At 71.8% G+C, this 227,019-nt stretch carries 186 protein-coding genes, 1 tRNA gene, 1 rRNA gene and 2 pseudogenes (1 of these 190 running past the window's edge); 104 read left to right on the top strand and 86 right to left on the bottom strand.

What is annotated here, in order from left to right:
• Positions 1 to 116: ribosomal RNA gene (gene rrf / locus ABUW04_RS31480) — 5S ribosomal RNA — on the top strand.
• Between the two features lie 679 nt (positions 117 to 795).
• Here rrf and ABUW04_RS31475 read toward each other — a convergent pair.
• Entirely contained in the window at positions 796 to 1,368 is a 573-nt protein-coding gene (locus tag ABUW04_RS31475; protein WP_380567889.1) for an O-methyltransferase, read from the bottom strand.
• 183 nt (positions 1,369 to 1,551) lie between these two features.
• Between ABUW04_RS31475 and ABUW04_RS31470 the strand changes: the two genes are divergently transcribed.
• The 4 genes from ABUW04_RS31470 to ABUW04_RS31455 all read left to right on the top strand — a co-directional run bounded on the left by ABUW04_RS31470 (position 1,552) and on the right by ABUW04_RS31455 (position 3,561).
• Positions 1,552 to 1,929: a tetratricopeptide repeat protein gene (locus ABUW04_RS31470; protein WP_380567888.1), complete on the top strand. Its 378-nt coding sequence runs from the start codon at positions 1,552 to 1,554 to the stop codon at positions 1,927 to 1,929.
• A 112-nt stretch (positions 1,930 to 2,041) separates the two neighbouring features.
• Positions 2,042 to 2,260, top strand: coding sequence for a toxin-antitoxin system HicB family antitoxin (locus tag ABUW04_RS31465; RefSeq protein WP_030265696.1), 219 nt, complete (start codon positions 2,042 to 2,044; stop codon positions 2,258 to 2,260).
• Positions 2,261 to 2,274: 14 nt separating this feature from the next.
• A complete protein-coding gene (locus tag ABUW04_RS31460; protein WP_030265700.1) occupies positions 2,275 to 2,655 on the top strand; it encodes a hypothetical protein in 381 nt (126 codons plus the stop codon).
• Between the two features lie 30 nt (positions 2,656 to 2,685).
• The gene (locus ABUW04_RS31455) at positions 2,686 to 3,561 is read left to right on the top strand and encodes an alpha/beta fold hydrolase (RefSeq protein WP_380567887.1); all 876 of its coding nucleotides are present in this window, start codon (positions 2,686 to 2,688) and stop codon (positions 3,559 to 3,561) included.
• On the opposite strand, the gene ABUW04_RS31450 is transcribed toward ABUW04_RS31455, so the two are convergent.
• Positions 3,524 to 4,168, bottom strand: a complete 645-nt coding sequence (locus tag ABUW04_RS31450; RefSeq protein ID WP_030265706.1) for a hypothetical protein — start codon at positions 4,166 to 4,168, stop codon at positions 3,524 to 3,526. The two genes, ABUW04_RS31455 and ABUW04_RS31450, sit on opposite strands and share 38 nt — an antisense overlap.
• Positions 4,169 to 4,464: 296 nt before the next feature.
• Here ABUW04_RS31450 and ABUW04_RS31445 point away from each other — a divergent pair, with 296 nt between their 5' ends.
• Positions 4,465 to 5,784: a polysaccharide deacetylase family protein gene (locus tag ABUW04_RS31445; protein ID WP_037598215.1), complete on the top strand. Its 1,320-nt coding sequence runs from the start codon at positions 4,465 to 4,467 to the stop codon at positions 5,782 to 5,784.
• Between the two features lie 64 nt (positions 5,785 to 5,848).
• Here ABUW04_RS31445 and ABUW04_RS31440 read toward each other — a convergent pair whose 3' ends face one another.
• The gene (locus ABUW04_RS31440; protein ID WP_380567886.1) at positions 5,849 to 6,379 is read right to left on the bottom strand and encodes a hypothetical protein; all 531 of its coding nucleotides are present in this window, start codon (positions 6,377 to 6,379) and stop codon (positions 5,849 to 5,851) included.
• A 339-nt stretch (positions 6,380 to 6,718) separates the two neighbouring features.
• Between ABUW04_RS31440 and ABUW04_RS31435 the strand changes: the two genes are divergently transcribed.
• Complete coding sequence (locus tag ABUW04_RS31435; RefSeq protein WP_051726554.1) at positions 6,719 to 8,500, top strand: phosphatidylglycerol lysyltransferase domain-containing protein; 1,782 nt, start codon at positions 6,719 to 6,721, stop codon at positions 8,498 to 8,500.
• Between the two features lie 46 nt (positions 8,501 to 8,546).
• Here ABUW04_RS31435 and ABUW04_RS31430 read toward each other — a convergent pair whose 3' ends face one another.
• Both ABUW04_RS31430 and ABUW04_RS31425 read right to left on the bottom strand, forming a co-directional pair.
• Positions 8,547 to 9,731, bottom strand: coding sequence for a sensor histidine kinase (locus ABUW04_RS31430; protein WP_051726555.1), 1,185 nt, complete (start codon positions 9,729 to 9,731; stop codon positions 8,547 to 8,549).
• Positions 9,732 to 9,752: 21 nt separating this feature from the next.
• A complete protein-coding gene (locus ABUW04_RS31425; protein ID WP_380567885.1) occupies positions 9,753 to 10,415 on the bottom strand; it encodes a response regulator in 663 nt (220 codons plus the stop codon).
• Positions 10,416 to 10,586: 171 nt separating this feature from the next.
• Here ABUW04_RS31425 and ABUW04_RS31420 point away from each other — a divergent pair, with 171 nt between their 5' ends.
• Positions 10,587 to 11,408 carry a class I SAM-dependent methyltransferase gene (locus ABUW04_RS31420; protein WP_380567884.1) on the top strand — a complete coding sequence of 274 codons (822 nt, stop codon included), beginning with the start codon at positions 10,587 to 10,589 and terminating at the stop codon, positions 11,406 to 11,408.
• Between the two features lie 3 nt (positions 11,409 to 11,411).
• Here the strand turns inward: ABUW04_RS31420 and ABUW04_RS31415 are convergent, their stop codons facing one another.
• Complete coding sequence (locus tag ABUW04_RS31415; RefSeq protein WP_380567883.1) at positions 11,412 to 13,928, bottom strand: DEAD/DEAH box helicase; 2,517 nt, start codon at positions 13,926 to 13,928, stop codon at positions 11,412 to 11,414.
• A 244-nt stretch (positions 13,929 to 14,172) separates the two neighbouring features.
• On the opposite strand from ABUW04_RS31415, the gene ABUW04_RS31410 reads away from it, so the two are divergent.
• From ABUW04_RS31410 to ABUW04_RS31400, 3 genes are all read left to right on the top strand, one after another.
• On the top strand, positions 14,173 to 16,002 hold the full coding sequence (locus ABUW04_RS31410) for a bifunctional metallophosphatase/5'-nucleotidase (protein ID WP_380567882.1): 1,830 nt from the start codon (positions 14,173 to 14,175) through the stop codon (positions 16,000 to 16,002).
• Between the two features lie 141 nt (positions 16,003 to 16,143).
• A complete protein-coding gene (locus ABUW04_RS31405) occupies positions 16,144 to 16,857 on the top strand; it encodes a molybdopterin-dependent oxidoreductase (protein WP_380567881.1) in 714 nt (237 codons plus the stop codon).
• The gene (locus ABUW04_RS31400; RefSeq protein WP_380567880.1) at positions 16,838 to 17,503 is read left to right on the top strand and encodes a cytochrome b/b6 domain-containing protein; all 666 of its coding nucleotides are present in this window, start codon (positions 16,838 to 16,840) and stop codon (positions 17,501 to 17,503) included. The genes ABUW04_RS31405 and ABUW04_RS31400 overlap by 20 nt, the downstream gene beginning before the upstream one ends.
• Here the strand turns inward: ABUW04_RS31400 and ABUW04_RS31395 are convergent.
• Positions 17,489 to 18,208 (bottom strand): TetR/AcrR family transcriptional regulator, encoded by a 720-nt coding sequence (locus ABUW04_RS31395; protein ID WP_030265743.1) that lies wholly within the window; start codon positions 18,206 to 18,208, stop codon positions 17,489 to 17,491. The genes ABUW04_RS31400 and ABUW04_RS31395 overlap by 15 nt on opposite strands.
• Before the next feature lie 158 nt (positions 18,209 to 18,366).
• Here ABUW04_RS31395 and ABUW04_RS31390 point away from each other — a divergent pair, with 158 nt between their 5' ends.
• From ABUW04_RS31390 to ABUW04_RS31365, 6 genes are read left to right on the top strand one after another with little or no spacing between them, the layout of a single operon-like run.
• Positions 18,367 to 20,103: an amidohydrolase gene (locus ABUW04_RS31390; protein WP_380567879.1), complete on the top strand. Its 1,737-nt coding sequence runs from the start codon at positions 18,367 to 18,369 to the stop codon at positions 20,101 to 20,103.
• Positions 20,104 to 20,153: 50 nt separating this feature from the next.
• Positions 20,154 to 21,824 carry an ABC transporter substrate-binding protein gene (locus ABUW04_RS31385; RefSeq protein WP_380567878.1) on the top strand — a complete coding sequence of 557 codons (1,671 nt, stop codon included), beginning with the start codon at positions 20,154 to 20,156 and terminating at the stop codon, positions 21,822 to 21,824.
• Complete coding sequence (locus ABUW04_RS31380; protein WP_030265750.1) at positions 21,824 to 22,771, top strand: ABC transporter permease; 948 nt, start codon at positions 21,824 to 21,826, stop codon at positions 22,769 to 22,771. Before ABUW04_RS31385 ends, ABUW04_RS31380 begins: the two co-directional genes overlap by 1 nt.
• On the top strand, positions 22,768 to 23,703 hold the full coding sequence (locus tag ABUW04_RS31375; RefSeq protein ID WP_380567877.1) for an ABC transporter permease: 936 nt from the start codon (positions 22,768 to 22,770) through the stop codon (positions 23,701 to 23,703). The genes ABUW04_RS31380 and ABUW04_RS31375 overlap by 4 nt, the downstream gene beginning before the upstream one ends.
• Positions 23,700 to 24,692, top strand: coding sequence for an ABC transporter ATP-binding protein (locus tag ABUW04_RS31370; protein WP_380567876.1), 993 nt, complete (start codon positions 23,700 to 23,702; stop codon positions 24,690 to 24,692). Before ABUW04_RS31375 ends, ABUW04_RS31370 begins: the two co-directional genes overlap by 4 nt.
• Positions 24,689 to 25,483 (top strand): ABC transporter ATP-binding protein, encoded by a 795-nt coding sequence (locus tag ABUW04_RS31365; RefSeq protein WP_380567875.1) that lies wholly within the window; start codon positions 24,689 to 24,691, stop codon positions 25,481 to 25,483. Before ABUW04_RS31370 ends, ABUW04_RS31365 begins: the two co-directional genes overlap by 4 nt.
• Here the strand turns inward: ABUW04_RS31365 and ABUW04_RS31360 are convergent.
• The gene (locus ABUW04_RS31360) at positions 25,476 to 25,922 is read right to left on the bottom strand and encodes a hypothetical protein (RefSeq protein WP_380567873.1); all 447 of its coding nucleotides are present in this window, start codon (positions 25,920 to 25,922) and stop codon (positions 25,476 to 25,478) included. The genes ABUW04_RS31365 and ABUW04_RS31360 overlap by 8 nt on opposite strands.
• A 306-nt stretch (positions 25,923 to 26,228) precedes the next feature.
• Between ABUW04_RS31360 and ABUW04_RS31355 the strand changes: the two genes are divergently transcribed.
• The 5 genes from ABUW04_RS31355 (at position 26,229) to ABUW04_RS31335 (ending at position 31,425) form a co-directional block, all read left to right on the top strand.
• Complete coding sequence (locus ABUW04_RS31355) at positions 26,229 to 26,501, top strand: hypothetical protein (RefSeq protein WP_084715467.1); 273 nt, start codon at positions 26,229 to 26,231, stop codon at positions 26,499 to 26,501.
• 240 nt (positions 26,502 to 26,741) lie between these two features.
• The gene (gene glgA / locus ABUW04_RS31350) at positions 26,742 to 27,962 is read left to right on the top strand and encodes a glycogen synthase (protein WP_380567872.1); all 1,221 of its coding nucleotides are present in this window, start codon (positions 26,742 to 26,744) and stop codon (positions 27,960 to 27,962) included.
• A gap of 51 nt (positions 27,963 to 28,013) precedes the next feature.
• A complete protein-coding gene (glgC, locus tag ABUW04_RS31345; protein WP_030265762.1) occupies positions 28,014 to 29,231 on the top strand; it encodes a glucose-1-phosphate adenylyltransferase in 1,218 nt (405 codons plus the stop codon).
• Between the two features lie 115 nt (positions 29,232 to 29,346).
• A complete protein-coding gene (locus ABUW04_RS31340; RefSeq protein ID WP_380567871.1) occupies positions 29,347 to 29,871 on the top strand; it encodes a hypothetical protein in 525 nt (174 codons plus the stop codon).
• 132 nt (positions 29,872 to 30,003) lie between these two features.
• Complete coding sequence (locus ABUW04_RS31335; protein ID WP_030265769.1) at positions 30,004 to 31,425, top strand: glutamate decarboxylase; 1,422 nt, start codon at positions 30,004 to 30,006, stop codon at positions 31,423 to 31,425.
• A gap of 6 nt (positions 31,426 to 31,431) precedes the next feature.
• Here ABUW04_RS31335 and ABUW04_RS31330 read toward each other — a convergent pair whose 3' ends face one another.
• A complete protein-coding gene (locus ABUW04_RS31330; protein WP_380567870.1) occupies positions 31,432 to 32,088 on the bottom strand; it encodes a pyridoxine/pyridoxamine 5'-phosphate oxidase in 657 nt (218 codons plus the stop codon).
• 148 nt (positions 32,089 to 32,236) lie between these two features.
• Complete coding sequence (locus ABUW04_RS31325) at positions 32,237 to 32,869, bottom strand: TetR/AcrR family transcriptional regulator (RefSeq protein ID WP_037598222.1); 633 nt, start codon at positions 32,867 to 32,869, stop codon at positions 32,237 to 32,239.
• A 126-nt stretch (positions 32,870 to 32,995) separates the two neighbouring features.
• Here ABUW04_RS31325 and ABUW04_RS31320 point away from each other — a divergent pair, with 126 nt between their 5' ends.
• From ABUW04_RS31320 to ABUW04_RS31270, 11 genes are all read left to right on the top strand, one after another.
• Positions 32,996 to 33,916 carry an ABC transporter permease gene (locus ABUW04_RS31320; RefSeq protein WP_037598216.1) on the top strand — a complete coding sequence of 307 codons (921 nt, stop codon included), beginning with the start codon at positions 32,996 to 32,998 and terminating at the stop codon, positions 33,914 to 33,916.
• 70 nt (positions 33,917 to 33,986) lie between these two features.
• A complete protein-coding gene (locus ABUW04_RS31315; RefSeq protein ID WP_030265779.1) occupies positions 33,987 to 34,796 on the top strand; it encodes an ABC transporter ATP-binding protein in 810 nt (269 codons plus the stop codon).
• A gap of 223 nt (positions 34,797 to 35,019) precedes the next feature.
• On the top strand, positions 35,020 to 35,967 hold the full coding sequence (hpnC, locus tag ABUW04_RS31310; RefSeq protein WP_380567869.1) for a squalene synthase HpnC: 948 nt from the start codon (positions 35,020 to 35,022) through the stop codon (positions 35,965 to 35,967).
• An 8-nt stretch (positions 35,968 to 35,975) separates the two neighbouring features.
• Positions 35,976 to 36,878, top strand: coding sequence for a presqualene diphosphate synthase HpnD (hpnD, locus tag ABUW04_RS31305; protein ID WP_380567868.1), 903 nt, complete (start codon positions 35,976 to 35,978; stop codon positions 36,876 to 36,878).
• Between the two features lie 118 nt (positions 36,879 to 36,996).
• Positions 36,997 to 38,394, top strand: a complete 1,398-nt coding sequence (gene hpnE, locus ABUW04_RS31300; protein WP_051726561.1) for a hydroxysqualene dehydroxylase HpnE — start codon at positions 36,997 to 36,999, stop codon at positions 38,392 to 38,394.
• Between the two features lie 23 nt (positions 38,395 to 38,417).
• Positions 38,418 to 39,578, top strand: coding sequence for a polyprenyl synthetase family protein (locus ABUW04_RS31295; protein ID WP_084715468.1), 1,161 nt, complete (start codon positions 38,418 to 38,420; stop codon positions 39,576 to 39,578).
• A gap of 4 nt (positions 39,579 to 39,582) precedes the next feature.
• Entirely contained in the window at positions 39,583 to 41,706 is a 2,124-nt protein-coding gene (gene shc, locus ABUW04_RS31290) for a squalene--hopene cyclase (protein WP_084715469.1), read from the top strand.
• 7 nt (positions 41,707 to 41,713) lie between these two features.
• Entirely contained in the window at positions 41,714 to 42,388 is a 675-nt protein-coding gene (locus ABUW04_RS31285) for a phosphorylase family protein (RefSeq protein ID WP_380567867.1), read from the top strand.
• Positions 42,385 to 43,542 carry a flavodoxin-dependent (E)-4-hydroxy-3-methylbut-2-enyl-diphosphate synthase gene (gene ispG / locus ABUW04_RS31280; RefSeq protein ID WP_380567866.1) on the top strand — a complete coding sequence of 386 codons (1,158 nt, stop codon included), beginning with the start codon at positions 42,385 to 42,387 and terminating at the stop codon, positions 43,540 to 43,542. Before ABUW04_RS31285 ends, ispG begins: the two co-directional genes overlap by 4 nt.
• 55 nt (positions 43,543 to 43,597) lie before the next feature.
• Positions 43,598 to 45,544, top strand: coding sequence for a 1-deoxy-D-xylulose-5-phosphate synthase (gene dxs / locus ABUW04_RS31275; RefSeq protein WP_037598225.1), 1,947 nt, complete (start codon positions 43,598 to 43,600; stop codon positions 45,542 to 45,544).
• 91 nt (positions 45,545 to 45,635) lie between these two features.
• Positions 45,636 to 46,994, top strand: coding sequence for an aspartate aminotransferase family protein (locus tag ABUW04_RS31270; RefSeq protein WP_380567896.1), 1,359 nt, complete (start codon positions 45,636 to 45,638; stop codon positions 46,992 to 46,994).
• 31 nt (positions 46,995 to 47,025) lie between these two features.
• Here the strand turns inward: ABUW04_RS31270 and ABUW04_RS31265 are convergent, their stop codons facing one another.
• From ABUW04_RS31265 to ABUW04_RS31230, 8 genes are all read right to left on the bottom strand, one after another.
• Positions 47,026 to 47,400 carry a hypothetical protein gene (locus ABUW04_RS31265; protein ID WP_030265816.1) on the bottom strand — a complete coding sequence of 125 codons (375 nt, stop codon included), beginning with the start codon at positions 47,398 to 47,400 and terminating at the stop codon, positions 47,026 to 47,028.
• Positions 47,401 to 47,773: 373 nt separating this feature from the next.
• Positions 47,774 to 48,463: a phosphatase PAP2 family protein gene (locus ABUW04_RS31260; protein ID WP_051726565.1), complete on the bottom strand. Its 690-nt coding sequence runs from the start codon at positions 48,461 to 48,463 to the stop codon at positions 47,774 to 47,776.
• A 464-nt stretch (positions 48,464 to 48,927) separates the two neighbouring features.
• Entirely contained in the window at positions 48,928 to 49,686 is a 759-nt protein-coding gene (locus ABUW04_RS31255) for an SDR family oxidoreductase (protein ID WP_030265823.1), read from the bottom strand.
• 13 nt (positions 49,687 to 49,699) lie between these two features.
• Entirely contained in the window at positions 49,700 to 50,815 is a 1,116-nt protein-coding gene (locus tag ABUW04_RS31250; protein ID WP_380567865.1) for an acyl-CoA dehydrogenase family protein, read from the bottom strand.
• The gene (locus ABUW04_RS31245; RefSeq protein WP_380567864.1) at positions 50,812 to 52,005 is read right to left on the bottom strand and encodes an acyl-CoA dehydrogenase family protein; all 1,194 of its coding nucleotides are present in this window, start codon (positions 52,003 to 52,005) and stop codon (positions 50,812 to 50,814) included. The genes ABUW04_RS31250 and ABUW04_RS31245 overlap by 4 nt, the downstream gene beginning before the upstream one ends.
• A 181-nt stretch (positions 52,006 to 52,186) precedes the next feature.
• Entirely contained in the window at positions 52,187 to 52,948 is a 762-nt protein-coding gene (gene fabG / locus ABUW04_RS31240; protein ID WP_030265832.1) for a 3-oxoacyl-ACP reductase FabG, read from the bottom strand.
• Positions 52,949 to 52,982: 34 nt separating this feature from the next.
• Complete coding sequence (locus tag ABUW04_RS31235) at positions 52,983 to 54,215, bottom strand: acyl-CoA dehydrogenase family protein (RefSeq protein WP_380567863.1); 1,233 nt, start codon at positions 54,213 to 54,215, stop codon at positions 52,983 to 52,985.
• Positions 54,215 to 55,258, bottom strand: a complete 1,044-nt coding sequence (locus tag ABUW04_RS31230) for a phosphotransferase family protein (RefSeq protein WP_380567862.1) — start codon at positions 55,256 to 55,258, stop codon at positions 54,215 to 54,217. Before ABUW04_RS31230 ends, ABUW04_RS31235 begins: the two co-directional genes overlap by 1 nt.
• Before the next feature lie 129 nt (positions 55,259 to 55,387).
• On the opposite strand from ABUW04_RS31230, the gene ABUW04_RS31225 reads away from it, so the two are divergent.
• From ABUW04_RS31225 to ABUW04_RS31210, 4 genes and pseudogenes are all read left to right on the top strand, one after another.
• The gene (locus ABUW04_RS31225) at positions 55,388 to 55,987 is read left to right on the top strand and encodes a TetR/AcrR family transcriptional regulator (protein ID WP_030265840.1); all 600 of its coding nucleotides are present in this window, start codon (positions 55,388 to 55,390) and stop codon (positions 55,985 to 55,987) included.
• 260 nt (positions 55,988 to 56,247) lie between these two features.
• Entirely contained in the window at positions 56,248 to 57,129 is an 882-nt protein-coding gene (locus ABUW04_RS31220) for a MarR family winged helix-turn-helix transcriptional regulator (RefSeq protein ID WP_198037663.1), read from the top strand.
• A 200-nt stretch (positions 57,130 to 57,329) separates the two neighbouring features.
• Complete coding sequence (locus tag ABUW04_RS31215; RefSeq protein WP_380567861.1) at positions 57,330 to 59,144, top strand: ABC transporter ATP-binding protein; 1,815 nt, start codon at positions 57,330 to 57,332, stop codon at positions 59,142 to 59,144.
• Positions 59,141 to 60,919, top strand: a pseudogene (locus ABUW04_RS31210) (ABC transporter ATP-binding protein). The gene ABUW04_RS31215 and the pseudogene ABUW04_RS31210 overlap by 4 nt, the downstream one beginning before the upstream one ends.
• Positions 60,920 to 61,116: 197 nt before the next feature.
• Here the strand turns inward: ABUW04_RS31210 and ABUW04_RS31205 are convergent.
• Entirely contained in the window at positions 61,117 to 62,355 is a 1,239-nt protein-coding gene (locus tag ABUW04_RS31205) for an ROK family transcriptional regulator (RefSeq protein WP_380567860.1), read from the bottom strand.
• Positions 62,356 to 62,521: 166 nt separating this feature from the next.
• Between ABUW04_RS31205 and ABUW04_RS31200 the strand changes: the two genes are divergently transcribed.
• The 3 genes from ABUW04_RS31200 (at position 62,522) to ABUW04_RS31190 (ending at position 65,616) form a co-directional block, all read left to right on the top strand.
• Positions 62,522 to 64,000 (top strand): APC family permease, encoded by a 1,479-nt coding sequence (locus ABUW04_RS31200; RefSeq protein WP_380567859.1) that lies wholly within the window; start codon positions 62,522 to 62,524, stop codon positions 63,998 to 64,000.
• Positions 64,001 to 64,072: 72 nt separating this feature from the next.
• Positions 64,073 to 64,321 carry a LapA family protein gene (locus ABUW04_RS31195; RefSeq protein ID WP_030265853.1) on the top strand — a complete coding sequence of 83 codons (249 nt, stop codon included), beginning with the start codon at positions 64,073 to 64,075 and terminating at the stop codon, positions 64,319 to 64,321.
• A 542-nt stretch (positions 64,322 to 64,863) separates the two neighbouring features.
• On the top strand, positions 64,864 to 65,616 hold the full coding sequence (locus tag ABUW04_RS31190; protein WP_380567858.1) for an aggregation-promoting factor C-terminal-like domain-containing protein: 753 nt from the start codon (positions 64,864 to 64,866) through the stop codon (positions 65,614 to 65,616).
• A gap of 89 nt (positions 65,617 to 65,705) precedes the next feature.
• Here the strand turns inward: ABUW04_RS31190 and ABUW04_RS31185 are convergent, their stop codons facing one another.
• Both ABUW04_RS31185 and ABUW04_RS31180 read right to left on the bottom strand, forming a co-directional pair.
• Positions 65,706 to 67,400: a pentapeptide repeat-containing protein gene (locus tag ABUW04_RS31185; RefSeq protein ID WP_380567857.1), complete on the bottom strand. Its 1,695-nt coding sequence runs from the start codon at positions 67,398 to 67,400 to the stop codon at positions 65,706 to 65,708.
• A 142-nt stretch (positions 67,401 to 67,542) separates the two neighbouring features.
• A complete protein-coding gene (locus tag ABUW04_RS31180; protein ID WP_380567856.1) occupies positions 67,543 to 68,451 on the bottom strand; it encodes a TrmB family transcriptional regulator in 909 nt (302 codons plus the stop codon).
• 278 nt (positions 68,452 to 68,729) lie between these two features.
• On the opposite strand from ABUW04_RS31180, the gene ABUW04_RS31175 reads away from it, so the two are divergent.
• On the top strand, positions 68,730 to 70,757 hold the full coding sequence (locus ABUW04_RS31175) for a putative Ig domain-containing protein (RefSeq protein ID WP_380567855.1): 2,028 nt from the start codon (positions 68,730 to 68,732) through the stop codon (positions 70,755 to 70,757).
• Between the two features lie 195 nt (positions 70,758 to 70,952).
• Positions 70,953 to 72,554, top strand: a complete 1,602-nt coding sequence (locus ABUW04_RS31170) for an MDR family MFS transporter (RefSeq protein ID WP_380567854.1) — start codon at positions 70,953 to 70,955, stop codon at positions 72,552 to 72,554.
• Positions 72,555 to 72,704: 150 nt separating this feature from the next.
• Here the strand turns inward: ABUW04_RS31170 and ABUW04_RS31165 are convergent, their stop codons facing one another.
• A complete protein-coding gene (locus tag ABUW04_RS31165; protein WP_030265869.1) occupies positions 72,705 to 73,478 on the bottom strand; it encodes a hypothetical protein in 774 nt (257 codons plus the stop codon).
• A gap of 111 nt (positions 73,479 to 73,589) precedes the next feature.
• Positions 73,590 to 74,594, bottom strand: a complete 1,005-nt coding sequence (gene hpnH / locus ABUW04_RS31160) for an adenosyl-hopene transferase HpnH (RefSeq protein ID WP_030265872.1) — start codon at positions 74,592 to 74,594, stop codon at positions 73,590 to 73,592.
• A gap of 79 nt (positions 74,595 to 74,673) precedes the next feature.
• On the opposite strand from hpnH, the gene ABUW04_RS31155 reads away from it, so the two are divergent.
• From ABUW04_RS31155 to ABUW04_RS31140, 4 genes are all read left to right on the top strand, one after another.
• The gene (locus ABUW04_RS31155; RefSeq protein ID WP_051726568.1) at positions 74,674 to 75,333 is read left to right on the top strand and encodes a TetR/AcrR family transcriptional regulator; all 660 of its coding nucleotides are present in this window, start codon (positions 74,674 to 74,676) and stop codon (positions 75,331 to 75,333) included.
• A 102-nt stretch (positions 75,334 to 75,435) separates the two neighbouring features.
• A complete protein-coding gene (locus tag ABUW04_RS31150; RefSeq protein WP_380567853.1) occupies positions 75,436 to 76,980 on the top strand; it encodes a flavin-containing monooxygenase in 1,545 nt (514 codons plus the stop codon).
• 15 nt (positions 76,981 to 76,995) lie between these two features.
• A complete protein-coding gene (locus ABUW04_RS31145) occupies positions 76,996 to 77,895 on the top strand; it encodes an SDR family oxidoreductase (protein ID WP_380567852.1) in 900 nt (299 codons plus the stop codon).
• 31 nt (positions 77,896 to 77,926) lie between these two features.
• A complete protein-coding gene (locus ABUW04_RS31140) occupies positions 77,927 to 78,814 on the top strand; it encodes an NAD(P)-dependent oxidoreductase (protein WP_030265885.1) in 888 nt (295 codons plus the stop codon).
• A gap of 19 nt (positions 78,815 to 78,833) precedes the next feature.
• On the opposite strand, the gene ABUW04_RS31135 is transcribed toward ABUW04_RS31140, so the two are convergent.
• Positions 78,834 to 79,661, bottom strand: coding sequence for an aldo/keto reductase (locus ABUW04_RS31135; protein WP_380567851.1), 828 nt, complete (start codon positions 79,659 to 79,661; stop codon positions 78,834 to 78,836).
• Positions 79,662 to 79,774: 113 nt separating this feature from the next.
• Here ABUW04_RS31135 and ABUW04_RS31130 point away from each other — a divergent pair, with 113 nt between their 5' ends.
• On the top strand, positions 79,775 to 79,984 hold the full coding sequence (locus ABUW04_RS31130; protein WP_380567850.1) for a zinc ribbon domain-containing protein: 210 nt from the start codon (positions 79,775 to 79,777) through the stop codon (positions 79,982 to 79,984).
• Between the two features lie 939 nt (positions 79,985 to 80,923).
• Positions 80,924 to 81,889 (top strand): hypothetical protein, encoded by a 966-nt coding sequence (locus ABUW04_RS31125; protein ID WP_380567849.1) that lies wholly within the window; start codon positions 80,924 to 80,926, stop codon positions 81,887 to 81,889.
• Positions 81,890 to 82,909: 1,020 nt separating this feature from the next.
• On the opposite strand, the gene ABUW04_RS31120 is transcribed toward ABUW04_RS31125, so the two are convergent.
• From ABUW04_RS31120 to ABUW04_RS31100, 5 genes are all read right to left on the bottom strand, one after another.
• The gene (locus ABUW04_RS31120) at positions 82,910 to 84,991 is read right to left on the bottom strand and encodes an FUSC family protein (RefSeq protein WP_380567847.1); all 2,082 of its coding nucleotides are present in this window, start codon (positions 84,989 to 84,991) and stop codon (positions 82,910 to 82,912) included.
• Between the two features lie 40 nt (positions 84,992 to 85,031).
• Positions 85,032 to 87,062, bottom strand: a complete 2,031-nt coding sequence (locus ABUW04_RS31115; RefSeq protein WP_380567846.1) for a CocE/NonD family hydrolase — start codon at positions 87,060 to 87,062, stop codon at positions 85,032 to 85,034.
• Positions 87,063 to 87,134: 72 nt separating this feature from the next.
• Positions 87,135 to 88,679, bottom strand: coding sequence for a peptide MFS transporter (locus tag ABUW04_RS31110; RefSeq protein WP_380567845.1), 1,545 nt, complete (start codon positions 88,677 to 88,679; stop codon positions 87,135 to 87,137).
• Positions 88,680 to 88,867: 188 nt separating this feature from the next.
• Positions 88,868 to 89,470 carry a histidine phosphatase family protein gene (locus ABUW04_RS31105; protein ID WP_030255913.1) on the bottom strand — a complete coding sequence of 201 codons (603 nt, stop codon included), beginning with the start codon at positions 89,468 to 89,470 and terminating at the stop codon, positions 88,868 to 88,870.
• Between the two features lie 87 nt (positions 89,471 to 89,557).
• Entirely contained in the window at positions 89,558 to 90,247 is a 690-nt protein-coding gene (locus ABUW04_RS31100) for an NAD-dependent epimerase/dehydratase family protein (protein WP_380567844.1), read from the bottom strand.
• Positions 90,248 to 90,342: 95 nt separating this feature from the next.
• Here ABUW04_RS31100 and ABUW04_RS31095 point away from each other — a divergent pair, with 95 nt between their 5' ends.
• Both ABUW04_RS31095 and ABUW04_RS31090 read left to right on the top strand, forming a co-directional pair.
• Positions 90,343 to 90,936: a helix-turn-helix domain-containing protein gene (locus ABUW04_RS31095; RefSeq protein WP_380567843.1), complete on the top strand. Its 594-nt coding sequence runs from the start codon at positions 90,343 to 90,345 to the stop codon at positions 90,934 to 90,936.
• 23 nt (positions 90,937 to 90,959) lie between these two features.
• Positions 90,960 to 91,106, top strand: a complete 147-nt coding sequence (locus ABUW04_RS31090; protein WP_380567842.1) for a DUF6126 family protein — start codon at positions 90,960 to 90,962, stop codon at positions 91,104 to 91,106.
• Positions 91,107 to 91,113: 7 nt separating this feature from the next.
• Here the strand turns inward: ABUW04_RS31090 and ABUW04_RS31085 are convergent, their stop codons facing one another.
• Positions 91,114 to 92,310: a permease gene (locus ABUW04_RS31085; protein ID WP_380567841.1), complete on the bottom strand. Its 1,197-nt coding sequence runs from the start codon at positions 92,308 to 92,310 to the stop codon at positions 91,114 to 91,116.
• Positions 92,311 to 92,365: 55 nt separating this feature from the next.
• A complete protein-coding gene (locus ABUW04_RS31080; protein WP_380567840.1) occupies positions 92,366 to 93,649 on the bottom strand; it encodes a Gfo/Idh/MocA family protein in 1,284 nt (427 codons plus the stop codon).
• A 109-nt stretch (positions 93,650 to 93,758) separates the two neighbouring features.
• Here ABUW04_RS31080 and ABUW04_RS31075 point away from each other — a divergent pair, with 109 nt between their 5' ends.
• Positions 93,759 to 95,513: a protein kinase domain-containing protein gene (locus ABUW04_RS31075; RefSeq protein ID WP_380567838.1), complete on the top strand. Its 1,755-nt coding sequence runs from the start codon at positions 93,759 to 93,761 to the stop codon at positions 95,511 to 95,513.
• 52 nt (positions 95,514 to 95,565) lie between these two features.
• Here the strand turns inward: ABUW04_RS31075 and ABUW04_RS31070 are convergent, their stop codons facing one another.
• Entirely contained in the window at positions 95,566 to 97,383 is a 1,818-nt protein-coding gene (locus tag ABUW04_RS31070) for an ABC transporter ATP-binding protein (protein ID WP_380567837.1), read from the bottom strand.
• Positions 97,384 to 97,552: 169 nt separating this feature from the next.
• Between ABUW04_RS31070 and ABUW04_RS31065 the strand changes: the two genes are divergently transcribed.
• The 4 genes from ABUW04_RS31065 (at position 97,553) to ABUW04_RS31050 (ending at position 104,038) form a co-directional block, all read left to right on the top strand.
• Positions 97,553 to 98,605, top strand: coding sequence for a LacI family DNA-binding transcriptional regulator (locus ABUW04_RS31065; protein WP_030255938.1), 1,053 nt, complete (start codon positions 97,553 to 97,555; stop codon positions 98,603 to 98,605).
• Positions 98,606 to 98,927: 322 nt separating this feature from the next.
• On the top strand, positions 98,928 to 101,996 hold the full coding sequence (locus tag ABUW04_RS31060; protein WP_380567836.1) for a galactose-binding domain-containing protein: 3,069 nt from the start codon (positions 98,928 to 98,930) through the stop codon (positions 101,994 to 101,996).
• Between the two features lie 47 nt (positions 101,997 to 102,043).
• The gene (locus tag ABUW04_RS31055) at positions 102,044 to 103,453 is read left to right on the top strand and encodes a DUF1996 domain-containing protein (protein ID WP_380567835.1); all 1,410 of its coding nucleotides are present in this window, start codon (positions 102,044 to 102,046) and stop codon (positions 103,451 to 103,453) included.
• 48 nt (positions 103,454 to 103,501) lie between these two features.
• Entirely contained in the window at positions 103,502 to 104,038 is a 537-nt protein-coding gene (locus tag ABUW04_RS31050; protein ID WP_380567834.1) for a hypothetical protein, read from the top strand.
• Between the two features lie 14 nt (positions 104,039 to 104,052).
• Here the strand turns inward: ABUW04_RS31050 and ABUW04_RS31045 are convergent, their stop codons facing one another.
• On the bottom strand, positions 104,053 to 106,872 hold the full coding sequence (locus ABUW04_RS31045) for a beta strand repeat-containing protein (RefSeq protein ID WP_380567833.1): 2,820 nt from the start codon (positions 106,870 to 106,872) through the stop codon (positions 104,053 to 104,055).
• Between the two features lie 462 nt (positions 106,873 to 107,334).
• Between ABUW04_RS31045 and ABUW04_RS31040 the strand changes: the two genes are divergently transcribed.
• From ABUW04_RS31040 to ABUW04_RS31030, 3 genes are all read left to right on the top strand, one after another.
• Entirely contained in the window at positions 107,335 to 107,913 is a 579-nt protein-coding gene (locus ABUW04_RS31040; protein WP_380567832.1) for a hypothetical protein, read from the top strand.
• Between the two features lie 5 nt (positions 107,914 to 107,918).
• The gene (locus ABUW04_RS31035; RefSeq protein ID WP_380567831.1) at positions 107,919 to 108,875 is read left to right on the top strand and encodes an RNA polymerase sigma factor; all 957 of its coding nucleotides are present in this window, start codon (positions 107,919 to 107,921) and stop codon (positions 108,873 to 108,875) included.
• 103 nt (positions 108,876 to 108,978) lie between these two features.
• On the top strand, positions 108,979 to 109,902 hold the full coding sequence (locus ABUW04_RS31030) for an alpha/beta fold hydrolase (RefSeq protein WP_380567830.1): 924 nt from the start codon (positions 108,979 to 108,981) through the stop codon (positions 109,900 to 109,902).
• A 28-nt stretch (positions 109,903 to 109,930) separates the two neighbouring features.
• Here ABUW04_RS31030 and ABUW04_RS31025 read toward each other — a convergent pair whose 3' ends face one another.
• Complete coding sequence (locus ABUW04_RS31025; RefSeq protein WP_380567829.1) at positions 109,931 to 110,776, bottom strand: SDR family NAD(P)-dependent oxidoreductase; 846 nt, start codon at positions 110,774 to 110,776, stop codon at positions 109,931 to 109,933.
• 93 nt (positions 110,777 to 110,869) lie between these two features.
• Here ABUW04_RS31025 and ABUW04_RS31020 point away from each other — a divergent pair, with 93 nt between their 5' ends.
• From ABUW04_RS31020 to ABUW04_RS31010, 3 genes are all read left to right on the top strand, one after another.
• Entirely contained in the window at positions 110,870 to 111,415 is a 546-nt protein-coding gene (locus ABUW04_RS31020) for a TetR/AcrR family transcriptional regulator (RefSeq protein WP_380567827.1), read from the top strand.
• Positions 111,416 to 111,671: 256 nt separating this feature from the next.
• A complete protein-coding gene (locus ABUW04_RS31015; RefSeq protein ID WP_051725484.1) occupies positions 111,672 to 112,757 on the top strand; it encodes an alpha/beta hydrolase in 1,086 nt (361 codons plus the stop codon).
• Positions 112,758 to 112,978: 221 nt separating this feature from the next.
• Complete coding sequence (locus ABUW04_RS31010; RefSeq protein ID WP_380567894.1) at positions 112,979 to 113,650, top strand: phosphatase PAP2 family protein; 672 nt, start codon at positions 112,979 to 112,981, stop codon at positions 113,648 to 113,650.
• A gap of 17 nt (positions 113,651 to 113,667) precedes the next feature.
• On the opposite strand, the gene ABUW04_RS31005 is transcribed toward ABUW04_RS31010, so the two are convergent.
• From ABUW04_RS31005 to ABUW04_RS30900, 22 genes are all read right to left on the bottom strand, one after another.
• Positions 113,668 to 114,993, bottom strand: coding sequence for a glutamate-1-semialdehyde 2,1-aminomutase (locus ABUW04_RS31005; RefSeq protein ID WP_380567825.1), 1,326 nt, complete (start codon positions 114,991 to 114,993; stop codon positions 113,668 to 113,670).
• A 7-nt stretch (positions 114,994 to 115,000) separates the two neighbouring features.
• On the bottom strand, positions 115,001 to 115,552 hold the full coding sequence (gene rfbC, locus ABUW04_RS31000; protein ID WP_380567823.1) for a dTDP-4-dehydrorhamnose 3,5-epimerase: 552 nt from the start codon (positions 115,550 to 115,552) through the stop codon (positions 115,001 to 115,003).
• Positions 115,553 to 115,578: 26 nt separating this feature from the next.
• Positions 115,579 to 116,826 carry a polysaccharide pyruvyl transferase family protein gene (locus ABUW04_RS30995; RefSeq protein WP_380567821.1) on the bottom strand — a complete coding sequence of 416 codons (1,248 nt, stop codon included), beginning with the start codon at positions 116,824 to 116,826 and terminating at the stop codon, positions 115,579 to 115,581.
• The gene (locus ABUW04_RS30990) at positions 116,823 to 117,785 is read right to left on the bottom strand and encodes a glycosyltransferase family 2 protein (RefSeq protein ID WP_380567820.1); all 963 of its coding nucleotides are present in this window, start codon (positions 117,783 to 117,785) and stop codon (positions 116,823 to 116,825) included. Before ABUW04_RS30990 ends, ABUW04_RS30995 begins: the two co-directional genes overlap by 4 nt.
• Complete coding sequence (locus ABUW04_RS30985) at positions 117,782 to 119,092, bottom strand: MATE family efflux transporter (protein ID WP_030255980.1); 1,311 nt, start codon at positions 119,090 to 119,092, stop codon at positions 117,782 to 117,784. The genes ABUW04_RS30990 and ABUW04_RS30985 overlap by 4 nt, the downstream gene beginning before the upstream one ends.
• On the bottom strand, positions 119,089 to 120,381 hold the full coding sequence (locus ABUW04_RS30980; RefSeq protein ID WP_380567818.1) for a DUF4910 domain-containing protein: 1,293 nt from the start codon (positions 120,379 to 120,381) through the stop codon (positions 119,089 to 119,091). Before ABUW04_RS30980 ends, ABUW04_RS30985 begins: the two co-directional genes overlap by 4 nt.
• Positions 120,369 to 121,394: an NAD-dependent epimerase/dehydratase family protein gene (locus ABUW04_RS30975; RefSeq protein ID WP_030255983.1), complete on the bottom strand. Its 1,026-nt coding sequence runs from the start codon at positions 121,392 to 121,394 to the stop codon at positions 120,369 to 120,371. Before ABUW04_RS30975 ends, ABUW04_RS30980 begins: the two co-directional genes overlap by 13 nt.
• A gap of 3 nt (positions 121,395 to 121,397) precedes the next feature.
• Positions 121,398 to 122,045 (bottom strand): PIG-L deacetylase family protein, encoded by a 648-nt coding sequence (locus tag ABUW04_RS30970; RefSeq protein WP_030255985.1) that lies wholly within the window; start codon positions 122,043 to 122,045, stop codon positions 121,398 to 121,400.
• Positions 122,042 to 122,842 (bottom strand): glycosyltransferase family protein, encoded by an 801-nt coding sequence (locus ABUW04_RS30965; RefSeq protein WP_030255988.1) that lies wholly within the window; start codon positions 122,840 to 122,842, stop codon positions 122,042 to 122,044. The genes ABUW04_RS30970 and ABUW04_RS30965 overlap by 4 nt, the downstream gene beginning before the upstream one ends.
• Positions 122,839 to 124,107 (bottom strand): methyltransferase domain-containing protein, encoded by a 1,269-nt coding sequence (locus ABUW04_RS30960; protein WP_380567816.1) that lies wholly within the window; start codon positions 124,105 to 124,107, stop codon positions 122,839 to 122,841. The genes ABUW04_RS30965 and ABUW04_RS30960 overlap by 4 nt, the downstream gene beginning before the upstream one ends.
• Positions 124,104 to 125,348, bottom strand: coding sequence for a glycosyltransferase family 4 protein (locus tag ABUW04_RS30955; RefSeq protein WP_380567815.1), 1,245 nt, complete (start codon positions 125,346 to 125,348; stop codon positions 124,104 to 124,106). Before ABUW04_RS30955 ends, ABUW04_RS30960 begins: the two co-directional genes overlap by 4 nt.
• 2 nt (positions 125,349 to 125,350) lie before the next feature.
• Complete coding sequence (locus ABUW04_RS30950) at positions 125,351 to 126,688, bottom strand: O-antigen ligase domain-containing protein (protein ID WP_380523295.1); 1,338 nt, start codon at positions 126,686 to 126,688, stop codon at positions 125,351 to 125,353.
• A gap of 1 nt (position 126,689) precedes the next feature.
• Positions 126,690 to 128,270, bottom strand: coding sequence for a right-handed parallel beta-helix repeat-containing protein (locus ABUW04_RS30945; protein ID WP_380567813.1), 1,581 nt, complete (start codon positions 128,268 to 128,270; stop codon positions 126,690 to 126,692).
• 34 nt (positions 128,271 to 128,304) lie between these two features.
• Positions 128,305 to 130,266, bottom strand: coding sequence for a heparinase II/III family protein (locus ABUW04_RS30940; protein WP_380567811.1), 1,962 nt, complete (start codon positions 130,264 to 130,266; stop codon positions 128,305 to 128,307).
• Positions 130,263 to 132,491: a bi-domain-containing oxidoreductase gene (locus ABUW04_RS30935; RefSeq protein ID WP_380567809.1), complete on the bottom strand. Its 2,229-nt coding sequence runs from the start codon at positions 132,489 to 132,491 to the stop codon at positions 130,263 to 130,265. Before ABUW04_RS30935 ends, ABUW04_RS30940 begins: the two co-directional genes overlap by 4 nt.
• A 37-nt stretch (positions 132,492 to 132,528) precedes the next feature.
• Entirely contained in the window at positions 132,529 to 134,475 is a 1,947-nt protein-coding gene (gene asnB / locus ABUW04_RS30930) for an asparagine synthase (glutamine-hydrolyzing) (RefSeq protein ID WP_030256002.1), read from the bottom strand.
• 2 nt (positions 134,476 to 134,477) lie between these two features.
• Complete coding sequence (locus ABUW04_RS30925; RefSeq protein ID WP_380567807.1) at positions 134,478 to 136,028, bottom strand: Wzz/FepE/Etk N-terminal domain-containing protein; 1,551 nt, start codon at positions 136,026 to 136,028, stop codon at positions 134,478 to 134,480.
• A complete protein-coding gene (locus ABUW04_RS30920; protein WP_380567806.1) occupies positions 136,025 to 137,392 on the bottom strand; it encodes a polysaccharide biosynthesis protein in 1,368 nt (455 codons plus the stop codon). Before ABUW04_RS30920 ends, ABUW04_RS30925 begins: the two co-directional genes overlap by 4 nt.
• Positions 137,389 to 138,660 (bottom strand): glycosyltransferase family 4 protein, encoded by a 1,272-nt coding sequence (locus ABUW04_RS30915; protein ID WP_030256007.1) that lies wholly within the window; start codon positions 138,658 to 138,660, stop codon positions 137,389 to 137,391. Before ABUW04_RS30915 ends, ABUW04_RS30920 begins: the two co-directional genes overlap by 4 nt.
• The gene (locus ABUW04_RS30910; RefSeq protein WP_380567805.1) at positions 138,650 to 139,966 is read right to left on the bottom strand and encodes a nucleotide sugar dehydrogenase; all 1,317 of its coding nucleotides are present in this window, start codon (positions 139,964 to 139,966) and stop codon (positions 138,650 to 138,652) included. Before ABUW04_RS30910 ends, ABUW04_RS30915 begins: the two co-directional genes overlap by 11 nt.
• Positions 139,967 to 140,074: 108 nt before the next feature.
• Positions 140,075 to 141,553, bottom strand: a complete 1,479-nt coding sequence (locus ABUW04_RS30905) for a sugar transferase (RefSeq protein WP_380567803.1) — start codon at positions 141,551 to 141,553, stop codon at positions 140,075 to 140,077.
• A 406-nt stretch (positions 141,554 to 141,959) separates the two neighbouring features.
• Positions 141,960 to 142,949: a hypothetical protein gene (locus ABUW04_RS30900; RefSeq protein ID WP_380567801.1), complete on the bottom strand. Its 990-nt coding sequence runs from the start codon at positions 142,947 to 142,949 to the stop codon at positions 141,960 to 141,962.
• A gap of 335 nt (positions 142,950 to 143,284) precedes the next feature.
• Between ABUW04_RS30900 and ABUW04_RS30895 the strand changes: the two genes are divergently transcribed.
• Positions 143,285 to 144,310: a fatty acid desaturase family protein gene (locus ABUW04_RS30895; protein ID WP_380567799.1), complete on the top strand. Its 1,026-nt coding sequence runs from the start codon at positions 143,285 to 143,287 to the stop codon at positions 144,308 to 144,310.
• Positions 144,311 to 144,320: 10 nt separating this feature from the next.
• Here ABUW04_RS30895 and ABUW04_RS30890 read toward each other — a convergent pair whose 3' ends face one another.
• Entirely contained in the window at positions 144,321 to 145,166 is an 846-nt protein-coding gene (locus tag ABUW04_RS30890) for an MOSC domain-containing protein (protein ID WP_380567798.1), read from the bottom strand.
• Positions 145,167 to 145,370: 204 nt separating this feature from the next.
• Here ABUW04_RS30890 and thrS point away from each other — a divergent pair.
• A pseudogene (thrS, locus tag ABUW04_RS30885) lies at positions 145,371 to 146,636 on the top strand (threonine--tRNA ligase); the annotation flags it as partial.
• A gap of 94 nt (positions 146,637 to 146,730) precedes the next feature.
• Here the strand turns inward: thrS and ABUW04_RS30880 are convergent.
• Positions 146,731 to 147,891 carry a hypothetical protein gene (locus ABUW04_RS30880; protein ID WP_380567796.1) on the bottom strand — a complete coding sequence of 387 codons (1,161 nt, stop codon included), beginning with the start codon at positions 147,889 to 147,891 and terminating at the stop codon, positions 146,731 to 146,733.
• A gap of 53 nt (positions 147,892 to 147,944) precedes the next feature.
• Positions 147,945 to 148,451: a SigE family RNA polymerase sigma factor gene (locus tag ABUW04_RS30875; RefSeq protein WP_030256027.1), complete on the bottom strand. Its 507-nt coding sequence runs from the start codon at positions 148,449 to 148,451 to the stop codon at positions 147,945 to 147,947.
• A gap of 153 nt (positions 148,452 to 148,604) precedes the next feature.
• Here ABUW04_RS30875 and ABUW04_RS30870 point away from each other — a divergent pair, with 153 nt between their 5' ends.
• Positions 148,605 to 148,814: a hypothetical protein gene (locus ABUW04_RS30870; protein WP_380567794.1), complete on the top strand. Its 210-nt coding sequence runs from the start codon at positions 148,605 to 148,607 to the stop codon at positions 148,812 to 148,814.
• A gap of 36 nt (positions 148,815 to 148,850) precedes the next feature.
• On the opposite strand, the gene ABUW04_RS30865 is transcribed toward ABUW04_RS30870, so the two are convergent.
• The 3 genes from ABUW04_RS30865 to ABUW04_RS30855 all read right to left on the bottom strand — a co-directional run bounded on the left by ABUW04_RS30865 (position 148,851) and on the right by ABUW04_RS30855 (position 152,337).
• Positions 148,851 to 149,672, bottom strand: a complete 822-nt coding sequence (locus ABUW04_RS30865) for an SAM-dependent methyltransferase (protein ID WP_380567792.1) — start codon at positions 149,670 to 149,672, stop codon at positions 148,851 to 148,853.
• 137 nt (positions 149,673 to 149,809) lie between these two features.
• Complete coding sequence (locus ABUW04_RS30860; RefSeq protein ID WP_380567790.1) at positions 149,810 to 151,774, bottom strand: M13 family metallopeptidase; 1,965 nt, start codon at positions 151,772 to 151,774, stop codon at positions 149,810 to 149,812.
• 95 nt (positions 151,775 to 151,869) lie between these two features.
• Positions 151,870 to 152,337, bottom strand: coding sequence for a MarR family winged helix-turn-helix transcriptional regulator (locus tag ABUW04_RS30855; RefSeq protein WP_380567788.1), 468 nt, complete (start codon positions 152,335 to 152,337; stop codon positions 151,870 to 151,872).
• A 146-nt stretch (positions 152,338 to 152,483) separates the two neighbouring features.
• Between ABUW04_RS30855 and ABUW04_RS30850 the strand changes: the two genes are divergently transcribed.
• The 4 genes from ABUW04_RS30850 to ABUW04_RS30835 all read left to right on the top strand — a co-directional run bounded on the left by ABUW04_RS30850 (position 152,484) and on the right by ABUW04_RS30835 (position 155,649).
• Entirely contained in the window at positions 152,484 to 153,122 is a 639-nt protein-coding gene (locus ABUW04_RS30850; protein WP_380567787.1) for a GTP cyclohydrolase II, read from the top strand.
• A 42-nt stretch (positions 153,123 to 153,164) separates the two neighbouring features.
• Entirely contained in the window at positions 153,165 to 153,983 is an 819-nt protein-coding gene (locus ABUW04_RS30845; RefSeq protein ID WP_380567785.1) for an SAM-dependent methyltransferase, read from the top strand.
• Between the two features lie 55 nt (positions 153,984 to 154,038).
• Positions 154,039 to 154,401 carry a DUF1304 domain-containing protein gene (locus ABUW04_RS30840; protein ID WP_380567783.1) on the top strand — a complete coding sequence of 121 codons (363 nt, stop codon included), beginning with the start codon at positions 154,039 to 154,041 and terminating at the stop codon, positions 154,399 to 154,401.
• Positions 154,402 to 154,497: 96 nt separating this feature from the next.
• The gene (locus ABUW04_RS30835) at positions 154,498 to 155,649 is read left to right on the top strand and encodes a cation diffusion facilitator family transporter (RefSeq protein ID WP_380567781.1); all 1,152 of its coding nucleotides are present in this window, start codon (positions 154,498 to 154,500) and stop codon (positions 155,647 to 155,649) included.
• 17 nt (positions 155,650 to 155,666) lie between these two features.
• Here ABUW04_RS30835 and ABUW04_RS30830 read toward each other — a convergent pair whose 3' ends face one another.
• The 3 genes from ABUW04_RS30830 to ABUW04_RS30820 all read right to left on the bottom strand — a co-directional run bounded on the left by ABUW04_RS30830 (position 155,667) and on the right by ABUW04_RS30820 (position 160,021).
• The gene (locus tag ABUW04_RS30830; RefSeq protein WP_380567780.1) at positions 155,667 to 157,664 is read right to left on the bottom strand and encodes a multicopper oxidase family protein; all 1,998 of its coding nucleotides are present in this window, start codon (positions 157,662 to 157,664) and stop codon (positions 155,667 to 155,669) included.
• A 279-nt stretch (positions 157,665 to 157,943) separates the two neighbouring features.
• Positions 157,944 to 159,038, bottom strand: a complete 1,095-nt coding sequence (locus ABUW04_RS30825; protein WP_380567778.1) for an ADP-ribosylglycohydrolase family protein — start codon at positions 159,036 to 159,038, stop codon at positions 157,944 to 157,946.
• Between the two features lie 92 nt (positions 159,039 to 159,130).
• Positions 159,131 to 160,021, bottom strand: a complete 891-nt coding sequence (locus ABUW04_RS30820) for a sulfurtransferase (RefSeq protein ID WP_380567775.1) — start codon at positions 160,019 to 160,021, stop codon at positions 159,131 to 159,133.
• Positions 160,022 to 160,489: 468 nt separating this feature from the next.
• Between ABUW04_RS30820 and ABUW04_RS30815 the strand changes: the two genes are divergently transcribed.
• The 7 genes from ABUW04_RS30815 to kstD all read left to right on the top strand — a co-directional run bounded on the left by ABUW04_RS30815 (position 160,490) and on the right by kstD (position 167,371).
• The gene (locus ABUW04_RS30815) at positions 160,490 to 161,395 is read left to right on the top strand and encodes an ABC transporter substrate-binding protein (RefSeq protein ID WP_030256053.1); all 906 of its coding nucleotides are present in this window, start codon (positions 160,490 to 160,492) and stop codon (positions 161,393 to 161,395) included.
• A 4-nt stretch (positions 161,396 to 161,399) separates the two neighbouring features.
• The gene (locus ABUW04_RS30810; RefSeq protein WP_380567772.1) at positions 161,400 to 161,531 is read left to right on the top strand and encodes a putative leader peptide; all 132 of its coding nucleotides are present in this window, start codon (positions 161,400 to 161,402) and stop codon (positions 161,529 to 161,531) included.
• A 116-nt stretch (positions 161,532 to 161,647) separates the two neighbouring features.
• Positions 161,648 to 162,703 (top strand): ABC transporter substrate-binding protein, encoded by a 1,056-nt coding sequence (locus ABUW04_RS30805; RefSeq protein ID WP_380567771.1) that lies wholly within the window; start codon positions 161,648 to 161,650, stop codon positions 162,701 to 162,703.
• Positions 162,700 to 163,479 (top strand): ABC transporter permease, encoded by a 780-nt coding sequence (locus tag ABUW04_RS30800; protein ID WP_380567770.1) that lies wholly within the window; start codon positions 162,700 to 162,702, stop codon positions 163,477 to 163,479. The genes ABUW04_RS30805 and ABUW04_RS30800 overlap by 4 nt, the downstream gene beginning before the upstream one ends.
• The gene (locus ABUW04_RS30795) at positions 163,476 to 164,330 is read left to right on the top strand and encodes an ABC transporter ATP-binding protein (protein ID WP_380567767.1); all 855 of its coding nucleotides are present in this window, start codon (positions 163,476 to 163,478) and stop codon (positions 164,328 to 164,330) included. The genes ABUW04_RS30800 and ABUW04_RS30795 overlap by 4 nt, the downstream gene beginning before the upstream one ends.
• Positions 164,327 to 165,469, top strand: coding sequence for a phosphotransferase enzyme family protein (locus tag ABUW04_RS30790; protein ID WP_380567765.1), 1,143 nt, complete (start codon positions 164,327 to 164,329; stop codon positions 165,467 to 165,469). The genes ABUW04_RS30795 and ABUW04_RS30790 overlap by 4 nt, the downstream gene beginning before the upstream one ends.
• Positions 165,470 to 165,559: 90 nt before the next feature.
• On the top strand, positions 165,560 to 167,371 hold the full coding sequence (kstD, locus tag ABUW04_RS30785; RefSeq protein ID WP_380567763.1) for a 3-oxosteroid 1-dehydrogenase: 1,812 nt from the start codon (positions 165,560 to 165,562) through the stop codon (positions 167,369 to 167,371).
• Positions 167,372 to 167,396: 25 nt separating this feature from the next.
• On the opposite strand, the gene ABUW04_RS30780 is transcribed toward kstD, so the two are convergent.
• The 8 genes from ABUW04_RS30780 to ABUW04_RS30745 all read right to left on the bottom strand — a co-directional run bounded on the left by ABUW04_RS30780 (position 167,397) and on the right by ABUW04_RS30745 (position 178,476).
• Positions 167,397 to 170,102 carry an ATP-binding protein gene (locus ABUW04_RS30780; protein WP_380567761.1) on the bottom strand — a complete coding sequence of 902 codons (2,706 nt, stop codon included), beginning with the start codon at positions 170,100 to 170,102 and terminating at the stop codon, positions 167,397 to 167,399.
• A gap of 210 nt (positions 170,103 to 170,312) precedes the next feature.
• The gene (locus ABUW04_RS30775) at positions 170,313 to 170,699 is read right to left on the bottom strand and encodes a hypothetical protein (RefSeq protein ID WP_051725489.1); all 387 of its coding nucleotides are present in this window, start codon (positions 170,697 to 170,699) and stop codon (positions 170,313 to 170,315) included.
• A 187-nt stretch (positions 170,700 to 170,886) separates the two neighbouring features.
• Positions 170,887 to 171,771 carry a M48 family metalloprotease gene (locus ABUW04_RS30770; RefSeq protein ID WP_380567758.1) on the bottom strand — a complete coding sequence of 295 codons (885 nt, stop codon included), beginning with the start codon at positions 171,769 to 171,771 and terminating at the stop codon, positions 170,887 to 170,889.
• Between the two features lie 520 nt (positions 171,772 to 172,291).
• On the bottom strand, positions 172,292 to 173,467 hold the full coding sequence (locus tag ABUW04_RS30765; protein WP_380567756.1) for a PE-PGRS family protein: 1,176 nt from the start codon (positions 173,465 to 173,467) through the stop codon (positions 172,292 to 172,294).
• A gap of 68 nt (positions 173,468 to 173,535) precedes the next feature.
• Positions 173,536 to 175,872 carry a hypothetical protein gene (locus ABUW04_RS30760; protein ID WP_380567755.1) on the bottom strand — a complete coding sequence of 779 codons (2,337 nt, stop codon included), beginning with the start codon at positions 175,870 to 175,872 and terminating at the stop codon, positions 173,536 to 173,538.
• Positions 175,873 to 175,877: 5 nt separating this feature from the next.
• The gene (locus ABUW04_RS30755) at positions 175,878 to 176,714 is read right to left on the bottom strand and encodes a hypothetical protein (protein ID WP_380567753.1); all 837 of its coding nucleotides are present in this window, start codon (positions 176,712 to 176,714) and stop codon (positions 175,878 to 175,880) included.
• 201 nt (positions 176,715 to 176,915) lie between these two features.
• A complete protein-coding gene (locus tag ABUW04_RS30750; RefSeq protein ID WP_332262549.1) occupies positions 176,916 to 177,518 on the bottom strand; it encodes a Crp/Fnr family transcriptional regulator in 603 nt (200 codons plus the stop codon).
• Between the two features lie 379 nt (positions 177,519 to 177,897).
• Positions 177,898 to 178,476 carry an NUDIX domain-containing protein gene (locus tag ABUW04_RS30745; RefSeq protein WP_380567752.1) on the bottom strand — a complete coding sequence of 193 codons (579 nt, stop codon included), beginning with the start codon at positions 178,474 to 178,476 and terminating at the stop codon, positions 177,898 to 177,900.
• 93 nt (positions 178,477 to 178,569) lie between these two features.
• Between ABUW04_RS30745 and ABUW04_RS30740 the strand changes: the two genes are divergently transcribed.
• From ABUW04_RS30740 to ABUW04_RS30715, 6 genes are all read left to right on the top strand, one after another.
• Positions 178,570 to 179,316 carry a VOC family protein gene (locus ABUW04_RS30740; RefSeq protein WP_380567749.1) on the top strand — a complete coding sequence of 249 codons (747 nt, stop codon included), beginning with the start codon at positions 178,570 to 178,572 and terminating at the stop codon, positions 179,314 to 179,316.
• A 178-nt stretch (positions 179,317 to 179,494) separates the two neighbouring features.
• Positions 179,495 to 179,746 carry a type II toxin-antitoxin system VapB family antitoxin gene (locus tag ABUW04_RS30735; protein WP_380567748.1) on the top strand — a complete coding sequence of 84 codons (252 nt, stop codon included), beginning with the start codon at positions 179,495 to 179,497 and terminating at the stop codon, positions 179,744 to 179,746.
• The gene (locus tag ABUW04_RS30730) at positions 179,746 to 180,165 is read left to right on the top strand and encodes a PIN domain nuclease (protein ID WP_030256096.1); all 420 of its coding nucleotides are present in this window, start codon (positions 179,746 to 179,748) and stop codon (positions 180,163 to 180,165) included. The genes ABUW04_RS30735 and ABUW04_RS30730 overlap by 1 nt, the downstream gene beginning before the upstream one ends.
• A gap of 446 nt (positions 180,166 to 180,611) precedes the next feature.
• Positions 180,612 to 182,081, top strand: a complete 1,470-nt coding sequence (locus ABUW04_RS30725) for an aldehyde dehydrogenase family protein (protein WP_380567746.1) — start codon at positions 180,612 to 180,614, stop codon at positions 182,079 to 182,081.
• Positions 182,082 to 182,202: 121 nt separating this feature from the next.
• The gene (locus tag ABUW04_RS30720) at positions 182,203 to 183,786 is read left to right on the top strand and encodes an APC family permease (protein WP_380567744.1); all 1,584 of its coding nucleotides are present in this window, start codon (positions 182,203 to 182,205) and stop codon (positions 183,784 to 183,786) included.
• Between the two features lie 64 nt (positions 183,787 to 183,850).
• Entirely contained in the window at positions 183,851 to 185,440 is a 1,590-nt protein-coding gene (locus ABUW04_RS30715) for a GMC family oxidoreductase (RefSeq protein ID WP_380567742.1), read from the top strand.
• A gap of 31 nt (positions 185,441 to 185,471) precedes the next feature.
• Here the strand turns inward: ABUW04_RS30715 and ABUW04_RS30710 are convergent, their stop codons facing one another.
• Positions 185,472 to 186,149 carry a TetR/AcrR family transcriptional regulator C-terminal domain-containing protein gene (locus tag ABUW04_RS30710; RefSeq protein WP_380567740.1) on the bottom strand — a complete coding sequence of 226 codons (678 nt, stop codon included), beginning with the start codon at positions 186,147 to 186,149 and terminating at the stop codon, positions 185,472 to 185,474.
• Positions 186,150 to 186,264: 115 nt separating this feature from the next.
• Here ABUW04_RS30710 and ABUW04_RS30705 point away from each other — a divergent pair, with 115 nt between their 5' ends.
• From ABUW04_RS30705 to ABUW04_RS30695, 3 genes are all read left to right on the top strand, one after another.
• Entirely contained in the window at positions 186,265 to 187,635 is a 1,371-nt protein-coding gene (locus ABUW04_RS30705; protein WP_380567737.1) for an MFS transporter, read from the top strand.
• An 82-nt stretch (positions 187,636 to 187,717) separates the two neighbouring features.
• Positions 187,718 to 190,006, top strand: a complete 2,289-nt coding sequence (locus tag ABUW04_RS30700; protein ID WP_380567735.1) for a glycoside hydrolase family 3 C-terminal domain-containing protein — start codon at positions 187,718 to 187,720, stop codon at positions 190,004 to 190,006.
• A 158-nt stretch (positions 190,007 to 190,164) separates the two neighbouring features.
• Positions 190,165 to 190,551 carry a hypothetical protein gene (locus tag ABUW04_RS30695; RefSeq protein ID WP_380567734.1) on the top strand — a complete coding sequence of 129 codons (387 nt, stop codon included), beginning with the start codon at positions 190,165 to 190,167 and terminating at the stop codon, positions 190,549 to 190,551.
• Positions 190,552 to 190,628: 77 nt separating this feature from the next.
• On the opposite strand, the gene ABUW04_RS30690 is transcribed toward ABUW04_RS30695, so the two are convergent.
• Positions 190,629 to 190,711: transfer RNA gene (locus tag ABUW04_RS30690), tRNA-Leu, on the bottom strand.
• A 228-nt stretch (positions 190,712 to 190,939) separates the two neighbouring features.
• On the opposite strand from ABUW04_RS30690, the gene ABUW04_RS30685 reads away from it, so the two are divergent.
• The 3 genes from ABUW04_RS30685 to ABUW04_RS30675 all read left to right on the top strand — a co-directional run bounded on the left by ABUW04_RS30685 (position 190,940) and on the right by ABUW04_RS30675 (position 193,760).
• Positions 190,940 to 192,262, top strand: coding sequence for a M20/M25/M40 family metallo-hydrolase (locus tag ABUW04_RS30685; protein ID WP_030256117.1), 1,323 nt, complete (start codon positions 190,940 to 190,942; stop codon positions 192,260 to 192,262).
• 216 nt (positions 192,263 to 192,478) lie between these two features.
• On the top strand, positions 192,479 to 192,721 hold the full coding sequence (locus tag ABUW04_RS30680) for a chaplin (protein ID WP_030256119.1): 243 nt from the start codon (positions 192,479 to 192,481) through the stop codon (positions 192,719 to 192,721).
• 235 nt (positions 192,722 to 192,956) lie between these two features.
• On the top strand, positions 192,957 to 193,760 hold the full coding sequence (locus tag ABUW04_RS30675) for a chaplin (protein WP_449341760.1): 804 nt from the start codon (positions 192,957 to 192,959) through the stop codon (positions 193,758 to 193,760).
• 94 nt (positions 193,761 to 193,854) lie between these two features.
• Here the strand turns inward: ABUW04_RS30675 and ABUW04_RS30670 are convergent, their stop codons facing one another.
• Entirely contained in the window at positions 193,855 to 194,064 is a 210-nt protein-coding gene (locus ABUW04_RS30670; protein ID WP_269084274.1) for a DUF5703 family protein, read from the bottom strand.
• Between the two features lie 293 nt (positions 194,065 to 194,357).
• Between ABUW04_RS30670 and ABUW04_RS30665 the strand changes: the two genes are divergently transcribed.
• Positions 194,358 to 194,978, top strand: a complete 621-nt coding sequence (locus ABUW04_RS30665) for a hypothetical protein (protein WP_030256126.1) — start codon at positions 194,358 to 194,360, stop codon at positions 194,976 to 194,978.
• A 149-nt stretch (positions 194,979 to 195,127) separates the two neighbouring features.
• Here the strand turns inward: ABUW04_RS30665 and ABUW04_RS30660 are convergent, their stop codons facing one another.
• Both ABUW04_RS30660 and ABUW04_RS30655 read right to left on the bottom strand, forming a co-directional pair.
• Positions 195,128 to 197,119 (bottom strand): ATP-binding domain-containing protein, encoded by a 1,992-nt coding sequence (locus ABUW04_RS30660; protein ID WP_380567732.1) that lies wholly within the window; start codon positions 197,117 to 197,119, stop codon positions 195,128 to 195,130.
• Entirely contained in the window at positions 197,116 to 198,096 is a 981-nt protein-coding gene (locus ABUW04_RS30655) for an aldo/keto reductase (RefSeq protein WP_380567730.1), read from the bottom strand. Before ABUW04_RS30655 ends, ABUW04_RS30660 begins: the two co-directional genes overlap by 4 nt.
• A 146-nt stretch (positions 198,097 to 198,242) precedes the next feature.
• On the opposite strand from ABUW04_RS30655, the gene ABUW04_RS30650 reads away from it, so the two are divergent.
• On the top strand, positions 198,243 to 199,304 hold the full coding sequence (locus tag ABUW04_RS30650; protein ID WP_380567893.1) for an LLM class F420-dependent oxidoreductase: 1,062 nt from the start codon (positions 198,243 to 198,245) through the stop codon (positions 199,302 to 199,304).
• A 90-nt stretch (positions 199,305 to 199,394) separates the two neighbouring features.
• Here ABUW04_RS30650 and ABUW04_RS30645 read toward each other — a convergent pair whose 3' ends face one another.
• The 4 genes from ABUW04_RS30645 to ABUW04_RS30630 are packed head-to-tail and all read right to left on the bottom strand — an operon-like array spanning position 199,395 to position 203,117.
• The gene (locus tag ABUW04_RS30645) at positions 199,395 to 200,198 is read right to left on the bottom strand and encodes an ABC transporter permease (protein WP_380567728.1); all 804 of its coding nucleotides are present in this window, start codon (positions 200,196 to 200,198) and stop codon (positions 199,395 to 199,397) included.
• Positions 200,195 to 200,962 (bottom strand): ABC transporter permease, encoded by a 768-nt coding sequence (locus ABUW04_RS30640; RefSeq protein WP_380567726.1) that lies wholly within the window; start codon positions 200,960 to 200,962, stop codon positions 200,195 to 200,197. Before ABUW04_RS30640 ends, ABUW04_RS30645 begins: the two co-directional genes overlap by 4 nt.
• On the bottom strand, positions 200,959 to 201,933 hold the full coding sequence (locus tag ABUW04_RS30635; protein WP_380567724.1) for an ABC transporter ATP-binding protein: 975 nt from the start codon (positions 201,931 to 201,933) through the stop codon (positions 200,959 to 200,961). The genes ABUW04_RS30640 and ABUW04_RS30635 overlap by 4 nt, the downstream gene beginning before the upstream one ends.
• Positions 201,933 to 203,117, bottom strand: coding sequence for a hypothetical protein (locus tag ABUW04_RS30630; protein WP_380567722.1), 1,185 nt, complete (start codon positions 203,115 to 203,117; stop codon positions 201,933 to 201,935). The genes ABUW04_RS30635 and ABUW04_RS30630 overlap by 1 nt, the downstream gene beginning before the upstream one ends.
• Positions 203,118 to 203,358: 241 nt before the next feature.
• Here ABUW04_RS30630 and ABUW04_RS30625 point away from each other — a divergent pair, with 241 nt between their 5' ends.
• The 12 genes from ABUW04_RS30625 (at position 203,359) to mshC (ending at position 220,570) form a co-directional block, all read left to right on the top strand.
• Positions 203,359 to 205,131: a metallophosphoesterase family protein gene (locus ABUW04_RS30625; protein WP_380567720.1), complete on the top strand. Its 1,773-nt coding sequence runs from the start codon at positions 203,359 to 203,361 to the stop codon at positions 205,129 to 205,131.
• 170 nt (positions 205,132 to 205,301) lie between these two features.
• The gene (locus ABUW04_RS30620; RefSeq protein ID WP_157623821.1) at positions 205,302 to 205,463 is read left to right on the top strand and encodes a hypothetical protein; all 162 of its coding nucleotides are present in this window, start codon (positions 205,302 to 205,304) and stop codon (positions 205,461 to 205,463) included.
• Positions 205,464 to 205,534: 71 nt separating this feature from the next.
• On the top strand, positions 205,535 to 206,677 hold the full coding sequence (locus tag ABUW04_RS30615) for an alkaline phosphatase family protein (RefSeq protein ID WP_380567718.1): 1,143 nt from the start codon (positions 205,535 to 205,537) through the stop codon (positions 206,675 to 206,677).
• The gene (locus ABUW04_RS30610; RefSeq protein ID WP_380567716.1) at positions 206,674 to 207,894 is read left to right on the top strand and encodes a hypothetical protein; all 1,221 of its coding nucleotides are present in this window, start codon (positions 206,674 to 206,676) and stop codon (positions 207,892 to 207,894) included. The genes ABUW04_RS30615 and ABUW04_RS30610 overlap by 4 nt, the downstream gene beginning before the upstream one ends.
• Positions 207,891 to 209,741, top strand: a complete 1,851-nt coding sequence (locus ABUW04_RS30605) for an aminotransferase class I/II-fold pyridoxal phosphate-dependent enzyme (protein WP_380567714.1) — start codon at positions 207,891 to 207,893, stop codon at positions 209,739 to 209,741. Before ABUW04_RS30610 ends, ABUW04_RS30605 begins: the two co-directional genes overlap by 4 nt.
• Positions 209,725 to 211,662: a DUF4910 domain-containing protein gene (locus ABUW04_RS30600; RefSeq protein WP_380567712.1), complete on the top strand. Its 1,938-nt coding sequence runs from the start codon at positions 209,725 to 209,727 to the stop codon at positions 211,660 to 211,662. The genes ABUW04_RS30605 and ABUW04_RS30600 overlap by 17 nt, the downstream gene beginning before the upstream one ends.
• On the top strand, positions 211,659 to 212,693 hold the full coding sequence (locus ABUW04_RS30595) for a GNAT family N-acetyltransferase (RefSeq protein WP_380567710.1): 1,035 nt from the start codon (positions 211,659 to 211,661) through the stop codon (positions 212,691 to 212,693). Before ABUW04_RS30600 ends, ABUW04_RS30595 begins: the two co-directional genes overlap by 4 nt.
• A gap of 30 nt (positions 212,694 to 212,723) precedes the next feature.
• Positions 212,724 to 213,425: a histidine phosphatase family protein gene (locus tag ABUW04_RS30590; RefSeq protein WP_030256167.1), complete on the top strand. Its 702-nt coding sequence runs from the start codon at positions 212,724 to 212,726 to the stop codon at positions 213,423 to 213,425.
• A 59-nt stretch (positions 213,426 to 213,484) separates the two neighbouring features.
• Positions 213,485 to 214,069 carry a DUF3090 domain-containing protein gene (locus ABUW04_RS30585; protein ID WP_380567708.1) on the top strand — a complete coding sequence of 195 codons (585 nt, stop codon included), beginning with the start codon at positions 213,485 to 213,487 and terminating at the stop codon, positions 214,067 to 214,069.
• Positions 214,039 to 214,914: an SCO1664 family protein gene (locus ABUW04_RS30580; RefSeq protein WP_084714520.1), complete on the top strand. Its 876-nt coding sequence runs from the start codon at positions 214,039 to 214,041 to the stop codon at positions 214,912 to 214,914. Before ABUW04_RS30585 ends, ABUW04_RS30580 begins: the two co-directional genes overlap by 31 nt.
• A gap of 116 nt (positions 214,915 to 215,030) precedes the next feature.
• Positions 215,031 to 219,194: a beta-galactosidase gene (locus tag ABUW04_RS30575; RefSeq protein WP_380567706.1), complete on the top strand. Its 4,164-nt coding sequence runs from the start codon at positions 215,031 to 215,033 to the stop codon at positions 219,192 to 219,194.
• Between the two features lie 149 nt (positions 219,195 to 219,343).
• Positions 219,344 to 220,570 (top strand): cysteine--1-D-myo-inosityl 2-amino-2-deoxy-alpha-D-glucopyranoside ligase, encoded by a 1,227-nt coding sequence (gene mshC / locus ABUW04_RS30570; RefSeq protein ID WP_030256172.1) that lies wholly within the window; start codon positions 219,344 to 219,346, stop codon positions 220,568 to 220,570.
• Positions 220,571 to 220,735: 165 nt separating this feature from the next.
• Here mshC and ABUW04_RS30565 read toward each other — a convergent pair whose 3' ends face one another.
• A complete protein-coding gene (locus ABUW04_RS30565; protein ID WP_380567892.1) occupies positions 220,736 to 221,899 on the bottom strand; it encodes a glycosyltransferase in 1,164 nt (387 codons plus the stop codon).
• 79 nt (positions 221,900 to 221,978) lie between these two features.
• Here ABUW04_RS30565 and ABUW04_RS30560 point away from each other — a divergent pair, with 79 nt between their 5' ends.
• Entirely contained in the window at positions 221,979 to 222,725 is a 747-nt protein-coding gene (locus ABUW04_RS30560; protein ID WP_380567705.1) for a glutamate racemase, read from the top strand.
• Between the two features lie 98 nt (positions 222,726 to 222,823).
• On the opposite strand, the gene ABUW04_RS30555 is transcribed toward ABUW04_RS30560, so the two are convergent.
• A complete protein-coding gene (locus tag ABUW04_RS30555) occupies positions 222,824 to 223,771 on the bottom strand; it encodes a polysaccharide deacetylase family protein (protein ID WP_380567703.1) in 948 nt (315 codons plus the stop codon).
• A 174-nt stretch (positions 223,772 to 223,945) separates the two neighbouring features.
• Here ABUW04_RS30555 and ABUW04_RS30550 point away from each other — a divergent pair, with 174 nt between their 5' ends.
• Complete coding sequence (locus ABUW04_RS30550; RefSeq protein ID WP_380567702.1) at positions 223,946 to 224,863, top strand: spermidine synthase; 918 nt, start codon at positions 223,946 to 223,948, stop codon at positions 224,861 to 224,863.
• Positions 224,864 to 224,867: 4 nt separating this feature from the next.
• Here ABUW04_RS30550 and ABUW04_RS30545 read toward each other — a convergent pair whose 3' ends face one another.
• The gene (locus ABUW04_RS30545) at positions 224,868 to 225,551 is read right to left on the bottom strand and encodes an O-methyltransferase (protein ID WP_030256177.1); all 684 of its coding nucleotides are present in this window, start codon (positions 225,549 to 225,551) and stop codon (positions 224,868 to 224,870) included.
• Between the two features lie 84 nt (positions 225,552 to 225,635).
• Between ABUW04_RS30545 and ABUW04_RS30540 the strand changes: the two genes are divergently transcribed.
• On the top strand, positions 225,636 to 226,220 hold the full coding sequence (locus ABUW04_RS30540; protein ID WP_380567701.1) for a nucleosidase: 585 nt from the start codon (positions 225,636 to 225,638) through the stop codon (positions 226,218 to 226,220).
• A 7-nt stretch (positions 226,221 to 226,227) separates the two neighbouring features.
• Here the strand turns inward: ABUW04_RS30540 and ABUW04_RS30535 are convergent, their stop codons facing one another.
• A protein-coding gene (locus tag ABUW04_RS30535; RefSeq protein ID WP_084714522.1) for an O-antigen ligase family protein crosses the window boundary here: on the bottom strand, positions 226,228 to 227,019 show its 3' portion. The gene runs 282 nt beyond the window's last position; only the last 792 of its 1,074 coding nucleotides appear in the window; its start codon lies beyond the right edge, outside the window — the gene reads right to left on this strand; it ends in the stop codon at positions 226,228 to 226,230.

Raw genomic sequence — 227,019 nt, 5'->3', positions numbered from 1 at the left:
TCGGTGGTCATAGCGTGAGGGAAACGCCCGGTAACATCCCGAACCCGGAAGCTAAGCCTCACAGCGCCGATGGTACTGCAGGGGGGACCCTGTGGGAGAGTAGGACGCCGCCGAACAACCATTGAACAGGAAGCCCCCTGACCACCGGTCAGGGGGCTTCTCTGCATTCCCCGCCAGTGCGGTGGGGGAGGCCGGCCGCCGCAGATGGGGGCGGCAGCTGTGGGTGGCTTACATGGCGCCACCGTTGCCGCCCGCCCCCGTCCGTGGCTTGTTGCTGTTGCTCGCTGCGCTCGCGGGCCAACTACAGCGGGGGAGCAGGGCCGGTCCTGGGCGCCGTTGCCGGGTGGGAGGTCGGAGGTGGGGCGCAGAAACGGTTCTGCGGCCGGGCCTCGCGGGAACCGGGGTCGATTTCGGGACGTCGGGTCACTCTTGGTACGCCAGGACCGGGTCAAATAGGGCATTACGGCATGATCAAGTGACACCTTGTCCCGAAAGTGACCCCGGTTCAGTCCAAGGCCCCGCTTCTCGGGCCCCGAAACCGCACTGGCCTCGGCAGGAACGTTTCTGCACGCCCGCCCCGCACTCACCCGCCGCCCGGCAACGGACCCCCGCCCGCCCCCCGGCTCCTCGTAGTTGGCCGCGAGCGGAGCGAGCCACCCCAGCCACCAACACACCAACGCGCCCCACGGAACTGACGAACGATCACCGGGAGCGAACACGCACCGGCAACCCGGCCACAAGACGGGGGCTCGGCAGCAAGGCGGATTCCGCACCCATGCCGGCTGTCCTCCTCCTCTACTCCCGCCGGACGGCCACAACCGCGGAGGTTGTGGGGGTGGTGAGGATCTCCGTGGCTCGGAGGTCGGGGTGGGTGAGGTAGAAGAGCCTGAGCTCGTCGATCTCGCCGGCGAAGCGGGGTGGCCATTCGGGGGAGGGGGTGAAGTCGTCGAGGACGAGGATGCCGCCGGGGGCGAGGAGATCGACCACCTGTTGCTGGGCGTCGCGCTTGCCGCCGCCGTCGCAGAAGAAGACGTCGAAGGGGGCGTGTCGCTCCAGGAGGCGCCAGTCGCCGGGGAGGACCTGTACCCGCTCGTCGTCCGCGAAGAGGTCGGCCGCGGCGCGGGCCAGCTCCTCGTCGCGCTCTGCGGTGACGAGTCGTGCTGCGCTGCCGAGGCCGCTGTGGAGCCAGGCCGTGCCGACGCCGCACCCGGTGCCGCTCTCGGCGATGGTGCCATTGGGCTTGGCGGCGGCAGCCATGCTGAGGAGTCTGCCCACCTCGGGCGTGCAGCTGAGCTTGAAGCCCGCCGCTGCTGCGGCGCGTTCTGCGGCTGATACGCGGACGGGGACGGCTGGTGCTGTGCTGGTCATGGCATTCCCCCTGGCTGGTCTGGTAGTTGGGGTGGGAGGAGCGGGAGGAGTGAGCAGGAGGGCAAGGTCATCCTGCCACCTGCCCCCCTTCGGCCGGTCGGCCTGGGAATAGTTGAGTACTCAAGGATGCTGAGTCGGGTGACCGGTCGACGGACCGGCTGGACACCGAGAGGAGCAGGGCGCATGGCGATGCAGTACGTGGAAGAGGCAGTGTCGGAGAAGTGGCGGCGGGCCGGACTGTTCTTCGAGGCCAAGGACTACGCCGAGGCTGCACGGATCCTGGAGGGGGTCGTGGCCGAGCTGCCGGAGCAGGTGGACGTCCGGATGCTGCTGGCGCGGGCGTACTACCACTCGGCGCAGCTCCGGCGGGCGGAGGCGCAGCTGCGCGAGGTCATTGACCGGGACCCGGTCGAGCACTATGCGCACCTGATGTTGGGGCGCACGCTGCAGCGGCAGGGTCGGGCGGAGGAGGCGAAGCCGTGGCTGCGGATCGCGGACGCCTTCGCCGGTGAGTTTCCGGAGGGTGTCCGGGCCGTGGACGAGGCCGATGCACCGCTCTGACCGGTGGTTTCGGCGGATCAGGGCGTTCCGGGCGGCGGTGGCGGGTGCCGCCGCCCGGGGTGGAGTTCCCGGAAGCGTCGACCGTACAGCACGGGCGCTGTACGCTGATGACATGTCGAAGCACATCACCATTCGGGTGGATGAGGAGTTCCACGCCCGTCTGGCGGCGCGGGCGGCAGCCGAGGGGACGACGATCACGGCACTGGTGACCGAGGTCGCCAAGCGGGAACTGGACGCCGATCGTCAGCGGTCGCTCGATGCGGCTGCGGAGTTCAACACGGCTGAGAACTGGGCCTACTTCCAAGAGCGGTTCGGACGTAAGACCGCGTGACGAGGGAACAGAGCGTGAAGGCTGACGAGGCATGGGCGTGGAACGTCCTGGCACACCACCTTCCCTCCGACCCGACCGTGTGGGACCCCTCGGGGATCAGTGCGGCGATAGCCCGGCATGCCACCGATGTGGTGCTGGTCGCCGATGAGGAGCCGCGCGACATCTGCTGGCGCGCGGCGGCCCTGCTGCATACACTGGCGGTCTGCCCGCCGCTCGACAGCCCCATGAACGAGTTCTACGCGGCCACGCTGACCCGCTCCTACCTCGCCATGGCGGGGATCAAGCAGTTGCCGAACAGCTTCGCCCTCGCCGATCTGGTCGAGCACGCCAAGGAGCGCCGCGCGGACGTCTTCGCGACGGCGGAGGCGCTGCGGCAGCTCACCGACCTGGGCTAGCGGGCGGCGGGCGGCAGACAACGGATGACGATGCGGGACAGGGTGGTACTGGCCGACGGCAGCGTGCTCGCCTTCCAGGACACCGGCGGACCGGGGCCCGTCGTGGTCCTGGCGCACGGCGGGACCACCGACAGTCGGCTGTGGATGCGTCAGGTTCCGGTGCTGGCAGGCCGGTTCAGGGTGATCACCTATGACTGGGCGGGTCACGGCGAATCCGCCGATCCGGTGGGTCCGTACGCCAGGCACGAACAACTACTGCAACTGCTGGACCAGTTGGGCGTGGACCGGGCCGTCCTGGTGGGTAGCTCGGACGGTGGGAAGCTGGCGCTGGACGCGGCGCTGCTGCGGCCCGAACGGGTCGACGGGCTGGTGCTGGTCGGCTCCGGGGTGTCCGGGTACCAGTGGCCGGAAAGCTTTCTGACGCTCTATCGGCAGCGGGTGCACGAGGTCGTCGGGCCGGAGCCGCGCGACCTGGAGACCTATGTCCGGGCCACGGTGGAGTTCCTCACCGCCGGCCCCGGGCGCAGCTGGACCGACCTGGATCCCGAGGTGTGGCGGCTCGCCCTGGAGATGTTCCGGACGATCACCCGGCGCGAGTGGTCCGGCTCCGCCCGGTTCGAGGCGCGGGACCTGGAGCCGCCGGCGTTCGGGCGGCTCGACCAGGTCGAGGTGCCGGTCCTGGTGGTGCACGGCACCGAGGACGTGCCGGGGATCGTCGAACTCTCGGAGCTGCTGGCCGGAGCCGCAGGGATCAACGCTGCCGGGATCAAGGAGGCGCGGCACGCCGTGCTGCCCGGCGCCGGCCACCTGCCGCCGCTGGAGCAGCCGGAGGAGTTCAACCGGGTACTGCTGGACTTCCTGGACACCCTCACCGCGGGTCCGGCCGGTCCACGTTCCAGTGCCTGACGACCTGGCAGAACCAGTCGTCCGCGCTCTCGCCGTCCCGCTTCGGCATGAAGGAGAAGCGGCTTATGGTGCGCTGCCCGCCCTCGCCGTCCCCGTAGAGCAGGTCGATGTTGATGCGGTCGCGTTCCTTCATCTGCGCCAGCAGCGTGGCGTGGTCGGGGTCGGAGGTCTCGCGTACCGCCGCGTGCCAGAAGCCGGTGTCGCCGGGGGCGATGTAGAGGTCGCGGCCCTGGCGGTGGAAGTCCTCCACGGGCGGGTGCTCGTGCTCGGCGAACCGGGGGCGCTCGCCGATGCGCCAGCCGTGGATGACGGCGAGGCCGGGGCCGACGTTGCGGATCGACGCGGCGAGGTAGACGACCTCGTTCGCCAGGGTGAGGTAGCCGGCGCTGCCGGGGAGGTGGGCCCACTGGCCGTCCTGCCAGAGCACCTTCTGCTTGGGGGCCTCGGCCCGCGAGGTGATCAGCAGCGGTCGCAGCGAGGCCTGGACGGAGCGTTCGGCCGCGCGGGCGGAGCGCTCCGCCGAGCGGACCGCCGAGAAGGTGGCGGCGGCCAGGACCAGCGTGCCCGCTGCGGTGCCCAGATTGGAAAGTGTCGCCCAGTCAGTCATGGGACGCCTCCAGGCTGAGCGCGAGGTGAACTCGCGGGGGCGACAGGTGTGCGATCGACGGCATAAAGGCAGGGTAAAGGATCACGCGGCGGCCCGCGGGCCGGTTTGGGTGCTGGGTACAGCGATCCTATGTGCGTACTGTGGGGTCCGAGTGAGATCGCCAGGGTCCGTGAACCAGGACGAAACCGGCTGACCGTTCCTCGCGTCTCAGCTCTCAGAATCCCATCAGAAATCGCACAGCAATGACTGCGGCCACGGCAATGCAGTCGAACTAGCCGGAAGGCCTGGTGAACCCCATGGGCGCTCTGTCCCGCAGGAACGTACTCTCCGGAGGTGCCCTCGCGGCGGTCACCGCCCTGGGTGTGACCGCCTGTGCGGACGGTTCCGGTGCGGCGAGAGGCTCGGGGGACAGCAAGCCCGGCGGGGGAGCGGCCTCGGCGCACCCCGGTTCCGCCGACGGCTCCTCGGCGGCCTCGCCGACCAGCGCGGGTGCTGTGCTGATCGGCGACGGCTCCACGTCCGACACCGGGCCGCAGCCGCACCAGCCGGTGCCGGAGCGGCTCAAGCCCGGCCAGAAGCCGCCGCAGTTCGTCGTCTTCTCCTGGGACGGCGCGGGCGAGGACAGCAAGAAGCTGTTCTCGCACTTCCGTGAGGTGGCCCAGGAGACCAAGGCGACCATGTCGTTCTTCCTCTCCGGCATCTACACCCTGCCCGAGAGCAAGAAGGACCTGTACCTGCCCCCGGGGCACCAGCCCGGGGCCTCCGACATCGGCTACCTGGCGGACGACCACATCCGGATGACGCTCCAGCAGGTCGGCGCGGCCTGGCTGGAGGGCCACGAGATCGGCACCCACTTCAACGGCCACTTCTGCAGCCCCGGCAACGGCGTCGGCACCTGGTCCTCGTCGCAGTGGCGCAGCGAGTTGGAGCAGGCCATCGGCTTCGTCACCAAGTGGCGCACCAACACCGGGTTCAAGGACCTGCCGGCGCTGCCCTTCGACTACCGCAAGGAGCTCATCGGCGGCCGTACCCCCTGCCTGCTGGGTCGGGACGCGCTGCTGCCCACGGCCAAGTCCATGGGCTGGAAGTACGACGCCAGCTCGCCGGGCGGCAACCAGGTCTGGCCCGGCCACTACAAGGGGCTGTGGGAGTTCCCGCTCCAGTCCATCCCGTTCCCCGGGCACAACTTCCAGGTCCTGTCGATGGACTACAACATGCTGGCGAACCAGTCCAACGCCAGCGTCAACGGCGACCCCGCCAAGCGACCCGGCTGGCAGCAGCAGTCCTACGGCGCGTACATGGCCGGGTTCAACCGCGCGTACACCACCAACCGCGCCCCCTACTTCATCGGCAACCACTTCGAGAGCTGGAACGGCGGCATCTACATGCGGTCGGTCGAGGAGGCGCTGCGCGCCATCGCGGCCAAGCCCGACGTGCGGCTGGTGTCGTTCCGGCAGCTGGTGGAGTGGCTGGAGGTGCAGGACCCGGCGGTGCTGGCCAAGCTGCGCACTCTGGACGTCGGTCAGACGCCCACGAGTTGGGCCGACTACACCACGCCCACGCCGGCCAGGTCCACCGCCTCGGCCTCGGCCAAGGCGACGCCCTCGCACGCCTGATCCGCAGAGCCGGCAGCGCCGCGCGCATCGCACCGAGAACCACCGCACGGCCCCGCCTGACATCTCAGGCGGGGCCGCCCCTGCTTATGGCGACTGCGCCGGTGCCGTAGCGGGCGTCGAAGGCGCGCTGGTCGGCGCCGGTGCCCCGGGCGGTGCTGACCAGGACCGCGCAGCGCACGCCGTTGCTGGCGGTCCACGAGGTGACCCTGATGCCCTGCCGCCTCCAGTAGCCCAGGTCGGCGCCGATCCGGTCCATCAACTCGTGCTGGTGCCCGTAGGAGTAGCGGGAGTCCACGAACAGCAGCCGGGTGCGCCCGGCCACCGAGTGCGCGGCCGCGTCCAGGGCCGCGTCGGGGATCCGGTAGACCAGCAGCCGGTTGTGCGGGCTGTCGATCACCAGTGTGGTGTAGCTGCCGGCGAAGTGCCGCTCCAGATAGGGCGCGAGCCGCCGTACCACCGGGTCGAGTTGGCTCGGATGGCGGGTCCTGTAGTGCCCGCCGCGCGAGCTGCCGTCCGTCGACCCGTCGGCCGTGCCCTGGTGGGCGCAGGCGCCCGCGCCCATGCTCAGCAGCGCCGCGAGAACCGCGGCCGCCACGACCCGTCTCGACCTCCCCCGGTCGTCCATGCTCCCCCGTTCCGGTGCCCCCGTGAGTGGTGCCGCGCACCCCGCGCCACCTGCGTCGCGCCCCGTTCCGAGCAGCCGGACCGGAGCGAGTATGGGACGAGACCGGTGGCCCCCTCGGTTCCGCCTGCCTGCGGGAAATGCACTTCGGGGGTGCAGGACCAGCCGATCGGCGGGGGCGTGAGCAGGTCTCTGGACGGACGTCCGACCAAGATCGACGCGGCAGTATCTAACACAACCACCCTTCTGCCGGCGTCTTGTTGTCGGCGTCTTGTTGTCCCAGACCTGTTGTGTCCGCGATGGAGCCGTAGCATGCATCGAGCCTCAGCCCCGGTAGCCCCGCGCCCCCGGCGCGTCGCTGCCCGAACCGTCGTCTGGTACCTGCGGGCGGTCGGCCTCCTCAACCTCCTCGCGGCGGTCTCGGTGACCCTGCGGGAGCAGGTGCGGCACCACAACACCGGCGTGTACTACACCCCCTACCTGCTCACCGCCGGATTCACCTCGGGCGTGTTCGCCCTGCTGATGGCGGTGATGATGAACCGTCGCAAGCGGGCGGCCTGGATCGCCAACGCGGTGATCTGCTGGCTGCTGCTGGCCGACCTGGTGGTGGCGATGGTGCGGCGTCCGGAGATCAGGGAGCACGGCTTCAACTGGGCCACCGCGGTGGTCACCGCGGTCTTCGCGGTCGCGCTGCTGGTGGGCCGGCGCGAGTTCCGGGCCAAGGGCGACCGGGCCAATCCGCGGATGGCGGCGGGCGTCCTGCTGGGCGGCGGCCTGCTGACCCTGCTCGCCGGCACGCTGCTGGTCGGCGCGGCCAACACCGAGGCCGGCTCCTCGCTGCCCGGCCGGATGCACTACGTGCTGCTGCGCGCGATCACGCTGGGCTTCAACAGCGACGTCGACCTGCATGTGGCCGTGCCGCGCTGGGTGGACGTCTCGGTGAACGTGCTGAGCGTGGGGGTGCTGCTGCTGGTGCTCTACGCGCTGTTCCGCTCGCCGAAGGGCAAGGAGTTCCTCTCCGACGAGGACGAGACCCGGCTGCGGGGGCTGCTGGAACGGCACGGGGAGCGCGACTCGCTGGGGTACTTCGCGCTGCGCCGGGACAAGTCGGTGGTCTTCTCGCCGTCCGGCAAGGCAGCGGTGACCTACCGGGTGCTCGGCGGGGTGTCGCTGGCCTCGGGGGATCCCATCGGTGACGTGGAGGCCTGGCCCGGTGCCATCGAGGCCTGGCTGGCCCAGGCACGGGAGCACGCCTGGGTCCCCGCGGTGACCGGTGCCAGTGAGGAGGGGGGCATCGTCTACGCGAGGCACGGACTTGACGCCCTCGAACTGGGGGACGAAGCCATCGTCGAGGTGGGTGACTTCAGCCTGGAGGGGCGCGCGATGCGCGGGGTGCGCCAGGCGCACAACAAGGTGCGGCGCGCCGGCTACAGCGTGATGCTGCGCAGGCACGGCGACATCGCCGAGGCCGAGATGGAGACCCTGGTGCGCCGGGCCGACCAGTGGCGGGACGGGCAGACCGAGCGGGGCTTCTCGATGGCGCTGGGACGGCTCGGCGACCCCGCCGACGGCCAGTGCGTGATGCTGGAGTGCCGGGACGCGGACGGCGAACTGCGGGCGCTGCTGAGCTTCGTGCCCTGGGGCGCGCACGGGCTGTCGCTGGACCTGATGCGCCGTGACCGGGAGGCCGACAACGGCCTGCTGGAGTTCATGGTCATCGAGCTGCTGCAGGGCGCGGGCCAGTTGGGCATCGAGCGGGTGTCGCTGAACTTCGCGGTGTTCCGGGCGGTCTTCGAGCGCGGGTCCAGGCTCGGCGCCGGACCGTTCCTGCGGTCCTGGCGCTCGGTGCTGATGTTCTTCTCGCGCTGGTGGCAGATCGAGTCGTTGTACCGGGCCAACGCCAAGTACCGACCCCAGTGGGAGCCGCGCTACGTGCTGTTCGAGCGGAGCCGGGACCTGCCCAGGATCGCCATGGTCAACGCCTGCGCCGAGGGCTTCATCGCGGCGCCGCGGCTGCCCTCGCTGCTCGGCCGCCGCCGTCGCGGCCAGGCCGCGGTGCCGGAGCCGGAGCGCGAGCTGCAGCGGGTGGCCTGACGGCCCGTCGACTGCGGGAAGACCGTCCGTCGGCGGCCCGGAGGGGCTAGCCGTCCGCCGGCCGGGCCGGGAGCTTGCCCTCCGGGCGCAGCGGGAGCACGGCGCTGACCAGGTAGCCGCCCTCCATAGTCGGCCGGGCCAGCAGGCTGCCGCCGAGCTGCTGGGCCCGTTCGCGCAGCCCCACCAGGCCGTGGCCGCCGCTCGGCAGCACCAGCGGCTCGGCTCCCGGGTCGGCCGGGCCGTTGCGGATCTCGACCTGCAGCCTGCCCGCGTCCGCCCGCACCGTGACGGTTACCGCGGCGCCGGGCGCGTACTTGCGGATGTTGGTCAGCGACTCCTGGACGGTGCGGTAGGCGGCCCGCTCCACCGGCTCCGGCCAGGCCGAGGGCGGCTGCTGCCGGGACTGGTGCGGAACGGTGTCCAGCACCGCGTCCAGGCCGCTGGCGGCGATCAGCCGGGGCAGGTCGGCGAGGGTCGGCTGGGGGGATAGCTCCCGTCCGTCGCCGCCGGCCGCCCGCAGCACCCCCACCATCTGCCGCAGCTCCTCCAGGGTCTTCACGGCCAGCTGACGGATGGTCCGGGCGCCCTCGGCGGTGGCCTCCGGGTCGTCGGCGCGCACCTGCAGCGCACCGGCCTGGATGGAGATCAGGCTGACCTGGTGCGAGACCACGTCGTGCATCTCCCGCGCCAGTCTGGCCCGCTCGGTGGACAGCACGCTGTGTGCCAGCAGGCGCTGCTCGCGCTCCTGGCCCCGGGTCAGCTCGTCCAGCCTGACCGCCAGTTCCCGCCGGGTCAGCACCAGCAGGCCGAGCACCACCGGTGCGATCGCGGTCATCAGCGAGTACATCGCCGCGAGGGTGGTGGTCCGGTCCCACTGCACCGGCACGTCGCTGTACGGCCAGGGCAGGAACTGGGCCACGGCCAGCAGCAGCGCGCAGCCGCCCACCACCCAGCGCCGGCGTTCGGCGGCGGCCAGGGTGTAGAGCGCGATCATCGGGGCCAGCCATATGTAGCTCAGCTGCAGTCCGGGCAGCGTCAGCAGCATCACCGCCAGCGGCCACCGGGTGCGCAGCAGCAGCGCCGCCGCGGCCACCAGGGAGGTCGACATCTGCACGACGGAGGTGAGGTCGTTGGCGAGCAGCGCGTCCAGGACGGCCAGCACCACCGGGACCGGGACCGTGATCCAGGGGCTCAGGTACCAGCGGCGGCGCGGCTCGGCGGTGGTGCTCATCCGGTCACATCGCCTTCGTGGTCATGCCCGGGGGGCGGAGCCGCCGCCCAGCAGTCCGGCCTGGTGGGCGAAGACCGCGGCCTGGACCCGGTTGGAGGTGCCGAGTTTGGCGAGGATCGCGCTGATGTGGTCCTTGACGGTACCGGTGCTGAGGAACAGCCGGGCGGCGATCTCCGCATTGGACAGGCCCTCGCCCAGCAGCGCGAGCACGTCCAGCTCCCGGGTGGTCATGGTGCGCAGTCTGGCGGCGGTCTGCCGGTCCGGGCCGGCGTCCAGGTAGCCGGCGATCACGGTGTCGGTGACGGCCGGGGAGAGCACCCGGCCGCCGTCGGCCAGCACCCGTACCGCGTTGACCAGCTGCTCCGGGTCGGTGTCCTTGAGCAGGAATCCGGCCGCGCCGCCGCGCAGCGCCGTTCCGATGTACTCGTCGGTGTCGAAGGTGGTGAGCATCGCCACGGCGGGCGGCTGCGGGAGCGCCCGCAGCGAGCGGAGCACGGTGATCCCGTCCACGTCCGGCATCCGGATGTCCAGCAGCACCACCTGCGGGGCGTACCTGCCGACGGTCTCCAGGGCCTCGGCGCCGGAGCAGGTGGCGACGACCTCGATGTCAGCTGCCGAGCCGACGATCAGGCTCAGGCCCGACCGTACGAGTGTCTCGTCGTCGACGATGACCACACGGATCAACTCGGTGACCTCTTCTTCAGTCCGCCGGTGGACGTCATCCTGTCGACGGCCTCCCTGGGACGAGGGTACGAGAGGCAGGGGCGGCCCGGTCCACGGGCTTGCCGAACGCTCACCTGACCGGGGCCGCTATGTTGGCGGTCCATCGATCATATGGACGAACGGATGGCGGGGATGACGACGGAGCAGCGGGACGACTCGGCACGCAACACGGTCTTCGGCGAGGTCGCCGAGCTCTACGACGCGGTCCGGGCCGAGTACCCGGCCGCGTTGGTGGACACCGTGCTCGACTACGCGGACCTCGGCGGCCGGGGCGCGGTCGAGATCGGAGCCGGGACCGGGAAGGCGACCGTCGCCTTCGCCGAGCGGGGTGTGCCGATCGTCTGCGTGGAACCCGACCCGCGGATGGCGGCGCTGCTGCGCCGCAAGACCGGGGCCCACCCCGGCGTGCGGATCGAGCAGGCCGGTTTCGAGAGCTGGGAGCGGGCCGGCCGCACCTTCGGACTGCTCTTCGCGGCCACCTCCTGGCACTGGGTCCCGGAGGAGGTCCGCTGGGACCTGGCCTACGAGGCGCTGGCGCCGGGCGGCACGGCCGCGCTGTTCTGGAACCACCACGGCGTGATGGACCCGGAGGTGCATGCCGGGCTGGCGGAGATCGACGCCCGCTACCAGCTGACCTTCACCCCGCACACCATGGCGGGCTGGAACATGAGCGACACCATCGAGCCCCCGGAGGGCGACGAGTCCGTCTGGACCTCGCAGCTGCCGCTGATGCGCGGGCGCTTCACCGATCTGCGGGACATCCGGTTCAAGACGCCGGCCCACTACCCGACGAAGCGTTATATCGACTATCTGACCTCGATCTCCGCCTACCGGATCATGAGCGATGAGGCCCGTGCGGCGGTCCAGGCCGAGGTGGCGGCGCTGCTGGACGCGCACGGGGGCGGCATCGACATGATCACCCGTAGCGACATGGTCCTGGCCAGGGCAGTCTGACCGTCAGAGCCGGTTGACCGCGGTGACCCGCAGCACCGCGCGGCCCTCCTCGTCCGAGGAGGCGAGGTCGACCTCGGCGCTGATGCCCCAGTCGTGGTCGCCGGCCGGGTCGTCGAAGATCTGCCGTACCAGCCAGGCGCCCTGGACCGACTCGTCGTCGATGATCAGCATCTTCGGTCCACGGGCGTCCGGTCCGGTGCCCAGGTCCTCGTGCTCGTCCCAGTAGGCGTCCATGGCCTCGGCCCAGGCGTCCTGGTCCCAGCCCCCGTCCTCGGCGTCCAGCTCGCCCAGGTCGTAGTAGCGCTCCAGGGCGGCCAGTTCGACCCGGCGGAACATGGCGTTGCGGACCAGGACGCGGAAGGCGCGGACGTTGGCGGTGACCGGTGCGGTCTTCTCGTCCAGCATCTGCTGCTCGCGCTCCTCCTCGTCCTCCGGGTTGGCCAGCTTCTCCCACTCGTCCAGCAGGCTGGAGTCGACCTGGCGGACCAGCTCGCCCAGCCAGGAGATGAGGTCGCGCAGGTCCTCGGACTTCAGGTCGTCCGGGACGGTGTGCTCCAGCGCCTTGTAGGCGCCGGCCAGGTAACGCAGCACCAGGCCCTCGGTCCGCGCCAGCTCGTAGAAGCCGACGTAGTCGGTGAAGGTCATCGCGCGCTCGTAGAGGTCGCGGGCGACGGTCTTGGGGCGCAGCGGGTGGTCGCCGATCCAGGGGTGGACCCGGCGGTAGACCTCGTAGGCGTGGTTGAGCAGCTCCTCCAGCGGCTTCTCGTAGGTGATCTCCTGGAGCCGCTCCATCCGCTCCTCGTACTCGACGCCGTCGCGCTTCATCTCGGCGACGGCCTCGCCGCGGGCCTTGTTCTCCTGGGCGGCGACGATCTGGCGCGGGTCGTCCAGGGTGGCCTCGACCACGGACAGCACGTCCAGGGCGTAGCTGGGGGACTCCACGTCCAGCAGTTCGAACGCCGCCAGGGCGAAGGTGGAGAGCGGCTGGGTGAGCGAGAAGTCCTGCTGCAGGTCGACGGTGAGCCGGACGATGCGTCCGGTCTCGTCGGGGGTGTCCAGCCGCTCGACCACGCCGCCGGCCAGCAGCGAGCGGTAGATGGCGATGGCCTCGCTGATGTGGCGGCGGCGGGCCTTGGGGTCGTCGTCGTTGTCCATCAGCAGGTGCCGCATCGCCTCGAAGGCGTTGCCGGGGCGGTTGATGACGGACAGCAGCATCAGGTGGCTGACCCGGAAGCGGGACACCAGCGGTTCGGGCTGGGCGTCGATCAGCTTGTTGAAGGTCTCCTCGCCCCAGGAGACGAAGCCCTCGGGGGCCTTCTTGCGGACCACCTTGCGCTTCTTCTTGGGGTCGTCGCCGGCCTTGGCCAGGGCCTTCTCGTTCTCGGTGACATGCTCGGGGGCCTGGGCGACCACCGTGCCGACGGTGTCGAACCCGGCGCGTCCGGCGCGTCCGGCGATCTGGTGGAACTCGCGGGCCCGCAGCAGCCGGACCCGCTGCCCGTCGTACTTGGACAGCGCGGTGAACAGCACGGTGCGGATCGGGACGTTGACGCCGACGCCCAGGGTGTCGGTGCCGCAGATGACCTTGAGCAGCCCGGCCTGGGCCAGCCGCTCCACCAGCCGCCGGTACTTGGGCAGCATCCCGGCGTGGTGCACCCCGATGCCGTGCCGGACGAACCGCGACAGGTTGCGGCCGAACTTGGTGGTGAAGCGGAAGTTGCCGATCAGCGCGGCGATGGCGTCCTTCTCGGCCTTGGAGCACATGTTGATGCTCATCAGCGCCTGGGCCCGCTCCACGGCGGCGGCCTGGGTGAAGTGAACCACGTAGACCGGTGCCTGCCCGGTGTTGAGCAGCTGCTCCAGGGTGTCGTGGATGGGGGTGCGCTGGTACTCGTAGAACAGCGGGACCGGACGGGTCACCGAGCTGACGGTGGTGGTCGGGCGCCCGGTGCGGCGCTTGAGGTCGGTCTCGAAGCGGCGGACGTCGCCCAGGGTCGCCGACATCAGCAGGAACTGCGCCTGCGGCAGCTCGATCAGCGGCACCTGCCAGGCCCAGCCCCGGTCCGGCTCGGCGTAGAAGTGGAACTCGTCCATGACCACCTGGCCGACGTCGGCCTGGGCGCCGTCCCGCAGCGCGATGCTGGCCAGCACCTCGGCGGTGCAGCAGATGATCGGCGCCATGGGGTTCACGCTGGCGTCGCCGGTCATCATGCCGACGTTCCGGGTGCCGAACATCTTCACCAGGTCGAAGAACTTCTCCGACACCAGTGCCTTGATCGGGGCGGTGTAGAAGGTCCGCTGCCCGTTCGCCAGGGCGGCGAAGTGCGCACCGGCTGCGACCAGGCTCTTCCCCGACCCGGTGGGGGTGTTCAGGATGACGTTGGAGCCGGAGACGATCTCGATCAGCGCCTCCTCCTGCGCGGGGTAGAGGGTGATCCCGCGCTCCTCCGCCCAGGCCGCGAACGCGGTGAAGAGATCGTCGGGCTGGGGGTCGGCGGGGATGAGATCAGTCAAGGTCACGGCTCCATCTTGCCTGGTTCCCGGCGGTCCGTGGTCCAGCGCGGGTCCGGTGCCCGGCCCGAGCCCGGCCCGAGCACGGTCCGGTGGTGCGACCCCGGAGCTTCCAGGACCCGAAACCTGACGGCAACATCCCGGGTCTATCGCGGCAACGGGGTGGCAGTGCAGACTTCTACGCGCGTCCATCTACGCGCGTCCAGTCGGATGCCGCGTACCTCACCCTGCCCTCCTGCCAACTGGAGACCCAGTGCCCCTGAACCGCCGTGACTTCGTGGCCCGCTCCGCGGCCGTGGCCGCAGGAACCGCCGTCGTCGCGGGAGCGACCTCCAGCACCGCCGAGGCCGCCTCGCCCGAGTCCCAGCAAGCGGGGAAGAAGCCCAAGCCGAATCCCACCTACAGCTTCACCGTTCTGGGCACCACCGACGTCCACGGCAACTGCGTGAACTGGGACTACTTCAACAACGCCGAGTACGACGACAGCGCCCACAACGACGTCGGCCTGGCCAAGATCTCCACCATGGTGAACGGGCTCCGCGAGGAGATCGGCCATGACCGCACCCTGCTCATCGACGCCGGCGACATCATCCAGGGCACCCAGCTCAGCTACTACTACGCCAGGGTGGACCCGATCACGGTCGGCGGCCGGAAGGCGCCCAAGCACCCGATGGCGCTGGCGATGAACCACATCCGCTACGACGCGGCCGCCCTGGGCAACCACGAGTTCAACTACGGCATCCCCACCCTGCGCGCCTTCGAGCGGCAGTGCGACTTCCCGCTGCTGGCGGCCAACGCGCTGGACCCCAAGACCAACAAGCCGGCCTTCCGCCCCTTCATCATCAAGCGGATCTGCGTCCCGAACCTGCCGGACATCAAGGTCGGCATCGTCGGTCTGACCAACCCGGGCATCGCGATCTGGGACAAGGCCAACGTCAGCGGTCAGATGACCTTCGGCGGCATCGCCGAGCAGGCCGCGATCTACGTGCCCAAGGCGCGCAGCGCCGGCGCCGATGTCGTGGTCGTCTCCTCCCACACCGGGATCGACGAGGCCAGCTCCTACGGCGACCAGATCCCCTGGCCCGAGGACGCGGCGGCCGAGATGGCGCAGCAGGTGCCCGGCATCGACGCGATCCTGGTCGGCCACACCCACAAGGAGGTGGACCAGCGCCTGGTCACCAACACCGCGACCGGCAAGACCGTGGTGCTCTCCGAGCCGCTGAAGTGGGGCATGCGGCTGACCCGCTTCGACTTCGAGGTCGAGCTGGTGCACGGCGGCTGGGAGGTCACCTCCTGCGTGGCGAGCGTGCTCAACTCCAACACCTACGAGGAGGACCCGAAGGTCGTCAAGCTGCTGGCCGACGAGCACGCGGCCGTGGTCGCCTACGTCAACCAGGTCATCGGCACCTCCACCGTGGACCTCAACATCGCCCGTGCGCCGTTCCAGGACGTGCCGATCGTCGACCTCATCGGCAAGGTCATGGTGGACGCGGTGACGACCGGTCTGGCGGGCACCTCCTACGCGAGCCTGCCGGTGCTGGCCCAGGCCGCGCCGTTCAACCGGACCGCGGACATCCCGGCCGGCACGGTCCGGCTGCGCGACGCCGCGGGCCTCTACATCTACGAGAACACCCTGGCCGCGATGGTCCTGACCGGTGCCCAGCTGGTGGACTACATCGAGTTCTCGGCGAACTACTACAACACCCTCGCGGTGGGCGCCCCGATCGTGGAGTCCGCCCTGACCAACGCCAACAACCTGCCCGACTACAACTACGACGAGGTGTACGGGCTCAGCTACGACATCGACGTGTCGCAGCCGGCCGGCTCCCGCATCCTCAACGTGACCTACAACGGCGCGGCGCTGGACCCGACCCAGCAGTTCGTGCTGGCGATCAACAACTACCGCGCCAACGGCGGCGGCAACTTCCCGCACGTCGCCACGGCCACGCAGATCTGGACCAGCTCGGACGAGATCCGCAACACGATGATCGCCTGGGTCAAGGCCAAGGGTGAGATCAACCCGGCCGACTTCGCGGCCAGCCCCGGCTGGCGCCTGGTCCGCGCGGGCGTGCCGCTGTACTAGCGATCAGCGACCAGCGGGACGCGTAGGTGTCCGGTCCGGTCGGGGTGGGTCAGCAGTGTGACCGGACCGGACACCTTACCGATTCCTGAAAGCGGGTCGTTTCCGCTAGGTGCGCACAGTTCCGCGTGGTGAACTTGAAATATGAACAAGGACGGCAGGCCGGTCGGGCGCAGGGTCGTGCTCGGCGTGGCCGCGCTCGGGGCCGCCGGGGTGGCCTTCGGGGCACGGTTCCAGAACGGCATCGACAGCTTCCTCGCCACGGTCGACAGCAAGGACCCGACCGGCCTGACCGGGCTGCTGCCCGGCGGCGGGGGCTTCCAGATCTACAACGTCGCCGACTCGCTCCCGCACAAGAGCGACCAGGACTACCGGCTCACCGTCGACGGGCTGGTCGACCGGCCCGCCACCTACACCCTGGCCGAGCTGAAGGCGATGCCGCAGACCACCCTGGTCAAGGACGTGCAGTGCGTGACCGGCTGGCGGGTGCCCGACACCGAGTTCGGCGGGGTGCTGCTGTCGCACCTGCTGGACACCGCCGGGGTCAGGCCCGAGGGCAAGGCGCTGCGCTTCACCTGCTTCGACGGCGTCTACAGCGAGAGCCTGACCCTGGACGAGGCCCGCCGCCCGGACATGATGGTGGCGCACCAGATGAACAACGCGCCGGTCACCGACGCCCACGGCGGCCCGGTGCGGCTGTACGCGGCGCCGATGTACTTCTACAAGTCGGCCAAGTGGCTGTCCGGCATCACCGTCACCGACCGGGTCATGCCCGGCTACTGGGAGCACTACGGCTATGACGTCGAAGCCTGGGTCGGCAAGTCCAACGGGCGCAACGATGCACCGACCTCCCCCTGAGCCCGGCGAGCGCTACCGGTTCACGGTCGTCGAACGCTGGGTGCACCGGACCACCTCCACCCTGATGATGACCGCGATCGTCACCGCCGCCTGCCTCTACCTGCCGTTCCTGGCCGAGATCGTCGGACGGCGGCGACTGCTGGTGGTCGTCCACGAGTGGTCCGGCATCCTGCTCCCGGCACCGCTGCTGGCCGGGATCTTCTTCCGCTCGCTGCGCGCCGACCTGACCCGGTTGAACCGGTTCGGCCCGCAGGACAGCGGCTGGGCCTGGCGGGCGGTGCGGCACGGCACCAGGGCGGCCGGGCCGGCCGGGAAGTTCAACGCCGGGCAGAAGCTGTTCTCGGCCTTCATCGCCGGCGCGGTGCTGGTGATGGTCGGCACCGGTCTGATCATGTGGTTCCCGCACCTCTCCGCGCTGACCGTGCGGACCGGGGCCTCCTTCGTCCACGACTGGCTGGCGCTGGTCGTCGGCATCCTGGTCATCGGGCACATCCGGATGGCGCTCAAGGACCCCGAGGCCCGGCACGGGATGCGCACCGGGCGGGTCTCCCGCGCCTGGGCCAAGCGCGAGCACGCGCTGTGGACCGAGGACGAGGAGCAGGGCGAGAAGCACGGCCGGGAACAGGAGCCGTCAGCCGGCCGCTGAGGCCCGTTCGATCTTCAGCGCCACCCCGTCCAGGAAGGTCTCCAGCACCAGTTCGAACACCTGGGCGTCGTCCCGGAACAGCTCGGTGAGCCGGGGCGCGCTGGCGCGCACCAGCGGGAAGCGGTCCTCCGGGAGCAGGCCGTACTTGACCGCCCAGGCGGCGTCGTCCTTGGCCTGCGCCTCCTGGTCCAGGATCAGGAACGAGGCCGAGGACTGGGTCATCGCCAGGGTGAGGTCCAGCAGCATCCGGTAGCACTCGGCGGCCTGGACGACCGGCAGCCCGGCCCGGTGCAGCACCCCGATCAGGTACTCCACGCTGGTCGTCTCGGCCGGGCTGGCGGTGGTGCGGGCCGCGGCCAGCACGGCCAGGGCCGGGCGCCGCATGTAGACCGCCCGGACCGCGCGGGCGGTGGCGGCCAGGGTCTCCCGCCAGCGGTCCGGACCCAGTGCCGAGACGGCGGCGAGCTCCACCGCCTCCTCCACCATGACGTCGGTCAGGGCCAGGATCAGCTCGTCCTTGTCGCGGAAGTGCCGGTACACGGCGGTCGGGTCCGCGCCCAGCTCCTTGCCGAGCCGACTGAACGTCAGCACCCCACCGCCGTCCGGCGAGCAGAGCCGGAGCGCGGCCTCCAGGATCGCCTCGCGGGTCAGCGCGGCCCGACGCCTGGCGGTGGCGGCAGCGCCCTGGTCCTTCGTCGCAGCCACTGCTGCTCCTCCCGTTGCGGCGGCCGGGGGAGTGCCGCGGCCGAGTTGATCCGATCTTAACCGGCGGCCGATGTCAATGCCATTGACAGCGCCGCTGTCATCGAGTGTGATGCTCACTCATCCAGCACCGCCAGCAGTGTTCCCACCACGGAGGACCCGTGCCCCGCGACACCCACCACGCCGACCTGGTCTTCACCGGCGGCCCCGTCTACACCGTGGACCCGGCCCGGTCCTGGGCGACCGCGGTCGCCGTCAGCGGCGGACGGATCACCGCCGTCGGCGACGACCACGACGTCCGCCCGCTGATCGGCCCCCGCACCGAGGTGGTCGACCTGGCCAGGAAGCTGCTGCTGCCCGGCTTCCAGGACGCCCATGTCCACCCGGTCCTGGCCGGGACCACGCTGCGCAGCTGTGACCTGCACCAGCTGGAGACCGCAGCGGAGTACGCCGCCGCGGTCGCCGGCTACGCGGCCGCCAACCCCGACCGGGCCTGGATCACCGGCGGCGGCTGGAGCATGGAGGCCTTCCCCGGCGGCACCCCGCACCGGGACCTGCTGGACGCGGTCTGCCCGGACCGCCCGGTCGCGCTGCCCAACCGCGACGGCCACGGGCTCTGGGCCAACAGCCGGGCCCTGGAGATCGCCGGGATCACCGCCGGCACCCCGGACCCGGCCGACGGCCGGATCGAGCGCGACCCCGACGGCACCCCCACCGGGATGCTCCAGGAGGGCGCCGCCGAGCTGGTCACCCGTCACATCCCGGCCGCCACGGCGCAGGAGCTCTACCAGGGGCTGCTGGCCGGGCAGGCCTTCCTGCACAGCCACGGCATCACCGGCTGGCAGGACGCCGCGGTCGGCCCCGCCTTCGGCCCCGGCGACGTCTACGGCGCCTACCTGGCCGCGGCGAAGGACGGCTCGCTCACCGCCAGGGTCCGCGGCGCGCAGTGGTGGGATCGCGAGGGCGGTCTCGAGCAGCTCCCGTTCTTCCTGGAGCGCCGGGCCGAGTGCGCGGCGGTCGGCGACGGGAGCGGCCGGTTCAGCACCGGCAGCGTCAAGATGATGCTGGACGGCGTCGCCGAGAACCACACCGCCGCCATGCTGGAGCCCTACCTGGACGGCTGCGGCTGCTCCAGCGGCGCCTCCGGGATGGACTTCATCGATCCCGAGAAGCTCGGCGGCTACGTCAGCGAACTCGACGCGGCCGGCTTCCAGGTGCACTTCCACGCCCTCGGCGACCGGGCCGTCCGCAACGCCCTGGACGCGGTCGAGGAGGCGCTGCGGCGCAACGGGCAGCGCGGCAACCGGCACCACCTGGCCCACCTGCAGGTGGTGCACCCCGAGGACGTCCCGCGCTTCCGGGCGCTCGGGGCCACCGCCAACATGCAGCCGCTCTGGGCCTGCCACGAACCGCAGATGGACGAGCTCACCATCCCGTTCCTGGGCGAGCGCCGCTCCGGCTGGCAGTACCCGTTCGGCTCGCTGGCCCGCTCCGGGGCCATGCTCGCGGCCGGCAGCGACTGGTCGGTCAGCACCCCCGACGTGATGCTCGGCGTCCATGTCGCGGTCAACCGCAGCGCCCCGCAGTTCGAGGGCGGATCCGAGAGCGGATCCGAGGGCGGATCCGAGGGCGGATCCGCGGGCGGCGACGGCGGCAGTGGCGGCGAGGTCCTCGGCGCCGAGGAGCGGCTGGACCTGGGCACCGCGCTGGCCGCCTACACCGCGGGCACGGCCCGGGTGAACCACCTGGACGCGGTCACCGGCTCGGTGCAGGTGGGCAAGTACGCCGACCTGGTGGTGCTGGACCGCGACCCCTTCGCGGGACCGGCCGAGGCCATCGGCGCGACCCGGGTGCTGCGCACCTACGTCGACGGCGCACTGGTGCACGCCGCGCAGTAGTCCGGCGCAGTCCGGCCCCTGGATTGTTGGAGACAAGGAGAGGTTCCACGATGCACAGAAGAGCCCTGCGCACCGCCCTGCCCGTCGCCGTCCTCGCCCTGCTCGGCGGGGTGTCCGCCTGCAGCGGCTCCGGCAGCGGCGGCTCGGGCGCCTCGGCCAAGGCCGCGCCCAGCAGCAACTTCGCCACCTCGCAGATCACCACCGCGCCCGGCAGGGCCGGACTGTCCTCGGTGACCTGGTGGGGCGACTACCGCGCCCCCTACTCCGAGGACCCGCTGACCACCGCGGACTACCCCGAGGAGACCATCCTCGGCAATGTCTGCGAGTCGGTGCTGCACACCAACGCCGACTACACCGAGAGCGCGGGACTGGCCCGGAGCTGGAGCCAGCCCGACGCCCGGCACCTGGTCCTGCAGCTGGACCCGCGCGCGGTGTTCAGCGACGGCAAGCCGGTCACCGCCGCCGACGTGGTCTACAGCCTGCTGCGCAACCAGGACCCGAACGTCGCCAGCAACTACGCCGACTCCTACAACGACGTCAGCTCGATCAGGGCCACCGGTCCCGAGCAGGTCACCATCGTCTTCAGCAAGGACGACTACCTCTTCGTCCACCTGCTCGGCATCCTCGGCGGCGCGGTGGTGGAGAAGGCCTTCGCGCAGAAGGCGGGGCAGAACTTCGGCAAGCCGGCCACCGGGGTGGTCTGCTCCGGCCCCTACACCGTCGCCTCCTTCGACGGCACCAACTCGATGGTCCTCAAGCGCAATCCGAAGTACTGGGACCCGGCCCGGGCGGCGAAGTCCGACAGCGTCACCTTCAAGTTCATCGGCGACCCCTCGGCGCTGGCCAACGCACTCACCTCGGGGAGCCTCCAGGGCGCCTTCGACCTGCCCAGCTCCACCATCGCCCAGCTGGGCAGGGCCGCCGACGGCAAGCTGTACGTCGGCGCGCAGGGCTCCACCACCCAGAACATCGACCTGATCGTCTCCAGGTTCACCGGCGGCTTCGCCGACGCCCGGGTCCGTCAGGCGCTGTCCACGGCCATCGACCGGGTCGGCATCGCCAAGACCCTGTTCGGCGGCGCGGCCGACCCGCTGTACGCGGTGGCCGGCCCCGGCTTCTGGGAGAGCAGTCCGGCCAGGAGCCAGTACCAGGCGGCCTATTCGGCCCTGGCGGTCAAACCCGACCTGACCGCCGCCGCCAAGCTGGTGAAGGCCGCGGGGGCGAGCGGCAAGGAGGTCACCATCGCCTACGCCGCCGGTGTGCCCGCCGACGCGCAACTGGCCCAGGTGCTCCAGCAGACCGCCTCGTCCATCGGCCTCAAGATGAAGATCGTCGGTCTGCCGGACCAGCAGTACGGCTCGCTGTTCATCGACCCCAAGGCCCGCGCCGCCTACGACGGCTTCCTCACCATCAACTACATGGAGTTCCCCGAGGCCACCGACATGTACTCCAGCTACACCACCAGGAACGGCTCGCAGAACTTCAACGGCTACAGCAACGCCGAGGTTCAGGCCGACCTCGACAGGGCCCAGGGGACCGCGGACCCGGTGGCCCGGGCCCGGTACGTACTGGCCGCGCAGAAGATCATCGACCAGGACCTGCCCTGGATCCCGATCGTCCAGCCGCGCGCCCTGCTGTTCCAGAACAAGGCCGTCACCGGGGCCCCGCTCACCTTCTCCTACATGGACAACGCCTGGGCCGCGTCCGTGGGCGCGCCCTGATGGGCCGTCTGCTGCTGCACCGCCTCGGCGGGCTGCTCACCACGCTGCTGCTGTCCAGCGTGGTGATCTTCGGCAGCCTCTACCTCGCCCCCGGCAGCCCCGAGAACGTCCTCTTCGGCAGCCGCGCGCCCTCGGCGGCGGCCCGCGCCGCGGTGCGGCACCAACTGCACCTGGACCGGCCGCTGCCGGTGCGCTACTGGGACTGGCTCACCGGAGTGCTGCACGGCGACCTGGGCCGGTCCATGGTCACCGGGCAGAGCGTCGCGAGCCGGGTCGGCACCGGGCTGGGCACCAGCCTGCTGCTGGTGGCCATGAGCATGGTGCTGGTCACCGTGCTCGGCCTGGGCATCGGCACGCTGGCCGCGCTGCGCCCCGGACGGGTGGACGCCGCCGCCCAGGCGGTGACCTCGCTGTCGGTGACCGTGCCGCCCTTCGTCGCCTCCACCCTGCTGATCTCGGTGTTCTCGGTCCGGCTCGGCTGGTTCCCGGCCTCGGGTCTGCAACCGGGCCTGGCCGCCCGTCTGCACGGCCTGGTGCTGCCGGCCTGCGCGCTGGCGGTGGTCTCCTGCGGCTTCCTGGCCCAGGTCACCCGGAACGCGCTGCGGGAGCAGCTCGACCGGGAGCATGTGCAGACCGCGCTGGTGCGCGGGCTGCCCCGGCGGGTGGTGCTGCGCGACCACGTGCTGCGCAACGCCCTGCCGCCGATCATCACCGCGCTGGGGCTGCTCACCTCCGGGCTGTTCGCCTCCACGCTGATCGTCGAGTCGGCGTTCGCCGTCCCCGGCATCGGCCAGCTCACCATCCAGTCCGTGGCGCAGAAGGACTTCCCGGTGGTGCAGGCTGTCTCGCTGCTGCTGGTCGCCGCCTTCGTGGTCTGCAACGCCGTCAGCGACCTGGCCCAGGCCCTGATCGACCCACGGCTGCGCAGCGCAGGGAGGACAGCATGACGACAGATCGACTCATGGCAGCGGCACCCCCGGTTCCGGCGGCGACGGCCGGACGCCGCGGCGGGCGGATCGCGCGGATCACCGGGACGCTCGGTCCCTCGGGCACAGCGGCAGCCGCGTTCCTGCTGCTGGTGCTGGTGATCGCGCTGGCCGCACCGCTGGTGGCCCCCTACGACCCGGACCTGCAGTCACTGCTGGACTCCTACGCCCCGCCGTCGGCCGCGCACCTGCTCGGCGCCGACGGCATCGGCCGGGACATCCTGTCCCGGCTGGTGTTCGGCTCCCGCACCAGCCTGCTCGGCCCGGCGCTGGTCGTGGCGGTATCCCTCCTTGTCGGCATACCGCTTGCTCTCCTTGCCGCCTGGTACGGCGGAGCGGTGGACGCCGTGGTGGCCCGGGTCTTCGACCTGGTCTACGCGCTGCCGGGACTGCTGCTCGCGGTGCTGGCGGTGGCCCTGTTCGGACCGGGGCTGGTGCCGGCGGTGGCGGCGCTGTCCATCGCCTACATCCCCTTCCTGGCCCGGATCGTGCGGGCGGCGGCCCGGCAGCAGCGGACAAGTCCCTATGTCGACGCACTCGCCGTGCAGGGCTTCGGCATCGTCCGGATCACCGTGCTGCACATCCTGCGCAACATCGCCCCGGTGGTGCTCGGGCAGGCCGCCATCGCCTTCGGCTACGCCCTGCTGGACCTCGCCTCGCTGTCCTACCTGGGCCTGGCCGTGCAGGCGCCCACCTCCGACTGGGGCGTCATGGTCAGTGACAGCGACGCCCTGATGAAGGGCTACTGGCTGCCGGTGATCGCCCCCGGCGTGCTGATCGTGCTCTGCGTGCTGTCGCTGACCGTGCTGGGCGCGCGGATCAGCGGCCAGCGGCGACAGCCCTACCTGCGGCGCAAGCCCCGTCCCCGCCGCACCGAAGGAGCCCTGGCATGACCGTCCCGCTGCTCGAACTGTCCGGGCTCACCGTCGAGGTCCCGGCCGAGGAGGGTCCCCGGCCGCTGCTCGACGGCATCGACCTCAGCCTGGACGCCGGGGAGGCGCTCGGCCTGGTCGGCGAGTCCGGCTCCGGCAAGTCGATGACCGTACGCGCCGTCACCAGGCTGCTGCCGCGCGGCGCCGAGGCCGGCGGGAGCATCCGCTTCCAGGGCACCGACGTGGCCGCCATGGACGCCGGCGCGCTGCGGCGCTACCGCGACCAGGGCGTCGGCATGATCTTCCAGGACCCGCGGGCCCACATCAATCCGACCCGGCGGATCGGCTCCTTCCTCACCGAGGCGCTGACCCGGAACCGGGGCGTGGCCCGCAGGGAGGCCGAGGCCCGCGCCGTCGCGGTGCTGGCCGAGGTCGGCATCGACGACCCGGACCGCCGGCTGCGCCAGTACCCGCACGAACTCTCCGGCGGGATGCTGCAACGCGTCATGATCGCCTCGGTGCTGCTCGCCGAACCCCGGCTGATCCTCGCCGACGAGCCCACCACCGCCCTGGACGTCACCATCCAGTCCGAGGTGGTCGGCATCCTGGACCGGCTGCGCCGGGAGCGCGGCATGGGCATGGTCTTCATCACCCACGACCTGGACCTGGCGCTGGCGGTCTGCGGCCGGGTCGCGGTGATGTACGCCGGACGGATCGTCGAGGTCCGTGCGGCCGAGGAGCTGCACCGCCGCGCCGCCCACCCGTACACCCTGGGCCTGCTGGGCTCGCGCCCCTCCATCGACGCCCGGGCCGAACGGCTCGACGCCGTCCCCGGACGGCCGGTCTCCGCCTACGAGGCCGGGACCGGCTGCGCCTTCGCGGACCGCTGCGCCCAGGTCCGCCCGGTCTGCCGGGAGCGGCGGCCCGAACTGGAGCCCTTCCGCGGCGGACTGGTGCGCTGTCACCGGGTCGCCGAACTCGCCCCCGCCGCAGAGGAGGTACCCGCATGAGCGCCGCCGTGTCCGTGACCGGACTGACCAAGGTGTTCGGCAGCCACACCGCGGTGGACGCGGTCAGCTTCGAGATCGGGGCCGGGGGCTCGCTGGGCATCGTGGGGGAGTCGGGCTCCGGCAAGACCACGGTGGCCCGGATGCTGGTCGGTCTGGAACGCCCCACCGGCGGCGGCATCGCCGTGCTGGGCCGGGACCGCTCGACCCCGGCCAGGGGCTCCGCCGAGCGCCTGCGCCGCGCCCGCGAGCTGCAGATCGTCTTCCAGGACCCGTACACCTCGCTGGACCCCCGGCAGAGCGCCGACTCCGCGGTGGACGAGGTGTTGCGCCGGCACACCCGGCTGGACCGGGCCGGCCGGGCCGCCCGGCTGGCCGATCTGGTGGACCAGGTCGGGCTGACGGACCGCCAGGCCGGGGCGCTGCCCAGGGACCTCTCCGGCGGCCAGCGGCAGCGGGTGGCCATCGCCCGCGCCCTGGCGGCCGAGCCCCGGGTGCTGGTCCTGGACGAGGCGGTCTCGGCGCTGGACGTCTCCATCCAGGCGCAGATCCTCAATCTGCTGGCCGACATCCGCGCCGCCACCGGCATCGCCTACCTGCTGATCTCGCACGACCTCGCGGTGGTGCGGCAGCTCTGCGACACGGTGCTGGTGCTGCGGCGCGGCAGCGTGGTGGAACAGGGCGACTGCGCCCGGGTGCTGGACGCCCCGGCCGAGGAGTACACCAGGGCGCTGCGCGCGGCCGTCCCGGTGCCCGGATGGCGACCGGGACGGCCCGCTGTGACTGCTACTTGATGTCGGAGATCAGACCGGTGGCCAGGTCGCTCTGGACGGTGACATGGGTGTGGACCGGCTTCTTGCCGCCCCAGGTGAAGGTGACGGTGGTCCAGGTGTGCCCGGCGCTGGAGTCGCCGGCCGTCACCGACCAGGCGTTGGGCACGTCCTGGGCGCGCAGCACGCCGTCGGCGTGGTTCCGCCGCTCCCAGGTGGCCAGCTGCTTCCGCAGGCCCTTGGTGAGGTAGTGGGAGCGCAGGTCCGTGCCCAGGTTCCCCATGCCGTTGCCGTAGTTGGCGTCGATGTAGGCGCCGTAGAAGTCGGCGACCCGGTCGACGGTCGAGGCCGGGCTGCCGCTGCGGACCGGCTGCGGTCCGGCCGAGGCGGTCGTGGTGCCCAGTCCGAGGGCGACCAGGGCCGCGGCTGCGGCGGAGAGGGCGGCGGTGCGGGCGAACCTCATGGAGCTGTTTCCTTTCACAGAACGGATGAAACAGGCTCATACTCCCCGTTGGTGCGTGCACCAACACATAAGGCGCGGCAGTCCGCAGGCGTGAACTTCTGGCCCGCGCGCCCTGGATGGGGGTCAAGCGCCCCCGCGCAGAGGGGTTTCCCCAGCTGGGATCCGGTCAGGAACCTTGCTGAGGGGCCTCCTGACGCCGCCCTGGACAGGACGGGTAAGGTGCTCCTGGACGGAACAGTTGCACACCGACCTCACTAGGCGGATAGTCTTCGCTCCACGGCCCTGGTGCCTTCCAAGGGGTGGGATATGAATCAAATGCAGCATGCGCGCAGTAGGCCGCGGGTCCCCGCGGTCCAGTGCGGCGTCGGAGCGGCGAGCCGACGGCTCGACCGTCACCTCGCCGTACTCGGCGCGCCTGCGCTCCCGCAGGTGGATGTGGCGGAAGCGGTCGGCCTCATAAGGGAGCTGACGCCCCGTGGGGTCAGTACTCCGGCGGCGCGCCCCAATCAGGGTGCCCGTATGGTGCTGCTCGCGCCGCTCAAGCGTCTTACCCGCTCGCTCTTCGGCGGCCGTAAGTAGTTCGCCGTCAACCCGGCCAGGACCAGTCAGGTCCTGGCCGGGTTTGGCATGCCCGGCGCGGTGAACCCGTTCCGCCGCTGTGAGTCGGGCCGATGAAACCCGTGTGAACAGAGTCGATCTACCCCTCGGTATCCGAAAGCATGGATCAGTCGGGCGGCTTGGGGATCGAACACCCGTCTGTTGGGCAGGGGTACCCCTGCAACGGATGGCGGGTGGGGTCATGCGGAGGTGGGGCGGGCGATGGACGGCACGGCACACGGGGAACGGCTCAGGGTCGGGCTCCTCACCAGGGAGTTCCCGCCCGACGTGTACGGCGGAGCCGGCGTCCACGCCGAGTTCCTGGCAAGGGAGTTGCGCGGCCTGGTCGATCTGGACGTGCACAGCTGGGCGCTGGGCGGCAAGGCCTGGCCGGGGCAGACCGCGGACTCGCCCGGGGTGTACCGGCACGCCGGCGACCCGGGACTCGCCGACGCCAACGCGGCGCTGCGCACCCTCTCCGTCGACCTCGCCCTGACCGCCGCCGTCGCCGACCGCCAGCTGGTGCACTCGCACACCTGGTACGCCAACCTCGGCGGCCACCTGGCGAAGCTGCTGCACGGCATCCCGCACGTGCTGACCGCGCACTCGCTGGAGCCCCTGCGCCCTTGGAAGGCCGAGCAGTTGGGCGGCGGCTACGCCGTCTCCAGCTGGGTCGAGCGCACCGCGGTGGAGGCCGCCGACGCGGTCATCGCGGTCTCCCACGGCATGCGCAGCGACCTGCTCGCCTGCTACCCGGCACTGGACCCGGCCCGGGTCCCGGTGGTGCACAACGGCATCGACACCACGCTCTACCACCCCGACCTGGGCACCGACGTGCTGGAGCGGCTGGGCATCGACCCGGACCGGCCCACGGTGGTCTTCGTCGGCCGGATCACCCGGCAGAAGGGCGTGCCGCATTTGCTGCGCGCCGCCCGGAGGTTCGACCCGTCGGTGCAGCTGGTGCTGTGCGCCGGCGCCCCGGACACCGACGAGGTGGACCGCGAGTTCCGGGAGCTGTTCGCCGAGTTGAGCGCCTCCAGGGAGCACGTGCACTGGATCGCCGAGATGCTGCCGCGCCCCGATGTGGTCCAACTGCTGTCCAGGGCCTCGGTCTTCGTCTGCCCTTCGGTCTACGAGCCGCTGGGCATCGTCAACCTGGAGGCCATGGCCTGCGGCACCGCCGTGGTGGCCTCGGCCGTCGGCGGCATCCCGGAGGTGGTCGACGACGGCCGTACCGGGCTGCTGGTGCCCTACCACGGCCGGGACGCCGAGGAGTTCGAGAAGTCCTTCGCCACCGCGGTGGACAGCCTGGCGCTGGACCCGGAACGGGCCGCCCGGCTGGGTGCGGCGGGGCGCGAGCGGGCGGTCGCCGAGTTCGGCTGGGACGCGATCGCGCGCCGCACCCTGGAGGTCTACCAGGACGCGCTGGGACGGGCGTCGTGAGCGGCGCCGCGGTGACAAGCAGCAGTGTCGACACCAACAGAGGGAGCGTCCATGGCCGGTAGCCCGTCAGTTCTCGGCATCGTCCTCGCCGGCGGCGAGGGCAAGCGGCTGATGCCGCTCACGGCCGACCGCGCCAAGCCCGCGGTGCCTTTCGGCGGCGCCTACCGACTCATCGACTTCGTGCTGTCCAACCTGGTGAACGGCGGCATCAACCGGATCTGCGTGCTGACCCAGTACAAGAGCCACAGCCTGGACCGCCACATCACCCAGACCTGGCGGATGACCAGCATCCGCGGCGACTACGTCACCCCGGTCCCGGCCCAGCAGCGGCTCGGGCCGCGCTGGTACCTGGGCAGCGCCGACGCCATCTACCAGTCGCTCAACCTGGTCTACGACGAGCAGCCGGACTACATCGTGGTGTTCGGCGCCGACCACGTGTACCGGATGGACCCGCAGCAGATGCTGCGCCGCCACATCGAGTCCGGCGCCGGGGTGACCGTGGCCGGCATCAAGGTGCCGCGCAGCCAGGCCTCCGAGTTCGGCGTGATCACCACCGCCGCCGACGGCCGATCGGTCGAGGGCTTCCTGGAGAAGCCCGCCGCACCGCCCGGGCTGCCCGACGACCCGGACCGGGTGTTCGCCTCCATGGGCAACTACATCTTCACCACCAAGGTGCTGCTGGACGCGCTCCAGCGGGACGCCGAGGACGAGGGCTCGGTGCACGACATGGGCGGCAGCATCCTGCCGATGCTGACCGACAACGGCCAGGCCGAGGTCTACGACTTCGACGACAACCAGGTCCCCGGCGAGACCGAGCGGGACCACGGCTACTGGCGCGACGTCGGCACCCTGGACGCCTACTACGACGCCCACAGTGACCTGATCTCGGTGCACCCGGTGTTCAACCTCTACAACCGGCACTGGCCGATCTTCACCCACCCCGCGCAGCGGCCGCCGGCCAAGTTCGTCGCCGGCGGGATGGCGGCCGAGTCCATGGTCTCCACCGGATGCATCATCAGCGGCCAGGTCACCGGCTCGGTGCTGGGCCCCGGCGTGGTCGTCGAGTCCGGCGCGGTGGTGCAGGAGTCGGTGCTGATGGACGGGGTCAGGGTGGGCCGGGGCGCGGTGGTGCGCAAGGCGATCCTGGACAAGAACGTCGTGGTGCCGCCCGGCGCCGTGATCGGCGTCGACCCGGGCCGGGACCGGGAGCTGTACACCGTCTCGGCCGGGGGAGTGGTGGCCCTGGGGAAGGGGCTGCGGGTGCGCTGACGGGTGCGCGTCACCGGCCTGGCCTAATGCGCCGAGCGGCGCGGCGGCGGCGCACCTACGTTCGAAGGAGTCCTGCCCGAGCTCCGGGCACCCGGCTCTGAAAGGGCGTTAGCTCATGCGCAGCCCCCGCCGATCCGTCGCCGTCGCCTCAGCAGGGCTGGCCGCGCTGGTCCTCACCTCCACCGTCGCCTGCTCCAGCAGCAGCAAGAGCAGCGCCACCAGTGCCGTCAGCGGAAAGGCCACCGCCGTCGCCGCGGCGGCCAAGGCCAAGGCATCCGGCGCCGCGGCGAGCGTGTCGGCGAAGGCCGCCGCGGCCGCCGCGTCCGCCTCCGCGAAGGTGGCCTCGGCCAAGGCGAGTGCCAAGGCCACCGCCTCGTCGACGGCGCTGACCAAGAACGTGACCGCCGGCGCCTTCTGCTCCACCGCCGGGGCCTCCGGGGAGACCGCCAAGGGGCTCGCCGTCAGCTGCGTCGCCGACAGCAAGGGCAAGGACCGCTGGACCTCGGTCGCGGTCACCGGCACCAACGCCAGGGCGGGAGCCTTCTGCGCCACCACCGGCGCCAAGGCGACCGGCAGCAACAGCACCGCCCTGGTCTGCAAGGCCGGCTCGGACGGCCGGGACCGCTGGACCAAGCAGTAGCGGGCGGCGAACGTAAGAAGCCCCGGTTCGGGACTCCTGCCCTGGCGCAGGAGTCCCGACGGCGTTCCTGGGGATGAAGTGGGCTGGGGAAGCCGTGAGGGCGGACACCGATCGAGCAGAAGGGCACGGCGAATGGCGCTGCACACGGGTCGTCAGGAGAGCCACGACGGCAAGGGCGGGCACCAGGTCTCGGTGAACCCGTTCCTGGGGGCGGCCAACCCGGAGGTCGGCAGCATGGTGACGGCACCGCCGAAGCACCGGCTGCCGTCCGGGCCGATGGCGGCGGACATCGCCTACCAGATCGTCAGGGACGAGCTGATGCTCGACGGCAACGCCCGGCTGAACCTGGCCACCTTCGTCACCACCTGGATGGAGCCGCAGGCCACCCTGCTGATGGCGGAGTCCGTCGACAAGAACATGATCGACAAGGACGAGTACCCGCAGACCGCCGAGCTGGAGCGCCGCTGCGTGGCGATGCTCGCCGACCTGTGGAACGCCCCCGACCCGGCCGGTGCCGTCGGCTGCTCGACCACCGGGTCCAGCGAGGCGTGCATGCTCGCCGGGATGGCGCTGAAGCGCCGCTGGATGCAGCGCAACGCCGAGCGCTACGCCGCCGGTGCCCGCCCCAACCTGGTCATGGGCGTCAACGTCCAGGTCTGCTGGGAGAAGTTCTGCAACTTCTGGGAGGTCGAGCCGCGCACCGTGCCGATGGAGGGCGACCGCTACCACCTGGACGCCGCCTCGGCGGTCGGGCTGTGCGACGAGGACACCATCGGGGTGGTCGCCATCCTCGGCTCCACCTTCGACGGCAGCTACGAGCCGGTGTGGGACATCTGCGCCGCCCTGGACGAGCTCCAGGGCAGCACCGGCCTGGACATCCCGGTCCACGTCGACGGGGCCTCCGGAGCCATGGTCGCGCCGTTCCTGGACCCGGAGCTGCGCTGGGACTTCCGCCAGCCCAGGGTCGCCTCCATCAACACCTCGGGCCACAAGTACGGGCTGGTCTACCCCGGGGTCGGCTGGGCGCTGTGGCGCGACCGCGAGGCGCTGCCGGAGGAACTGGTCTTCAAGGTCAACTACCTGGGCGGCGAGATGCCCACCTTCGCCCTCAACTTCTCCCGCCCCGGGGCCGAGGTCGTGGCCCAGTACTACACCTTCCTGCGGCTGGGCCGGGACGGCTACCGCGCGGTCCAGCAGGCCAGCCGGGACATCGCGGTCTCACTGGCCCGCCGGATCGAGGCCATGGGCGTCTTCCGGATGCTGAGCTGGGGCGACGAGCTGCCGGTCTTCGCCTTCACCACCACCGACGACGTCACCGCCTTCAATGTCTTCGACGTCTCCCGGCGGCTGCGCGAACGCGGCTGGCTGGTCCCGGCCTACACCTTCCCGGAGAACCGCACCGACCTGGCGGTGCTGCGGGTGGTCTGCCGCAACGGCTTCTCCAGCGACCTCGCCGACCTGCTGGTGGAGGACCTGAGTCGGCTGCTGCCGGAGCTCCAGGCGCAGCCCGGGCCGCTGCAGGGGTCAGGCGGACCCTCGGGCTTCCACCACTGAAGCCTGCTACGGCCAGAGCTGCTCGCGGGTCCAGCCCGCGTCGGTGGCGGTGTAGCGCAGCCGGGTGTGGCCCCGGCCCGGCGAGCCCTGCCAGAACTCGGCGCTGACCGGCCGCAGCAGGAACAGCGCGTGGGCCGGGGTGGTGAGGTCGGGATCGGCCGTGACCCGGTCCAGCGCCTCGGCGTAGGCGGCGTCCAGCAGGGTGCGGTCGGCCAGCGGTTCGCTCTGCCGGCCGACCAGGATGGCCGCGCGGGAGCCCGGCAGCCGGGACCGGAAGTCCTCGGCGGCGGTGCCGGCGTCGGCGCGGAGCACGGGGCCGCGCAGCCGGATCTGGCGGCCCTGCTCGCGCCAGTGGAAGCCGAGGGCGGCCTGCGGACGGTCGGTCAGCTGACGGCTCTTCGGACTGTCCGCGTCGGTGGCGAAGAGCCAGCCGTCGGCGGTGGCGTCGCGCAGGGCGACGATCCTCAGGTCCGGGAGGCCGTCCCGGTCGACCGTGGCCAGGGCCATCGCATGGGGCTCGCTGACGCCGGATCGGAGCGCTGCGGTCAGCCAGTCGAGGAAGAGCGGGAACGGTTCAGCGGGGGCTGCCGAGGGGTCGAAGGACGGCAGCGGTTCCCTGAGCATGGGGACACCGAACAGCAGGGAGCGTACGGGTGAGGGCACGGGCTCAGGGTACTAAGGGTGTGGACTTCGGGTGCGGACCGTAGGGGGCTGGTCGCGCAGTTCCCCGCGCCCCTGGGGGGCTGCAACTGACCCACCGTGAGTAAGTGGCACCTACCTGAGGGGCGCGGGGAACTGCGCGGCCAAGCCCCTACGCGCCTGCACCCAACGCCGTGGCGATCGATTCGGCGAGGCGGTCCAGGTAGTCACCGCTGATCGGCGTCCGCACCACCGCCAGCCGCCAGTACAGCGGACCGGCGATCAGGTCCAGGGCCAGATCCGGGTCGGTGTCGGCGGGCAGCTCACCGCGGGCCACCGCCTTCCGCACCAGCGCCGCACTGCTCTGCCGCTGCGCGGCGTCCAGCGCCGCGGCCAGGGTCTCGGCGATCTCCGGGTTGCGCGCGGCCTCGGCCAGCAGATCGGGGACGATCTGCGCGGCCAGCGGGTGCCGCAGCACCCGGGCCAGCACATGGACGAACATCCGCAGATCATTGCGGAGCGAGCCGGTGTCCGGGAGGATCAGCCCCAGCGCGGCGACCTCGGAGACCACCTCGATGACCATGGGAAGCTTGGAGCGCCAGCGGCGGTAGACGGCTGTCTTCCCCACCCCGGCCCGGCGTGCCACGGCCTCGATGGACAGGCGCCCGTAACCGCTCGCGGCGAGCTCCTCGAACACCGCGGTGCGGATGGCCTCGGTGACGTCGTCGCGGAGTACCGCCGCGCCGGCCGGGGCCCGTTTGACCCCGTCCGACCTGTCGGTTCTCTTTGAATCCCCAGTCAGCATGGGCGCCATTGTAGCGTCAGGACGATACGGTTGCGTTCTCACGTGGAAGCCCCTAGTTTTTCCCTTACTACGACGAGACGCTACCGTTCCGTCGTATCGGTCGGGGGCAAAGGGCTTGGGAGTAGCGTGTCCACGGTGTACGAGCAGCGGCTGGCAGGTGTCGCCGGTCCCGATGGGGACTCGGGCTTGAGCCCTGGCGACCTGGCAGCCAAGTACGGACTTGCGGTCAGCGGTAAGCGGCCCCCGCTGGGTGAGTACACCCGCCGGCTGTGGTCGCGGCGCCATTTCATCGTGGCCTTCGCCACAGCCCGGTTGACCGCGACCTACACGGCGGCGCGGCTGGGGCAGATCTGGCAGGTGATGACGCCGCTGCTGAACGCGGCCGTCTACTACCTGATCTTCGGTCTGCTGCTGGGCACCAACCGGGGAATCCCGAACTTCATCGCGTACCTCTGTACCGGTGTGTTCGTGTTCCAGTTCACCCAGTCGGCGGTGCTTTCGGGCACCCGTTCGATCGCCGACAACCTCGGCCTGATCCGGGCGCTGCACTTCCCCCGGGCCTGCCTGCCGATCGCCTTCACCGTGATCCAGCTGCAGGAGCTGCTGTTCTCGATGGGCGTCCTCGGCGTGATCGTGCTGGCCACCGGTGAGCCGCTCACCCTGCGCTGGGTGCTGATCCTGCCGATCCTGTTCCTGCAGTCGGTGTTCAACGCCGGGCTGGCGATGCTCATGGCCCGGATCGGGGCCAAGACCACGGACATGGCCCAGCTGATGCCCTTCATCATCCGCACCTGGATGTACACCTCGGGCGTCTTCTGGAGCGTCACCACCTTCACCCACAAGGCCCCGCACTGGGTCGCGGTGATCCTCAACAACAACCCGGCGCTGATCTTCAACGACCTGATGCGCTACGCGCTGATGGACTCGGTGTCCTCGAGCAGCCTGCCGCACCATGTCTGGATCATCACACTGGCGTGGGCCGTGGTGGTCGGTCTCGGCGGCTACATGTTCTTCTGGAAGGCCGAAGAGGAGTACGGACGTGGCTGAGACCTCGACGAACGAGCGCAGCGCGGCGGCGGACGGAGCGGAGTCGGTCGACGCGGACGAACTGGAGCGGATGGCGCAGGAGGAGGAGCTGCGCAGGGTCGCCGCCTCCCGGCGTGCCGAGAAGGTCCCCACCGTGATCGTGGACGACGTCCACATCGTCTACAAGATCTACGGTGCCGGTGCCGGTCGCGGTTCGGCGACCTCGGCGCTGTCGCGGATGGTGCGGCGGAAGGCGTCGCCGGCCATCTCCGAGGTGCACGCGGTCCGCGGCATCAGCTTCACCGCCTACAAGGGCGAGGCGGTCGGCCTGATCGGCTCCAACGGGTCGGGCAAGTCGACCACCCTGGCCGCGGTGGCCGGGCTGCTGCCCACCCAGTCCGGGTCGATCTACACCGACGGCCAGCCCTCGCTGCTGGGCGTGAACGCGGCCCTGATGAACGACCTGACCGGCGAGCGCAACGTGGTGCTGGGCTGCCTGGCGATGGGCATGTCCTACGCCGAGGTGCGCGAGAAGTACCAGGGCATCGTCGACTTCTCCGGGATCAACGAGCGCGGCGACTTCATCTCGCTGCCGATGCGCACCTACTCCTCCGGTATGGCGGCGCGGCTGCGGTTCTCCATCGCCGCGGCCAAGACCCACGACGTGCTGCTGATCGACGAGGCGCTGTCCACCGGCGACAGCGCCTTCCAGAAGCGCAGCGAGGACCGGATCCGGGAACTGCGCAAGGAGGCCGGTACGGTCTTCCTGGTCTCGCACAACAACAAGTCGATCCGGGACACCTGCGACCGCACCATCTGGCTGGAGAGCGGTGTGATCCGGGCGGACGGTCCCACCGAGGAGATCGTCGCCGAGTACGAGAAGTACATGAAGAGCCGGTAAGCGCAGGTAAAGAGCGGTACCGGCAGGATATGACGCCGTGACACCCCGCCGTCGCCACCCCCGGCGGCGGGTTTGTCACACCGGAGTCCTAAGCTATGAGCAAGATCCCTGGGATCGCCCCGGGGGGAGCTGACCGGATGCGGCGCGGGCGCGGCAGTGGGAGGCTGGCGTGTCCGCTGTGGGCAGGCCGTGAAGATCGGTGTAGAACGGGGGGGTGGCGGTCATGACAGTGCGTCGACAGGCAGCAGACAAGAAGCAGGCGGACGAGCAGGCGGGGAGTCAGCAGGCCTCCGTGGTCGTGCTGGACAAGGCGGCCCGGGAGAACTTCCCGGTGGCCCCGTTCTTCATGCCCGCCGCGATGCGCGCCGGGCTGATGGCCGTCTACGGCTTCGCCCGGCTGGTCGACGACGCGGGGGACGGCGACCTGGAGGACCCGGCGGCCACCGCGGCGGTCCTGGGCGCCGCCGACGCGGAAGCCCCCGCGCTGCTGGACGCGCTGGAGGCGGACCTCGACCGGGTGTTCGAGACGGTGCTGGGAACTCCGGGGGCCGAGGCCCCCAGGCATCCGCTGATGGCCGCCCTGGTGCCGGTGGCCGACCGGCACGCACTCACCCCCGAGCCGTTCCGGGCCCTGATCCAGGCCAACCGGGTGGACCAGACCACCAGCCGCTACCCCGACATCGACGCGCTGATGGGGTACTGCGAGCTCTCCGCCAATCCGGTGGGCCTGATGGTGCTGCAGCTCGCCGGGCTGGCGACCCCGGAGCGGGTCCGGCAGTCCGACGCGGTCTGCAGCGCGCTGCAGATCATCGAACACCTGCAGGACGTCGCCGAGGACCGCGCCCGGGACCGGATCTACCTGCCCGCCGCCGACATGGCCGCGTTCGAGGTCACCGAGGCGGACCTGGACGCCGAACACGCCGGACCCGCGCTGCGCGCCCTGGTGGCCTTCGAGGCGCAGCGGGCCCGGGTGCTGCTGGACCAGGGCGCGCCGCTGGTCGGTACCGTCGGCGGTCGGCTGCGGCTGCTGCTGGCCGGCTTCGCCGCCGGCGGCTACGCGGCCCTCGACGCGATCGCGGCGGCCGACAACGATGTGCTGGCCGGGGCCCCCAAGCCCCGTAAGAGCCGTCTCCTGCGGGAGGCGGCGGCGACTCTGGTGAGAGGACGGTGAGTCGGCGCATGGAGGTGGCCTCAGAGCTTTCCCTGCCGGTGTCCCCGCAGGCGGCAGCGGCGTACCACTACTGCGAGGCGGTGACCGGGGCGCAGGCCCGCAACTTCTCCTACGGCATCAGACTGCTCCCCGCCGACAAGCGCCGGGCCATGTCCGCCGTCTACGCGCTGGCCCGCCGGATCGACGACATCGGTGACGGCGAGTGGTCCGACGAGCGCAAGGCCGAGCACCTGGGCCTGACCAGGGCGCTGCTGGACGAGATCCGCGAGGGCAGGGTCGAGGCCGAGGACGTCGACCCGGTGAAGGTCGCCCTCGCCGACGCCTGCTCCCGCTTCGCCATCCCGCTGGACGCCTTCGACGAGCTGATCGACGGCGTGGAGATGGACGTCCGCGGCGCCGAGTACCAGACCTTCGAGCAGCTGCGGGTCTACTGCCGCTGCGTCGCCGGCACCATCGGCCGGCTGTCGCTGGGCGTGTTCGGCTGCACCGACCCCAAGCGCGGCGCCGAGTTCGCCGACACCCTGGGCCTCGGGCTGCAGCTCACCAACATCCTGCGCGACGTCCGCGAGGACGCCGCCAACGGGCGCACCTACCTGCCCGCCGAGGACCTCGCCAGGTTCGGCTGCGAGCAGGGCTTCCTGGGCCGTCCCGCCGCCGGGGCCGACTTCACCGGACTGGTGCTCTTCGAGGCCAGGCGGGCCCAGGAATACTTCGACGAGGGGCTGTTGCTGCTGCCGATGCTGGACCGGCGCAGCCGGGCCTGTGTGGCGGCGATGGCCGGCATCTACCACCGGCTGCTGGAGCGCATCGTCCGCGAGCCGGAGGCGGTGCTCCGCGGACGGGTGTCGCTGCCGGGGTGGGAGAAGGCGTATGTGGCACTCTCGGGGCTGGCCGGAGGGCGTCGTAGTTGAGTGAACGTCGGACGGCGGCGACTGACCGTGGCGTGTTTGTCACACAGGGTCGTTGGGGAGTCACGTCGTTGAAGAACGAGGCGGGCGTGCAGGCACGTCGGCATGTAGGGAGAGGCGCATGAACGGGCGGACGGCGGTGGTCGTCGGCGGGGGGCTCGCGGGGATCACTGCCGCGCTGCGCCTGGCCGACGCGGGGGCGGCGGTGACCCTGGTCGAGGCCCGTCCCCGGCTCGGGGGTCTGGCGTTCTCCTTCAAGCGCGGGGACCTGTGGGTCGACAACGGCCAGCACGTCTTCCTGCGCTGCTGCACGGCCTACCGCGGGCTGCTGCAGCGGCTCGGGGTCACCGACCAGGTCGAGATCCAGCGGCGCCTCGACGTCCCGGTGCGGGATGTGACGACCGGTCGGACCGGTTCGCTGAGCCGGGCCGGGCTGCCGGTGCCGCTGCACCTGGCCAAGAGCCTGGCCCTGTACCCGCACATGAGCACCGCGGAGAAGCTGGCCACCGGCCGCGCCGCGCTGGCCCTGCGCGGTCTCGACCTGGAGGACCCGGCGCTGGACCGGGAGTCCTTCGGCGACTGGCTGCGCCGCCACGGGCAGTCGCCCCGGGCCGTCGACGCGCTGTGGGACCTGGTCGGCGTGGCCACCCTGAACGCGACCGCCGACGACTCGTCACTCGCCCTGGCCGCCATGGTCTTCAAGACCGGGCTGCTCAGCGACCCGGGCGCGTCCGACATCGGCTTCGCCAAGGTCCCGCTCGGTGCGCTGCACCACGACGCCGCGGAGACCGAGCTGGAACGCGCCGGGGTGCGGATCCTGCTGCGCACCAAGGTGACGCAGCTGAAGTCGGCGGAGGGCGGCGGCCACCGGGTGGAGCTGGCCGGCGAGCGGCTGGACGGCGGCTCGGAGCTGCTGGAGGCCGTGGACACGGTGGTGCTGGCGGTCCCTCAGGACGAGGCCCACGGGCTGCTCCCGCCCGGCAGCATCGACCGGCCCGAGCGGCTGCTGGAACTGGGCCACGCACCCATCCTCAACGTGCACGTCGTCTACGACCGGAAGGTCCTGGACCGGCCGTTCCTGGCCGCGCTCGGCTCGCCGGTGCAGTGGGTCTTCGACCGCACCGCGCACTCCGGGCTGCGCGGCCCCGGGCAGTACCTGGCCCTGTCCCAGTCCGCCGCGCAGGACGAGATCGACCTGCCGGTGGCCGAGCTGAGGCGCCGTTACCTGCCCGAGCTGGAGCGGCTGCTGCCCGCGGCGCGCGGCGCCGGGGTCACCGAGTTCTTCGTCACACGGGAGCGGACCGCGACCTTCGCGCCCGCACCGGGATCGGCGCCGCTGCGCCCCGCCGCCCGTACCCGCACGCCGGGCCTCTACCTGGCGGGAGCGTGGACGGCCACCGGCTGGCCCGCGACCATGGAGAGCGCCGTCCGCAGCGGCAACGCCGCCGCCGGCGCCGCGCGGGCCGACCTCGCCGGGGCGGACGGCACGGCAGCAGGCAGCGCCTCCCGAACCGGCTGACGAACCCGCAGACAGGTTGGTTGATGACAGCGACAGCAGAGCCCCGGACGAACAGTCAGAACGGAGAGGGAGCTAGCGTGGTTTCGAGCCCTGAGGAGACTCGCCCGGCACGAGCGGTGGAGCAGTCCGTCGGCACCGTGGATGCTGCGGATGTACGGTTCCTGCTCGAACGTGGCAGATCGCTCTGTACTCCCGTGCTGCGGGAGGCCGTCGGACGACTGGCGCCACCCATGGACCGGGTATCCGCCTACCACTTCGGCTGGACCGACGCCGAGGGCAGGCCCACCGAGGGCGACGGCGGCAAGGCCGTCCGCCCCGCGCTGGCGCTGCTCTCCGCACAGGCGGCGGGCGCTCCGGCCGAGATCGGTATCCCCGGCGGTGTTGCCGTCGAACTGGTGCACAATTTCTCACTGCTCCACGACGACCTCATGGACGGCGACGAGCAGCGCCGGCACCGGGCCACGGTCTGGACCGTGTTCGGCCCGGCGCAGGCGATCCTGGTCGGCGACGCGATGTTCGCGCTGGCCAACGAGGTGCTGCTGGAGGCGGCCGACAAGGGCGGCGCCACCGGGGTGGACGCGGGCCGGGCCGTGCAGCGGATCACCCTGGCCACCCGCAAGCTGATCGACGGCCAGGCCCAGGACCTCTCCTTCGAGCACCGGGACCGGGTGAGCGTCGAGGAGTGCCTGGAGATGGAGGGCAACAAGACCGGCGCGCTGCTCGCCGCCTCCGCCTCGGTCGGCGCGGTGCTCGCCGGCATCGACGACGCCGGGGCCGACGCGCTGGAGCGCTACGGCTACCACCTGGGGCTGGCCTTCCAGGCCGTGGACGACCTGCTCGGCATCTGGGGCGCCACCGAGGTCACCGGCAAGCCCAACTTCGGCGACCTGCGCCAGCGCAAGAAGTCCCTGCCGGTCTCGGCCGCGCTGGCCGAGGGCGGCCCCGCCTCGGTGCGGCTGGCCGAGCTGCTGGCCGATCCGGAAGGACGCGGGCACGAGGACGAGGAACAACTCGCGGTCCGCGCGGCTTTGATCGAGGAGGCGGGCGGACGCGCCTGGACCGCCGAGGAGGCGCGCCGGCAGCACCGGACCGCGCTGGCGGCCCTCGACGAGGTGCCCATGCCCGCCAAGATTCGGGAGCAGTTCGCAGCGCTCGCCGAATTCGTAGTGGTCAGGGAGAGGTGACGAGATGACAGCAACCGCGGACGGCCGGCTCGACCCACAGTACGAGGCAGAGCCTGCTGCGGAGAGTGCGAAGTCGACCGAGGCCGGAAAGACGGCTCCGGCGTTCGGAGAGGAGGTGGCGGCGGGCGAGGAGCCGGGGGAGTCAGCGACTCCCTCCCAGGAGGGCCTGCCCGAGGACGTCCGCGCGCTGGCCGCGCAGACCCTGGAGCGCGCCACCGCGCACCTGCTCGGCCTCCAGGACGAGCAGGGCTGGTGGAAGGGCAACCTGGAGACCAATGTCACCATGGACGCGGAGGACCTGCTGCTCCGTCAGTTCCTGGGGATCAGGACCGAGGAGCAGACCAGGGCCACCGCCGACTGGATCCGCTCGCAGCAGCTTCCGGACGGCACCTGGGCCACCTTCTACGGCGGTCCGTCGGAGCTGTCCACCACCATCGAGGCCTATGTCGCGCTGAAGCTGGCCGGGGACGACCCGCAGGCCCCGCACATGCTCCGGGCCTCGGCCTACATCCGCAAGGGCGGCGGGATCGCCGCGGCGCGGGTGTTCACCAGGATCTGGCTGGCGCTGTTCGGCTGGTGGCCCTGGGAGCGGCTGCCCGAGCTGCCGCCCGAGGTGATCTTCCTGCCGCGCGGCTTCCCGCTGAACATCTACTCGTTCGGCTGCTGGGCCCGGCAGACCATCGTGCCGCTGACCGTGGTCTCCGCGCACCGCCCGGTGCGCGAGGCCCCGTTCGCCCTGGACGAGCTGCACACCGACCCGGCCGACCCGTACCCGGCGCGGCCCTTCGCCGCCGCGCACACCTGGGACGGCTTCTTCGAGCGGTTGGACCGGGTGCTGCACCTCTACCACCGGATGCCGGTGAAGCCGGTGCGCAAGCTGGCCCTGCAGCAGGCCGCCCGCTGGATCGTGGACCGCCAGGAGGCCGACGGCTGCTGGGGCGGCATCCAGCCGCCCGCCGTCTACTCGCTGATCGCGCTGCACCTGCTCGGCTATCCGCTGGACCACCCGGTGATGAAGGCCGGCCTGGCCGCCTTCGAGCGCTTCACCGTGCACACCGACGAGGGCCACCGCTGGATCGAGGCCTGCCAGTCCCCGGTGTGGGACACCTGTCTCGCGGTGGTCGCACTGGCCGACGCCGGGCTCCCCAAGGACCATCCGGCCCTGGTCAGCGCCACCGACTGGATGCTGGACGAGGAGGTCGTCAAGCGCGGCGACTGGGGCGTGCAGCGCCCCCGGCTGCAGCCCGGCGGCTGGGCGTTCGAGTTCGACAACGACAACTACCCGGACATCGACGACACGGCCGAGGTCGTGCTCGCCCTGCGCCGGGTGGAGCACCCCAGGCCCGAGCGGGTCGAGGCGGCGGTCGGACGCGGCGTCGAGTGGACCCTGGGCATGCAGTCCAAGAACGGGGCCTGGGCCGCCTTCGACGTCGACAACACCAGCACCCTGCCCAACAAGCTGCCGTTCTGCGATTTCGGCGAGGTGGTCGACCCGCCGTCGGCGGACGTCACCGCGCATGTCGTGGAGATGCTCACCTCGGTCGGCATGACCGACGACCCCCGGGTGCGGCGCGGCGTCGAATGGCTGCTGCGCGAGCAGGAGGAGGACGGCTCCTGGTTCGGCCGCTGGGGCACCAACTACATCTACGGGGTGGGTTCGGTGGTCCCGGCGTTGGTCTCGGCCGGCATCCCGGCCACGCACAGCTCGGTGCGCCGGGCCGTGCTCTGGCTGGAGCAGCACCAGAACGCGGACGGCGGCTGGGGCGAGGACATGCGCTCCTACAGCGACCGCAGCTGGGCCGGGCGCGGCACCTCCACCGCCTCGCAGACCGCCTGGTCGCTGATGGCGCTGCTGGCGGCCGGCGAGACCGGCGAGACCGTGGACCGGGGCGTGCGCTGGCTGGCCGCCACCCAGCTGCCCGAGGGCACCTGGGACGAGCCGGAGTTCACCGGCACCGGCTTCCCCTGGGACTTCTCCATCAACTACAACCTCTACCGCCTGGTGTTCCCGGTGACGGCCCTCGGCCGCTACCTGCACGGAACCCCGGAGCTGGACGCGGGCGTCCCGGTACAGGAGGAGCGGATCCGCCACCAGCGGCCGCTGCTGACGGGGAGGCGATCGCGGTGAGCACCGGATGAGTACGGAGCCTGCCAGACCGGGCCGTCCGGAGGGGCGGCTGCTGCTCGCCTGCGCGCTGGGGGCCGAACAGGCCGCCCTGCGCGCGGGCGTGCGCGCCGCCCCGTCGGTGCGGCTGCTCCGTACCGGTATGGGCGGGGAGAAGGCCTTTCGCTCCGTCAGCAGTGCGCTGGCGCAGGAGGAGCGCGAGCCGGGCGCCTTCCTCTTCGCGGGCTTCGGTGCGGCGGTGGGGCCGGGAATACGCCCCGGAGACGTCCTGGTTGCCACTGAGGTGCGTGATGCCGGCAGTGGTGGTGCGGACGGAGCCGGGGCCGGGACCGGGCTGCCCGGTCCCGAGACGCTCGCCGCCGCGCTGCGCTCGGTCGGGCTGACCGTGCACACCGGCCCGCTGTTCAGCGCGGACGCGGTGGTGCGCGGTGACCGCCGGGCGGAACTGCACGCCGCGGGGGTGGCGGCGGTCGACATGGAGACCGCCGGGGCGCTGCGCGCCCTTCCCGCCGGGCTGCCGGCTGCGGCCGTCCGCGTGGTCGTCGACACCCCCGAGCACGAACTGCTGCGCCCCGGCACCCTCCTCCACGGCCTGCGCGCCTGGCGCGCGCTGCGCACGGCCGCACCCGTACTCGCCGCTTTCGGCTCGCCGTTCTCAGAAAGGGCTCTGGTGACCTCCTCATGACCGCGATCTCGCTCGGAATGCCGTCCACGCCGCTCAAGCCGCTTGCCGTGCGGCGCAAGAGTCGTCAGATCATGGTGGGGAGCGTGGCGGTCGGTGGTGACGCGCCGGTGTCGGTGCAGTCGATGACCACGACGCTGACCTCGGATGTCAATGCGACGTTGCAGCAGATCGCGGAGCTGACGGCGTCGGGGTGTCAGATCGTGCGGGTGGCGTGCCCGTCGCAGGACGATGCGGATGCGTTGGCGACCATTGCGCGCAAGTCGCAGATCCCGGTGATCGCGGACATCCACTTCCAGCCGAAGTACGTGTTTGCGGCGATCGATGCGGGGTGTGCGGCGGTGCGGGTGAACCCGGGCAACATCCGGCAGTTCGACGACAAGGTCAAGGAGATCGCGAAGGCGGCGTCGGAGGCGGGGGTGCCGATCCGGATCGGGGTCAACGCGGGGTCGTTGGACCGGCGGCTGCTGGAGAAGTACGGCAAGGCCACGCCGGAGGCGTTGGTGGAGTCGGCGCTGTGGGAGTGCTCGCTGTTCGAGGAGCACGGCTTCCGTGACATCAAGATCTCGGTGAAGCACAACGACCCGGTGGTGATGATCGCGGCGTACCGGCAGTTGGCGGCGGCCTGTGACTATCCGTTGCACCTGGGGGTGACCGAGGCGGGTCCGGCGTTCCAGGGGACGATCAAGTCGGCGGTGGCGTTCGGTGCGCTGTTGAGCGAGGGGATCGGGGACACCATCCGGGTGTCGCTGTCGGCGCCGCCGGCGGAGGAGGTCAAGGTCGGCAACCAGATCCTGGAGTCGCTGAACCTGCGTCAGCGGGGTCTGGAGATCGTGTCCTGCCCGTCCTGTGGCCGGGCCCAGGTGGACGTGTACAAGCTGGCGGAGGAGGTGACCGCGGGTCTGGAGGGCATGGAGGTGCCGCTGCGGGTCGCCGTGATGGGCTGTGTGGTGAACGGCCCGGGTGAGGCTCGGGAGGCGGACCTGGGTGTGGCTTCGGGCAACGGCAAGGGGCAGATCTTCGTCAAGGGCGAGGTGATCAAGACCGTGCCGGAGTCGAAGATCGTGGAGACGCTGATCGAGGAGGCCCTGAAGCTGGCGGAGCAGATGCAGGACGCGGGTGTCGCGTCCGGCGAGCCCACCGTCGCCGTCAGCTGACCGCAGCCCCCAGCCGAACCGGCCAACTGCCCGACTGCTGAACGAAGGTGATCACATGTCGCTGCTGGAGTCCATTCAGAGCCCCGCCGATCTGCGGCTGCTCCCCGCCGACGAGCTGCCACGCCTCGCCGAGGAGATCCGTGACTTCCTGATCGAGGCCGTCACCCGAACGGGCGGACACCTCGGACCGAACCTGGGCGTGGTGGAGCTGACCATCGCGCTGCACCGGGTGTTCGACTCCCCGAAGGACCGGATCCTCTTTGACACCGGTCACCAGAGCTACGTCCACAAGCTGCTCACCGGCCGTCAGGACTTCAGCCGGCTGAAGGCGGCCGGCGGCCTGTCCGGCTACCCGTCCAGGGCCGAGTCCGAGCACGACGTGATCGAGAACTCGCACGCCTCCACCGTGCTCGGCTACGCCGACGGCCTGGCCAAGGCCAACGAGCTGCAGGGCCGGGACGACCACAGCGTGGTCGCGGTGATCGGCGACGGCGCGCTGACCGGCGGAATGGCCTGGGAGGCGCTGAACAACATCGCCGAGGCCCGGAACCGTCCCCTGGTCATCGTGGTCAACGACAACGAGCGCTCCTACGCGCCGACCATCGGCGGGCTGGCCAACCACCTGGCCACCCTGCGCACCACCCAGGGCTACGAGCGCTTCCTGTCCTGGGGCAAGGAGGCGCTGCAGCGCACCCCCGGCGTCGGCGCCCCGATCTACGAGGCGCTGCACGGGGCCAAGAAGGGCTTCAAGGACGCCGTCGCCCCGCAGGGCATGTTCGAGGACCTGGGCCTGAAGTACATCGGCCCGATCGACGGCCACGACCCGCAGGCGCTGGAGTCGGCGCTGAAGCGCGCCAAGGGCTTCGGCGGCCCGGTGATCGTGCACTGCCTCACCGAGAAGGGCCGCGGCTACCGCCCGGCCGAGCTGGACGAGGCGGACCACTTCCACCAGGTCGGCGCGATCGACCCGATCACCTGCGAACCGCTGCGCCCGTCCAGCGGCATCTCCTGGACCTCGGTGTTCGGCGGCGAGCTGGTGGAGATCGGCAGGGAGCGCAGCGACGTGGTGGCGATCACCGCGGCCATGCTCCAGCCGGTGGGCCTGGGCAGGTTCGCCAAGGAGTTCCCGGACCGGATCTACGACGTCGGCATCGCCGAGCAGCACGCCGCGGTCAGCGCCGCGGGCCTGGCCACCGGCGGGCTGCACCCGGTCGTCGCGGTCTACGCGACCTTCCTCAACCGGGCCTTCGACCAGGTGCTGATGGACGTGGCGCTGCACCGCTGCGGGGTCACCTTCGTGCTGGACCGGGCCGGGGTCACCGGCACCGACGGCGCCAGCCACAACGGCATGTGGGACATGTCCATCCTGCAGGTGGTCCCCGGCCTGCGGATCGCCGCACCGCGCGACGCCGACCAGCTCCGCGCGGAGCTGCGGGAGGCGCTGGAGGTGGACGACGCGCCGACCGTGGTCCGCTTCCCCAAGGCCGAGGTCGGCCCGCCGATCCCGGCGATCGAGCGGATCGGCGGCGTCGACGTGCTGATGCGCACCGCCGAGCCCGGCACCGCGCCGGACGTGCTGATCGTCGCGGTCGGCACCATGGCCCCGGCCTGCCTGGACGCGGCCGCGCTGCTCACCGCCGACGGACTGACCGCGACCGTGGTCGACCCGCGCTGGGTCAAGCCGGTCGACCCGGCGCTCACCGAGCTGGCGGCCCGGCACCGGCTGGTCGTCACGGTGGAGGACAACGGCCGCGTCGGCGGCGTGGGCTCCGCGGTGGCGATGGCGCTGCGGGACGCCGAGATCGACATCCCGACCCGCGAGCTGGGCATCACCCAGGAGTTCCTGGCGCACGCCTCACGCAGTGAGATCCTGGACCAACTCGGCCTCACCGGACCCGGCGTCGCCGCGCAGACCGCGGGCTTCGCCAAGGCGATCGGGCTGGGGCGGCGCCGGCAGCAAGAAGCCGTACCGACCGGATTGGAAGCCCAGCGTGGCATCTGACATCGTGACACCCAAGGCAGACGGGACCCCCGAGGCGGAGGAGCAGGCCGCGGCGCCGGCCTCCGCGGGCCGCCCCTTCGACGTCGCCGCACTGCTGGCGGAGCGCGGGGCCGAGCGCTACCAGCTGCACAGCGAGTACCTGAACCACCAGCTGCCGCGGATGCTGCACACCATCGGCTTCGACAAGGTGTACGAGCGGGCCCAGGGCGCGTACTTCTACGACGCCGAGGGCAACGACTACCTCGACATGCTGGCCGGGTTCGGCATCTTCGCCCTCGGCCGGCACCACCCGGTGGTCCGTCAGGCGCTGCACCAGGTGATGGACCTGGAGCTGGCCGACCTGACCCGTTTCGACTGCCAGCCGCTGCCGGGCCTGCTCGCCGAGAAGCTGCTGTCCTACGCCCCGCACCTGGACCGGGTCTTCTTCGGCAACAGCGGCACCGAGGCGGTGGAGACCGCGCTGAAGTTCGCCCGCTACGCCACCGGGAAGCGCCGGATCCTGTACGCCGACCACGCCTTCCACGGGCTGACCACCGGCTCGCTCTCGGTCAACGGCGAGGAGGGCTTCCGCAAGGGCTTCGCCCCGCTGCTGCCGGACACCGCGCTGGAGCTCGGCGACCTCGCCGCGCTGGAGCGCGAGCTGAAGAAGGGCGACGTCGCCGCGCTGATCGTGGAGCCGATCCAGGGCAAGGGGGTGCACCCCACGCCGCCCGGCTACCTCAAGGCGGCCCAGGACCTGCTGCACCGTCACAAGGCGCTGCTGATCGCGGACGAGGTGCAGACCGGGATCGGCCGCACCGGTGACTTCTTTGCCTACCAGCACGAGGCGGGGGTCGAGCCCGACCTGGTGTGCGTGGCCAAGGCCCTGTCCGGCGGCTACGTGCCGGTCGGCGCCACCCTGGGCAAGCAGTGGATCTTCGAGAAGGTCTACTCCTCGATGGACCGGGTGCTGGTGCACTCCGCCAGCTTCGGCTCCAACGCCCAGGCCATGACGGCGGGGCTCGCCACCCTGCACGTCATGGAGGACGAGCAGGTGGTGGCGAACGCCCGCCGGGTGGGCGACCTCTTCCGCGAGCGGCTGGCCGAACTCAAGCCGAAGTACGAGATGCTGGCCGACGTGCGCGGCCGGGGCCTCATGATCGGCATCGAGTTCGGCCGCCCCAAGTCGCTCAAGCTGCGCACCGGGTGGACGGCCCTGCAGGCGGCCCGCAAGGGGCTCTTCGCGCAGATGGTGGTGGTCCCGCTGATGCAGCGGCACCGGATCCTCACCCAGGTCTCCGGTGACTTCCTGGAGGTCATCAAGCTCATCCCGCCGCTCACCATCACCGAGACCGAGGTGGACCGCTTCGTCGCGGCCTTCACCGAGATCATGGACGAGGCGCACAGCGGCACCGGCCTGATGCGGGACTTCGGCAAGACCCTGATCAAGCAGGCCGTCGCCAACCGCTAGGGACTGTCCGGACGGCTCGTACGACGGGCCGTCAGACCTCCAGGTGCTCCTCGATCTGCTTCATCCGGTGCCGCGCCATCGCCAGGTTGGCGCGGTGCCGGTCCAGGGCCAGGTAGAAGAAGATGCCCTTGCTGCTGTGCCGGGTCAGCGGCCGGATGATGTGGTACTGGTTGGTGAGCGTGATCAGAATGTCCTCGATCGTCTCGTTGTGGAGATTGAGCATCTCCATGGTCCGCATCTTGGCGCGGACCACGTCGGTGTTGCCGGCGGCGGCGACGTTGAGGTCCAGTTCCTTGGTGGCGCCGAGGGTCCCGAGGGCCAGGCCGCTGCTGTAGTCGACGATCGCGACGCCCAGCGCTCCCTCGACACTCATGGCCTCCTTGAGCGCGGTCTCCATGTTCGGCATGTGCGGGCATCCTCCTGAACGGGGTCGGACGGGGGGACCATTCGTGGTCCCCGCAGTCCACGACCCTAGGAGCCGGGTCTTGCGGCACATGCCGCTTGGTCGAAAGTGATCAGGAGAAGCCGGTGGATCAACCTCGCTGGATCACCGCTTGACTCTTTATGATCGCTAAATGTCCGATAAAGATCGCTGAATCGGCGGTCCGGCCGGTTCGAAGATCCACCCGCGGCCCGGCGGGACGCCTTCCAGCTGCACCGGTATTGAATGGCCGGGGGAATGGGCGGTGTTTACGGCCGTCGCCCGAGTGACCAACGCCATATCGACGGTTGCGTTTGAAGTGACGAACGCAACAGTGGGGCGGAGGGAATCTGCAGGATCAGCGGCTCGAATTGGCGTGCCGGGCCGCCAGTTCCTCGCGCCGCAGGATCAGTACCGGGCGCTCCGGCGCGACCGCGTCGGTGCGCAGCGCCCTGCGCCGGTTCCAGAGGGCGCGCATGCGCTGGTCCGCGGTGGCGATCACCGGTTCGAACAACGGCAGCACCAGCAGCACCAGGGCCCCCGCCGCCCAGCCCGCCAGCACGTCGCTGACCCAGTGCGTGCCCAGGTACACGGTCGTCAGACCGACGGTGGTGCCCAGGAACCCGGCCAGCACCGCCGCGATCCGGCGGTGCCGGACCGCGAGGTAGGCGAGGACGCCCCAGGTCACCACGGCGTTGGCGGTGTGCCCGGAGGGGAATATGCCGCCGCCCTGGAAGAGCGCGCTGGAGTCGATGACGTGGGCGTAGTGCGGGCCCAGCCGCCCCATGCCGATCTTCACCGCCCCCACGGTCATGTTCAGCAGTACCAGCGCGACGCCCAGCACCAGCAGCGGCCGCCAGCTCCGGCTGCGCCAACTGCGCCAGCCCAGCCAGGCGGTGGCGATGATCGCGGAGGGGCCGCGCTGGCCCAGCACCACGTAGGAGTTGAGGAATCCCTGGGCCTCGGGCCAGTGCTCGTACGGCTTGTAGAGCATCACGTCCCAGTCGAACGCGACCAGGCGCGAGGTGGCCAGTACGGCCACGATCACGGCCAGATAGAAAGCAGAAGTGAAGAGAAAGAGGGCTTTGTGTGTGCGACTCAGCGGGGACCACGGATTCGCCGCTGGAGCGGGCTGTCGCGGGGCTGTCGTCCTGGCGGGCTCTGCCGGTGGGGCCTCTCTCTGCTGGTTTCGCACCTCTTCGACTTTACAGGGGGTGCCAGGGGTGGTCCGCAGCCGGTAGGCCTTCGTAATAACGCTGTTACCTCTGCGGTCGTAAGTTCTGTATAAACGGTCCCGGTGCGCCGGGAGTGGTACGGGAGTCGGCTTGAATAGTGATCAGAAGCGAATGCAATCAGCCGCTCGAAGGTTTGATCGGGGAATTTCGGGGCAGTCGTGGAAGTTAAGCTTCGGATGAGAATTGCCGCGCATGCGTTTCTTTTCGCCGCCACCGGAAATAAGAGGGCCCGGGACCAGGTCACCTGGTCCCGGGCCCTCGTGGGGCACGGCGGGTGTCAGACCGTGCCGCCGCCCAGCGTCAGCCCGCCGTCCAGCACCAGGGTCTGCCCGGTGATCCAGGACGCCTGCTCCGACAGCAGGAAGGCAACCGCCCCGCCGACGTCCTCGGGCACCCCCAGCCGCTTCAGCGGGTAGGTCGCCGCCACCTCCTCCTCGTGGCCCACGAACAGGGCCTCCGCGAACTTGGTGCGCACCACCGCGGGCGCCACCGCGTTCACCCGCACCGTGGGGGCCAGCTCGTAGGCGAGCTGCTGGGTGAGCTGGATCAGCGCCGCCTTGCTGGCCCCGTACATGCCGATGCCGGGCGCCGGGCCGAGCGCGCTGACCGAGGAGACGTTGACGATCGCGCCGCCCCGCTCGCGCAGCGAGGCCTTGTGCACCAGCTGCACCCAGCCCAGGGTGGACACCAGGTTGATGTCCAGGATCTTCCGGGCCGCGGCCAGGTCCAGATCGACCATCGGGCCGTAGGCGGGGTTGGTGCCGACATTGTTGACCAGGTGGTCGATCCGGCCGAACCGCTCCATGGTCCGGTCCACGACCTCGGCGCGGTGCGCCTCGTCATGGCTCTTCCCGGCGATGCCGAGGGCCCGCTCCGGACCGCCCAGCCGCTCCACGGCGGTGGCGAGGCTCTCCGCGTCGCGTCCGGTGATCACCACCCGCTCGCCCCTGGCCACCAGTGCCTCGGCCACGGCGAAGCCGATGCCCCGGCTGGCTCCGGTCACCAGCGACACCTTGTCGTTCGGTGTTGCAGTCATGCGTCCGTCCTTTTCAGAGCGTGAGGTCGACCAGCTGCGCGAGCGCGGCCCGGTGCCGGTCCGCGGTGCCCAGAGCGATGGAGGCGCTCTTGGCCCGCTTGAGGTAGAGATGGGCCGGGTGCTCCCAGGTGAAGCCGATGCCGCCGTGCAGCTGCACCGCCTCCTCCGCGGCGACCACCGCCACCTGCGAGGCGAAGGCCTGCGCCAGCGCCGCCGCCACCGGCAGGTCCGGCGACCCGGCCGCCGCGGCGCCGGCCGCGCTGCGGGCCACGGCGCGCAGCTGCGCCACCGAGACCCAGAGGTCCGCCAGCCGGTGCTTCACCGCCTGGAAGGAGCCGACCGGGCGGCCGAACTGGTGACGCTGCTTCACATAGGCGGTGGTGGTCTCCAGCGCCCACTCGGCGACGCCCAGCTGCTCGGAGGCCAGCAGCGCGGCGCCGGTGGCGAGGGCGGTGTCCAGCGCGGCCACCGCGGCCTCGCCGGAGGCGATCCGGCGACCGGCCGCCCCGGCCAGGGTGAGATCGGCCAGCGGCCGGGTCATGTCCAGGCTCACCACCGGCGCGGCGGTGAAGTCCCGCACCGCGTACAGCCCGGGGGTGCCGTCCTGGTCCAGGGCCGGGACCAGCAGCGTGGTGGCCGTCCGGGCGTCGGCGACCAGGTGCACCGTCCCGTGCAGCAGGCCGTCGGAGCGCAGCTGGACGGCCGAGGGGAACGGCGACCGCGGCGCGGAGGCGAAGGGCACGGCCAGGGCGGCCACCACCTCGCCGGAGGCGACCCGGGGCAGCAGCTCGGTGTCCTCGGCCGCCAGCAGCGCCGCCGTGGCCAGCACCGCGCTGCCGAGGTAGGGGACCGGCGCGGCGGCGCGGCCCAGCTCCTCCAGGACCACGGCGGTCTCCCGCCAGCCCGCACCGGCGCCGCCCCACTTCTCCGGCACGGCAAGGCCGGTGACGCCCAGTTCGTCGGCCAGGGCCCGCCACAGGGCGGTGTCGACGGGCTGCTCGGACTCGGTCCTGGCCAGCGTCGCCGCCTGCGGCGCCCGGGCCGCCAGCAGCGCCCTGACGTTGCCGCGGAGCTCCTGCTCCACCTCGGAGTACTGCAGGTCGGTCCGCAGGTCTGTGGGTTCGCTCATCGCGGCAGGTCCTTCCAGGCGACGTCCTTGTCGACGCGGATCTCCTGGGGCAGTCCCAGGACCCGCTCGGCGATGATGTTCCGCAGGATCTCGGAGGTCCCGCCCTCGATCGAGTTGCCCTTGGTGCGCAGATAGCGGTAGCCGGGGGTGCCGCCCTCCATGGAGGGGTGCGAGGGACGCCGGAAGGTCCAGTCGTCGTAGACCAGGCCCTCGCCGCCGAGCAGCTCCAGCTCCAGGCCGGAGATCTGCTGGTTCAGCCGGGCGAAGGCCAGCTTGGCGGCGGAGCCCTCCGGGCCCGGCTGCCCGGCGGCGAGCTGCTGGCGCAGCCGTTCGCCGGTGAGGCGGGCCGCCTCGGCGTCCACCCACAGCCGCAGCAGGCTGTCCTGCAGCCCGGGGGTGCGCAGTTCGGGCCGCTCGCGCCAGGTGCGGGCGACGGTACCGATCAGCCCGCCCTCGCGGGGGACGGCGCTGCCGCCGATGGCGACCCGCTCGTTCATCAGCGTGGTCTGGGCGACCCGCCAGCCGTCGCCGACCTCGCCGAGCCGCCGGCTGTCGGGGATCCGCACGCCGGTGAGGAAGACCTCGTTGAACTCGGCCTCGCCGGTGGCCTGGCGCAGCGGGCGGACCTCGACGCCGGGCGCGGTCATGTCGCAGACGAAGTAGGTCATGCCGCGGTGCTTGGGCACCGAGGGGTCGCTGCGGGTGACCAGGATCGCCCACTGCGCCTCGTGGGCCAGCGAGGTCCACACCTTCTGCCCGTCCACCACCCAGGAGTCGCCGTCGCGGACCGCGCGGGTGCCGAGCGCGGCCAGGTCGGAACCGGCGCCGGGCTCGCTGAACAGCTGGCACCAGACCTCCTCGCCGGTCCACAGCGGGCGCAGGAAGCGCCGGTGGATCTCGGCGTCGCCGAAGGCCAGGAGGGTGGGCGCGGCCATGCCGAGGCCGATGCCGTGCCGTCCGGGGTCCAGGGTGGGGGCGCCGGCGGCGGCGAACTCGTCGTTGACCGCCTGCTGCAGGGAACGCGGCGCGGCTCGGCCTCCCAGGCCTTCGGGGAAGTGGATCCAGGCCAGGCCGGCGTCGTAGCGGGCGCCCAGGAACTCCGCGACGGGGGTGCGCACGGGGTCGTGCTCGGCGAGTAGCTCGCGCACGGCGGCGCGGAGGGATGATTCGGTGACTTCTGGTGTGCTCATGTGGGTGGGGCCCTCTCGACGGTGAGCGGAGGATTTTCGGGTGCGGCGTGTGCCGGGCTGGTCGCGCAGTTCCCCGCGCCCCTGGGTAGGTGCCACTTGCTCACGGTGGGTCAGTTGCAGCCCCCTAGGGGCGCGGGGAACTGCGCGACCAGCCGACTACGGTCCGCACCCGAAGAACCACCTAGTCCAACGGTCCGCCGGCCACGTACACGACCTGGCCGGAGACGAATCCGGCCCCCTCGCTGACCAGGAAGGAGACCGTGTGCGCGATGTCGTCCGGAACGCCGACACGGGCCACCGGAATCTGCGTGGCCGCCGCGGCCTTGAAGTCCTCGAAGCCCATGCCGACCCGCTCCGCGGTGGCCGCGGTCATGTCGGTGGCGATGAACCCGGGGGCCACGGCGTTGGCGGTGACGCCGAACTTGCCGAGCTCGATGGCCAGGGTCTTGGTGAAGCCCTGCAGCCCGGCCTTGGCGGCCGAGTAGTTGGCCTGGCCGCGGTTGCCCAGCGCGGACGAGGACGAGAGGTTGACAATGCGTCCGTAGTGGGCGTCCACCATGTGCTTCTGGACCGCCTTGGACATCAGGAACGCGCCCTTGAGGTGCACGTTCATGACGGTGTCCCAGTCCGCCTCGGACATCTTGAAGAGCAGGTTGTCCCGCAGCACGCCGGCGTTGTTGACCAGCACGGTCGGCGCGCCCAGCTCGGCCACGATCCGCTCCAGCGCGGCGGCGACCTGGGCCGCGTCGCTGACGTCCGCGCCGACGGCGAGGGCCGTGCCGCCGGCGGCGGTGATCTTCTCGACGGTGTCCTTGCCGGCCGCCTCCTCCAGGTCCACCACGGCCACGGCGAAGCCGTCGGCGGCGAGGCGGATCGCGGTGGCGGCACCGATGCCGCGGGCGCCGCCGGTGACGATGGCGACGCGGGGGGTCTGTTCGGTCATGGCTGTTGTCATTCCTTCACTGAGGGGGAGTGAGTCAGTTGGATGTGGCTTCGGCGCGGTAGGGCTTCAGTTCGCGGTGAGCCAGCGAGCGCCGGTGCACCTCGTCGGGGCCGTCCGCGAAACGCAGCGTACGGGCCGAGGCCCACAGTTGGGCAAGTGGGAAGTCCTGGGAGATTCCGCCGCCGCCGTGCGCCTGGATCGCCTTGTCCAGGATCCACTCCACGGTGGACGGCGTGGCGATCTTGATGGCCTGGATCTCGGTGTGGGCGCCCTTGTTGCCGACCGTGTCCATCAGCCAGGCGGTCTTCAGCACCAGCAGCCGCAGCTGCTCGATCCGGACCCGGGACTCGGCGATCCACTCCTGCACCACGCCCTGCTCGGCCAGCGTCTTGCCGAAGGCGGTGCGGGAGACGGCCCGACGGCACATCAGTTCCAGCCCGCGCTCGGCCATCCCGATCAGCCGCATGCAGTGGTGGATCCGGCCGGGGCCGAGCCGGGCCTGGGCGATGGCGAAGCCCATGCCCTCCCCGGCGATCAGGTTCTCGGCCGGGACCCGGACGTCGTCGAAGACGACCTCGGCGTGGCCGCCGTGGGCGCCGTCGGTGTAGCCGAAGACGTGCATGCCGCGGAGCACCTGCACCCCGGGCGTGTCGCGCGGCACCAGGATCATGCTCTGCTGCTTGTGCTTCGGCGCGTCGGGGTCGGTCCGGCCCATCACGATGAAGATCTCGCAGGTGGGGTCCATGGCCCCGGAGGACCACCACTTGCGCCCGTTGATCACGTAGTGGTCGCCGTCGCGCTCGATCCGGGTGGCGATGTTGGCGGCGTCGGAGGAGGCGACCTCGGGCTCGGTCATGCAGAAGGCGCTGCGGATCTCGCCCTCCAGCAGCGGCTCCAGCCAGCGCTTGCGCTGCTCGGGGGAGCCGAACTCGGCCAGCAGCTCCATGTTGCCGGTGTCGGGCGCGGCGCAGTTGAGCGCCTCGGGGGCCAGGTGCGGTACATGGCCGGTGATCTCGGCCAGCGGCGCGTACTGGAGGTTGGTCAGCCCCGCGCCGCCGTGCTCCGTACCCGGAAGGAACAGGTTCCACAGGCCACGACGGCGAGCCTCGGCTTTCAGCTCGGCCATCACCGGCGGCCGGGTCCACTCGTTCTCGGCGGCGGCGAGCTGTCGCGCGGCGACCGCCTCGGCCGGGTGGACCATCTCGTCCATGAAGGCCAGCAGCCGTTCCTGCAGTTCCACGGTGCGGTCGTCGTACCGGAAGTCCATCAGTCTGCCTCCAGCTTGAGAAGGGTCTCCAGAGCGGAGGTGACCAGCGGGGCGACCATGTCGCCCACGTGCGAGAAGCCCTCGCCGACGGTCTTGCCCTGGGTGTAGCGGAAGTGGATGCCCTCGGCGATGACCGCCAGCTTGTAGCCGGCGAAGGCGGTGTACCAGGGGAGCGGGGTGAGGTCCAGGCCGGTGCGCCCGGCGTAGCGGTCGAGCAGGTCGTCCATGGCGGGGAAGCCGGCCGCGGCGCTGACCGCGCCGGCGACCGGGTTGCCGGGCAGGTCGCGGGAGACGTCCCAGTAGACCTTCATCAGGCCGACGTCGGCGAGCGGGTCGCCCAGGGTCGCCATCTCCCAGTCGAGCACCGCGGCGACGCTGTCGTCCGCCGCGATCACGGTGTTGTCCAGGCGGTAGTCGCCGTGCACGATCGCGGCCCGCTGGCCGGTCGGGACGCCCTGGCCGAGCCGCTGCTGCAGTTCGTCCATGCCGGGGATCTCCCGGCTCCGGGAGGCCTCGAACTGCCGGAACCAGCGCGCGACCTGACGTTCCAGGTAGCCCTCGGGGCGCCCGAACTCCGCCAGCCCCACCGCTGCCGGGTCGACCGCGTGGAGCTCGGCCAGCACGTCGACCAGCCGGTAGGAGAGCGCCCTGGCCCGCTCCGCGCCGAGGTCCTTGGAATCGTCGGCGAAGCGGTAGACCCGTCCGTCGACCTCGTCCATCAGGTAGAACGGCGCGCCGATCACCTCGGCGTCGGTGCACAGCAGGTGTACCGCGGGGACCGGGACGCGGCTGCCGGCCAGCGCCGCGATCACCTGGTACTCCCGGGACATGTCGTGCGCGGTCGCCAGCACGTGGCCCAGTGGCGGCCGGCGCAGCACCCAGTGGTGCACGCCGTCGCGCAGCAGGTAGGTCAGGTTGGACTTGCCGCCGGTGATCAGCTCCGCGGTGAGGCCGCCCTCGACCAGTCCGGGACGGACCCGGTCGAGGTGGCCGCGCAGGCGGCCCAGGTCGAGGCCGGGGGGATCGAGCGATTGCTCGGGCATGCATACCTCCTGGCTCGGGATACGGCAGAGTGGTGCGCATGGTGGGGGCACCGGTGCCGCTGTCCGCCACCATACCGACTGGTAGGTATGTCGGCTAGAGTGGTCCCGGACACGCCGGAAAGGAAAGCCATGGCCACAGCAACGCGCGGTGCGGCTCCGCCCGTGCAGGAGCGCCTGCTCGCCGCCGCCAGCAGGCTGTTCGCCGAGCGCGGCTTCGCGCTGACCTCCGTGCAGGAGATCGTCGAGCGCGCCGGGGTGACCAAGGGGGCGATGTACCACTACTACGCCTCCAAGGACGACCTGCTCCAGCAGATCTACACCCGGCTGCTGGACGTGCAGTCGGCCCGGCTGGAGGCGATCGCCGGGGCCGGCCTGCCGGTGCGCGAGCGGCTTCGCGCCGCCGCCGCCGACGTGGTGGTCAGCACGCTGGAGAACCTGGACGACGCGATGGTCTCCTGGCGCTCCATGCACATGCTCCCGCAGGAGCGGCTGGCCCAGGTGCGGCTGGAGCGGCGGCGCTACCACGAGCGGTTCCGGGCGCTGATCGAGCAGGGCCAGGACCAGGGCGTGCTGCGGACCGACGTCTCCGCGGACCTGGCCACCCACCAGTTCTTCGGCGGGGTGCACCACCTCGGCAGCTGGTACCACGCCGACGGCGAGCTCACCCCGGCTTCGATCGGGGAGACCTTCGCCGACCTGTTGCTACGCGGACTTGACCCGTCCGGATGATCGCGTATGACCGGAACGGACCATCCCGGATCACGATTAGGCCGCAGGTCCGATCGGCGTGTCGTCTGGCTTCGGTTGGTTTGTATAGTGTGCGCCAGCAGCCGTCGGTTGCTCGGTGAAACCTCCCCGCACTGCACGGCCCCGGCCGGAGTACGCGGGAAGCGGGTACGCCGCTGCCATGCCGCGTGTCACCCTCCCACAGGGGGCGTGCGAAGGCGTTTCAAGAGGGACGGTTCTCTATGGTGCTGGGGGAGATCGATATGACGGGTGCTCCGCTCCGCCTCTCCCAGTCACCGGGACAGCTGCTTCGGATAGCCCAGCAGGTGCATACCCGGCTCTGGGCCGAGCACGTCGGTCAGGACCTGACCGCTCCGCAGTACGCCGCGCTGATCGCGCTGGCCGTCGAGCCGGGCGCGGACCAGCGCACGGTCGGGGAGCGGGCCTCGCTGGACAAGGCGACGATGGCCGAGATGGTGGGCCGGCTGGTGCGGCGCGGCCTGGTGCTGCGCCGCCGCGACCCGGCGGACGGGCGGCGCAAGCTGCTCACCCTGTCCCCGCTCGGCGTCCGGATCGTCGACGAAGTCTCCCCGGGCGTGGCCCGGGTTCAGCAGAGCCTGCTGGAGCCGCTGACCGAGGCCCAGCGCAGCGACCTGATGTCGATGCTGGCCCGGATGGCGCGGATGGAGGACGTGGCGCTGGAGACCATGGTCGAGGCCAGGCCCATCCTGGACGCGCCCCGGGTGGTCGGCTACCTGATCCGGGTGGCTCAGCAGGTGCACACCCGGCTGTGGACCGAGCTCGCCTCCAACGAGCTGACCGCGCCGCAGCACGCGGTGCTGGCGGCACTTGCCGAGGAGCCCGGCATCGACCAGCGCACGGTTGGGGAGCGGGCCTCGCTGGACAAGGCCACCATGGCCGAGCTGATCAGCCGGCTGGTCCGGCGCGGCCTGGTGCTGCGCCGCCGCGACCCCTCGGACGGCCGCCGCAACCTGCTGGCGCTGGCCCCGGCCGGGGCCCAGCTGCTGGAGCAGGTCAACCCCGGGGTGACCGAGGTGCAGAACCGGATGCTCGCCCCGCTGGAGCCCGAGGAGCGCGAGCGCTGCGTCGAACTGCTGGCCGTGGTGGCGCGCATCGCGCAGTAGTTCGACCGAGTAGGCAGCGCGGCCCCGGTACCGGACAGGTACCGGGGCCGCTCCGCGTTTAATCGGTTGCCGGAGGGCGGCGGCAGGCGCCATCGTCATGGGCTATGCGCAGCTTCTGACGTGATGTCAACCCCCGCCCTCCCCGTGACGACACCGGCGAGCGGCTGTTCCTGCCCGTACCACCGCATCGACGGAGCGTCATGCCGCTTGCCCGAATTCCGCTGCCCGATCCGGGCAGCCCCGATCTGCGTTCCCCCGGCCGCTTCCTGGCCTGGCTGGCCCGTTGCCAGCGCCGTGGCCAGTGGATGTCCATGCTCTGGGGCACCCTGTTCCTGGGCTGCCGCAGTGCGGTCCCCTTCTGCATCGGCGCCGGCATCCAGGCCGTGGTCGAGCACCGCCGCGGCGAGCTGTGGGCGGCGGGTGCCGCCGCGCTCGCGCTGGGGGTGCTGCAGACCGTCGCCTCCTCGCTCTGGCACCGCCAGGCGGTGTGGAACTGGATCCACGCCGCCGCCCAGACCCGGCAGCTGGTCGCCCGACAGGCCTCCGAGCTGGGTTCCGGGCTGGTGCGCCGGATCGCCACCGGCGAGATGGTCGCGGTCAGCTCCGGCGACGTCGAGAAGATCGGCTGGTTCGTGGAGACCAGCTCCCGCTGCGCCGCGGCGTTGACCACCTGGCTCGGCCTGTCCGCGGTGGTGCTGTACCGGGAACCGCGGCTCGGCCTGGCCGTGCTGCTGGGCGTCCCGCTGCTGGCCGTCGCGGTCTGGCCGCTGCTGGGCCCGCTGGAGCGGCGCTACACCCGCCAGCGCGAGCTGGGCGGCAAGGCGGCGGAACTGGCCGCCGACACCGTCGCTGGGCTGCGGGTGCTGCGCGGGATCGGCGGCGAGCAGCTGTTCCTGGACCGCTACCGGGCCGCCTCGCAGCAGGTCCGCCGGGCGGCCGTGCGCACCGCCCGGACCAGCTCCCTGATGCAGGCTCAGCAGTTGCTGCTGCCGGGCCTGTTCATCCTCGGGGTGACCTGGTACGGAGCCCGTCTGGTGGTGTCCGGCGACATCGGCGTGGGCGAGCTGGTCGCGGTCTACGGGGCCGGCGCCTCGCTGGCCTGGCCGCTGATGCTGATCGGTGAGACCGCGGAATCCTGGACGGCGGCCCGGGTCGCCGCCGCGCGCGCCGTCCGGGTGCTCTCGGTGACCCGGGACGACCGTCCGGCTCCGGATACCTTGGCCGACACGCCGACGGGGTCCGCGCCGACGGACACCGTGCCGCTGTCCGCGCCCGAACGCTCCGACCTGCACGACCCGGTGACCGGTCTGACCGCCGCCGCGGGCCGGCTCACCGCCGTGGTCTGCGGCGACCCGGACCAGGCCGGCGCGCTGGCGGCCCGGCTCGGCGGACACGTCACCGGCGGTGCCGACCCGGGAGCGGGGGAGCCTTCGGCCACCCTCGGCGGACGCGAACTGGACCGGCTGCCGCTGGCGGCGGCCCGCACGGCCGTACTGGTGCACGACAAGGACCCGGTGCTGCTCTCCGGGACCCTCGCCGAACTGTTCGACGTCCCGAGGTCCGGCGCGGTCGACCCCGGGCGCGCCCTCGCCGCCGCCTGCGCCGACGACGTCCTGGCCGCCCTGCTGGACGCCTCGCCGGATGCCGGCGGCGACCCGATGCGGGCCAGGATCACCGAACGCGGCCGCTCGCTCTCCGGCGGCCAGCGGCAGCGCCTCGCCCTGGCCCGGGCGCTGGTGGTCGACCCGCCGGTGCTGGTCCTGGACGAGCCCACCAGCGCCGTCGACTCGCACACCGAGAGCCGGATCGCCGCCGGGATCGCCGAGCTGCGGCGGGGACGCAGCACCGTGGTGCTGGCGACCAGCCCGCTGCTGCTGGACCGGGCCGACCAGGTGGTGCTGATCCAGGACGGCCGGGTAGCGGCCCGGGGCACCCACCGCGAACTGATGCACGACGAACCGCGCTACCGCGCGGTGGTGACCCGCGAGACCACTGAGGACCAGGTGACCGCATGAGGGCCCCGGAACAGCACGCGACCCGGACCACGGCGCTGCTCCCGGTCGGTTCGCCGGCCTCGGTGCGCCGCTACCTGCTGCTGCTGGCCCGCCGCCACCGGGCCGGCTTCGGCACCGCCGTAGGCCTGCACGCCGTCGGCGCGGCGGCCGGGCTGGTCGGCCCCTGGGTGCTGGGCGAGGTGGTGCAGAACCTCAGCACCGGCAGCACCGACGCCTACATCACCCGCGCCGTCCTCTTCTACCTGGCCGCGCTGCTGGTGCAGTCGCTGTTCACCGGACTGTCCCGGCTGCGCGGCGGCATCCTCGGCGAGGAGATCCTGGCCGACCTGCGCGAGGACTTCCTGGTCCGCTCGGTCGCACTGCCGCCCGGGGTGCTGGAGCGGGCCGGCACCGGCGACCTGGTCTCCCGGGCCACCACCGACGTGGACCGGCTGGCCACCACCGTCCGCGACGCCGTCCCCGAACTGTCGGTGGCCGTGGTCTCGCTGGTGCTGATGCTGGGCGCGCTGTTCGCCACCTCCCCGCTGCTCGCGGTCACCGCCCTGATCGGCACGCCGATCATCGCCTGCGGCTGCCGCTGGTACTTCCGCCGGGCCCCGCAGGCCTACCGGGACGAGGCGGCGGCGTACGCGGCGATCAACACCGTGCTGGCCGAGACCGTGGACGCCGGGCACACCGTGGAGGCGCTGCGGCTCGGCCCGGAGCGGGTCGAGCTGACGGACCGTCGGATCGGCCAGTGGGTCGACTGGTCTCGCTACACGCTGTGGCTGCGGGCCAACGTCTTCTTCCCCTCCATCGACTTCCCGTACGCGCTGAGCCTGGTGGCCACGCTGACCCTGGGCGGTGTCTACACCCTGCACGGCTGGACCACCCCGGGCCAGCTGACCACCGGCGTGCTGTACGCGTAGATGCTGACCGGGCCGATCGACCTGATCCTGCGCTGGTACGACGAGATCCAGGTCGGGCAGGCGTCGATGGCCCGGCTGGTCGGCGTGCGGGAGATCCCCGACCCGGAGACCGACGAGGGCCTGCGGCCGCAGGGCCGGGAGGTGCGGGCGGACCAGGTCCGCTTCGGCTACCGCGAGGGCGCCGACGTACTGCACGGCATCTCCCTCGACGTGGCGCCGGGCGCACGGATCGCCCTGGTGGGACCGTCCGGCGCGGGCAAGTCCACGCTGGGGCGGCTGCTCGCGGGGATCTACACCCCCCGGGCCGGCGAGGTGACGCTGGGCGGGGCGGCGCTCTCCGGGATGCCGCCGGAGCGGGTGCGGTCCGAGGTGGCGCTGGTCAACCAGGAGCACCACGTCTTCGTCGGCACCCTGCGGGACAACCTGCGGTTGGCCCGCCCCGACGCGGACGACCAGGAACTGCGGGGGGCGCTGGACGCGGTGGACGCGGACCACTGGTTCGACGCCCTCCCGGAAGGGCTCGACACCGCGGTCGGCTCCGGCGGCAGCCAGCTCACCCCGCCGCAGGCCCAGCAACTGGCCCTGGCGCGGTTGGTCCTGGCGGACCCGCACACCCTGGTCCTGGACGAGGCGACGTCCTTGCTGGACCCCCGTGCGGCCCGCCACCTGGAACGGTCCCTGGCCAAGGTCCTGGACGGGCGGACGGTGGTCGCCATCGCCCACCGCCTGCACACCGCGCACGACGCCGACCTGATCGCCGTCGTCGAGGACGGCCGCATCACCGAACACGGCACCCACGACGACCTCCTCACCGCGGACGGCGCCTACGCTGCGCTGTGGCAGAGCTGGCGCAGCGACGGCACCTGAACCCATAGGGGTGCGGGGCTCTGCTTGATCAACTGCGCGCGCTGCCAACCATGCAGGACCGTAGCTGGCTGAGCGCGCAGTTCCCCGCGCCCCTATGAGTCTGCAACTGGCTCAGTTGCACTTGCCAAGGGGCGCGGGGAACTGCGCGACCAGCCCTCTACGGAGGTGCATGGTTGGCAGCGCAGAGCCCCGCGCCCCTATGTGGTTGCATGGTCGGCGTTGTGTGATTCGAAGACCTTGGGGCGGGCTGAGCGCAGCGCGGTCGTGATTGCGCCGAGGAGGACGGCGTCGTCGCCGAGTTCGCTGGGGGCGACCCGCGGCCGCAGCGGGGTGAGCAGGTGCAGGGTGTCCTGCACCGTCTGCAGCAGCAGGTCCGCGCTGTGGCCCACGCCGCCGCCCAGGACCACCAGGTCCGGGTCCAGGACCGAGGACACTGCCGCGACCACGTGCGCCAGCCGCTCCCCCTCCTGCCGCACCGCGGCCACCGCCGCGGGCTCCCCCTCCCGCGCCGCCTCGAACACCCGCTTCGCGGTCAGCGGCTGAGGACCCGTCATCCCCAGCTCACGGGCTCCGCGGACCACGGCCTCGCCGGAGACCGCGTCCTCCAGCGTCCCCCGGAGGGCAGCGCCCTGGACCGGGGCGGGTCCGGCCGGCGGCATCGGATGGGTCAGCAGCGGCAGGAAACCGATCTCACCGGCCGCGCCGTGCGCCCCGCGGAACAGCTCCCCGTCGGCCACCACGCCCATCCCGAGCCCGGTGCCGATGAGGATGTAGACGAAGAGCCGGCTGTCCCGGCCCGCGCCGCAGGCGTATTCGCCGATGGCGGCCAGGTTGGCGTCGTTGTGCAGGGTCAGCGAGGTGCCCAGGCCCTCCCGCATCCCGGCGACCAGGCCGCTGCGGCCCCACCCGGGGAGGTTGACCGCGTAGCGGACCCGTCCGGTCCGCTCGTCGAACACGCCGGGCGCGCCGACCACGGCCTCCACGATGTCGCCCCGCCGGAGCCCGGCCGCGGCGGTGACCCGCTCGGCCGCGGCCAGCACCGACTCGGCGACCGCGCTGCCGCTGCGGCCGTTGTTGGGGACGTCCTCGCGGGCCACCACGGTGCCCGCCAGATCGGCGACGGCCAGCCGCAGCCAGGCCCGGCCGATGTCGACGCCGAGGACGTACCCCGCGGTGGGGTCGGCCTCGTACAGCACCGCGGTCCGGCCCCGCTCGGGGACGACGGTGCCGGCCTCGCGGGCCAGGCCGACCTGCTCCAGGGCGGCCAGCGCGGCGGAGACGGTGGGCTTGGACAGCCCGGTGTCGCGGGCCAGCTGCGCCCGCGAGGCGGGGCCGGCCGTGCGCAGCCGTTCCAGCAGCAGCCATTCGTTGTTGCTGCGCAGCCGCCGGCGGTTCCAGCGCTGGTCGGCCGGGGGATCGGCGGGGTGCTCGGTCATGCTGCCTCGGCTGCCTCTCCGGTCTGGCGACCAGTCCTGGACTCCTGCGGTGATCACTGTAATGACCGAACCCGCCCGAACCCTTGACGCCCTAAGTAAAGATACTTAACTTAATCCCACCCCATCTGTCCACTGCTGGGGCAGCGTCCACTCATGGAGGTCCGCAGTGCCGACCGCACCCACGCCCGCGCCCGCCCCACCGTCGACGGAATCCCCAGGACTGGTCCGGCGCATCGGCCTGTTCCAGGCGACCGCCATCAACATGAGCCAGATGTGCGGCGTCGGTCCCTTCATCACGATCCCGCTGATGGTGGCCGCCTTCGGCGGTCCGCAGGCGATCATCGGCTGGATCGCCGGCGCGGCGCTGGCCCTGGTCGACGGGCTGGTCTGGGCCGAGCTCGGAGCCTCGCTGCCCGGTTCCGGCGGCACCTACGTCTATCTGCGGGAGGCGTTCCAGTACCGCTCCGGGAAGCTGATGCCCTTCCTCTTCGTCTGGACGGCCATGCTGTTCATCCCGCTGATCATGTCCACCGGGGTGGTCGGCCTGGTCTCCTACCTCGGCTACCTCTGGCCGGGCATGACCTCGCTGGAGGGCGACCTGGTCGGGCTGGGCGTGGTCGCCCTGGTGGTGGTGCTGCTCTGGCGGCGGATCGAGAGCATCGGCCGGATCACCGTGGTGATGTGGGCGGTGATGATCCTCGCCGTGCTGGCACTGATCATCGCCTCGTACAGCCACTTCCACGCCGCGCAGGCCTTCGACTGGCCGGCCCACGCCATCCAGCTCACCCACGGCAGCTTCTGGATCGCCTTCGCCTCCGGGCTGACCATCGGCATCTACGACTACCTCGGCTACAACACCGCCTCCTACACCGGCGCCGAGATCAAGGACCCCGGACGGGTCATGCCCCGCGCCATCGTCTACTCGATCATGGCGATCATGTGCATCTACCTGCTCATGCAGATCGGTGTGCTGGGCGTGGTGAACTGGCACGACATGCTGGACACCAACTCGGCCGCCTACACCTCGGTCGCCTCGGTGGTGCTGGAGCGGGCCTGGGGCCACAGCGCCGCGCAGGTGGTGACGGTGCTGATCCTGATCACGGCCTTCGCCTCGGTCTTCACCGGGCTGCTCGGCGGCTCCCGGGTGCCCTACGACGCGGCCCGGGACCGGGTCTTCTTCAAGCAGTACGGAAAGCTGCACCCGCGGCACCGCTTCCCGGTGCTCGGCCTGCTGAGCATGGGCGTGATCACCGCCGCCGGCTTCCTGCTCGGCCGCCACACCAGCCTGCAGACCCTGATCAGCCTGCTGACCACGGTGATGGTCATCGTCCAGTCGCTGGCCCAGGTGCTGGCGCTGGTGGTGCTGCGCAGGCGGCAGCCCGCCCTGCACCGCCCCTACAAGATGTGGCTCTACCCGCTGCCCGGCGTGCTCGCCGGCATCGGCTGGCTGGTGGTGTACGGCTTCGCCGACAAGGCGGCGCCGGGCATCCATCCGATCGAGTGGTCGCTGGCCTGGCTGGCGGCGGGCTGCCTGGCCTTCGTGCTGTGGTCCCGCTTCGAGAAGGTCTGGCCGTTCGGGCCCAAGGAGATCCGCGAGGAGTACCTGGAGCGGCAGCGGCTGGAGGACGCGCCGGTGGCGTCGTAGCGGCCGCTGTCCGTTGCCCCGTGCGGCGCAGTCCGCCGTGCGGGGCAGGCCGGGCCTGCCCAGAATGGGCCCATGGCCAAGAAGAGTGACACCGCGGAGCGCCGCAAGGTCGGCGGGGTGACCGTCAATGCGCGGACGGTGGTCTTCGCAGTCGTCGCGGTGCTGGCTGTCTGGTTCATCCTGATGAACACCTCCTCGGTGAAGATCCACCTCTGGGGGATCTCCACGGTCACCTCACCGCTGTGGGTGGTGCTGGCGGTGATGCTGGTGGCCGGGATGCTGCTGGGATGGTTCGTGCGGCGGTACCGGGACCGCGCCTGAGGGCGTTGAAAGAGGCGTGCGGGGCTCCGGTTGCGCCCCCGTCGGGTGACCCCCGCCACACGGCCGGTGCCGTCCACGAAGCCCGATAGTTGATCCACTCCTTACCTGGGAACAAGCTGTCGTTCATCTGGGGGAGGGCTGTCCCCGGCCTCGCGGCAACCGGGGCCCCGCGGGTGTTTATCCCCTGCTCACGCCCGTGTGTCCGGATTCCGGAACAACTGGAATCCGGTGTTTCGGTTGTCCGGGGGCTGGGTACCCGCGGCTCCGGAACGGCCTCGCGAACGGTGTTCGACTACGGAGTCGCATAGTAATAGGGCCCTTGGACCTGGGCCGACGACCCGCTAACAATGGCGAAGTCGTCACGGCAGTCCCGCTGGTCGCAGCGGGGTCGCCTTCAGTCCGGCACCAACCGAAACCGGTGCCCCAGGCGCTGATCCGGCTCCCCAGGGCACCTGTCCCGCCCTGAGGAATCAGTCGGCCAGCCGCCGAGCCCAGCCGATTGAGGTCCCTCTCCCATGCTGCACCGCAAGCCTGTACTTCGTATGCGCAAGCGCACGGCCGCCATCGTCGCCGCTGTCTCCGTCAGCGGGATGGCCGTCGCCGGCGCCGTGGTCATCGACTCCTCCGCCGCGGCCCCCAGCTCCTCCGTCTCGCAGGCCGACAGCCTGCAGAAGGTCGCCGACCTGCAGACCGCGGCCTCCGCCTCGGCCTCCGCGTCCGCCAAGGCCGCTGCGGACAAGGCTGCCGCCGCCAAGGCCGCCGCCCGGAAGGCCGCCGCCGTGAAGGCCTCCGCGTCCGCCTCGGCCGCCGCCAAGGCCGCTGCCCAGAAGGCGGCCGCGGAGAAGGCTGCCGCCGCCAAGGCCGCTGCGGACAAGGCCGCCGCGGAGAAGGCCGCTGCCGCCAAGGCCGCCGCCGACCAGCTCGCCGCGGAGAAGGCCGCCGCCGCCCGGGCCGCCGCCGCTGCCACGCAGCAGGCCGCCTCCCGCTCGGAGACCCGGACCACGCTGAGCGGCAGCCCGCAGTCCATAGCCGCGCAGATCGTCCCGGCCGACCAGCTGGACTCCTTCGACGAGATCATCTCCCACGAGAGCGGCTGGGACGTCCACGCCACCAACGCCTCCTCCGGCGCCTACGGTCTGGGCCAGGCCCTGCCCGGCTCCAAGATGGCCTCGGCCGGATCCGACTGGCAGGACAGCGCCGAGACCCAGATCCGTTGGGCGCTCAGCTACATGAACGACCGTTACGGCAGCCCGAACGCCGCCTGGCAGTTCTGGCAGGCCAACAACTGGTACTGACAGCCGCCGCACGCTGAGCACCGCTTCCCGTCCGGTCGGTGAGCCCCGTCCCACCGGGGTTCCCCGACCGGACGCGGGCGGTTCCCGGCTCAGGCTCCGCCGCAGGAGAGCAGGCCGGTGGTCGGGTCCAGGGTGCAGCCGGCGGGCAGCGTCGGTGGTTCGGTGAACCGGACGCTCAGGAACCAGGCGTCACTGGCGAAGCCGGCCTTGTCGAAGCGGGTCGCGCCCTCGAACCTCGCCTCGTTGAAGCGCACCGCCTGCTCGAAGGTGACGCCGGTGAACCAGGCGTCGCTCGCGAAGTGCGCCTCGTTGAAGCGGGCGGTGCCGCCGTGGAAGAAGGCTCCGTTGAAGCGGGCCGCCTGGGCGAAGGAGGCGCCGCTGAAGCGGGCGGCCGCGTTGAAGGTCGCCCCGCCGAACCGGGCCGGGCCGTCGAAGACGGTCTTGTCGAAGCGGGCCGCGTCCTCGAAGGTGGCCTCGCCGAACTGGGCCTCGGCGGCGAAGCGGGCGCCGGCGAACTGGGCCACGCCGGCGAAGGAGGCCCCGCCGAACCAGGCTGCCTGGCTGAACACGACGTCACCGAACCACGCCGTGCCGTGGAACGCGGCCTCGCCGAAACGGACCACCTCCCTGAAGACGGCGTCGCTGAACTGGGCGTCCACGGCGAAGCCGGCCCCGTTGAAGTTCGCCTCCTGGGCGAACACGGTGCCGTTGAACTGGCCGACGCCGGTGAAGGCCGCCGCGTTGAAGAGTGCGGCGTCCGAGAAGACCGCCTCGCTGAACTGCGCCAGGCCGGCGAACGAGGCCGCGTTGAACCAGGCGACCTCGGCGAAGGTGGCGTCGTCGAACTGCGCGGCGCCGGCGAAGGTCGCGTTGCCGAAGCGCGCCGGGCCGGTGAACGAGGCCGCGTCGAACTGGGCCGCGCCGCTGAACGCCGCGCCGGTGAACCGTGCCGCCTCACCGAACCTGGCGCTGTTGAAGCGGGCCTCGCCGTGGAACGTGGTCCGGTTGAACCGCGCGGGCGCGTTGAACAGCGCCGCGTTGAACCAGGCGGTGGCCTGGAAGTCGGCGCCGCCGAACCTGGCCCCGTCCTCAAAGACCGTCTCGTTGAACCAGGCGGCGTCCTTGAAGACCGCGCCGTTGAACCAGGCCAGTTCCGCGAACCGGGCCCCGCTGAACCGGGCCTCGCCGAGGAAGTCGGTGCCCTCGAAGCGGGCCGCGCCGTGGAAGGTGCACCGGTCGAGCCGGATCCCGCGCACCGTCGCGCCGGACAGGTCCATGTCGTGCAGCTCGGCCCCGCTCAGGTCGATCTCCGCCTCCTGCCAGAAGCCGAGGTGGTCCGGGTGCAGCCGGTCGGTCAGCTCCTTGAGGGCAGCGGCACGGACCAGGTCCTGTCCGACGGCGTCCGGGGCGGTCGCCGGGGAGGCTGGGAAGCGCAGGTACTCGCACAGGTACTTCAGGCAGTTGGAGCGGTCGCGGTCCGAGTCGTCGGCGATCCGCACCAGCGCCTGTATGCCGGCGATGCGCTCCTGGGCCTGATCGCTCACCAGTTGCCGCACCGCCGCGGTGTACCGGTCGGAGAACGACTGGTTGTGCCGGAGCGTCAGATCGGCCCGCATCTGGAGCCGCGTCGCCTCACGGTTCGAGGCGTCGGCCCGCTGGCCGCGGTAGGCCAGCGCCACGCCCGCCACGGTCGACACCGCGGCCACCGCGGGCAGCACGGTCTGCGCGGCGTAGACGGCGGCGGCCCAGGTGGCGCCCCCGGCCAGGGCCACGTACAGCACCACGTAGAACCGGGTACGCCGTCGCGCGGCCGTGGCGACGGTGCCAGCCGCCGGCCGCCTGCGCCATACCACCACGAACGTTCCCCCTCCCCCTCACGCCAGTTGATGGTACGTCAGCAGGGTGCGGGGGAGCTCCGGTTCACCGCTACGAAGGGTCCTCCGCGGCGACGTCCTCCACGGTGACCGGCTCGACCGGCTCGGAGTCGCGCGCGGCCTCGGCCCTTGACGCGGCGTCACGCAGCTTCAGCGCCTCCTCCAGGGTGGGCGACTGCTCCCAGATGCTGTGGAAGGCCAGCCGCAGCGTCTCCGCCAGCGAGGGGTGCCGGATCACCAGCGCGGTGGTGGCACCGGTCCTGGCCACCGGGTCGGGCATGTCGCACAGCACCGTGGAGCCGTCGGTGACGATCAGCTTCAGCGGCAGGCTGTCGGCGATCCTGATCTCCTCGCCGACCTCGGCGAAGCGCCGGATGACCTCCAGCATCGCCGGGTCGTCCAGCACGTCGCGGCTGTAGAGCGCGCGGTTGGTACGGCCGGCCGCGTGCATCCGGGCGGTGGCCTCCAGGCCGGCGGTGTTCTCGGACGGGGTCACCCACGGCGGCCGGGAGAAGCTCAGCAGCTCGCGCTCGGCCTCGGACTGGATCCGGGCGAAGCGCTCGCTGATGTCGGCCGCGTCCCGCAGCACCTCGACGTAGTCCAGCGGGTCGGTGTGGGTGCGACCGCTGTCCCAGGTCGGCAGCAGCTCCCGGGCGAGCTCGTCGGAGAGCCGCTCCAGCCGGCCGAGCGAGCGGCGCTGCTGTTCCATCAGCCGGTCGACGGCGATCTCCGGGGCGACCGCGGAGTAGCCGGCCACCCGTCCCGGGTGCAGCACCGCGAGTTGGCGCCGGGTCAGGCCCTCCAGTACGTCGTACACGCGCTGCCTGGGCACCTGCGCCTCGCGGGCGACCTCGGCCGCGGTGAAGACGTCGCGCCGGATCAGCGCGAGGTAAACCCGCGCCTCGTAGTTGGTGAGGCCTAGCTCTTCGAGGTCCGCTGCGCGCCTGTCGTCCGTTTGCATGCAGGCACCGTAGCGGCGATGGTCCCCGCTTTGGCAAGCCGTGTCCACGACGTGGCTGAAAGACCTTTCTCACAGGTTTTTCCAAGGGAAGTGTGCTGTTCGCTGAGAACTTCTTGTGGGGTTGTCATGCATTCGCTAATCTTCTCGGCGCTGAGCACCACTCAACGGGGTGTCAGGTAGGATGCTTTGTCATGTGCCTGACGTTACCCCCGGTCGGTGGCGGGTCGCCCCACGAAGGCGTCCCGGGTGCCGGCCTCATCCCCCTGGAGGGCCGTCTGTTGCACACCCCCAGCACCACTCGTCGCGGACTGCGCAGAGCCGCAGCCGCCGCAGTCTCCGCCGCCGCGCTGGTCGCCGGCGTCTTCGCGGCCGCCGCCCCGGCGACCGCCGCCACCGGCCAGAGCGGGTCCTCCGCCGCGGTCCACGTCAAGCGCCTCTGCGCCACTCCGGCGAATGTGCACCAGATGGCCTGCCTCGCGCTGGCCAGGACCGATGTCACCCAGCCCGCGGCACTGCGGGCCAACGCCGTCTCCCCGCTGGCCACCCCCTCGGGCTACGGCCCGTCCAACCTGAAGAGCGCCTACGCCCTGCCCGCCAACGGCGGCGCCGGCGCCACGGTGGCCATCGTGGACGCCCAGGACGACCCCAACGCGGAGTCCGACCTGGCCGCCTACCGCACCCAGTACGGGCTGTCCGCCTGCACCACCGCCAACGGCTGCTTCAAGAAGGTCAACCAGACCGGCGGCACCAGCTACCCGACCGCCGACTCCGGCTGGGCCGGGGAGATCTCGCTGGACCTCGACATGGTCTCCGCGGTCGCCCCCGCCGCCCACATCATCCTGGTCGAGGCCACCTCGGCGAACATGAGCGACCTGGGCACGGCCGTCAACGAGGCCGTCGCGCTGGGCGCCAAGTACGTCTCCAACAGCTACGGCGGGTCCGAGGACTCCACCGACACCAGCTCCGATTCCAGCTACTTCAACCACCCGGGCGTGGCCATCACCGTCTCCGCCGGTGACAGCGCCTACGGCGCCGAGTACCCGGCCGCCTCCAAGTACGTCACCTCGGTCGGCGGCACCTCGCTGAGCACCGCCTCCAACTCCCGCGGCTGGACCGAGAGCGTCTGGTCCACCAGCAGCACCGAGGGCACCGGCTCCGGCTGCTCCGCCTACGACGCCAAGCCGACCTGGCAGACCGACACCGGCTGCTCCAAGCGCACCATCTCCGACGTCTCCGCGGTCGCCGACCCCGCCACCGGCGTGGCCGTCTACGACAGCTACGGCGCCTCCGGCTGGCAGGTCTACGGCGGCACCAGCGCCTCCTCCCCGATCATCGCCAGCGTCTACGCCGACGCCGGCACCCCGGGGGCGAGCGACTACCCCGCCAAGTACCCGTACCAGCACACCACCGCCCTCAACGACGTCACCAGCGGCAGCAACGGCAGCTGCTCGCCCAGCTACCTGTGCACCGCCGGCGTCGGCTACGACGGCCCGACCGGCCTGGGCACTCCCAACGGCCTGACCGCCTTCACCGCGGGCACCGGCACCGGCGGCAACACCGTCACCGTGACCGGGCCCGGCAACCAGAGCGGCACCGTCGGCACCGCCGTCTCGCTGCAGATCAGCGCCTCCGACTCGGGCAGCTCCACGCTGACCTACTCGGCCTCCGGCCTGCCGGCCGGACTGTCCATCAACTCCTCGACCGGGCTGATCTCCGGCACCCCGACCACGGCGGGCACCTCCTCGGTGACCGTCACCGCCACCGACACCACCGGTGCCAGCGGCAGCGCCTCCTTCAGCTGGACCATCGCCACCTCCGGCGGTGGCGGGGGCGGTTGCACCGCGGCCCAGCTGCTGGGCAACCCCGGCTTCGAGACCGGCACCGCCTCGCCCTGGACCGCCAGCTCCGGCGTCATCGACAACTCCAGCAGTGAGGCCGCCCACAGCGGCAGCTGGAAGGCCTGGCTGGACGGCTACGGCAGCACCCACACCGACACCCTGTCCCAGTCGGTGACCGTGCCCGCCGGCTGCACCACGGCGACGCTGACCTTCTGGCTCCACATCGACACCGCGGAGACCACCACCAGCACCGCCTACGACACCCTCAAGGTCCAGGCGACCAGCGGCGGCACCACCACGACCCTGGCGACCTACTCCAACCTCAACAAGGGCACCGGCTACACCCAGCGCAGCTTCAGCCTCTCCTCCTACGTCGGCCAGACCGTCACCCTGAAGTTCACCGGGGTGGAGGACTCCAGCCTGCAGACCAGCTTCGTCATCGACGACACGGCGATCAACGTCTCCTGACGTCCTGACGTCCTGACGCAGCCTGCAGCGACACCGGTACGACTGCCCCTGCCACGGGTCTCCCGCGGCAGGGGCAGTCTGCTTGCCTGCCGTAAGGCAAGGCTGGTGTTCCGCGTTGTCGGTGGTGCACGATACGGTGCCCACCTGCTCGCATCCGAGCACCGAACGGTGAACCACCCAGGAGCCCAGCCACCCATGTCCGACTCCCCGGTCGACACAGCGACCGAACCCACCGGGACCCCGCCCGAGCCCTCACCGGAGGCGCCCGCCGACGGTCCCAACTACCTGAGCCACAAGCAGATCATGGTCGTCATGGGCGGCCTGATGGCGGGCATGCTGCTCGCCGCCCTCGACCAGAGCATCGTCGGCACCGCCCTGCCCACGATCGTCAGCCAGCTCGGCGGCATCGACAAGCTGTCCTGGGTGGTCACCGCCTACCTGCTCACCTCCACTGCGGCCACCCCGCTGTGGGGCAAGATCTCCGACCTCTACGGCCGCCGGATCATCTTCCAGTCCGCGATCGTGATCTTCCTGATAGGTTCCGCGCTCGCCGGGCTGAGCCAGAACATGGGCGAGCTGATCGGCTTCCGGGCGATCCAGGGCATCGGCGGCGGCGGTCTGATGTCGCTGGCCTTCGCCATCATCGGCGACGTGATCCCGCCCCGGGAGCGCGGTCGCTACCAGGGCCTGATGGGCGCGGTCTTCGGTCTGTCCAGCGTGGCAGGACCGCTGCTCGGCGGCTGGTTCACCGACTCCATCGGCTGGCGCTGGATCTTCTACATCAACCTGCCGATCGGCCTGGGCGCCCTGGTGGTCTGCTCCTTCGCGCTGAAGCTGCCGGTCAACCGCCGCGAGCACAGCATCGACTACCTGGGCTCGGCCGCGATCGTCACCGGCGTGACCAGCCTGCTGCTCTACCTGAACTGGGCCGGCACCAGCTACGGCTGGGCCTCCTGGCAGGGCCTGCTGCTGCTCGGCGCCTCGATCCTGCTGACCGCGGGCTTCATCCTGATCGAGCGCAGGGCGGCCGAGCCGATCCTGCCGATGCGGCTGTTCCGCAACCCGATCTTCTCGGTGGGCAACGGCTTCGGCTTCTTCGCCGGGTTCGCCATGTTCGGCGGCATCATCTACCTGCCGGTCTACCTCCAGGCCGTGCAGGGCATGTCAGCCACCAAGTCGGGGCTGGGCATGCTGCCGGCCGTCGCCGGGATCATGGCCACCGCGATCACCTCGGGCCGGCTGATGGCCAAGACCGGCAAGTACAAGATCTACCCGATCGTCGGGGCGGTGGTGATCATCGGCTCGCTGCTGCTGCTCAGCACGCTCAGCAACAGCACCGCGTACTGGCAGGTGGCGCTCTACGCCTTCGCCTTCGGCGCCGGGCTGGGGCTGACCATGCAGACCATGGTCACCGCGATCCAGAACTCGGTGGACTTCCGCGACATGGGTGTGGCCACGGCCTCGGCCACCTTCTTCCGGCAGATCGGTGCCTCCATCGGCACCGCGATCTTCGGGACGGTGCTGACCAGCCGGCTGGCCCACTACATGAAGCAGGAGTTCGCCGGCAGCGGGGGCGCCGGGGGCGGCGGTGCGAAGTTGGACGCCAACAACGTCCAGGCCATCCAGCACCTGCCGGCGGCGGTGAAGGGGCACGTGACCAATGCGTTCGCGCACTCCATCGGGGACCTGTTCCTGACCGGGGTGCCGTTCATCGCCATCGCGCTGGTGTTCGCACTGCTGTTGAAGGAGAAGCCGCTGGCCACGATGGACCCGTCGGCAGCACCGCCCGCGCACTAGGGGACTTCGGCTGCGGGTTGTGGATGGCTGGTCGCGCAGTTCCCCGCGCCCCTAAGGGGGCTGCAACGTCCCGCAGTGGTTCAGTTGCAGCCCCCAGGGGCGCGGGGAACTGCGCGACCGGCCCACTACGGTCCGCACCGGGAAACCTGCCTACGCCGAGGCTCGGGCCATCTCGTCCAGGGCCTTCAGCAGGACTGTGAACTGTGGACCGCACCCCACCGGCAGGACCTCGTGCGGGGTGTCGTCGAAGAGCAGGACGACCAGGTCGCCCGTGCAGGCGGTCATGCTCCAGCCGGGGCCGTCCGCCCGGACCAGTCGGGTGTCCTCGCCGGCCGGCGAGGAGCGTACCCGGCCGGCCGGCGGCGGGGTCTCGGTGTACTCGCGGATCTCGGCGAGCACCTTGGCGATCCGCTCCGGGACCTCCTCGGGGTGCTCGTCGAACTCCACCGAGTCGGCTATCTGCTCGCGCCACATACGCCACTGGTGGGCGATGTCGTCCGCGCCCATCCGGCGCTGCGCCGGCCCCCACTGCTTGGGGTCGGGCGGGGTCAGCAGAGGGTGATCGTCCTCGTCCGGCTCCGGGTCGTGCGGCTCGGGCAGCCCGGTGGTGCTCACCGTCAGCGCCAGCGGCCAGCCGGGCAGCGAGTCCACCACGGTGCGCTCGGGCGGGGTCAGGTCGTAGGGCATGCCGCAGTCCCAGGCCGCGATGGCACAGCCCACCAGGGCGGCGTCGTCCGAGACCACGGTCCAGCGGGCGCCGTCCGAGTCCTGCCCGAACAGCAGCCCGTAGCCGTCCGCCCAGGCCTCCAGGCCCAGGGCGGCGCAGGCGGCCGGGTAGTCGTCACCGAGCAGGCTCGGGAACTGGCCCGGCGTCAGCAGTACCGCGCTGAGCACGTAGAACGCGTCTTCGTCGACCTCTGCCACGGGGAGCCACCGCCCTTCTCTGCGAGCATGCCTCCTGCCCCAGCGGCCCCGGAGGTCGGCTCATGCTAATGAGCCGACCCCGGAAACGGCCAGGGGTTGCCTCCGGAGCTCTCAGCCCGCGGTGATCGCGCGCAGACTCTCCTTGAGCGAACCCATCGTCGCCAGCACGGCCGTCGGCTCGTAGCCGCAGTGCGCCATGCAGTTGTCGCAACGGGGGTCCTTGCCGCGGCCGTAGTTGTCCCACTCGGTGCTGTCCAGCAGCTCCTGGTAGGTGTCCACGTAGCCGTCGGACATCAGGTAGCAGGGCTTCTGCCACCCCTTCAGCGAGTAGGACGGGATCGCCCAGGGGGTGCACTCGAAGTCGACCTTGCCCTCGAGGAAGTCCAGGTAGAGCGCCGAGTGGTTGAGCCGCCAGCTCTTGCGGCGGCCGTCGGCGAACGCCTTCTTGAACATCGCCCTGGTCTGCTCCACGCCCAGGAAGCGATCCTGGTCGGGGGCCTTCTCGTAGGCGTATCCGGGCGAGATCTGCATCCGGTCGACCTTCAGGTCGTCGTTGAGGTACTGCAGCACCTCGATGACGTCCTGCGGGCTGTCGTTGTTGAAGAAGGTGGAGTTGGTGAACACCGTGAAGCCGGCCGCCTTGGCCTGCTTGATGGCCTCGATGGCCTGGTCGAACACGCCGACCTTGCTCACCGACTCGTCGTGCCGCTCGCGCAGCCCGTCGATGTGCACCATCCAGGCGAAGTTGCGGTTCGGCTTGAACTTGTGCAGGTGCTTGGGCAGCAGCACGGCATTGGTGCAGAGCACCACGAACTTGTTCCGGTCCAGCAGCGCCTGGGTCATCTCGGCGATCTGCGGATGCATCAGCGGCTCGCCGCCGGCCAGCGACACCATCGGCGCGCCTGCCTCCTCGACGGCGCCGACGACCTTCTCGACCGTCATGCGCTGCTTGAGCATGCTGGCCGGTTCCTGGATCTTTCCACAGCCCGCGCAGGCGAGGTTGCAGGCGAAAAGGGGTTCGACCTCCACAATCAGCGGGAACTTCTTCCGCCGAAGGATCTTCTGCTTGAGGAGGTACGTGCCCATCTTGACGGTCAGATTAAGTGGGAGTCCCATGATCACTGTCTCCGTTCCCCCGGGCCCCAGGGTTGGTGCCCTCCACTAACATACAGTCTGTATGGAACAGGATGTAGGTATGTCAGTGCCCAGGATCAGGCGAAGCCGAAGCGCGGAGCACGTTGCGGACACCCGGCGTGCGCTCCTGCGCGCGGCGCGTGAGCTGTTCGCCGAGCGCGGTTACGCCGCGACCGGGACCGAGGACATCGTGGCCGCCGCCGCGGTGACCCGTGGTGCGCTCTACCACCACTTCAAGGACAAGGCGGACCTGTTCCGTGCGGTGATGGCCGAGTGCGCCCAGGAGATGGCGGAGCGCCTGGTCGCCCAGGAGACCGCCCGCGCCGAGACCAACCCCGGCGACGCCTGGCAGCTGCTGCGCAGCGGCTTCCAGTCCTTCCTGGACGCCTGCAACGACGCGCAGTTCCAGCGCATCGTACTGATCGAGGGCCCCGCCGTGCTGGGGCACAGCGCCTGGGACGCCCTGGTGGAGGAGCACGGCTACGTGCTGCTGGCCGAGGCGCTGACCGACGCCATCCGCGAGGGCAACGTCGACGACCTGCCGGTCGGGCCGCTGACCCGGATGCTGGCGGCGCTGATCTCCGAGGCCAGCCTCTACATCGCCCGCGCCGACGACCACGTCAGGGCGCGCCAGGAGGCGGGTCTGGTACTGGAGCGACTGCTGATCGGATTGGGACGCGTCCCGGGCGTGTCGCCGGCGCTTGTTACCGGCCAGTCATAAGTCTTCCCGCGCGGGCCGCGGTGCCCTACCCTCCTGATTGCGCCACTGATTACTGGCATGGTTTTGCCGGCACGGTGGACCAGGCCCGCCGAGAGGAGTTCGATGAGCAGCAGTGCCGAAGAACCGGTGCAGCACGTCCGGGTCGCCGTCGTCGGTTCCGGCTTCGGGGGTCTCGGGGCCGCGGTGCGGCTGCGCGAGGCGGGGGTCACCGACTTCGTCGTCCTGGAGCGGGCCGGCTCGGTCGGCGGGACCTGGCGCGACAACAGCTACCCGGGCTGCGCCTGCGACGTCCCCTCGCACCTGTACTCGTTCTCCTTCGCGCCCAACCCGGACTGGCCGCGCACCTTCTCCGGGCAGCCGGAGATCCGGGCCTACCTGGAGCGCATCGCCGACCGCTTCCGGCTGCGGCCGCACCTGCGCCTGCACCACGAGGTGCTGGGCGCCCGCTGGGACGCCGGGCGGACCCACTGGGAGCTGGACACCAGCCAGGGCCGCTACACCGCCGAGGTGCTGGTCGCCGCCGGCGGGCCGCTGTCCGACCCGGTCGTGCCCGATCTTCCCGGCCTGGACGGCTTCCCCGGCGAGGTGTTCCACTCGTCCCGCTGGAACCACGACTACGACCTGACCGGCAAGCGGGTCGCGGTGGTCGGCACCGGCGCCTCCGCGATCCAGATCGTGCCGGCGATCCAGCCCCGGGTCGGGAAGCTGGTGCTGCTGCAGCGCACCCCGCCGTGGGTGATGCCCCGGATGGACCGCGACATCACCGCCGCCGAACGCCGGCTGTACCGGCTGCTGCCGGTGACCCAGCGGGCCCTGCGCACCGCGCTGTGGGCCGTCAGGGAGGGCCAGACCGGCATGTTCACCAAGCGCCCGGCGCTGCTGCGGCTGGCCGAGCGGCTCGCCAGGCGCAACCTGGACGCCCACATCCAGGACCCGGCGCTGCGGGCCAGGCTCACCCCCGACTACCGCTTCGGCTGCAAGCGGGTGCTGCTGTCCACCAGCTACTACCCGGCGCTGGCGCAGCCCAATGTGGAGGTGGTCGCCTCCGCGCTGAAGGAGGTGCGCGGCAGCACAGTGGTCGGCGCCGACGGCAGCGAGCACGAGGTGGACGCGATCGTCTTCGGCACCGGGTTCCACGTCACCGACATGCCCATCGGCGAGCGGATCACCGGCGCGGCAGGACGCACCCTGGCCGAGGAGTGGAAGGACGGCATGGTCGCGCTGCGCGGCACCACCGTCAGCGGCTTCCCCAACCTGCTCATGGTGATCGGCCCCAACACCGGTCTGGGCACCAGCTCCATGGTGCTGCAGATCGAGTCCCAGCTGAACTACCTGGTCGACTACCTGCGCCGGCTGGACGCCACCGGCAGCGCCGCGCTGGACGCCACCCCGGAGGCCCAGCGGCGCTGGAACGAGGAGGTGCAGCGGCGGATGGCCACCACGGTGTGGAGCACCGGCGGCTGCAACAGCTGGTACCTGGACGCCAACGGCACCAACACCACGCTGTGGCCCGGCACCACCGCCCGCTTCCGCCGCGAGACCAGGACCGTCGACCTCGCCGAGTACCGACTGGTCAGCAAGCAGGCCCCGTCGGCCCCCGCTGCCGCAGACGCCCCCGCTGCCGCGGACGCCCGCGCAGACGCCTGAAAGGACCCCACCGGCATGCCCAAGAAGTCCCTCGAAGGCCAGGTCGCCGTCGTCACCGGCGCGGCGCGCGGCGTCGGTGCCGAGCTGGCCCGCGCCCTGGCGGTGCGCGGCGCCACCGTCGCCCTGGTCGGTCTCGAACCGGAGGAACTGGAACGCGCCGCCGCCGAGTGCGGGCCCGGAGCCGGCTGGTGGGAGGCGGACGTCACCGACCTGACGGTGCTTCAGGCCGTCGCGGAGCAGGTCGTCGAGCGCTTCGGCCGGGTCGACATCGTGGTGGCCAACGCCGGGATCGCCATCGGCGGCACCTTCCTGGACTCCGACCCGGCCGCCTTCCAGCGGGTGATCGAGGTCAACCTGCTCGGCAGCACCACCACCGCCCGGGCCTTCCTGCCCGCGCTGGTGGCCTCCCGCGGCTACCTGCTGCAGATCGCCTCGCTGGCGGCGATGACCCCGGCGCCGCTGATGACCGCCTACTGCGCCAGCAAGTCCGGGGTGGAGGCCTTCGCCCACGCGCTGCGCGGGGAGGTCGCCAACCAGGGGGTCAAGGTCGGTGTCGGCTACCTCAGCTGGACCGACACCGACATGGTGCGCGGCGCCGACGAGGACGAGGTGATGCGCGAGATGCGGGCCCACCTGCCCTGGCCGACCAACCGCACCTACCCGCTCGCCCCGGCCGTCCAGCGCATCGCCGACGGCATCGCCCGCCGCTCGGTCCATGTCTACGCCCAGGGGTGGCTCCGCTCCTACCAGTTGATCAGGGGTCAGATCCCGCTGGTGCTGGGCCGGGTGGCGCCGATGCAGCTGCGCTCGCTGGAACCCCGGTTGCGGGCCACGGCCGAGGACCGCCGCGGCCTGGTCGGCCGCGGCGGCGCCGCCGACGAGCAGGCCCGGGCCGCCCGGGGCGCGGCTCGGTAGCGGGTGCCGACCCGGTCGGTACGGTGGGGGCATGACCTCATCGACTGACGCGCGTTCGCTCCGGGTGGCTCTGCTCGGGACCGGGATCATGGGCGCGGCCATGGCCCGCAACCTTCTGAAGGCCGGTCACCAGGTGACCGTGTGGAACCGCACGCCGGAGCGGGCGCAGGCGCTGGCCGCCGACGGCGCCCGCTTCGCGGCCGACCCGGCCGAGGCCGTCCGCGACGCCGAGCTGATCCTGACCATGCTGCTGGACGGGCCCGCCGTGCTGGCGGCGATGCGGGACGCCGCGCCCGAGCTGCGGGCCGGGACGGTGTGGACCCAGTGCAGCACGGTCGGCCTGGAGGCCCTGGACGGTCTGGCCGGCTTCGCGGCGGAGCACGGCCTGGTGCTGGTCGACTCGCCGGTACTTGGCACCCGCCAGCCCGCGGAGGCCGGGCAGCTCGCGGTGCTGGCGGCTGGTCCGGCCGAGGCCCGCCCGCTGGCTGACCAGGTGTTCGACGTGGTCGGCGGGTCCACCCGCTGGCTGTCCGAGGACGCCGCCGGGGGAGCCGCCACCCGGCTCAAGCTGGTGCTCAACGGCTGGGTGCTGACCCTGGTCAACGGCACCGCCGAGGCGCTCACCCTGGCCGAGGGGCTGGGCGTGGACCCGCAGCTGTTCCTGGACACGGTGGCCGGCGGCGGGCTCGACGTCCCCTACCTCCAGTCCAAGGGCAAGGCGATGCTGAGCGGGGACTTCACCCCCAGCTTCACCCTGGACGGGGCACTCAAGGACGCCCGGCTGATCGCCGCCGCCGGCGAGCAGGCCGGGGTCCTGCTGGACCTGGCCCCGGCGGCGGTGACCCGCCTGGCCCGGGCCCAGGCCCAGGGCCACGGCGGCGAGGACATGGCGGCCAGCTGGTTCGCCGGCCGGCCCTAGGGTCAAACAGGGCTGCAGGTCAGTTGAGGGTGTCCGGGTCGGGGCCGATGCGTCCGGCGTCGCCCTGGTCGAGGGCGGTGACCGCGGTCAGGTCGGCCTCGTCCAGGGTGAAGCCGAAGACGTCGAGGTTCTGCCGGATCCGCTCCGGGGTGACCGACTTGGGGATCACGACGGTGCCCTGCTGCAGGTGCCAGCGCAGGATGACCTGGGCCGGGGTGCGGCCCAGCCGCTGCGCGATGCCGGTGATCACCGGGTGCTGCAGCAGCGAGCCCTGGGCCAGCGGGCTCCAGGCCTCGGTGGCGATGCCGTGCTCGGCGTGGAAGGCGCGCAGCTCCTGCTGCTGGAGCAGCGGGTGCAGCTCGACCTGGTTGACGGCCGGCACCACGCCGGTCTCGTCGATCAGCCGGCGCAGGTGGGCGGGCTTGAAGTTGGAGACGCCGATGGCGCGGGCCCGGCCGTCGGCCAGGATCTTGCCCAGCGCGCGCCAGGTGTCCAGGTAGGTGTCCCGCTCCGGGGTGGGCCAGTGGATCAGGTAGAGGTCGACGTGGTCCAGGCCGAGCTTGTCCAGGCTGGCCTCGAAGCCGGCCAGGGTCCGGTCGTGGCCCTGGTCGCTGTTCCACAGCTTGGTGGTGACGAACAGCTCCTCCCGGCGCAGCCCGGACGCGGCGATCGCGGCGCCGGTGCCCTTCTCGTTGCCGTAGATCGCGGCGGTGTCGATGCTGCGGTAGCCGGCCTCCAGGGCGGTGCCCACGGCGGCGGCGGTCTCGGCGTCCGGCACCTGCCAGACACCGAAGCCCAGCTGGGGGATCCGGACGCCGTTGTTGAGGGTGATGACGGGCTGGTTCAAGGAATCTCCTGTGAAGTTGCCCCGGCGCTCATACCTGCGAGGAACCGGGTCCTGGGGCCTAACGGCGCGGGGCGCTGGGGCGTTGTTGCTGGTGGGGGTAGGTGCGTCGGGCAATGTCAGTGGCTCCTTCTAAGGTGCCGGACATGAAGTTGGTCGTGGGGGTCAAGTTGCGACGCAACCGGGCCTCACAGGCCCGATTCGCGTGCCGGTCCTGCGGGGTTGTTGCGCATGCAGACCGAAATGCTTCCCGCAACATCGCTCGCAAGGGCGCTGACGCGTGGAATACACCGCGTGAGCCACGCGTCCCAATCCCAGACACCTAACCGGGAGTCAGCCATGGGAGCGACGTGACCTGCGGACTAATATAGTTGCACGCGCTGGCTATTGCAAAATCCCCCTATTTTGGGGAAGCCCGCCACGGTCCATCGCGCACGGTGCGGGACTGGTAGTGGACCCGGATCGGGGTCAGGTCCACGTTGATGCTACGGGCCTTGATCAATGGACTGGATGGTCCGGTCGGCGGGCGGCGTTCGATGTGTTCAGGCCGATCTGATGATGGGAGAGTGTCCGTGTTCAACCCGGTGGCGAGGATTGTCGGTCAGCGGCGGGCGGTGACCGGGCTTGGTGCGGGGGCGGGTTCGGCGGTCGGGGTCACGCCCGGCTCCCCGACGGTCGCGGCAGCACCGCTGCTAGAGCCGTTCAATCGCCGAGTGCATCTTGTGGTGTCGATTGTTGACCGGGCTGACGAGGTAGCCCTCGCCATACAGCGAATCGGATCGCTGGGCTGGTCTGTACGACCTGTGGAGCCGGCGGACCACGTCGGCGTGGAACCCGGGCGGACGGCGCTGCTGGTGGAGGCGCGACTCCGTGGCGCCCGAAGCGGCGCGGAGCAGGGCGCGGTGCGGGAGATCGACCTGATTGCCGAGCAGTCCAAGATCGAAATGTGGGCGCGTGAGGCTGCGGTCAAAGATCGCAAGGGTGAGACGCGAACGACCTATCATGTGCGGCGGACATTGGCTGGCCGCAGAGGGGTCGAGAGGTGGATCTTCGGCTTTCTCGCAGTTCTCGGGTTACTGGACATCGGAAGGTCGCTGACCCTGCCAGGGCCTCCGGACCCTGTCGCGGCTGTCGCGGAGCTGAGCCGACGTCCCTTGGCGGGACAGGTCTTCGATCCGGGTAGGCATGAACTCAGAGTTGCCATGGCTCCAAGGCCATTCTCGAGGTCAGGAGGCGGACGGCAACGGTGGCGGAGGCTGGCGGCCGTGCTCGTCGCTCTGGCCGCGTCTGCTCTGGTGTTCGGCTGCGGGGCCGCAGTCGAGGCACTCCCCGGCCTCTGGAAGGTGCTTCCCGTCATCGCCGGACTGTTGATCGCTGTACCCATCGGCACCTGGATGACCGGCAATTTCCCACAGACGTTGGCTGTGCGGGCATTCGTCGGAGTGTCGTGCGTAGCGATAGTGGCCTACATGGGCGGTCTGGAGGCGGAGAATGTTGGCAGGGCTGGCGTGACGCAGGCATGCCGGTCGATGGGTGTCGTGCTTCTTCTCGGACTGGCCGTAGCAGGCTGTTGGTTGGCAGTCAGATATTCCTGGTTCAGCCGGAACGCTTCCTGGGTGGTCCCCGGCTTGCTCACCTTGCTTCCCCTGACCCTTCCATGGCTCGGCGGCCTGCTCAACGCCGTGTATCTGTCGGACGGATTCGGGATCCCTGTTTCCTCGATCGACATCCCGTACTACTGGACCTTTGCTGTCGCACTAGAGCCGGCGGGTATTGCCGGGCTTTTCGTGATGCTCTTCATCGGGCTGGTCGGCTGGGTGCGTCACTTCCACCATTCGTCAGTGTCCCGGGGAGCCATGGCCGTGGCTGTACCCGTCCTTTGCGTCGTCTATGTACTGACGGCGATCCTCGTCGGCATGCAGGGGGCGGCCAAAGCTGCTGGACGTGCTGCTGACGACGTGTCGGGAGGGCGTACGCCAGATCGCTATTTCGGTTTGCAGGGGCAGCTCATGTGTCTGATTCCTCTGAATGATGAGGTGCCCGTTTTCAATGGACCGCTGCCGACCGGCCATCCCGTGCTCACCTTTGGCGGTAGCGGTGACCAACTCTGGGCCTGGGATCCGCTGCGGCCCAAGGGGAGAGACGGTTCCCAGCAGGCGGTTGGTTTCGCGACTGCGGACGTGGCCCTGGTGCAGCCTCGGGCTGGTAGTTGTCGTGGGGCGAAAGCCTGAGGTTCGTCGTACTGAGCGTCAGCCGCAGCGACCGGTCCGACAGCCACCGCCGTGTCACGCTTCCCGCGGATCATTGAGCGGTGAGGATGTGAGCCCACGGCTCATCGATGTCGACCAGACCCAGCACAGAGTTCACGTTGTCGAGCATTCCGGCGCCGAACCAACGTCGCACGGCGTCGTCGCCCAGCTGCTGCCGAACGGCGTCAATCTGCTTGGCGTAGCACCGACGTACGGCTTGCCTGCTTCCCAGACGAGTAGTTCCGATGTCTCGGCTGTGGGGAGGCGGGGACGGGCGGCATCGCTGCCGGGCGGCCGCTGTGAGTGGCTTACATGGCGGGTTCGTTGCCGCCCTTCGCCGTCCGTGGCTTGTTGCTGTTGCTCGCTGCGCTCGCGGGCCAACTGCAGCGGGGGAGCGGGCGCGGTGTCTGGCGCCGTTCCCGGGCTTGGGGTTGGGGGTGGGGCATGCAGAAATGGTCGTGTGGGCGTGGTTCGGGTGAACCGGGGTCGATGTTGGTACGTCGGGTCACTTTTGGTACGCCAGGGCTGGGGCAAATGGGGCATTACGGCATGATCAAGTGACGCCTTGTCCCGAAAGTGACCCCGGTTCCGGCCTGGGGCGGGCTTTCCCCGCACCGACCCGCCGCCCGGCAACGGCGCCCGCGCCCTCCCGCCCTTGTCGCCGCGAGCGCAGCGAGCAACAGCAACAAGCCATGGACGGCGGAGGGCGGCAACGAACCCGCCATGTAAGCCACCCACAACTGCCGCCCCCGCGCTCCGGCCGAATCTGTCTCCGAAAACGGGACAACCGGCGAGTCTCCAACGCCGCCCCGCCTCCCCTGCCCACACTCCAGCCCCGCACGCGGCTACCTCGTGTGTCGTCGTGCCGCAGAAACCCATTACGCGAAGCAGTCAATCGCCGCGGCCACGACGGTCCGACGTCGTTCGTCGCTCTTCACGGAGATCCGCTTTGGTGGCGCTGCACCATCGCCTGCTTCACCGTCGTCTCAATCGGGGAAGCCGTCATTTTCGCAGTGCCTGCTGCAGCCCCTCCAGCGCGACCACCAGGAAGCGGGCGTCCCGGGCCACCAGGTGCCGGGGGTCGGTGCTGTCCTCGTCCGGGTCCGGCAGTTCCTCCGCCCAGGCCTGGTACTGGAGCCGGACCGCGGTCAGGTCGACCGGCTGGCCCAGCCGGACCGCCTGGGCGGCGCGGGCGGTCTCCTGCCGGAGCACCGCGGCGAAGCGCTCCGCGCCCGGGACGGGTTCGCCGTCGCCCAGCGGCGGCAGGTGCGCCTCCAGCAGCAGGGCGGCGCGGCCCAGCCCGGCCATCGCCGAACGGGCCCCGCTGAGCTGCGAGTTCCGCAGGCCCCGGTGGCGCACCGGCTCGTCGGCCGCCTGGCCGGTGGCCGTCACCAGTTCGGCCCTGGCCTGGCGGTGGTCCAGCAGCGCCTCCCTGACGGCGCGGTAGGAGTCCGCCGACGGCGCCCCGAAGGCGGCCACCGCCGCCGCGGCGTAGCGGCCGCCGGCCTCGATGTAGGCGGCCAGCCGGTCCGGCAGCCGTACCGTCTGCCAGGTCGGGAAGACGGCGTAGGCGATCAGTGCCAGGGCACCGCCGAGCAGGGTCTGGCCGACCCGCTCCTCGGCGGTGCTGACCAGCCCGTTGCTGTCCATGGCCAGCAGGAACACCACATAGGCGGCGATGCAGGCGCTCATCGCGGCGTAGCCGGTGAGGATGGTCAGATAGGCGCCGCCGATGGCGGTCACGGCCAGGGCGGTGAGCACCCAGTCGTTCGGTGCGGCGGACCAGATGACCACGGAGGCGAAGACCACGCCGAGGACGGTGCCGACGATCCGGCCCACGCCCCTGGAGTAGGTCTGCGAGAAGTCGGGCCGCATCACCATCACCGCGGTCAGCGGCGCCCAGTAGCCGTGCCCGAACGGCAGCAGCATGCCGATGGTCTCGCCGACCGCCGCCACCACCCCCACCCGGACCGCGTGCCGCAGCACCGGGGAGGACCAGCGCCAGTTGCGGCGCACCGCATGGGCGGCCACCGGCAGCAGCTCGTGCACCGAGGGACGGGACAGGCCGCCCAGCGGGGCGGAGGCGTCGCCGTCGCCGCCGGGCGACTCCAGCGAGTCCGCGGTGTCGGCCAGCAGCCCGATCAGCACCAGCCCGGACTGCCGGGCGGCTCCGGCGAGGACCGGGCCGGTCGAGCGCAGCGCCAGCGCCCGGTAGGTGCGCTCGGGGACCTCGACCGGGCGCCCGGTGCGGATGGCGCGGGCCACCGCGTCCAGCACCTCGGCCGCGGCGCCGAGGATCTCCCGGGCCCGGTCCCGCTCCGGGCCCTCCTCGGCGGCGCCGACCCGGGGGTCGGCCAGCGCCGCCATGGCCGGGCGCATCCGCTCCATGGTGCCGCGGCGGCCGCGCAGCTCGGCCGGCCGGTTCCGGGCCTGACGGCGGGTCACCGTGGCCGCGTTCCTGGCCGCCATCAGCGGGTCGGGGTCGAATCCGGCGAAGGGGTCGTGCCGCAGCCGCCGGGCGTAGTCGGCCATCGAGGCGTAGGCGTCGGCGAGGGCGTCGCGCTGGGCGCCCCAGCGCCGGATCGGCCACACCACCACCAGCAGCGCCTGGACCACCCCGCCGACCGCGATCACCCCGGCGTGCGCCAGCGCCTGCGGGACGTTCTCGGTCAGCGCGACCACGACCAGCATCGCCGAGATGGTGTTGGTGGCGACCACGCCCGCGGCCGGGCCGAGCGACCAGGCCAGCCCGCCCATGAACGCCCAGACGCCGACGACCAGCACGAACAGTGGCGGCCACGGTGAGGCGAGGTAGCCGACGAAGGTGCTCAGCGACAGTCCGGCGGCCGCGGCCAGCGCCAGCAGCGGACGCGGCCGGTAGCTGCGCTGGAAGGTGGCCACCCCGGCGATGAACGCGCCGATCGCGGCGGAGGCCGCCAGCTGCGGACTGCCCAGTAGCAGCGCGCCGAACGCGGTGATCCCGGCCCCGATCGCACCGCGCAGCGCCCGCAGCGGCTCGTTGTAGGCGCGCTGCAGGGTGAAGCCGGTGCGGGCGGTGCTCTTGAGGGCCGTGGTCCAGGGCATGGCGCTGAGCCTAGATGTCCGACCGGCTTGTGATGGTATGTCAGCCGTGGGTGCGCGGGATGCGGCGCTCCCAGCGGCGCTCGAAGACGGTCCGGCCGTCCTCCTCGGCGGTCACCTGGTTGTCCGTCAGGAAGTGGCCGGCGTCGGCGCGGATCTCGGAGCGGGTGGTGACGGTGACGTTCCAGCCGAGCTCGGGGCGGCTCAGGCCGACCCGCCAGACCGACAGGGTGCGGGCACTGAGCGGGTCGGCGCCGCGGATCGCATAGGTCTCCAGCGCGTCCTCGCTGAACTCCAGGCCGTCCGGGTAGCTGCGCGAGCCGCCGTAGCGGGGGTCCACCTCCAGCAGCCACTCGTCGGTGGCGACGTCGCGGCGGACGATCCGCTCCGGGCCGAGGCCCTCCGGGGCGGCGTAGACCACGCCCAGCGGCGGGGCCTGCTCGGGCTCCTCGAAGGCGATCGGGGCCCTGGCCGCGTCACCACTGCTGTCGCGGACCGGCAGCAGCAGCGCGCTGGCGCCGGGGTCGACGGTGAACCCCTGGTCCGAGGGGTGCGGCCAGATCCAGGGCCAGTAGGCGGAGGAGAGCGCCAGCCGGATCCGGTGGCCGGGCGGGAAGGCGTGCGCGATGGCGACCAGGTCGAAGGAGACGTCCTCGGTCTCCCCGGGGACCCACTCCACGCTGCGCTCCCGGCCGTGCCGGCTCAGCAGGTTGAGCACCCCCCGGGTGACCAGGGTGGACGAGCCGTCGGGGGCCACGTCGCAGAGCCGGGCGACGATCTGCGCCCGGGCGCTGGGGCAGGTCACCCGCAGCCGCAGCCGGGCGTTGCCGAGGATCTCGGTGTGCTCGCCGAGCGGCGCGGAGTCGAAGCAGACCGAGCGGCCGTCCTCCTCGCGCTGGTCCGGCGGCAGGTCGGAGTCGTTGCCGAAGGGGAAGAAGCGGCCCGCGTCGACCCCGGTGTGCTGGGGGGAGACGACCTGGACCGGTCCTTCGGTGGTCGCGGTCAGACCGTCGTTGAGCCGATAGGGCGTCATATCGACATTGACGGAGGGCCAGGAGTCGTCGCCGATCCAGCGTCCGGGCCGTTCGGCGTAGCGGGTGGCCGGGGGCACCGACTCGTTCATCCAGGTGCGCAGCCTGGGCTCGGCCATCACGCCGGTGTCGCTGCTGGGGTGCTCGTCCTTGAGCCAGTGGTCCCACCAGCGCAGGGTCTCCTGGAGGAAGCCGATCGCCGGCCCCGGCGGCAGCCCCCGGTCGGGGTACTGGTGCGACCACGGCCCGACCAGGCCGCGCATCGGCGCCTCCAGGTGCTCGGCGAGGCGGAACACGGTGTCCCGGTAGGGGTCGGCCCAGCCGCCGACGGCCAGCACCGCCGCCTTGATCGCGGTGTAGTCCTCGCAGACGCTGCCGTGCCGCCAGTAGCCGTCCCTGGCCTGGTGGTCCAGCCAGGTGTGGATGAAGGGGTCGACCTGCTCCAGCCGCTCCAGCCACATCCCGCGCCAGCGGTCGCCGACGAACTCCGGGTCGGGCGGGCGGGAGACGAAGGCCAGCATGGTCGCGGCCCAGGCGTGCATGTCCACGGCCAGCACGGACCCGCCCATGTAGTGGACGTCGTTGTCGTAGCGGTCGTCGGTGGAGCAGACGGTGACGATCGCCTTCAGCGGCTCCGGGGCGAGGGCGGCGATCTGCAGGCTGTTGAAGCCGCCCCAGGAGATGCCGAACATGCCGACCCGTCCGCTGCACCAGGGCTGCTCGGCCAGCCAGTGCACCACCGCGACGCCGTCGGCCAGCTCGGTGGCGTCGTACTCGTCGCCGGGCATCCCCTCGGAGTTGCCGTGCCCGCGGATGTCCACCCGGACCGAGGCGTAGCCGTTGCCCGCGTACCAGGGGTGCCGCTGGGCGTCGCGCGGCGCGGTCCAGTCGCCGAGGCGGTAGGGGAGGTACTCCAGCAGCGCGGGGACCGGCTCGTCGGTGACGGGGCGCCAGATCCGGGCGTAGAGCCTGATCCCGTCCCGGACCGGGATGGTGACGTCCTCGCAGACGATCGGGTACGGGAAGTCCTCGCGGTAGTGCATCTGCCGGCTCCTTCGGCTGGATGGGCGTCGGTTGGCTGGGCGTCAGCGGACGGGGTGCTCAGCGGACGGTGCTCAGCGGACGGGGTGCATGGTGCGGCGCAGCCACGGACCGGCGGCGATCACGGCGAGACCGACCAGCACCACGAAACCGCCGTTGAGGCCGAAGTAGGCGGGGTCGGAGATGGCGCCGTAGAGCTTCACCGACTGGGCCTGGATGCCGTTGGCCAGGGCCAGCGAGAGGAACCAGAGCGCCATCGACTGGCTGGCGAACGCGGCCGGGGCCAGCTTGGTGGTCACCGACATGCCGGTGGTCTCCAGCAGGATGTCGCCGAGGCCGAGCACCAGGTAGCAGGTGATCAGCCAGGCCCCGGACATCACCCAGTCGCCGGTGCGGTTCATGGTGGCCGGAACCATGATCAGGAAGGACAGGCCACCGAGGATCACACCGTAGGCGATCTTGTTGGAGGCGTGCGGCTGGCGGTGCCCCAGCCGTACCCAGGTCGCCGCGACCACCGGCGCCAGCACCACCTCGGCGACGCCGAGCACCGACCCGTACCAGGAGGAGGGGAAGTGCCAGCCGAAGAACTCGGTGTTGGCATGGTCCAGGGCCAGCAGGTTCATGGTCGAGTAGGACTGGAACAGCACCAGGTTGAAGGCCACCGAGGCGCCGAAGAGCACCAGGTAGGGCCGCAGCCGGCCGCGCTCCGCGGCGGTGACCCGCGGGCTGCGGAAGAGGAAGGTGAAGTAGGCGATCGGGGTGACCACCGAGACCCCGGTGACGATGTTGACGGTGAGGTCCATGGTCAGCACGCCGGCGAGGGCGAGGATGCCGAAGGCCACCACGACGGCGGCGATGCCGGCCAGGATCATCCGAACCGCGCGGCGCATGGCCTCCGGCGGCAGCGCCGACTCGGCACCGTCCTGACGCCCGGCCAGGTGCCCGCGGCCCAGCACGTACTGGACGACGCCGAAGGTCATCCCGATCGCCGCGGCGGAGAAGCCCCAGTGGTAACCGATCTTCTGGCCGAGCCAGCCGGCCACCAGCGGACCGAGGAAGGCGCCGATGTTGATGCCCATGTAGTACAGCGCGAAGCCGGCGTCGCGGCGCTCGTCCTCGGTGCTGTAGAGCTTGCCGACCAGGGTGGAGACATTGGGCTTGAGCAGCCCGGTGCCGACGATGATCAGGCCGAGGCCGATCCAGGTCATGCTGGTGGTCGGGACGGCCATCACGTAGTGGCCGCAGGCGATGCAGATGCCGCCGTACAGCACCGACCGGTAGGAGCCCAGCAGCCGGTCGGCCAGCCAGCCGCCGGCCACCGAGATCAGGTAGATCATCGTGCTGTAGGCGGCGTAGACGGAGGAGGCGGTGCCGTCGGCCATGCCCATGCCGCCGTCGGCGGCCGAGGCGGTGAAGTAGAGCGTCAGGATCGCGGTCATGCCGAGGTAGGAGAAACGCTCCCACATCTCGGTGCCGAAGAGGGTGAGCAGTCCGCGCGGATGGCCGAAGAAGGAGTGGTCCTGAGTCGGGTCGGTCTCCGCCGAAGGGGTGGCCTCGCTCGCGCCCAAGAGAACTGCCTCCGTCCGTGGCGCAGCCAGGTCGGGCCCCGTTTGCACCATATGTCTGACTTGAGATCAGTAGGAGCATAGGCGAGGGCCCGGGACCACGCAGCGGCAGGCGCGGGTCCGCGTGGCGGAGGGAGGCGGGGGTGTGGGGACGGGTGCGGCGGGGGTGTGCGCCGGGGCGTGGTGCGGGCGTGGTGCGGGTCTGCGGGGCGGACGTGCGGCGGAGGGCGCGGCGCGCGGACTCAGCCGCGCGGGCGCTCGTTCCAGGCGGCCATGGCGTGCTTGCCGTGCTCGACGCCGAGCCGGCTGATCGTGCCGGTGGCCAGCATGAAGAGCGAGCCGTCGGCGGGCGGCAGCCCCAGGTAACGGGCGGTCACCACGCGCAGGAAGTGGGCGTGGGCGACCAGGACGACGTCCCCGCCGTCGGCCGCCCGGAGCTCCTTGTCGACCAGCGCGAGGACCCGGTCGGTGCGGGCGCCGATCTCCTCGGGCGACTCACCCGGGTGGCCCTCCGGGCCCGGCGGCACACCGTCCGTCCAGAGGTCCCAGTCCGGGCGGGTCCGGTGGATCTCGGCGGTGGTGATGCCCTCGTAGCCGCCGTAGTCCCACTCGTGCATGTCCTCGACGATGCGGGGGTTCTCCAGACCGGCCAGCTTCGCTGTGCTGCGGGCCCGGAGCATCGGGCTGCACAGCGTCACCGCGATCGGGTGCTCGGCCAGCATCCCCGCCAGCGCGCGGGCCTGCCGCTCGCCGTTGGGGGTCAGCGGCCGGTCGGTGTAGCTGGTGTGCCGCCCGGCCTCGCTCCAGTCGGTCGCGCCGTGCCGGACCAGGATCACATCGCCCATGCCGCTCATCACTCCCACGCGCTCTGACGTCAACCTCCGTCGATCTTCGCACGCCGGTAGGGCGGTGCGGCGGGCGAGGGCTGCCTCCTAGGCCGGGTGCTGCGCCGCGAGCCGGTTGATGGCGGCCGGGTCGAGGACGTGCGGGGTGTCGGCCGGGTCGACGGGGTCGGCGGTGGCCACCGCGAGCATGGCCCGGGCCAGCTGTTCGGTGCTGGTGACGTGGTTGGGCGCCAGGCGGCGGATCAGCGGGAGGACCGGGCCCAGCACGGTGTAGGCGATGCGGTAGGAACGCGTCTTGGACACCGCGCCGTGCAGCGGCTGGATGAACCCGGGACGGAACATGTAGGCCCGGAAGGGCAGCCTGAGCAGCTCGTTCTCGGTACGGCCCTTGACCCGCGCCCACATCGCCCGCCCCTGCTCGGAGCTGTCCGTCCCGGCGCCGGAGACGTAGCAGAACACCAGCCCGTGGTTGGCCTCGGCGAGCGGGCGGGCGACGGTGAGGGTGAGGTCGTAGGTGATCGCCCGGTAGGCGTCCTCGCTCATGCCGGCCGCGGAGACGCCCAGACAGAAGAAGCAGGCGTCGTACTCAGCCAGTTCGTCGGCGACCGCGGACAGGTCGGTGGTGTCCGCCTGCACCAGCTCCCGCAGCTTGGCGTGCTCGACCCCGGTGCCGGTACGGCCGATCACCAGCACCCGCCCGACCCGCTCGTCCAACAGGCACTCGCGCAGCACGCCCTGGCCGACCATGCCGGAGGCGCCGAAGATGATGACGTTCATGGCGCAACCGTAGTGGGGCGCGGTCGGCCCCCGGGCCTTTTGCCTCAGAGGCAAGATGTTTGCCAGCGCCCCGCAACCGGTGTGACGCTGATGCCATGGACGTGGACATCACCGGTGAGGTGCCCGGGCTCGGGGCCCGGTTGCGGGAGCGGCGGCTGCGCAGTCGGCTGACGCTGGAGGCGGCGGCCGCGCGGGTCGGGCTGTCGCCCGCGCACCTCTCCCGGCTGGAGACCTCCAAGCGCCAGCCCTCGCTACCGGTGCTGCTGGGCCTCTCCCGAGCGTACGGCGTCCCCGTCGAAGTCCTGCTGGGGGAGCAGAGCGAGGTGTCGCCGCTGGTCAGGGCACCGGTGCTGAGGGCGGGGGAGGGCGAGCCCACCGTGGCCGGGGGCTGGACCTACCGTCCGGCCGGGGTGCCGGGGCGTGCGATGCAGGCTCTGCGGGTGCACATCCCGATGCTCGTGCAGGACGCGGTGGTCCGGGTCCACCCGGGCGAGGAGTGGCTGTACGTCCTGGAGGGACGGCTGCTGCTCACCCTCGACCGCGAGCAGCACCTCCTCGCCCCCGGGGACTCCGCCCACTTCGACTCCATGCGACCGCACCGCCTGGTCGCCGAGGAGCAGCCCGGAGTCGAGCTGCTCTTCGTCCACACCCTGCTGCAGTCGCCGACCGCCGACCTCTGCATCCACTGAACCGAATCGAAGGGACCGTCACCATGGCCACCACCCAGTACCCCGTCGAGGACGGCAGCACCCGGACCGAGCGCCGGGTCGGCATCCGCGTCTTCATCTACGTCATCGGCCTGCACGTGTTCGCCGGCTTCGCGATGCTGATCTACTACGCGGGCCGACACGGTAACTGACGCCTGCTCACATGAGGTGGTGGTCCATGGCGGTGTGGTCGTGGCCGGCGCTGTCGGGGGATTCCGGGGCGCCGCCCATCATGCGGAGCATCTGGCGGCCGCCGGTGCGGGCGAAGCGGTAGAGCAGGGCGGCGGCGAGGAGCAGGAAGGCGATGTTGAGCCAGGTGGTGTAGTTCCAGCTGACGCCGTCCATGGGGATCCTGGCCCGGGACTGGTCGGGGATCAGGCCCAGGCCGCCGAAGGCGAACTCGACCAGGTAGCCGGCCACGACCATCGCGGCGTAGAAGGTGGCGGCCAGGAAGGCGGTCATCCGCAGGCCGTAGTACTTCCGGTAGATGTTCAGGATCGGGAGGATCAGCAGGTCGGCGAAGATGAAGGCGACCACGCCGCCGAAGCTGATGCCGCCCTTCCACAGCACCACCGCCAGCGGGACGTTGCCGATGGAGCAGACGAAGGAGAACACCGCGACCAGCGGGCCGACGACCGGGCCCCAGAGCTTCGCGGCAAGGGGGTGGCCGTCGAAGAAGAAGGTGCGCCAGAAGCTGTCCGGGACCCAGGCGGCGATCGCCCCGGCGACCAGCAGGCCGACCACCAGGTCGCGCAGGATCGCCGCCCATTCCATGACGAAGACGTGCGCGACCGAGGTCCAGCCCTCGCGGGAGAGCAGCCGTCGGGCGAAGGACCCCTCGCCGCCGACGGACATGTCCATCGCGGCGTGGCCCTCCATCGAGCCGGCCCGGCCGTGGTCGGCCTGCTCGCGGGCCTCGCGGAGCAGCTTGTCCCGCAGGAACAGCCGGAACAGGACGGCCAGGACGACGATCATGATCGGGCCGCCGACGAACTCGGCCGCGGTGAACTGCCACCCCATCAGCAGGGCCAGGATCACGCCCAGTTCGACCACCAGATTGGTCGAGGCGATCTCGAAGGCCATCGCCGCGGTGAAGTTCGCGCCCTTGCGGAACAGTGAGCGGGCCAGTGCCACCGCGGCGTAGGAGCAGGAGGACGAGGCGGCGCCGAGCAGCGAGGCGACGGCCAGCGTGCGCGGACGGTCGTCGCCGAGCAGGCGGACGACGGTGGACTTGCGGACCACCGCCTGGACGACGGCCGAGAGGGTGAATCCCAGGATCAGGGCCCAGGTGATCTCCCAGGTCATGGCTCCGGTGATGGAGAGTGCATGGGTGAGGGCGTGCCAGAGGTCGTTCATCTCGCGCCGTCCGGGGTGAGTAGTCGCGTCAGGGTGTCTGCGTCCTGACGAACGACTATACCCCCCAGGGGTATTCCACGGTGCTGTTGCGACGGGCGCGCTCGGCCGCCCAGGCGGTCAGGTGCGCCTCCAGACTGGTCTCCGGGTCTGAGTGGATCAGGGTGCGGTCGCCGCTGCTCACTGCGGCGAGGAAGGCGTCGACCAGGCGGTCGTCGGCGTCGCCGTGGCCGCCGGCGGCGCTGTCGGGGTCGGTCTCGAAGGAGTGGACGGTGCCGGCGCCGGTGCGGAAGTCGGTGACGGTGGCGGTGGTGCCGTCGCCCTCCAACTGGCCGTGGGTGCCGAAGATCCGGGTGCGGCGCGGCCCCATCGCGGTGAACGCGGTCATGGTGAAGGAGGCGGTGGTGCCGCCCTCGTACTCCAGGTTCACCACCTGGTGGTCCACCACGTCGTTGTCACAGCCGTAGACGCATCGCCCGTACGGGCCCTCGCGGAGCGCCTGGAGCACGCCGTCCGGGCTCCGCTCCGCGGTGACGACGGACAGCGGCCAGTGCAGCCGGCCCTCCTCGCCATCGGCGAGGCTCTCGGCCAGGACCCGGAGGTAGAGCCGGGGCGCGGAGTACGGGCACTGCGGCTCGACCGGGCAGTCGAGGCAGTTGTCGGCGGCGCCCTCCGGCCGGTGCTCCGGGCGGAAGTGCCGCAGCCCGCCGAACGAGGAGACCTTGTGCACCCGGCGGCCGACGATGAACGACAGCCAGTCCAGGTCGTGCCCCGACTTGGCCAGCAGCATCGGCGTGGCCCGGTCCTCGCGGCGCCAGTTGCCGCGGACGAACGAGTGCGCCTGGTGCCACCAGCCGACCGGCTCCAGGTGCTGCACGGAGACGATCTCGCCCAGCAGGCCCGACTGGACGATGGCCCGCACCCCGGCGGTGTAGGCGGTGTAGCGCAGCACATGGCAGACCGCCAGCAGCACGTCCGCCTGTCGCACCGCCTCGACGATCCTGCGGGCGTCGGCCTCGTTGGTGGCCATCGGCTTCTCCAGCAGGATGTGCAGGCCGGCGGCGGCGAAGGCGAGGGCGGGTTCCACGTGGTCGGCGTCCTGGGTGGCGATGACCACCGCGTCCGCCCCGACGCCGGCGGCGGCCAGGTCGCGCCAGTCGGCGAAGGCCGCCGCTGCCGGGTGCTCGCGGGCGGCCTCGGCGAAGCGGCGCGGATCAGGATCGGCGAAGCCGGTGACCACGGCACGGCCGGTGCCGACGGCGTAGCGGGCGTAGCCGCTGCCGCGCGAGCCCGCGCCGACGATCAACAGGCGAACCGGGGACGACTCCTGAGTCGATGTCATGAACCGGAGTATCGCGCCGCAGCCCGGCGCCGGGCAGGGGGCACGCCAAGTCGGCGCGTCGCGGCCCGCTGTGAGTGATCCTCAGTTCGGTGTCGTAGGGTGTCGGGCTGTGACGGGGAACAGGGGGAGCCGGCTCGATCTCGCCGGCAGCGGGGCCGAGCCGCTGGAGACCGACGATCCGGCTGCTGTCGGGACGATTCCACTGCTCGGCAGACTGGGGTCCGGCGGTATGGGCCGGGTCTACCTGGGAGTGGTCGACGGCCGGTACGCGGCGGTCAAACAGGTGTTGCCGCACCTCGCCGAGGACGAGAACTTCCGGCGGCACTTCGGCCACGAGCTGGACAATCTCGCCCGGCTGCCGGCCGCGGCCAGTGCGCCGCTGCTGGCCGGCGACCGGGAGGCCCGGCCGCCGTGGTTCGCCACCGCCTACATACCCGGCATCACCCTGACCCAGGCACTGGCCCTGAACGGCGGTGCGCTGCCGATCGACGCACTGTGGCTGCTGCTGCGCGGGGCGGCGGCAGGACTGCGGATGGTGCACGCGCTGGACATGGTGCACCGGGACCTCAAGCCGTCCAATGTGATGCTGACCCCGGACGGTGTCAGCCTGATCGACTTCGGCATCGCCCGGGCCGCTGACCAGAGCCGGCTCACCCAGAGCGGTGTGGCGGTCGGCACACCCGCCTACATGTCCCCGGAACAGGCCAACGCGACCGGGAAGTTGACCGGCGCGACCGATGTCTTCGCGCTGGGCTCGCTGATCGCCTACGCCGCCACCGGGCGGCCGCCCTTCGGGGACGGCTCCGGAGTCGGGCTGCTCTACCAGATCGTGCACGGCGAGCCGGACCTCGCGGCAGTGCACGCGGTGGACCCCGAACTGGCCGAGACCGTCGCTGCCTGTCTGGACAAGAACCCGCAGGCACGACCCACCGCGGAGCGGCTGCACCGCCTCGCGGACGGCAAGGTCGCCTCACCCGCCCCGGGCTGGCCGCCGGCGGTCGTGGAGCTGCTGGCCCAGCGGGCAGCTTTCGCCGCCACACCACCGGACCGGCACGTCCTTCCCGTGCCGTCCCCGACCCTGCCGAATACCGGGCGGAGCGCCGGGTCGAACGCCGGGCCGGGGGCCGCGCCGGAGGAACAGCCCACCTCGGTCCGGCGTCGCCGCCGCTCCAGGCGCCTGCTGCTGTTCGTGCTCCCGGTGGTCGTGGCCGCCGCAGCCGTCCTCACCGTGGAGCTCCTGCCGCAGGTCACCCAGGCCCAGACCGCGGGCGGCGCGCCGACCGCCTCGGGACCGGGCTCATCGTCCTCGGCCCCGGCCACTGTCGGCTCCACGGCCTCGGCCTCCGCAGGAGGGTCCGCCTCCAGCACCGCATCCGCCGCCGCGGGCGCCTCCTCGTCGGCGGCGCCGACCTCCTCCGGGTCCAGCACGGGCGGTGGCACCGCAGGGAGCGGTGGCAGCAGCGGTTCCGGCTCGAAGGGTTCCACCAAGGCCGCCACCCAGCCCGCGTCGGTGACCGCCACCACCGCGAAGGCGACCGCCGCAGCCACCACGGCCGCGGCCTCGCCGACGAAGACGATGGGGGCCGAGTGCGTGCTGACGCCGGGGGCGACCACGTGCAGCAGCAACAACCCGACGGTCCAGGTGCAGGCGCAGGAGCCCGGCGGCTGCACCTACACGGCCACCATCACCTGGGGCGACGGCTCCACCACGTCATCCGACTTCCCCGGCAGCTCCGCCCCCATCACGATCGCCACCCACCGCTACTCGGCGAAGGGCACCTACTCGCTCAACGCCGAAGCTGTCACGGACAGCGGTTTCTGCCTTGCCAACGGCGGCAGCGGTACGTTCACGCTGACCTCCTGAGGCCGGCAGACCCTTCCGGAGAAACCGACCGGGGCCGGGCGGCCCGCTCCGGTCACGCCGCCGGCTCCAGGGTGCTGTCCCGGGAGACCAGGGCCGCGTAGTGGCCGCCCAGGGCGAGCAGCTCGTCGTGGGTGCCGTGCTCGGCGATCCGGCCCTCGTCCAGGACCACGATCTGGTCGGCGTCGCGGACCGTGGACAGCCGGTGCGCGATGGTGATGGTGGTGCGGCCGGCCGAGAGGGTGTCCAGCGCCTGCTGCACCGCCTGCTCGGTCTGGGTGTCCAGGGCGCTGGTGGCCTCGTCCAGGACCAGTACCGGCGGGTCGCGCAGGATGGTGCGGGCGATGGCCAGCCGCTGCTTCTCGCCGCCGGAGAAGCGGTAGCCGCGCTCGCCGACCATCGTCTCGTAGCCGTCCGGCAGTGAGGCGATGTGGTCGTGGATCTGGGCGGCGCGGGCCGCCTCGTACAGCTCCTCGTCGGTGGCGTCGGGCTTGGCGAAGCGCAGGTTGTCCGCGACCGAGGCGTGGAACAGGTAGGTCTCCTGGGAGACCACGCCGACGGTCTCGGCGAGCGAGGCGAAGCTGAGGTCGCGCACGTCGGTGCCGTCGATCAGCACCCGGCCCGAGGTCACGTCGTAGAGCCGGGGGACCAGGTAGCTGAGGGTGGTCTTGCCGGAGCCGGTCTCGCCGACGACGGCCAGGCTGGTGCCGGCCGGGACGGTGAGCTCGATATCGTCCAGGGTGGGTCGGGTCCCGCTGCCGGGCTCGTAGCTGAAGCCCACGTGGTCGAAGCGGACCTCGCCGGCGCCCGAGCTGCGGGTGACCGGGTCGGGGCGTTCGGTGATGTCCGGGACCAGGTCCAGGTACTCGAAGATCCGCTGGAACAGCGCCAGCGAGACCAGCACCGCGACGCCGACCTGGAGCAGCTGCACGGTGGGCCGGAACAGGCTCTGCTGCAGCGAGGTGAAGGCGACCAGGGTGCCGATGGACACCGCGGTGGTGTGGCCGGAGCCGCTGGTCAGGCCGGCCGCCCAGTAGATCACCGCAGGCATTGCGGCCATCACGATCTGGATGGTGGACTGCCGCCAGCGGCCCGCCATGTCGGCGCGGACCTCCAGGTCGGCCAGGGCGTCGGACTCGCGGGCGAACTCGTCGCTGAGGCCGCGGGAGCGGCCCATGGTGCGGCCGAGCAGGATGCCGCTGACGGACAGTGACTCCTGCATGATCGAGGAGATCGCCGCGAGCTGCTTCTGCCGCTCGGTGGCGATCTTGCGGCGCTCGTTGCCGACCCGCCGGCTGATCCAGACGAACAGCGGGAGCAGCAGCAGCGAGACGATGGTGAGCTTCCAGTCCAGGGCCACCATGGCGACCACGGTGGCGACCACCGTGGTGAGGCTGGAGACCAGCGCGGTCGCGGTGCTGGTCACGGTGGACTGCATGCCGCCGATGTCGTTGGCGATCCGGGACTGCACCTCGCCGGTGCGGGTGCGGGTGAAGAAGGCCAGCGGCATCCGCTGCAGATGGGCGTAGACGCTGGTGCGCAGGTCGTGCATGACCCGCTGGCCGACGCTGGTGCTGAGGTAGGTCTGCAGCACGTTGAAGACGGAGTTGGCGACCGCGACCGCGATCATGCCGAGGGCCAGCAGGCTCAGCAGGCCGGTGCGGCCCTGCGGGATGGCGGTGTCGAGGACGGCGCGCAACAGGAACGGCGAGGCCACCGAGACCAGCGAGGAGAGGCCGACGAACGCGCCGACGGCGATCAGCTTCCCGCGGTAGGGGCGGAACAGGCGCAGGATGCGGCGCAGCTGCACGGGTGCTTTGGGGGCGCCCGGCTTGCGGGCGGGTGGAGTCCAGTCGGGACCTGGGGTGCGCATGGGCGGCTCCGGGAAGTAGGGAGGACGGGCTTGCTTCCTCCCGTCCAACGGAGCATAGCTCATCTTTATTCCGGCTAATAGTGAGTTAGGCTCAGTGATGCCTCCGGTGGAACCCGGCGGTTGCCGGAAGGGGGTGGAGAGCGCTCTCCGGTTCTGTTATAAACACGGCATGGACGAGCCCCGCAGCGCCGCCGCCGGAACCGCTCCGACTCTGGAGGACGTGGCCAGGGTGGCCGGTGTCTCCCGGGCCACGGTCTCCAGGGTGGTCAACCGCACCCGCAATGTCGACCCCGCGATCCAGGAGACGGTGCGTCAGGCCGTCGCCGCGGTGGGCTACGTGCCCAACGGCGCGGCCCGCTCGCTGATCACCCGGCGGAGCGGATCGGTGGCGCTGGTGGCCTCCGGCGCGGGGGAGGGGCAGGAGGAGGAGTTCCGCACCCGGTTCTTCACCGACCCCTTCTTCAGCCGGGTGGTCAACGGGGTGATGGGCTTCCTGCGGCCGCGCGGGATGCACCCGGTGCTGATGCTGGCCGAGACCGAGGAGGCCAGGGCGGAGGTCATCGCCTATCTGCGGCAGCGCAGCGCGGACGGGGCGCTGGTGGTCTCCACCCACGCCGACGATCCGCTGCCGGAGCAGCTGGTGGCGGCCGGCCTGCCCGCGGTGCTCTTCGCCCGGCCGGCCCGGCCGGTCCCGATCGGCTTCGTGGACCTGGCGCACCAGGAGGGCGCCCGGCTGGCCGCCGACCGGCTGGTCGGCCAGGGCTGCCGGCGGGTGGCGGTGATCTCCGGGCCGCTGGACATCAGGGCGGCGCGGGAGCGCCAGGACGGCTTCCTGGAGGCGATGGCCCGGCACGGCGAGCCGCTGGTGCCGACGGCCGAGGGCAACTTCACCCAGGCCAGCGGGGAGGCCGCGATGCAGCGGCTGCTGCTGGAACGGCCGGACCTGGACGGGGTGTTCGCCGCCAACGACCTGATGGCCCAGGGGGCGCTGCACATCCTGCGCGAGCACGGGCGGCGGGTTCCTGAGGACGTCCGGGTGGTCGGCTTCGACGACAGCAGCGCCGCGGTGGCCAGCCGCCCGGCGCTGACCACGGTGCGGCAGCCGGTGGAGGAGATGGCGGCGGAGATGGCGCGGCTGCTGCTGGACCGGATCGAGGGGCGGGCGGACGGGCCGAGGTCGGCGGTGTTCGACCCGGTGCTGGTGGTGCGGCAGTCCGGCTGAGCGGGCCTCCACCCCGGACGGACCCTCCGCTCCGGGCGGGGAGGCACCCCCGCCCGGAGCGTGCTCCAGGGGAATGGAGAGCGCTCTCCATCCGGCTCAAGATTCCGTATTCCGGTGCGGTCCGTCAAGGGCTGTGACACGGTTGCTGTGTCCTGAATGTCTGCTAATGCAGCCAGTTATGACGGCCGCTCAGTACCGGAACACCCTCTTCTGACAAAACTCTTGACGACCGTGAAACAAGAGCGCAACCATCGCCCAGATGGGAGAGCGCTCTCTGGGTGAGCGCTCTCCAAACCGGACCCGCCCCCTGTCAGGAGTCCCCATGGGAGCCCCACCCCTAGGTTCCGCGCCGTACGGTTCCGCGCGCACCGTGCTGAGAACGGCGGCGCTGGCCGTCGTCGCGCTCTCGCTGTTCTTCTACGCCCTGGTCGCCGGGCCGATCACGGCCCGTGCGGCCGACACCCTGCTCTCCCAGGGCAAGCCGGCCACCTCGTCGTCCACCGAGACCACCGGCGCCGGGCTGGCCGCGGCCAACGCCGTGGACGGCAACACCGGCACCCGCTGGGCCAGCGCCTGGAGCGACCCGCAGTGGCTGCAGGTCGACCTCGGCAGCAGCTACAGCATCGACAAGGTCGTCCTGAACTGGGAGAACTACGCGACCGCGTACCAGATCCAGGTCTCGAACGACGGCAGCAACTGGACCAGCGTCTACTCCACCACCACCGGTGCCGGCGGCACCGAGACCCTGAACGTCAGCGGCACCGGCCGCTACGTCCGGATGTACGGGACGGTGCGGGAGAACGGCTACGGCTACTCGCTGTGGGAGTTCCAGGTGTACGGCCTGGCCTCGTCGGCGACCCCGACGCCGACCGCCACGCCCACGCCGACCCCGACGCCCACGCCGACCGCCACCGGGACCACCCCGCCCGGCAACTGGACCACCGTCTGGAGCGACAACTTCGCCGGCGGCTCCGGCAGCGCACCCTCCTCGGCCAACTGGATCACCGACACCGGCACCCAGTACCAGAACGGCTCGGCCAACTGGGGCACCGGCGAGGTCGAGACGGACACCAACAGCGCCGCCAACGTCGCGGTCGACGGCAGCGGCCACCTCAACCTCACCGCGGTCAGGGACAGCAGTGGCAACTGGACCTCGGGCCGGGTGGAGACCCAGCGCAGCGACTTCGCCGCGCCCGCCGGCGGCCAGCTGATGATCTCCGCCTCCGTCAAGCAGCCCAATCCGGCCAACGGGCTGGGCTACTGGCCCGCCTTCAAGGCGGTCGGCGCCCAGTACCGCAGCGACATGACCACCTGGCCGCAGATGGGCGAGAGCGACATCCTGGAGGACGTCAACGGCCGCAGCCAACTCTCGGCGACGCTGCACTGCGGGACCGCGCCCAACGGCAACTGCAACGAGTACAACGGCATGACCAGCGGACTGGCCAGCTGCACCAACTGCCAGACCGGGTACCACACCTACACCGAGATCATCGACCGCACCCAGTCGGACGAGCAGATCCGCTACTACCTGGACAACCAGCAGGTGTGGCAGGTCAACGAGTCCCAGGTCGGCGTCGCCACCTGGCAGGCGGCCGTGGACCACGGCTTCTACCTGGTAGCCGACCTGGCCATCGGCGGCTCGTACCCCAACGCGGTCTGCGGCTGCACCTCGCCCAGCAGCGCCACCAGCTCCGGCGGCACGCTGAGCATCGGCGCGGTCACGGTGTCCACCACCACCGGCACCCCGCCCACCCCGCTGACCGACCCGGCGGTGCCGACCGGCGCCAGCAACGTCCACGTCACCGGCTCGCAGGGGAACTGGCAGCTCAGTGTCAACGGGGCGCCGTACCAGGTCAAGGGCGTCACCTGGGGCCCGTCCACGGACACCGCCGCCGCCCATATGCGGGACCTGAAGTCACTGGGCGTCAACACCGTCCGCACCTGGGGCACCGACGGCACCACCCAGCCGCTGCTGGACGCGGCCGCAGCGTACGGGGTCAAGGTGATCAACGGCTTCTGGCTGAACCAGGGCGCCGACTACGTCAATGACACCGCGTACAAGACCAGCACCCTCAACTCCATCGTGGCCTGGGTCAACGCCTACAAGAACGACCCGGCGGTGCTGATGTGGGACGTCGGCAACGAGGTGATCCTGACCACCCAGGACCACTACACCGGCGCCGCGGTCGAGCAGCAGCGGATCGCCTACGCCCAGTACGTGGAGCAGATCGTCCAGGCCATCCACGCGGCCGACCCCAACCACCCGGTGACCTCGACCGACGCCTACACCGGCGCCTGGCCGTACTACAAGCAGTACACCCCGGACCTGGACCTCTACGCCGTCAACTCCTACGGCGCGGTGTGCAGCGTCAAGACCGACTGGGTCAACGGCGGTTACACCAAGCCCTACATCGTCACCGAGTCCGGCGACTCCGGGGAGTGGGAGGTCCCCAACGACGCCAACGGCGTGCCCACCCAGCCCACCGACGTGCAGATGCGGGACGGCTACACCAGCGCCTGGAACTGCATCTCCGGCCACACCGGGGTCTCCTTCGGCGGGACCCTGTTCAACTACGGCCAGGAGAACGACTTCGGCGGCATCTGGTTCAACCTGATCCCGGAGGCCTGGAAGCGGCTGGCCTACTACGCGGTGGCCAAGGACTACGGCGGCACCCCGCAGCAGAACACCCCGCCGGTGATCAGCAGTATGACGCTGAGCAACACCACCGCGGTCCCGTCCGGCGGCACCTTCACCGTCAACGCGAACGCCACAGACCCGGACGGCGACCTGATCCGCTACAACCTGATGTACACCAGCAAGTACGTGGACGGCGGCACCGGGCTGCAGCAGGTGACCTTCACCCAGACCGGCAACGGGCAGTTCACCGTCACCGCGCCGAAGACCCTGGGCGTCTGGAAGGTCTACGTCTACGCCTACGACGGCCACGGCAACGTCGGGGTGGAGACCCGCTCGTTCAAGGTGGTCGCGCCGCCGGTGAGCGGGACCGACGTGGCCAAGGGCAAGCCCACCACGGCCTCCTCCTTCCAGACCGCCAACGGCAACTTCACCCCCGGCCAGGCCACCGACGGTGACTGGACCACCCGTTGGGCCAGCAACTGGGACGACGCCGAGTGGCTGCAGGTGGACCTCGGCCAGACCACGGCGATCCACCACGTCCAACTCGGCTGGGAGGCCGCGTACGGCAAGGCGTACCAGGTCCAGGTGTCCAACGACGGCACCAACTGGACCACGGTCTACTCCACCACCACGGCGACCGGCGGCGTCGACGACTTCGACGTCTCCGGGTCGGGCCGCTACGTGCGGCTGAACCTCACCCAGCGCGGCAGCGCCTACGGCTACTCGCTGTACGAGTTCGGCGTCTACGCCTGAGGCAGGCGCTGCGGCTGCGGTACCAACCCACCCACCAGGAGGTCTTCATGAAAGTCCGTCACCGGACCCGCTCCGGGTCCAGGCGGCTGCCGCCGCGCAGGACAGCGCTGCCCGTCGTGCTCGCGCTGCTGCTGTCGCTGATCGGCCTCGGCGCCTCGATGGCCGGGGCCAGCGCGGCCACCGGGACGCTGATCTCGCAGTCGCGTCCGGTCGTCGCCTCGTCGCTGGAGAGCGCCAACTTCCCGGCCGGCGCGGTCGTCGACGGCGACCCGACCACCCGCTGGGCCAGTGCCTGGAGCGACCCGCAGTGGATCCAGATCGACCTGGGCGGCACCGCCACCGTCAGCCAGGTCGAACTGGACTGGGAGGCGGCGTACGCCAGCGCCTACCAGATCCAGACCTCGCCGGACGCCAGCACCTGGACGTCGATCTACTCGACGACCACCAGCACCGGCGGCAACCAGGTGCTGAACGTCAGCGGGACCGGACGCTACATCAGGATGCTGGCCACCGCGCGCGGCACCCAGTACGGCTACTCGCTCTACGAGTTCAAGGTGTACGGCTCGGTGACGCTCAGCGGCACCGGCTACGTCCTCGCCGACCCGCCGGTCACCGGGGTCACCCCGTCCACCTATGTGCCGCCGAACGCGTACTTCCACGAGTTCCAGGCGCAGTGCAGTGCCAACCACGTGCTCCCGGACGACCCGATCGTCTTCCCCGGGCAGCCCGGCGCCTCGCACCTGCACACCTTCATGGGCAACACCAGCACCAATGCGGCCACCACCGAGGCCTCGCTGCAGGCCGGCGGCACCACCTGCATGGCGCCCGGTGACAAGTCCGGCTACTGGATGCCGACCCTGCTCAACGGGACGACCCAGGTCCTGCCGGTCGGCACCCAGACCATCTACTACAAGTCAGGAGTGATCGACTACACCAGCGTCCGGCCGTTCCCGACCGGGCTGCGCTTCCTGGTCGGCAGCCCGGCCGCGACCGCCACCCAGTTCTCCACCGACCCCGGCTGGGTCTCCGGCTGGGAGTGCGGCAACAGCTACGGGAACATCGACATCCCGCCGAGCTGCCCGGCCGGCAGCGAGCTGGACATCCGCTACCAGGCTCCCAGCTGCTGGGACGGGATCCACCTGGACACCCCGGACCACAAGAGCCACATGGCCTACCCGATCAACGGCGTCTGCCCGGCCGACCACCCGGTCGCCGTGCCGATGATCGAGTTCAAGATGGCCTTCCCGGTGAACGGCGACATGTCGCAGGTGCACCTGTCCAGCGGTCGCGGATTCTCCTTCCACTACGACTTCTACAACGGATGGGACACCGCGACCCTGGCCGCGATGGTCACCCACTGCATCGTCGGCGGACTGCAGTGCGACGACCGCGGCTACGACCAGAACCAGCCGCAGAAGGGCGCGGTACTGAACGACCAGTACCTGCTGCCTTCCTGACGAACCGACAGTAGTTGTGCCCCGCTGCCCCCACTGGGAGGAACCGGCATGAACCGACGAACGGGCCACCTGGTGGGGGCCGCCCTGCTGTTGCTCACCGTGGCGGGGTGCGCCTCGGCGCGCCCCGCCGCATCCGCGACGCCTACGGCCGTGGGTACGGCGGGCCCCTCCTCCGCGGCCAGGATCGTCTGCGCGGCCGAGGCCCAGGAGGACATCTCCGGCGCCCTCGGCATCGACACCACCGAACCGGTCAGCCCCAACTGGAAGGACCGGCTCTACTCCTGCCGCTACGTCTACCGCGACGGCTCCATGCTGCTCTCGGTCAAGGACCTGCCGGACGGCGCCGCCACCCGGGCCTGGTTCGACGGCCTGAGGCAGGCGGCCCCCGGCGCCACCCCGCTCACCGGCCTGGGCGACGCGGCCTTCGCCGAGCCGGACGGCACGGTGGTGCTCCGCAAGGACGCCACCGTGCTCACCGTGGACGTCAGCGCGCTCCCGACCACCTTCGGTAAGCCGGTCCGGCCGCGCGCGTCGGCGGCCAGGACCGTCGCCACCACGGTGCTGATCTGCTGGAAGGAGGGCTAGCGGGTGACGGTCGGTCAGGGGGCGTAGTAGCCCTCCAGGTCGGCGACCACGTTGGTGGTGCCGGTGTGGTTGTAGATGCTGATGTACCCGCTGGCGCTGACGGGGATCAGGGCGAGGGTGGGGACGGTCTCGCCGGCGGTGAAGTTGAGGGTCGAGTTGGTGTGCAGGGGGGTGCCCAGGGCGTAGGTGGTGAGGTAGCCCCCGGCGCTGGCCCCGGTGGCGGTGAGGTTGACCAGGACGGCGGTGGCCCCTGCGGGGACGGTGCCGGTGCCGGAGACCTTGAGGTCGAGCCGCTTGTTGGTACCCAGGACGCCGGCCGCGACACCGGTGCCGTTGCGGGTGTCGAGGATGCGGGTGGGGGTGGTGGGGGTGAAGGGATTGCCCATCGCGTAGCTGGGGATGGTGGCATCGGTGAAGGATCCGACGAGGTCGACCAGGACCTGGGTCTTGCCGGTGCTGTTGTAGACCTTGATGCTGCCGTCGGAGGCGACCGGGACGATGACGAGGTTGGAGACGGTCTGCCCGGCGGCGAAGTTGACGGTGGAGATGGTCGGTCGGGCGGCGTCGCCCGAGTAGACGGTCAGGTAGCCGCCGGTGGTGGGTGCGGTGGCGGTGACGCGCAGCGCCGCGTAGGTGGTGGGCTGGTCGCCGTCGACCGGAAGGGTGATGGTCTGTCCGGCGCTGAGCGGGCCGGTGTGGACGGTGTTGCTCTGCCGGGTGTCCAGCAGTCGATCCTGGATCATGCTGGCATAGCTGGCGCCGGCCGAGTTGGTGTTGGTGGTGTAGTAGCCCTGGAGGTCGGCGATGAGGTGGACGGCTGCGCCGGGGCTGGCGGTGAGGGCGATGGTGCCGTCGGCGGCGACGGGGACGGTGACCTGGTTGGCGACGGTCTGGCCGCGGGTGTAGTTGAGGTCGGAGGCGGTGGGGGTGGCGGTCCCGCCGGGATGGGCGGTGGTGTAGCCCGCGGCGGTGGGGGCGGTGGCGGTCAGGTTGAGCACCACGGCGGTGACACCGGTGGCGGGGACGCCGTGGGCGCCGGTGACCTTGAGGTTCAGGGTGCCGCCGGCCGGGACGATGGCCTTGGTGGCGCCGGTGCCGTTGCGGGTGTCCAGGATGCGCACCGGTCCGGCGGGGACGTAGGAGCTGCCGACGGTCACCGGTTGGGTGGTGGTGAGCGTGGCGCCGGTGTAGTCGGTGGCGGTGGCGGTGACGGTGTAGTGGCCCGGGGCCGTGTAGGTGTGGCTGGTCTGGCCGAGGGTCGTGGAGTCGGTGACGGGGGTGCCGTCGCCGAAGTCGATTCGGGTGTCGGTGATCTGCCAGGCGTCGGCGGAGCCGGTGGTGTCCGCGGTGTAGATATAGGGCGTGGCGGGGGAGTGCGTTATGACCAGGTTCGGGGTGAGCGGGGCCGGTGCGACGACAGTGGGGGCGGCGACGTAGTACGTGCTGGTTCTGCCGTCCGCGGTGGTGGCGGTTGCAGTGATCTGATCGCCGCTCTTGGGGGTTGCGGTGGTGTAGGTGTGGGTGGCGGTGGGACTGTCGCTGCTGACCGGGGTGGAGCCGTCGCCGAAGTCGAAGGTGTAGGAGACTGCGGCGCCCCAGGGATTGTTCACCGAGGCGGTGGCGGTGACATCCAGCGGATAGGGGCCCTTGGTCGCGGCGGGGGTCAGTGCAATACCGGAGATGGCCAAGGGGTCCTGGAACTCGACTGCACCGCGGTCCGTATAGCCGAGGCCAGTCCCGGTGTTGGTCACCAGCGGGTCGTCGCGCCGGGCATTGCCGCGCAAGTCGGTGCTGGGGGCGTCGATGGCGGTGGCGTCTGCCGAGTCGATGGCGGGTGAGCCCTCGGTGGGTGAGCCGGCGCTGTTGAGCAGGGGGTCGGCCACCAGGTCGTGGGCGCCCTGTCCCGTGGCGCTGTTCAGGACGGTGGCGTCGGAGTAGTCGGTACCGGCCCACTGGTACGGGGAGATTCCGGCGGCAGGGTGGACCAGGTTGTAATCCGAGGTGGTTCCAGCAGCGGCGGCGGTGTCTACGGTGATCTGGGACGTATCGGTGTCGGCCGGGCAGGAGATGCTTGTCGCCATGGTGCTGACGATGTTGTTCGTCAGCGTGGAGCCGGTGGAGGCTCCGGCCAGGTGGACCGCGTCCGCGCAGGGGTCCAGCACGGTGTCGTTGACCAGGACGGTGCCTGGCGCATCGGTCGCGGTGACGGCGGAGCCGCCAAAGGGGCTCCTGATGAAGTCATCGGCCAGCACAGTGCCGCTGACCCCTGCGCCGATGCTGACCTGGTCCAGGGTGGCTTGGGCGATCAACTCATGGGCGAGGGTGACCTGAGTGGTGCTGCCGGACAGGATAACGGTCGGCACGACGGCTTCTTCCACGTTGCTGGCCACGCCGATGTATCCGCCTTGGACGGTGATTCGACTGGAGTCCGTGATGGACAGGGCGGTGCCCGGGTTGTCGATGCGGAAGATGCCGTTGACGTCGATGTCATGCGCGCCGGTGATGCTCAACGAGGGCCCGCTGACTGGGATCAGCGTCACTGAGTTGGTCGAGGTGAAGGTGATGGGCGCGTCCGGTGTACCCGAGCGAGTCACCGTGAAGCCACGGTAGATGCCCGGGGTGATCTGCACGGTGGTCCCGGGCCCGGCCTGGTCGGCGGCGGCCTGGATGGTGCACAGCGGCTCGGCCGCGGTAGCCGGACCGGTGTCGGAGCAGCCGGTGGCGGTGCTGACGTACAGGGTGGTGCTGTCGGCGTTGGCCGCCGGGCTGGCCAGGGTGAGGCCGGCGCCGGTCAGGGCCAGGACGGTGGAGACGGCCAGGGGACGAAAACGCATCGAGGACTCCGGGAGGAAGGCACTGGTGCACCGGTGGGTAGCTGAGAGAAAGTCGGCATGCCATGTGCGGGGTATGCGTACTTTCATTTGCGAGAGACTGGCTGACTGGTTGCCGGTCGACAGCCCCCCGGAGACAGGATTGACACAGCATCCTGCTAGTCACGGCACTGTCGAGCATGCCGGTGGCCAGCGGAGATGCAAAGGATCACAGTATTGCGCGGCTCGCGTGTGCGAGGGTGTCCCATGTGTCCGCCTCTCCAGCTATTTGACGATTCTTCAACCTTGCTTTCTTTCCGTGCTCTTACTCTTTCTGCCTCGCGTGGGCACATGGGAATGGATTCGATATTCCTGTGAAATGCATGTGCACCCCCTGGGTCACGCCCTTGGCGGGCTGACCGGTTGCCGCGTGAGTATGCTCCGGCGCGCGGGTGGTGCAGTTGAGAGTGGGGGCATGGTGTGACGATGGATGACGGGGAAGCCTCGCCGGGTGCGCGCGGGAGCATCGTGTTGTCGAGGGACAGGGGCGGTTACCGGGATGTGCTCCGGCGTTATGCGGTGCTCGTCGACGGCGTTCAGGTCGGGCTGATCGGACGGGGGCAGACGCTGCGTCTCGCTGTAGCTGCCGGCGAGCATCGGCTTCAGCTCAAGATCGACTGGTGTTCGAGCGTGCCGCTGACCGCTGTCGTCGAGGCCGGCGAGGACGTCTGCTTCGTCTGTGCACCGGGAGGTGGGGCGGCCGAGGCGGTCGGCGCCGTGACCGCGGGCATGGACGCCTACATCACCTTGCGGCAGGCGAAGGACGTGCCCGCCGTGGTCAGTGCCCCGCTGAGTTGGGCGGCCCGGTTTCGGCTGGGGGCCGCATTCGGCTTCTTCGGCGGTGCTCTCGTCCTCGTCGGAGCCGGGGTCTGGCACCTCACTGGTGTGGCGCCCGGCGCGGACAATGCAGTCGGACTGGCGAGTCTGCTCTTCACCTTGGCCTGCATGATCGCCTTTCGGACCGGCGAACCCAGGAAGACCGGCCGGCGGGATCGGGACGGCTGAGGGTTGTGGATGTCGACGCGCAGGTGGATGTGGATCTCGTGCAGGCCGCTCGGGGTGGTGAGGTGGCGGCCGTGGGGCTGCTGCTTGAGCGGCATGGTGCGGGGATGCGGGCGGTGGCGGTGAGTCTGCTCGGGCCGGGGGCGGATGTTGAGGACGTGTTGCAGGATGCGGCGCTGATCGCGTTGCGGCGGGTCGCGGAGGTGCGTGATCCCGAGGCGGTCGGGGCGTGGCTGCGGATGGTCGTGCGGAACTGCTGCCGGGCCTTGCTGCGGCAGAGGCGGGCGCTGGGGTCCGTGGGGGAGTGGGTTCCGGTCCCGGACGACGCTGCGGATCCGGAGCGGTGGCTGGAGCGGAACGCGATGCGGGACTGGGTGTGGGAGGCCGTGGAGCGGCTCTCGCCGACCCTGCGGTTGCCGCTGGTGCTGCGGCACTTCAGCGAAGGGGTGACCTCGTACGACGACATCGCCCGGGCCTGCGGTGTTCCGGTGGGGACGGTGCGGAGCAGGCTCAGTCAGGCGCGGGCCAGGCTCTGCGAGGAGTTGGCCGGTATTGCGAGCGCTGCGCACGGTGATGCCTCGGGTCTTGCCGACGCCAGCCGGCGGCAGGCGGGGGAGACCCTGGCGGCGGCGGAGCAGGGTCGGTTCGAGGCGTTTGTCGCGGAGCGCTGGACCGTTGACGTGGACCTGTATGTCGGTGCCCAGCGGCTGGGCGGGCGTGAGCTGCTGGTCCGCGGGATGGAGGGGGATCTCGCCGACGGGGTCCGCCAGCGTCCGGTCAACATCGTCGCGAGTCGTTCGTTGGCCGTCTGGGAGATGGACCTGATCAGTCCGGCGGACGATCCGCAGCACTGCCCGACCGCGGTGGCCTGGGTGTTGGCGCTCGACGGCGCGGGTCGGGTGCAGAGGGTGCGGTTGCACCATGCGCAGCCGCTGCCTGCGGAGCGGCTTCAGGCCGTCGGCTGAGCTGGTGCGTGGTGAGGCAGGTCACACTCCGTGGATCGAACTTCTGCGGTCGGCCCGCATCTTGTCGGTGTCCCCCTTCGGACCCGACCTCAGGAGTTCCAGCATGACCACGCAGGACATCGCCCCGCTGACCACGGGCACGCACAGCATCGAGGTGGACGGCATCGTCCAGCGCTACCACGTCCACGGTCAGGGCCCCGTGTGCGTGGCCCACTCCGGCGGGCCCGGTATCGCCTGGGAGTACCTGCGGATGCCGGAGCTGGAGCGGCGGCTGACGGTGGTGTACCTGGAGCCGATCGGGACCGGTGCGTCCGGCAGGCTGGCCGCACATCCCGCCGGATACACCCGGGCCCGTTACAGCCGCTGCCTCGATGCCGTCATCGAGCACCTCGGGGTCGGCCGCGTTCATCTGCTGGGCCACTCGCACGGCGGCTTCGTGGCGCAGTACCTCGCGCTGCGCCACCCGGAGCAGGTGGCGAGCGTGATCCTCTACGAGAGCGCCCCGGTCACCGGCGACGAGCACGTCGCCGAGGCGATGGCGCGGTTCCAGGAGTTCGCTGCCCGCAACGCCGACCGGCCGGAGCTGCCGGAGGTGGTCGCCGCCCTGCAGTCCCTGCCGGCGGCGACGGGCGATGACGAGATCACCCGGGTGGTGCGCGGGGTGATTCCCGCGTACTTCGCGGACTTCTGGGGTCGGGAGCAGGAGTTCTCGGCCTTCCGGTCCGCCGCTGCGGCGGCGTTCATCCGTGCCGAGGACGATCACCGCGTGCCGGACACCGTGGACGACCGGGGCGCGCTGGGCGGGTTGGGGGCGCCCGCGCTGGTCCTGGTCGGACGTCAGGACTTCATCTGCGGGGTGCGCTGGGCCGAGGAACTGCACGCCCTGATCCCCGGGTCGGAGCTGGTGGTCTTTGAGGACAGCGGGCACTTCGCGCACATCGAGGAGCCGGAGCGGTTCGCCGAGGTCGTCGCGGGCTTCGTGGCCGCCCGGACAGCTGACGCCGGTCCGGCTCCGGTCGAGGGCTGAGACCTCCGGACACCGGGCCGTGGCGGTCTCAGCCGAAGGCCTTCCGGGCCAGCTCGTCCCAGGCCTCCCACTCCTCGATCCGCCTGGCGTACTCGGCGCGCATCAGCGGTAGCGGCTGGTCGCCGAAGAAGAGGCGCAGCGGCGGCTCCTCGGCGTCGACGATCGCCAGGATCGCCTGGGCGGTGGCCCTGGGGTCGCCGCGCCGGGGCGAGGCGCTGACCGGCAGGTCGGCCCGGAAGTCCGCGTAGGCCGGCGACTCCGGGGCCCGCACGGCCGAGGGGCCCTGCCAGTCGGTGGCGAATCCGGCCGGCTCGACCAGGGTCACCTTGATCCCGAAGGACCGGACCTCCATCGCCAGGCTGCTGGTCATGCCCTCCAGGCCCCACTTCGAGGCGTGGTAGATCCCCAGCCCGGGCAGGGAGAACACGCCGCCGACCGAGGACACCTGGACGATGTGCCCGTGGCCCTGGCTGCGCAGCACCGGCAGCACCGCCTGGGTCACCCAGAGCGGGCCGAGCAGGTTGGTGTCGAGTTGCCGCCGCGCCTGCTCCTCGGTCACCTCCTCGACCATGCCGAACAGTCCGTAGCCGGCGTTGTTGACGACCACGTCGAGCGTGCCGAACCGGGCCCGGGCGCTCTCGACGGCGGCGAAGGCGGCCTCCCGGTCGGTGACGTCGAGCTCGATCGGCAGGACCGCGTCGCCCCAGGCCTCGACCAGCGGGGCGAGGGTGCTGATGTCGCGGGCGGTCGCGGCGACCGAGTCGCCGCGCTCCAGCGCCGCCTCGGTCCACACCCGGCCGAAGCCGCGCGAGGCCCCGGTGACGAACCAGGTCTTTGATGTGGCGGTCTTGGATGTAGCGGTCTTGGATGTCATGACGACAACCTCCTTGAAGTAACCTTGTGGTTACTTGTCTACTCTGGGGCCCAATGGTTGTCAAGAACTAATTGGTTACCTATGATCGAAGGCATGGCACGTGATCCTGACCTGACCCGGGAGAAGCTCCTCCTCGCTGCGACCGCCGAGTTCTCGGCCCATGGCGAGGCCGGCGCGCGGATCGACCGCGTCGCCGCACAGGCCGGCGTCAACAAGCGGATGATCTACGCGTACTTCGGCAACAAGGAGGGGCTGCTGGCCGCGGTCCAGGAGCACTCCCTCGGCGAGCTGCTGGAGGCGGTCCCGCTCACCGCCGACGACCTGCCCGGCTACGCGGGGCGGCTCTTCGACTTCCTGATCGACCATCCGGAACGGCACCGGATCGCCCTGTGGCGGACCCTGGAGGGCTCGCCGTCCACCGAGGCGGAGGAGCGCTCCACCGCCGAGAAGCTGGCGGTGCTCTCGACGGCCCGGGAGCACGACACCGGTCTCGATCCGACGTCGCTGCTGGTGTTCATCATGGCGCTGGTGCGGGCCTGGCCCAGCACCTACGGCGCGCTGGCCCGGCCCACCTTCGCGGACGCCGCGGCGCAGCGGGCCGCCGTGGTGGAGGCGGTGCGCCGGCTGACCGCGCCCTGACGGGGTGTCGGCTGTCGGCCACCTGCTTGGAGCAGCGCGGGGGAGGGTCTCGCGGGGGCCAGTGAAACCGCTCTGACCTGCTGTTTTGTCGTCACGTGGCGGACCGTCAGGAACAATCTGACCATGCGTCCGAAAGGCCGCCGGGAGAGGTTTGGCTGACGGCGTCCACCCGCGCAGCCGATCTTGAGGTTGGGTTTTCGCCACGACGGACAGCATCCGACTGCCACAGCGGTTGAACGCACCCGGAGGGTGACGCATGGCCCTGAACGGTTCTCCGTTCCTCGTCGCGACCATCGTGTTCGCACTGGTACTGACCCTGCTCACGCTGGTGGTCTGGAACAGGCTCCCCGGCCCGAAGGCGGTCAGGGTCGGCGTCCGGCTGCTGATGCTGGCGGTGACCCAGGGTGCGGCGGTGCTGGTGGTGCTGGTGTGCGTGAACAACAGCTACGCCTTCTACGACTCCTGGTCGGACCTGATGGGGACGCAGACCGGGGCGGCGTCGTTCGAGGACGGGACCGCGGGCGTCCGGCAGAGCTCGCTGAGCGCCGCGATGCCGGTGCTGGCCAGCTTCCACACCGGGTCCCAGGGGCTGCAGGTGGCCGACCCGATCGGGCCGCGGTCGCACATCCACGGCCAGCTGCTGGTCTGGCTGCCGCCGGAGTACGACGACCCGGCCCATGCCGGCGAGCGCTTCCCGGTGGTGGTGCTGCTGCCGGGGCAGCCGGGCACCCCGATGTCCTGGTTCGACGCCATGAACGGGCAGGACGAGCTGGCCCGGCTGGTCGAGGCGCACCAGGCCCGGCCGATGATCCTGGTCGCGGCCAAGTCGAACACCCTCGGCACCGACGACGCGGGCTGTGCCGACCTCCCCGGCGGACCCAAGACCGACACCTGGCTCGCCAAGGACGTCCCGGCGATCGTCAAGAGCCGGTTCCGGGTGTCCAACGACCCCTACGACTGGTCGGTGATGGGCTACTCGGCCGGCGGGTACTGCGCCACGGACCTGGCGGTGCACCACCCCGGCGTCTACCACTCCGCGGTCAGCATCTCCGGCTACAACGCCCCCGAGGCCCCGGCGGTGACCGACCACCCCGCGCTGACCAGGGCCAACAACCCGCTGCTGGTGCTGCGCCGGACCGCCCGCCAGCCGGACATCGCGCTGCTGCTCACCGGCAGCCTGCAGGACGGTGACACCGTGTCGGACGCCCGCGCCCTGGTCGGCGCGCTGCGGGCGCCGGCCAGCGGGGACGTGGCCACGGTGGCCCGCGGCGGCCACAACATGGACGTCTGGCAGGAGATGCTGCCGACCGCCTTCCAGTGGATCTCCCGGCACCTGCGCTGAGCCGACCGCCCGCGCCCGGCGCGAGGGGAGCCCACCGGTAAGAGTTCGGCTATGCGATTCCCTCTCCGGCCGCAACCCGTCCGACGGCTGCGGTTCTGACGTACCTTTGCGCAGGGGGTGGTGCCACGGCCGCGGCGCACGGGATGACGTCGACGGCCGGACGGGAGCGGGAGTTGATTCGTATCCGGCAGGCGGACATCCGGCAGGCGGAGGGCGACGACGTGCGTGGGCGGGGGGCCGGTCGACCGGCGCGCCAGGTGCACCCGGCGCTCCCCCCGGCGCTGCGCACCTGGCTGGGGCTGGTCGCCGGCCTCGCCGCGCTGGTGGTCGCGGTGCTCGGGGTCTGCTACGCCGACCACCACCGGCCCGGGGCGGCGGACGCCTGGATCCGGTCGGCGGTGGTCGGTCCGCAACCCCGGGGGCTGTCCGTCGCCCTGGACCTGGACGCGATGGGGGAGCCCACCGGGGCGGTGACGCTGGTCGTGGCGGTGGTGCTGGTGTGCCTGCTGCTGCGCCGTCCGCGCGCGGCGGTGCTCGCCGCGGCCGGGACCGGCCTGGCCGTGGTGTCGACGAGCCTGCTCAAGCACGTGGTGGGACGCACCATCAACGGTGCGAACCTGTCCTACCCCAGCGGACACACCGCCTTCGCCACCGCCCTGGCCCTCGCGGTGGCGCTGCTGGCGGCCGAGTGGTTGGGCGCGCTGGCCGGCAGCCTGCTGGTGCTCACGGCGGCGCTGGTGGCGGGCGCCGCCATGGGCTGGGCACAGGTCGCCCTGGACGCGCACTACCCGACCGACGTCCTCGGCGGCTGGTGCGCCGCGCTGGCGGTGGTGCCGGCGACCGCGTGGCTGGTGGACAGGACCATCGACTTCGGTCGCCGGGAGCGGCGCTGACGGGGTGTCACACCGGTTCAGGCCAGTCGGCGGAACACCGGCTTCACCGGCCGTCCGAGCACCCAGGGGGTCGGGTCGGCGGCGTCCAGTGCCCTCCGGTACACCGCACAGGCCCGGGCCACCACGTCGACGGTACGGTCGATGTCGTCCTCGCTGAGGGCGCTGCTCACCACGAACGACGGGGCCAGCACCCCGCCCGCGAGGAGTTCCCGCAGGAACAGCGTGCGGTACTCCTGCGACGGCTCCCCCTTCTCGTCGAGGGTGGCGAAGACCAGGTTGCTGGCCCGGCCCCGGACGACGAGGTGGTCGGCGACCCCGTGGACGGCCGCGGCGTCCCGGACGCCGGCGGCCAAGCGCTCGCCGAGGGCGTGCAGTTGCGCGGTGATGCCCTCCTCGACATAGGTGTCGAGCACGGCCATCGCGGCGGCCAGCGAGTGCGTCTCCGCACCGTGCGTGGTGGAGAGCAGGAACACCCGGTCGCCGGGGTGGCGCAGCCCGCCCCGCTCCATCACCTCGCGACGCCCGGCCAGCGCGGAGACGGCGAAGCCGTTGCCCAGCGCCTTGCCGAAGGTGGAGAGGTCGGGGACGACGCCGTACAGGCCCTGGGCGCCGGCCTCGGACCAGCGCAGGCCGGTGATCATCTCGTCGAAGACCAGCAGGCAGCCGTGGCGGTGGGCCAGTTCGCGGAGGCCTGCCAGGTACCCGACAGGCGGTTCCGCGTAGGTGGCGGGTTCCAGGATCAGGCAGGCGATCTCGCCCCGGAACCGGGTCAGCAGCGCCTCCGTGGCGGCCAGGTCACCGTAGGGGAACGCCACGGTGAGATCCGTGATCGCCGCGGGGATGCCGGCGGACATCGGCGTGGTGCCGATGAACCAGTCGTCGACCGAGAAGAACGGGTGGTCGCCGCAGACGGCCACCCGGGGGCGACCGGTGACCGCGCGGGCCAGGCGCACCGCGGCGGTGGTGGCGTCCGAGCCGTTCTTGGCGAACTTCACCATCTCCGCGGTCGGCACCGTGGCCAGGAAGCGTTCCGCGGCCTCGACCTCCATGATGGAGGGCCGGACGAAGTTGCTGCCGCGGTCGAGTTCCCGCCGCACCGCCTCGATCACGCGCGGGTGGGCGTGGCCGAGGCTGACCGACCGCAGGCCGGAGCCGTACTCGAGGTAGCGGTTGCCGTCCACGTCCCAGACGTGGGCGCCGTGGCCGTGGCTGATGACCGGGGCCAGGCCTTCGGGGTACTGGTCGTCGCCCTTGGCGTAGGTGTGCGCGCCGCCGGGGATCATGGCGTGCAGGCGCTCGTTCGCCTGACTCGAGCGGGTCAGAAGGAGTTCTCTGGTGTCCATGCGGACCTCAAATCTGTTTGGGCTCCAGGACCTCGGCGAGGCTCGGTGCCTCCCGGTCCCGCTGTGACATCGACGTGATCGGCAGTGGCCAGGGAATGGCGAGGTCGGGGTCGTCGAACGCTATCGTCACGTCCTCGGTCGGATCATGAGGACGGTCGATCCGGTAGGAGACGTCGGCGGTCTCCGTCAGAGCCTGGAAGCCGTGGGCGCATCCTGCCGGTATGTAGACGGACGCCTGGGTCTCCCCGGACAGTTCGAAGGAAGCCCAGTTCCGGTAGGTCGGCGAGTCCGTCCGCAGGTCCACGAAGACGTCGAAGACCCTCCCGTAGGAGCACCGGACCAGCTTGGCCTCGCCGGCGCCGGAGCGCAGGTGCAGGCCGCGCAGCACGCCCAGGACCGAGCGGGACACGCTGTCCTGGACGAAGGCGTCCGGGTCCAGGCCCACCGAGCGGACCAAGTCGGCGTCGAAGGTGCGGCAGAAGAAGCCGCGCTCGTCGGCGTACGACGTCGGCTCGAAGAGGTATGCGCCGGCTATCGCCGGGACTTCGGTGGCTTTCATGGCAGTTGCCTGTGTTCCTTCCACTCTCATGGCGCCTCGGGCGAGGCGTGGACGTTGCCGGTCCCCGGGTACAGGACCGCGCTCAGGGCGGCGAACTGGTCCTGGAGCTGCTCGGCGGCGGCCCGGGTCCGTTCCGGGAGCTCCCGGCGCAGCTCCGCCGAGCGCCGCTCCAGCTCCCGGAACTGCTCCAGCAGCCGGTCGGCATCGACCTCGCGGGCCGGGTGGCAGAACTCGCCCAGTCCCATGCCCTGCAGCAGCGCCTCGCTCTTGGCCGCGTAGCAGAGCGCGAGGGTCGGCGTGCCGACCTTCAGCGCGCAGATCAGGTTGTGGTAGCGGGTCGCCACCACGGTGTCGACGGCGGCCACCTCCTTCATCAGGTCGGCCAGCGAGGCCATCTCGGCCAGGGTGACCAGCGGCGAGTCCACCGCGTCCAGGACCTCGGCGACCGCCGGGATGTCCACGTCGTCGCCGGTGATCAGCCGGACCGTCCGGCCCTCCTCGACCAGCGTGCGGATGAAGCGGGTCATCCCGTCCAGGTAGCGGCGGTGGATCTGCTCGGCCCGGGCGCGGTCGTCGTTGCCGCCGTGGAAGGCCATCACGCCGACGCCGACCGGGCCCCCGGGGCCCAGAGGCTCGCTCGACTGCGGCGCCGGCAGCGAGAAGGCGAGGTCCGGGTAGACCTCGTCGTGCGAGGTGTCCACGCCCATCGCCCGCATCGCGTCGCGGGACTGGGCGTCCCGGTAGGACCGGTACGCGGCCAGCCGTCCGGACCAGCTGACCAGGGTGCGGACCGAGCGCCGGCCGATGGTGGCGGCGCCGACGCTGACCAGTGCGACCCGGGTGCCGAACAGCCGCCCGGAGGCGCAGAGCAGGAACAGCGAGTAGGGGAAGCCCCAGGGCCGCAGCGGCAGCGTGGCCTCCAGGACGCCCATGCCGGGCACGATCACCACGTCGTGGCGGCGTACCCAGGCGGCGGTGCGGACGATGTCGACGAACTTGCCCAGGCCCTTGCCCGCGATCGCACCGGCACGGGACGCGGTCCGGTACTCCCCGGTGTACCAGTGCATCCGCACCGCGGGGATCCCGAACCGGGTGGTGACCGCCTCGGGGCCGCCGCACAGCGCGTCGACCCGCGCTTCCGGGTGCTGGGCGCGGAGGTAGCCGAGCACGGCCTCCAGGGACCCGTCGTTGCCGAGGTTGCCGGATCCGAGCAGGCCGAACACCCCGACCCGCACCGGGGTCCGCCGCGCACCCTTTTCCTGAGTCGGTGTCATGCCTGCCTCCCCTCACGGCCGGCGACCAGGGCGTCGATGGAGACGGTGGGCCCGGCCGGGTCGACCGGGGCGCGGTCCTCGACCCGTTCGCCGGCGGCGCCGGGCCTGGCCCGGCTGGTCATCCAGGCGGCCAGGTGGCGGTAGCACTCGCGCCGGTCGGCCGGGGAGATCGGTGCCCGCCGGATCGCCGAGACGAAGCCCCAGACGTACTCGGTGAGCAGACGGGGCGTCGGGTGCAGCGGCCCGGCCCGGCGCGGGTCCAGGTTGACGCAGCGGGAGCGCTTGCTCGGGTTGGCCCGCTCGGCCCGGTTGGGGTGGTCCCGGCGGAAGTACAGCACCTCCGGCACCTGGTGGAAGCGCCCGTACAGGGTGAGCTCGGCGACGAAGGTGCGGTCCGCGTGGTGGTAGCTGTCCAGTGGCTTCACCCGGCGCAGCACGTCGGTGCGCATCACCCCGTAGAAGTCGTCGCCGCCGGGCTGGAACAGCAGGCTGCGGAAGCGCACCGGCGCGTGCGGCGAGTCGGTGTCGAGCGTGTACTCGTAGGGGACCTTCACCTTTCCGTCGCCGTCGATGACCGCCTGGCCGGTGTGCGCCAGGAACACGTCGGGCCGCTCGTCCAGCGCCTCCACGCAGAGCCGCAGCAGGTCCCGGGCGTACAGGTCGTCGTGCGAGGCCCACTTGAACAGCTCGCCGCGGGCCTCGTCGAACACATGGTTGTGGTTGGGCGTGGCGCCTATGTTCCGGGGCAGCCGGAGGTAGCGGATCCGGGAGTCCTTCTCGGCGTAGCGGCGGCAGATGTCCTCGGTGCCGTCGGTCGAGGCGTTGTCGGAGACGACCAGCTCGAAGTCCTCGTAGGTCTGGCCGAGCAGGGCGTCGAACGACTCGGCCAGGTACTCCTCGCCGTTGTACACGGGCAGACCGATGCTCAGCCTGGGCCGGGCGGTCCTGGGCGCTGTCATGGCGTCCTCACTTCGGGGATGGGTTGGAGGTCGCGCCCGCGCAGGGCCGACCGCAGCTGCAGCCACCACACGGCCGAGCTGCTGATGGTCGCGGCGGCCACGCCCCAGGCCGAGCCGACGGTGCCGCCCACGACCGCCCCGCCGATCCCGCCGACGGCGTAGCAGGCGGAGGCGAACAGCTGGCAGCGCAGGCTGAGCCGGGCCGCGCCCAGCGCGCGCAGTCCGGCGGTGGCGCCGATGCCCAGGCTGGCACCGGCGACGCTGAGCGTGGCCGGCACGATCAGCGCCGAGGCGGAGTGCCAGACGGTGCCGAGCACCAGCACCCCGACCCGGTCCGGCAGCAGCAGCAGCGCCCCGCCCCAGAGCAGTGCGGCGACCGCCTGCCCGATGCTGAGCAGGAAGCAGAAGCTGGCCAGCCGGTGCGGGGCCCGCCGCAGCACCCGTCCCGCCTCCGCGACGGTGACCAGGGCCAGCCCGGTGAGCACCGCGTAGAACGGGCCGAGCAGCAGCTCGGCGCCGCGGACCACGCCGACCGAGCTGACCCCGACGATCGCGCCCAGCCCCCAGGCCCGCAGCTGGTACGCGCCGCTGAGGCTGACGTTCTCGACCAGGTAGCGGTAGCCGAGGTCGCGCTGCTCGCGGAGCCACTCGCGGGCTCCGGTCAGCCGGGGCCGGATGCCGGACTGGAGGCAGCCGAACCCCGCGGCGACCCCGGCGGAGGCGCCCCAGGCGAGCAGGAAGGCGGGCACGCTGCCGACGCGGGCCGCCACCACCATGGCCGGGATCAGCGCGATGTCCCAGACCAGGTCGTTGAAGAAGGCCTTCTTCCCGGTGCCGGCGGCGAAGAAGGAGAACCGCCAGGCGTCCTGCAGCAGCAGCGCGGGCAGGATGATGCCCAGCCCGGCGTAGGCGGACCCCACCCGGCCGCCGACGACCAGCCCGGCCGCCAGGCTCAGCGCGCCGATGGCGAGACCTACGCCGAGCGCGGTACCCGTCGCCCGGGCCACCGCGCCGCGCCAGGACTCCACCGACACGCCGCTGAAGCGCACCACCAGCGGGTCGGTGGCCAGCCCGCGGGAGACGTTGAGGACCACGCCGTAGGTCGCCCAGGCCAGGCTGAACACGCCGAACGCGGTCAGTCCCAGCTCGCGGGCCACGTAGATGCCCACGGCGAAGTTGCTCAGGCTGCAGGCCGCCTGGTCGGCCAGGCCCCAGGACAGCCGGCCGGCCACGGCCCGCCTGGCGCTCTGCCGCGCGTGCCTGCCCCGGGCCACCGGCGCCGTCACCGTCTCGCTCTCGGTGGTCATCCGCCCCCCGCCTTGATGAGTCCGGCGTCCCGGAGGGCGTCGGCCGCCACGGCGACGGTGTCGAACGGCAGGCCGGACCGCTCGGCGACGTCCAGCAGGCTCTGCTCGCCGTCGGAGAGGCTGAGCACCCAGAGCATGGCCAGCTGGGCCTCCTTGGCGTCGCTGCGGCCGCCGAGCGAGTCGTACAGCCCGCGCTTGCCCAACTGCGGTTCGCCGTAAGGACTGAGGTTGGTGTACCGGCGGTTGCGGTCCAGCACGGCGAACGCCTCGCGGCAGACGGCGAGGGTGTCCTCCATCGCCTCCGGACTGACGAAGTCCGGGTTGTCCGCCGAGGTGTGGTACTCCGGGTACCCGGCGTACGGGGTCCGGCAGAGCGAGCCCACGCCGAGGTCGAACCCGGGCGAGCAGTACTGCCGCTCGTCGTAGCCGTACGGGGTGAACCCGTTGATCCGGTGCGGCCGTTCGGAGGCGGCCAGGACGTGCCGCAGCACCCGGTCGATCTCCGCGTCGCCGCGCCGGCTCTGCTTGTACGTCAGTTGGCCCCGGTCCCCGGCACAGGCCAGCACCAGCCCGTGCTTCACCCGGTCGACCCGCTCGGCGTTGCGGGCCAGCCAGGTGATCGCCCCGATGGTGCCGGGCGCGAAGATGAACCGGTAGGTGTACCAGGGCGTCTGCCGGGCCAGCTCCTGGGCCAGCGAGACCGCCACCGCGATGCCGGCCAGGTTGTCGTTGGCCAAAGAGGGGTGACAGGTGTGGCAGGAGACGATCACCTCGTCGGCGACCTGCCCCGGGACCACGTGCTCGGCGTAGGTGAGGTGGCCGTCGGCGAGGGTGGAGTCGATCCGCACCTCGTAGTCGGCCTCCGGCAGCGCGTCCAGGGTGTCCTGGGACAGGCAGAACCCCCAGGTGGGCGTGTAGTAGCTGGTCCGGTAGGGCACCAGGTCGGGCTGGTCGGGCAGGGTGTGCAGGTGTCCGCGCAGCTCGGCCAGCGGCATGGTGGCCGCCACCGGGACGCTGTAGCCGAGCACGTGCAGGTTGGAGGCGGCGAAGTCGACGACCCGCCGTCCGGCGGGGTCGGCGATGTAGGCGTCCCGGATGTTCCACTCCTGCGGCACCGTCCAGTCGAGCACCTGGGTCCCCGTCGGCACCTCGTGCACCTGCAGCGGGATGTGCTCGCCGACGATGTCCAGGGTGGCCCGCACACCGTCGCCGGTGATGCTCCGGCAGAGCGGGTACAGCCGCTCCACCAGGGCGTGCATCCGGTCGCCGGACCCGGTCACCGACGCCACCGCAGGGTGTCGTCGACGGCGCCGGCCTCGGAGGCCGCGCGCAGCACGGCGAGCCGGGTGAAGCGGGACTGGAACGCCTCGGCGGTCAGCCCGTGCTCGCGGTACGCCTCGGCGAGCTCCAGCGCGCCCCGCTCGACCGACCACTCGCAGTCGAAGCCGGGTATCGCGGCGCGGAAGCGGGAGAAGTCCACCCGGTAGGACCGCGGGTCGGCGCCGTTCTCCCCGGTGATGACCACCTTCGAGCCCGGCACCGCCTCGGCGACCTTCCCGGCGATCTCGGCGACGGTGACGTTGTTGGCCTCCGTGCCGATGTTGAACGCCTGGTCGTGCACCGCCTGCTGAGGTGCCGTCAGGGCGGCGGTGAAGGCCCGGGCGATGTCGGCCGCGTGCACCAGCGGGCGCCACGGCGTGCCGTCGGAGAGCACCAGCACCTCACCGGACAGGTAGGCGTGGCCCACCAGGTTGTTCAGCACGATGTCGGCGCGCAGCCGGGGCGAGTAGCCGAAGGCGGTGGCGTTGCGCATGTACACCGGGCTGAAGTCGTCGTCGGCCAGCTTGTGCAGGTCGTCCTCGACCCGCACCTTGGACTCCGCGTACGGCGTCACCGGGCGCAGCGGGGCGTCCTCGGTCACCAGGGCGTCGCCGCCGGAGGCGCCGTACACCGAGCAGGTCGACGCGTACAGGAAGCGCTTCACGCCGGCGTCGCGGGCCAGTTCGGCCAGCCGTACCGACGCGTGGTGGTTGATGTCGTAGGTGAGCTGCGGCGCCAGCGACCCCAGCGGGTCGTTGGAGAGCGCGGCCAGGTGGATCACGGCGTCCACCCCGGCCACGTGCTCGGCGGTGATGTCGCGCAGGTCCACCCGCTGTCCCGGCGGGTCGGCCGGCTGCGGGCCCAGCACGCAGTCGGCGAACAGGCCGGCGTCGAGACCGACGACCTCGTGGCCGGCGGCGGCGAGCACCGGGGCCATCACGGTGCCCAAGTAGCCCTGGTGTCCGGTCAGTAGTACGCGCATGGGTCATGCCCCCAGGTCGAGAGTGAGCTTGCTGACGGCGAACGCCTCGGCGTACCGCTCGTTGCATTCGATGCCGCGGATCCGGGCCAGCCCGAGGAAGGCCTCCCGGTCGTACCAGGGCCGATGCTGCTGCGAAGGGTAGTGCTCCTGCAGGAGCTGCACCTTCCGTTCCGCGGTCGCCGGCGACAGCGGCTGGTACGCCGTCGGACGGCCGAGGTCGCCGTCCCATTTGACGATCTCGTAGCCGAGCACCAGATGGTCCCGGAACGCGGTGGTCACCAACTGGGCCAGGCCGCGGTGGTCCTGGTGCGCGTCCTCGGTGCGCGGGGCGACGACCAGGTCCGGATCGATACCCGCGCGCAGTTCCTCGACCGCCTCCTTGGCCTCCTGCCAGTAGGCCGGCAGCCTGCCGTCCGGCAGCTTGAGGACGGTCAGCCGCAGGTCGGCGCCGGGGCAGAAGGCGGCCAGCGCGGCCTGCTCCTCCTGCTCCCGCTCGCTGCCGCCGCCGGAGAGCACCAGCGCGTCGACCCGGATGCCGGGCCGGGCCTGACACAGTGTCAGCAGCGTTCCGCCGGCCCCGATGGCGAGGTCGTCGCAGTGCGCGGCCAGCGCGGCGATCCGGTCCGGCCGCCCGGTTCCGAGCCGTATCATGACGCCCCCACCGCGGTCCGGCCGTCCTGCTCCCACACGGCCCACGGACGGTTGCCGTGGGCGTAGGCGGCGTCCAGCGCGGCCCGCTCCTTCACGGTGTCGGTCGGCTTCCAGAAGCCGCGGTGCTGGTACGCCAGCAGCCGGCCGCCCTTGGCCAGTCCGGCGCATCCGTCGGCGACCAGGTCGCCGTCCTCCGGTATGTGGTCGAAGACCTCCTGGCGGAGCACGAAGTAGCCGCCGTTCTCCCACAGCGGCATCTCGCTGACCGCGGTGATGCCCCCGACCATGCCGTTCTCGCCCAGGTCCACGCAGTGGAACGAGGACTGCGGTGGCACCACCATCATCGACGCGCCGGCGTCGGTCCGGGTGAACCGGTCGATCATCTCCGGCAGCGGGGCGTCGGTGAGCACGTCGGCGTAGTTGGCGAGGAACATCTCGTCGCCGTCCAGGTGGTGCCGCACCCGGCGCAGCCGCTCCCCGATCGGCGACTCGGTGCCGGTCTGCGCGAAGGTGATGGTCCAGTCGGCGATGTCGGTGGACAGCAGCTCGGCCCGGCCGTTGCGCAGCACGAAGTCGTTGGAGGTGGTCTCCTCGTAGTTGAGGAAGAAGTCCTTGATGTGGTGGGCCCCGTAGCCCAGGCAGAGGATGAACTCCTTGTGCCCGTAGTGCGCGTAGTAGCGCATGACGTGCCAGATCAGCGGCCGCGGGCCGACCATCGCCATCGGCTTGGGGGTGTCGTCGGAGGTTCCGTTGCGCATGCGCAGCCCGTATCCGCCGCAGAAGAGTACGACCTTCATGCTGTGACCTCTTTCATGACTGGCGGTTCGACGGCGGGGGGTTCGACAATGCTCAGTTCCGGGATGGGGAAGACCAGCCGGCCGCCCCAGGAGTGCACGAAGGACAACTGCTCGACCAGCTCGGCCCGCAGGTTCCACGGGAGGACGAGCACGTAGTCGGGCTTGTCGATGCCGATCTGCTCGGGCGACAGGATCGGGATGCGGGTGCCCGGGGTGAACCTGCCGTGCTTGTAGGGGTTGCGGTCGACCGTGTACGGCAGCAGGTCGGGCCGGATGCCGCAGTGGTTGAGCAGGGTGTTGCCCTTGCCGGGGGCGCCGTAGCCGACCACCGTCCTGCCCTGGTCGGCTGCCTCGATCAGGAACCGCAGCAGGTCCCGGCGCACCTTCGCCACCCGGGCCGAGAACTCGGTGTAGCCGGACAGCTCCTGCAACCCGGCGGCCTTCTCCCGGGCCAGCACGTCGGACACGCGCTGACTCGGCTCACCGGCCGCCTCGGCAGGCCGGGCCCACAGCCGGATCGAGCCGCCGTGGGTGGGCAGCAGTTCGACGTCGACGAGCGCGAGCCCGCCGCTGGCCAGCGCCCGGATCGCGGACGCCACCGTGTAGTACTGGAAGTGCTCGTGGTAGATGGTGTCGTACTGGTTCTCCTCGATCAGGGTGAGCAGGTGCTGCACCTCGATGGAGACCCAGCCGTCGTCGGCGACCAGGGCCCGCAGCCCCTGGGTGAAGCCGACCACGTCGGGGATGTGCGCGTACACGTTGTTGGCCACGACCAGGTCCGCCGGGCCGTGCTCGGCACGGACGGCGGCGGCGACCTCGGGGCCCAGGAACTCGGTGAGGGTGGGCACCCCCGCCTCCCGTGCCGCCGCGCCCACGTTCACCGAAGGCTCGATGCCCAGGCAGCGGATCCCGCGGTCCACCATGTGCCGGAGCAGGTACCCGTCGTTGCTGGCGACCTCGACCGCGAAGGCGTCGGGGCCCAGGCCCAGCCGCTCCACGGCGCCGGCCACGAAGCTGCGCGCGTGCTCCACCCAGGAGGTCGAGTAGGAGGAGAAGTACGCGTACTGCGTGAACGTCTCCTCCGGCGTGATCAGCGGCGGGATCTGCGCCAGCCAGCACTCGGTGCAGACCCGCAGGTGCAGCGGGTAGGCCGGCTCCGGCTGGTCCAGTTGGTCCGCGGCGAGAAAGCTCTCGCACGGTGGGGTCGCCCCCAGGTCGACGACGCTCTCCAGCGCCGCCGAGCCGCAGAGTCGGCATCGTGTCATCGCTTGCTCCCATTCGTGGTCGCGCGGGTGTCCCCGTCGCCGGACCGGGCCGCGATCGCCGCCCGGTATCCCTCCTCCAGACGCTCCAGTCCGACCGCCGGACTGAAGCCCTGCTCATATCGGCGCCGGGCCGCCTGACCCATTCGGGCCGCCGGACCGGACTCCGCGCCGCCGTCCGCCGTGATCCGGCGCAGGCACTCGGCGAGTGACGCGGCGTCACCGGGCTTGTGCAGCAGCCCGGTCACCCCGTCCTCGACCAGTTCGACGAAGGCCCCGTGGCCGGCTGCGACGGTCGGCACCCCGGCCGCCATCGCCTCCACGACCACCAGGCCGAACGCCTCCAGCCAGGTCGAGGGCGCCACCACGGCGACCGACCGGGCGACGACCTTGCGGCTCTCCGCCGGGTCGCACAGGCCGATGAACCGCACGTCGTCCCGGCCCGCGGCCCACTCGGCCACCTCCTGCTCCAGCGGCCCGGCACCGGCGACCACCAGCGGCACACCGACACCGCCCGCCCCGGAGACTGCGTCCCAGGCGGCCATCAGCAGCCGGACCCCCTTGGCCTCGGCGAGCCGGCCCAGGTAGAGCAGGTGCTCGCCGGGGCCCTCGCGCAGCGCGCCCGGTTCCGGGACGAAGTTGTGCTTCACCGTCAGCCGCTCGGGCGGCATGCCGGAGCGCACCAGGACGTCGCGCTGCGCCGCGGAGATGCAGAAGAAGCGGTCCACGCCGGACCACCAGCGCCGCCGGTTGACCGCCAGGCTGACCGCCAGCGGCACCGTCGCCAGCCGGGAGTCGCGGTAGCAGCCGTGCCGCACGGCGGGCAGCGGCAGCTTCGGCCCGACGCACTCGGTGCAGGGCCGGCCGTCCCGCTGCAGCGTGCCCGGCGCGCAGACCTGGGTGTAGTTGTGCAGCGTGGCGACGACCGGCACGCCGGCGTCGGCGCAGCCGGCCAGCACCGCCGGCGACAGCAGCGGGAAGACGTTGTGGACGTGCACCACGTCCGGCCGCTCGGCGCGGAGCCGGGCGGCGAGCTCGGAGCGGACCGCCGGGTTCCACGGCACCAGCAGCGGCAGCGCGGCCTTGCCCGGCAGGGACCGGGCGGCGATGTCGTCGCTGCGCCGCTCGAACAGGTCGACCCGGTGGCCGGCCCCGCGCAGCAGCTCCAGCTCCTGGTCGACGACGTTGTTCTCCCCGCTCGGCTGCGCCGAGGAGTAGCGGTTGTGCACGACTAGGACATGCATGATCAGGCCACCTCCAGTTCCGGTCCCTCGGTTGCGGTGCGCATCGCCTCCCGGGAGCGGGGCAGCGTGAGTCGCCGTCGGCGGCCCTGGGGCGCTGGTATGGGTACGGCTTCGGCGGGCGCCACCAGCAGTGAGGCGGCCACGGCCAGGTGCAGCAGGTACGGGGAGGCGTCGCCCAGCCCGACCTCGGTGTACGAGGCGATCACGCAGTAGCTGATCAGGAAGATGGCGCAGGCCCGCGGCAGCGACGGCGGCCGCAGCAGTGCGATGCCGCCCAGCACCAGGACGATCGCCGCGACCAGGGCGACGCCGAGCAGGCCCTGTTCGTGGAAGATGGCCAGCCAGCTGTCGTCGATCGGCAGGCCGCCGTACGACTTGTCGCCCAGGCCCACGCCGAAGATGTCCTGCGAGACGGTCCTGGGGGCGCTCAGCAGGGCGTCCCAGACCTTGGCCCGGCCGGTGAGGCTGGCGAAGTTCTCCTGGCTCTGTCCGCGCAGGAACCAGGTCTGCAGCGCCGAGCTGAACCCGATCGCGGCCACCAGCGCGAGCACCACCACCCAGGAGAAGAACCGGCGGGCGGCCCCGCTGGTCAGGATGAGCGAGCTGATCGCCAGCGCCAGCCCGATGAGCAGGCCGAGGGTGGCGGTCCGGGTGTGGGTCAGCGCCAGCAGCACGAACGACGGCACGATGATCACCGCCGCACCGGTCTTGGTGGTCCGCCGTCCCACCGCGAGCAGCACGGTGAGCCCGATGATCACTGCGGCGTACTGGCCGATCTGAGGTGGCGTCAGCGGCCACAGGTCGCCGACCAGCCGGCCGCCGTAGAGGCCGGGCAGCGCCGCCCCCGGTGAGATGACCAGACCGGCCGCCACCGGCATGAGCACCAGGAAGTACATCCGGATGTGGTGTCTCACGAAGGTCAGACTGCCGTCCCACCAGCGGCTCAGCAGCCACAGCGCGCCGACGAAGAGCAGCAGCCGGAAGCAGCGGAACAGCGAGCCGTACCCGGACTCCAGCCGCGCGCTGGAGACCACGCTCGCCACCAGCAGCAGGGAGAGCAGCAGCATGTAGGCGCTGGGGCGGATCCGCAGCCGCAGGTTGACCGTGAGCGCCAGCACGAACGCGGTGACCAGCGCGCCCATGGTGACCGCCTGGATGAGCGAGCGGGGCAGCGGGACGATGGTCTTCGCCCCGGCCGAGCCCAGCGTGTTGAGGATCAGCAGGCCCCAGGCCGTCCCGACCAGCTTCGGCGGTTCGGCGGGGCGCCGACCGGTGTCCAGCTCCGCGCCGTTGTCGTCCGGCTCCTGCGGCGTGCCGCTGCGCATCAGGTCCAGGCCCATCTCAACCACCGGCCTTGGGGCCGAAGGTGCTGCCTGTGTCCTGCCGGTACGGCGCCGCCTGCCACTGCCCGGTGTTCAGCACCACGCCCTGGTCGTGGGCGACGAAGCTCCACGGTCCGCTGTAGGTGTTGTCGTACCAGCGGTTCTGCTGGTCGAAGGTGATCGCCTGCGCCACCGGGTCGCCCTTGTACGGCGACCAGTCCGGATAGCTGCCGTAGTTGGACAGCACCGCCATCCGGCCGCACAGGCCCGCGCACCCGGCGGTGGACCCGCTCTGCACGAAGCGGTTGTCGTGGATGTCCACCCGTTGGGTCTTCCAGCGGCAGTCGGAGTAGAGCGGTGCGTGGGCGATGGCCGGCTGGGCGCAGGTCTTGACGTCCGGCACCAGCAGGGTGCAGTCACCCGACGAGGTGTTGGCCGGGCTGTTGCAGAACCGGTCGGCGTTCTCCCACAGGGTGATCCCTGACCAGTTGTCCGTCAGCACGTTCCCGTAGATGTCGATCCGGGTGGTACGGGCCTTGATCCGGGGTTCGCCGCCGGACTCCGACAGGTAGACGGTCCCGTAGGGGAAGTCGTCGCCGCCGGCGGCGGCCGTCCGCCCCTCGACCAGTTCGTTCCGCCGGATCGTGTTGTACCGGATGACCGCGTTGTAGCTGGCCTCGTAGATCAGCGCGGCACCGTCGTTGTTCTCGATGACGTTGTCCTCGATAAGGAAGTCGTTGTTGTTGGTGTCCGCCCACAGCCCGGTGCCGCGGTTGTCGTGCACCCAGTTGCCGGTGATGTCGGCGCCGTTGACGGCCCAGAACTTGACGCCTCCGCTGCAGCCGCAGTCCGGCTGGCGCCGCTCCCAGTCGCCGGTGTTGTTGCCGGTGATCTCGTCGCCCTGGAGCACCAGACCGGTGATGGTGCCGTCGCCCTTGTAGGCGTTCATGCCGTACTGGCCGTTGCGGCGCAGGCAGCTGGAGCGGACCTGCTCGCGGGCGCCGGCCATCAGCCCGGCGCCGGAGTTGTCCTGGACGGTGGTGTGCTCGATCACCCAGCCGTCGGCGGAGTCGTGGTTGACCACGCCCTCGTCCTGCGGCGCGGCGAAGTGCTGGACGGTCAGATAGCGGATGCTGACGTCGGCGGCGCTGCCGCCGAAGGCGGTCTGGTTGTCGTTCTGGCCGTCGAGCACCGCGCCCGGTGCGCCGACGTAGACGTCCCCGTCCTTGGGGACGACCTGGTCGAAGGCGCCCGACCCGAGCCGGTGGGTACCCGGTAGGAGCCAGAAGGTGGTGTGCGGGGGGCTGTTCACGGTCTTCGTGACCAGGTCGCCGACGACCGCGGGGTCGACCGTCACCGCCCCCGCCGGAGCCGTGGCCGGTCCGGCCGGGATCCGGTCGCACACCGGGGTCGCCGACGCCGGCGCCACCCCGGCGGGCTCGGAGGTGGGCACGGCGGTCGGCGCGGCGGACGTTCCGACGGACGGCGCGCCGGTCGGCGCCACCTGGACGTCAGGTGTTCCCCCGCAGCCGGCGATCGTCAGCAGGGCCGTCGCCGACAGTGCCGCCGACCACGCCCAGTGCCGCAACTTCCCCCCCACGTGCCCACTCCCTAGCTGTGTGCGAACTACCGGCCTAACAGGTGAACGTGAGCACCGTGGTGAACCCCTCCCCTTCGTCCACGTCACCGGTGCCGACCAGCACCGTGGCGGGCTGTCTGCGCCCGAAGCCGGGGGAGTACCAGCCCAGCGGTGGGTCGGTCTCACCGCGGTGCGCCTGCCAGTCGAGCTGCCCGGGCAGGTCGAGCACCGCGGAGCGGTCCTCGCCGTCGACGGTCCAGCTGAGCACGGCCTGGCTCCCCACCAGTTCCGCGGCGACAGCCGGACCGAGGTGGAACGCCAGCTTCGCGGCCCGGCGCGGGCCCTGCACCTCGTCGACGATCAGCAGTTGCCGGTCGGCGGCGGTCAGTTCGACCCGGCGGCGGTGCACGGAGCCCCGGTAGCCGTCGTGCTCGGCACTCCAGCGGGTGACCCCTGCGTCGGCCGTACCGTCAGCCGCGCCGGCGGTCAGCACCCGGCTGCGGGCGTGCCGGGTCCACAGGAACGGGCCGCCGGAGCCGGACTGGTCGGCGCCGTCCAGCTGCAGGGTGTTGTGGCCCAGCGTCGACCGGAAGTACTGCCGCCACTCGGGCTGCCCGTGGTAGCAGTAGGTCCCCGGGTCGGCCAGCACGTCCACCCCGTCGTGCCGGACCTCCACCGACAGCGCGTCGGCGTGGGCGTGCGCGGCGATGGACAGGAAGCCGTGCGGACCGCCGTCGCAGCGGCACCAGATCTCCTCCGGACCGCGCAGCACGGTCAGGCCCGCGTCGGCGAAGTGGTCCGGCCGCCGGGTCGGGCGGACCGCCGCCGATTCGGTGCGCCGGACCAGCGCGGCCAGCAGCGGGGTGCGCACATCGGTGCCGGTCACCGCGGGCCACCAGTCGAGTCGGCCGAACACGGCGTCCCCGGTGGCCAGCAGCGAGGACCAGCGGTCCGTCCCTGCGCCGTCCACCACCAGGCCGTAGCCGTCGTCGGCGTCGCCCTGGCGCGGCGGGCGCAGCCGGTTGTCCACGACGGCCGCCAGCGCGTCGGTCATCCGCAGCAGCACCAGCCGGACCGACGCCGGGACCGGCACCTCGGCGGCGTCCGCCTCGGCCAGCGCGGCCAGGCCGAGCTCCAGCACCAGTCCGTGGTACTCGCTGGCCAGTTCGCGGTTGATCCCCGAGTCGAAGGTGTTGCTGCGCAGGTGCCGCTCCAGCGACCGCAGCGCGTCGTCCCGCCAGCGCTCCGATTCCGAGAACCAGCCGAACGCGCAGGCCCCGGCGAACTGACCGGCGGCCTCGGCGATGACGTGGTTGTTGGCCGAGGAGCCCCGGCTGGGGAAGGCGGCCAGCCAGCGCTGGTGGTGCCAGATCTGCTGCAGCGCCACCGGGTTGGACTCGAACAGCGCGGACGCGCCCGCCCATCCTTCGAGCAGGCGGCGGACCCAGACCCAGGACAGCAGCCGGACGCCCAGCTCGATGCCGCTGGTCCAGTGCACCCCGCGGAGCGGCGGGTTGACGTCCCACCAGGACCGCAGGTGCTCGGCCACCCGCTCGGCGTAGCGGTCCTCGCCGGTGACCGCGTAGGCGGCGGCGAGCACGGTCAGGTGGTGGTGCCGGGACAGCTCCCAGATCTGCTTGATGTCCCCGACCGCCTCCTCGTCGCGGTAGGGCACGTCGAAGGCGTAGCCCGAGGGGGCGCGGCGCCCGGTCTTCGGGTCGAACCACCAGTCCGGGGCGACCAGGTCGTCGCGGACCACCCCGAAGTACTCGGCATGACCGTCCATCAGTCGGTCCGCCTCGGCGACCAGGCGTTTGGCGGCGTCCGGCGGCACGGCGGCGAGGGTGCCGGCGGGCAGCACCGCGGTGAACCGGGCGCCGGCCACGCCCGGGGCGTCGGGCAGCCCGGACCGCCAGCGCCGGCGGCGCACCGTGTCGGCCACCCGGCCGCCGACCTCCTGCGGCCCCATCCGGGACAGCCGGCGGAGGTACCAGCCTGCGGACGTGGCCCCGCTCATCGCGTCCGCTCCGACGACTCCGAGGGCTCCGACGTCTGCAACGTCACCGGGGCGCCGGCGGCCAGGCTGGCCTGCACGGCGAAGGTGGCAGCGGTGGTGGCGACCAGCGACTCCAGCGGCACCGGCATCGGCCCCCCGGTCCGCACGGCCGTCAGGAACGCGTCCAGCTCGGCGCGCTGGCCCTTGTCCTTGGCCTTGGGCAGCCGCGAGCTGACCCACCGCTTGCGGCCGTACACCGAGGCGCGGACGAAGTCGTCGAGCCGCAGCACCTGCCCGTCCGCGATCAGGTCCAGCGTCTCCTTGGGGAAGCCGGGTGCGCCGTTGGAGACATAGCTGATGGTCGCGGTGGACCCGCCCGGGTAGCGCAGCACCACCTGGAGGTCCTCGTTGCCGGGCGTGGTGAGCGCGTACACCGAGACCGGGTCGGCCCCCAGCAGCCAGCTGGCCGTGTCGATGAAGTGCCCGCCCTCGCCCTCGAAGCGGGTGCCCTCGGTGTCCTGCCGCAGGTACCAGCTGCCGTGCTCCAGCCGGCCCGCGTTGACCAGGTAGCGCAGGCTGGCCGGACCGGTCGGGGCGCCGAACCGGCCCTTGGCCTCCTGCAGCAGCGGCGCGAACCGGCGGTTGAAGCCCACCTGCAGCCGGTCGTTGCCGGACTCCTCGACCGCCTTGAGCACGCCGGCCAGCTCGTCCCCGGAGAGCGCCAGCGGCTTCTCCACGAAGACGGTCTTCCCGGCCCGCAGCGCCCGTTCGGTCAGTGCGGCGTGCGAGCTGTGCCGGGTGGCCACGAACACCGCGTCGACGGACGCGTCGTCCAGCACCGCGTCGAGGTCGGTGGTCGCCTCGGCGAAGCCGAACTTGCGCTGCGCGTTGGCGGCGGACAGCGCCGTCGTGGTGACCACGGTGGCCAGCTCGACGCCCTCGCGCCGGGCCAGGTGCGGCAGCAGCATCGACGTCGCGTAGTTCCCGGCGCCGATGAACGACAGCCGCACCGTCGCCTTGGCCGGCCGGGCCGGTGCGGGGCGCGCGGCGGCCACCGCCGGCAGACCGACCACGGGCGCGGCCACCTCCTCAGCTTCGGGGACTGCCGCCTCGGGGGCTGCGGCATCGAGATACTGGAACAGCACCGCCACGGCCTTCAGGCCGCCGTCCTTCAGCAGCTGGTAGGTCTCGACGGCGTCGTCGAAGTCGGCGACCTTGGAGACCAGCGGCTCCACGTCGACGCTGCCCCGGGCCAGCAGGTCGAGGAAGCAGGCCAGGTTGCGGCGCTCGGTCCAGCGCACATAGCCGATCGGGTAGTCCCGGCCGTCGAGCTCGTACCCGGGGTCGTAGCGGCCGGGGCCGTACGAGCGGGAGAACCGGACGTCCAACTCCTTCTCGTAGTAGGCGTTCCAGGGCAGGTCCAGGCGGCACTTGCCGATGTCGACGATCCGGCCGCGGTCCCGGCTCAGCTGGGCGGCCAGCTCGACCGGCTGGTTGCTGCCGCCGCCCGCCGCCAGGTACACCTGGTCCACGCCGTGGCCGTCGGTGAGCTCGGCGACCGCGGTCGCCACGGCGGCGGAGGCGGGATCGCCGCAGGCCGCCGCGCCCAGCCGCTCGGCGAGCTCGCAGCGGGTCGGGTCCGGGTCCACCCCGACCACGCGGACGCCCGAAGCGGCCAGCAACTGCACCACCAGCTGCCCGATCAGCCCCAGGCCGATGACCAGCGCCACCTCGCCGAGCTGCGGCTCGCCCTGACGGACCCCCTGCATCGCGATCGACCCGACGGTGCCGAAGGCGGCGTGCCGCGGCGCGAGGCCGTCCGGCACCCGGGCGTAGAGGTTCTTCGGCACCCAGTTCAGTTCGGCGTGCAGCGCGAACTCATTGCCGGCGCAGGCCACCAGGTCGCCGACGGCCACGTCGTCGATGCCGACGCCGACCTGCTCGACCACCCCGCACAGCGAGTAGCCCAGCGGGGTGTAGGAGTCCAGCTTGTTGATCACCTTGCGGTAGGTGGCGCCCAGCCCGTTGGTGGCCACGCTCTGCATGACCTTGGCGACCTGGTCGGGACGCGAGCGGGCCTTGCCCACCATCGACATGCCGGCCTCGGAGACCTTCATCATCTCGGTGCCGGTGGATATCAGCGAGTAGAGGCTCCGGACCAGCACACCGCCTGGCTTGCACCCCGGTACCGGCACGTCGAGCAGCGCCAGCTCACCGCTCTTGTAGTTCTGCACAACCTGCTTCACGTGAACTCCTAGGTCTTCTGCGCCGTTTCCTACGCGGTCACGTGCGGGTGGTGGTCGGATCCGGGTGGTGGTCGGACGATCCGGAGATCGCGCCGCGGTACCAGTACTCGAGGGTCAGCACGTGCCACAGGTGCTTGGAGTAGTCCTGCTGCCCGGCGGCGTCCTCGGCGACCATCCGCGCCAGCGCCTCCCGGCGCAGGATCCCGGCGCGGACCAGCTCGCCGTCGTTGATCACCTCGCGCACCAGCGGTGCCAGGTCCCGGCTCATCCAGGCCCGCAGCGGGGCGCTGAACAGACCCTTGGGCCGGTAGACGATCTCCCGTGGCAGGATCGAGGTCGCCGCCTCCTTGAGCACGGCCTTGCCCTGCCGCCCGACGATCTTGCGGTTGCCGGGGATGCTGAAGGCGGCCCTGACCACCTCCACGTCCACGTAGGGCACCCGCACCTCGGTGGAGGCGGCCATGCTGGACCGGTCCGTGTAGGCGAGGTTGAGGCCCGGCAGGAACATCCGGGAGTCGGCCAGGCACATCCGGTTGACGGCGTCGTCCAGCTCGTTGTCCTGGTAGACGTCGGCGTGCTCGGTCAGCACGTCGTCGACGGTCCCGGCCAGGTCCGGATTGACCAGGGCGAGCAACTCGTCCTGGTCGTACATGGTGTAGCTGCGCCGGAACGCGGTCTCCTCCGGCAGGTCGGCGAAGGAGAGGAAGCGCTTGGCGAAGCGCACCGACCGGTAGCCGCGGTTGGCCGTGGCGACCGGCAGCCGGCCCACGGTCGCGGAGACCCCGCGCCGCAGCGGCCCCGGGACGCGCTGGTAGCGCACCGCGAGCCGGTTGGCCAGGTGCTTGCGGTAGCCGGCGAACAGCTCGTCGGCGCCCATCCCGGAGAGCATCACCTTGACCCCGGCCTCCCGGGCGGCCGAGCAGATCAGGAAGGTGTTGATGGCGGCGGGGTCGCCGATCGGCTCGTCCAGGTGGTACGTCATCTTCGGCAGCAGGTCCAGGACCTGCGGGGCGATCTCGATCTCGTGCAGGTCCACGCCGAACTGTGCGGCCACCTGCCGGGCGTAGCGCAGGTCGTCCGGCATCGCCTCGAACCTGGCGTCCTCGGCGCGGAAACCGATCGTGTAGGCGGAGATCCCGGCCTGGTGACGGGCCGCCAGCGCGGTCAGGTAGCTGGAGTCGAGACCGCCGGAGAGGAAGGTCGCCACCGGGACGTCGGACAGCAGGTGACGCCTGGTCGAGTCCTCGATCACCGCGGCCAGGTCCGGCAGCTCGCCGCTCAGGGCCCGCTGCTGCCCCTCGGCGGCGACCTCCTTCAGGTTCCAGAACCGGCCGCGCTGCACGCTGCCGTCGGGACGGCAGCGCAGCCAGCTCCCCGGCGGCAGCTTCTCCGCCTCGCGGAACGCGCAGCGGGAGTCCGGCACCCAGTAGTAGAGCAGTGAGGCCACCAGCGCCGCCTGGTCCACCTCCAGCGACCCGCCGCTGACGGCGGCCAGCGCCTTGAGCTCGGAGGCGAACACCAGGCCGCCACCGCGCCGGAGCAGGAACAGCGGCTTGATGCCGAGCTGGTCCCGGGCGAGCACCAGCTCGCCGGTGCGCTCGTCGAAGACCGCGAAGGCGAACATGCCGCGCAGCCGGGGCAGGCAGTCGGTGCCCCAGCGGCGCCAGGCCTCCAGCAGTACCTCGGTGTCGGAGGTGCCGCGGAAGCGCACCCCGGCGGCGGCCAGCTCGGTGCGCAGCTCGGGCGCGTTGTACAGCTCGCCGTTGTAGGAGAGCGAGAGGCCGTCCGAGACCATCGGCTGGGCGCCGGTCTCGGACAGGTCGATGATGGCCAGCCGACGGTGCCCCAGGTGCACCTCGCCGTCGCCGACGGGGTGGCTGTACCGGCCCTCGCCGTCCGGACCGCGGTGGGCCAGGATGTCGGTGAGCCGGTCGGTGACGGCCTTCCCGTCCGGCCATCGGTAAGCGCCTGCTATGCCGCACATGTCTACCGCGTCTCCTGGTCGTTGTCCGGGACCCGTACGGCCCATGCCGGCCGTCTGGTCTTCAACGGGCCCCCGCTCGGCCGGCCCGTCGCACCCGGCTTGCCGTTCGCACCCGGCCACGGCTGCTGCCACTCGTTCACGCCGCGCAGGGCGTTCTGCGCGCCGTCCCACAGGGTGCCGTCGGTCCGGTCGCCCGGATCGGGGTCGATCAGCACCACGCCGGCCACCGCGATGCGCAGGTCCGCGAGCTGCCGGGCCACGGTGTGCAACCAGGCGGCGCTGCCGCTGCCGGCGCGGACCACGAGCACGGTGCGGGTGCCGAGGTACTGCAGGTCGGTCCAGGCCGTGCCGGGCGCGACCGAGCCGACGCCGATCCGGTCGCTCTGCGGCGGCACGGTCGCGAGGTACTCGCCGCGGACCACCACCGGGCCTCCCGGTTCCTGGCGGCGCGGGAACCGCCCGCCGGGCAGACCGTCGACCACCACCAGCGGCTCCTCCTGCGCCAGTGCCTTGGCCAGGTCCACCGCGATCTCGGCGGTGTTCTGCGCGCAGCCCAGTTCCAGCAGCGACACCGGTTCGGTCGAGCTGAGCACGGTGCGGACCAGGGTCCTGGTGAGCCGCTGGCGCGCGTCCCTGCTCCTGCGGCGCTGCCAGATCCGGACCGACCGGTGCGGTGCGGCGCGCAGCTCGGCGATGACCGAGGCGCCCAGGTTGGCGGCGATCTCCCGGCGCAGCACCGGACGGTCCGCCACCACCGAGCCGATCGCGGCCAGTGCGATGCCGACGGCGAGCCCGAGGACGAAGCCGATCCCGGCGTCGGTGGCCACGGTCTTCGGCACGGAGTGCTTCACCAGGTGCGGAATGTCCACGACCTGGGTGCCGGAGACGAGTTGGGGCGTGCCCACGCGCGCCTCCTGGGCGCGCTGGTCGAAGTCGTCGATCTGCGAGGTGAGCGCGGCCCGGCGGGAGTACAGCGACTCCAGGGTCGCCGGGTCGGTTCCTGACGATCCGTCACTGATCGACTTGTTGACCTGGGCGAGCTCGGTCCGCAAGCTGTTGCCCTGGGTTACCAGGGCGGCGGCGTTCGCGTTGGCGTCCGCGTTCAGCCGGGCCACGTGGTCCGCGACGAAGGCCTCCGCCAGCGCCTTGGCCCGTGCCTCGGCGTCCGCGGGGCTGGTGCCCTTCACGGTGATCTGCAGCACGTTGTTGGTCAGGCCGATGCCCTGGTACTGGGCCAGGAAGTCCTGCGGGCGCTCGGTGGACTTGAGGATCGCCAGTGCCTTGCCGGCCATCTCCGTGGTCTGCAGCAGCGCCACGTCGGTGCGGATCAGCGTTCCGGGGTCGTTCGGCTGGTCCTGCGCGTGCGCGACCAGGACCTCGGTCGCCGCGGTCGGCGGCGCCGGCAGCAGGACCGCCATCGCCCCGCCGAGGATCAGCCCCAGCAGCGCCAGGGTGCCCCAGAGCCGGCGGCGTCTGCGCACCGCCACCACCAGTGCCTGCACGTCCACCAGCGGAGTGGCGGAGGACGCCTCTTCGGGCAGGGTCGTCGTCATGCCGAGCCTCCGCTCAGGTCCGCGCCCACCGCGACCGCCGGTGCGGCGCTGTCCGGGGGACGGTCGGCGGAGCGCGACGGACGGGCCCGGACCGCGCTGGCGACGACATAGCCGACGATCCGGTGCCTGGCCTCCTCGCACGCCTGGGCGATGCCGGCCAGCTCCGCATCGGTCCAACTGCCCGCGCTGAGCACGACCAGCGCGCCGGACTCGCTGATCCGGTCCGGCACCACCGGCCGGTCCACCGGGACCAGCGCCACCCGCAGCTGGGGATCGCCGCCGGCCTCGGCGACGAGCCGCCCGGCCGCGCGGCCGGCGGTCCGGTCGCCGTCCGGGACGACGACCAGCAGCTGCCGGGGGGCCGACAGCTGCTCCCTGAGCCGGGCGCCGACCCGCCGGTAGCGGATCTGCCGGCTGGCCTCGTCGCCCGAGGACTGCACCGTCGGCAGGTCCCACCGGGTCTCGACGCCCACCAGCCACTTCATCCAGGAGCCGGGACCGTGGCCCTGCGGCCCGTGCGCTCGTCCTTCGACGGGCACGTCGACGGTGCCCACCAGCGCCGACCCCAGGGCCGAGGTGATCTCCCGCTCGGTGCGCGCCCGGCGGCCCGAGCGTGCGGCGGTGAGGTGGCCGATGACGCCGAACAGCAGGAACAGCAGCGCGCCGCCGCCGACCAGTTCCGGCCTGGTGGGCGGTGCCTGACTGGTCGGCACGGCCGCCGACCCGACCACGACCAGGGTGCCCTGGTCGGACACCGGATTGGCCTGGTCCAGCTTGGTGATGGCCTCCTCCAGGTCGTTGCGCAGCTGTTCGAGCTCGGTGCGGGCCTGGACGCCCTCCACCGTCTGCCCCGGGTTGACCCCCTCGGACAGGGCGGTGATCTTGCTGCTGGTCTGCGTCACCAGCTTCCGCAGCGCCGCCGACTGGTCCGCCGTGGTGGAGCCGGAACTGGTGTTGGTGATCTGGGTGGCGAAGGCGACGTACTGCTTGGCCATCTCGTCGGCCAACTGCGCGGCGTGGTCCGGGGTGTCGGCATTGGCCGAGATCTTGATGATGTTGCCGTCGGTGACCGCGGCGCCGACCTGGTCCTTCAGCTTGGTGTCGCCGGCGCCGGCCCAGGGGAGCGCGGCCGCGGCGCGGTCGATCACCACCGAACTGGTGGCGATCTCCGCCTGGGTCAGCAGCGCCCGGTCGTCCCAGGTCCCCGACAGCACGACCGAGGTGGTGGTCGCGTAGCGCGCCGGGAACAGCAGCGAGACGCCGTAGCCGGCCAGAGCGCCGAGCACGGCGAAGATGACGAGGAGCCGCCAGCGCCGACGGAGGATCCGTCCGACCGTGGCCAGCCGAATGGTGTCATCGCTCACCGCTGCGACCTCTTCCCTGTGCGCACCTGCTCGTCCTTCGACGCCCGGGTGCGGCCACCGCGGGCGAATGCGGAGGCGTAGGCGTCGAGCAGCGACCGCTGCGAGTTCCGCCAGGAGAGCGGACCGCTGATCCGCTCCTGCCCGATCTTGCCCATCCTGGCACGCTCTTCCGGATCGTCCATCAACTGTGCGATGAGTACCGCGAATTCGGCCTCGTCATTGGCCGGCGCATAGAGCGCGGCGTCACCGGCGGACACCCGCGCCTCGCGGAGGTCGAAGGAGACGATCGGCCGGCTCATCGCCATGTACTCCAGGACCTTGTTCATGGTCGACACGTCGTTGAGCGGATTGCGCGGGTCGGGGGAGAGGCAGACGTCCGCGGTGGACAGGTAGCGGGCCAGGTCGGCGTCCGGGATGCGTCCGGTGAACTCGACCTGGTCCGCGAGCCCGAGCTGTCCGGCGAGCTCCACCATCGCGTCGAAGGCGTCGCCGGCGCCGACGAACACCGCGTGCCAGTCGGTCCGCCCGACCTCGTCGCGCAGCTTCGCCAGCGCCCGCAGGGCGTAGTCGACGCCGTCCTGCGGGCCCATGACGCCCAGGTAGCACAGCAGATGGGGCTTGCCGCGCTTGAGCTCCGGCTCGGCCGGAACCGGGCGGAACCGGTCCACATCGGGTGCGCTGCGCACCACGAATACGTCCGCCGGCTGCTTGCCGCCGCGGCGCAGCGCGACGTCCCGGTAGCTCTCGTTGGTGGAGATCACCACGTCCGCGTGACGGTAGGTCAGCCGCTCCATCGCGCACACGGCGCGGTAGATCAGGTCCTCGCCGCGGTCGAACCGGGACAGGTACAGCTCGGGCACCAGGTCGTGCTGGTCGAAGACGAACCGCGCGCCGCGCCGCTTCAGCCACAGCGCCGGCAGGAACAGCAGGTCCGGCGGGTTGCAGGCGTGGACGACGTCGACCGGGCCGACCCTGCGGGCCAGTCTCAGGGTGTGCAGCAGCGCCGAACCGTACTCCCGCAGGTAGCCGAGCGGCCCTCCGGTGGCCGCGCGCAACGGGTAGCGGTGGATCCGCACCCCGTCGATCTCGGCCTCCGGTTCGGTGTCCCGCTTGCTCCCCCGTGGGCAGATGACCTCCACCTGCCAGCCGGCGTCGCGCAGCGTGGTGCACTCCTGCCACACCCGCCGGTCGAACGGCACGGACAGGTTCTCCACCAGGATCAGCGCGCGCCGTCCCGGCCCGTCGCTTTTGTTCGTGTTACCAAGCAAGGCCTGTGTACCCCGGTTCGGTCCGACGCGCCGCGGCGTCGGGAAGGTGGATGAGGTCGATGAGCATCGGGCCCCGGCCAGGGGGGAGCGCCGACAGCACCTCCGGGTCCCTGGTTCCGACCACGCACACCTCGGCGTGCTCCAGCACCTCGTCGATGGAGTCCGTCAGCAGCTGGGCGAGGTGCGGCAGCCGGGTCTCGATGAACTCGCGGTTGGCTCCGAGCAACCGGGAGAGGTTCACGTTGGAGTCGTAGATCCGCAGGTCGTAGCCCTTGCCGAAGAGCCGCTCGGCCAGCTCGACGAGCGGGCTCTCGCGGAGGTCGTCGGTGCCCGGCTTGAACGACAGCCCGAACAGGCCCACCCGGCGCTTGCCGGTGCGCTCGACCAACTCGACCGCGCGCTGCAGGTGTTCGGCGTTGGACGACAGCACATGGGCCAGGATGGGCACCGAGACGTCGGCCCGCTGGGCCGCGTGGACCAGGCCTCGCAGGTCCTTGGGCAGGCAGGAGCCGCCGAAGGCGAAGCCGGGCCGCAGGTAGGCGGGGCTGATGTTGAGCTTGCGGTCGGCCAGGAACACGTCCATCACCTGGTGCGAGTCCACCCCGAGCGCCTGGAACACCGACCCCAGCTCGTTGGCGAAGCCGATCTTGAGGCCGTGGAACGCGTTGTCCGCGTACTTGATCGCCTCGGCCGTGGGGATCGGCACCCGGAACACCTCGCCGGGCAGGCCCTCGTAGAGCGATGCCACCACGTCGCCGCTGGCCGGGTCGAGCTCGCCGATGACCGTCTTGGGCGGGTCGAAGAAGTCCCGCACGCTGGTGCCCTCGCGCAGGAACTCCGGGTTGACCGCGACCCCGAAGTCCACCCCGGCGGTGCCGCCGACGCACTTCTCCAGGATCGGCACCAGCAGGTTCAGACAGGTGCCGGGGAGCATGGTGCTGCGGAACACCACGGTGTGCCAGCCGCCCCGCTCGGCGATCGCGGCGCCGATCTGCTCGGCGACCCGCTCCAGATAGGTGGTGCTCAGACTGCCGTTGGGCTCCGAAGGCGTGCCCACGCAGACCAGCGACACATCGCTGCCCATGATGGCCTCGCGCACGTCGTCGGTCGCGCGCAGCGCCCCCGACTCCACGACCCGGGCGATGAGTTCGCCGATCCGCTCCTCGACCACCGGGGTCCGGCCGGCGTTCACCAGGTCCACCTTGGCCCGGCTCACGTCCACCCCGATGACCTCGTGGCCCTGGCCGGCCAGGCACGCGGCCGACACGCTGCCCACGTAGCCGAGCCCGAATACGCTGATCCTCATGACTAGTCCCTCCCCCCAAGGCAGGCCCTATTGGCCTGCGTTCCACGCGCCGATCACCTGTGTGACGACCCTCGTGCGACCCCCGTGCGATGACCCCACCCCCGTGGGTCAGTACGCCCCTTGCCCGTAGAGCACCGCTCGCGCCGTCTTCCACAGGATCACCGCGTCCAGGGCGAGTGACCAGTCCTCGACGTACCGCAGATCCAGCCGGACGGCTTCCTCCCAGGACAGGTCGCTGCGTCCGCTGATCTGCCACAGGCCGGTGAGCCCGGGCTTGACCAGCAGTCGCCGCCGGATGTCCGGTCCGTACGCGGCGGACTCCTCCGGGAGCGGCGGCCGCGGACCGACCAGCGACATGGAGCCGGTGAGCACGTTGAAGAGCTGCGGGAGCTCGTCCAGCGAGTAGCGGCGCAGCACCGATCCGACCCGGGTCACCCGCGGATCCCGGCGCATCTTGAACAGCAGTCCGGCGCCCTCGTTGCGGTCGGTCAGCGCGTCGCGCGCCCCGTGCGCCCCGACGACCATGGTGCGGAACTTCCAGATGGTGAACTCGCGGCCGTCCTTGCCGACCCGGCGCTGCCGGTAGAGCGCCCCGCCGCGGGTGTCCATCAGCACCGACAGCGCGACGACCACCATCAGCGGCGCGAGCAGCAGCAGCAGGACCGCCGCCCCGATCCGGTCGACGACCTCCTTGACCACCCGGCGACCCCCGCTGAAGGACGGCATGCTGACCCGCAGCAGCGGTATCCCCAGCACCGCGTCGACGTGCAGTCGCGGACCGGCCACCTCCATCAGCACCGGGGCCACGACCATCTCGGCGTCGCTGCCCTCCAGGTTCCAGGCCAGCCGCTGCAGCTGGTCAGGCGACCAGTGCGGGTCCGCCGTGACCGCGACGACCCGGTAGCCGTCGCGGCGGACATGGCTGGCGACCTCGGTCAGTCGGCCCACCACCGGCACGCCGTCCAGCTGGTCGCCGTCGAGGCCGAGGCCGTCCGCGGTGCATATCGCCTCCACCCGCCAGCCCAGGTGCGGGAACTTGCGGGTCCGGGTGATCAGGTCGTGCACGGTGGACAGGTTGCCGGCGGCGAGTACGGGTCGCAGGCAGCGTCCTTGCTTCCGCTGCTTGTGCAGCCACAGCCGGAGCAGGTACCGCTCCACCATGGTGACCACCGCGATCGTCGGAACCGCGACGAAGACCCAGAGCTTGATGTTGTGCGAGGTGACGGCTATCCCGGCGAGTGCCAGCACCACGGCCGCCATGAACAGCGACCGGATCAGCCGGTGGAACTCCTCGGAGCCCTGGCCGAGCACGGCCGGAGCCCACGACCGGGTCACCGCGAGCGCTCCCAGCACCAGCATCTGGGTGCCGATGGCGAGGATCCCCCACTTCTCGCCCCAGTTGGACGCGTGCCTGGCCCCGAAGCAGCCGCCGATCGCGGCCACCACGAAGCCGGTGGCCATGATGTCGCTGACGATCACGGCACGGCGGTACCGCTGCTCCCAGTAGATCGCATACCGACCGATCGCTCCGTTTCCCTGCCGTTGGCGCTCTGCTGGAAACGGGTTGACGAACTCCGTCCGCTGCACGGCCCCCCCCGGGTTATCAGTGAGTTCGACATGTTCGCCTAACACTGTGTCCCTCCCCCACCGGGATGCCTCCGTCCTCGTGAGAGACATCCGGCTACTTCAGCACTGCTTGAACAACCCGGCCAGGCAACAGTGGAATCGCCTGTCCTGCCAGGCTCTCGACGTGCGTGCAGACCCGCGAAACCCCCGGGCGTTCCCCACACCCAAGGCCCCCAAACGCGGACCGGAACGGTAGCGCGATTTTGACGGTGCCTCATCCCCAAGCGGCTCCGCCGTGGTCAATCTAGAGCATAAGGGCCGTTCTGAAGAGGAGATGTGCGAAAGTCGTGTCCATTCTGTCGTGACCGACGACCGCGAAGCCGATCGTTCATGGCTCCGTCTCCTCGGTGCCGCAGCGGGTTCGTTCCTACGGCGCCGGGAACTGGCCCGGCGGGACGTCGCTGGTTCTGGCCGTCCCGCCGACGACCGCGTAGAGGCTGAGCGTGTAGGTCGTGTACTCGATCTGTGTCGAGGTGTACTTGGTGGTGAACTTCAACGTGTCGTCGAACTTCTGGTAGGCGCACCCCGAGGTGAACCCCTTCCGGCCGGAGTCCCAGTCGGAGCCGGTGGTGAAGTAGACGGTGTAGGTGCCGTCCCGCACGCCCCGGACGGTGTAGCTGCCGTTCTTGCGGATGTACACCGCGAAGGAGCGGGATCCGCTCCTGGTCAGGGTGATCACCGCGTCGCCGTCGCCGCCGTTCTCGATGGTGAGCCGGCCGTTGCCGCTGCGGTCGGTGTCCCTGAGGTAGGTGCCGGTGGACAGCGAACGCTTCTGCTGCTTGGGAAAGCTCGGCAGGGTGATCCCGGCCGGGTGGCCGGCCGCGGCCATCGCCTTCAGCTGGGTGGACAGTGCGGCCAGGCTGCCGGCCTTCCCGGCCTGCACGGCGGGCGAGGCGGCGGCGCAGACGGGGTTGCCGTCGCCGTCCTGCCCCTGCGCGAGCGACTGCAGGTCGCCGGCCAGCGTCTTCAGCTTCTCGGACAGGTCCTGGGTGTCCTGGGCGGCCTCGGCCGGCGCCGCCACGGCGTCCAGCCGGCCCGCCGCGGTCTGCAGCGCCGTGGCCGCGGCGTTCAGCCGGGCCTTGGAACCGCCGGTGGCGACCGCCGACAGCGCGGCCGAGACCGGCCTGTCGATCGTGGCGACCGCGGCGACGTACTGACTGGTCGTCATCTCCGTGGGCGTCGGCGAGGCCGTGGGCGAGGCCGCGGTGGTGCCGGGACCGCCCCCTCCCGACGTCCCCCCGCTCGCCGTCCCCTGGCTCGACGCGGCCCCGGAACCCCCGCAGGCGGCCAGCAGCACCCCCGCCGACACCGTCGCGGCAGCCCCCAGCAACCGCCTTCGGACCGGACCGATGATCATGGCTTCCCCCTCGCCCCGTACCCCTCGCCCCGGGCCAGTATGAAAGCGTACGCACAACGCAGTCAACCAGTTACAGCACGTGCGCATGGGGTTGGCGGGATCCGGTGCACGCCGCAGCCGCCCCCACGACGCGCACCGAACCGTCAGACCCCGCCCGCCCTGGCCGGCCCCGTCGGGACGAGCGGTTTTCGGGTCTGCCGGTCCGGGGTGCGGGGGGATAACCCCCGAGGCGGTCGGGTGGGCGCTCCATGGTTGTCGGGTTCGGTGATCCATAGGTTGGTGAGCAGGGACGACGCCTGGTCGGCCCGGCCGCCCGCACACCCCTGGAGACCTTGATGCCGCCCACGCTCAGCGCCACCGCCGTCCGCGGATCGGAGTTCACCCCGCTGCTGCAACGGGTCCGGGCGGAGGGGCTGCTGGAGCGGAGGACCGGCTGGTACGCCCGCAGCATCGCCCTCAACCTGCTGCTGACCGCGGCCGTCTGGACCGGGGTGGTGCTGCTCGGCGGCTCCTGGTGGGTGCTGGCGCTGGCGCTTCCCGCGGCCGTCCTCGGCGGGCGGACCGCCTTCCTCGGCCATGACGCCGGCCACCAGCAGATAGCCGCGAGCCGCCGGGTGAACCGGGTGCTCGGCCTGGTGCACGGCAATCTGCTGCTCGGCATGAGCGTGGGCTGGTGGACCGACAAGCACAACCGGCACCACGCCAACCCCAACCACGTGGACAAGGACCCCGACGTCGGGGTGGGAGCCTTCGTCTGGACGCAGCGTCAGGCGGCCCAACGGGCCGGACTGGCCCGCTGGCTGACCCGTCATCAAGCCGGCCTGTTCTTCCCGATGCTGCTGCTGGAGGGCGTCGCCCTCAAGGTGTCCAGCCTGCAGGACCTGCGGCGCCAGTCGGGCCGCGAACGGCTGGTCGAGGGCGCGCTGCTGGTGGCCCACCTGGCCGGCTACGCCACGCTGCTGCTGCTCGCCATGGACCCGCTGCAGGCGCTGGCCTTCGCCGCGCTGCACCACGCCCTGTTCGGACTGCACCTCGGCTCGGCCTTCGCCCCCAACCACAAGGGCATGGAGATGCCCGACCCGGACGGCGAGGACCGCTGGGGCCACCTCCGCCGGCAGGTGCTCACCTCGCGCAACGTCCGCGGCGGGCTGCTCACCGACTTCTTCCTCGGCGGCCTCAACTACCAGATCGACCACCACCTGTTCCCCAGCATGCCCCGCCCCAACCTGCGGGCCGCCCAGCCGCTGATCCGGGCGCACTGCGCCGCCGCCGGCCTCCCGTACGCCGAGACCGGCCTGATCGAGTCCTACCGCCAGGGGCTGCGCCATCTGCACCAGGTCGGGCTGGCCGCGAGCCGGTGACGGCGGGCGCTCAGAGCCGGACCGGGTCGCCCGGACGGATCCGTCCAGGCCGCACCACCTGGGCGTAGCTCCCGGCGCAGGGCTCGATGCCTCCGCCCGGGACCACCGGGACCCGGTTGTGCTGGGCGACGGTCCGCAGCGCCGCGGTGTCGCGGGGGAGGGCGCCGTGGGCGAGGGTCGGGACGGCGCAGCGCGGGGTGTTGGCGATCACGCGCAGGGTGAGCGTGTCGCCGATCCGCAACTCCCGGTCGTACCAGTCGTTCTCGACGAAGCCGACGCCATCGGTGTCGACCACGATGTTGGGACGGTAGCGGCGGACGTCGGAGGTCCGGTCGGGATGCAGTTCGGTGATCCGGCGCAGGGTGGAGGCGGTGATCAGATGGATCGGCGCGAAGTCGAAGAAGGTCCCGTCGGGGGAGCCGGAACCGAACCGGACCAGGTCCGCCTCCACCTCGGCGTCGAGTCCCTCGCTCAGCACCTGCTCCGGCCTGGACCGCTCCAGCGCCGCATGCTCCGGCGGCCGGTCCGCCAGCGCGACCTCCCGGCCGACGACGGCCGACAGTGCGTCGTCGATGTCGGGGTCGGTGCTCCACCGGCTCTTGCCGTCCGGGTCCGTGATCCGCACCCCGCCGTCCCCCTCGCCGGTCGCGGAGCAGCTGAGCAGCCTGCGCCAGAGCCGAGGGGTCTTGGCACTGGCGATCATGCCGGTCTCCCGGTCGACCAGGGCGAGCCGGCGGTCCCCGTCCAGCCCGCGCTCGGTCACCTCCGCGGCGGGCAGCTGCTCGCCCAGCATCGACTTGACCGGGTAGCGCCACAGCGCTCCGACCGTCCCGACCACTGCCGCCGCATCCGCCATCAGACGCCCCGTCCCTCCAGGTCCAGCTGGAGCCTAGCGAAAATCGATCGCCCGGTCGCCCGGGTTCTTGTTAGCCTGCGGCCATGAACAAGCGCGCTGCTGTGAACACGACGACGCCGGAGAGTGTCCCGGCGCGCTGACAGCCGTTCTGTCCGAAGCCCCGGGGCGAGTGCCCCGGGGCTTCGCCGTGCGGTCACTCGCTCCACCGACAGCGAGGAGACCACAATGCAGGCAGACGAGATGCAGGTGCATCAGGAGAACCGTCACGACCACCGCAGGCTCGGCCGCGAGTTGGACCTGTTCGACACCGACCCGCTGATGGGCGCGGGGCTGCCGTACTGGCTGCCCGACGGCGCCGCGGTGCGGCACGCCCTGGAGGAGTACGTCCGAGGGGTCGAACGCCGGGCCGGCTACCAGCACGTCTACTCGCCGGTGCTGGGCAAGCGGGAGCTCTACGAGATCTCCGGGCACTGGTCGCACTACAGCGAGGACATGTTCCCGCCGATGGACCTCGGCGCCGAGCAGGTGGTGCTGCGGCCCAGCCTGTGTCCGCACCATGCCCTGATCTACCGCTCACGTTCCCACAGCTATCGCGAACTTCCGCTGAGAATGGCCGAGTTGGGTGGGATGTACCGGTCGGAGCTGTCCGGGGTGCTCGGCGGGCTGACCCGGGTGCGGGCGATCCAGCTGAACGACGCCCACATCTTCTGCACCCTGGACCAGGTCGCGGAGGAGGCGCGGTCCGCCCTGGAGCTGATCCGCCGCGCCTACGCCGACCTGGGCATCCGCCCGTCGCTCTTCCGGCTGTCGCTCCCCGGCCCCGGCGGGAAGTACGTCGCCGCACCGGAGATGTGGCGGCGCGCCACCGCCCTGCTGACCGAGGTGCTGGACGGTGCCGGGGTGGAGTACCGGGCGGTGGAGGGCGAGGCCGCGTTCTACGGCCCGAAGATCGACGTGCAGATCACCGACGGCGCCGGCCGGGAGGCCACCCTCTCGACCGTCCAGGTCGACTTCCACCAGCCGGAGCAGTTCGATCTGCACTACATCGGGCCTGACGGTGCGAAACACCGGCCGGTGATGGTGCACCGAAGCATCATCGGCAGCGTGGAGCGGGCCGTCGCCCATCTCATCGAGACCCACGGCGGCGCCTTCCCGGCCTGGCTCGCCCCGGTGCAGCTGGAGGTCCTGCCGGTCTCCGACGACGAACTCCCGGCCGCCGCCGAGCTGTTGGACCGCTGCCTGGACCTGGGCCTGCGCGCCAGGCTCGCCGCCCCGGAACAGGGCACCCTGGGCGCCCGCGTCCGAGCCGCCCGACTGGTGCCCTACCAGGCAGTGATCGGCCCCCGCGAGGCAGCAGTCGGCCACGTCTCCCTACGCCTCCGCGACGGCCACCGCCCGCCCCCACTCCCCACCCTCGACGCCCTGGCCCGCATCACCGCCCAGGTGGAGGCCCGCAGCAGCGAGTTGTGACACCCGCTCCAGGGCAGCCTGACCCGCCGGAGTCGCTGGATCCGGCGGGTCAGGGGTACTGGGTCAGGGGCGCACCGTGCCGGTTCTGGTGCGGTCACCGGCTCCACAGAGGGCTCAGGGCGATGGTCTTGAGCTCGTCCATGGAGAGGGCGGGATGCGCCGTGGTCCCGACTCGGGAGGTGGTCTGCTCGTTGAGCTCGACGAGCGTCCCGTCCGGCTTCAGCACACTGATCCTCCACACCCGGAGCGAGGACGTCGGTGCCGACTGGTCGGTGGTCATCAGGGTGCCGTCGGGGAGACGGGTCGCGGAGGCGAACGCGTCGGGCCGGATCTCGCTCCTGGCCTGAGCGGGCCATCGTTGAACCGCGATCGACAGGCGCGTCCCGATCATGTCATTGCTGACGACCCCGTTCCTGCTCACCAGGAAGGCGGTTGCGCCGTTCTGCGTCACGAACTCGGCTCCGGCCGGTTGCAGTTGTCTGGCGATGGCCGTCACCTGGGCCTGAGTCGGTTGGCCGGCGGACCCTGCCGGTGCACGGAGCGCCGTGAACACCGGCGACCATGCGCTGTCGGCGACGATCGCTGACAACTGCGCCGTCGAGAGCGGCGGGGTCGCCCGTGAGACCTTTGAACTGGGGTTACCAGTAGCCGAGTTGGTCTCCTGGATCTCGGCACGGTCGCCGTTCCGGGTCACCAGCCACACGGACCAGAGTAGGACCGAGCCGCCGAAGTCCTCCTTCAACGCCATGACGGTGGAGCCGTTGGGGAGCACGGTCTCGGAGCAACTGAGCACCGTGGCGGACTCGGCCCCGGTGCTACAGGTCGGCAGCTTGCTCTTCGACGCCCGGGAGAAGGTGATGGCCAACCACGCGGCCCCGTGGCCGTCGTTGAAGACGAGCTCGGCGGTGGGTGTCACGGAGGCGGGCCGCCCACCGCCGACACCCGTGCCCCGCGTCGCGGTGACCTTGCCGGGTGGCAGCATCGACTCCAGCAGGCTGACGATCTGCGCGCCGGATACGGACGGTGATACCACCGTCGGCCGGGTGACTGCCGATGGTGCGGGTGACGACAGTGCGGTACCCGCCACGGCCACCGCCACGGCCGTGGCACCGCCCACGACGGCGTAGGCGATCCGGCGACCGCGCAGGGTCCGGCCGCGTCGCAGGGATCGTTCGAGCAGCGGCTCTGCCGCCCCGATGGCGTACTGCTGCCCCGCCTCACGCAGGGCCCGGCCGAACCGGTCCTCAAAGTCCATGGGGATCCGCCGTTTCGTGATTCGGAGTTCCGTTGGCAGGCGAGTGGATGTGCTCAGTGCTCGGCGAAGAGGTTGACGTCGTCACCGAGTTGGGACCGGAGTCGGCTCAGGGCACGGGTGGAGCGGGTGCTGACCGCGCCTGGGGAGAGCCTCAGCACGGACGCGGTCTGCTCGATGCTGCGGTCCTCCCAGTAACGGAGCACCAGGACTGCGCGGTCCCGGGCGGACAGCCGGGCCAAGGCGTCCATCAGTGTGATCCGCAGGGCGGTGTCCCCGGCTGAGGCTGCCGCGGCTTCCGGGAGCACCTCCGTGGGCTGCTCCCGGCTGCGGCGCAACCGACGCCAGGACAGGAAGGTGTGCACCAGCATGGTCTGCGCGTACGCGGCGGGGTTGTCCGCCCCGGAGACCCGTCTCCACCGCACGAAGACCCGTCCGAGGGTCTCCTGGACGAGGTCCTCCGCGAGGTGCGTGTCGCCCCCGGTCAGCAGGCAGGCAGAGCGGTAGAGGTCCCCGGCCCTGGCGGCGGCGAAATCCAGGTATGTCGCCACGGTGTTCGCCATGTCCCCACAAGCCCTCTCGTCGCCACTGTCAGCCTCACTCCACCGACGCGTGAGACTCACCGATCCCTTACACCCCAGGTGGAAAATCTTCCGCACGGTCGGTGGCGTGGGTAATGTCGGCGCGGCCGCAGTTGCTTGAGGAGGGGGCGGGGCATGGGCGAGGACGAGGACGACGACCGGGGTCCGCAGCGGAGTCTGCTGATGGATCCGAGGCTGGCGGGGGCGGGCGGGATGCTGTTGGCGGCTGCCGCGCTGGCCTGGATCCTCACCCATGGCATCCACGGGGACGGCGGTACGGGATCGGGCGCGTCGCCGACGTCCAGCCGGGTGGGTTCGACCGCGCCGGCGGCGACCCCGCGGTAGGCGGGGTGACGGTCCGTCAGCCGGGGCCCGCCTCCGTCAGCCTGCTTGGGCGCGCCTGCCGAGGCCGCCGTAGACCAGCAGGGTGCTGGGCGTCGACGGCTCGGGCACTGCCTGGTCCGGGTGCCAGGTGACCACCGGGACCACGCCGGGGTCGACCAGTTCCAGGCCGTCGAAGAAGCCCTCGATCTCCTTGGGGCTGCGCATCCGTCCGCTGCCCATCATCTGCTGGAAGGCCTGCTCCAGGGCGCGGGCCTCCGCGCTGGCGTCGCTGAAGTGACTGAGCAGCAGGTAGCTGCCGGCCGGAAGCCGGTCCACGTAGGTGCGGACCAGCGCCGACGGGTCCTCGGCGTCCGCTATGTGGTGCACCAGGCCCACCAGCAGCAGCCCGATCGGACGGCTCCAGTCCAGGAACTCCTGGACGGTCGCGCTGTCCAGGATCTCGGCCGGGGCGCGGAAGTCACCGAGCATCACCCGGGTGTCGGGGGTCTCGGTGAGCAGCGCCCGGGCGTGCGCCAGCACGATCGCGTCGTGGTCGACGTAGACCACCCGGGCGCCGGGGGAGACGGCCTGGGCGACCTGGTGGGTGTTCTGCGCGGTGGGCAGTCCGGAGCCGATGTCCAGGAACTGGGTGATCCCGGCCCGCGCCATGTGGGCCACGCCCCTGGCGAGGAACCCGCGGCTGATCCGGGCGCCCTGGCCGCCGTCGGGGATGAGTTCCAGCCGCTTGGCGGCCACCGCCCGGTCCACGGCGAAGTTGTCCTTGCCGCCGAGGATCGCGTCGTAGACGCGGGCCACGCTCGGCTTGGAGGTGTCGACGCCGAGCCTCTCCCACTCGGAGACCGCCTCGTGCTCCGCCATACCGCCTCGCCCCACTCCGCTCACGACAGCTGCTCGGGGATACTAACGCACAGCTGTTCCAGGGATGTTGGGACCAGGCACATTCCGGCCCGATCCCCGCGCGCACAGCGGCACGCTGGGGGACCGGGCCGGACGGTTCACCAGATCCGTACGCGCTCCGCCGGGTCCAGCCAGAGCCCGTCACCCTCGGCGGTGGTGAAGGCCTGGTGGAACTCGTCCAGATTGCGCACGATGTTCGCCCGGAACTCCGGGGGCGAGTGCGGGTCGATGGTGAGGTACTGCTCCTCCTGCTCCTTGCGGCGCTTGGTGCGCCAGCAGTAGGCCCAGTTCATGAACAGGGTCTGCGAGGCATCGGCCGCTGCCTTGTCCTCGCTCCCGCCGTCGAGCGAGATCAGGTAGGCCTTGTGAGCGATGGTCAGGCCGCCGAGGTCGCCGATGTTCTCACCCACCGTCAGCGCGCCGTTGACGGTCTGGCCGGGCAGGGCGCGCGGCGAGAAGCCGTTGTACTGGGTGATGAGCGCCTTGGACTTGACCTCAAAGGCCGCCTTGTCGGCCGCCGTCCACCAGTCGTTGAGGTTGCCGGCGCCGTCGTACTGCGCACCCTGGTCGTCGAAGCCGTGCCCGATCTCGTGTCCGATCACCGCGCCGATGCCGCCGTAGTTCTCGGCGGACTCGCCCTCGGGGGAGAAGAACGGCTCCTGCAGGATGCCGGCCGGGAAGCAGATCTCGTTGGTGCCCGGGTTGTAGTAGGCGTTGACCGTCTGCGGCAGCATGAACCACTCGTCGCGGTCGACCGGGCCGCCGATCTTGGCGAGCTCGCGGTCGCTCTCGAAGGCGGCGGCGGCATGGGCGTTGCCGAGCAGGTCGTCCGGGCCCACCTGCAGCGCCGAGTAGTCGCGGAACCGGTCCGGGTAGCCGATCTTCGGCCGGAAGGTGGCCAGCTTCTCGTAGGCGCGCTTCTTGGTCTCCTCGGTCATCCACTCCAGCCGGGAGATCGACTCCCGGTAGGCCTGCAGCAGGTTGGCGACCAGCTCGTCCATCATCGCCTTGGAGGTCGGCGGGAAGTGCCGTGCGACGTACTCCTCGCCGACCGCCTCGCCCATCGCGCCCTCGACGAAGGCGACCCCGCGCTTCCAGCGGGCCCGCAGCTCCGGGGTGCCGTTGAGGGCGTTGCCGTAGAACTCGAAGTCGGCGCGGACGAACGCGTCGCCCAGGTACGGCGAGGCGGCGCGCAGCACCCTGGCCGTCGCCCAGTCCCGCCACTGCTCGATCGGCACCTCGGCCAGCACGGTGGAGAGGTGGGCCAGGTAGGAGGGCTGCCGCACCACCGTCTCGGTGATGGTCAGGTCCGAGCCGCCCAGCGCCGCGGCGTAGCCGCTCCAGTCGAACTCGGGCGCCAGCGCCTTGAGTTCGTCCAGGCCGGTGAGGTTGTAGGTCTTCTGCACGTCGCGCGTCTCGGCGCGCTCCCAGTGGCCCGACGCCAGCCGGGTCTCGATCGCCAGCACCGTCTGCGCCGCGGCGGCCGGGTCCGGGTAGTCGGCGAAGCCGAGGATCCGGGTCAGGTAGTCGACGTACTTGGTCCGGACCTCGGCGAACTTCTCGTCGCGGTAGTAGGACTCGTCGGGCAGTCCGAGCCCGCCCTGGACGATGTTGACCAGGTAGCGGTCGGAGTCCCGGTCGTCGGTGTTGACGTAGAGGCCGAAGAGCCCCGAGCCGCCGGTCCGCTCGAACCCGCCGAGGAACGCCGCCAACTCGCGGGTGTCGCCGAGCTCCGCGACGGCCTGCAGCTGCGGCCGCACCGGGTCGGTGCCGCGCTCGGCCGCGGTCGCCTCGTCCATGAAGGAGGTGTAGAGCGCGGCGATCTTCCGGGCGTTCTCGCCGGCTCCGGAGGGGTCCGCCGCGACACCCGCGGCGAGCTCCTGGATGATCAGTCTGACCTGCTCCTCCGCCGTGTCGGCGAGCTGCACGAAGGGACCCCAGCTCGACCGGTCGGCCGGGATCTCCACGGTCTCCAGCCACTGGCCGTTGACATGGCCGAACAGGTCGTCCTGCGGTCGGATGTCGGGGTTCATGCCCGCACGGGCGCCATCAAGAATGCTCATCCGTGCAGCTTATGCGAGCGCCGGACCGGACGGCCGGGGCTCGCGCTGACACGTGACCGGCGCACGGCCCGCGCACAGCGGGCGCACGGGTGCATTCAGGATGAAGCGGACCCGCGCAGCCGTCGGGAGACCTCGCCGAGCCCAGCGGCCAGGCTGTCGAGCTGCTCGGCGGTGAGCACGTCGATCAACGCCTCGCGGACGGCGGCCACATGGCCCGGCGCGGCTTCGCGCAGCACCTCCATGCCCCGGTCGGTGAGCTCGGCGATCACCCCGCGGACGTCGCTGGGGCAGGAGCGGCGGGCCACCAGGCCGGCTCGCTCCAGCTGGGTGACCTGGTAGGTCAGCCCGCTCTTGGAGGTGACCAGCCGGTCCGCGAGCTCGGTCATCCGCAGCGCGCGACCGGGCGCCGCGGACAGCTGGACCAGCACCTCGTACTGGGTGTGGGAGAGCGCCGCATCGTCCTTGAGCTGCTGCTCCAGCTTGCGCGCGACCAGGTTGGTGGCCGAGAGGAAGCCGATCCAGGCGGCCTTCTCCCGATCGTCCAGCCATCGGGGTTCTTCCATGGGGCCACTCTACTCCTGGTTGTTCAAATTTGAATCGCGGCGCATCCCCGCTCGAAAGTTCGTTGTTCGAATTTGAAATAGAAGGTACTGTCGGGGCGTTCAAGTGGTTCGAATCTGAACGACTGTGTCCAACGAGCGGAGCCTTCATGTCCGAGATTCCTGCGGCCACCGTGCGCACCCGGGTCGGGGTGCCGTTGCGCTTCGGCGACGGCTACGGCGTGGACGCCGAGCTGGTCACCTTCCACGGACTGGCGGACGGGCTGGAGCACCTGGCCGTCCGGCTCGGGGACCCGGACGCGGCGGCCGTCCCGCTGGTGCGGCTGCACTCGGAGTGCCTCACCGGCGACGTGTTCGGCTCGGCCCGCTGCGACTGCGGACCGCAGCTGCGCGAGGCCGTCGAGCGCATCGCCAGGGCCGGTGGCTACCTGCTCTACCTGCGCCAGGAGGGGCGTGGCATCGGCCTCTACAACAAGCTGGACGCCTACGCCCTGCAGGACGGCGGGCTAGACACCTATGAGGCCAACGCCGCGCTCGGCCTGCCCGAGGACGGCCGCGACTACACCGCCGCCGCGCAGATGCTGGCCACGCTCGGGGTGCGGGAGCTGGACCTGCTGTCCAACAACCCGGACAAGGCGGCGCAGCTGCGCGCGCTGGGCGTCCCGGTCCGCGACCGGGTCCCCACCGGTGTCTTCGCCACCGGCCACAACCTGCGCTACCTGCGCGCCAAGTTCACCGGCACTGAGCACTCGTCAGGACACGACCTGCTGGCGGGGCGGATCGCCTGACGCCCCGCGCTACGCTCAGGTCGTCGGGGGAGTGCCGAAGGGGTGGAGGACGACGTGCCGGACCCGGAGCCGCTGGGTGATGACGTGATCGACCCGACCGTGGCCACGCCGGCGCGCATCTACTCGTATCTGCTCGGCGGAAAGGACCACTCTCCGGCCGATCGCGCGGCCGCGGAGAAGGCCCTGGAGGCGATGCCGGTCCGGGACTTCGCCCGCGTCAACCGCGCATTCCTGACCCGCGCGGTACGGCACCTGGCGGAGACCGGCCTGGACCAGTTCCTGGACCTGGGCATCGGCCTGCCCGCGCCCGGCAGCGCGGCCGAGACCGCGCTGTCGGTGCGGCCGGACGCCCGGATCGTCGGCGTCGACAACGATCCGACGGTCCTGGCCCACGCCCGCGCCCACCGCGGGGATCCGGAGCTGTCGGGCGCCACGATCGTCGCCGGGGACGTCCGCCGTCCGGCGCAGATCCTGGCGAACCCGGAGGTACGCGGCCGCCTGGACTTCGACCGGCCGGTCGCGGTGCTGCTGGTCGCGGTCATGCACTTCGTCGTCGACGAGGACGACCCGTACGGCGCGGTGCGCACGCTGATGGACGCCGTCGCCCCGGGCAGCGTGCTGGTGCTGTCGCAGGTGACCGCCGACCTCGACCCGGAGGGGATCCGTGCGACGGCGAAGGCCTACGCCCGATCGTCGGTGCGGACCGCCGTGCGGAGCAGCAAGGAGATCGCGGCGTTCTTCGACGGCCTGGAGCCGGTCGACCCCGGCCTGGTGCTGCTGTCGCAGTGGCGCCCGGACCAGCACGTCCTGGCCGGCGACGACCGGATCGGGCTGTACGGCGGAGTGGCGCTCAAGCGCTGAGCACCGGCTGGTTCCGGGTTTGCGCGAGGGGCGCGTGAGCAGCGAGAGTACGGCCATGGGAATCGTCGCGGGAATCCTGGTGGCTGCGGTCGCCCTGCTGCACGCCTACATCCTGGTCCTGGAGATGTTCCTCTGGCAGGGGCCCAAGGGTCGTGAACTCTCCGGCTTCGACGCCGCCATGGCCAAGGACACCGCGGCGCTGGCCGCCAACCAGGGCCTCTACAACGGGTTCCTGGCGGCGGGGCTGGTCTGGGGGCTGATCGCGTCCGACCCGGTCGGTCACGACGCGCAGATCTTCTTCACCAGCTGCGTGGTGGTCGCCGGGATCTACGGCGGCGCGACCGCCAACCGCAGGATCTGGCTGGTCCAGGCACTGCCGGGGGCGCTGGCGCTGGCCGCGGTGCTGATCGCCGGCTGACGCGCCGTCCGGCCGCAGTTGCACAGACGTCGCAGCTGCTCGGGGCCGCCAGGTGGGGAGTGGCTGCAACGGGTTCCAGCTGCCACGGTGGACCGCATGGAGAGCACACCGCGGCACGGACACGACCATGAGCACGAGGGCACCCACGCCCACGGCGGCGGGGCCGGCGGACGGTGGGCCGGAGCCCGGCACCGGCTCGGCCATCTGGTCCGACCGCACAGCCATCAGCCGATGGACCGGGTCGACCAGGCCCTGGAGACCTCGCGGGCCGGGATGCGCACGCTCTGGCTCTCGCTGCTGGTCCTGGGGCTGACCGCACTGGTCCAGGCCCTGGTGGTGGTCTGGTCGGGTTCGGTGGCGCTGCTGGGCGACACCGTCCACAACGCGGCGGACGCGCTGACCGCGCTGCCGCTGGGGGTGGCCTTTCTGGTGGGCCGTCGGGCCGCTAACCGTCGCTACACCTACGGTTACGGCCGGGCCGAGGACCTGGCCGGGATCGCCATCGTGCTCACCATCGCCGCCTCCTGCGCGCTGGCCTGCTACCAGGCGCTGGACCGGCTGCTGCACCCCAGGGACGTCGGCCACCTCTGGGCCGTGGCGGCCGCCGCGGTGGTGGGCTTCGTCGGCAACGAGTGGGTGGCCCGCTACCGCATCCGCACCGGCCGCAGGATCGGCTCGGCCGCGCTGGTCGCCGACGGCCTGCACGCCCGGACCGACGGCTTCACCTCACTGGCGGTCCTGCTCGGCGCCGGCGGGGCCGCCCTGGGCTGGCGGGCCGCCGACCCGGTGGTGGGCCTGCTGATCACCGCGGCCCTGGTGCTGGTGCTCCGCGGGGCCGCCCGCGAGGTCTGCCGGCGGCTGATGGACGCGGTCGACCCCGAGCAGGTGGCCGCCGCCGAACGGGCGCTGCGGGCGATCGAGGGCGTCCGTGACGTCGGCCAGGTACGGCTCCGCTGGATCGGCCACGCCCTGCGCGCCGAGGCGGACATCGTCGTGGACCGGCAGCTGACCCTGCTTCAGGCCCACGACCTGGCCGTCTCGGCCGAGCACGCGCTGATCCACGCGGTCCCGAGACTCACCGCGGCCACGGTCCACACCGACCCGCTCACCCAGGGCGCCGACCCGCACGCCCGACTCGCGCACCACGCCGACCACGCCCATGGCGCCGACCACACCCATGGCGCCGAGCACACCCACCACGCCCATGACGCGCACCACGCGCACCACGCGCACCACGTTCACGCCTGACCGGGCGACCGCGCGGGTCAGGACTGGACGTCGAACGGCCGCATCATCTCGTTGTCCTCGTGGTCCAGGATGTGGCAGTGGTACACGTACCGGCCGGGTATGTCGAAGGCGGCCTTCAGCCGGGTGGTCTCGCCCGGGTAGGCGATGACCGTGTCCTTGAAGCCGGTCTCCCAGGCCTCCGGGCCGCGTACGGTCCCGTCGGCCGCGGTGCGGCTGACGACCTGGAACTGGGTCTGGTGGATGTGGATGGGGTGGCCGTCCTCGGTGAGGTTGACCAGGTCCCACGCGCCGACCGTGCCGACGACCGGCTTCACCGAGACCGGGTCGTCCCACATCTCCATGGCGCCGGTGCCGTCCGCGTTGAGGGAGCCCAGGGCGCCGATGACCGGGGCGCCGTCGAAGACGGTGGAGTCGGCCTCGTTGAGCGAGACGGTGAAGGTCTGGCTCGCGCTGCCGAGCGCCTTGACGGCCGGCAGCTGCAGCTGCGCGGGCGGGACGCTGGTGTCGGTCGCGGCGGCGCCGACCACGATCTGCATGACCTGTCCGCTGGTCCAGTGGTCGGCGGCGGCGAAGTCGGTGTCCGGGATCCCGCCGTGGTAGGGCACGTCGGGGCCCTCGTTGATGAGGTAGAGCGTGGTCCCCGACGGCACCGCGGAGAAGTCGAGGACCAGGTCCGCCCGCTCCGCCGGGGCGATCAGCGCCTGGCTGAGCTGGGCGGCCGCGGGCAGGAACCCGCCGTCCGAACCGATCTGCCAGATCGGCAGCGCGGCGGTGGCGGGTCGGTCGGCCAGCGGGTCGGTGACGACCTTGAGCACCAGGGTGCGGGCGTTGCAGGAGTTGAGCAGGCGCAGCCGGTAGCGCTTGCGGGAGGCGTGCCAGACCGGCCAACTGGCGCCGTTGACCACGATGGTGTTGCCGAACGACTCCGGATTCCAGTAGGGGGGAACGTCAGTGACGGGTAGCCAGGGACCGCCGGCCGTGGTGTCCCCGAAGAAGGTCCGACTGGTCGGGAAGAAGAGCGAGCCGTCGCTGTTGAAGCACCGGTCCTGGATCACCAGGGCGATCTCGGCGGTACCGGAGGGCAGCACCCCGGGGGAGAGGTCGGTGCTGCCGCCGCGCAGCAGGTACATCCCGGCCAGGCCGGCCTGGACGTTGAGCCGGGTCATCCCCAGGACGTGGTCGTGGTACCAGAGCGCGGCCGCGCGTTGGTCGTTCTGGTACTGGTAGGTCGAGGAGCCGGGCTGCCACTGCGCGCCGAACCGGGCGGCCGCCTGCGCCTTGTAGGCGTCGTAGTAGCTGCCGGTGGCGGCGTAACCGGTCGGGAGGTCCGCGGCCGCGGGCAGGGTCCAGGCCTCGGGGTAGCCGTCGCTCTCCTGGGTGACGTGCGCCCCGTGCAGGTGGGTGACCAGCGGTACCGGTCCGGTGTAGGGAGCGGGGGTCGAGGTGAAGGTCGGCCGGGTGTCCCGGGCGGCGGTGCCGCCGCCGGGGTTGGCCCAGTGCAGCGTGGGATCGACGGTGAACAGGTGCGGCAGCCAGTCGCCGCCGCTGTCGACCAGGCCGTTGGTCCAGGTCACCCGGACCGGGCGGCCGACCCGCGCCTCGATCGTGTGCCCCGGGGCGTTGAAGCTGCCCGCGACGCCGGGGACGCCGTAACCCCACACCGTGGTCCTCGGGTAGGAGCCGGGCAGGATCTGCTGGCTGAACTGGCGGGCCGCGATCGAGTACACGTCCACCTGGGCCCCGCCGAAGCTGGTCGTGCCGGTGGACGGCATGACCGGCAGTCTCGGCAGTTCGGTCCGGTACTTGGGCACCGACAGCGGGTCCAGGGTGCCGCCGGGCAGCGGGTTCGGCGAGGTGACCGCGGCGACCAGGGACGCTGCGGTCGGCCGGGCGCCGCCCTGCGCGGCCCGGCCGAGGCCGACGGTGGCCACCACGGCACCGGCGGCGGTCGCACGGATCACCGTCCGCCTGGTGACGTTCGGGCCGGAGAGGTCTGAATTGTGTGAACTGGGCATGACAATCCTCCAATGCCCACCAGGGGCCAGGGAAATGCGCGCCAAGACCTATGTGCACGAATGTGCTGTATGCCGATGGGCCAAGTACTGTGGCCGGCAGTGAAGTTGGGGCACAGCGCGCTGACGCGCCGACGCAAGCCGGACTCTAGTGGTTCGGGGTCGACATGAGTAGCGGCGGCGCTGATAATTTCTTGTTTCCGCGACCTTTTTGTCAACCGTGCAGTAACTGTGTGCATAGGCCCTCGATTGGCATATGCACAATCCTGATTCGGTGCGGGATCAGGACCCGGAAACGGCGGCCGAGCGGAGGTGCAGGGCCGCGCCGGTCGCGAGAACGGTGGCCCGGCCCTCGACCTGGACCGCCCAGTCCTCGGGCAGCGCCGCCAGGCCGTGCGCGGCGCCCAGGAGGTTGCCGCAGACGGCGCCGGTCGAGTCGCTGTCGCCGGAGTGGGTGACCGACAGGGTCAGCGCACGGCGCAGGTCCGCGCTGGTCGCGTCCGGGCCGGGGGCGGCGGCCAGCAGGCAGTGCACGGCGATGGCCAGGCACTCCTCGGCGATCCAGCCCAGGCCGACCTGCTCCACCAGGTCGAAGCCCGGAGCGCCGCTCTCGGCCAGGCGCACCGCTCGCTCCAGTGCGGTGACGGTCTCCGTGGCGCCGGGGTGCGCGTCGGGCCAGGCGGCGGTCTGGGCGATGGTCCGCCGTACCGCCTCGCCCGGGTCGACGCCGTCGACCAGCCGCTGGACCAGTGCGGCGAAGGCCCCGGCCGCCAGCTGGCCGGTGGGGTGGCCGTGGGTCAACTGCGCACAGTCCGCCGCGAGTCGGAACGCCTGCTCGGGCCCGAGGCCCAGCAGTCCGAACGGGGCCGAACGCATCACCGTGCCGCAGCCCTTGGAGTCGGGATTGACGACGCCGACCTGACCGGTCGTCATGATCCTTGGAAGCTGCGGGTTCTCGACGAGTCCGGAGATGCAGGCGTTCCCCGGCGCCCGGGAGGCGTAGAGCCACGGCTCGCGCAGCAGGGAGCCCTCCTCCGCGTCGAGGGTGCCGGTCGGGCCTGACAGACGCTGCGTCAGGAACCAGCGCTGGTAGGCAGCATGGACCGCCGCGACGACCGACTCCGAGCCGGTGTCACCGCCGAGCCGGCCCTCGGCGAGCAGCAGGCCCTCGGCGGTGAACAGCGTCATCTGGGTGTCGTCGGTGACCTCGGCCAGACCGGAGTCGGCTCGCAGTACCAGACGGGTCACCCCATCGGGGCCGTGGTCGTCGAGGATCCGGTCCAGCCGCTGGAACTCCACCGGCCATCCCAGGGCGTCGCCGATGGCTCCACCCAGCAGGCAGCCCTGGATCCGGTCGAGTCGCCGCTGGTCCGTCATGTCCGTCTCCCCGATCGTCAGTTCGCGTGCCGGCAGTGACCGTACCGGCCGGAGCGACGACCCGGCCAGCGGGTTTGCCGGATGACGAGCGGTCAGTGCGGGTCTGCCGCGCCCAGGGCCAGCGGCCGGGCCGGGTCGGCGGACCACTGCTCCAGCGAGCCGTCGTAGATGCTGACGTCGTCGTGGCCGAGCAGGGTGAGGGCGAGGGCGGCGCCGGCCGCGGCGATGCCGCCGCCGCAGTACAGGACGGTGCGGGAGCCGGCCGCGTCGAGCACCGGGTCGACCAGGGCCGCCAGGCGGGCCGGGGGCAGGAAGTGGCCGGAGTCGTCCAGCAGGCCGCGGCCCGGGAGGCTGCGGCTGTCGGGGATGTGGCCGCGGCGGGTGTAGCGGGTCGGGGCGGTGCCCTCGAAGGCCGGGGTCGGCAGGGCGCAGACCAGGGTGCCCGGACGCTCGCCGCTGCTGACGGCGGCGAAGTCGTCGATGCCGGCCCACAGCTCGGGGCGCGGGCGCGGGGTGAGCGGGCCGCGGTCGGGGGCCGGGGCCGGCTCGCCGGAGGCGGTGGGGTGCCCGGCGGCCGTCCATCCCTCCCAGCCGCCGTCCAGGACCGCGGCCGGGACGGACAGGCTCCGCAGCATCCACCACAGCCGGGCCGCCCAGATGCCGCCGCCGCTGTCGTAGGCCACGACGGCGGTGCCGTCGCCCACGCCGAGCGGACGCAGCGCCGCTGCCAGCGCCTCGGGGGAGGGCATCGCGAAGTGGTACGGCGCCGCGTGGTCCGACAGGTCCGCGGTCAGGTCCGCATGCTGGGACCCGGGGATGTGCCGTTCCAGCCACTGCGGTCGCCCGCTGCCCACCTGGTAGTCGCCGTCGTACCGCGGTGACGGCAGCAGCGCGGTGGCGTCCAGCACCACCAGGTCGGGATCGCCCAGGTGGGCGGCGAGCCAGGCGGCGTCGACGAGCGGGCCGGGGAGGGAAGCGTCCATGGGGGGATGCTAGCCCCGCCGATCAGCGGTCATCGCGTGGCGTCTCGTACAGCGGGACATATTTGTCTCGCTGTACGGACGCGGCTTGCACAGGATCGGTCTCCTCCGGTTAAGGTTTCGACCATCTACGCGGGAGCCCCCAACCCGATGGGGCTGAGAGGGCGTCTGGGTCCGGTCGTGCATGTGCGCGGCGGACCCCATGGGGACGCCGACCGCATCACTTGAGCACTTCAGTGCCCGCGTAGGAGTACCGATGTCAGCAGCAGTCCTTGAGCAGATGCGTCCCCCGACGGCAGTCGCGGCGACCTCCTCCTGTTGTTGACCTGATCGGCCTCCCCCTCCCCACCCCCCTTCTGCGTTCCCTCCCACCGGGCCCTGCCGCCCGTGTGCCGCCTGCGGAGTACCCCCATGCCCCTGCCCCCGGTCCGACCCGACCGAGCCGTCCGACCCGTCCGACCTGTCCGCGTGATGCTCGACTACTTCCACCCCTGGCCCAACTCGGCCGGCTTCTACGTCGCCCGCGAGCGCGGCTGGTACCGCGAGGCCGGGCTCGACGTCGAGCTGGTGGTCCAGGACCCGGGGCGCGGCGACACCCTGGAGTACCTGTCCCGGCAGGAGGTCGGTTTCGGGGTCTTCCCGCCCAACCGGCTGCTGGCCCGGCGTGCGCAGGGACAGCCGCTGGTCGCCGTCGCCGCCGTCAACCACCGTGCGCTGGAAGCGATCCAGACCGTCGCGAGCACCGGGATCACCCGCCCGGCCGAGCTGGCCGGACGCCGGCTCGCCTACAACCCGACGCCGCGCGGCGTGGCGATGGTCCGCCACCTGGTGGCCGCCGACGGCGGCGACCCGGACGCGGTGGTCACCGTCGACGCCGGCGCGCGCGAACTGACCGTGGACGACCTCGCTGCCGGCGAGGCGGACGCCACCTTCGGCAACTACTGGGCCTGGGACGCACTCCGCGGCGACCTGCCCGAGGAGCAGCGGCGGACCTGGCCGGTCGACGAGATCGGTGCCCCGCGCTACCACAGCTACCTGCTGGGCACCTCCGAGGACCTGCTCGCCCGGGACCCGGCCCTGGTCGAGGCGTTCCTGGGCGCCACCGCCCGCGGCTTCGCCTCGGCCGCCGCCGACCAGCAGCGCACCCTGGCGTCGCTGGAGCGGGTGATCCCGTACTTCCCGCGCCCGCTGATCGCCCGCTCGCTGGCCCTGATCGCCCCCACCTGGACCGACCAGGACGGCCGTTGGGGCGTCATCGACGGGACCAGGATGGGCCCCTACGCCCACTGGCTCGCCGAGCACGGCGCGATCCCGCACGCCCGCGACTGGGAGAAGTCCTTCACCGGAGCGCCGCTGCTCGGCGCCGGGGCGCGGTGACCCGGTGGCCGGAACCGACGGCGCGGCGCGGCTCCCGCACCGGGAGTGGGGCATGACCTGCCAGGCCAGCGAGCTGACCCGGCGGATGGCGGTCGACCTGATGCGGGTCAGCAGCGCGCTGTGTCGGATGCACTGACAGCGCCCTGACGCCCCGACGCGCTCGCGTCCTGACGCCGTGACGTCCCGACGTCCTGACGCCCCGCCACCCTGCCGCCCGCATCCCGCCGTACCGCACCCCAAGGACCCCGAACCATGAGACGCCGTACCCTCCTGCGCTCCCTCCTGCCCGCCACGGCCGCCGTGTTCGTCGCCACCGGCTGCTCCTCGCAGGCGGGTTCCGGCACCGGTGCCGCCGCCGACGCCGCGGGCGCGGCCACCACCCGGGTGACCCTCGCCCTGGACTGGACGCCGAACACCAACCACACCGGTATCTACGTCGCCCAGCAGCTCGGCTGGTTCAAGGCCGCGGGCATCGACCTGAAGATCCTGCCGTACGGCAGCACCGCCCCCGAGACGCTGCTCGCCACCCACCAGGCCGACTTCGGCATCTCCTACCAGGACGGCGTCAGCACCGCGCAGGCCGCGGGGCAGGACGTGGTCTCGGTCTTCGCGATCACCCAGAAGACCGACGTCACCATCTCGGTGCGGGCCGACCGCACCGACATCACCTCGCCCAAGGACCTGGACGGCAAGACCTACGCCGGCTTCGGCGCCCCGTACGAGAAGCCGCTGCTGCAGAAGGTGATCCGGAACGCCGGCGGCAAGGGCGACTTCAAGACCGTGGTGCTGAGCACCTCCGCCTACGCGGCGCTCTACGCCGGCAAGGCCGACTTCGCGATGCCGGAGCCGACCTGGGAGGGGCTGGAGGCCAAGCTCGAAGGCAAGCCGCTGAAGGACTTCCAGCTGTCCGACTACGGCTTCCCCGGCACCTACTCCGCGCTGATCGCCTCCTCCGACTACTTCCTGAAGAAGAACCCGGCCCTGGCGAAGAAGTTCCTGGCGGTGGTGGTCAAGGGCTACACCTATGCGCTGGACCACCCGGACCAGGCCGCGGACCTGCTGGTGAAGGCCAACAAGAGCGTGCTCACCAACACCGAACTGGTCAAGGAGAGCGAGGAACTGCTCGCCAAGGAGTACTACCGCGCGAGCGACGGCAGCGTCGGCACCCAGACCGCGAAGACCTGGCAGGACTACACGGACTTCCAGTTCAACGCCGGCCTGCTGGCCGACGCCAACGGCAAGCAGCTGACCGCGTCCCCCGACGTCTCCGCCTTCTACACCAACGCCTACCTCCCGGACCAGAAGTGAGGGCCCGTCAGGCCCTGACGGCGGCCTGGCCACCGGTGCTGGTCGCGGTGCTGCTGCTGGCCGGCTGGCAGTTCTACACCACCGCCGCGCACGTCGACCCGACCACCCTGCCCAGCCCCGCCCGGGTCTGGGAGCAGGGCTGGGAGAACCGGGCCGACCTGTGGGCCAACACCCTGCCCACGCTCCAGGAGACCCTGCTCGGCTTCGGGCTCTCGTTCCTGGCGGCCTGGACCGTCGCGGTACTGCTGGACTTCTCCGCCATCGCGCGCCGCGGCCTCTATCCGCTGCTGGTGGCCTCGCAGACGATTCCGATCGTGGCGGTGGCCCCGTTGCTGATCATCTGGTTCGGCTTCGGACTGCTGCCGAAGATGCTGGTGGTCACCCTGACCACGTTCTTCCCGCTGGCCGCCAACCTGGCGGCCGGCTTCGCGGCGACCGACCGCGAGGCGATGCGGCTGCTGCGGTCGCTGGGCGCCGGACGGCTGCGCACCTTCCGGCTGGTACGGGTGCCCAGCGCGCTGCCGTACTTCTTCGCCGGGCTGCGGGTGAGCATCACCTACGCCGTGATCGGCGCGGTCTTCGCGGAGTACGCGGGTGCCGAGAGCGGCCTGGGGATCTACATGCAGGAACAGAAGAGCGCGTTCCGGACGGACCTGGTGTTCGCCGCGGTCGCGGTCACCGCGCTGCTGAGCATCGCGCTGTTCGGCGCCACCTACCTGCTCCAGCGGCTGGTGCTGCCCTGGGAGCGGGCGATGAAGCAGGAGGGACGATCGTGAGCCCGACCACGGCCGGGGAGCACCCCGGTACCGACGCACCCGGCCCCGACCTGCCCCGGCTGGACGTCCGGGGCGTCAGCAAGTCCTTCGGTCCGCTGGACGTGCTCCGCGGCCTCGACCTGTCCGTCCGGCCCGGCGAGTTCGCCGCCGTCATCGGCCCCAGCGGCAGCGGCAAGAGCACCCTGTTCAACCTGGTCTCCGGGCTGGACGCACCGGACGCCGGCACGGTACTGGTCGACGGCGCCCCCGCCGACCTGCGCTCGCGCCAGGTGGCGTACATGCCGCAGAAGGACCTGCTGTTCCCCTGGCGCACCGTGCTGGACAACACCGCCCTCGGCCTGGAGGCCCAGGGCACCCGCCGACGGGAGGCCAGGAAGCGGGCCGGCGGGCTCTTCGAGGCGTTCGGCCTGGACGGCTTCCAGGGCTCCTACCCCTTCCAGCTCTCCGGCGGCATGCGGCAGCGCGCGGCGCTGCTGCGCACGGTCGTGCTGGAGCGGCCGGTACTGTTGCTGGACGAGCCCTTCGGCGCGTTGGACTCGCTCACCCGTACGGAGATGCAGCTGTGGTTGGCCGAGATGTGGCAGCGGTACGGGTGGACCGTGGTGCTGGTCACCCATGACATCCGCGAGGCGGTGATGCTCGCGGACACCGTCCATGTGCTGTCACCGCGACCGGCCCGGGTGGTGCAGACGATCGAGGTGCCGCTGGCGCGCCCCCGGGGTCTGGCCGCTCTCGCCGACCCCGCGTTCGCGGAGACCGAACGGCGCATCCTGGACGTGCTGCAGGACCGTGACGTGCTGACTGACCGTCACGTGCCGCAGGACCGTCCGGCCCGGGCGGGCGTCCGATGAGCCGGCTGCTGGCCCACGGCATGGGCACCGAGCCGGTCGACCCGGACTGGCCGCCGCTGACCGAGGCCGAGGTGGCCGAGGTGCTGGGCCGCTATCCGGGCGGTGACGGCGCCGAGCCCCGGATCCTGTGGCGCAGCCCCCGTCCGCTCTCGGCCGCGGCGCTGGTGGCCCGGGAGCGGATCCTTTTCGTCAAGCGGCACCACTCCGCGGTGCGGACGGTGGCCGGACTCGCCGAGGAGCACGCCTTCCTGCGCCACCTGCGGGACCGGGGCGCCCCGGTGGTGCAGGTGCTGACCACGGTTGACGGTGCATCAGCCGTCGCCCTCGGCGAGTGGGTCTACGAGGTGCACACCGCCGGCACCGGCACCGACCTCTACCAGGACGCGCTGTCCTGGTCGGCCTTCACCTCGCCCGGCCACGCCCGGGCCGCCGGCGCCGCCCTGGGCCGGCTGCACCTGGCCTCGGCCGGATACCTCGCGCCGCGCCGCCGGGTGCAGCCGCTGGTCTCCTCCTTCACCGTGTTCGCGGCCGCGGACCCGGTCCGGGAGTTGGAGCGCTACCAGGCCGAACGGCCGTCCCTGGCCGAGGCGTTGGCCGAGCGTCCATGGCGTGCCGACGTCCACCGGGTCCATCTGCCGTTCCACCGCCGGCTGGCGCCGCTGCTGGGCTCGCTCGAACCGCTGTGGACCCACAACGACTGGCACGCCTCCAACCTGCTCTGGGACACCTCGGGACCGCAGGACGAGGTGTCGACGGTGCTGGACTTCGGCCTCAGCGACCGCACCACCGCCGTCCACGACCTCGCCACCGCGATCGAGCGCAACACCGTCCAGTGGCTGCAGCCCTCCTTCCCGGTCCAGTGGGAGCACCTGGAGGCACTGCTGGACGGCTACACCTCGGTCCGCCCGCTGGCCCCGGCCGAGGCGGAGGCGCTGCCGCTGCTGCTGCCCCTGGTCCACGCCGAGTTCGCGCTGTCGGAGCTGGGCTACTTCCACGGCGTCACCGGCTCGGCGGAGAACGCCGCTCTCGCCTACGAGTACTTCGTCGGCCACGCCGAGTGGTTCGCCACACCGGACGGGGCGAAGCTGCTGGAGCAGGTGGGCCGTCTCGCCGGAGGCCGTTCCGCGCACGGCACTTGACATTGCACGGTCATCGGGCCACATTCCTGACGCAGCGTCAGGTCGACCGGGCGCCAGCCCCGTCCCGCCCTGCCCGATGGAGGCCCTCCCATGTCAGAGCACGCGGAATCCGCCCACGACCCGGCGAGCCACCGTCCGTCGCGGCGTCAGGTGCTGCGCGGTGCCGGTGCCGGAGCCGGGGTGCTGCTGGCCTCCGGCCTGGCGTCGGGACTGCTGGAGCCGACCCCCGCCTACGCGGACGTGCCGGTGCTGGGCGAGTACGACGTCGTCGTGATCGGCTCCGGGGCGTCCGGGATGACCGCCGCGCTGACGGCGGCCAAGCGGGGCCTGTCCGTGGTCGTGGTGGAGAAGGCGCCCACCTTCGGCGGCTCGGCGGCCCGGTCCGGGGCGGGGGTCTGGATACCCAACAACGAGGTGATCCTCGCCGCCGGCGTCCCGGACACCCCCGCACTGGCCGCGGAGTACCTGGCCGCGGTGGTCGGCAGCGACGTCCCCTTGGCCCGGCAGCAGTCCTTCCTGCAGCACGGGCCCGCCATGATCTCCTTCGTCATGGCCAACAGCCCGCTGCGGTTCCGCTGGATGGAGGGCTACAGCGACTACTACCCGGAGCTTCCCGGCGGGATGCCCAACGGCCGCTCCATGGAGCCGGACCAGATCGACGGCAACATCCTCGGCGCCGAGCTGGCCCATCTGAACCCGCCCTATCTGGCCACCCCGGCCGGGCTGGTGGTCTTCAGCGCCGACTACAAGTGGCTGGCGCTGTCCCTGGTCAACGCCAAGGGCGCGGCCGTCGCCGCCGAGTGCCTGGCCCGCGGCACCGCGGCCGCCCTGCTCGGCCAGAAGCCGCTCACCATGGGCCAGGCGCTGGCGGCCGGACTGCGCGCCGGGCTGCTGTCCGCGAACGTCCCGGTCTGGCTGAACACCCCGCTGGTCGACCTGAACGTCGAGTCCGGCGCCGTCACCGGCGCGCTGGTGACCCAGAACGGCGCCCAAGGGCTGGTCAAGGCACGGTACGGGGTGATCGTCGGCTCCGGCGGCTTCGAGCACAACGCCGCCATGCGCAACCAGTACCAGCAGCAGCCCATCGGCACCAGCTGGACCGTCGGCGCCAAGGAGAACACCGGCGACGGCATCCAGGCCGGGCAGCGGGCCGGCGCCGCGCTGGCCCTGATGGACGACGCCTGGTGGGGACCGGCCATCCCGCTGCCCGACCAGGCCTACTTCTGCCTCTCCGAGCGCACCCTGCCGGGCGGCCTGATCATCAACGCGGGCGGGTCGCGCTTCGTCAACGAGGGCGCCCCCTACAGCGACGTGGTGCATGTGATGTACCAGCGCAACCCCACCGCGCCGGACATCCCGGCCTGGCTGATCGTCGACCAGAACTACCGCAACCGCTACCTGTTCCGGGACGTCGCGCCGACCCTGCCCTTCCCCGACTCCTGGTACCAGGCGGACGCGGTGTACAAGGCCTGGACCATCGACCTGCTGGCGGGTCAGATCGGCGTCCCCGCCGCGGCCCTGCGCTCCACCGTCAGCCGCTTCAACGGCTTCGCGCTGGCCGGCAACGACACCGACTTCCACCGCGGCGTCAGCTTCTACGACCACTACTACACCGACCCCGCGGTGGTGCCCAACTCCTGCCTGGCCCCGCTGTGGGAGCCGCCCTTCTACGCCTTCAAGATCGTGCCCGGCGACCTCGGCACCAAGGGCGGCATGGTCACCGACGCCCGTGCCCGCGTCCTCACCGCCGACGGCACCGCCATCCCCGGCCTCTACGCCGCCGGCAACGCCAGCGCCGCGGTGATGGGCCACAGCTACGCCGGCTCAGGCTCCACCATCGGCCCCGCGATGACCTTCGGCTACGTCGCCGCCAACGACATCGCCGACCAGGCCGGCGTCTGAGGCCCGTGGTGCCGCACCGCCGGCATCACGGGCAGCACCCCCGGGCCGTCAGTGCGGCAGCCTGCGGAAGCCCCATCCGCAGGTACGCCTCGCGGGCGAGGGCGTGCAGCTCACGGGCGGCCCGCTGGTCCCCCAGCTGGTGCTGGACCCGGCCGAGGAGATCCCGGCTGCGGGCCGTCTCGATGGGGTCGCCGCAGGTCTCGGCGATCTCCAGGGCCTCGTTGTGCAGCGGCAGCGCGGGTTCGGGCGTGCCCAGCGCGCTCAGCGTCTCGCCCAGGTTGTTGAGCGCCTCCGCCAGGTTGAGCGTGCCGTCGTGTGCCCGGATCAGGTCGAGTGCCGTCCGGTGGTGCCGGAGCGCCTCCTCGGTCCGGCCCTGCTCCCTGCGGACGTTGCCGATGTTGCCGAGGGCGATGCCCTCGCTGGTGCGGTCCTCCAACTGCCCGCTGAGGGTGACGGCCTCCTCGAAGCGGGCCAGGGCGGCGGCGTGGTCGCCCATCAGGAAGTGGATCAGCCCCAGGTTGTCGATGGTGATCAGTTCCCCGGTCCGGTCGTTCCCCTCGCGATCGAGGACCAGGGCCTGGCGGTGGTGTTCGAGTGCCTCGTCGAGCCGGCCCAGATGACGGCAGGTCACTCCCAGGTTGTCGAGGGAGATGCTCTGACCGATGGTGTTGCCCAGCCGCCGCTGAAGTTCGAGCGCCTCGCGGTTGAGGGCCAGCGACTCCTCCAGACGCCCCTGCCGACGGTGGATCAGACCCAGGTTCCCGACCGCGATCGCCTCGTTGGAGTCGTCGCCCTCCGCCCTGCTCAGGCGTAGCGCCTGCTCGAAGTGGTGCAACGACTGGTCCAGCCGACCGAGCAGTCCGTGCACCGCGCCCAGGTTGTTGAGCACGGCCGCCAGGGAGTCCCTCCTGCCGTGCTCCTGGAGGACCGCCATCGCCTCCTCCAGTGCGGCGAGCGCCGACTGGTAGTCCCGGAGCTGCAGATGGGTGAGGCCGATGAAGCGCAGCGCTCCGGCCTCGGCCACCACGTCGCCCGCCGCGCGCGCCAACCGCAGGGCCCGTTCGTGGAGCACCAGCGCCTGCTTGCCGTGGGCTCCGCGCTCCAGATAGCGGGCCAGGATCGCCGACAGGTCGATGGCGTGCTGCGGGAGTCCGGGCAGTCCGCTCGCCGCGACCAGGTTGGAGCGTTCGGTGTCCAGCCAATTGACGGCGGCCGTACGGTCGGTGAATTCCTCGGTCACGCCATTGGGTGGTTTGATCTCGGGACGGCGGTGGCGTTCGTGCGGGAACATCGCGTCCATCGCGATCGATGCCCAGTACCGGTAGTGGTCGAACAACTGCCGCAGCGCATTCTCGCGTTCGGCTTCCGGAAGGCTCGCGGCCTGCGCGGCACTGTGGATCCGCAGGAGGTCGTGCAGGGTGTAGCGGTCGGCCTGCAACTGCTCGACCAGATGGGCGTCGAGCAGTTCCTCCAGGCTCCGCTCGGCGTCGTCGGTCCGCAGTCCCACCAGGGCCGCCACGGCCCGGGCGTCGACGTCGGCCCCGGGCACCAGGCCGAGTTGCGCGAAGACCCGCTGTTCCTGCCAGGCCAGGTGGTTGAAGGAGGTCTGGAAGGCCGCGGCGACCGCCAGGTCGGAGGTCGCCAGTTCGCCCAACCGTCGGCGTTCGTCGCTGAGGCGTTCCACCAGCAGGGCCACGGACCAGGAGGACCGGTGCCTGAGCCGGGCGGCGGCGATGCGTATGGCCAGCGGAAGTCGGCCGCAGAGCTCCACGATGGCCGCCACCGCCTCCGGCTCGGCGTCCGCGCGGGGACCGAGGACGCGCTGGAACAGCAGCACCGCGTCGGCCGCGGAGAGCAGGTCCAGGGAGAGGCTCCGCCCGCCTTCCAGGCTGACCAGACGCCTGCGGCTGGTCACCAGGACGAGGCTGCCACCGGAACCGGGGAGCAGCGGGCGCACCTGTTCGGCCGAGGCCGCGTTGTCGATGACCAGCAGGACCCGGTGGTCCGCCAGTTCGGCGCGCCAGGCGGCGGCCCGCTCCGCCAGCCCCGCCGGGATGCTGTCGGCGCTGCGACCGTGGGTGCGCAGCAGGGTGTCCAACGCCGCCGCCGGGTCGACGGGGTCCTGCCCCACCGTGTGGGCGTGCAGGTCCAGGTAGTACTGGCCGTCGGGGAAGAGGTGCGCCAGCCGGTGGCCGGCATGGACCGCCAGCGCCGTCTTCCCCACGCCCGCCATTCCGTCGACGGCCAGCAGCGCGGGACCGGCCTCCGCGGTGGTTCCGGCGGCCTCGATGATCGACAGGACCTCCTTCTCCCGGGCGGTGAAGTCCGCCGGGCCGGGAGGAAGGAAGTTGCGTCTGGAAGTCGTGGGTGCCGCCGGCGCGGTCGCTGCAGTAGGTTCCGACGGTGCGTCAGGGGCCGTACCAGCGCTCTGGATCCGCACGCCATCGGTTGCCTGCGCCACCCGCTTCCAGGCAGCCCGCCACCGCTGCTCCTCCGGCGCCCCACCGCCGCAGGCCCGGACCAGGGCGAGGACGACCTCCAGCTTCGGCAGCTCGCGGCGGCGCGGATTCAGCGCGTCCGCGAGAGTGCTCCGCGGCACACCGCTCCTGCGTTGCAGTTCCTGGAGCGACGGCTTGCCGGCACCGACCTTCAACGCCCGCAACGCCAGAATGAACTCCCCCACACTCCCCGCCGGCTCCTCCGGAGCCGGGTCCTGCTGAATTCCGGGCATGCCGAAATGACCCATTGGTGCGCCCCCCCGTGTCCCTGGGCATGATGCCCATGACAAGAGTAGGCGACCGGCAATCCGGAGTCATCCGGAATCGTACGGACACATCCCAATGGAACGACGGGGGGCGAGGCCCCATGGGGATCGGCCGTGAATGCCGTTCGCCCTCGACGATCGCGATCGGCGAGGGCGAACGGTGACTGTGCCGGATCGTCAGCAGCGGTTCAGGCCGTTGTGGAACGCGGCCGCACCGTCCACGTAGGGGGCGAACGTCCAGGCGGTGGTCGGGGCGTTGAAGTAGTCGGTGTACCCGTAGGCGCCGTAGTTGACCTGGCTGGTCTTGTACCAGACGTCGCCGTCGTTGCCGACCTGCTGGCCGACGACCCAGCAGATGGCCACGATGCTGTCGTGGTTGGAGGCGTACAGGTCGTAGTCGTACTTGGAGGAGCCCGAGTTGGCCTGCGAGTACACACCGACCCCGTGGCTGGTGCTGACCGAGATCGGAATGTACGTGCTGGCCGACGCGCTTCCCGCGGCAAGGCCGACGGTGGAGGCGGCCAGGGTCAGTCCGGCGATGGTGGTGCCGAGGATCTTCCGCATGGTTGGTCCCGTTCCTGGAGATGGTGTGTACATGCCATGTGCTGGCCGGTGGCCGCACCGCTTCCGGCGAAGCGGATCGGCCGCTGTCGGCCTTCGCCAGCATGGCCGCAGACAGGTCACCGGGGCCACGATCTCGGACAGGCCCGGACGACCCCGGACGATGCCGGATCGTCCATGCATCGATGCGCTAACTGATGAAGGGGCGCAGCCGGTGCAGCCGGGTGTGGTAGTCGGGATGCATGTCGAACAGTCCGGCCAGCCCTCCGTGCTGTGCCTTCGGCGGGGCCTGGGGCGAGGCCCACTGCCCGGTCGGGAGCGATCCCCAGGCCGCTGGAGCCGCCGCGCCTCCGGATGCCGCCGCGGCCTCGCGTTGAGCCAGGACCTCGACCAGTTGCGGTGCGAACCCGAGTGACGCTGCATAGGCGTCCGCGCTGAGTTCGGCCCTGCGGCTCAGCATCGCGAGCAGCAGCGGGGCGGCTGCCAGGGGGATGACGAACCACCAGGCCCGCGCCAGCACGGTCAGTGCGATGGAGCCGAGGACCAGGGCCAGGCAGCCGCCGCAGGCCACGTTGCCGCCGCGGAACAGGCGTGACAGCCCTGCCCGGGTCAGGCCCCAGGCCGTACGGGCGGGCAGGGCGTACCAGTGCGCCAGCATGCGGGTCCAGGTGTGCCCGCTGACGTGGTGTCCGAGTTCGTGCGACAGCACCGCGGCCAGTTGGCTGTTCGGCAGCTGCTGCATGGCCTGAGTGGTCACCCCGACGATGTGGCCCGCGGCAGCGTTCGCATTGAGCTCGTCGCGCTCCTGGATCCACAGTTCGTAGTGGCCACCGCGGACACCGCCGCGGCGGGTTACTTCGGTCCACACCGGCTCCAGCCGCGCGGCTTCGTCGCTTGTCGGGCGACGCATGCGCAGGGCGTAGCGCGCGATGGCGTCCTCGGCGGGGCGGTGGAAGACCATGAGCCCGGAGAGCAGCCAGGCGATACCGACCACGAGTGCGAAGCCGGCACTGAACATGGAGCAGATGCCGACAATCAGCACGAAGCTCACCAGGCCCATGGGAACCGCTGCCATGAGCTGTCCGACGGCAGCCCGATCGGCGCCTCGCTGATGGGCCTTCAGTAGTATCCGGCCCTGCTGGAAGTGCATGTCGTCAAGAGCGGATCTCGGCGGCCCGATCGGCAGCTGCGGTGCCGGCCCGGGGGCCGGCTCCTGAACCGGCGGTCCCGGCGGCTGGGGCGGCGGACCCTGCTGATACCAGGGCGTCGCTGATCCGCCAGGATCAGTGCCGGCCCCGGTCGGACAGGTCGGGGTCCGGACGGGGTGGACGGCCTCCTGGACCGGGTGAGCAGACTCCTGATGCTGGTAGACGGGTACATCCCCGCCCGGGTAGGCGGGTACGTCCTCACCGGGGTACACGGGTAGGTCCTCGCCCGGGTAGGCGGGTGGCTCCTTGCCCGGGTAGGGCGGCGGTGCCTCATCGGGCCACGGACTCGGCTCAGAGGGAACTCCCGGCTCCCCTGACGGGGACGGAAGTGGCGGTGGGGCGGACAGGTTGGACATGAGACCTTGATTCCCTTCGGGACGATCCACATCAGGACTGGGGGCGGTACCCGAACGTCGGCTCAGAGTCCGCAGGAGCCGCCGACGCGGGCCCTGCCTCGTCGGCCGGGGTGGCCGGGGTGGCCGTACCGGCTCCCTCCACCGCGTCTCGAACCGGTTCCCCCGGCCCCGCGGTCGGTGCCAGCCGTTCGTCGAGGATGTCGCGGATGGCCTTGGCCGCAAGCCGCCGCGGCTCGTCCAGCTGATGTTCCTCCAGGCCGCCGGGGCCTCCCTTGAGCGCCTGGAGGGCGAGGTCGAGCTTGTTCTGAATGGTCCGCAGATGATCGGCGCGGAGGTTCTCCATCACCAGCCGGGCGTCCTCGGGATGCTGGGAGAGATGGAAAGCCATCGCGGCCGGTCCCTGGCGTTCCAGGTAGTAGGTGTAGAAGGCGATCTTCTTCGCCTCGATCTCCTGGAGTTCGAGCCCCTTTCTGCCGCGATCCACTTCAAGCACATGCCCGAGCTGCTGCTGCTGCCAGGCGAGGTCGTGCTCCTGCCGTCCTGCCGCGAGTGCGCGCGCTGCGGCAAGCCCGTCGGCGAGGAGGTCGAGCTGGTGCTGGGGCTCCAGCCTCCGCCGCTCGTAGTCGATGGCACGCAGCTGCTGCTCGTGAGCGATGGCTGCCTCGTCGCGGCGGATCTGCAGGGCACAGGAGACAGCCAGCCCCTGAGCGGCCGTCAGTCGGCCGATGTCCAGCATGCGCTGCTGGGCCTCGCGCTCCGCGATCCCGCTCTCCTCGATTCCGAACCGGCGCAGCAGCGGACGGATGAGAGCGTCCACGTTCCGCTGGACCAGCACGGGAACATCCCGTTCGCCGCTGGCGACGAACGCCGCCGGGTCCCGCACCTGCCACGTCCAGTCCAGGGTCACTTCGAACAGGAAGGCGTCGTTGGTGCTGGGCAGTGCGTAGGAGGACGAGCCGGTGTGCAGGCCCATGTCCACCTCGTACACGGTGGTCCACCGGCGGGAGGCGACGTCGGTGCGGTTGGGGCGGTGGGGCGGCAGGTAGGCGTCGAAGCCGCCCGTGGGCCTGGTGAAGACCAACGCGTAGTCGATGCGGGCGCTGCGCAGCGGCCTGAGGCGCGACAGTTCCTGGATCGTCACCACCGGGTCGACGATCTGTGAGTCGCGGTTGGCGTCCTGTTGCCACTGGGGTGGGCGGCTGACCATGGGTTTTCTCTCTGTCCGTTCCTGGTCGGATGTGGTTGTCGGGTATGCGGTCACACGGGCGCGAGCGCTCAGCCGAGGATCACGGCGTGCAGTCGGGCGGCGACGGCCGGCCGCTCCTGCTCACCGGATTCCGCGCGGACGTTCTCCAACAGGTACGCCAGGCGCTTTCGGTCCTCGGAGGTCACGGCCACCGCCGAGAGCAGTTCGGCCAAGGCCGTCTCGGCCTCACCGTCGTCATCGGCGCGCCGCACCCAGCCGCGGACCACTGCCAGCGCGGACGAGGTCGACCCGGGGTCGTTGAGGGCCGCGTGCCACAGCGCGGCCTGGGCCTGACGCAGCAGCGCGCCGTCGGTACCGGGCGTCGCGTCGGCCCGTGCGAAGAGGTCGATGAGCAGCGGACGTCCGGCACCCTCGGCCTCGTCGGTGGGACCCCCGGCATGGATGACCGTGTGCAGCACGAATTCCCTGGTGGAGTGGGACCGCAGCAACGGGACCAGGCGGTCCCAGAGATGGGCCGCGCGACGGTGCTCCTCGCCCGCCGGCTCCTCCGCCTGGGCAAGCAGCAACGATGCCGCAGCCTGGGCCAGTTCATCCGGTTCGTCGGCGAACGCCCGGGACGGTCCGCCGCGAGCGCCGACTGCTCGCGCCGCCTCGGTGAGCGCGTCGAGTGCCTCCGCGGCGAAGGTGTCACCGACCGATGCGTAGGTGCGGACCGCGGTCCAGCGCAGCCGGTGGTCGGAGTCGGTGATCCAGGAGCGAAGGATCCGCGGAACATGGAGGGCGCCCAGATGGTGGGCCAGGGCCAGCGCGTTGGCGGCGACCAGCCTGCTGCGGTAGCGGACGGCTCCGGCCCACGGCCGGACCAGCAGGGCCATCGCGGAGGGCAGATCGGCCGCCAGCAGGACGGCCGCCGTGGAGGCGGCGCGGGTGTGGACGATCGGCCGTGGGTCGTTCGCGAGGCGCCGCAGCCAGGCGAGCAGGGCGGTGCGCGAGGACGGTTGGCCGAGCCATGCCTCGCGCAGCAGGGCGATGGCGGTGAACGGTGAGCTGAATCTCAACTTCGTCTGCGGCACCGGACCCCAGTCCGTCACCTCGGTCTCCTGGTACTGCTGGGCGCCGGCGAAGGCGATGCGCTTGGCGCTGGATGCGCCGAAGACCGGGATCCGGGCCGGCTCCTCCGGATCCTCGACGCGCTGCAGCAGTTGGTGCAGGACATCGCCGAACTCGGCGATGAGCGGGAAGGGGGACTCGTCGAAGGCTGCGAGGGAGAGCAGGAACGCCTTCTCGTGCAGACCTGCTTCGCTGTCGTCGAACCACTCGCGCACCTGACGCTCCGCGGAGTAGTGCCCGAAGTCCGCCAGTGCGGACAGCGGGAGTTCACCGCGTGCGTACGCCCCGACGCACTGGGCGAAGCGTGCGAGCTCCTGGACCGGGCGATCGTGCTCGACCACCTCCTGCACCTGGTCGAGCGCGAGCAGGTCCTCGACCGGGTGCCCGGCGAGGTCCTCCCGGCCGAGATGGGCGCGCAGCAGCGAGATGGCGAGCGGTGCTCGCCACAGCGTGTGCGGCACGCCGTCAGGGATGCCCAGGTGCCGGCCGGTGACGATGACCAGGAAGCCGCCGTTGGCCCGCAGTCTCTCGGCCGCCGCTCGGACATGGGGCTCGCGCAGGGCACGCTCGGTGCGGCTGTCGAAGCCGTCGAGGAGGTAGCCGCAGGCAGAGTCCAGCACCCCGGGGAGTCGCCCCGGCGCCAGTGCCGGGTCCAAGGCGCGGTACGAGGTCGCGCCGACCGTCCGCAGCAGCATCAGCGCGGCACTGCGCCGACCGGTTGCCGCGGAGCCCGAGAGCACGGCCACCCGGTGCTCACGCAACTGCTCAAGAGCCGCGCCGAAGGGATCGGCCGCGGTGTCGGTCCAGACCCCCTCCGCCTGGGGCTCGGGGTACGCGAACCGCTTGGAGAGGGCCTCGACCTCCGCTGCGGGGATCTCCCCCGAAGCGCCTTCGGGTTCACCCTGACCCAGGTGGTATTCGACCTTCGTACCGCCGAGGATCACATCGCCGGTGACCTCGCCTCCGCTCACCCCGTGCTGGTCACCGCCCACGAGTGAGCCGCCGAGGCGTGCCGATGCGCCGAGGATGATGGTGGGGCTGTGCTGGTAGAGCTCCCGGCGGGAGTCCCAGGCATGGCGTGGCACCCCGTCGTCCTGGTCGTCCGGATCCGCTTCCGCGCCGGCAGCAGGCTGCTCGCCCGGCTCGGCGTCGACGTCCGGTTGCGGCTTCCCGTCCGGGGGCGATCCGCCGTTGCCGGGCTTGGCGCCGACCGGCGACTCCGCCCCGACCGCGTCGGCGGCGGCGCCGTCCGCGGGACCCGCCGCGGCGGGCTGCTGCACTGCGTCATCCGTCATGCCCGTCACTCGTCCACTGCGGAGGAGCCGCCGAGGACGACGTTGCCGCTGACCCGGCCGCCGCTGACGCCGTGCTGGTCGCCGCCCACGACCGAGCCGTGGACGACGGGTGCTCCGGCGAAGTGGAACACCGGCCCGGAGGCCTGCTGGTCCCTGTCGTCCGCGCTCCCGGCCCCGCTGCTCCCGGCCTCGATGCTCCTCGTCCCGGTCTCCTGGATCGAGTTGTCGACTGCGGTATCGCTCTCGGCCTGCCGCCCCGCTGCCGTGCCATGGAACCAGGCGGGCAGGACCACGTCCTTCGTCCGGACGTCAACCCGCCGGAACTGCCCGGGACGGATGCCGTGATGGCCGTGCCGTACGACTCCCTGGTACACCGGCTCGCTCACGCACAGTACGCAGTCCTGCCCGGAACGCTCGGCGAGAGCGGCACGCAGGTCGGCGGAGTCGAGCAGCCGGAACGCCTGGTTCAGGTCGTGGCCGACGAGTCCCCCTGTCGTGCCCGGGTGCGGGTCCTCGGCCACCTCGCCGGCGGCCAGCACCATGCGCAGGCGGATCTGCGCGCCAGTGGCCGCCAACCGGTTGTGGTTGTGCAGCAGTTCCGGAGTGGTTGTCAGGAGCGCCCGCAGCAGAGCGGTCTTGGCGACATCCGCGCTGATCAGGACGACCATCCCGTCGCCGCGGTCCTCCCGGTACTGCTTCGTGCGCTCCACGCCCGCCGCCGCGAGGGTCTCGTCGACCACGGAGTTCAGAGTGCGCCGGAGCACGGTCTGCACGACATCGTCGCGCGGGGTGAATCGCTCGATGTCCAGCAGCAGCATGGTCCGGTTGACTGGTTCGATCATGGGATCACTCCGTAGCGACTCGCGCATCCGACGGACCGGATTGGTGGGTGGAAGGCTCTCACCCACGGCGTGTTGACGACGAGTGAGGATTGCACAGAGTGAATGTGACCATGTGCACACAGCGGCATGGCGCAGACGGGACGCCGGACGGGATGGGGCAGACGGGATGGCGCAGACGGGACGCCGGACGGCTCTCGGGGCTCAGGACGCGTCCTCGTGCGCCATCCTCCGCAGTACCTCTGGCCGGAGTACGACCAGGCCGCGCCGTCCGGTGAGTACGACGCCGCGGTCGCGCAGAGTCTTGAGCAGCCTGGCGACTGCCTCCCGGGAGGCGCCCACGGAGCCGGCCAGTTCCTGCTGGGTGAGCCCGGTGGTGAGACGCAGCCCCTCGGCCGTCACCACGCCGTGGGTCCGACTCAGCTCAAGGAGCAGCGATGCCAGGCGCTCCTGCACACTCAGTGCAGCGAACTCCATCCGCCGCCGGTCGCTGTCGCGGATGCGGTCGGTCGTCAACGCGAGCAACCGCATGGCGATCGCCGGTCGCTCGTGCAGCACTGCCAGGAACCGCGCGGGGTCGATGGCCACGGCCTCCACCTGGCCGAGCGCCGTTACGGTCGCGGACCTCGACCGACCGCTCAGCGCCGCGCTCTCGCCCACGATGTCGCCAGGTCCGCGCAGGGCGAGCAGTGCCTCGTATCCGTTGGCTGCCGCCGCGGTCACCTTGGTCCAGCCGGTCAGCATGATCAGCACGTGTGCTGACGGCTCGTGCTCCCGGAGAAGTACCTCGCGCACCGCGTATCGCATCTGCGAGCCGAGCTCCAGAAGGGACTTTCGGTCCTCGAACTCCAAACGGGAGAGAAACGGGACCTGATCCTCGAAACCTGTTCTTCGCACCCCGACCCCCAGTGGCCACCCGCGCCCGACACCGAATCCACGAGCCCTGCTCGGCCACCCATCTGGCTGCAGGCACGACCGGAATGGGGACCATGGCATCACCACGATTGAGGAGAAAGCAAGTTGATGAACCATCCCCCCGACGGGCGGATTGTGGAACAACGACTACGAACCTGATCAATTCGCGCCGTCGCTTTGCCGGATTCCCCGATGTACTGCGGGTTTAGACGCGCGTTCGATACATACGAAGACAACAGAAATCACACAGCAACCGGATGCAGCCCCGGGCTCAGCTGTACGGCAGCAGCCCGGAGGTGTCGAGGTCGAAGCCGAACGGCTCCGGGATCCGGATCCCCTCGCCGAACTCGACGTCCTCCCGGCGGTGGTACCTGGTGCCGTCCGGCCTGCTGAAGAGCGTCACGGTCTTCTGCCGGGCATCGATCAGCAGATACAGCGGGATGCCCATCAACGGGTAGTCCCGCACCTTGCCCACCCAGTCGTTCTCCGGGTTGGACGGCGACACCATGTCCGCGAGTTCAGCGGCCGGCCGGGGTGGGCGGCCGATGCCTGCCGTGAAGACGGTCATCTTCATGGGCACGCGCTCCAGCGCTGCCATGGCTTCGACCTCGGCCAGGAAGCAGGGCCGCACGGGCTGGACCCCCAACTCCTCCTGCAGTTCGCGGGCGAGCGCCTGCGCGGAGGTCTCTCCTGCCTCGGGCTTCCCGCCAGGCAGGTAGAAGACATGAGGGGCCGCCTGCTTACTCACGACCAGGAGACGTTGCGCTCGGACAACCGCGGCCGCGACGACGATCAGCGGGCCCGCCCCGCCGGTGGTCGAGGCGGCGGCTGCTCCGTCATGGTGTGCCATACCTCCTGATCGTTCCAGCTCCGGCCCGTAGCGGAAAGGTGGCACCCTGGGTACGCCGGATGACTGCCCCTCTGCGATCGGAGATCCCGCGGCATGACTTCTCAACTCCACGCGCTCTGCATTGATGCGAACGAGCCGCTCCGTCTCGCGCGCTTCTGGTCCGGCGTCCTGGGTTGGGAGTTGGAGGACGACTCCGACGAGGGCACCACGCTACTGCCGAGCGACGACACCGGCTTCCGGATTCGCTTCCTTCCGACTCAGGAGCCCAAGACGGGCCGGAACCGGATGCACTTCGACCTGACCAGCACGTCCCTCGACGACCAGCAGCGGACAGTCTCGACGTCGCTCGGACTCGGCGCCCAGCACATCGACGTCGGCCAACGCCCCGAGGACGGCCATGTGGTGCTCGCCGACCCGGAGGGCAATGAGTTCTGCGTCATCGAGCCGGACAACAAGTTCCTCGCCGACTGCGGATTCATCGGGGCGCTTGCCTGCGACGGCTCCCAGGAGGTCGGGTACTTCTGGAGCCGGGCGCTGGACTGGCCGTTGGTCTGGGACCAGGACCAGGAGACCGCGATCCGCTCACCGCACGGCGGTCCGAAGATCACCTGGGGCGGCCCGCCGCTGATGCCCAGGACCGGGAGGAGCCGGCTGCGCTTCGATCTCGCCCTACCTGCCCGTGCGGATCAGCGGGCGGAGGTCGACCGCCTCGTCTCCCTCGGTGCGACTCGGATCGGCACCGACCGCAGCGAGGCCGACGGGGTGCTACTGGCCGATCCCGACGGCCATGAGTTCCGTGTACTGGCCCCCGCCAGCGCGATCGAATCACACTGGTGCTGACGAAGACGGAGGCGCTGCTCACTCTCGAGCAGGCAGTCCGGCAGCAGACTGCAGTCAAGCTGGCCCGGCCGGCCTCGACCTGGAACGTACATGCGGGGAAGAGTAAGCATGTATATATTTTTTCTAGTCACTTTGATATAGTTGGGCTGCTGTCTCCATCCACCGCAGGGGAGCCGTCATGTCCAAAATACTGATGGAACTCGACGACGAGATGCTTGCCGAAGCGGCGGCGCGGTTCGGGACCACCACGAAGGTCGCCACTGTCCGTGCCGCTCTCCGTGAGGCGGTGAAATACCAGCGTCGACAGGAGTTCTTCGACGCGATGGATCGCGGGGAGTTCGACTTCTCCGACATCATCGCCGCCAGCGGACCGCGCGACGAACAAGGCAACCTCATCAAGGGCGCTCCGGGCAAGGAGACCGTTGGCTGATGCCGCAGCCGTTCCTGATCGACAAGTCCGCCCTTGCGCGCCGAGCGCAGCCACGGGTCTCCGATGTCGTGGACCCTCTGCACCGTCGCGCCCTGCTGGCGATCTGCGCACCGACCGAGTTCGAGATGCTCTACAGCGCCCGCGACAAGGCCGAGGCCGCCCGCCTGCGGCGCTTCCTCAACGCCTTCGACTACCTCTCCTGCGATGCCGACCAGTGGCAACGGGCCCTGGAGGTCCAGCAGATGGCGATCGACGCCGGGTACCACCGGGCGCTTTCGATGGCTGACCTACTCATCGCCGCAACCGCAGAGAGACACCGGTCAGTCGTTCTGCACTACGACGGTGACTTCGAGATGATCGCCCGGCTCACTGGCCAGCCGCATCAGTGGGTCGTCCCACCCGGCACCGCCGACCAGTAGAGCACCCGGTACGCCCGGCGCCTGGCCGCCGAAATGCACCCAGAGGCCCCGCGCAGCCCCAGCCCCAGCGTGCAATCTGTAGCGAGTCACCTGGCTGTTCGGGCCCGCCTGGCGGGCTGCGGCCGGGGCTTCGGCGGTGAATGGGCCGGCGCCGCGAGCGTCGGCGGCCTTGCCCCTGCGCAGGCGGACCGCCGCGATCACGGGGCGGGCCAGTGGTGTCGAGAGGGCGGCCACGATCGGGTGCAGGTGCGCTGTCCATTGAGTCGGCCGTGCTCGGCACCCCGCCTGGTGCGGCCGTAGACCCGATTCGCCTGCAGTCGCGCGCGGTACCGGCTCCGACGTGTTATCTGTGGCAGGTCACGTGACTGCTGTCCCGGTGGCCTGCGGAGCCTGTGCCGTCGGGTCGGGGGCGATCCGTCCCGTCCGGCCTGACCTGGAGGAACGACATGCCCGAGGTGTTCATCGGAGGACGCTGGACGTCGGCCGTCCAGGGGCGCGGCCGGGAGATCCGGTGCCCGGCGGACGGCAGTCTGGTCGCCCGGGTGGACGAATGCGGGCCGGAGGACGCGGCCGCCGCTGTGGCCGCCGCGCGGGAGGCGTTCGACCGGGGGCCGTGGCCGCGCACCTCCGCCGCGGAGCGCAGCGCGCTGCTGCTGCGGGTCGCCGAGCTGCTGGTGCGGGACAAGGACGCGTTCGCCCGCGCGGAGTCGCTCGACACCGGGAAGCGCCTGGTGGAGTCCGAGTACGACATGGACGACATCGCCAACTGCTTCCGCTACTTCGGCAACCTGGTCGGCGCCGGCGGCCAGGACCGGGTGGTCGACACCGGAATCCCGTCCGTGGACAGCCGGATCGTCCATGAGCCGGTCGGCGTCTGCGCGCTGATCACCCCGTGGAACTATCCGCTGCTGCAGACCGCCTGGAAGGTCGCCCCGGCGCTCGGCACCGGCAACACCTTCGTCCTCAAGCCCAGCGAGCTGACGCCGCACACCGCGATCATGCTGATGCGGCTGCTCCAGGAGGCCGGGCTGCCGGACGGCGCGGCCAACCTGGTGCTGGGCACCGGCGCGGAGGCCGGGGCGCCGCTGACCGAGGACCCCCGGGTCGACCTGGTGTCCTTCACCGGGGGCCTGGCCACCGGGCGCCGCATCATGGCGGCGGCCGCGCCCACGGTGAAGAAGGTGGCCCTGGAACTCGGCGGGAAGAACCCCAACATCGTCTTCGCCGACGCGGACTTCGACACCGCCGTCGACTACGCGCTGATGGCGGTGTTCCTGCACTCCGGGCAGGTCTGCTCGGCCGGGGCCCGGCTGCTGGTCGAGGACTCGCTGCACGACCGCTTCGTGGACGAGGTGGTCGCGCGGGCCCGGCGGGTGCGGATGGGCGGGCCGTTCGACCCGGAGGCCCGTACCGGCCCGCTGATCTCGGCCGCGCACCGGGAGAAGGTCGAGGCGTACGTCGCCGCCGGCCTCGCCGAGGGGGCGGTGCTGCGGCTCGGCGGCGAGCGCCCGGACGACCCGGCCCTCGCCGACGGCTTCTTCTACCCGCCGACCATCCTGGACGAGTGCACCCCGGACATGTCGGTGGTGCAGGACGAGTCCTTCGGGCCGGTGCTGACGGTGGAACGGTTCCGCGACGAGGCCGAGGCGCTGGCGCTGGCCAACGACACCGTCTACGGCCTGGCCGGCGCGGTGTGGACGAGCGACCAGGCCCGGGCCCGGCGGGTCGCCGACGCACTGCGGGTCGGCACGGTGTGGATCAACGACTTCCACCCCTATGTGCCGCAGGCCGAGTGGGGCGGCATGAAGCAGTCCGGCACCGGCCGCGAGCTGGGCCCGGCGGGCCTCGCCGAGTACACCGAGGCCAAGCACGTCTGGCGGAACACCGCCGCCGAGCCGCAGCGCTGGTTCGACTGACCGATCCCGAGGCCCCGCCCACCCCCGACCCGCGAGCCGCCCCGACCCGCGAGCCGTCCTGACCCCCGATCCGACCCGACCCGCGTACGCCATGCCATGCCACGCCACGAGGAGAAGCGCCATGCCGGACGTTCCGCCCGCCCGCCCCGGGCCATCCCCGAGCGGGCCAGCCGCGAGCGGCGACTCCGACGACGAGGCGCTCGCCGCACTGGGCTACAAGCCCGGACTGAAGCGCACGCTCGGCAACTTCCACACCTTCGCGGCCGGGATCAGCTACATCTCCATCCTGACCGGCACCTTCCAGCTGTTCTACTTCGGCGTCAGTTTCGGTGGCCCCGCCTACTGGTGGTCCTGGCCGATGGTCTTCGTCGGACAGCTGATGGTGGCGCTGTGCTTCTGCGAGCTCGCCGCCCGCTTCCCGGTGGCCGGGTCCGTCTACAACTGGTCCAAGCAGACCGGCGGTCCGCACGTCGGCTGGCTGGCGGGCTGGATGATGACGGTCGCGACCATGGTGTCGCTGGCCGCGGTGGCCCTCGCCTACCAGTTGACGCTGCCTCAGATCTCCAGCGTGTTCCAGGTCATCGGCGACGGCACCGGCAAGTACGACGCCGCGGCCAACGCCGTGCTGCTCGGCACCATCCTGATCGTCTTCACCACCGTGGTGAACGCCTTCGGGGTCAAGCTGATGGCCACCATCAACTCGGCCGGCGTGGCCGTCGAGCTGGTGGCCGCGGTCGTGCTGGTGGTGCTGCTGGCCGCCCACATCACCCGCGGTCCCGGCGTGATCGTGCAGACCAACGGCTTCGGCCAGGGGCAGACGCTCGGCTACTTCGGCGCCTTCCTGACCGCGTCCCTCGCCTCGGCGTACGTGATGTACGGCTTCGACACCGCCTCCTCGCTCGGTGAGGAGTCCATCGACCCGGCCCGCAACGCGCCGCGCGCCATCCTGCGGGCCCTGGTGGCGTCCTTCATCCTCGGCGGGCTGATCCTGCTCTTCGCGCTGCTGGCCACGCCCGACCTGCACGCCAAGGAACTCTCCACCGAGGGGCTGCAGTACGTGGTGAAGGCCGCCCTCGGCGAGACCACCGGCCAGGCGGTGCTGTGGTGCGTCGCCATCGCCATCACCGTGTGCGCGCTGTCCGTGCAGACCGCCGGGCTGCGGCTGGCCTTCGCGATGGCGCGCGACAACAACCTGCCGGGCGGCTCGAAACTGGCCCGGCTCAGCCCGCGGTTCCAGACGCCGGTGCTGGCCACCTGCCTGATCGGGCTGGTGGCGATCGCCATCCTGGTGGTCAACATCAACCAGCCGCAGATCTTCTCGGTGGTCACCAGCATCGCCATCGCCCTGATCTACATCGCCTACCTGCTGGTCACCCTGCCGCTGCTGAGGCAGCGGCTGCGCGGCGAGTGGACCCCGGCGCCCGGACGCTTCTCGCTGGGCCGCTTCGGCCTGCCGATCAACATCCTGGCGGTGCTCTGGGGCGCCCTGATGACCGTCAACCTGCTCTGGCCGCGGGCCTCGGTCTACAACGCCACCGACCCCCAGCACTGGTACCTGCGCTGGGGCGGGGTGCTGTTCGTCGGCGTCGTGGGGGTCGGCGGGTTCGCCTACTACTGGTTCGTGCAGCGCAAGCACACCGGCGTGGTCGCCGAGCACGCCGCCGGGGAGCTGCCGGAGCCCCCCGGGGCCCACGGCGCGCCCTGACATCGAGACCCCGCATCGCGCCCTGACATCGAAACCCTGACATCGAGACGGAGGAGGAGCTGTGGTGGAGGACAACACGGAGACGGTGGACGAGTTCGACGAGTTCGACTACGTGGTGGTCGGCGGCGGCACCGCCGGAAACGTCGTCGCGGCCAGGCTGAGTGAGGACCCGTCAGTCACCGTGTGCCTGCTGGAGGCCGGCCCGTCCGACGTCGGCGACGACAACGTGCTGCGGCTGGACCGCTGGATGGGCCTGCTGGAGTCCGGCTACGACTGGGACTACCCGGTCGAACCGCAGGAGCACGGCAACAGCTTCATGCGGCACGCCCGGGCCCGGGTCCTCGGCGGCTGCTCCTCGCACAACTCCTGCATCGCCTTCTGGGCCCCCGCCGAGGACCTGGACGCCTGGGCTGCCGCCGGCTGCACCGGCTGGAGCGCCGCCGAGGTCTTCCCGCTCTACCGGCGGCTGGAGACCAACGACGCCCCCGGCGACCACCACGGCCGCAGCGGCCCGGTGCAGATCCGCACCATCAGGCCCGACGACCCCTGCGGCAGCGCGCTGCTGGAGGCCTGCGCGCAGGCGTCCATCCCCACCGTCTCGTTCAACACCGGCACGACCGTGGTACGCGGCGCGGGCTGGTTCCAGATCAACTCCGACCCGGACAACATCCGCCAGTCCTCCTCGGTCGCCTACCTGCACCCGATCATGGGCCGGCGGCCGAACCTGGAGGTGCGCACCGGGCTGCGGGCCAAGCGGCTGGTCATCGACGGGAACCGGCGCTGCACCGGCGTCGAGTACCTCGACCCCGACCTGGTGCACACCCGCACCGTCCGCGCCCGCCGGGAGACCGTGGTCAGCTGCGGGTCGATCGACACCCCCAAGCTGCTGATGCTCTCCGGCATCGGCCCGGCCGGCCATCTGCGCGAGGTCGGCGTGGACGTGGTCCTGGACGCGCCCGGGGTGGGGGAGAACCTCCAGGACCACCCGGAGGGCGTGATCATGTGGAACGCGCTGCAGCCGATGGTGACCCGCTCCAACCAGTGGTGGGAGATCGGCATCTTCGCGGCCACCGAGCCCGGCCTGGACCGGCCCGACCTGATGTTCCACTACGGCTCCACGCCCTTCGACATGAACACCTACCGGTGGTCCTACCCCACCAGCGAGAACGCCTTCTGCCTCACGCCCAACGTCACCCGGTCCCGCTCCCGCGGCACGGTCCGGCTGCGCACCCGCGACTTCCGGGACAAGCCCAGGGTCGACCCGCGCTACTTCACCGATGAGCACGACGTCCGGGTGATGACCTACGGCCTGCGGCTCGCCCGGGAGATCGCGGCCCAGGCGGCGCTGTCCGGCTGGGCGGGCGCGGAGCTGGCGCCCGGCCCGGACGTCCGTACCGACGACGAACTGCTCGACTACATCACCAAGACCCACAACACCGTCTACCACCCCTCGGCGACGGTGAAGATGGGCGCGGACGACGACGCGACGGCCCCGCTCGACCCCCGGCTGCGGGTCAAGGGCATCCGCGGCCTGCGGGTCGCCGACGGCTCGGCGATGCCGGACCTGATCACCGTCAACCCGTGCATCACCACGATGATGATCGGCGAGAAGTGCGCCGACATGATCAAGGAGGACGCCGCCGCCGGGCGGTGAGCTCCCGTGACAACCGCGGTGCGGAACGGGCCTACGCGGGGGTGAGCCGTTGTTCCACGCCGGTGATGAGGAGGTCGAGGTTGAACTCGAACTGTTCGTCCGAGGCCGGTGCCCAGGTGTCGAAGAAGCGGCGGGCAGCGTCCAGTTGGCCGGGGGGTGCGGCCGCGTGGGCCCGGGTGACCTCGGCGATCTGCGGGTGGGTGCCGTTGCGGGCAGCCATGGTGACGTCGCGGGCCGCGGCGGCGGCCAGTTGACTGAGCATCACGAGGGCGTGGCCCGCGTCGGTCTCGCTCAGGCCGGCGTCGATCAGTTCGCGGAGGGCCTGCTCGGTCTGCTGGAGGGCTTCCGGGGCTCCGTGGGCCGGGAGTCGGTAGTAGGCGCTGAAGGCTCCGGCGGCGATCATCGCGTCGCGGATGTGACGGCCGAACACACGTAGCGTCTCGCGCCAGTCGCCGCCCGCGGGGAGTTCGGCGGCGGCGAACTCGCGTTGCAGGATGTCCGAGGCGACCAGCTCGACCAGCGCCTCCCGGTCGGGGACGTGGTAGTGCAGCGTGGAGCGGTCCACGCCCAGTGCGGTGGCCACCGCCTGCATGGTGACGCCCTCCGGCGGTAGCCCCCGGGCGGCGGCGACGATCTGCCCGCGGCTGATCCGCGCAGGCCTGCCCCGGCCCGGCCGACGTACCCCGGCCGCCCTGTTCACGTCGTCCATATCCCCTCCACAGCGTTCACACCCTTGACCGATCCTAGCTGCCCGACTTATTTTTCCACGGCCGAGGAAAAATATACTCGCTGCTCCGCCGACCTTCGACGACGAGGGAAGACCCATGCCAGACTCCGCCGCCCCGGCGCAGCTCCCCCCTGTGCAGGACGCCGCGCAACTCGCCGCCGCACCCGCCACACCCGCCGCACCCGCCGCACCCGCCGCACCCGCCACCGCCCAGCTCACCCCCGCTCCACCCGCCGCCCGGGAAGCGGAGCGCGTGAAGGTGCGCGGTCCGCTGCTCCGCCTGCTGCTCTGCCTGGTCCCCGCCAACCTCAGCCTGTACGTGCTGTGGGGCGCGATCCCCACCGTGCTGCTGCCGCTCCAGGTGAACGCCATCGACCCGGGGGACAAGGTCGGTGCGCTGGCGACGGTGTCCACCGTCGGCGCGGTCGCCGCGATGGTGGCCCAGCCGTTGGCCGGCGCGGTCAGCGACCGGACCCGCTCGCGATTCGGGCGGCGCGCGCCGTGGCTGGTGGCCGGGTCGCTGATCGGCGGGCTGTGCCTGGTCGGGATGGCCCTGGCCAACGGGATCGTGCAGCTGGCGATCGCCTGGACCTGCGTGCAGATCGCGTACAACTTCGTCCAGGCCCCGCTCAGCGCGATCCTGCCGGACCGGGTGCCGGTGAGCGCGCGCGGGATCTTCTCCGCCCTCGGCGGGCTGGCCTCGATGATCGGCGCGGTCGGCGGCCAGGTGCTGGGCGCCTCCTTCGCGCAGCACATCGGCGCGGGCTACTGCGCGCTGGCCGGCTTCTCGATCGTCATGCTGACCCTGCTGGCGGTCTTCAACGGGGACGCCTCCAACCTCGGCACGGAGCGCGAACCCTTCAATCCGCGTGCGTTCCTGCGCACCTTCTGGATCAGCCCGACCCGGCACCCCGACTACTTCTGGGCCTTCCTGGGCCGACTGCTGCTCTACACCGGCTACTTCGCGGTCACCGGGTACAACCTCTACCTGCTGCAGGACTACATCGGCCTCGGCTCCGGGGCGACGGCACAGGTGGCCGCGCTGGGCCTGATCGGGCTGGCGGCCACCGTCCCGGCCATCGTCATCGGCGGCGTGGTCAGCGACCGGCTCGGGCGGCGCAAGATCCTGGTGTTCATCTCCTCCGCGCTGGTCGCGGCCGGACTGGTGATCCCCTGGGCGGTGCCCAGCCTGACCTCCATGTACCTGATGGCGATCGTGGTCGGCTTCGGCTTCGGCGCCTTCGGCTCGGTGGACCAGGTCCTGATGACGCAGGTGCTGCCCAGCGAGGAGAGCTTCGCCAAGGACCTGGGCGTGGTCAACATCGCCGCCAGCCTGCCGCAGGTCCTCGCCCCCACCGTGGGCGGAGTGATCGTCACGGTGTTCGGCTACGCCGGGCTCTTCCCGGTCGGCATCGGGCTCTCGCTGCTCGGCGCGTTCGCGGTGTTCCGCATCCGCTCCGTCCGCTGACCCGACATCACCTCCCGCTCCACGGCGCCTCCCCAGCTCCCTGGGCTCCCTGACTCCCCACCTCCCCGGCGAAAGCGACAGCATGACGACCCAGCACACCGAACCCCTGCAGCTGACCACCGAGGAGCAGGCCGCGCTCGGCAGCGGTGGCGGCTTCACCTCCACCAAGGCCGTGGGCGACGTCCCGGCCATCACCCTGGTCGACGGCTCCGCCGGGGTGCGCATGCAGGACATGAGCCAGGGCGCCGACCACCTCGGCCTGCGCCCTGCGCTTCCCGCCACCGCCTTCCCCTGCGCCACCGTCATGGCCCAGACCTGGAACCCGGAACTGGTGCACCGGGTGGCCCGGGCCCTGGGCACCGAGGCGCAGGCAGCCGGCGTGCAGGTGCTGCTCGGCCCCGGCGTCAACATGAAGCGCGATCCGCGCGCGGGCCGCAACTTCGAGTACTACTCCGAGGACCCGTACCTGACCGGCGTGCTGGCGAGCGCCTATGTGCAGGGCCTGCAGAGCCAGGGGGTCGGCGCCTCGCTCAAGCACTTCGCGGCCAACAACACCGAGCACGAGCGCTTCCGCAGCAGCTCCGACGTGGATGCCAGGCCGCTGCGGGAGATCTACCTGCGCGCCTTCCAGCGGGTGGTGCGCGACGCCCAGCCGTGGACGGTGATGTGCTCCTACAACCGCATCAACGGCGTGCCCGCCGCCGAGGACCGCTGGCTGCTCACCGATGTGCTGCGCGGCGAGTGGGGCTTCGAGGGCGCGGTGCTGAGCGACTGGGGGGCGGTGGACGACCGGGTGGCCTCGGTGCGCGCCGGGCTCGACCTGGAGATGCCGGCCGACCGCGGCAAGCACGACCGCGCACTGGTCCACGCCGTCCTGGCCGGGTACCTGTCGGCCCGTCAGGTCGAGCAGGCCGCCGAACGGGTGGCCCGCCTCGCCCGCCGTGCGAAGGCCGCGGCACGTCCCGACACCCGCTGGGACGCGGACGAGCACCACGCGTTGGCCCGGGATGCCGCGGCGCAGGGCCTGGTGCTGCTGAAGAACGACGATGCGGTGCTGCCCCTGGTCGCCGCCGAGGGCCCGCTCGCCGTCATCGGCGAGTTCGCGGTCAAGCCGCGCTGCCAGGGCGGCGGCAGCTCCTACGTCACCGCCACCCGGATCGACGTCCCGCTGGACGAGATCCGGGCACTGGCCGGGGAGGCCCTGGTGGAGTACGCACCGGGGTTCACCGCCGACGCGGCCGCCGACGCCGCCCCCGACGACCCGGCGCTGCTGCGCGAGGCGGTGGAGCTGGCCGCCCGTAGCCGCACCGCCGTCATCTTCCTCGGGCTGGCCGGCTCGCAGGAGGCAGAGGGCTTTGACCGCGCCTCCATCGAACTTCCCCAGGAGCAGCTGGAGTTGCTGCGGGCGGTGCACCGGGTGCAGCCGCGCACGGTGGTGGTGCTGGCGCACGGCGGGGTGCTCCGCCTGGCCCCGCTGATCGACCACGCGGCGGCGGTACTCGACTGCGGGCTGTCCGGCCAGGCGGCCGGCGGGGCCGTCGCGGACGTGCTCTTCGGGCGGGTCAACCCCTCCGGGCGGCTCGCCGAGACCGTGCCGGAGCGTATCGAGTCCACCCCGGCCTTCCTGAACTTCCCCGGCGAGAACCTCCACGTCCGGTACGGCGAGGGCCTGTTCATCGGCTACCGCTGGTACGACGTACGGAAGCTGGAGGTCACCTTCCCCTTCGGCCACGGACTCTCCTACACCACCTTCCGCTACTCGGACCTGGTGCTGGAGGGGAGCGCCGAGGGCGTCACGGTGCGCCTGCGGGTCGCGAACACCGGTTCCCGCGCCGGGCGGGAGATCGTCCAGGTGTACACCGGCGTGGCCGGCTCGACCGTGGTGCGTCCCGAGCAGGAGCTGAAGGGCTTCGCTCCGGTCTGGCTGGAGCGGGGCGAGGAACGCGAGGTCACCGTCCAGGTGCGCCGCGAGGACCTGGCCTACTGGCACACCGCGCTGGACCGCTGGGTGGTGGAGGGCGGCGAGTACACCGTCGGCGTCGGCGCCTCCAGCCGGGACATCCGGCTGACCGGGCAGCTCGCCCTCACCGGGGACCACGCCCCGGTACCGCTCACCCCGGGCTCCTCCATCACCGAGGTCCTCGCCAACCCGGTCGCCGCCGCGGAGCTGGGCGAGCTGTTCGGAGCCGCCTTCGGCGGGCTCGGCGACTCCCAGGCGGCCGGAATGGGCCTGGACATCCTCAAGATGATCGGTTCGACCCCCGTCCAGCGCTTCCTGACCTCCCTCGGCGGCGGCATGGGCCTCGCCCAGGTACAGGACATCCTCGACCGCGCCAACGCCGCCGTCGGCGCGGTGCCGAACGGCCGGTAGGTGGCGGCGGGTGCTACGGGAGGTGCAGTAGTCGAGCTGCCTGCACCTGGACGACGACGGGAGGGGGGTCGGTCGGAGAGTCTGGAACAAGTCGGTGACCAGCACCAAGGCATCGAGTTCCGAGACCGACCCCCTCTCCGAAAGGACGGACCCCCGTCATGACGACCACGCTGCCCGCCCGTCTGAAGACCCTGACCCGTGACGTCCTGATGTGGGGCGTCTTCGTCTTCGCCATAGCCGCGACGGTCTCCGCGGGTCGGTTCTTCGACGGTGCCGAGAAATCCGCGGTCACCTGGGGCGGCATCGCCCTCTCGCTGCTGATGGGCACCCTGCTGGCGCAGAAGCCGCGGATCAAGGCGTTCCTGTCGACCAGGCCGGTGCTGTGGTTCCTGTTCCTCTTCAACGGTGCCGTGGCCGCGGTCGCTGCCGTCGGCGTCGGGGGTACCCAGGGCGCGATGACCGCCGGCGGAATGGGCCTGGTCGCCCTCGGCGCCGCCTTCGGTCTGCTGTCCGGCCGCCGCAACCGCAAGCCCGCTCGCGCCTGACAGCTGCGAAAACAGTGGTGCGGACCGGGCCTGAGCCCGATCCGCACCACTGGGGATACTGCTGGGAAACACTTCTGTGTCCGAGGGGGGACTTGAACCCCCACGCCCCGAAGGGCACTAGCACCTCAAGCTAGCGCGTCTGCCATTCCGCCACCCGGACCGGGTGCTCATCGCGGCGTCTCCGTCGCGCTGACGTGGATAACCATAGCAAAGATCAGCCGGGGTTCCGAACGCGTTCCCGGTCGCTCGACCTGCGCAGATGCGGGCAGGGACGCGGGCGGGGGTTGGGATCGGGGGGCGGAGGGGAGAGGATGGCGGGATCATGCCGGTGGACCCCCGGGGTGGAGCGGAGGGGGCGCCGGTGCCGTACGGAGAGAGGCTGGACAGCGTGAGCGAGACCAATCCGACGCGGGTGACCGGGGAGAGCGAGGTCGCCGACCTCTGCCGCGAGCTGATCCGGATCGACACCAGCAACTACGGCGACGGATCCGGGCCGGGGGAGCGGGCGGCGGCCGAGTACGTGGCCGAGAAGCTCGCCGAGGTGGGCCTGGAGCCGGAGATCTTCGAGTCCGCCAAGGGCCGGGCCAGCACGGTGGCCCGGATCGCGGGCGAGGACCCCTCACGTCCGGCGCTGCTGATCCACGGGCACACCGACGTGGTGCCGGCCAACGCGGACGACTGGACCCACCACCCCTTCGCCGGGGAGATCGCGGACGGCTGCGTCTGGGGCCGCGGCGCGGTGGACATGAAGGACATGGACGCGATGACCCTCGCGGTCGTCCGCGACCGGCTCCGCAGCGGACGCAAGCCCCCGCGCGACATCGTGCTGGCCTTCCTGGCCGACGAGGAGGCCGGCGGCGTCTTCGGCGCACACCACCTGGTGGACAAGCACCCCGGTCTCTTCGAGGGCGTCACCGAGGCGATCGGCGAGGTCGGCGGCTTCTCCTTCACCGTGAACGAGAACCTCCGCCTCTACCTGGTGGAGACCGCGGAGAAGGGCATGCACTGGATGCGCCTGACCGTGGACGGCACCGCGGGCCACGGCTCGATGACCAACAAGGACAACGCGATCACCGAGCTGTGCGAGGCGGTCGCCCGGCTCGGACGGCACCAGTTCCCGGTGCGGGTCACCAAGAGCGTGCGGCACTTCCTGGACGAGCTCTCCGACGCGCTCGGGGTGGAGCTCGACCCCGAGGACATGGACTCCACGCTGGAGCGCCTCGGCGGCATCGCCAAGCTGATCGGCGCGACCCTGCGCAACACCGCCCAGCCCACCATGCTCGGCGCCGGCTACAAGGTGAACGTCATCCCCGGCCAGGCCACGGCCCACGTCGACGGCCGCTACCTGCCCGGCTTCAAGGACGAGTTCCACGAGGAGCTGGACCGCGTCCTCGGGCCGCGGATCCGCCGCGAGACGGTGCACGAGGACAAGGCGGTGGAGACCGACTTCGACGGCCCGCTGGTGGCGGCGATGCAGCGCGCGCTCAGCGCGGAGGACCCGATCGCCCGCGCGGTCCCCTACACCCTCTCCGGCGGCACGGACGCCAAGTCCTTCAGCGAGCTGGGGATCCGCTGCTTCGGCTTCGCCCCGCTGCGGCTGCCCCCGGAGCTGGACTTCGCCGGGATGTTCCACGGGGTCGACGAGCGGGTGCCGGTGGACGGGCTGACGTTCGGCGTCCGGGTGCTGGACCGATTCATCGACGCCTGCTGAATTCCGTCGAAGCCCGCCGTATCCGGTGATTCCGGGTGCGGCGGGCTTCGTCTTTTCCGTACGCGCGCACCCGGGCCTGCCGGTATTTCGATCGGGCGTTTGAGTGGATCACCGTTGCGGGTGAATGGCCGAGCCGACTAGTACCCCGTTTGCCGCAGCCTCGTTCACTCATATGCAGCCCGCCGAACGGGCTGCGACGTCGACTAGGAGGACATTATGCAGGTCAAGAAGATCGCTGCGGTTGTTGCTGCCACGGGTGGCCTGGTTCTCGCCGGCGCGGGGGTCGCGTCCGCCCACGGAGGGGCCTCCGCCGAGGGCGCTGCCTGGGGTTCCCCGGGCGTTCTCTCCGGCAACGTCATCCAGGTTCCGGTCCACATCCCGGTGAACGTCTGCGGGAACACGATCAGCGTCATCGGGCTGCTGAACCCGGCCTTCGGCAACAGCTGCGAGAACAACTGATATCCACCGGTTGATTCCGGACTTTTCTCACACATGCGGTCCCGGGAGGCGCGCCATGCCCCCCGGGGCCGCATCGTCGGCACGGCGTCAATCGGGTGGTGAAGTCTCACCCGGACTGGTGAAAGGCGTAAACCGCCATGAACCGGGGCCCCGGCCTCTCGTTACGTGAAACATCACGTCAATGCAGGCCAACGTCCCGTACGGAATCACAGACAAACTGAGGGCAGGGCAATTCATGCGACAAGCTGCCAGACGCGGACTTCTCACGGTCATGGCGACCGGGAGCGTCCTCGCATCAACTGCAGGCTATGCCTACGCGGACGCCGGAGCCGCGGGCTCCGCCTCCGACTCGCCCGGGGTCGGATCGGGCAACGCGGTCCAGGTGCCCGTCGACGTCCCGGTGAACGTGTGCGGCGACACGATCAACGTGGTCGGGCTGCTCAACCCGGCCATGGGCAACCACTGCGGCAACGGCGCCGGGCACGCCGAGGGCCCGGGCGGCTCGAAGGGCTCCGGCGGCGGGGCCGTCAGTCAGGGCGGCGCCCACCACTCCCCGGGCGTCGGCTCGGGCAACGCCGTCGCGGCACCCGTGTCGGTGCCGCTGAACCTCTGCGGCGACTCCGTCGACGTGGTCGGCGCGGGCAACAGCGCCCACGGCAACAGCTGCGCCAACCACGGCGGCGGCAGCGGCGTCCACACGCCCACCCCGCCGACCGGGTCGCACCCCGGCGGCGGCAAGGGGACTCCGCCGGAGCACTGCTCCTGCACCCCGCCGCCGGTCCGGACCCACCCGCAGCCGCCGCCCCCGGTCACGCCGCCGGCGACCCCGCCGGTCACCCCGCCCGTGCACCACGGCTCCCCGCCGCCCCCGCAGACGGTGGCCAAGGTCAGCCGGACCGCCCCGGCCGCCGCCATGCCCACCCAGGCGGTGCTCGCCTCCACCGGCGCCGGCGACACCATGCTGATGCTGCCGACCGGGGCCGCGCTGGCCCTGGGCGGGCTGCTGCTCTACCGCCGCTCCCGCGCCGGGCAGCGCTGACGGCTCCAGGCGCGAGGGGCTCCAGCAGTGAGGAAGGGGTGGTGGGGCCCCGCGGGGGGCCCACCACCCCTTGTCCGTTATGTCGGCTATTGCCTCAGTCCGAGAGCAACGACCAGGTGCGGACCTGACGGATGATCTTCCGCCGGAGCACCACCTTGCGGCGGCCGTCCGGGAAGAGTCGCAGTCGGTCCAACTCCCAGTGTCCGTACTCCGCCTGCTCCGTCAGCAGGCGCCGGGCCTCGTTCCGGGAGACGTCGCGGGGCAGGAGCATGGAGCGGAACTCGTACTCGGGCTGTTGGACGATCTTTGGTGCTGCCAAGTCTTTCCTCCTGCAGAGCGCTCTGGGTCAAGCCTACGACGGGCCGCTGACACGGCTGATCGGATCTGACAGGGGTTCAGCCCGGTGCCGAACCTGGTCCGGTCAGGGTCCCACGAAGGCTGCCGCCTGGACAGGGGCCCGAACCGGGCTTCGCACGGACGGGTGAGCGCCCCGGAAGGCGTGCGGGGAGCGCTCCCCGGGAAATCCAGGTGCCCGAATCGGGCGCGACCGGATAACTTCTGTGCACTACGGGCCCAACAGCGGATAGCGTCAGCACCATGCCTGATGTCGCGCAGCCCACCATCGCCGAGGTACGAAGCGCCGCCGAGGCGGTCAAGGCCGCCATCGACCGCCATCTGGCCGCCGTCGAAGCCCGCACCGGGGAGAACGACCCCGGTGTCGCCACCGCCTACGCGGCCCTCGCGGAGGCCGCGGACGCCTATGACGAAGTCCTCTACGACGCCTACGACGAGGTCACCCCGTTCGAGGTCCCGCACGACAGCGAACTGTCGCAGTACGCGGACCCGGACGACCCGGAGGCGATCAGCGTGCTGATCCGCAGGGACTACCTGATCACCGACCCGCTGCGGCTGCGCGCCGCGGCGCTGCGGATCGACGGCACCACGGCCGCGGACCCGGGGCCGGTGTCCGCCAGTGTGAGCGGGGCGCTCGGGGCGCTGTTCGGCGAGTACGAGCCGGACGAGATCGCCTCCCGGGCCGAGGAGTTCGGTCTGGAGGAGGGGGACTCCACGCTGTGGGTCACCGCCGCGGACCCGGCCGAGCCGGGGGACTGGCTCTCCGAGCCGTTCGACGACGCCGATCCGGATCTGTTGATCTGCCGGTTCGATGTCAGTGAGGTCTACGACGACGAACTGGAGCCGTTGGATCCCGAGCGGTAGGGAGGGGTCGGGTTATCGGGTGCGGGTCGTGGGTGGCTGGGCGCGCAGTTCCCCGCGCCCCCAGGAGGCTGCAACCGACCCACAGCGGGAAAGTGGCACCTACCCAGGGGCGCGGGGAACTGCGCGCCCAGCCGGGCACACGCCGCAGGTCACTCCGCCAGCCCGGCCACCTGTTCGGTGAGGACCCCCCGGAGGCGGGTGGTCCGGGGCTGGGCCGGGACCGTGGCGACGGCCTGGGGCAGGGCCGGGCCGACCGCGTGCACCACGGAGAGGTGCTGCTCGGCCCGGCTGAACGCCGTGTACACCCACTGCCGGGTCAGCTCGGGCGCCGCCTCGGGGGCGAGCAGCACCACCACGCCGGGCCAGCGCCGCCCGGTGGCCTGATGGGCGGTCAGCGCCCAGCCGTGGCGGACGGTTCCGGCGACCTGTTCGCGCGGCACCCGCACCTCCTCGCCCTCGCAGTCCAGCACCAGCCCGGCGGCCCCGCCGGCCCGCAGCGTGCCGGGACGGGCCACGCCGGGGGCGGGGGAGTGCACCACGGCGTCGCCGGGGTCGAAGCCGCCGAAGGTGCCGGGACCGGGGTTGAACCGCTGCTTCAGCGCCGTGTTGAGGGCCCGGGTGCCGGCCGGGCCGCCGTGGCCCGGTGTCACCACCCTGACCTGCTCGGCCGGGATCCCCAGGGCCCGCGGAATGGAGTCGTGGACCAGCTGCAGGGCCCGGTGCACCGCCTCGGCGCCGTCCTTGGCCGTGACGATCACCACCTCCTTGCCGGGCGCCTCGACCGGGAGCAGCTCGCCGATGCCGATCCCGGACGCCAGCTCGCCGATCGGGCCGAAGTCGGGAGTGCGCGAGGCGACGGCGGGGCAGGCCTTGGCGGCCAGGACGTCGGCGAACACCCGTCCCGGGCCCGCGGACCACAGCACCGCCGGGTCGCCGCTGAGCACCAGTCGGGCACCGTCGGCGACCGACTCGACCAGGGTGGCCGCGAGCTCCACGTCCAGCGCCGGGGCGTCGCAGACGACCAGCAGGTCCAGCGCGAGCGTCCCGTCCGGGGCGCGGCCCGGGCCCTCGGTACCGGCCAGCAGCCCGGCGAGGGTGACCGCGGCCTCGTCGTCCAGGCGGCGCTGGCCGTCGGCGGTCGCGGCGGCGACCCAGGCCCGCAGCCCCAGGCCGCGGGCCGCGCGCACCAGGGCGACCGGTTCGGCGCGGGCGGCCTCGCCCCCGGTGTGCAGCACCAGTCCGGCCTCGGCGACCGCCCGGATCAGCGCGCCGGCCGAGGCCGACGGGGCCGCCCCGGCCGCGCCGGACCAGTCCAGCGCGGGGACGTCGGCACCGTCGTCCGGCTCCTCGGCGGCCTCGCCACCGTCGCCCCCGCCCTCGCTCGCGTCCTCCGCCGGGGCGGTCCCGACGACCGGGTCGCCCTCGAAGGTGGACACCAGCCGCACCAGGCCGTCGGCCAGGCTCTCCTCGGCCAGGGCCAGCCGGTCCAGGGCGAGCAGGACCCGTACCGGGGGCTCGTCCTCGTCGTCCTCGGCGCGCGGCGCAGCCCCGGGCTGCTGGATCTCCTCCTGGAAGGCCATCACCCGGCCCTCGCCGAGCATCGCCGCCAGCGATCCCTCCGGGTCGGGGACGCCCTGCTTGCGCAGCCCGTCGCCGACGGCGGACAGCTCGACCGCGGTGTGGCCGCGCAGCGCGGCCCGCTCCAGCAGCCAGACCGCCAGCGCCTCGGCGCGACGCGGGTCGTCCGGGCCGCAGGCGTCGCCGAGCAGCCCGCGGGCGAAGCCGTCGGCGTGCTCGGGGCGGACGCCGGGGACCGCCAGCAGCGACCAGGGGTCCTCGCGCAGCGCGGCCGGGGCGCCCTCGCCCAGGGTGGCGACCACCGCGGTGACCAGCTCGGCGGGCGCGCCGCCGGCGGCCAGCACCTCGGCGGTGGCCTTCAGCGCCTCGGCCCGGGCGGCGTCGGGCGAGGCGGTGCCCGCCGCTCCCGCCGCGGACGCCGGGGCGGCGGAGCCGGACGCCTCGGCCGCGCCCGAGCCGCCCATGGCCCGGATCGCCTCGGCGAGCTGCTCCGTCGAGGGCAGCGCGGCCGGAGGCGTCGCGGGGCCGTCCTCCGTCAGCGTCCGGTTCGGCTCGTCGGTCACAGCGCGCTCCAGTCGTGGTCGGGGTAGAAGTGGATCGGCGCCGAGATGTCGTCCAGGGCTCGGCAGATCTCCTCCGGGAGCGTAAGGGACTCCACTGACAACGCCGCGTTGAGCTGCGACGCGGTCCGTGCGCCCACGATCGGGGCGACCACGCCGGGGCGGTCCCGCACCCAGGCCAGCGCGACCTGCAGCGGGGTCGCCGCCAGCCCGTCGGCCGCGGTGGCGACCGCGTCCACGATCCGCCGCCCGCGCTCGTCCAGGTAGGGCTGGACGAAGGCCGAGTAGTACGGCGAGGCCCCGCGGGAGTCGGCCGGCGTCCCGTGCCGGTACTTGCCGGTGAGCACGCCGCGGCCGAGCGGGGAGGCGGCCAGCAGGCCCATTCCGCTGTCCAGGGCCGCGGGCAGCACCTCGCGCTCTATTCCGCGCTGCAGCAGCGAGTACTCCATCTGGGTACCGGCCAGGGGCGTGCGGCCAGGCACCGCGCGCTGCCAGGTCGCGGCCTTGGCCAGCTGCCAGCCGCAGAAGTTGGACACCCCCACGTAGCGCGCCCGCCCCGAGGAGACCGCCAGGTCGAGGGCGTGCAGGGTCTCGTCGGTGGGCGTGTCCGGGTCGAACGCGTGCACCTGCCACAGGTCCACGTAGTCGGTGCCGAGCCGGGCCAGCGAGGCGTCCAGGGCGGCCAGCAGATGGCCACGCGAGCCGTCGAAGCGCCGGTCCTGGTCCGGGACGCTGCCCGCCTTGGTCGCCAGCACCAGGTCCGAGCGCGGGACGAACTGCTCGATCAGCCGCGACAGCAGGTACTCCGAGCCGCCGTCGGCGTAGACGTCGGCGGTGTCGACGAGGTTGCCGCCGGCCTCGACGAAGGCCTTCAGCTGCTCCGCGGCGTCGATCTCGTCCATGTCCTCGCCCCAGGTCATGGTGCCGAGGCCGAGCCGGGAGACGCGGAGCCCGGTCCGGCCCAGATGTCGCAGTTCCATGTGGGGTGAGCGTAGTGGGCCGATCGTGCGATGCGGTGCAGGCCCACAGCAAGGGAGGGTGAGCAGTTGGCCGTACTGGCCAGTAGCTTCCGGCCGCCGCCCCGGATACAGTCACGGTGACGCCCACACCCTTCGGAGGCAGCACCGTGCGACTCGGCATCAATCTCGGCTACTGGGGCCTCGGCAACGACGCCGACAACATCGCCGTCGCCCAGGAGGCGGACCGGCTCGGCTTCGCGGTCTGCTGGGCCGCCGAGGCCTACGGCTCCGACGCCGCGACCGTCCTGGCCTACGTCGCCGCCAAGACCGAGCGCATCGACGTCGGCTCGGCGATCTTCCAGATCCCGGCCCGCACCCCCACCATGACCGCGATGACCGCCGCCACCCTGGACACCCTCTCCGGCGGCCGGTTCCGGCTCGGCCTGGGCGTCTCCGGGCCGCAGGTCTCCGAGGGCTGGTACGGCGTCAAGTTCGACAAGCCGCTGGCCCGCACCCGCGAGTACGTCGAGATCATCCGCAAGGCGATGGCCCGCGAGCGGGTGGTCCACGACGGCGCCAACTGGACCCTGCCGCTGCCCGGCGGCCCCGGCAAGGCGCTGAAGCTCACCGTGCACCCGGTGCGCGAGCACATCCCGCTCTACATCGCCGCCATCGGCCCCAAGAACCTGGAGCTGACCGGTGAGATCGCGGACGGCTGGCTGGGCATCTTCTTCGCCCCGGAGCAGGCCGGGCTGTCGCTGGAGCACCTGACCGCCGGGCGTGCCAAGGTCGGCAAGACCCTGGACGGCTTCGACGTGGCCCCCAACGTCCCGATCGCGGTCAGCGCCAGCGACAAGCCCGAGGACCTGGTCCTGGCGGCCAACCTGTTCCGCCAGTACACCGCGCTCTACGTGGGCGGCATGGGCAGCAAGGAGCAGAACTTCTACAACCGGATCACCCGACGGATGGGCTACGAGCAGGCCGCCGACGAGATCCAGGAGAAGTACCTGGTCAAGGACTACGCTGGCGCGGCCGCCGCGGTGCCGCAGCAACTGATCGACTCCACCACCCTGATCGGCACCCGGGACCGGCTGGCCGACCGGCTGCAGGCCTACGCCGCCGCCGGGGTCACCACCCTCAACCTCTCCCCGGGCGGCTACACCCTGGGCGAGCGGGTCGAGGCGCTGCGCACCGCCGCCGAGGCCGTGGAGCAGGCCGGACTGGCCTGAATCGGCCCGATCGGCCCGACAGCGGGTGCCTCCCCGGCCGGCTCCGGGGAGGCACCCACCGTTGATGTGCCGTTGATGTGCCGTCAGGCGTCAGGTCAGGAACAGCGCGGCCCCGTCGCGCCGGCTCCTTCGGGCCCGCAGGGTCAGCACGGCGACGGCCGCCGCCAGCCAGCAGGCGCCGACCAGGGCCTCCTGCGCCGCGAGCAGCGCCACCTGCCCACCGCCGCGCCCGTCCAGGACCCGGCGGATCGCCAGCAGTCCGTGGGTGAGCGGCAGGGCCGCGCCGATCCGGCCCAGGACCGGGCCGACCGCGCTCGCCGGGACCTCGACCCCGCTCAGCGCCATCATCACCACCAGGGCCGCGTTGGACACCACGTTGCGCAGGTCCGTTGCGGTCAGCACCAGCGAGCCGAGGAACAGCCCCAGGGCGTAGGTGGTCAGGCCGACGAGCACGAGCAGGCAGGTCACCAGCGCCACCGCGGAGAGGTTGATCGGCAGCTGCACCACCGGGCCGAGCAGCAGGAACGCGCCGAGGCCGCAGGCGACGCCGTCCGGCAGCCAGAACAGGCTGCGTCCGGTCAGCACCAGGGAGGGGCTGCTGGGCGAGGCGACCAGCAGCGGCAGTGTGCCGTTCTCCAGCTCCCAGGTCGTCGAAGCGGTGGCGAACAGGCCGTGCAGCGCGACCATCAGCACCGCGTTGCCCACCAGCAGGTAGCGGGCCTGGCCGGGGCCGAGCAGGTTGCCGGCGGTGGCGAAGAAGAGCACCTGGGCCAGCATCCGCACGAACCAGCCGAAGAGCCAGGTCTTCCAGGTGAAGACCGCGCTGTGGTCGGCGGCCCCGGCCCGCGCCGCCCAGAGCAGCACGCGGACCCGTCGGGTGATTCCAGAGGTCATCGCAGTCCAACCGTTCCGGTCTCGCGCACCATCCGGACGACCCGTCCGAGCACCAGCCTGCCGCCGAGCGCGGCGAGCAGTCCCAGGCCGAGGATGACGCAGATCCGCCAGGCCGCCCCGGCGACCGGCGCGGGGGCCAGCGCGGCGCGGAGCAGGTCGGCGCTCCAGGACAGGTAGATCAGCCGGCCGAGCGGGTGGGTCCAGGCCGGCAGCCGGTCGAGCGGCACGAACACCCCGCCCAGCAGCAGGAACGGATAGCTCAGGGTGTTCTGGAAGGTACGGGCGGTGCGGGTGGCCACGAAGAGCGCCGCCATCAGGCCGGCCGCGCCGGCGGTGGCCGCCGCGGTGGCCAGCAGCCCGAGCACCAGGACCACCGGGTGGTCCACCTCGGGCGTGATCCCGAAGCCGAGGACCGAGACCGCGAACACCTCCACCACCGTCAGCAGGCTGATCGTGGTGGTCACCCAGACCCGGCTGACGACCAGTCGGGCGAAGTCGACCGGCGCCGCGATCACCAGCTCCAGCGTGCCCAGTTGGCGGTCCGAGTCGACCACCTCGCCGGAGATCAGCATGGCCATGCTCCACACCGCCATCAGCACCGGCGCGACCAGTCCGTAGGCGATCAGCTGGGGCTGCCCGCTGTGCCGGACCAGCAGCAGGAAGACGGCGGCCAGCAGCGGCGTGCGGACCAGGTCGATCAGGTAGTCGCGGTGGGTCAGCACCAGCTGCCCCTGGAAGCGTCCGGCCGCGGCGAGCAGGCTCACCTGGCCACCACGCTGCGTTCGTCGTTGCGGTGGACCAGCCGCAGGTAGACCTCCTCCAGGTTGGGCAGCTCGGTGCGCACCTCGGTGACACCGGCCGCGACCACGAAGGCGAGTACCCGCCCGACCGCCTCCTGGCTGCCGACCGAGACCACGGCGGCGCCGTCGTCCGCGGCGGCCACCTCGGTCACCTCCGGCAGCGCCCGGACCTGGTCGAGCAGGGCCGGGTCGGCGCGGACCCGGATGCGCTCCTGCCGGGAGAGCAGCCGTGCCAGCGTCTTCGGTGCCTCCGCGGCGACCACCCGGCCGTTGTTGATCATTGTGACCCGGTCGCAGAGCAGCTCGGCCTCGTCGAGGTCGTGGGTGGCCAGCAGGACGGTCCGGCCCTCGCCCGCCAGCCGGCCGATCAGTTCGCGCAACTGGCGTGCGGCGAGCGGGTCCAGGCCGTTGGTGGGTTCGTCCAGCAGGAGCACCCGCGGGTCGGCCACCATGCCCCGGGCCAGATGCAGCCGCTGGCGCATGCCGACCGAGTAGGTCTCCACCCGGTCGCCGGCCCGCTCGGCCAGCCCGAACTCGTCGAGCAGCTCCTCGGTACGGCTGCGGCCGGCGGCGGTCGACAGGCCGTAGAGGGCGGCCCAGTAGCGCAGGTTCTGCCGGGCGGTCAGGCGCGGGTAGACACCGCGTTCGCCGCCGAACACGATGCCGAGCAGCGGGCGGATCCGGCGGTACTCGGTCGCCAGGTCGTGGCCGAGGACCCGGCCGCTGCCGGCGGTCGGCAGCAGCACGGTCGAGAGGATCTTCATCAGCGTGCTCTTGCCGGCGCCGTTCGGGCCGAGCAGCCCGTGCACCTCGCCCTGTGCCACCTCGATCGAGACCCCGTCGAGCGCGGTGACGCCGGCGCCGCGCCGGGCGCGGTACTCCCGGCGCAGGTCGTGCGTCTCGACGGCGGGCTGGTTGCCACTCAAGGCCGGCATCAGGATCCCTTCTTCTCGAGCTCGTCCAGCCATTCCTGCCGGGCGGCTCCGGCGACCAGCAGGAACGAGCCGATCGGGGTGCGGGCCACCAGATGGCGGCCGACGTCGTCGAGCCGCGGTTCCGGCACCGGAGGTCCGTCCAGAGGCACGCCGAACAGCGGCACGCCCGCGGCCAGCAGGCGGCGTCCGCCGACCTGACGCTGCACCAGGTCGGAGGCCGCGTCGGCGAACCGGCCGGCCCGGTCCTCGACCCCGGACTGCGCCGCGAAGGCCAGTACGCGGACCGGGTTGGCCCAGCGGCGCAGCGCACGGGCCCCGCGCAGCAAGCGTTCCCGGGCGGCTGCCGACCGGGTGCCGGGGAAGGCGGCGGGGACCGGTCGGCCCAGCCGGCGGATCGCCCGCACCGCCTCGCGCCACTCCGGCCACAGACCGATCCGGTCGAGGTCCGCGTGCACCTGTGCCAGGTCCGCCGGATCCGGATCGGCGAGCAGCAGCGACAGGTCCAGCAGGTCGCGGGAGCGGAACGGGCGCTCCCAGCGCTCGGCGACCAGGGCGACCGCGCTGGCGGCCGGGGCCGAACGCACCGGACGGGCCAACTGCTGGGCGGGACGCCGGATGTCGGTCACGATCTCGGCGGTCACCAGGCCGACGGCATAGGGCTCGGCCTCGGAATCGGGCTCGCCGTCCGGGCCCGTGCCGGGCCTGCGGAACTCGGCGAAGAGGTGGTACGGGACGCCCGCCCCGGGCTCGGCGGGACCGACCGTGAACGCCTCCAACTCCCAATCAGAATCGGTGAGATGGCGGGCGGAGCGCCAGAAGTCGCGGTGGCTCTGGCAGACCACGTCAAGGTCGCCGGCCGAGCGGAGCACGCCGGGCGGATAGAGCGCGGCGACCGTCATACCCTTCAGCAGGAACAACTCGGGTGCCAGCAACCGGAGTTCGTCCCAGATCCGACGGTAGCGGCCGATCCGCTCGCGGCAGGCCGAGAGTTCGGCCTGTTCGGCGGTGCTGAGATCCTGGCCCTCCGCCGCCCAGAGGCTGAGCAGGGTCGCGGCCAGCTTGTGCCCGTCCCCGCGCGCGGTCCGCAGCAGGGCGTCGCGGGTGGTCGGCGAGGCCGGGTCCGCGAGGCCGAGGAGGTCGCGCAGCGACTCGACCGATACGTCCAACGCCCCTCTGCTGCCCATCAGCGCCGTCCGTCAAGAGATCGGTGCCGACGAAGGATTCGGGTGCGACCAGGACCCGCGAGGAGCAGGAACAGCGAGTCCTGATCACCCTGACGAGCGGTCAACTGACCGACTTGGTCCTGATACGGACCTTCTTCGCGGCGACCATGTGGACTCCCTTCTTGATCTGCTCGGTCGAGAAAGTTAGCCTACTTTAGCCCGCGTTCGGGGACATGACAACACATCACCATGTGGAGCCCTCATGGCTGTTGACGACCTGTTGCAGCTGCCGTTCACCCGGGACCCGGTCCGTCGCTCCGTCTACCCCGACGACATCTACTTCCGCGAGACCGCGGCCCTGCTGGAACAGTGGGACGACGAACAACTCGACCGGATGCTCTGCCGCAGCAGTTTTGTGATGTTCAAACCCGATGCCGTGGTCGGCCGCCGGATCGAACCGGCGCTGGCCTTCCTGGCCGACCACGGCTTCCAGGTACTCGGCTGCGCAGTGCTCGAACTGGACCCGCGGATCCATCGGGAGCTGTGGCGCTACCAGCTCAACGCGGCGCCGCTGGCGGTGGTGCGGACGGTGGACCTGATCCTGGAGTCGGGCCCCTGCCTGCTGGTCGCCCTGCGCCACGAGGGCACGGCGGCACCGGGGGAGACGGCGCCCGGTCTGCTGGCCGAGCTGAAGGGCTCGTCCGGCGACCGCGGGAAGCAGGGCGGGGGCGCGGCGACGCTGCGCACCGTGCTCGGCTGCGAGCTGCTGTGCCTCAACTTCGTGCACGCGCCGGACGATCCCGCTGACCTGGTCCGCGAACTGGGGGTGCTGCTGCCCCGGCCGGAACGCGAGGCGGTGCTGGCGATGCTGGCGGCCGAGGAGCCGCCGGCGCGGGCCGGGGTGGAGGCGCTGGACGCCGCGCGGCGGCTCTACGCCGCCCACCCCGCCCATCCGCTGGACCCCGGCGCGGCCCCGGTTCCCGAGGCGCTGCGTCGGCCGGGGCGGCTCTCCGGGCCCGAGCTGTCGGCGGCGCTGGACGCGCTGGGCGACCCGGGCGATCCCCGTCCGCGCTGGGACCGGATCGTGATCGCGGCGCAGCTGGTCGAGGGACTCCCGGCCGAACGGCGGCCGCTGATCGGCCCGCCGCCGGGAGCGCGCAAGGGCCACCGGGCCAGGAAGGCGGCCGGCAAGGCAGACGCGTCGGGTGTCGACACGGTGCGGTACGGTCCCGCGGACTGGGAGGGGCCGCCCCGGCGGTACGGGCCGGTGGAACGGGTCGCGGTGCTCTCCGACACCCACGGCAACGTCGCGGCACTGGCGGCGGTGCTGGCCGAGCCGGAGGTGCGCGCGGCCGACCTGGTCGTCCTGTGCGGGGATCTGACCTGGGGACCGGAGCCGCAGGCGACCTACGAGCTGATCGCCGGACTGGGCGAGCGGGCCCTGTGCGTGCGCGGCAACGGCGACCGCTACGCCAGGGAGATCGCCGCAGGAGTGCGGCAGCCCGCTCCGGACCGGCCGCGCGAGCGGTGGATCCCGGACCGGCACTCCGCCGAGGCGATGGCCTTCCTCGCGGCCGTGCCGTTCGGCCTGGTGGTGGAGATCGAGACGCTGGGCACGGCCTTCTTCTGCCACGGCTCGCCGCGCAGCGACCACGAACTGGTCACGCCGGGGACGTCGGCGGAACGGTTCGCCGAGCTGGCCGGGAGCGCCGACGCCTCGGTCGGCGCCGGGGTGGGGCTCATCGTCACCGGCCACACCCATCTGCAGTTCGACCGGACGGTGGCCGGTCGGCGCAGTGTCGGGCCCGGCAGCGTCGGCCTGCCGTACCACAGCGGCGAGCCGGGCACCGCCTACTGGACGCTGCTCGGTCCCGGCATCGCCCATCGGTCCACCCGCTACGACGTGACCGAGGCGGTGGAGCGCGCCCGCAGGTCCGGCGATCCGGGCGTCGACCGCTATGTGTCGACGCTGCTGGACCCGCCCACGCCCGAGGAGATCATTGCCGACGCCGAGGCGAGGCTGTTTGCGAACTGACCGCCGGGCAGGTCCGAAATATCCGTCAAAAGACCTTCTCTCAAGGATAGTTGGCGATGCATCAGGTTCATCTGGCGGCAACTGAACGGTATTGACAGGTACGCCGCCGTCATGTTGACCTGTCCCTGCTAAGGCCGTCGCACTGTCTCTCTTCGCTACAGGAGGAATTCATGCAAACTGCCCCGCAGGCTCCCCAGCAGACCGCGACCAGGACGGGCACCGCGCCGGTCCTGCTGCTGCCCCGGCTGGTCGAGCGGATGATCACCGAGCGCCAGGCCGTGCACATCGCGAAGTTCCGCACCACCTGCACGGACTGCGTGCCGAACTACTGAGCACCGAACCACCACTGAGCGCGGCAGCGCGCGTCGGCGGGCGGCCCGGTGCACCGGTCGGCCTGGCCGCGGTGCCCGGGATCGTCGACCGCTGCCGGGACGCCGCCGCCCGCGGAGTCGTGCTGCTGGCGCTGGACGGCCTGTCCTACGGGGTGGCCGAGCAGACCCTGGTGCACGCCCGGATCCGACCGCTGCTGTCGACCTTCCCCAGCACCTCGACCACGGCCTGGCTCACCGCCGTCACCGGGCTGGAAGCCGGTGAGCACGGTGCCGTCGGCATGGTCTACCGGGCTCCGGGGGCCGACGCGGTGACGCACCTGGTGTCCGGATCCCGCTACCGCTTCGGCGACGCGGTCGCCGGGGACCGGGGGGCGGGAAGGTTGGTGCTGGGCGGCCCCACGCTCTTCGAGCGGTGCGCCGAGTCGGAACAGAACCGGGCCGTCGTGGTCGGGGCCGAACTGGAGGGGCTGAGCGGGGAATGGGCCGAGGCGCTGTTGCGCGGCGCCGACGTCGTCCCCTCGGCGCCGGGCCCGCTGACCGACGACCCCGTCGAGGTGGTCCGGCGTGCGATCCGGGACGTCGGCGCCCGACTCCTGGCCGAGCCACCGTCCCTGGTCTGGGCCTATGTGAATCTCGACGACCACATCCACCGCTTCGGCTACGACCGGCGGCTGCGCGAGGCGGTCCGGCTGCTCGACCTGGCGGCCTGCGGCTGGGCCGAGGCGGGCTGGAGCGTGCTCGCCCACGCCGACCACGGCCAGACCCCGGTCACCCCGCGTACCGAGCTGATCGACGCCTGGGCTCGGCTGGACAGCCCGGCCCACTGCCTGCTGCCGGCCGGCGGCGCCGGACGGGTCCGCTGGATGTATCCGCGCCCCGGGCACCGGCGGCGGCTCGCCGAGGAACTCCGGCAGGCGCTCGCCGGGCACGCGCTGGTGCTCTCGCCCGAGGACCTCGACGCCCAGGGCCTGCTGGCGGCCACGCCGGTGGTGCTGGAGCGCATCGGCGCGGTGGTGGCGGTGGCCGCCTCCTCCTGCTTCCCCGTCCCGGACCCCGGCCTGGCCTGGGAGCACGGCGCCCGCTCCGAGGACGAGCTGCTGGTGCCGCTCGCCGCCTGGGGCGCCGACCCGTGGCCCGAACAGACCCCGTCCTCCCCGCCACCGGCAGCACTGCCGGACCGGCCCCGTCCCAGTTCTGATGAGGAGACAGCGTGAGCTCGGTCGTGTTCCGCAACAAGACCGGTGGTTCGGAGACCCTGCACGCGGCACCGGGGCAGACCCTGCTGGACGTGATGAGGGTCCACGGCATCCCCGCCAACGCCGTGCTGGCCTACCGGAACGGCGTGGTGATGCCGGAGGCCTCCGTCGTCATCGGGGCCGACGACGTCATCGAGCTGCGGCAGGTGCGGCACTACGACCTCGACGTGCTGCGCCGCCCCAAGGACCACGTCTACGCCGCACCGGACCCGGTCTACTCCAAGAGCATCCTCTTCGACCACGGCGGGACCCTGGAGCGGCGGACCGAGCAGCTGACCGCCGAGAGCTTCGTGGAGTACGTCGAGGAGACGTTCGTGCAGTCCATCGTGTCCGGCGGCACGATGCGCGCCGGGGACCGCATCGTCATCGGGCTCTCCGGTGGGCGGGACAGCGTGGCCTACCTCAAGCTGCTGGAGCGCACCCGGGGGCGCTGGCCCCAGGTCGACATGACCGCGGTGACCATCACCGGCCTGCCCGACTGGGAGGAGCCGGCCACCTTCCAGGCCGCCCTGGACGCCTGCGCGGGCCTCGGCGTGGACCATGTGATCGTCACCGCCGAGGAGGTCGCCGAGCTCTTCAAGCTGCGCGAGTCCTTCGTCGACATCATGAACCGGGTCGTGGCCGGCGAGCACCGCAACATGAACATGGTGATCGGGCACCAGGTGCTCCGGCGGATGCTGGAGCGCGAGGCCGAGCGTGCCGGGGCCGGGGTCGTCGCCTTCGGCTTCAACGCGGACGACCTGGTCGCCAGCATGGTCACCTGGTTCACCACCGGGTACCGGATGGGCGGCATCCCGGTCCGGGAACTGGCCGGGATGCGCTACGTCTTCCCGCTCTACCGGATCACCAAGAAGGAACTGACCCTCTATCTGGAGCTGGTCGCACCGGGGCTGAACCGGCAGGGGGCGCCGGGCCGCTTCACCACCGGACCGGACGAGCGCTCGCTCGCCTACGCGATGGCCGACCACCTCTACGACCTGTGGCCGGGCATCGACTACTACGTCTTCAACGCCTTCGAGAACGTGCAGCGTTCGCTGCTGCCGCTGGTCGACGACCTGTGCCGGGTCTGCGGCGGGCGCTATGTGCTGATGGAGGGCGTCGCCAATCCCGCGGGCCTGTGCGACGTCTGCGGATTCCTGCAGAAGCAGGAGGCGTTGCGGCCGGACGCCGGATGACCGGGCCGGAGCTGCCCGCGCCGGGGCCCGGGTCCGGGCCCTGGTACCGGGAGTTCTTCACGGAGCCGTTCTGGGCGGTGGCCGGGCACGAGTACACCGCCGAGCGCACCGCGGCGGAGGTGGACTACCTGGCCGCCGTCCTGGACGGCTCCGCGCCCGGCCGACGCGTGCTCGACCTGGGCTGCGGCACCGGGCGGCACGCGGTCGGGCTGGCCGGCCGGGGCTTCAGGGTGACCGGGGTCGACGTCGGCGCCTGGGCCCTGGACCGGGCCGCCGAGGCCGCCGCGGCGGCGGGCGTCCGGGTGGACTGGCTCCGGCTCGACCTGCTCCGCGAACTGCCTTGGCCAGTAGGGGAGTTCGACGCTGTCCTGTGCGTCCAGTCGTTCGGCTGGGGGACCGACGCCCAGCAGTTGCGGCTGCTCCGGAGGGTGCGCCGGGTGCTGGCACCGGACGGGGTCCTGCTGCTGGACCACTCCAATCTGCTGGCGATCACGGCCGACTACCGACCCCGGGCGAGCTTCGAGACCGAGGGGCTGCGGGCCGAGTTCCGCCGCAGCCTGCGGGTGCTGACCGGGCGCAGCGCCGGGCAGATCGAGGTCCGGCGTGACGGTCTGCCCACCGAACTGCTCAGCGACGACGTGCGGCTCTACCAGCCGGCCGAGGTCGGCGACCTGCTGACCCGGGCCGGATTCACGGTCGAGCGGGCGGACGCCGGGTTCGTGGTCGGCCAGGAGGTCACCGCGGCCACCCGCTATGTGCAGTTCCTCGCACGCAGGACGGCGGGGCCCGGCGGGGGAGCGGGGGCGATCGCCCTCTGGTCGCACAGCCGGGCGGAAGCCGGGCTCGATCTGCGCTGGACACCGGACGAGGCCGAGTTCGTCGACGGGCCGGTCCGGGCGGCTTTCCAGGGAATGGGCCCCGACCAGGCCCGGGCCTACCACCTGACCGACCCCTTCGCCGGCGAGCAGTCCGCGCCGGTCCTGGCCGAGCACTTCGGCATGGAGCTGACCCCGGACATGGTGACCGCGGGGGCCGGCGCCACCGGCCTGCTGCAGGCGCTGGCCGGGCTGGCCGCGCCCGGGCCGGTGCTGCACCTGGCCGGTGGCCATCCCGACCTGCCGCGCTGGGCGGCCGACCTCGGCGCGGAGACCGTGCTGACGTCCCCGGACCGGCTCACCGCCGATCTCGACCGCTGCCTGCCGTCGATGCTGGTGCTCGACCGGCCCTCGCTGGCCGGCGAACTCGCCGACCGGGAGGCGGTGGCGGAGCTGGCAGCGGTGGCCCGGGCCCGGGGCACGGTGCTGGTGGTGGACGAGGCCTACGCCAACTACGCAGGTCCGGAAGCGAGTTGCGCGCCCCTGGTGGCGGAGCACGGGAACCTGGTGGTGCTGCGCAGCATCTCCAAGGCGTACTGCTGCGGTGGACTGCGGGTCGGCTTCGCCCTTGCCGCACCCGAACTGACGCGGTGGTTGCGCGAGTTCGCCCCGCCGCTGGCGGCCAACAGCCACGGGCTCGCGGTGGCGCTGCGGCTGTTGTCCCAGGGCGACGTCCTGGGCGGGCTGCGGGCCAGGATCGCCCAGGTGAAGCCGGGCGTGGCGGCGGCGCTGCGGAGGGTCGGGCTGGACCCGACCGAGGGCGACCCCAGGCTGCCCTGGGTGACGGCGCCCGCCGACACCGAAGCACTGGCCGTCGTGGAGCGCCTGGGCATACGGGTCAAGCTGATCGACGGCCGACTGCTGAAGATCGCCGTGCCACTGTCGGAAGCCCGCCTGGCCGCCTTCCGCGCCCTGCTGCCCGAGCGCGACGCCGATCCCCGGCCGGAGTTCGAGGGTGCGCACCGTGCATAGGCTCGAACAGCTGGTCGCCGAGCTCCACCGGGAGATCGACGCGGACCGGGCGATGCGACGGGTGGCCCGACTCGTCGCCTGGGACCGCTACCAGGGCTCCGCCGACATCGCCGCGGCCGCCGACTACGTCGCCGCGGAGGCCGAACGGGCCGGCCTGGTCGACGTCGAGGTGCTGGACTTCCCCGCGGACGGCAGGACCTCCTGGTGGACCTTCACCGCCCCGGGATCCTGGACCCCGCGTTCGGCGCGGCTGTGGATCGGGGACGGGCCGCCGCTGGTCGCCTACCCCGACCAGCCCTACGGTCTGGCGGCCGGATCGGCGGCCGCCGACCTCCCGGCCGCGCCGCTGGCCCTTGCGGAGCAGGGGAGTTGGCCGGTGGGCGCGGTGGTGCTGGTGGACTCGCCGGAGCGACTCGGCCCCGGTCTCTTCGCCCGGCTGCGGGACGAAGGTGCCAAGGGCTTCTGCGTGGTCACCAACCCGGACCGCCCCGACCAGGTGGGTCGCGTCGAACTCCCGGTCGGCGGAGCCCTGTTCGGCTTCAGTGTGACGGCCACTCAGATCGAGCTGCTGCGGACGGCGCAGCGGCGCGGCGAGCCGGTCGGGGTGCTCGTCGACGTCGACACCGCGCCGCGTCGGATGCCGGTGGTGGTCGCCCGGACACCGGCCGGCGCCGGCGGGCGGGCGGAAGGACCGGGCGTGCTGCTCGGCGCCCACCTGTGCCACCCCTCGCCCGGCGCCAATGACAACGCCTCCGGCGTCGCGGCCTCGCTCGCGGGGGGAGAGGTACTGGCGCGCCGTGCGCTGCGCGCTCCGGTGCGGTTCGTCTGGGCGCCCGAGTTCGTCGGGCTGGCCGCCTACGTCCACCGGGAGGTCGAGCTGGGCAGGCCGCTACCGGTGGCGGCGGTCAATCTCGACATGGTCGGCGAGGACCAGCGGCGCTGCGGCGGTCCGCTGATCGTCGAGCACGGGCCCGAGTACCTGCCGCACTTCCTCAACGCGGTGGTCGAGGCCTGCGTCCGGGCGCTGCCGCCCGCCGCCCGCTCCTACAGCGGCGCCGTCGGCTGCGACACCTGGGCCTGGCGGGCCACGCCCTTCGTCGGCGCCTCGGACCACGCCGTCCTCGCCGACCGGGCGATCGGCTGCCCCGCCGTGCAGCTGGGCCACTGGCCGGACCGGTTCAACCACTCCAGCGCGGACACCCTGGACAAGGTCGACCCGGACGAGCTGCGCCGGGCCGCCACCGTCGCCGCCGCCGCGCTGGCGGTGGTGGCCGGGGCGGACGCGCTCGGGCCGGTGACGGGCGCGGGAGAGCTGCTGGCCGGCCTGGTCAGCCGCTGGACGGCCGAGCGGATGACGGCCTGCCTGCCGCCGGGTGCCGACCGCCACGCGGCCGACCGGCTGGCCCGCCGTCGGCACTACGGCCAGGCCGCCCTGCGGACCCTGCTGCCACTGGGTGCGGACCCCGGCCTGCTGGAGGGTCATGCCCGGTGGTTGGAGCAGCTGCACGGCACGCTGTCGGCCGCGCTGCCCGGCGCGCCGCAGCCGAACGGGCCCGGGCACGAACCGGAACCGCCCGGCCCGGCCCTGGCCCGGGGCTGGTCCGGGCCGTTCAACCTGCGGGCGCTGATCGGGGCGGCCACCGAGCAGGACCGCAGCTGGTTCCTGGACGAGTCGCTGCGGGACCGGGGCGGCTTCTACGCCCGCGCCATGGCACTGGCCCAGAGCATCGACGGCCGCGCCGACGCGGCGGAGGTGGTCCGCACGGCCGAGCTCGACTCGGGCCTGGTCCTCGGCCGGGCGTTCGGCCCGCGCTTCCTGGCGGCGATGGTCCGGTCCGGCTGGGCCGTCGAGGCGACGCCCGGGACCGAAGCGGCGGCAGAGGTAGGGGCGGAGATGACGGCAGGGGTGGCGACGGAGTGAACGGCCGGCTGGAGATCGAGGTCGCCGAGGAGTTCGACAAGGTCGACCTGGAGGCCTGGACGGAGGTGGTCGGCGCCGCCGCCGCGCCGGTCCACTACGCGCCCGCCTACCTGCGGGCCTACCAGGCCAGCCCGCTGAGCCCGTTCGGCGCGGTCCGCTATCTGACGGTGCGGGAGTCCGGCCGCCCGGTCGCGGTACTGCCCTGCTACCTGCAGGACCGCGGCGACCCCTACGGCGCCCTGGCCGGCGCCGGGCTGCCGGCCGGTCCCGGCCCGGCCCTGCTGGCGCACAACTGGTACTGCTACGACACCCGGGTCCCCATGGTGTCGCTACCCACCGAGCGCCGGGACCGGGTGCTGGACGCGACCCTGGACGCACTGGCCGGGCAGCGGCAGGCGGTCGGCGCTCCGCTCGCCGGTCTGGTCAACGTCGCCGGGCCGGACCCGGTCCTGGCCGCGGCCCGGCGCGGCGGCTGGCGGATCGCCCCCATCGTGGCCCGCTACCAGCTGCCGCTGGACGGGCTGCCGAGCTACGAGTCCTACCTGGTCACGCTGGGTAGCCGGACCCGGCGGACGATCCGCCAGTACCTGCGCCGGGCCGCCGACGCGGGGGTCACCACGTCGACGGAACGGCCGCACCCCGCCCTGCTGCGCACCGTCTGCACGCTGAGCCGGGAGACCGCCGCCAAGTACGGCAGCGCGGACATGTACCCCGAGCAGGCGTTCGTCGACTTCGTCATGGGCCTGGGCGAACACGCCCGGGTGGTCCGGGTCGACCACGGAGACCGGACCGTGGCCGCCGCCGTGGTGCTGCTGGACGCCGAACGGCTGCACATGTGGGTCGGCGGCACCAGCCATGCGACCGTCGCCAGCTACAGTCCGAACTACCTGCTCTGGGCGACCGAGATCCGGACCGCGATCGAGTCCGGCCGGCAGTGCGTGGAAGGCGGCCGGAGCAACCGGCCGATGAAGGAACGGCACGGCATGCGGGAACTGACCCTCTACGCCTGCGTGACCGGGACCTGCGGCTAGGTCCGGTCCGGAGGATCTAAGCTGGAGCTCATGCCGACCCTGCTGCTCGTCCGCCACGGCCGTTCCACCGCCAACTCCGCCGGGATCCTGGCCGGCTGGACCCCCGGTGTGGATCTTGACGCGCACGGTGAGCAGCAGGCCAAGCACCTGGCCGAGCGGCTCGCCGCAGTGCCGGTCAGCCAGGTGGTCAGCAGCCCGCTGGACCGCTGCCGGCAGACCCTCGCCCCGCTGCTGGCGGCCCGCCCCGAGCTGACCCAGCGGCTGGACGAGCGGCTCGGCGAGTGCCGCTACGGCGACTGGACCGGACGGCCGCTGGCCGAGCTGGCCGGTGAGCCGCTGTGGAAGACGGTGCAGGCGCACCCCTCCGCCGCGGTGTTCCCGGGACCTGAGGGCGAGTCCCTGCGCGAGCTCAGCCACCGCGCGGTGGAGAGCGTCCGCGAGTGGGACGCCGAGGTGGAGCACGAGCACGGCCCCGACGCGGTGTGGCTGGCCTGCAGCCACGGCGACGTGATCAAGACCATCGTCGCCGACGCGCTGGGCCTGCACCTGGACAACTTCCAGCGGATCTCGGTCGAGCCCTGCTCGGTCACCGTCATCCGCTACACCCCGCACCGCCCCTTCCTGCTGCGCCTCGGCGACACCGGCGACCTCAGCGGTTTCGCGCCCAGCACCGACAAGCCGGCGGCCCCGGCCGGCGACGCCGTGGTCGGTGGCGACACCGGGGTGAGGTGACCTCCGCGCCGGATAGGTAGGGTTGGATCGAACAGCGACGACCAGATCTGGAGCAAGCCGTGCCCCGCCAGGTGTTCTTCTACGATCCGCCCGAGCGATTCGTGGCCGGTACGGTCGGCGAACCCGGTCAGCGTGCCTTCTACCTCCAGGCCAGCGCCCGCGGCCGGGTGACCAGCGTGCTCCTGGAGAAGACCCAGGTGGCGGCGCTCGCCGAGCGGGTCGAGGAGCTGCTGGACGAGGTGGTCCGGCGCAGCGGCGGCAGCACCGCCGTACCGGCGGTCGCGCCCGCCGAGATGATCGACAGCGCCCCGCTGGACATGCCCGTGGTGGAGGAGTTCCGCGTCGGCACCATGGCCCTGGCCTGGGACGAGTCCATCGACCGGCTGATCGTCGAGGCCCAGGCGCTGATCGAGGTCGACCCCGAGAGCGAGCTGGACGGCGACCCCGACGAGCAGGACCTGTTCGAGGACGACGAGAACGGGCCGCCGATGCTGCGGGTCCGCCTCAGCGGTGCCATGGCCAGGGTGTTCGCCAAGCGCGCGCTGGAACTGGTCTCGGCCGGCCGCCCGCCGTGCCCCTTCTGCAGCCTTCCGCTGGACCCGCAGGGGCATGTGTGCCCCCGTCAGAACGGATACCGGCGCTGAGCACTCCGCAGGCGGAGGCGCCCGACGCCGACCCCGTCGCCTCCGCCGCCCTCGCCGCCGACCCCGAGCGCGCGCTGGCCCTGCTGCGCGGCGGTGAGCTGCAGATCCACGGGCAGCTCACCGAGGCCTCCAACGGCGTCTTCTACTGCACCGTCAGCGACGGCGCGGAGCAGGCCGTAGCCGTCTACAAGCCGGTCCGCGGCGAGCGTCCGCTGTGGGACTTCCCCGACGGCACCCTGGCCGGCCGAGAGGTCGCCGCCTACCTGGTCGCCGCCGCGACCGGCTGGGGCCTGGTGCCGCCCACGGTGCTGCGGGACGGTCCGCTCGGCGAGGGCATGTGCCAGATCTGGGTGGAGTCCGACCCCGACGCCCAGCTCCTGGCGCTGCAGGACGCGCAGGAGCCGGCCGAGGGCTGGCGCGCCATCGGCCGTGCGGACGTCGGCGGCGGCCGGACGGCCCTGCTGGTGCACGCCGAGGACCCCCGGCTGCGCCGGCTGGCGGTGCTGGACGCGGTCATCAACAACGCCGACCGCAAGGGCGGCCATCTGCTGCCCGCGGTCGACGGCCGGCTCTACGGCATCGACCACGGCGTCACCTTCGCGGTTCCGGGCAAGCTCCGTACCCTGCTCTGGGGTTGGGCCGGCGAGCCGCTGGACCAGGAGGCCGTCGCCGCGCTCACCGGCCTGGCCGACCGGCTCAAGGGGCCGCTCGCCGAGGAACTCGCACCGCTGCTCACCGCCGCCGAGATCGACGCCCTGCGCGAGCGCGTCGCCGAACTGCTGGCCAGCGGCCTGCACCCGGTCCCCTCCGGCGACTGGCCGGCCGTACCCTGGCCGCCGATCTGACGGTTCCTGAGTGATTCTGAAAGATTTATTGACGTTCTCTGTGAGGTACTGCTCTACTCCGTTGAGTTCGGAACGTTCTGCCACCCGCGAACCTTCGACCTCTGCTGGAGCAGTAGATGCCGCATCGCACCTCCAGAACCCTCGTCGCGGTGGCCGCAGCCATCGCGGCCGCCACCGCAGGACTCAGCCTCCCCGCCGCCGCCCACGCCGCCGCCCCCGCGGCCACCGCTGACGCCGCGGTCCAGGCCGCCGTCGCCAAGACCCCCACCCCGCACACCGTCAGCTACGACGGCTACTCGCTGATGATCGACGGCAAGCGGACCTACGTCTGGTCCGGCGAGTTCCACTACAGCCGCCTCCCCAGCCCCTCGCTCTGGCTGGACGTGCTCCAGAAGATGAAGGCGGCCGGCTTCAACGCCGTGTCGATCTACTTCGACTGGGCCTACCACTCGCCCAAGCAGGGCGTCTACGACTTCTCCGGGGTGCGCGACGTCGACCACCTGCTGGACCTGGCCGCCCAGGTCGGCATCTACGTCATCGCCCGCCCCGGCCCGTACATCAACGCCGAGGTCGACAGCGGCGGCTTCCCGGCCTGGCTGAACACCCTGCCGGGCAAGGACCGCAGCACCGACCCGACCTACCTGGCCGCCGCCGACGAGTGGCTCAGCCGTATCGACGCGATCCTGGCCCGGCACCAACTCACCAACGGCACCGGCACGGTGATCGCCTATCAGGTGGAGAACGAGTTCTACGACGGCTCCACCGCCGGCCGCGCCTACATGACCCACCTGGAGGACAAGGCCCGCGCCGACGGCATCACCGTGCCGCTGACCGGCAACAACAACGGCACCTTCAACAGCGGCGCCGGAGCCCTGGACATCGACGGGGCCGACTCCTACCCGCAGGGCTTCAACTGCTCCAACCCGACGTCCTGGAAGGGCGTCCCGGACATCTCCTACGACCACGTCGCCGGCAAGCCGCTGTACACCGCGGAGTTCCAGGGCGGATCGTTCGACCCCTGGGGCGGCCCCGGCTACGCCAAGTGCGGCCAGCTGACCGGCGCCGACTTCGCCAGTGTCTTCTACAAGAACAACATCGCCGTCGGCGCCACCATGCAGAGCTTCTACATGACCTACGGCGGCACCTCCTGGGGCTGGCAGGCCGATCCCTCCCAGGTGTACACCTCCTACGACTACGGCGCGGCCATCTCCGAGGACCGCCAGCTCACCGCCAAGTACCAGCAGGACAAGCTGATCGGCTACTTCCTGCAGAGCGTCACCCCGATCACCAAGACCGACAGCCTGGCCGCGGCCCCGACCGACAACGCGGCCATCGTCGACACCGCCCGGATCAACCCGGACGACGGCACCCAGTTCCATGTGCTGCGGCACGCCAACTCCACGGCGACCAGCACCGATTCCACCCACATCGCGATCGACCTGGGCGCGCACGCCGGCTACAGCTACGACGACACCGCCACCCAGCTGCAGTACTCCGGCAGTTGGACGCACGTCGGCTCCGAGCAGAGCTACACCAGCGGCGAGTACCAGCGCACCGAGTCCTTCACCAGCACCGCGGGCGACAGCGTCAGCATCCCCTTCACCGGCACCGCGATCCACTGGATCGCCTCCAAGGCGGCCAACCACGGCCTGGCCGACGTCTACCTGGACGGCACCAAGGTCGCCACCGTCGACGGCTACGCGGCGAGCACCGCCAACCAGCAGATCCAGTACTCGGCCTCGGGCCTCAGCGACGGGGCGCACACCCTGAAGATCGTGGCCACCGGCCAGAAGGACGCCGCCGCCACCGGCACCTTCGTCTCGGTCGACGCCGTCGACCTGCCCACCCCCGGGGCCAGGTACTACCCCACCGTCCCGCAGCAGCCGGGCACCCAACTGACCTTCGCCGGGCGCGACTCCAAGACGATCGTGGCCAACTACAAGCTCGGCGCCAGCCAGCTGCAGTACTCCACCTCGGAGATCATGACCCAGGCCGAGATCGGCGGCCGGGACGTCGCCGTCCTCTACGGACGGCAGGGCCAGGACGGCGAGACCGTCCTCAACTACCAGCAGCAGCCCACCGTCCAGGTCCTCTCCGGCACCGTGCAGAGCACCTGGGACGCGAGCACCGGCGACCTGCGGCTGAACTACGTCCACGACGGACTGGCCCGGGTGCTGATCACCGGCGGGGCCCGGCCGCTGCTCCTGCTGCTGGGCACCGACCAGACCGCCGAGCAGTTCTGGCAGGCGCAGACGTCGTCAGGACCGGTCCTGGTCTACGGCAGCGACCTGCTGCGGACCGCGACCGCCGGCACCGAGGGACGCGGGCAGCTCGACCTGACCGGGGACAGCGCCTCGGCCCAGCCGGTCGAGGTCTTCGCCGACCCGGCCGTCACCGGCACCATCACCTGGAACGGCAAGCGGCTGCAGACCAGGGCGACCAGCAGCGGCTCCGAGCTGAGCACCCTGCCCGGCGCCGCCGCGGTGACCCTGCCGACGCTCACCGACTGGAAGCACACCCAGGAGTCCCCGGAGTCCCAGCCCGGCTTCGACGACTCCAGCTGGCAGGTGGCCGACAAGGCGACCTCCAACAGCACCACCACCCCGGTGACCCTGCCGGTGCTCTTCGCCGACGACTACGGCTTCCACCACGGCGACGTCTGGTACCGGGGCCGCTTCAAGGGCTCCAGTACGGCCACCGGGATCACCCTGTCGGCGATCACCGGCAAGGCCGGCGTCTACTCCGTCTGGCTCAACGGCACCTTCCTGGGCAGCAGCAGTCCCAACAACGGCGGCACCACCTCGCAGACCTTCGCCTTCCCGGCCGGGGCGCTGAAGGCCGGCGCCGACAACGAGGTCTCGGTGCTGGTCGAGAACATGGGCCACAACGAGGACTACACCGAGGCCGACAGCAACAAGGAGGCACGCGGGCTGATCGGCGCGGTCGTCGCCGGCTCCCCGCTGACCACGCTCAGCTGGCGGATCCAGGGATCGAGCGGCGGCGAGGACCTGGTCGACCCGGTGCGCGGCGCCCTGAACACCGGCGGCCTCTACGGCGAGCGGGCCGGCTGGAGCCTGCCCGGCTTCAAGGACAGCTCCTGGTCCACCGTCAGCCTGCCCACCAGCGACACCACTCCGGGGGTCTCCTGGTACCGCACCACCGCGACGCTGGACCTGCCCAAGGGCCAGGACACCTCGGTCGGCCTGCAGATCACCGACGACGCCTCGCGGCACTACCGGGCGCTGATCTACGTCAACGGCTGGCAGCTCGGCCGCTACGTCAACGACGTGGGTCCGCAGCACGTCTTCCCGATCCCCAACGGCATCCTCAAGGCCGACGGCGCCAACACCATCGCCATCGCGGTCTGGAACACCGACGGCAGCACCGGGGGCCTGGGCGACGTCTCCCTGGTGAACCTGGGCACCACCGCCTCCTCGCTGCGGACCGCGACGGTGGACAGCCCCCGCTACGACGCCGCCACCTACGCCCAGCCCAAGGCCCACCGGGCCACCCTCACCCTCGACGCCCCGGACACCGCGGCACCGGGCGCCGGCTACCCGGTCACCGCGACCTTCGCGGTGCCGACCGGAGCGCCCGCGGCCACCGCGGTCGAGCTGGGGCTGACCCTCCCGAGCGGCTGGACCGCCCAGCCGACCGGCACGGTCAGCGCGAAGAAGGTCGCCGGCGGCAGCACCCTCACCGGCAGCTGGACGGTCACCGCGCCGGCTGCCACCCTGCCCGCGTTCTCCCAGCTCACGGCGGTGGCCGACTACCACCAGCAGGGCAGGTCGCAGCAGCTCGACGACGTCAGGAACGTGCGCGCGGTGCCGGTGGCACCCACCGCCGACACCGACGTCAGCGCGCTGCCGTTCTTCACCTCCTCCAACGGCTGGGGCCCGGTGGAACGCAACACCAGCAACGGCGAGCAGGCCGCCGGGGACGGCAAGCCGATCACCATCGGCGGCCAGGTCTACGCCTCCGGGCTGGGCACCAACGCGGTCAGCGACGTCGGGATCTACCTCGGCGGCCACTGCACCCGGTTCACCGCCACGGTTGGCGTGGACGCCGAGGCCGGCACTGCCGGAACGGTCACCTTCAGCGTCCTCGCCGACGGCCGCACCCTGGTCACCACCCCGGTGCTCAAGGGCGGCGGTGCGACGGTCTCCATCGACGTCGACACCACCGGGGCCCAGCTGCTGGACCTGGTGGTCGGCGACGGCGGTGACGGCAACGGCAACGACCACGCCGACTGGGCCGACGCCAAGGTCGTCTGCAGCTGACCCGAGCAGGTCCGGGGCGGAACGAAGGGCGTGGACCAAGGGCGTGAGCGAAGGGAGGCGGGCGGCCGGGGGGCCGGCCCCCCGCCTCCCGCACGCCCGCCCGGAGGCACTGGTGCGAAGATCACATCCGGCCGGTTAGAGTCATCCGTATGTATGCCTGGCCCGCCACCGACGTCCCCGCGCTCCCCGGTCAGGGGAGCCCCCTGCGCATCTTCGACACCTCCGCAGGCGAAGTGCGGACCTCCGAGCCGGGCCCGACCGCCCGGCTCTACGTCTGCGGGATCACGCCCTACGACGCCACCCACCTCGGCCACGCGGCCACCTACAACGCCTTCGACCTGATCCAGCGGGTCTGGCGGGACGCCGGCCACGACGTGGAGTACGTCCAGAACGTCACCGACGTGGACGACCCGCTGCTGGAGCGCGCCACCGCCACCGGCCAGGACTGGACCGAGCTGGCCGAGCGCGAGACCGCGCTGTTCCGCGAGGACATGACGGCGCTGCGGATGCTGCCCCCCGCGCACTACATCGGCGCGGTCGAGGCCATCCCGTCCATCGTCCCGCTGATCAAGGACCTGCTGGACTCCGGCGCGGCCTACCGCCTCGACGGCGACATCTACTTCTCGGTCGCGTCCGACCCGCACTTCGGCGAGGTCTCCCGGCTGGACGAGGAGCAGATGCTGCGCTTCTTCGGCGAGCGCGGCGGCGACCCGGACCGCCCCGGCAAGAAGCACCGTCTTGACCCCATGCTGTGGCTCGCGGCCCGACCGGACGAGCCCGCCTGGGACACCGAGATCGGCCACGGCCGGCCCGGCTGGCACATCGAGTGCGTGGCCATCGCGCTGCAGTACCTGGGCATGGAGTTCGACGTCCAGGGCGGCGGCAGCGACCTGGCCTTCCCGCACCACGAGATGGGCGCCTCGCACGCCCAGGTGCTGACCAAGTCGCACCCCTTCGCCCGCGCCTACGTCCACGCCGGCATGGTCGGCCTGCACGGCGAGAAGATGTCCAAGTCGCGCGGCAACCTGGTGTTCGTCTCCCAGCTGCGCCGGGACGGCGTCGAGCCCGCCGCGATCCGGCTCGCGCTGCTGGCGCACCACTACCGCTCCGACTGGGAGTGGACCGACGCCGACCTGCTGCGCGCCCAGGAGCGGCTGGCCCGCTGGCGCGCCGCGGTGTCCCGGCCGGACGGGCCAGACGCGGCGGCCACCCTGGCCGAGGTCCGCGAGGCCCTGGCGGACGACCTGAACTCGCCGCGCGCCCTGGCCGTCATCGACGCCTGGGCCGCCAAGCAGGAGGCCTCCGGCGGCGACGACACCGGCGCGCCCGGGGTGGTCTCCCGGACGGTGGACGCGCTGCTGGGCGTGGCCCTCTAGGGGGTTTCCGGACTGCTTTCGGCTGCGGACCGTAGTCGGCTTGTCGCGCAGTTCCCCGCGCCCCTGGGTAGGTGCAACTTACTCACCGTGGGTCAGTTGCAGCCCCCAGGGGCGCGGGGAACTGCGCGACAAGCCCGCTACGGTCCGCAGCCGAAAAGCGCTCCCTCAGAACCCTTCGCTGCGCGACGGCGCCGGATAGGTCCGCCCCTTCCAGGCCGCCCCGCGCCCGCGCCAGTGCTGGACCGCCGAATCCACCGTCATCAGCAGGTACAGCAGCGCCGTGAACGGCAGCAGCAGCGCGGCGACCGGCGGCTGCCGGTAGTACCGCAGCATGGGGACGTAGGTGTAGGCCATCAGCAGCCAGGCCGCGCCCGCCACCGAGGCCAGCCGTGAGTCGCCGGCCGCCAGCCCCACCGCGGTCAGCACCGGCGGCACCAGGTAGACCAGGGCGAGCCCGAGCACCGTCCCGATCAGCAGCAGCACCGAGTGCCGCAGCTGGGCGAAGGCACTGCGGGAGACCATCCGCCACAGCTGTCCGAACTCCGGGTACGGGCGGACGCTGTCCACCTGGTCGGCCAGCCCCAGCCAGGTTCGGCCGCCACCGCGCTTCACCGCCTTCGCCAGGTTGACGTCGTCGATCACCGCGCCCCTGATCGCGGCGACCCCGCCGGCCCGCTCCAGCGCCTCGCGCCGCACCAGCGTGCAGCCGCCCGCGGCGGCCGCGGTGCGCGAACCGGGCCGGTTGCTCCACCGGAACGGGTACAGCTGGGCGAAGAAGTAGACGAAGGCCGGGACGATCAGCCGCTCCCAGCGGGTCTCGGTGCGCAGCCGGGCCATCTGCGACACCAGGTCGTAGCCGCCCCCGGAGGCCCCCTCGGCGGCCGCCACCAGGCTGTCCAGCGAGGCCGGCGCATGCGCGATGTCGGCATCGGTGAGCAGCAGGTACTCCACGTCCCCGGCCAGTTCGACGCCGTGCCGCAGCGCCCACAGCTTCCCGGTCCAGCCCTGCGGCGGCTCGCCGGGCGAGGTGACGGTCAGCGGCAGCGAACCGGGCGCCTCACCGAGTCTGCGGGCCAGCTCACCGGTGCCGTCGGTGCTCCCGTCGTCCACCAGGATCACCCGCGCGGTCCCCGGGTACTCCTGGGCCAGCAGCGAGGGCAGGCTCAGCGGCAGCACCTCGGCCTCGTCCCGGGCCGGCACCACGATGGCCACCCCGGGCCGCGCGGCACGCTCCGGGCGCGGCGGCAGCCGCACGTCGGTGTGCCAGAAGCCGCCCTGACCGAAGGTCAGCCACAGCCAGGCCAGCAGGGACGCCACGGACACCCACATTTCCACGGTCACCTGCGCGAGTATGCCGCACCGGCCTGCGCGTACCTCACCGGTGGGTCATCGACTAAGGTCGAGTCCTATGAAGATCGCACTCGTCGACTCCGGTCTGGGCCTGCTGAGCGCCGCCGCCGCGCTGCGCGCACTGCGTCCGGACGCGGACCTGGTGCTCTCCACCGACCCCGACGGCATGCCCTGGGGTCCGCGCACCCCGGCCGGCATCACCGAGCACGCACTGGCCTGTGCCCGGGCGGCGGCCGAGCAGCAGCCGGACGCGCTGATCGTCGCCTGCAACACGGCCTCGGTGCATGCGCTGGAGGCGATCAGAGCGGAGCTGGAACCGGACATCCCGGTCATCGGCACCGTCCCGGCGATCAAGCCCGCGGCGGCGGCCGGCGGCCCGGTGGCGATCTGGGCCACCCCGGCCACCACCGGAAGCGCCTACCAGCGCGGTCTGATCCGGGAGTTCGCCGCGGGCGTCGAGGTCGCCGAGATCCCCTGCCCCGGACTGGCCGACGCGGTGGAGCGGGCCGACGCCGACGCCGTGGCGCAGGCCGTAGCGGCGGCGGCGGCGCTGACCCCGGCCGACACCCGGTCCCTGGTCCTCGGCTGCACCCACTACGAGCTCCTGGAAACCGCGATCCGCGCGGCCGTCCCGGGCCCCACCTTCTTCGGCTCCGCCCCGGCCGTCGCCGGCCAGGCCCTCCGCCGCGCCGCCCCGGCAGCCGTCGCCACCGAGGGCAATGGCACCCTCCTGGTCCTCCGCACCGGCCGCAAGGAAGAACTCCCCCCAGAGGCCCTCACCTACCCCGAAGGCCGCGCCCTGTAAGAGCGCCGAAGGCGCCTTTGCCTTCAGGGGCGCGGGGCTCTGCTTGCTTAACTGCGTGCGCGCCCAACCCCGAACCGACCCGCACTCATGCACCCGGGCTAAACCGCAACCGCCCCCCGCAGCCTGCGCAACCCCGGCGTCCACCCAGCCAACACACTGTCAAAAATCCCCCGAGAAGTCCCGGCATCCACCCCGAGCCGACTGATCCTCAGCGGATCCGGCCGAACCGCCCCCACCGCCCGCAGATCGAACAGCTGATCGTCGCCCAGGAACGCACTGCGGTACCCGTACCCCCGCAGCAGCGCCTCCGCGCGCCCATCGGCGACCCCGTGCGGATGCGCGAACGCGCTCGGCTCCTCGCCGAGCAGCTCCGTCAGGATCCGGTGCCCGCCGACGACCTCCTCGCGGACGACGTAGTCGTCACAGCGGTCCAGCCGGGCGTGCCCCAGCGAGTGGTTGCCGATGGCGACCCCGCCGTCCCGCAGCGCCCGCAGGTCCTCCGCGGTGAGCTGCGCACGGCCGGGTGCGGTCCGACGGGCCGTCACCCGCAGCTCCTCCAGGCAGCTGCGCCGGTCCGGGTCCGGCAGCGCCGCCATCGCGGCCACCGCTCCGGCGGGCGAGCGGCCCGGCAGCCGGCGGCTGTACCCGCCCTCGGCGACCAGGAACCGTGCCTCGTCCCACCAGTACGGACGCTCGCTGTCGACCAGTCCGGCGACGACGAAGGCCAGGGCGGGGACCCGCCGCGCGGCCAGCAGCGGCAGTGCCGTGGTCGCCGCGCTGCGGTGCCCGTGTTCGAAGGTCAGCAGCACCGCGTGCGAAGGCAGCGGCGCGCCTCCGGTGAGGGCGTCCTGGACCTGGCTGAGCGCCACCGGGGTGGCGATCCGCAGCAGCCGGTCCAGCTGGGCCCGGAAGGCTCCCGGGTCGTCCAGGTCGCGGAAGGTCAGCACGGCGAGCCGCCGCGCCGAGCGCCCACGGGGCCGGTCCGCGCCCAGGCGGCCCTGACGCTCGTCCGGCCTGGGCAGGATGGTGAGGTTCGGCTCTCGCACGGACTTCCCTTCCGTCGCGCCGAGCTGCACCGGAGAGGGAGGGCCGGCGCGGCTATGTCACCCAACGTATGGAAGACCCACACCCCGGGGTGAAGGTTGTACGTCGGCACGGAACAAGTTTCCGATCGGTTCCGGACGACATCAGCAGCGGTTCCGACCGGGGACAATGGCCGCATGACCGCCGAAGCCCAGCCAGCTGATCCCATAGATCCCGGAGATCCCACAGACCCCGTCGATCCCCGTCCGATCGAACGCCAGGTGGACCTCGGCACCGCGCGGCTGCTTCCCGACCTCGACCGGCCCCGGGGCTGGCTGCTCACCATGGACGACGCGCCGCAGTCCTACGTCGACCTGGACAACCCGCTGCACCTGGAGTTCGAGTACGTCCAGCGGCTGGCCCACGCCGCCGACCTGGCGGCCCCGCCGGGACGGCCGCTGGACGTGCTGCACCTCGGCGGTGGAGCGCTCACCCTGCCCCGCTACCTGGCGGCCACCCGCCCCGGTTCGCACCAGCGGGTCGTCGAGCTGGACGCGGCGCTGATCGCCCTGGTGCGCGAGCAACTTCCGTGGACGCCGTCCCCCGGCGGCGCCGAGGTCAGGATCGAGGTCCATGCCGCCGACGCCCGCGCGGCCCTGGCTGCGAGCCCGGACGGCTCGGCGGACCTGCTGGTCGCCGACGTGTTCGGCGGCTCGCGCATCCCCGCGCAGCTCACCTCGGTGGAGTTCGTCCGGGAGGCGGCCCGGACGCTGCGCGCGGACGGTCTCTACGCCGCCAACCTGGCCGACGGCGCTCCGCTGGACTTCGCCCGCTCGCAGCTGGCGACCGTCACCGCGGTGTTCCCCGAGGTGTGCCTGGTGGCCGAGCCCTCGGTGCTGCGCGGACGCCGCTACGGCAATCTGGTGATCCTGGCCGGCCGGCAGCCGTTCCCGGTCGCGGACCTGGCCCGCCGCACCGCCGCGGACCCCTTCCCGGCCCGGGTGGTCCACGGCGACCGGCTCGACCTGCTCAGGGGGAAGGCGCGGCCGGTCACCGACGCGACCGCGGCCCCCTCCCCGGCGCCGCCGGACGGCGCCTTCAACCTGGGGTCCTGACCGGCTACTCGCCGACGAGGGCCAGCGCGAACCCGTCGTACCCCTTGCCGCCCACGGTCTGCAGCACGGTGCCGCGGAGCCGCGGCTCAGCGGCGATCAGTTCCACCGCCTCCTGGGAGCCCCTGATCGCCGGATCCGCGGAGCCGACGTCCGCCAGATGCCCCTCGCGCACCACGTTGTCGACCACGACCAGGGTGCCCGGGCGGCCCAGCTCCAGCGCCCAGCGGAGGTAGTTGCCGCTGTTGACCTTGTCGGCGTCGATGAAGACCAGGTCGAACGGCTCCGGCTGCTCCCGCTGCAGCAGCGGCAGGCTCTCCAGTGCCGGGCCGACCCGTACCTCGACCCGGTCGGCCAGTCCGGCCGCGGCGATGTTGGCCGTGGCCACCTCGGCGTGCCTGGGGTCGAACTCCAGCGTCACCAGGCGGCCGTCCGCCGGCAGGGCCCGGGCCAGGCAGATGGTGGAGTAGCCGCCGAGGGTGCCGATCTCCAGGATCCGCCGTGCCCCCACCAGCCGCGCCAGCAGATTGAGGAACTCGCCCTGCGAGGCCGACACCGCGATCTGCGGCAGCCCGGCGGCGTCGCTGGCCTTCAGCGCGGCGTCCAGCACCGGGTCGCCGAGCCCCAGGGTCCGGTCGATGTAGCTGTCCACGTGCTGCCAGGTCCGCTGGTCCGTCGCGTCCGCGCTCATCCTGCTGCCTTTCCGTCACACCGCCGCTGACATGCCGTTCGATCGCCAACCTACCCGGCGCGGAGGCCCCCTACCATGGACGCCATGCGCCTCATCGGAGAGATCGACCCCGCCCGCCCGCTGCTCGTCGTGGCCGTCGCCGAGGAGGCGGCGTACCTGGACGAGCGGTTGCCGGTGCTGCTCACCGGCATGGGAAAGGTCAACGCCGGCGTCGCCCTGGCGACCGTGCTGGGCCGCGGCCCGCTGCCGGCCGCGGTGGTCAACCTGGGGACGGCGGGCGCGCTGCGGCCGGGCCTGGAGGGGACCCATGAGATCGGCGAGGTGATCCAGCACGACCTCGACTCCGCGATGCTGCACACGCTCACCGGCGAGACCTACGGCCCCCCGCTGGCCCTGGACGGCGGCCGGGCGGCCCTTCCGGTGCTGGCCACCGGGGACCTCTTCGTGGCCGAGGAGGAGGCCAGGAAGCGGCTCGCCGAACGCGCCGACCTGGTCGACATGGAGGGCTACGCGGTGGCGAGCGCGGCGCTGGCGGCCGGTGTCCCGGTCCGGCTGGTCAAGCACGTCAGCGACGAGGCCGGCGAGGGCGCGGCGCGCACCTGGCGCGAGTCGGTGGACGGCTGCGCCAAGGCGCTGGGGCTCTGGGCCCGCGAGAACCTGCAGCCCTGACGACGGCTCAGGGCTCGGCCAGCGGCCGGGCCGAGGCCATGCCGACCAGCAGCCCCGCGCCCGCGGTGATGCCGGGGAAGCTGAGCACCGGGCTGATCGCGGCCTGCACCGCCAGCGCGGTCAGCGCTCCGGCGGCGGTCAGCACCGTCGGGGTGGAGCCCGGGGAGCGGCGAAGGGTCCACATCATCCAGCCGTAGGACGCGGTCAGCAGGCACAGCCCGGGAACCCCCTGTTCCGCCGCCACCTCCAGCGCCGCCGAGGAGGCGCCGCCGGGGGTGGAGAAGTCCTGTGCGGCGGGGCTCAGTTCGGTGAAGCGGCCGGGGCCGACACCGCGCAGCGGAGCCCGTCCGGCCTCCTGGACCGCGTCGTGCCAGAGCGCGGCCCGCTGCTGGGAGAGCGGCAGGCCGCCGTTCCTGGCCGTCAGGTCGGCACCCGAACGGGCCAGCAGCAGCGGCGCGGAGGCGGCCAGCACGGCGCACAGCCCGAGCAGCAGCAGCGCGGGCAACCGCCGTGCGGCGGTCCGGACCGCGATGGCGAGGATCAGGATGCCCAGGCAGGCCAGCACCGCCGCGGTGGAGCCGGTGGACACCGCCTCGGCCGTCAGCGCGCAGGCCAGCAGCGCGAACACGAACACCGGGCGGACCAGGCGCAGCGCGCGCCGTCGCGATCCGGCCGGCACCGTTCTGGAGGTCTGCGCCGCGCAGCAGGCCGCGCCGACGGCCAGGGCGATCAGCGCGCCGTTGGCGTCGGCGTCGTGCAGCGGGGGAGCGGCCGGGTCGCCGGAGAGCCCGCCGGGGGC

Source organism: Streptacidiphilus jeojiensis (genome assembly GCF_042510965.1).
Classification (GTDB): domain Bacteria; phylum Actinomycetota; class Actinomycetes; order Streptomycetales; family Streptomycetaceae; genus Streptacidiphilus; species Streptacidiphilus jeojiensis.
Note: the sequence above shows the minus strand (reverse complement) of the source record. Positions and strands in the feature narration are given on the sequence as shown.

Excerpts from the sequence above, each read along its gene's own strand:
- ABUW04_RS31475 (WP_380567889.1), bottom strand. The coding sequence starts at position 1,368 with ATGACCAGCACAGCACCAGCCGTCCCCGTCCGCGTATCAGCCGCAGAA.
- ABUW04_RS31470 (WP_380567888.1), top strand. The coding sequence starts at position 1,552 with ATGGCGATGCAGTACGTGGAAGAGGCAGTGTCGGAGAAGTGGCGGCGG.
- ABUW04_RS31465 (WP_030265696.1), top strand. The coding sequence starts at position 2,042 with ATGTCGAAGCACATCACCATTCGGGTGGATGAGGAGTTCCACGCCCGT.
- ABUW04_RS31455 (WP_380567887.1), top strand. The coding sequence starts at position 2,686 with ATGCGGGACAGGGTGGTACTGGCCGACGGCAGCGTGCTCGCCTTCCAG.
- ABUW04_RS31450 (WP_030265706.1), bottom strand. The coding sequence starts at position 4,168 with ATGACTGACTGGGCGACACTTTCCAATCTGGGCACCGCAGCGGGCACG.
- ABUW04_RS31445 (WP_037598215.1), top strand. The coding sequence starts at position 4,465 with ATGGGCGCTCTGTCCCGCAGGAACGTACTCTCCGGAGGTGCCCTCGCG.
- ABUW04_RS31435 (WP_051726554.1), top strand. The coding sequence starts at position 6,719 with ATGCATCGAGCCTCAGCCCCGGTAGCCCCGCGCCCCCGGCGCGTCGCT.
- ABUW04_RS31430 (WP_051726555.1), bottom strand. The coding sequence starts at position 9,731 with ATGAGCACCACCGCCGAGCCGCGCCGCCGCTGGTACCTGAGCCCCTGG.
- ABUW04_RS31420 (WP_380567884.1), top strand. The coding sequence starts at position 10,587 with ATGACGACGGAGCAGCGGGACGACTCGGCACGCAACACGGTCTTCGGC.
- ABUW04_RS31405 (WP_380567881.1), top strand. The coding sequence starts at position 16,144 with ATGAACAAGGACGGCAGGCCGGTCGGGCGCAGGGTCGTGCTCGGCGTG.
- ABUW04_RS31400 (WP_380567880.1), top strand. The coding sequence starts at position 16,838 with ATGCACCGACCTCCCCCTGAGCCCGGCGAGCGCTACCGGTTCACGGTC.
- ABUW04_RS31385 (WP_380567878.1), top strand. The coding sequence starts at position 20,154 with ATGCACAGAAGAGCCCTGCGCACCGCCCTGCCCGTCGCCGTCCTCGCC.
- ABUW04_RS31380 (WP_030265750.1), top strand. The coding sequence starts at position 21,824 with ATGGGCCGTCTGCTGCTGCACCGCCTCGGCGGGCTGCTCACCACGCTG.
- ABUW04_RS31375 (WP_380567877.1), top strand. The coding sequence starts at position 22,768 with ATGACGACAGATCGACTCATGGCAGCGGCACCCCCGGTTCCGGCGGCG.
- ABUW04_RS31370 (WP_380567876.1), top strand. The coding sequence starts at position 23,700 with ATGACCGTCCCGCTGCTCGAACTGTCCGGGCTCACCGTCGAGGTCCCG.
- ABUW04_RS31365 (WP_380567875.1), top strand. The coding sequence starts at position 24,689 with ATGAGCGCCGCCGTGTCCGTGACCGGACTGACCAAGGTGTTCGGCAGC.
- ABUW04_RS31360 (WP_380567873.1), bottom strand. The coding sequence starts at position 25,922 with ATGAGGTTCGCCCGCACCGCCGCCCTCTCCGCCGCAGCCGCGGCCCTG.
- ABUW04_RS31355 (WP_084715467.1), top strand. The coding sequence starts at position 26,229 with ATGAATCAAATGCAGCATGCGCGCAGTAGGCCGCGGGTCCCCGCGGTC.
- glgA (WP_380567872.1), top strand. The coding sequence starts at position 26,742 with ATGGACGGCACGGCACACGGGGAACGGCTCAGGGTCGGGCTCCTCACC.
- glgC (WP_030265762.1), top strand. The coding sequence starts at position 28,014 with ATGGCCGGTAGCCCGTCAGTTCTCGGCATCGTCCTCGCCGGCGGCGAG.
- ABUW04_RS31340 (WP_380567871.1), top strand. The coding sequence starts at position 29,347 with ATGCGCAGCCCCCGCCGATCCGTCGCCGTCGCCTCAGCAGGGCTGGCC.
- ABUW04_RS31335 (WP_030265769.1), top strand. The coding sequence starts at position 30,004 with ATGGCGCTGCACACGGGTCGTCAGGAGAGCCACGACGGCAAGGGCGGG.
- ABUW04_RS31325 (WP_037598222.1), bottom strand. The coding sequence starts at position 32,869 with ATGCTGACTGGGGATTCAAAGAGAACCGACAGGTCGGACGGGGTCAAA.
- ABUW04_RS31315 (WP_030265779.1), top strand. The coding sequence starts at position 33,987 with ATGGCGCAGGAGGAGGAGCTGCGCAGGGTCGCCGCCTCCCGGCGTGCC.
- hpnC (WP_380567869.1), top strand. The coding sequence starts at position 35,020 with ATGACAGTGCGTCGACAGGCAGCAGACAAGAAGCAGGCGGACGAGCAG.
- hpnD (WP_380567868.1), top strand. The coding sequence starts at position 35,976 with ATGGAGGTGGCCTCAGAGCTTTCCCTGCCGGTGTCCCCGCAGGCGGCA.
- hpnE (WP_051726561.1), top strand. The coding sequence starts at position 36,997 with ATGAACGGGCGGACGGCGGTGGTCGTCGGCGGGGGGCTCGCGGGGATC.
- ABUW04_RS31295 (WP_084715468.1), top strand. The coding sequence starts at position 38,418 with ATGACAGCGACAGCAGAGCCCCGGACGAACAGTCAGAACGGAGAGGGA.
- shc (WP_084715469.1), top strand. The coding sequence starts at position 39,583 with ATGACAGCAACCGCGGACGGCCGGCTCGACCCACAGTACGAGGCAGAG.
- ABUW04_RS31285 (WP_380567867.1), top strand. The coding sequence starts at position 41,714 with ATGAGTACGGAGCCTGCCAGACCGGGCCGTCCGGAGGGGCGGCTGCTG.
- ispG (WP_380567866.1), top strand. The coding sequence starts at position 42,385 with ATGACCGCGATCTCGCTCGGAATGCCGTCCACGCCGCTCAAGCCGCTT.
- dxs (WP_037598225.1), top strand. The coding sequence starts at position 43,598 with ATGTCGCTGCTGGAGTCCATTCAGAGCCCCGCCGATCTGCGGCTGCTC.
- ABUW04_RS31265 (WP_030265816.1), bottom strand. The coding sequence starts at position 47,400 with ATGCCGAACATGGAGACCGCGCTCAAGGAGGCCATGAGTGTCGAGGGA.
- ABUW04_RS31255 (WP_030265823.1), bottom strand. The coding sequence starts at position 49,686 with ATGACTGCAACACCGAACGACAAGGTGTCGCTGGTGACCGGAGCCAGC.
- ABUW04_RS31250 (WP_380567865.1), bottom strand. The coding sequence starts at position 50,815 with ATGAGCGAACCCACAGACCTGCGGACCGACCTGCAGTACTCCGAGGTG.
- ABUW04_RS31245 (WP_380567864.1), bottom strand. The coding sequence starts at position 52,005 with ATGAGCACACCAGAAGTCACCGAATCATCCCTCCGCGCCGCCGTGCGC.
- fabG (WP_030265832.1), bottom strand. The coding sequence starts at position 52,948 with ATGACCGAACAGACCCCCCGCGTCGCCATCGTCACCGGCGGCGCCCGC.
- ABUW04_RS31235 (WP_380567863.1), bottom strand. The coding sequence starts at position 54,215 with ATGGACTTCCGGTACGACGACCGCACCGTGGAACTGCAGGAACGGCTG.
- ABUW04_RS31230 (WP_380567862.1), bottom strand. The coding sequence starts at position 55,258 with ATGCCCGAGCAATCGCTCGATCCCCCCGGCCTCGACCTGGGCCGCCTG.
- ABUW04_RS31225 (WP_030265840.1), top strand. The coding sequence starts at position 55,388 with ATGGCCACAGCAACGCGCGGTGCGGCTCCGCCCGTGCAGGAGCGCCTG.
- ABUW04_RS31220 (WP_198037663.1), top strand. The coding sequence starts at position 56,248 with ATGACGGGTGCTCCGCTCCGCCTCTCCCAGTCACCGGGACAGCTGCTT.
- ABUW04_RS31215 (WP_380567861.1), top strand. The coding sequence starts at position 57,330 with ATGCCGCTTGCCCGAATTCCGCTGCCCGATCCGGGCAGCCCCGATCTG.
- ABUW04_RS31205 (WP_380567860.1), bottom strand. The coding sequence starts at position 62,355 with ATGACCGAGCACCCCGCCGATCCCCCGGCCGACCAGCGCTGGAACCGC.
- ABUW04_RS31195 (WP_030265853.1), top strand. The coding sequence starts at position 64,073 with ATGGCCAAGAAGAGTGACACCGCGGAGCGCCGCAAGGTCGGCGGGGTG.
- ABUW04_RS31190 (WP_380567858.1), top strand. The coding sequence starts at position 64,864 with ATGCGCAAGCGCACGGCCGCCATCGTCGCCGCTGTCTCCGTCAGCGGG.
- ABUW04_RS31180 (WP_380567856.1), bottom strand. The coding sequence starts at position 68,451 with ATGCAAACGGACGACAGGCGCGCAGCGGACCTCGAAGAGCTAGGCCTC.
- ABUW04_RS31170 (WP_380567854.1), top strand. The coding sequence starts at position 70,953 with ATGTCCGACTCCCCGGTCGACACAGCGACCGAACCCACCGGGACCCCG.
- hpnH (WP_030265872.1), bottom strand. The coding sequence starts at position 74,594 with ATGGGACTCCCACTTAATCTGACCGTCAAGATGGGCACGTACCTCCTC.
- ABUW04_RS31155 (WP_051726568.1), top strand. The coding sequence starts at position 74,674 with ATGTCAGTGCCCAGGATCAGGCGAAGCCGAAGCGCGGAGCACGTTGCG.
- ABUW04_RS31150 (WP_380567853.1), top strand. The coding sequence starts at position 75,436 with ATGAGCAGCAGTGCCGAAGAACCGGTGCAGCACGTCCGGGTCGCCGTC.
- ABUW04_RS31145 (WP_380567852.1), top strand. The coding sequence starts at position 76,996 with ATGCCCAAGAAGTCCCTCGAAGGCCAGGTCGCCGTCGTCACCGGCGCG.
- ABUW04_RS31140 (WP_030265885.1), top strand. The coding sequence starts at position 77,927 with ATGACCTCATCGACTGACGCGCGTTCGCTCCGGGTGGCTCTGCTCGGG.
- ABUW04_RS31130 (WP_380567850.1), top strand. The coding sequence starts at position 79,775 with ATGTCAGTGGCTCCTTCTAAGGTGCCGGACATGAAGTTGGTCGTGGGG.
- ABUW04_RS31120 (WP_380567847.1), bottom strand. The coding sequence starts at position 84,991 with ATGCCCTGGACCACGGCCCTCAAGAGCACCGCCCGCACCGGCTTCACC.
- ABUW04_RS31115 (WP_380567846.1), bottom strand. The coding sequence starts at position 87,062 with ATGCACTACCGCGAGGACTTCCCGTACCCGATCGTCTGCGAGGACGTC.
- ABUW04_RS31110 (WP_380567845.1), bottom strand. The coding sequence starts at position 88,679 with ATGGTGCAAACGGGGCCCGACCTGGCTGCGCCACGGACGGAGGCAGTT.
- ABUW04_RS31105 (WP_030255913.1), bottom strand. The coding sequence starts at position 89,470 with ATGGGCGATGTGATCCTGGTCCGGCACGGCGCGACCGACTGGAGCGAG.
- ABUW04_RS31100 (WP_380567844.1), bottom strand. The coding sequence starts at position 90,247 with ATGAACGTCATCATCTTCGGCGCCTCCGGCATGGTCGGCCAGGGCGTG.
- ABUW04_RS31095 (WP_380567843.1), top strand. The coding sequence starts at position 90,343 with ATGGACGTGGACATCACCGGTGAGGTGCCCGGGCTCGGGGCCCGGTTG.
- ABUW04_RS31090 (WP_380567842.1), top strand. The coding sequence starts at position 90,960 with ATGGCCACCACCCAGTACCCCGTCGAGGACGGCAGCACCCGGACCGAG.
- ABUW04_RS31085 (WP_380567841.1), bottom strand. The coding sequence starts at position 92,310 with ATGAACGACCTCTGGCACGCCCTCACCCATGCACTCTCCATCACCGGA.
- ABUW04_RS31080 (WP_380567840.1), bottom strand. The coding sequence starts at position 93,649 with ATGACATCGACTCAGGAGTCGTCCCCGGTTCGCCTGTTGATCGTCGGC.
- ABUW04_RS31070 (WP_380567837.1), bottom strand. The coding sequence starts at position 97,383 with ATGCGCACCCCAGGTCCCGACTGGACTCCACCCGCCCGCAAGCCGGGC.
- ABUW04_RS31065 (WP_030255938.1), top strand. The coding sequence starts at position 97,553 with ATGGACGAGCCCCGCAGCGCCGCCGCCGGAACCGCTCCGACTCTGGAG.
- ABUW04_RS31060 (WP_380567836.1), top strand. The coding sequence starts at position 98,928 with ATGGGAGCCCCACCCCTAGGTTCCGCGCCGTACGGTTCCGCGCGCACC.
- ABUW04_RS31055 (WP_380567835.1), top strand. The coding sequence starts at position 102,044 with ATGAAAGTCCGTCACCGGACCCGCTCCGGGTCCAGGCGGCTGCCGCCG.
- ABUW04_RS31050 (WP_380567834.1), top strand. The coding sequence starts at position 103,502 with ATGAACCGACGAACGGGCCACCTGGTGGGGGCCGCCCTGCTGTTGCTC.
- ABUW04_RS31045 (WP_380567833.1), bottom strand. The coding sequence starts at position 106,872 with ATGCGTTTTCGTCCCCTGGCCGTCTCCACCGTCCTGGCCCTGACCGGC.
- ABUW04_RS31040 (WP_380567832.1), top strand. The coding sequence starts at position 107,335 with ATGGATGACGGGGAAGCCTCGCCGGGTGCGCGCGGGAGCATCGTGTTG.
- ABUW04_RS31030 (WP_380567830.1), top strand. The coding sequence starts at position 108,979 with ATGACCACGCAGGACATCGCCCCGCTGACCACGGGCACGCACAGCATC.
- ABUW04_RS31025 (WP_380567829.1), bottom strand. The coding sequence starts at position 110,776 with ATGACATCCAAGACCGCTACATCCAAGACCGCCACATCAAAGACCTGG.
- ABUW04_RS31020 (WP_380567827.1), top strand. The coding sequence starts at position 110,870 with ATGGCACGTGATCCTGACCTGACCCGGGAGAAGCTCCTCCTCGCTGCG.
- ABUW04_RS31015 (WP_051725484.1), top strand. The coding sequence starts at position 111,672 with ATGGCCCTGAACGGTTCTCCGTTCCTCGTCGCGACCATCGTGTTCGCA.
- ABUW04_RS31005 (WP_380567825.1), bottom strand. The coding sequence starts at position 114,993 with ATGGACACCAGAGAACTCCTTCTGACCCGCTCGAGTCAGGCGAACGAG.
- rfbC (WP_380567823.1), bottom strand. The coding sequence starts at position 115,552 with ATGAAAGCCACCGAAGTCCCGGCGATAGCCGGCGCATACCTCTTCGAG.
- ABUW04_RS30995 (WP_380567821.1), bottom strand. The coding sequence starts at position 116,826 with ATGACACCGACTCAGGAAAAGGGTGCGCGGCGGACCCCGGTGCGGGTC.
- ABUW04_RS30990 (WP_380567820.1), bottom strand. The coding sequence starts at position 117,785 with ATGACAGCGCCCAGGACCGCCCGGCCCAGGCTGAGCATCGGTCTGCCC.
- ABUW04_RS30985 (WP_030255980.1), bottom strand. The coding sequence starts at position 119,092 with ATGACCACCGAGAGCGAGACGGTGACGGCGCCGGTGGCCCGGGGCAGG.
- ABUW04_RS30975 (WP_030255983.1), bottom strand. The coding sequence starts at position 121,394 with ATGCGCGTACTACTGACCGGACACCAGGGCTACTTGGGCACCGTGATG.
- ABUW04_RS30970 (WP_030255985.1), bottom strand. The coding sequence starts at position 122,045 with ATGATACGGCTCGGAACCGGGCGGCCGGACCGGATCGCCGCGCTGGCC.
- ABUW04_RS30965 (WP_030255988.1), bottom strand. The coding sequence starts at position 122,842 with ATGAAGGTCGTACTCTTCTGCGGCGGATACGGGCTGCGCATGCGCAAC.
- ABUW04_RS30960 (WP_380567816.1), bottom strand. The coding sequence starts at position 124,107 with ATGACACGATGCCGACTCTGCGGCTCGGCGGCGCTGGAGAGCGTCGTC.
- ABUW04_RS30955 (WP_380567815.1), bottom strand. The coding sequence starts at position 125,348 with ATGCATGTCCTAGTCGTGCACAACCGCTACTCCTCGGCGCAGCCGAGC.
- ABUW04_RS30950 (WP_380523295.1), bottom strand. The coding sequence starts at position 126,688 with ATGGGCCTGGACCTGATGCGCAGCGGCACGCCGCAGGAGCCGGACGAC.
- ABUW04_RS30940 (WP_380567811.1), bottom strand. The coding sequence starts at position 130,266 with ATGAGCGGGGCCACGTCCGCAGGCTGGTACCTCCGCCGGCTGTCCCGG.
- asnB (WP_030256002.1), bottom strand. The coding sequence starts at position 134,475 with ATGTGCGGCATAGCAGGCGCTTACCGATGGCCGGACGGGAAGGCCGTC.
- ABUW04_RS30925 (WP_380567807.1), bottom strand. The coding sequence starts at position 136,028 with ATGACGACGACCCTGCCCGAAGAGGCGTCCTCCGCCACTCCGCTGGTG.
- ABUW04_RS30910 (WP_380567805.1), bottom strand. The coding sequence starts at position 139,966 with ATGAGGATCAGCGTATTCGGGCTCGGCTACGTGGGCAGCGTGTCGGCC.
- ABUW04_RS30900 (WP_380567801.1), bottom strand. The coding sequence starts at position 142,949 with ATGATCATCGGTCCGGTCCGAAGGCGGTTGCTGGGGGCTGCCGCGACG.
- ABUW04_RS30895 (WP_380567799.1), top strand. The coding sequence starts at position 143,285 with ATGCCGCCCACGCTCAGCGCCACCGCCGTCCGCGGATCGGAGTTCACC.
- ABUW04_RS30890 (WP_380567798.1), bottom strand. The coding sequence starts at position 145,166 with ATGGCGGATGCGGCGGCAGTGGTCGGGACGGTCGGAGCGCTGTGGCGC.
- ABUW04_RS30880 (WP_380567796.1), bottom strand. The coding sequence starts at position 147,891 with ATGGACTTTGAGGACCGGTTCGGCCGGGCCCTGCGTGAGGCGGGGCAG.
- ABUW04_RS30875 (WP_030256027.1), bottom strand. The coding sequence starts at position 148,451 with ATGGCGAACACCGTGGCGACATACCTGGATTTCGCCGCCGCCAGGGCC.
- ABUW04_RS30870 (WP_380567794.1), top strand. The coding sequence starts at position 148,605 with ATGGGCGAGGACGAGGACGACGACCGGGGTCCGCAGCGGAGTCTGCTG.
- ABUW04_RS30865 (WP_380567792.1), bottom strand. The coding sequence starts at position 149,672 with ATGGCGGAGCACGAGGCGGTCTCCGAGTGGGAGAGGCTCGGCGTCGAC.
- ABUW04_RS30860 (WP_380567790.1), bottom strand. The coding sequence starts at position 151,774 with ATGAGCATTCTTGATGGCGCCCGTGCGGGCATGAACCCCGACATCCGA.
- ABUW04_RS30855 (WP_380567788.1), bottom strand. The coding sequence starts at position 152,337 with ATGGAAGAACCCCGATGGCTGGACGATCGGGAGAAGGCCGCCTGGATC.
- ABUW04_RS30850 (WP_380567787.1), top strand. The coding sequence starts at position 152,484 with ATGTCCGAGATTCCTGCGGCCACCGTGCGCACCCGGGTCGGGGTGCCG.
- ABUW04_RS30840 (WP_380567783.1), top strand. The coding sequence starts at position 154,039 with ATGGGAATCGTCGCGGGAATCCTGGTGGCTGCGGTCGCCCTGCTGCAC.
- ABUW04_RS30835 (WP_380567781.1), top strand. The coding sequence starts at position 154,498 with ATGGAGAGCACACCGCGGCACGGACACGACCATGAGCACGAGGGCACC.
- ABUW04_RS30830 (WP_380567780.1), bottom strand. The coding sequence starts at position 157,664 with ATGCCCAGTTCACACAATTCAGACCTCTCCGGCCCGAACGTCACCAGG.
- ABUW04_RS30825 (WP_380567778.1), bottom strand. The coding sequence starts at position 159,038 with ATGACGGACCAGCGGCGACTCGACCGGATCCAGGGCTGCCTGCTGGGT.
- ABUW04_RS30820 (WP_380567775.1), bottom strand. The coding sequence starts at position 160,021 with ATGGACGCTTCCCTCCCCGGCCCGCTCGTCGACGCCGCCTGGCTCGCC.
- ABUW04_RS30815 (WP_030256053.1), top strand. The coding sequence starts at position 160,490 with ATGCTCGACTACTTCCACCCCTGGCCCAACTCGGCCGGCTTCTACGTC.
- ABUW04_RS30805 (WP_380567771.1), top strand. The coding sequence starts at position 161,648 with ATGAGACGCCGTACCCTCCTGCGCTCCCTCCTGCCCGCCACGGCCGCC.
- ABUW04_RS30790 (WP_380567765.1), top strand. The coding sequence starts at position 164,327 with ATGAGCCGGCTGCTGGCCCACGGCATGGGCACCGAGCCGGTCGACCCG.
- kstD (WP_380567763.1), top strand. The coding sequence starts at position 165,560 with ATGTCAGAGCACGCGGAATCCGCCCACGACCCGGCGAGCCACCGTCCG.
- ABUW04_RS30780 (WP_380567761.1), bottom strand. The coding sequence starts at position 170,102 with ATGCCCGGAATTCAGCAGGACCCGGCTCCGGAGGAGCCGGCGGGGAGT.
- ABUW04_RS30775 (WP_051725489.1), bottom strand. The coding sequence starts at position 170,699 with ATGCGGAAGATCCTCGGCACCACCATCGCCGGACTGACCCTGGCCGCC.
- ABUW04_RS30770 (WP_380567758.1), bottom strand. The coding sequence starts at position 171,771 with ATGGCAGCGGTTCCCATGGGCCTGGTGAGCTTCGTGCTGATTGTCGGC.
- ABUW04_RS30765 (WP_380567756.1), bottom strand. The coding sequence starts at position 173,467 with ATGGTCAGCCGCCCACCCCAGTGGCAACAGGACGCCAACCGCGACTCA.
- ABUW04_RS30760 (WP_380567755.1), bottom strand. The coding sequence starts at position 175,872 with ATGACGGATGACGCAGTGCAGCAGCCCGCCGCGGCGGGTCCCGCGGAC.
- ABUW04_RS30755 (WP_380567753.1), bottom strand. The coding sequence starts at position 176,714 with ATGATCGAACCAGTCAACCGGACCATGCTGCTGCTGGACATCGAGCGA.
- ABUW04_RS30750 (WP_332262549.1), bottom strand. The coding sequence starts at position 177,518 with ATGCGATACGCGGTGCGCGAGGTACTTCTCCGGGAGCACGAGCCGTCA.
- ABUW04_RS30745 (WP_380567752.1), bottom strand. The coding sequence starts at position 178,476 with ATGGCACACCATGACGGAGCAGCCGCCGCCTCGACCACCGGCGGGGCG.
- ABUW04_RS30740 (WP_380567749.1), top strand. The coding sequence starts at position 178,570 with ATGACTTCTCAACTCCACGCGCTCTGCATTGATGCGAACGAGCCGCTC.
- ABUW04_RS30735 (WP_380567748.1), top strand. The coding sequence starts at position 179,495 with ATGTCCAAAATACTGATGGAACTCGACGACGAGATGCTTGCCGAAGCG.
- ABUW04_RS30730 (WP_030256096.1), top strand. The coding sequence starts at position 179,746 with ATGCCGCAGCCGTTCCTGATCGACAAGTCCGCCCTTGCGCGCCGAGCG.
- ABUW04_RS30725 (WP_380567746.1), top strand. The coding sequence starts at position 180,612 with ATGCCCGAGGTGTTCATCGGAGGACGCTGGACGTCGGCCGTCCAGGGG.
- ABUW04_RS30720 (WP_380567744.1), top strand. The coding sequence starts at position 182,203 with ATGCCGGACGTTCCGCCCGCCCGCCCCGGGCCATCCCCGAGCGGGCCA.
- ABUW04_RS30710 (WP_380567740.1), bottom strand. The coding sequence starts at position 186,149 with ATGGACGACGTGAACAGGGCGGCCGGGGTACGTCGGCCGGGCCGGGGC.
- ABUW04_RS30705 (WP_380567737.1), top strand. The coding sequence starts at position 186,265 with ATGCCAGACTCCGCCGCCCCGGCGCAGCTCCCCCCTGTGCAGGACGCC.
- ABUW04_RS30700 (WP_380567735.1), top strand. The coding sequence starts at position 187,718 with ATGACGACCCAGCACACCGAACCCCTGCAGCTGACCACCGAGGAGCAG.
- ABUW04_RS30695 (WP_380567734.1), top strand. The coding sequence starts at position 190,165 with ATGACGACCACGCTGCCCGCCCGTCTGAAGACCCTGACCCGTGACGTC.
- ABUW04_RS30680 (WP_030256119.1), top strand. The coding sequence starts at position 192,479 with ATGCAGGTCAAGAAGATCGCTGCGGTTGTTGCTGCCACGGGTGGCCTG.
- ABUW04_RS30675 (WP_449341760.1), top strand. The coding sequence starts at position 192,957 with ATGCGACAAGCTGCCAGACGCGGACTTCTCACGGTCATGGCGACCGGG.
- ABUW04_RS30665 (WP_030256126.1), top strand. The coding sequence starts at position 194,358 with ATGCCTGATGTCGCGCAGCCCACCATCGCCGAGGTACGAAGCGCCGCC.
- ABUW04_RS30655 (WP_380567730.1), bottom strand. The coding sequence starts at position 198,096 with ATGGAACTGCGACATCTGGGCCGGACCGGGCTCCGCGTCTCCCGGCTC.
- ABUW04_RS30645 (WP_380567728.1), bottom strand. The coding sequence starts at position 200,198 with ATGACCTCTGGAATCACCCGACGGGTCCGCGTGCTGCTCTGGGCGGCG.
- ABUW04_RS30635 (WP_380567724.1), bottom strand. The coding sequence starts at position 201,933 with ATGCCGGCCTTGAGTGGCAACCAGCCCGCCGTCGAGACGCACGACCTG.
- ABUW04_RS30630 (WP_380567722.1), bottom strand. The coding sequence starts at position 203,117 with ATGGGCAGCAGAGGGGCGTTGGACGTATCGGTCGAGTCGCTGCGCGAC.
- ABUW04_RS30625 (WP_380567720.1), top strand. The coding sequence starts at position 203,359 with ATGGCTGTTGACGACCTGTTGCAGCTGCCGTTCACCCGGGACCCGGTC.
- ABUW04_RS30620 (WP_157623821.1), top strand. The coding sequence starts at position 205,302 with ATGCAAACTGCCCCGCAGGCTCCCCAGCAGACCGCGACCAGGACGGGC.
- ABUW04_RS30605 (WP_380567714.1), top strand. The coding sequence starts at position 207,891 with ATGACCGGGCCGGAGCTGCCCGCGCCGGGGCCCGGGTCCGGGCCCTGG.
- ABUW04_RS30590 (WP_030256167.1), top strand. The coding sequence starts at position 212,724 with ATGCCGACCCTGCTGCTCGTCCGCCACGGCCGTTCCACCGCCAACTCC.
- ABUW04_RS30575 (WP_380567706.1), top strand. The coding sequence starts at position 215,031 with ATGCCGCATCGCACCTCCAGAACCCTCGTCGCGGTGGCCGCAGCCATC.
- mshC (WP_030256172.1), top strand. The coding sequence starts at position 219,344 with ATGTATGCCTGGCCCGCCACCGACGTCCCCGCGCTCCCCGGTCAGGGG.
- ABUW04_RS30565 (WP_380567892.1), bottom strand. The coding sequence starts at position 221,899 with ATGTGGGTGTCCGTGGCGTCCCTGCTGGCCTGGCTGTGGCTGACCTTC.
- ABUW04_RS30560 (WP_380567705.1), top strand. The coding sequence starts at position 221,979 with ATGAAGATCGCACTCGTCGACTCCGGTCTGGGCCTGCTGAGCGCCGCC.
- ABUW04_RS30550 (WP_380567702.1), top strand. The coding sequence starts at position 223,946 with ATGACCGCCGAAGCCCAGCCAGCTGATCCCATAGATCCCGGAGATCCC.
- ABUW04_RS30545 (WP_030256177.1), bottom strand. The coding sequence starts at position 225,551 with ATGAGCGCGGACGCGACGGACCAGCGGACCTGGCAGCACGTGGACAGC.
- ABUW04_RS30540 (WP_380567701.1), top strand. The coding sequence starts at position 225,636 with ATGCGCCTCATCGGAGAGATCGACCCCGCCCGCCCGCTGCTCGTCGTG.